Origin of the sequence: Qipengyuania benthica, from assembly GCF_030717865.1 — a bacterium.
Lineage (GTDB): Bacteria > Pseudomonadota > Alphaproteobacteria > Sphingomonadales > Sphingomonadaceae > Qipengyuania > Qipengyuania benthica.
Genome location: NZ_JAVAIL010000002.1, coordinates 55498 through 281763, shown reverse-complemented (window position 1 = coordinate 281763; position 226266 = coordinate 55498). Strand labels below are relative to the sequence as shown.

214 protein-coding genes, 6 tRNA genes and 1 pseudogene (2 of these 221 cut by a window edge) are annotated in these 226266 nt (G+C 64.8%); 93 read left to right on the top strand and 128 right to left on the bottom strand.

All coding sequences use genetic code 11. The features are described from left to right. Window positions 1-246: the beginning of an N-formylglutamate amidohydrolase gene (locus Q9K01_RS06660; protein ID WP_305929436.1), read on the bottom strand. It extends 591 nt beyond the left edge of the window; only the first 246 of its 837 coding nucleotides appear in the window; its start codon is at window positions 244-246; its stop codon lies off the left edge, out of view. 229 nt (window positions 247-475) lie between these two features. Between Q9K01_RS06660 and Q9K01_RS06655 the strand changes: the two genes are divergently transcribed. Then, complete coding sequence (locus Q9K01_RS06655; protein WP_305929435.1) at window positions 476-790, top strand: hypothetical protein; 315 nt, start codon at window positions 476-478, stop codon at window positions 788-790. A 145-nt stretch (window positions 791-935) separates the two neighbouring features. Here Q9K01_RS06655 and Q9K01_RS06650 read toward each other — a convergent pair whose 3' ends face one another. The 7 genes from Q9K01_RS06650 to Q9K01_RS06620 all read right to left on the bottom strand — a co-directional run bounded on the left by Q9K01_RS06650 (window position 936) and on the right by Q9K01_RS06620 (window position 7488). After that, window positions 936-1196, bottom strand: a complete 261-nt coding sequence (locus Q9K01_RS06650) for a hypothetical protein (RefSeq protein WP_305929434.1) — start codon at window positions 1194-1196, stop codon at window positions 936-938. Between the two features lie 248 nt (window positions 1197-1444). Further along, a tRNA-Lys gene (locus Q9K01_RS06645) sits at window positions 1445-1520 on the bottom strand. A gap of 202 nt (window positions 1521-1722) precedes the next feature. Beyond that, window positions 1723-2838 (bottom strand): rod shape-determining protein RodA, encoded by a 1116-nt coding sequence (gene rodA / locus Q9K01_RS06640; RefSeq protein ID WP_305929433.1) that lies wholly within the window; start codon window positions 2836-2838, stop codon window positions 1723-1725. After that, the gene (gene mrdA / locus Q9K01_RS06635) at window positions 2835-4979 is read right to left on the bottom strand and encodes a penicillin-binding protein 2 (protein ID WP_305929432.1); all 2145 of its coding nucleotides are present in this window, start codon (window positions 4977-4979) and stop codon (window positions 2835-2837) included. The genes rodA and mrdA overlap by 4 nt, the downstream gene beginning before the upstream one ends. After that, window positions 4976-5530: a rod shape-determining protein MreD gene (gene mreD / locus Q9K01_RS06630; RefSeq protein ID WP_305929431.1), complete on the bottom strand. Its 555-nt coding sequence runs from the start codon at window positions 5528-5530 to the stop codon at window positions 4976-4978. The genes mrdA and mreD overlap by 4 nt, the downstream gene beginning before the upstream one ends. Before the next feature lie 2 nt (window positions 5531-5532). Beyond that, complete coding sequence (locus Q9K01_RS06625; protein WP_305929430.1) at window positions 5533-6423, bottom strand: rod shape-determining protein MreC; 891 nt, start codon at window positions 6421-6423, stop codon at window positions 5533-5535. A gap of 21 nt (window positions 6424-6444) precedes the next feature. Continuing rightward, on the bottom strand, window positions 6445-7488 hold the full coding sequence (locus Q9K01_RS06620) for a rod shape-determining protein (RefSeq protein WP_305929429.1): 1044 nt from the start codon (window positions 7486-7488) through the stop codon (window positions 6445-6447). Window positions 7489-7684: 196 nt separating this feature from the next. On the opposite strand from Q9K01_RS06620, the gene mutL reads away from it, so the two are divergent. The 4 genes from mutL to Q9K01_RS06600 all read left to right on the top strand — a co-directional run bounded on the left by mutL (window position 7685) and on the right by Q9K01_RS06600 (window position 12111). Further along, complete coding sequence (gene mutL, locus Q9K01_RS06615; RefSeq protein WP_305929428.1) at window positions 7685-9499, top strand: DNA mismatch repair endonuclease MutL; 1815 nt, start codon at window positions 7685-7687, stop codon at window positions 9497-9499. A 160-nt stretch (window positions 9500-9659) separates the two neighbouring features. Next, window positions 9660-10394: a hypothetical protein gene (locus Q9K01_RS06610; protein ID WP_305929427.1), complete on the top strand. Its 735-nt coding sequence runs from the start codon at window positions 9660-9662 to the stop codon at window positions 10392-10394. Window positions 10395-10558: 164 nt separating this feature from the next. Continuing rightward, window positions 10559-11380, top strand: a complete 822-nt coding sequence (locus tag Q9K01_RS06605) for a retropepsin-like aspartic protease (protein WP_305929426.1) — start codon at window positions 10559-10561, stop codon at window positions 11378-11380. Between the two features lie 212 nt (window positions 11381-11592). Further along, the gene (locus Q9K01_RS06600) at window positions 11593-12111 is read left to right on the top strand and encodes a hypothetical protein (protein ID WP_305929425.1); all 519 of its coding nucleotides are present in this window, start codon (window positions 11593-11595) and stop codon (window positions 12109-12111) included. 9 nt (window positions 12112-12120) lie between these two features. Here the strand turns inward: Q9K01_RS06600 and Q9K01_RS06595 are convergent, their stop codons facing one another. The 8 genes from Q9K01_RS06595 to Q9K01_RS06560 all read right to left on the bottom strand — a co-directional run bounded on the left by Q9K01_RS06595 (window position 12121) and on the right by Q9K01_RS06560 (window position 19139). Further along, window positions 12121-12585, bottom strand: coding sequence for a MaoC family dehydratase (locus tag Q9K01_RS06595; RefSeq protein ID WP_305929424.1), 465 nt, complete (start codon window positions 12583-12585; stop codon window positions 12121-12123). Window positions 12586-12667: 82 nt separating this feature from the next. Next, entirely contained in the window at window positions 12668-13465 is a 798-nt protein-coding gene (locus tag Q9K01_RS06590; protein ID WP_305929423.1) for a DUF1206 domain-containing protein, read from the bottom strand. A gap of 56 nt (window positions 13466-13521) precedes the next feature. Beyond that, window positions 13522-14622 (bottom strand): redox-regulated ATPase YchF, encoded by a 1101-nt coding sequence (gene ychF, locus Q9K01_RS06585; protein ID WP_305929422.1) that lies wholly within the window; start codon window positions 14620-14622, stop codon window positions 13522-13524. A gap of 63 nt (window positions 14623-14685) precedes the next feature. Then, on the bottom strand, window positions 14686-15681 hold the full coding sequence (locus Q9K01_RS06580; RefSeq protein WP_305929421.1) for an SDR family oxidoreductase: 996 nt from the start codon (window positions 15679-15681) through the stop codon (window positions 14686-14688). Window positions 15682-15716: 35 nt separating this feature from the next. Next, complete coding sequence (gene pth, locus Q9K01_RS06575; RefSeq protein ID WP_305929420.1) at window positions 15717-16286, bottom strand: aminoacyl-tRNA hydrolase; 570 nt, start codon at window positions 16284-16286, stop codon at window positions 15717-15719. A gap of 134 nt (window positions 16287-16420) precedes the next feature. Continuing rightward, window positions 16421-17116: a 50S ribosomal protein L25/general stress protein Ctc gene (locus tag Q9K01_RS06570; RefSeq protein WP_305929419.1), complete on the bottom strand. Its 696-nt coding sequence runs from the start codon at window positions 17114-17116 to the stop codon at window positions 16421-16423. A 143-nt stretch (window positions 17117-17259) separates the two neighbouring features. Then, on the bottom strand, window positions 17260-18165 hold the full coding sequence (locus Q9K01_RS06565) for a TraB/GumN family protein (RefSeq protein ID WP_305929418.1): 906 nt from the start codon (window positions 18163-18165) through the stop codon (window positions 17260-17262). After that, a complete protein-coding gene (locus Q9K01_RS06560; RefSeq protein WP_305929417.1) occupies window positions 18162-19139 on the bottom strand; it encodes a TraB/GumN family protein in 978 nt (325 codons plus the stop codon). The genes Q9K01_RS06565 and Q9K01_RS06560 overlap by 4 nt, the downstream gene beginning before the upstream one ends. Window positions 19140-19320: 181 nt before the next feature. Here Q9K01_RS06560 and Q9K01_RS06555 point away from each other — a divergent pair, with 181 nt between their 5' ends. From Q9K01_RS06555 to ppdK, 3 genes are all read left to right on the top strand, one after another. Then, complete coding sequence (locus Q9K01_RS06555) at window positions 19321-20220, top strand: glycine--tRNA ligase subunit alpha (RefSeq protein WP_305929416.1); 900 nt, start codon at window positions 19321-19323, stop codon at window positions 20218-20220. Between the two features lie 252 nt (window positions 20221-20472). Further along, window positions 20473-23037: a glycine--tRNA ligase subunit beta gene (gene glyS, locus Q9K01_RS06550; RefSeq protein WP_305929415.1), complete on the top strand. Its 2565-nt coding sequence runs from the start codon at window positions 20473-20475 to the stop codon at window positions 23035-23037. Window positions 23038-23184: 147 nt separating this feature from the next. Continuing rightward, entirely contained in the window at window positions 23185-25848 is a 2664-nt protein-coding gene (ppdK, locus tag Q9K01_RS06545; RefSeq protein WP_305929414.1) for a pyruvate, phosphate dikinase, read from the top strand. Here the strand turns inward: ppdK and Q9K01_RS06540 are convergent. Beyond that, on the bottom strand, window positions 25845-26588 hold the full coding sequence (locus tag Q9K01_RS06540; protein WP_305929413.1) for a methyltransferase domain-containing protein: 744 nt from the start codon (window positions 26586-26588) through the stop codon (window positions 25845-25847). The genes ppdK and Q9K01_RS06540 overlap by 4 nt on opposite strands. Before the next feature lie 54 nt (window positions 26589-26642). Here Q9K01_RS06540 and Q9K01_RS06535 point away from each other — a divergent pair, with 54 nt between their 5' ends. The 4 genes from Q9K01_RS06535 (at window position 26643) to Q9K01_RS06520 (ending at window position 30541) form a co-directional block, all read left to right on the top strand. Next, a complete protein-coding gene (locus Q9K01_RS06535) occupies window positions 26643-27473 on the top strand; it encodes a ComF family protein (protein ID WP_305929412.1) in 831 nt (276 codons plus the stop codon). Between the two features lie 308 nt (window positions 27474-27781). After that, window positions 27782-28156 carry a phosphoribosyl-AMP cyclohydrolase gene (hisI, locus tag Q9K01_RS06530; RefSeq protein ID WP_305929411.1) on the top strand — a complete coding sequence of 125 codons (375 nt, stop codon included), beginning with the start codon at window positions 27782-27784 and terminating at the stop codon, window positions 28154-28156. 32 nt (window positions 28157-28188) lie between these two features. Beyond that, window positions 28189-28668: a MerR family transcriptional regulator gene (locus tag Q9K01_RS06525; protein WP_305929410.1), complete on the top strand. Its 480-nt coding sequence runs from the start codon at window positions 28189-28191 to the stop codon at window positions 28666-28668. A 67-nt stretch (window positions 28669-28735) separates the two neighbouring features. Continuing rightward, window positions 28736-30541 (top strand): acyl-CoA dehydrogenase C-terminal domain-containing protein, encoded by a 1806-nt coding sequence (locus tag Q9K01_RS06520; RefSeq protein ID WP_305929409.1) that lies wholly within the window; start codon window positions 28736-28738, stop codon window positions 30539-30541. 96 nt (window positions 30542-30637) lie between these two features. On the opposite strand, the gene cysK is transcribed toward Q9K01_RS06520, so the two are convergent. From cysK to tyrS, 4 genes are all read right to left on the bottom strand, one after another. Next, on the bottom strand, window positions 30638-31558 hold the full coding sequence (gene cysK, locus Q9K01_RS06515; protein WP_305929408.1) for a cysteine synthase A: 921 nt from the start codon (window positions 31556-31558) through the stop codon (window positions 30638-30640). Beyond that, window positions 31555-32847, bottom strand: a complete 1293-nt coding sequence (locus Q9K01_RS06510; protein WP_305929407.1) for an MFS transporter — start codon at window positions 32845-32847, stop codon at window positions 31555-31557. Before Q9K01_RS06510 ends, cysK begins: the two co-directional genes overlap by 4 nt. Before the next feature lie 79 nt (window positions 32848-32926). Continuing rightward, complete coding sequence (locus Q9K01_RS06505; RefSeq protein WP_305929406.1) at window positions 32927-33265, bottom strand: PilZ domain-containing protein; 339 nt, start codon at window positions 33263-33265, stop codon at window positions 32927-32929. 110 nt (window positions 33266-33375) lie between these two features. Next, the gene (gene tyrS, locus Q9K01_RS06500; protein WP_305929405.1) at window positions 33376-34605 is read right to left on the bottom strand and encodes a tyrosine--tRNA ligase; all 1230 of its coding nucleotides are present in this window, start codon (window positions 34603-34605) and stop codon (window positions 33376-33378) included. A 41-nt stretch (window positions 34606-34646) separates the two neighbouring features. Between tyrS and Q9K01_RS06495 the strand changes: the two genes are divergently transcribed. The 3 genes from Q9K01_RS06495 (at window position 34647) to Q9K01_RS06485 (ending at window position 37750) form a co-directional block, all read left to right on the top strand. Continuing rightward, a complete protein-coding gene (locus Q9K01_RS06495) occupies window positions 34647-35177 on the top strand; it encodes a DOMON-like domain-containing protein (RefSeq protein ID WP_340324261.1) in 531 nt (176 codons plus the stop codon). Then, window positions 35174-36376 (top strand): exo-beta-N-acetylmuramidase NamZ family protein, encoded by a 1203-nt coding sequence (locus Q9K01_RS06490; RefSeq protein WP_305929403.1) that lies wholly within the window; start codon window positions 35174-35176, stop codon window positions 36374-36376. The genes Q9K01_RS06495 and Q9K01_RS06490 overlap by 4 nt, the downstream gene beginning before the upstream one ends. 81 nt (window positions 36377-36457) lie before the next feature. Beyond that, window positions 36458-37750, top strand: a complete 1293-nt coding sequence (locus Q9K01_RS06485; RefSeq protein WP_305929402.1) for a spinster family MFS transporter — start codon at window positions 36458-36460, stop codon at window positions 37748-37750. A gap of 22 nt (window positions 37751-37772) precedes the next feature. Here Q9K01_RS06485 and Q9K01_RS06480 read toward each other — a convergent pair whose 3' ends face one another. Together Q9K01_RS06480 and Q9K01_RS06475 are read right to left on the bottom strand one after the other, a co-directional pair. Further along, window positions 37773-38195 (bottom strand): hypothetical protein, encoded by a 423-nt coding sequence (locus tag Q9K01_RS06480; RefSeq protein ID WP_305929401.1) that lies wholly within the window; start codon window positions 38193-38195, stop codon window positions 37773-37775. Between the two features lie 67 nt (window positions 38196-38262). Beyond that, a complete protein-coding gene (locus Q9K01_RS06475; protein ID WP_305929400.1) occupies window positions 38263-39444 on the bottom strand; it encodes a vWA domain-containing protein in 1182 nt (393 codons plus the stop codon). Window positions 39445-39575: 131 nt separating this feature from the next. On the opposite strand from Q9K01_RS06475, the gene Q9K01_RS06470 reads away from it, so the two are divergent. Beyond that, complete coding sequence (locus tag Q9K01_RS06470; protein ID WP_305929399.1) at window positions 39576-40976, top strand: methyl-accepting chemotaxis protein; 1401 nt, start codon at window positions 39576-39578, stop codon at window positions 40974-40976. An 11-nt stretch (window positions 40977-40987) separates the two neighbouring features. On the opposite strand, the gene Q9K01_RS06465 is transcribed toward Q9K01_RS06470, so the two are convergent. From Q9K01_RS06465 to Q9K01_RS06445, 5 genes are all read right to left on the bottom strand, one after another. Continuing rightward, a complete protein-coding gene (locus tag Q9K01_RS06465) occupies window positions 40988-42013 on the bottom strand; it encodes a hypothetical protein (RefSeq protein ID WP_305929398.1) in 1026 nt (341 codons plus the stop codon). Between the two features lie 145 nt (window positions 42014-42158). Beyond that, on the bottom strand, window positions 42159-43010 hold the full coding sequence (locus Q9K01_RS06460) for an AAA family ATPase (RefSeq protein WP_305929397.1): 852 nt from the start codon (window positions 43008-43010) through the stop codon (window positions 42159-42161). A 166-nt stretch (window positions 43011-43176) separates the two neighbouring features. Next, window positions 43177-44472, bottom strand: a complete 1296-nt coding sequence (locus tag Q9K01_RS06455) for a serine hydrolase (protein ID WP_305929396.1) — start codon at window positions 44470-44472, stop codon at window positions 43177-43179. A gap of 59 nt (window positions 44473-44531) precedes the next feature. After that, window positions 44532-45116: a hypothetical protein gene (locus tag Q9K01_RS06450; protein ID WP_305929395.1), complete on the bottom strand. Its 585-nt coding sequence runs from the start codon at window positions 45114-45116 to the stop codon at window positions 44532-44534. Next, a complete protein-coding gene (locus Q9K01_RS06445; RefSeq protein ID WP_305929394.1) occupies window positions 45113-45652 on the bottom strand; it encodes an RNA polymerase sigma factor in 540 nt (179 codons plus the stop codon). The genes Q9K01_RS06450 and Q9K01_RS06445 overlap by 4 nt, the downstream gene beginning before the upstream one ends. A 150-nt stretch (window positions 45653-45802) precedes the next feature. On the opposite strand from Q9K01_RS06445, the gene Q9K01_RS06440 reads away from it, so the two are divergent. Continuing rightward, entirely contained in the window at window positions 45803-47008 is a 1206-nt protein-coding gene (locus Q9K01_RS06440) for a bifunctional alpha/beta hydrolase/OsmC family protein (protein WP_305929393.1), read from the top strand. 23 nt (window positions 47009-47031) lie between these two features. Here the strand turns inward: Q9K01_RS06440 and Q9K01_RS06435 are convergent, their stop codons facing one another. From Q9K01_RS06435 to Q9K01_RS06425, 3 genes are all read right to left on the bottom strand, one after another. Beyond that, the gene (locus Q9K01_RS06435) at window positions 47032-47430 is read right to left on the bottom strand and encodes a hypothetical protein (RefSeq protein WP_305929392.1); all 399 of its coding nucleotides are present in this window, start codon (window positions 47428-47430) and stop codon (window positions 47032-47034) included. A gap of 35 nt (window positions 47431-47465) precedes the next feature. Beyond that, on the bottom strand, window positions 47466-49457 hold the full coding sequence (parE, locus tag Q9K01_RS06430; protein ID WP_305929391.1) for a DNA topoisomerase IV subunit B: 1992 nt from the start codon (window positions 49455-49457) through the stop codon (window positions 47466-47468). Between the two features lie 98 nt (window positions 49458-49555). Next, window positions 49556-50713 carry a penicillin-binding protein activator gene (locus Q9K01_RS06425; RefSeq protein WP_305929390.1) on the bottom strand — a complete coding sequence of 386 codons (1158 nt, stop codon included), beginning with the start codon at window positions 50711-50713 and terminating at the stop codon, window positions 49556-49558. 38 nt (window positions 50714-50751) lie between these two features. On the opposite strand from Q9K01_RS06425, the gene rsmI reads away from it, so the two are divergent. The 4 genes from rsmI to Q9K01_RS06405 are packed head-to-tail and all read left to right on the top strand — an operon-like array spanning window position 50752 to window position 53609. After that, the gene (gene rsmI, locus Q9K01_RS06420) at window positions 50752-51609 is read left to right on the top strand and encodes a 16S rRNA (cytidine(1402)-2'-O)-methyltransferase (RefSeq protein ID WP_305929389.1); all 858 of its coding nucleotides are present in this window, start codon (window positions 50752-50754) and stop codon (window positions 51607-51609) included. Next, window positions 51606-51956 (top strand): YraN family protein, encoded by a 351-nt coding sequence (locus Q9K01_RS06415; RefSeq protein ID WP_305929388.1) that lies wholly within the window; start codon window positions 51606-51608, stop codon window positions 51954-51956. The genes rsmI and Q9K01_RS06415 overlap by 4 nt, the downstream gene beginning before the upstream one ends. A 54-nt stretch (window positions 51957-52010) precedes the next feature. Next, entirely contained in the window at window positions 52011-52976 is a 966-nt protein-coding gene (gene gshB / locus Q9K01_RS06410; RefSeq protein ID WP_305929387.1) for a glutathione synthase, read from the top strand. A gap of 30 nt (window positions 52977-53006) precedes the next feature. Next, window positions 53007-53609, top strand: coding sequence for a DedA family protein (locus tag Q9K01_RS06405; protein ID WP_305929386.1), 603 nt, complete (start codon window positions 53007-53009; stop codon window positions 53607-53609). 3 nt (window positions 53610-53612) lie between these two features. Here Q9K01_RS06405 and Q9K01_RS06400 read toward each other — a convergent pair whose 3' ends face one another. Then, window positions 53613-54512 carry a tyrosine recombinase XerC gene (locus tag Q9K01_RS06400; protein WP_305929385.1) on the bottom strand — a complete coding sequence of 300 codons (900 nt, stop codon included), beginning with the start codon at window positions 54510-54512 and terminating at the stop codon, window positions 53613-53615. Next, complete coding sequence (gene hemW / locus Q9K01_RS06395) at window positions 54509-55660, bottom strand: radical SAM family heme chaperone HemW (protein WP_305929384.1); 1152 nt, start codon at window positions 55658-55660, stop codon at window positions 54509-54511. The genes Q9K01_RS06400 and hemW overlap by 4 nt, the downstream gene beginning before the upstream one ends. A gap of 46 nt (window positions 55661-55706) precedes the next feature. Here hemW and Q9K01_RS06390 point away from each other — a divergent pair, with 46 nt between their 5' ends. Next, window positions 55707-56306 carry a CAP domain-containing protein gene (locus Q9K01_RS06390; RefSeq protein WP_305929383.1) on the top strand — a complete coding sequence of 200 codons (600 nt, stop codon included), beginning with the start codon at window positions 55707-55709 and terminating at the stop codon, window positions 56304-56306. A gap of 22 nt (window positions 56307-56328) precedes the next feature. Here the strand turns inward: Q9K01_RS06390 and rdgB are convergent, their stop codons facing one another. Both rdgB and rph read right to left on the bottom strand, forming a co-directional pair. Then, complete coding sequence (rdgB, locus tag Q9K01_RS06385) at window positions 56329-56955, bottom strand: RdgB/HAM1 family non-canonical purine NTP pyrophosphatase (protein WP_305929382.1); 627 nt, start codon at window positions 56953-56955, stop codon at window positions 56329-56331. Beyond that, a complete protein-coding gene (gene rph / locus Q9K01_RS06380) occupies window positions 56952-57668 on the bottom strand; it encodes a ribonuclease PH (protein ID WP_305929381.1) in 717 nt (238 codons plus the stop codon). The genes rdgB and rph overlap by 4 nt, the downstream gene beginning before the upstream one ends. A gap of 105 nt (window positions 57669-57773) precedes the next feature. Here rph and hrcA point away from each other — a divergent pair, with 105 nt between their 5' ends. The 4 genes from hrcA (at window position 57774) to Q9K01_RS06360 (ending at window position 61025) form a co-directional block, all read left to right on the top strand. After that, window positions 57774-58817 (top strand): heat-inducible transcriptional repressor HrcA, encoded by a 1044-nt coding sequence (gene hrcA, locus Q9K01_RS06375; protein WP_305929380.1) that lies wholly within the window; start codon window positions 57774-57776, stop codon window positions 58815-58817. Window positions 58818-58830: 13 nt separating this feature from the next. Next, on the top strand, window positions 58831-59418 hold the full coding sequence (gene grpE / locus Q9K01_RS06370; protein WP_305929379.1) for a nucleotide exchange factor GrpE: 588 nt from the start codon (window positions 58831-58833) through the stop codon (window positions 59416-59418). A 7-nt stretch (window positions 59419-59425) separates the two neighbouring features. Beyond that, window positions 59426-60655 (top strand): threonine synthase, encoded by a 1230-nt coding sequence (locus tag Q9K01_RS06365; protein ID WP_305929378.1) that lies wholly within the window; start codon window positions 59426-59428, stop codon window positions 60653-60655. Window positions 60656-60734: 79 nt separating this feature from the next. Then, window positions 60735-61025, top strand: coding sequence for a glycine zipper domain-containing protein (locus tag Q9K01_RS06360; protein ID WP_305929377.1), 291 nt, complete (start codon window positions 60735-60737; stop codon window positions 61023-61025). Window positions 61026-61106: 81 nt separating this feature from the next. On the opposite strand, the gene Q9K01_RS06355 is transcribed toward Q9K01_RS06360, so the two are convergent. Together Q9K01_RS06355 and Q9K01_RS06350 are read right to left on the bottom strand one after the other, a co-directional pair. Then, the gene (locus tag Q9K01_RS06355) at window positions 61107-61592 is read right to left on the bottom strand and encodes a vgr related protein (RefSeq protein WP_305929376.1); all 486 of its coding nucleotides are present in this window, start codon (window positions 61590-61592) and stop codon (window positions 61107-61109) included. Between the two features lie 14 nt (window positions 61593-61606). After that, window positions 61607-62089, bottom strand: a complete 483-nt coding sequence (locus Q9K01_RS06350) for a copper chaperone PCu(A)C (protein ID WP_305929375.1) — start codon at window positions 62087-62089, stop codon at window positions 61607-61609. Window positions 62090-62253: 164 nt separating this feature from the next. Here Q9K01_RS06350 and dnaK point away from each other — a divergent pair, with 164 nt between their 5' ends. Both dnaK and dnaJ read left to right on the top strand, forming a co-directional pair. Next, complete coding sequence (dnaK, locus tag Q9K01_RS06345) at window positions 62254-64194, top strand: molecular chaperone DnaK (RefSeq protein ID WP_305929374.1); 1941 nt, start codon at window positions 62254-62256, stop codon at window positions 64192-64194. A 74-nt stretch (window positions 64195-64268) separates the two neighbouring features. Then, window positions 64269-65384 (top strand): molecular chaperone DnaJ, encoded by a 1116-nt coding sequence (dnaJ, locus tag Q9K01_RS06340; RefSeq protein ID WP_305929373.1) that lies wholly within the window; start codon window positions 64269-64271, stop codon window positions 65382-65384. A gap of 51 nt (window positions 65385-65435) precedes the next feature. Here dnaJ and Q9K01_RS06335 read toward each other — a convergent pair whose 3' ends face one another. Then, window positions 65436-67754, bottom strand: coding sequence for a patatin-like protein (locus tag Q9K01_RS06335; RefSeq protein ID WP_305929372.1), 2319 nt, complete (start codon window positions 67752-67754; stop codon window positions 65436-65438). Window positions 67755-67825: 71 nt separating this feature from the next. Here Q9K01_RS06335 and radA point away from each other — a divergent pair, with 71 nt between their 5' ends. From radA to Q9K01_RS06285, 10 genes are all read left to right on the top strand, one after another. Further along, window positions 67826-69193 (top strand): DNA repair protein RadA, encoded by a 1368-nt coding sequence (gene radA / locus Q9K01_RS06330; protein WP_305929371.1) that lies wholly within the window; start codon window positions 67826-67828, stop codon window positions 69191-69193. Between the two features lie 22 nt (window positions 69194-69215). Continuing rightward, window positions 69216-69755: a CvpA family protein gene (locus tag Q9K01_RS06325; RefSeq protein WP_305929370.1), complete on the top strand. Its 540-nt coding sequence runs from the start codon at window positions 69216-69218 to the stop codon at window positions 69753-69755. Continuing rightward, window positions 69752-70192: an iron-sulfur cluster assembly scaffold protein gene (locus Q9K01_RS06320; RefSeq protein ID WP_305929369.1), complete on the top strand. Its 441-nt coding sequence runs from the start codon at window positions 69752-69754 to the stop codon at window positions 70190-70192. Before Q9K01_RS06325 ends, Q9K01_RS06320 begins: the two co-directional genes overlap by 4 nt. Before the next feature lie 53 nt (window positions 70193-70245). Further along, window positions 70246-71910 carry an MFS transporter gene (locus tag Q9K01_RS06315; RefSeq protein WP_305929368.1) on the top strand — a complete coding sequence of 555 codons (1665 nt, stop codon included), beginning with the start codon at window positions 70246-70248 and terminating at the stop codon, window positions 71908-71910. After that, complete coding sequence (locus tag Q9K01_RS06310) at window positions 71903-72937, top strand: alanine racemase (RefSeq protein WP_305929367.1); 1035 nt, start codon at window positions 71903-71905, stop codon at window positions 72935-72937. Before Q9K01_RS06315 ends, Q9K01_RS06310 begins: the two co-directional genes overlap by 8 nt. A gap of 95 nt (window positions 72938-73032) precedes the next feature. Beyond that, a complete protein-coding gene (gene phaR, locus Q9K01_RS06305) occupies window positions 73033-73605 on the top strand; it encodes a polyhydroxyalkanoate synthesis repressor PhaR (RefSeq protein WP_305929366.1) in 573 nt (190 codons plus the stop codon). Between the two features lie 101 nt (window positions 73606-73706). Continuing rightward, entirely contained in the window at window positions 73707-75251 is a 1545-nt protein-coding gene (proS, locus tag Q9K01_RS06300) for a proline--tRNA ligase (RefSeq protein ID WP_305929365.1), read from the top strand. Between the two features lie 115 nt (window positions 75252-75366). Continuing rightward, the gene (locus Q9K01_RS06295; protein ID WP_305929364.1) at window positions 75367-76722 is read left to right on the top strand and encodes a M28 family peptidase; all 1356 of its coding nucleotides are present in this window, start codon (window positions 75367-75369) and stop codon (window positions 76720-76722) included. Between the two features lie 22 nt (window positions 76723-76744). Further along, the gene (rnr, locus tag Q9K01_RS06290) at window positions 76745-79147 is read left to right on the top strand and encodes a ribonuclease R (protein WP_305929363.1); all 2403 of its coding nucleotides are present in this window, start codon (window positions 76745-76747) and stop codon (window positions 79145-79147) included. Between the two features lie 69 nt (window positions 79148-79216). Further along, complete coding sequence (locus Q9K01_RS06285) at window positions 79217-79732, top strand: peroxiredoxin-like family protein (RefSeq protein WP_305929362.1); 516 nt, start codon at window positions 79217-79219, stop codon at window positions 79730-79732. A 27-nt stretch (window positions 79733-79759) separates the two neighbouring features. On the opposite strand, the gene Q9K01_RS06280 is transcribed toward Q9K01_RS06285, so the two are convergent. Next, complete coding sequence (locus Q9K01_RS06280; protein ID WP_305929361.1) at window positions 79760-80212, bottom strand: universal stress protein; 453 nt, start codon at window positions 80210-80212, stop codon at window positions 79760-79762. Window positions 80213-80354: 142 nt separating this feature from the next. Between Q9K01_RS06280 and Q9K01_RS06275 the strand changes: the two genes are divergently transcribed. The 5 genes from Q9K01_RS06275 to Q9K01_RS06255 all read left to right on the top strand — a co-directional run bounded on the left by Q9K01_RS06275 (window position 80355) and on the right by Q9K01_RS06255 (window position 84595). Next, window positions 80355-81704 (top strand): pyruvate dehydrogenase complex dihydrolipoamide acetyltransferase, encoded by a 1350-nt coding sequence (locus Q9K01_RS06275; protein ID WP_305929360.1) that lies wholly within the window; start codon window positions 80355-80357, stop codon window positions 81702-81704. After that, a complete protein-coding gene (locus Q9K01_RS06270) occupies window positions 81701-82207 on the top strand; it encodes a hypothetical protein (RefSeq protein WP_305929359.1) in 507 nt (168 codons plus the stop codon). Before Q9K01_RS06275 ends, Q9K01_RS06270 begins: the two co-directional genes overlap by 4 nt. Then, window positions 82204-82626: an acyl-CoA thioesterase gene (locus Q9K01_RS06265; protein ID WP_305929358.1), complete on the top strand. Its 423-nt coding sequence runs from the start codon at window positions 82204-82206 to the stop codon at window positions 82624-82626. Before Q9K01_RS06270 ends, Q9K01_RS06265 begins: the two co-directional genes overlap by 4 nt. A 287-nt stretch (window positions 82627-82913) precedes the next feature. Continuing rightward, on the top strand, window positions 82914-84323 hold the full coding sequence (gene lpdA, locus Q9K01_RS06260; protein WP_305929357.1) for a dihydrolipoyl dehydrogenase: 1410 nt from the start codon (window positions 82914-82916) through the stop codon (window positions 84321-84323). Between the two features lie 98 nt (window positions 84324-84421). Continuing rightward, window positions 84422-84595 carry a hypothetical protein gene (locus Q9K01_RS06255; RefSeq protein ID WP_305929356.1) on the top strand — a complete coding sequence of 58 codons (174 nt, stop codon included), beginning with the start codon at window positions 84422-84424 and terminating at the stop codon, window positions 84593-84595. A 27-nt stretch (window positions 84596-84622) separates the two neighbouring features. On the opposite strand, the gene Q9K01_RS06250 is transcribed toward Q9K01_RS06255, so the two are convergent. After that, window positions 84623-84712 (bottom strand) — tRNA-Ser (locus Q9K01_RS06250). 142 nt (window positions 84713-84854) lie between these two features. On the opposite strand from Q9K01_RS06250, the gene Q9K01_RS06245 reads away from it, so the two are divergent. The 10 genes from Q9K01_RS06245 to mazG all read left to right on the top strand — a co-directional run bounded on the left by Q9K01_RS06245 (window position 84855) and on the right by mazG (window position 93754). Further along, on the top strand, window positions 84855-85874 hold the full coding sequence (locus Q9K01_RS06245) for a lytic murein transglycosylase (RefSeq protein ID WP_422785298.1): 1020 nt from the start codon (window positions 84855-84857) through the stop codon (window positions 85872-85874). Beyond that, window positions 85858-86886, top strand: coding sequence for an SPOR domain-containing protein (locus Q9K01_RS06240; protein WP_305929355.1), 1029 nt, complete (start codon window positions 85858-85860; stop codon window positions 86884-86886). Before Q9K01_RS06245 ends, Q9K01_RS06240 begins: the two co-directional genes overlap by 17 nt. Before the next feature lie 68 nt (window positions 86887-86954). Continuing rightward, entirely contained in the window at window positions 86955-88073 is a 1119-nt protein-coding gene (locus Q9K01_RS06235) for a D-alanyl-D-alanine carboxypeptidase family protein (RefSeq protein WP_305929354.1), read from the top strand. Then, window positions 88070-88714: a dTMP kinase gene (tmk, locus tag Q9K01_RS06230; RefSeq protein ID WP_305929353.1), complete on the top strand. Its 645-nt coding sequence runs from the start codon at window positions 88070-88072 to the stop codon at window positions 88712-88714. Before Q9K01_RS06235 ends, tmk begins: the two co-directional genes overlap by 4 nt. Then, complete coding sequence (locus tag Q9K01_RS06225; RefSeq protein ID WP_305929352.1) at window positions 88711-89658, top strand: DNA polymerase III subunit delta'; 948 nt, start codon at window positions 88711-88713, stop codon at window positions 89656-89658. Before tmk ends, Q9K01_RS06225 begins: the two co-directional genes overlap by 4 nt. Continuing rightward, on the top strand, window positions 89651-91207 hold the full coding sequence (gene metG / locus Q9K01_RS06220; protein ID WP_305929351.1) for a methionine--tRNA ligase: 1557 nt from the start codon (window positions 89651-89653) through the stop codon (window positions 91205-91207). The genes Q9K01_RS06225 and metG overlap by 8 nt, the downstream gene beginning before the upstream one ends. Continuing rightward, window positions 91207-91998 carry a TatD family hydrolase gene (locus tag Q9K01_RS06215; RefSeq protein ID WP_305929887.1) on the top strand — a complete coding sequence of 264 codons (792 nt, stop codon included), beginning with the start codon at window positions 91207-91209 and terminating at the stop codon, window positions 91996-91998. Before metG ends, Q9K01_RS06215 begins: the two co-directional genes overlap by 1 nt. Next, window positions 91995-92762, top strand: coding sequence for an MBL fold metallo-hydrolase (locus tag Q9K01_RS06210; protein ID WP_305929350.1), 768 nt, complete (start codon window positions 91995-91997; stop codon window positions 92760-92762). Before Q9K01_RS06215 ends, Q9K01_RS06210 begins: the two co-directional genes overlap by 4 nt. Continuing rightward, window positions 92759-92929: a hypothetical protein gene (locus tag Q9K01_RS06205; RefSeq protein ID WP_305929349.1), complete on the top strand. Its 171-nt coding sequence runs from the start codon at window positions 92759-92761 to the stop codon at window positions 92927-92929. Before Q9K01_RS06210 ends, Q9K01_RS06205 begins: the two co-directional genes overlap by 4 nt. Before the next feature lie 54 nt (window positions 92930-92983). Next, complete coding sequence (gene mazG / locus Q9K01_RS06200; RefSeq protein WP_305929348.1) at window positions 92984-93754, top strand: nucleoside triphosphate pyrophosphohydrolase; 771 nt, start codon at window positions 92984-92986, stop codon at window positions 93752-93754. Here mazG and hflX read toward each other — a convergent pair. From hflX to dusB, 7 genes are all read right to left on the bottom strand, one after another. Next, the gene (gene hflX, locus Q9K01_RS06195) at window positions 93751-95049 is read right to left on the bottom strand and encodes a GTPase HflX (protein WP_305929886.1); all 1299 of its coding nucleotides are present in this window, start codon (window positions 95047-95049) and stop codon (window positions 93751-93753) included. The two genes, mazG and hflX, sit on opposite strands and share 4 nt — an antisense overlap. Window positions 95050-95066: 17 nt before the next feature. Then, window positions 95067-95624, bottom strand: a complete 558-nt coding sequence (hfq, locus tag Q9K01_RS06190) for an RNA chaperone Hfq (protein WP_305929347.1) — start codon at window positions 95622-95624, stop codon at window positions 95067-95069. A gap of 170 nt (window positions 95625-95794) precedes the next feature. Continuing rightward, window positions 95795-97180: a nitrogen assimilation response regulator NtrX gene (gene ntrX / locus Q9K01_RS06185; protein ID WP_305929346.1), complete on the bottom strand. Its 1386-nt coding sequence runs from the start codon at window positions 97178-97180 to the stop codon at window positions 95795-95797. Window positions 97181-97191: 11 nt separating this feature from the next. Continuing rightward, window positions 97192-99435 carry a sensor histidine kinase gene (locus Q9K01_RS06180; protein WP_305929345.1) on the bottom strand — a complete coding sequence of 748 codons (2244 nt, stop codon included), beginning with the start codon at window positions 99433-99435 and terminating at the stop codon, window positions 97192-97194. A gap of 61 nt (window positions 99436-99496) precedes the next feature. Next, window positions 99497-100906 carry a sigma 54-interacting transcriptional regulator gene (locus tag Q9K01_RS06175; RefSeq protein WP_305929344.1) on the bottom strand — a complete coding sequence of 470 codons (1410 nt, stop codon included), beginning with the start codon at window positions 100904-100906 and terminating at the stop codon, window positions 99497-99499. Then, entirely contained in the window at window positions 100903-101976 is a 1074-nt protein-coding gene (locus Q9K01_RS06170; protein WP_305929343.1) for a two-component system sensor histidine kinase NtrB, read from the bottom strand. Before Q9K01_RS06170 ends, Q9K01_RS06175 begins: the two co-directional genes overlap by 4 nt. Beyond that, a complete protein-coding gene (gene dusB, locus Q9K01_RS06165; protein WP_305929342.1) occupies window positions 101973-102992 on the bottom strand; it encodes a tRNA dihydrouridine synthase DusB in 1020 nt (339 codons plus the stop codon). The genes Q9K01_RS06170 and dusB overlap by 4 nt, the downstream gene beginning before the upstream one ends. 78 nt (window positions 102993-103070) lie before the next feature. Here dusB and Q9K01_RS06160 point away from each other — a divergent pair, with 78 nt between their 5' ends. Next, window positions 103071-104219 (top strand): bifunctional 2-C-methyl-D-erythritol 4-phosphate cytidylyltransferase/2-C-methyl-D-erythritol 2,4-cyclodiphosphate synthase, encoded by a 1149-nt coding sequence (locus Q9K01_RS06160; RefSeq protein ID WP_305929341.1) that lies wholly within the window; start codon window positions 103071-103073, stop codon window positions 104217-104219. Window positions 104220-104256: 37 nt separating this feature from the next. Continuing rightward, on the top strand, window positions 104257-104757 hold the full coding sequence (locus Q9K01_RS06155) for a CinA family protein (RefSeq protein ID WP_305929340.1): 501 nt from the start codon (window positions 104257-104259) through the stop codon (window positions 104755-104757). Here Q9K01_RS06155 and Q9K01_RS06150 read toward each other — a convergent pair. Next, window positions 104754-105209 (bottom strand): type II toxin-antitoxin system RatA family toxin, encoded by a 456-nt coding sequence (locus tag Q9K01_RS06150; protein WP_305929339.1) that lies wholly within the window; start codon window positions 105207-105209, stop codon window positions 104754-104756. The genes Q9K01_RS06155 and Q9K01_RS06150 overlap by 4 nt on opposite strands. Further along, complete coding sequence (gene lipA / locus Q9K01_RS06145) at window positions 105209-106162, bottom strand: lipoyl synthase (protein WP_305929338.1); 954 nt, start codon at window positions 106160-106162, stop codon at window positions 105209-105211. Before lipA ends, Q9K01_RS06150 begins: the two co-directional genes overlap by 1 nt. Before the next feature lie 62 nt (window positions 106163-106224). Between lipA and Q9K01_RS06140 the strand changes: the two genes are divergently transcribed. Next, window positions 106225-106863 carry a carbonic anhydrase gene (locus Q9K01_RS06140; protein ID WP_305929337.1) on the top strand — a complete coding sequence of 213 codons (639 nt, stop codon included), beginning with the start codon at window positions 106225-106227 and terminating at the stop codon, window positions 106861-106863. Between the two features lie 36 nt (window positions 106864-106899). Beyond that, the gene (locus Q9K01_RS06135) at window positions 106900-107610 is read left to right on the top strand and encodes an NYN domain-containing protein (protein ID WP_305929336.1); all 711 of its coding nucleotides are present in this window, start codon (window positions 106900-106902) and stop codon (window positions 107608-107610) included. A 121-nt stretch (window positions 107611-107731) separates the two neighbouring features. Here the strand turns inward: Q9K01_RS06135 and Q9K01_RS06130 are convergent, their stop codons facing one another. Continuing rightward, window positions 107732-109051, bottom strand: coding sequence for a hypothetical protein (locus Q9K01_RS06130; protein ID WP_305929335.1), 1320 nt, complete (start codon window positions 109049-109051; stop codon window positions 107732-107734). A gap of 303 nt (window positions 109052-109354) precedes the next feature. Between Q9K01_RS06130 and gyrA the strand changes: the two genes are divergently transcribed. Next, the gene (gyrA, locus tag Q9K01_RS06125; protein ID WP_305929334.1) at window positions 109355-112201 is read left to right on the top strand and encodes a DNA gyrase subunit A; all 2847 of its coding nucleotides are present in this window, start codon (window positions 109355-109357) and stop codon (window positions 112199-112201) included. Window positions 112202-112284: 83 nt separating this feature from the next. On the opposite strand, the gene Q9K01_RS06120 is transcribed toward gyrA, so the two are convergent. After that, entirely contained in the window at window positions 112285-112947 is a 663-nt protein-coding gene (locus tag Q9K01_RS06120) for a lysoplasmalogenase family protein (RefSeq protein WP_305929333.1), read from the bottom strand. A 65-nt stretch (window positions 112948-113012) separates the two neighbouring features. Here Q9K01_RS06120 and trmFO point away from each other — a divergent pair, with 65 nt between their 5' ends. Further along, window positions 113013-114380 (top strand): methylenetetrahydrofolate--tRNA-(uracil(54)-C(5))-methyltransferase (FADH(2)-oxidizing) TrmFO, encoded by a 1368-nt coding sequence (gene trmFO / locus Q9K01_RS06115; protein WP_305929332.1) that lies wholly within the window; start codon window positions 113013-113015, stop codon window positions 114378-114380. Here trmFO and Q9K01_RS06110 read toward each other — a convergent pair. Both Q9K01_RS06110 and Q9K01_RS06105 read right to left on the bottom strand, forming a co-directional pair. Further along, entirely contained in the window at window positions 114377-114841 is a 465-nt protein-coding gene (locus Q9K01_RS06110; RefSeq protein ID WP_305929331.1) for a hypothetical protein, read from the bottom strand. The genes trmFO and Q9K01_RS06110 overlap by 4 nt on opposite strands. A 29-nt stretch (window positions 114842-114870) precedes the next feature. Then, complete coding sequence (locus Q9K01_RS06105) at window positions 114871-115530, bottom strand: hypothetical protein (protein ID WP_305929330.1); 660 nt, start codon at window positions 115528-115530, stop codon at window positions 114871-114873. A 143-nt stretch (window positions 115531-115673) separates the two neighbouring features. Between Q9K01_RS06105 and Q9K01_RS06100 the strand changes: the two genes are divergently transcribed. The 3 genes from Q9K01_RS06100 to Q9K01_RS06090 are packed head-to-tail and all read left to right on the top strand — an operon-like array spanning window position 115674 to window position 118719. Then, complete coding sequence (locus Q9K01_RS06100; protein ID WP_305929329.1) at window positions 115674-117434, top strand: Tad domain-containing protein; 1761 nt, start codon at window positions 115674-115676, stop codon at window positions 117432-117434. After that, window positions 117434-118060, top strand: coding sequence for a TadE/TadG family type IV pilus assembly protein (locus Q9K01_RS06095; RefSeq protein ID WP_305929885.1), 627 nt, complete (start codon window positions 117434-117436; stop codon window positions 118058-118060). Before Q9K01_RS06100 ends, Q9K01_RS06095 begins: the two co-directional genes overlap by 1 nt. Further along, a complete protein-coding gene (locus Q9K01_RS06090; protein ID WP_305929328.1) occupies window positions 118057-118719 on the top strand; it encodes a TadE/TadG family type IV pilus assembly protein in 663 nt (220 codons plus the stop codon). The genes Q9K01_RS06095 and Q9K01_RS06090 overlap by 4 nt, the downstream gene beginning before the upstream one ends. 7 nt (window positions 118720-118726) lie before the next feature. Here the strand turns inward: Q9K01_RS06090 and Q9K01_RS06085 are convergent, their stop codons facing one another. From Q9K01_RS06085 to Q9K01_RS06075, 3 genes are all read right to left on the bottom strand, one after another. Then, window positions 118727-120112 (bottom strand): pyruvate dehydrogenase complex E1 component subunit beta, encoded by a 1386-nt coding sequence (locus Q9K01_RS06085; protein WP_305929327.1) that lies wholly within the window; start codon window positions 120110-120112, stop codon window positions 118727-118729. Between the two features lie 3 nt (window positions 120113-120115). After that, entirely contained in the window at window positions 120116-121207 is a 1092-nt protein-coding gene (gene pdhA, locus Q9K01_RS06080; protein WP_422785297.1) for a pyruvate dehydrogenase (acetyl-transferring) E1 component subunit alpha, read from the bottom strand. A 149-nt stretch (window positions 121208-121356) separates the two neighbouring features. Then, on the bottom strand, window positions 121357-121683 hold the full coding sequence (locus Q9K01_RS06075; protein WP_305929326.1) for an FtsB family cell division protein: 327 nt from the start codon (window positions 121681-121683) through the stop codon (window positions 121357-121359). Between the two features lie 195 nt (window positions 121684-121878). On the opposite strand from Q9K01_RS06075, the gene hppD reads away from it, so the two are divergent. From hppD to Q9K01_RS06055, 4 genes are all read left to right on the top strand, one after another. Beyond that, window positions 121879-123006: a 4-hydroxyphenylpyruvate dioxygenase gene (hppD, locus tag Q9K01_RS06070; protein ID WP_305929325.1), complete on the top strand. Its 1128-nt coding sequence runs from the start codon at window positions 121879-121881 to the stop codon at window positions 123004-123006. A gap of 29 nt (window positions 123007-123035) precedes the next feature. Beyond that, a complete protein-coding gene (locus Q9K01_RS06065) occupies window positions 123036-123608 on the top strand; it encodes a VOC family protein (RefSeq protein ID WP_305929324.1) in 573 nt (190 codons plus the stop codon). A 90-nt stretch (window positions 123609-123698) separates the two neighbouring features. Next, complete coding sequence (locus Q9K01_RS06060; protein ID WP_305929323.1) at window positions 123699-124568, top strand: mechanosensitive ion channel family protein; 870 nt, start codon at window positions 123699-123701, stop codon at window positions 124566-124568. Between the two features lie 71 nt (window positions 124569-124639). After that, entirely contained in the window at window positions 124640-125833 is a 1194-nt protein-coding gene (locus tag Q9K01_RS06055; RefSeq protein ID WP_305929322.1) for an MFS transporter, read from the top strand. Between the two features lie 220 nt (window positions 125834-126053). On the opposite strand, the gene Q9K01_RS06050 is transcribed toward Q9K01_RS06055, so the two are convergent. After that, window positions 126054-126130: transfer RNA gene (locus tag Q9K01_RS06050), tRNA-Arg, on the bottom strand. Window positions 126131-126225: 95 nt separating this feature from the next. Continuing rightward, complete coding sequence (locus tag Q9K01_RS06045) at window positions 126226-126669, bottom strand: (deoxy)nucleoside triphosphate pyrophosphohydrolase (RefSeq protein WP_305929321.1); 444 nt, start codon at window positions 126667-126669, stop codon at window positions 126226-126228. Window positions 126670-126752: 83 nt separating this feature from the next. Here Q9K01_RS06045 and Q9K01_RS06040 point away from each other — a divergent pair, with 83 nt between their 5' ends. Then, window positions 126753-126932, top strand: coding sequence for a Flp family type IVb pilin (locus Q9K01_RS06040; RefSeq protein ID WP_305929320.1), 180 nt, complete (start codon window positions 126753-126755; stop codon window positions 126930-126932). A 124-nt stretch (window positions 126933-127056) separates the two neighbouring features. Further along, window positions 127057-127251, top strand: a complete 195-nt coding sequence (locus tag Q9K01_RS06035; RefSeq protein WP_305929319.1) for a Flp family type IVb pilin — start codon at window positions 127057-127059, stop codon at window positions 127249-127251. Window positions 127252-127338: 87 nt separating this feature from the next. On the opposite strand, the gene Q9K01_RS06030 is transcribed toward Q9K01_RS06035, so the two are convergent. The 5 genes from Q9K01_RS06030 to Q9K01_RS06010 form a co-directional block, all read right to left on the bottom strand. Beyond that, window positions 127339-128808 (bottom strand): M48 family metalloprotease, encoded by a 1470-nt coding sequence (locus Q9K01_RS06030; RefSeq protein ID WP_305929318.1) that lies wholly within the window; start codon window positions 128806-128808, stop codon window positions 127339-127341. A 129-nt stretch (window positions 128809-128937) separates the two neighbouring features. Continuing rightward, on the bottom strand, window positions 128938-129882 hold the full coding sequence (locus tag Q9K01_RS06025; RefSeq protein WP_305929317.1) for an acetyl-CoA carboxylase carboxyltransferase subunit alpha: 945 nt from the start codon (window positions 129880-129882) through the stop codon (window positions 128938-128940). A gap of 10 nt (window positions 129883-129892) precedes the next feature. Beyond that, window positions 129893-130789 carry a tyrosine recombinase gene (locus Q9K01_RS06020; protein WP_305929316.1) on the bottom strand — a complete coding sequence of 299 codons (897 nt, stop codon included), beginning with the start codon at window positions 130787-130789 and terminating at the stop codon, window positions 129893-129895. Between the two features lie 19 nt (window positions 130790-130808). Next, window positions 130809-132668, bottom strand: coding sequence for a hypothetical protein (locus tag Q9K01_RS06015; RefSeq protein ID WP_305929315.1), 1860 nt, complete (start codon window positions 132666-132668; stop codon window positions 130809-130811). Next, the gene (locus Q9K01_RS06010; protein ID WP_305929314.1) at window positions 132665-132799 is read right to left on the bottom strand and encodes a hypothetical protein; all 135 of its coding nucleotides are present in this window, start codon (window positions 132797-132799) and stop codon (window positions 132665-132667) included. Before Q9K01_RS06010 ends, Q9K01_RS06015 begins: the two co-directional genes overlap by 4 nt. Before the next feature lie 72 nt (window positions 132800-132871). On the opposite strand from Q9K01_RS06010, the gene Q9K01_RS06005 reads away from it, so the two are divergent. Beyond that, a complete protein-coding gene (locus Q9K01_RS06005; RefSeq protein ID WP_305929313.1) occupies window positions 132872-133441 on the top strand; it encodes a shikimate kinase in 570 nt (189 codons plus the stop codon). Further along, window positions 133432-134541, top strand: coding sequence for a 3-dehydroquinate synthase (gene aroB, locus Q9K01_RS06000; protein WP_305929312.1), 1110 nt, complete (start codon window positions 133432-133434; stop codon window positions 134539-134541). Before Q9K01_RS06005 ends, aroB begins: the two co-directional genes overlap by 10 nt. 3 nt (window positions 134542-134544) lie before the next feature. Here the strand turns inward: aroB and Q9K01_RS05995 are convergent, their stop codons facing one another. The 12 genes from Q9K01_RS05995 to Q9K01_RS05940 form a co-directional block, all read right to left on the bottom strand. Continuing rightward, window positions 134545-134916, bottom strand: coding sequence for a tRNA-binding protein (locus Q9K01_RS05995; RefSeq protein ID WP_305929311.1), 372 nt, complete (start codon window positions 134914-134916; stop codon window positions 134545-134547). Further along, window positions 134916-135596: an O-methyltransferase gene (locus tag Q9K01_RS05990; RefSeq protein ID WP_305929310.1), complete on the bottom strand. Its 681-nt coding sequence runs from the start codon at window positions 135594-135596 to the stop codon at window positions 134916-134918. Before Q9K01_RS05990 ends, Q9K01_RS05995 begins: the two co-directional genes overlap by 1 nt. Before the next feature lie 5 nt (window positions 135597-135601). Beyond that, the gene (locus Q9K01_RS05985) at window positions 135602-137623 is read right to left on the bottom strand and encodes an acetyl-CoA carboxylase biotin carboxylase subunit (RefSeq protein WP_305929309.1); all 2022 of its coding nucleotides are present in this window, start codon (window positions 137621-137623) and stop codon (window positions 135602-135604) included. Window positions 137624-137625: 2 nt separating this feature from the next. Continuing rightward, window positions 137626-138093 carry a lysozyme inhibitor LprI family protein gene (locus Q9K01_RS05980; protein WP_305929308.1) on the bottom strand — a complete coding sequence of 156 codons (468 nt, stop codon included), beginning with the start codon at window positions 138091-138093 and terminating at the stop codon, window positions 137626-137628. A 16-nt stretch (window positions 138094-138109) separates the two neighbouring features. Then, entirely contained in the window at window positions 138110-138847 is a 738-nt protein-coding gene (locus Q9K01_RS05975) for a heme-dependent oxidative N-demethylase family protein (protein ID WP_340324260.1), read from the bottom strand. Window positions 138848-139019: 172 nt separating this feature from the next. Continuing rightward, window positions 139020-140042 carry a biotin synthase BioB gene (bioB, locus tag Q9K01_RS05970; protein WP_305929306.1) on the bottom strand — a complete coding sequence of 341 codons (1023 nt, stop codon included), beginning with the start codon at window positions 140040-140042 and terminating at the stop codon, window positions 139020-139022. A 257-nt stretch (window positions 140043-140299) separates the two neighbouring features. Continuing rightward, a complete protein-coding gene (gene scpA / locus Q9K01_RS05965) occupies window positions 140300-142468 on the bottom strand; it encodes a methylmalonyl-CoA mutase (protein WP_305929305.1) in 2169 nt (722 codons plus the stop codon). Window positions 142469-142503: 35 nt separating this feature from the next. Next, a complete protein-coding gene (locus tag Q9K01_RS05960; RefSeq protein ID WP_305929304.1) occupies window positions 142504-143115 on the bottom strand; it encodes a glutathione S-transferase family protein in 612 nt (203 codons plus the stop codon). A 23-nt stretch (window positions 143116-143138) separates the two neighbouring features. Continuing rightward, window positions 143139-143588, bottom strand: a complete 450-nt coding sequence (gene mce, locus Q9K01_RS05955) for a methylmalonyl-CoA epimerase (protein ID WP_305929883.1) — start codon at window positions 143586-143588, stop codon at window positions 143139-143141. Between the two features lie 2 nt (window positions 143589-143590). Then, complete coding sequence (locus tag Q9K01_RS05950; protein WP_305929303.1) at window positions 143591-144388, bottom strand: hypothetical protein; 798 nt, start codon at window positions 144386-144388, stop codon at window positions 143591-143593. A 10-nt stretch (window positions 144389-144398) separates the two neighbouring features. Then, window positions 144399-145931: an acyl-CoA carboxylase subunit beta gene (locus tag Q9K01_RS05945; protein ID WP_305929302.1), complete on the bottom strand. Its 1533-nt coding sequence runs from the start codon at window positions 145929-145931 to the stop codon at window positions 144399-144401. Window positions 145932-146016: 85 nt separating this feature from the next. Continuing rightward, on the bottom strand, window positions 146017-146757 hold the full coding sequence (locus Q9K01_RS05940; RefSeq protein WP_305929301.1) for a TlyA family RNA methyltransferase: 741 nt from the start codon (window positions 146755-146757) through the stop codon (window positions 146017-146019). Between the two features lie 51 nt (window positions 146758-146808). Between Q9K01_RS05940 and Q9K01_RS05935 the strand changes: the two genes are divergently transcribed. Together Q9K01_RS05935 and Q9K01_RS05930 are read left to right on the top strand one after the other, a co-directional pair. After that, complete coding sequence (locus tag Q9K01_RS05935) at window positions 146809-147363, top strand: hypothetical protein (protein WP_305929300.1); 555 nt, start codon at window positions 146809-146811, stop codon at window positions 147361-147363. Between the two features lie 483 nt (window positions 147364-147846). Then, window positions 147847-148926, top strand: a complete 1080-nt coding sequence (locus tag Q9K01_RS05930) for a branched-chain amino acid aminotransferase (protein ID WP_305929299.1) — start codon at window positions 147847-147849, stop codon at window positions 148924-148926. Window positions 148927-148935: 9 nt separating this feature from the next. Here the strand turns inward: Q9K01_RS05930 and Q9K01_RS05925 are convergent, their stop codons facing one another. The 5 genes from Q9K01_RS05925 to Q9K01_RS05905 all read right to left on the bottom strand — a co-directional run bounded on the left by Q9K01_RS05925 (window position 148936) and on the right by Q9K01_RS05905 (window position 154929). Next, window positions 148936-150027 carry an NAD(P)/FAD-dependent oxidoreductase gene (locus Q9K01_RS05925; RefSeq protein WP_305929298.1) on the bottom strand — a complete coding sequence of 364 codons (1092 nt, stop codon included), beginning with the start codon at window positions 150025-150027 and terminating at the stop codon, window positions 148936-148938. Continuing rightward, complete coding sequence (locus Q9K01_RS05920) at window positions 150024-150710, bottom strand: methyltransferase domain-containing protein (RefSeq protein ID WP_305929297.1); 687 nt, start codon at window positions 150708-150710, stop codon at window positions 150024-150026. Before Q9K01_RS05920 ends, Q9K01_RS05925 begins: the two co-directional genes overlap by 4 nt. A gap of 6 nt (window positions 150711-150716) precedes the next feature. Continuing rightward, window positions 150717-151766, bottom strand: coding sequence for a type III polyketide synthase (locus tag Q9K01_RS05915; RefSeq protein WP_305929296.1), 1050 nt, complete (start codon window positions 151764-151766; stop codon window positions 150717-150719). A gap of 42 nt (window positions 151767-151808) precedes the next feature. Next, window positions 151809-153863, bottom strand: coding sequence for an NAD(+) synthase (locus tag Q9K01_RS05910; protein ID WP_305929295.1), 2055 nt, complete (start codon window positions 153861-153863; stop codon window positions 151809-151811). 64 nt (window positions 153864-153927) lie between these two features. Continuing rightward, window positions 153928-154929, bottom strand: a complete 1002-nt coding sequence (locus tag Q9K01_RS05905) for a DNA topoisomerase IB (RefSeq protein WP_305929294.1) — start codon at window positions 154927-154929, stop codon at window positions 153928-153930. Between the two features lie 95 nt (window positions 154930-155024). Between Q9K01_RS05905 and yghU the strand changes: the two are divergent. After that, window positions 155025-155875, top strand: a pseudogene (gene yghU / locus Q9K01_RS05900) (glutathione-dependent disulfide-bond oxidoreductase). Window positions 155876-155994: 119 nt separating this feature from the next. Beyond that, window positions 155995-156069, top strand: a tRNA-Gln gene (locus tag Q9K01_RS05895). A 204-nt stretch (window positions 156070-156273) separates the two neighbouring features. Here Q9K01_RS05895 and Q9K01_RS05890 read toward each other — a convergent pair. Both Q9K01_RS05890 and Q9K01_RS05885 read right to left on the bottom strand, forming a co-directional pair. After that, window positions 156274-158559, bottom strand: coding sequence for a plasmid recombination protein (locus Q9K01_RS05890; protein ID WP_305929293.1), 2286 nt, complete (start codon window positions 158557-158559; stop codon window positions 156274-156276). A gap of 185 nt (window positions 158560-158744) precedes the next feature. Further along, a complete protein-coding gene (locus Q9K01_RS05885) occupies window positions 158745-159641 on the bottom strand; it encodes a hypothetical protein (protein ID WP_305929292.1) in 897 nt (298 codons plus the stop codon). 369 nt (window positions 159642-160010) lie between these two features. On the opposite strand from Q9K01_RS05885, the gene Q9K01_RS05880 reads away from it, so the two are divergent. The 4 genes from Q9K01_RS05880 (at window position 160011) to Q9K01_RS05865 (ending at window position 162942) form a co-directional block, all read left to right on the top strand. Further along, window positions 160011-160856, top strand: a complete 846-nt coding sequence (locus tag Q9K01_RS05880; RefSeq protein WP_305929291.1) for a 3'-5' exonuclease — start codon at window positions 160011-160013, stop codon at window positions 160854-160856. A 129-nt stretch (window positions 160857-160985) separates the two neighbouring features. Continuing rightward, window positions 160986-161456, top strand: coding sequence for a hypothetical protein (locus tag Q9K01_RS05875; RefSeq protein WP_305929290.1), 471 nt, complete (start codon window positions 160986-160988; stop codon window positions 161454-161456). Between the two features lie 81 nt (window positions 161457-161537). After that, window positions 161538-162119, top strand: a complete 582-nt coding sequence (locus Q9K01_RS05870; protein WP_305929289.1) for a hypothetical protein — start codon at window positions 161538-161540, stop codon at window positions 162117-162119. A 67-nt stretch (window positions 162120-162186) separates the two neighbouring features. Then, window positions 162187-162942, top strand: coding sequence for a 3'-5' exonuclease family protein (locus Q9K01_RS05865; protein WP_305929288.1), 756 nt, complete (start codon window positions 162187-162189; stop codon window positions 162940-162942). A 1155-nt stretch (window positions 162943-164097) separates the two neighbouring features. Here Q9K01_RS05865 and Q9K01_RS05860 read toward each other — a convergent pair. The 13 genes from Q9K01_RS05860 to Q9K01_RS05800 all read right to left on the bottom strand — a co-directional run bounded on the left by Q9K01_RS05860 (window position 164098) and on the right by Q9K01_RS05800 (window position 178429). Continuing rightward, on the bottom strand, window positions 164098-164880 hold the full coding sequence (locus tag Q9K01_RS05860) for a hypothetical protein (protein ID WP_305929287.1): 783 nt from the start codon (window positions 164878-164880) through the stop codon (window positions 164098-164100). Further along, on the bottom strand, window positions 164880-165323 hold the full coding sequence (locus Q9K01_RS05855; RefSeq protein WP_305929286.1) for a hypothetical protein: 444 nt from the start codon (window positions 165321-165323) through the stop codon (window positions 164880-164882). The genes Q9K01_RS05860 and Q9K01_RS05855 overlap by 1 nt, the downstream gene beginning before the upstream one ends. Window positions 165324-165395: 72 nt before the next feature. Next, on the bottom strand, window positions 165396-167735 hold the full coding sequence (locus tag Q9K01_RS05850; protein ID WP_305929285.1) for a beta strand repeat-containing protein: 2340 nt from the start codon (window positions 167733-167735) through the stop codon (window positions 165396-165398). Between the two features lie 57 nt (window positions 167736-167792). Next, window positions 167793-169334 carry a beta strand repeat-containing protein gene (locus Q9K01_RS05845; protein ID WP_305929284.1) on the bottom strand — a complete coding sequence of 514 codons (1542 nt, stop codon included), beginning with the start codon at window positions 169332-169334 and terminating at the stop codon, window positions 167793-167795. Between the two features lie 60 nt (window positions 169335-169394). Further along, the gene (locus Q9K01_RS05840; protein WP_305929283.1) at window positions 169395-171317 is read right to left on the bottom strand and encodes a beta strand repeat-containing protein; all 1923 of its coding nucleotides are present in this window, start codon (window positions 171315-171317) and stop codon (window positions 169395-169397) included. A 484-nt stretch (window positions 171318-171801) separates the two neighbouring features. Further along, window positions 171802-172815 (bottom strand): CsgG/HfaB family protein, encoded by a 1014-nt coding sequence (locus Q9K01_RS05835; protein WP_305929282.1) that lies wholly within the window; start codon window positions 172813-172815, stop codon window positions 171802-171804. Between the two features lies 1 nt (window position 172816). Beyond that, the gene (locus tag Q9K01_RS05830) at window positions 172817-173245 is read right to left on the bottom strand and encodes a curli assembly protein CsgF (protein WP_305929281.1); all 429 of its coding nucleotides are present in this window, start codon (window positions 173243-173245) and stop codon (window positions 172817-172819) included. A gap of 188 nt (window positions 173246-173433) precedes the next feature. Further along, window positions 173434-174117, bottom strand: coding sequence for a helix-turn-helix transcriptional regulator (locus tag Q9K01_RS05825; RefSeq protein ID WP_305929280.1), 684 nt, complete (start codon window positions 174115-174117; stop codon window positions 173434-173436). A 199-nt stretch (window positions 174118-174316) separates the two neighbouring features. Further along, entirely contained in the window at window positions 174317-176314 is a 1998-nt protein-coding gene (locus tag Q9K01_RS05820; protein ID WP_305929279.1) for a site-specific integrase, read from the bottom strand. Window positions 176315-176566: 252 nt separating this feature from the next. Further along, window positions 176567-177022: a CHRD domain-containing protein gene (locus Q9K01_RS05815; RefSeq protein WP_305929278.1), complete on the bottom strand. Its 456-nt coding sequence runs from the start codon at window positions 177020-177022 to the stop codon at window positions 176567-176569. 101 nt (window positions 177023-177123) lie between these two features. Then, entirely contained in the window at window positions 177124-177282 is a 159-nt protein-coding gene (locus tag Q9K01_RS05810) for a hypothetical protein (protein ID WP_305929277.1), read from the bottom strand. 170 nt (window positions 177283-177452) lie between these two features. Continuing rightward, the gene (locus Q9K01_RS05805) at window positions 177453-178172 is read right to left on the bottom strand and encodes a Crp/Fnr family transcriptional regulator (protein WP_305929276.1); all 720 of its coding nucleotides are present in this window, start codon (window positions 178170-178172) and stop codon (window positions 177453-177455) included. Then, window positions 178169-178429 (bottom strand): DUF6894 family protein, encoded by a 261-nt coding sequence (locus Q9K01_RS05800; protein WP_305929275.1) that lies wholly within the window; start codon window positions 178427-178429, stop codon window positions 178169-178171. Before Q9K01_RS05800 ends, Q9K01_RS05805 begins: the two co-directional genes overlap by 4 nt. A gap of 206 nt (window positions 178430-178635) precedes the next feature. Here Q9K01_RS05800 and Q9K01_RS05795 point away from each other — a divergent pair, with 206 nt between their 5' ends. From Q9K01_RS05795 to Q9K01_RS05775, 5 genes are all read left to right on the top strand, one after another. Continuing rightward, window positions 178636-179316: a PepSY-associated TM helix domain-containing protein gene (locus tag Q9K01_RS05795; RefSeq protein WP_305929274.1), complete on the top strand. Its 681-nt coding sequence runs from the start codon at window positions 178636-178638 to the stop codon at window positions 179314-179316. Window positions 179317-179335: 19 nt separating this feature from the next. Continuing rightward, window positions 179336-179854, top strand: a complete 519-nt coding sequence (locus tag Q9K01_RS05790) for a DUF2271 domain-containing protein (RefSeq protein ID WP_305929273.1) — start codon at window positions 179336-179338, stop codon at window positions 179852-179854. Window positions 179855-179907: 53 nt separating this feature from the next. After that, entirely contained in the window at window positions 179908-180711 is an 804-nt protein-coding gene (locus Q9K01_RS05785; RefSeq protein ID WP_305929272.1) for a DUF4198 domain-containing protein, read from the top strand. A gap of 119 nt (window positions 180712-180830) precedes the next feature. After that, window positions 180831-181724 (top strand): FAD:protein FMN transferase, encoded by an 894-nt coding sequence (locus Q9K01_RS05780; protein WP_305929271.1) that lies wholly within the window; start codon window positions 180831-180833, stop codon window positions 181722-181724. Window positions 181725-181796: 72 nt separating this feature from the next. After that, window positions 181797-182351: a histidine phosphatase family protein gene (locus Q9K01_RS05775; RefSeq protein WP_305929270.1), complete on the top strand. Its 555-nt coding sequence runs from the start codon at window positions 181797-181799 to the stop codon at window positions 182349-182351. Between the two features lie 63 nt (window positions 182352-182414). Here the strand turns inward: Q9K01_RS05775 and Q9K01_RS05770 are convergent, their stop codons facing one another. From Q9K01_RS05770 to aspS, 16 genes are all read right to left on the bottom strand, one after another. Then, on the bottom strand, window positions 182415-183806 hold the full coding sequence (locus Q9K01_RS05770) for an alpha,alpha-trehalose-phosphate synthase (UDP-forming) (protein WP_305929882.1): 1392 nt from the start codon (window positions 183804-183806) through the stop codon (window positions 182415-182417). Further along, window positions 183803-185599 carry a glycoside hydrolase family 15 protein gene (locus tag Q9K01_RS05765; RefSeq protein WP_422785296.1) on the bottom strand — a complete coding sequence of 599 codons (1797 nt, stop codon included), beginning with the start codon at window positions 185597-185599 and terminating at the stop codon, window positions 183803-183805. The genes Q9K01_RS05770 and Q9K01_RS05765 overlap by 4 nt, the downstream gene beginning before the upstream one ends. Window positions 185600-185604: 5 nt before the next feature. Next, window positions 185605-186348, bottom strand: coding sequence for a trehalose-phosphatase (gene otsB, locus Q9K01_RS05760; protein WP_305929269.1), 744 nt, complete (start codon window positions 186346-186348; stop codon window positions 185605-185607). A 149-nt stretch (window positions 186349-186497) separates the two neighbouring features. After that, on the bottom strand, window positions 186498-188069 hold the full coding sequence (locus Q9K01_RS05755) for a methyl-accepting chemotaxis protein (protein WP_305929268.1): 1572 nt from the start codon (window positions 188067-188069) through the stop codon (window positions 186498-186500). A 1-nt stretch (window position 188070) separates the two neighbouring features. Continuing rightward, entirely contained in the window at window positions 188071-188334 is a 264-nt protein-coding gene (locus Q9K01_RS05750; RefSeq protein WP_305929267.1) for a hypothetical protein, read from the bottom strand. Window positions 188335-188796: 462 nt separating this feature from the next. After that, the gene (locus Q9K01_RS05745) at window positions 188797-189261 is read right to left on the bottom strand and encodes a GbsR/MarR family transcriptional regulator (RefSeq protein ID WP_305929266.1); all 465 of its coding nucleotides are present in this window, start codon (window positions 189259-189261) and stop codon (window positions 188797-188799) included. Next, complete coding sequence (locus Q9K01_RS05740) at window positions 189258-190103, bottom strand: MipA/OmpV family protein (RefSeq protein ID WP_305929265.1); 846 nt, start codon at window positions 190101-190103, stop codon at window positions 189258-189260. Before Q9K01_RS05740 ends, Q9K01_RS05745 begins: the two co-directional genes overlap by 4 nt. Next, complete coding sequence (locus tag Q9K01_RS05735; RefSeq protein ID WP_305929264.1) at window positions 190103-193372, bottom strand: efflux RND transporter permease subunit; 3270 nt, start codon at window positions 193370-193372, stop codon at window positions 190103-190105. Before Q9K01_RS05735 ends, Q9K01_RS05740 begins: the two co-directional genes overlap by 1 nt. Next, window positions 193369-194700 carry an efflux RND transporter periplasmic adaptor subunit gene (locus Q9K01_RS05730; protein WP_305929263.1) on the bottom strand — a complete coding sequence of 444 codons (1332 nt, stop codon included), beginning with the start codon at window positions 194698-194700 and terminating at the stop codon, window positions 193369-193371. The genes Q9K01_RS05735 and Q9K01_RS05730 overlap by 4 nt, the downstream gene beginning before the upstream one ends. Further along, window positions 194697-196061, bottom strand: coding sequence for an efflux transporter outer membrane subunit (locus Q9K01_RS05725; protein ID WP_305929262.1), 1365 nt, complete (start codon window positions 196059-196061; stop codon window positions 194697-194699). The genes Q9K01_RS05730 and Q9K01_RS05725 overlap by 4 nt, the downstream gene beginning before the upstream one ends. Window positions 196062-197082: 1021 nt before the next feature. Continuing rightward, window positions 197083-197159, bottom strand: a tRNA-Met gene (locus Q9K01_RS05720). A gap of 90 nt (window positions 197160-197249) precedes the next feature. Further along, the gene (locus Q9K01_RS05715; protein WP_305929261.1) at window positions 197250-197759 is read right to left on the bottom strand and encodes a 2'-5' RNA ligase family protein; all 510 of its coding nucleotides are present in this window, start codon (window positions 197757-197759) and stop codon (window positions 197250-197252) included. A gap of 9 nt (window positions 197760-197768) precedes the next feature. Next, entirely contained in the window at window positions 197769-198740 is a 972-nt protein-coding gene (gene mltG / locus Q9K01_RS05710) for an endolytic transglycosylase MltG (RefSeq protein WP_305929260.1), read from the bottom strand. Window position 198741: 1 nt separating this feature from the next. Further along, window positions 198742-200001 (bottom strand): beta-ketoacyl-ACP synthase II, encoded by a 1260-nt coding sequence (gene fabF, locus Q9K01_RS05705; protein WP_305929259.1) that lies wholly within the window; start codon window positions 199999-200001, stop codon window positions 198742-198744. A 98-nt stretch (window positions 200002-200099) separates the two neighbouring features. Beyond that, window positions 200100-200336, bottom strand: coding sequence for an acyl carrier protein (locus Q9K01_RS05700; RefSeq protein ID WP_057883643.1), 237 nt, complete (start codon window positions 200334-200336; stop codon window positions 200100-200102). A 145-nt stretch (window positions 200337-200481) separates the two neighbouring features. Continuing rightward, window positions 200482-202299 carry an aspartate--tRNA ligase gene (gene aspS, locus Q9K01_RS05695; protein WP_305929880.1) on the bottom strand — a complete coding sequence of 606 codons (1818 nt, stop codon included), beginning with the start codon at window positions 202297-202299 and terminating at the stop codon, window positions 200482-200484. A gap of 166 nt (window positions 202300-202465) precedes the next feature. Between aspS and rnd the strand changes: the two genes are divergently transcribed. Together rnd and Q9K01_RS05685 are read left to right on the top strand one after the other, a co-directional pair. Further along, on the top strand, window positions 202466-203758 hold the full coding sequence (gene rnd / locus Q9K01_RS05690; protein WP_305929258.1) for a ribonuclease D: 1293 nt from the start codon (window positions 202466-202468) through the stop codon (window positions 203756-203758). After that, a complete protein-coding gene (locus Q9K01_RS05685) occupies window positions 203755-204651 on the top strand; it encodes a LysR substrate-binding domain-containing protein (RefSeq protein ID WP_305929257.1) in 897 nt (298 codons plus the stop codon). Before rnd ends, Q9K01_RS05685 begins: the two co-directional genes overlap by 4 nt. A gap of 205 nt (window positions 204652-204856) precedes the next feature. Here Q9K01_RS05685 and pgsA read toward each other — a convergent pair whose 3' ends face one another. After that, a complete protein-coding gene (pgsA, locus tag Q9K01_RS05680; protein ID WP_305929256.1) occupies window positions 204857-205450 on the bottom strand; it encodes a CDP-diacylglycerol--glycerol-3-phosphate 3-phosphatidyltransferase in 594 nt (197 codons plus the stop codon). A gap of 116 nt (window positions 205451-205566) precedes the next feature. Between pgsA and Q9K01_RS05675 the strand changes: the two genes are divergently transcribed. Then, the gene (locus Q9K01_RS05675; protein ID WP_305929255.1) at window positions 205567-206880 is read left to right on the top strand and encodes an MFS transporter; all 1314 of its coding nucleotides are present in this window, start codon (window positions 205567-205569) and stop codon (window positions 206878-206880) included. On the opposite strand, the gene Q9K01_RS05670 is transcribed toward Q9K01_RS05675, so the two are convergent. Further along, a complete protein-coding gene (locus tag Q9K01_RS05670) occupies window positions 206877-207083 on the bottom strand; it encodes a hypothetical protein (RefSeq protein ID WP_305929254.1) in 207 nt (68 codons plus the stop codon). The two genes, Q9K01_RS05675 and Q9K01_RS05670, sit on opposite strands and share 4 nt — an antisense overlap. Before the next feature lie 113 nt (window positions 207084-207196). Between Q9K01_RS05670 and Q9K01_RS05665 the strand changes: the two genes are divergently transcribed. Then, complete coding sequence (locus Q9K01_RS05665) at window positions 207197-208897, top strand: thiamine pyrophosphate-binding protein (RefSeq protein WP_305929253.1); 1701 nt, start codon at window positions 207197-207199, stop codon at window positions 208895-208897. On the opposite strand, the gene Q9K01_RS05660 is transcribed toward Q9K01_RS05665, so the two are convergent. Further along, window positions 208877-209287, bottom strand: a complete 411-nt coding sequence (locus Q9K01_RS05660) for an EVE domain-containing protein (RefSeq protein ID WP_305929252.1) — start codon at window positions 209285-209287, stop codon at window positions 208877-208879. The genes Q9K01_RS05665 and Q9K01_RS05660 overlap by 21 nt on opposite strands. 184 nt (window positions 209288-209471) lie before the next feature. Here Q9K01_RS05660 and Q9K01_RS05655 point away from each other — a divergent pair, with 184 nt between their 5' ends. The 5 genes from Q9K01_RS05655 (at window position 209472) to Q9K01_RS05635 (ending at window position 214795) form a co-directional block, all read left to right on the top strand. Further along, entirely contained in the window at window positions 209472-211139 is a 1668-nt protein-coding gene (locus tag Q9K01_RS05655; RefSeq protein ID WP_305929251.1) for a putative bifunctional diguanylate cyclase/phosphodiesterase, read from the top strand. An 80-nt stretch (window positions 211140-211219) separates the two neighbouring features. Next, complete coding sequence (dapF, locus tag Q9K01_RS05650; protein WP_305929879.1) at window positions 211220-212044, top strand: diaminopimelate epimerase; 825 nt, start codon at window positions 211220-211222, stop codon at window positions 212042-212044. Further along, window positions 212026-213213 carry a MiaB/RimO family radical SAM methylthiotransferase gene (locus Q9K01_RS05645; RefSeq protein WP_305929250.1) on the top strand — a complete coding sequence of 396 codons (1188 nt, stop codon included), beginning with the start codon at window positions 212026-212028 and terminating at the stop codon, window positions 213211-213213. Before dapF ends, Q9K01_RS05645 begins: the two co-directional genes overlap by 19 nt. Next, window positions 213210-214133 carry a signal recognition particle-docking protein FtsY gene (gene ftsY, locus Q9K01_RS05640; RefSeq protein WP_305929249.1) on the top strand — a complete coding sequence of 308 codons (924 nt, stop codon included), beginning with the start codon at window positions 213210-213212 and terminating at the stop codon, window positions 214131-214133. The genes Q9K01_RS05645 and ftsY overlap by 4 nt, the downstream gene beginning before the upstream one ends. Beyond that, window positions 214133-214795 carry an inner membrane-spanning protein YciB gene (locus Q9K01_RS05635; RefSeq protein ID WP_305929878.1) on the top strand — a complete coding sequence of 221 codons (663 nt, stop codon included), beginning with the start codon at window positions 214133-214135 and terminating at the stop codon, window positions 214793-214795. Before ftsY ends, Q9K01_RS05635 begins: the two co-directional genes overlap by 1 nt. A gap of 7 nt (window positions 214796-214802) precedes the next feature. On the opposite strand, the gene Q9K01_RS05630 is transcribed toward Q9K01_RS05635, so the two are convergent. The 10 genes from Q9K01_RS05630 to Q9K01_RS05585 form a co-directional block, all read right to left on the bottom strand. Continuing rightward, window positions 214803-216752 (bottom strand): potassium transporter Kup, encoded by a 1950-nt coding sequence (locus Q9K01_RS05630; RefSeq protein WP_305929248.1) that lies wholly within the window; start codon window positions 216750-216752, stop codon window positions 214803-214805. Between the two features lie 120 nt (window positions 216753-216872). Continuing rightward, on the bottom strand, window positions 216873-217517 hold the full coding sequence (locus tag Q9K01_RS05625) for a tetratricopeptide repeat protein (protein ID WP_305929247.1): 645 nt from the start codon (window positions 217515-217517) through the stop codon (window positions 216873-216875). Next, the gene (locus tag Q9K01_RS05620; RefSeq protein ID WP_305929246.1) at window positions 217514-217954 is read right to left on the bottom strand and encodes a cytochrome c-type biogenesis protein; all 441 of its coding nucleotides are present in this window, start codon (window positions 217952-217954) and stop codon (window positions 217514-217516) included. Before Q9K01_RS05620 ends, Q9K01_RS05625 begins: the two co-directional genes overlap by 4 nt. Next, complete coding sequence (locus tag Q9K01_RS05615; RefSeq protein ID WP_305929245.1) at window positions 217951-218481, bottom strand: DsbE family thiol:disulfide interchange protein; 531 nt, start codon at window positions 218479-218481, stop codon at window positions 217951-217953. The genes Q9K01_RS05620 and Q9K01_RS05615 overlap by 4 nt, the downstream gene beginning before the upstream one ends. Then, window positions 218478-220487 carry a heme lyase CcmF/NrfE family subunit gene (locus tag Q9K01_RS05610; protein ID WP_305929244.1) on the bottom strand — a complete coding sequence of 670 codons (2010 nt, stop codon included), beginning with the start codon at window positions 220485-220487 and terminating at the stop codon, window positions 218478-218480. The genes Q9K01_RS05615 and Q9K01_RS05610 overlap by 4 nt, the downstream gene beginning before the upstream one ends. After that, the gene (gene ccmE, locus Q9K01_RS05605; RefSeq protein WP_305929243.1) at window positions 220484-220954 is read right to left on the bottom strand and encodes a cytochrome c maturation protein CcmE; all 471 of its coding nucleotides are present in this window, start codon (window positions 220952-220954) and stop codon (window positions 220484-220486) included. The genes Q9K01_RS05610 and ccmE overlap by 4 nt, the downstream gene beginning before the upstream one ends. Next, on the bottom strand, window positions 220951-221106 hold the full coding sequence (locus tag Q9K01_RS05600; protein ID WP_305929910.1) for a hypothetical protein: 156 nt from the start codon (window positions 221104-221106) through the stop codon (window positions 220951-220953). Before Q9K01_RS05600 ends, ccmE begins: the two co-directional genes overlap by 4 nt. 1 nt (window position 221107) lies before the next feature. Continuing rightward, a complete protein-coding gene (gene ccmC / locus Q9K01_RS05595) occupies window positions 221108-221836 on the bottom strand; it encodes a heme ABC transporter permease CcmC (protein ID WP_305929242.1) in 729 nt (242 codons plus the stop codon). Window positions 221837-221885: 49 nt separating this feature from the next. Further along, window positions 221886-222950 (bottom strand): Leu/Phe/Val dehydrogenase, encoded by a 1065-nt coding sequence (locus tag Q9K01_RS05590; protein WP_305929241.1) that lies wholly within the window; start codon window positions 222948-222950, stop codon window positions 221886-221888. Between the two features lie 91 nt (window positions 222951-223041). Further along, window positions 223042-223118, bottom strand: a tRNA-His gene (locus tag Q9K01_RS05585). Between the two features lie 222 nt (window positions 223119-223340). Here Q9K01_RS05585 and Q9K01_RS05580 point away from each other — a divergent pair. Continuing rightward, on the top strand, window positions 223341-223973 hold the full coding sequence (locus tag Q9K01_RS05580; RefSeq protein ID WP_305929240.1) for a prolyl hydroxylase family protein: 633 nt from the start codon (window positions 223341-223343) through the stop codon (window positions 223971-223973). A gap of 147 nt (window positions 223974-224120) precedes the next feature. On the opposite strand, the gene rpmE is transcribed toward Q9K01_RS05580, so the two are convergent. From rpmE to bamA, 4 genes are all read right to left on the bottom strand, one after another. Continuing rightward, window positions 224121-224345: a 50S ribosomal protein L31 gene (gene rpmE / locus Q9K01_RS05575; RefSeq protein WP_305929239.1), complete on the bottom strand. Its 225-nt coding sequence runs from the start codon at window positions 224343-224345 to the stop codon at window positions 224121-224123. Between the two features lie 123 nt (window positions 224346-224468). Next, the gene (gene fabZ / locus Q9K01_RS05570) at window positions 224469-224963 is read right to left on the bottom strand and encodes a 3-hydroxyacyl-ACP dehydratase FabZ (protein WP_305929238.1); all 495 of its coding nucleotides are present in this window, start codon (window positions 224961-224963) and stop codon (window positions 224469-224471) included. Between the two features lie 32 nt (window positions 224964-224995). After that, window positions 224996-225673 (bottom strand): OmpH family outer membrane protein, encoded by a 678-nt coding sequence (locus Q9K01_RS05565; protein ID WP_305929237.1) that lies wholly within the window; start codon window positions 225671-225673, stop codon window positions 224996-224998. Next, window positions 225673-226266 carry the end of an outer membrane protein assembly factor BamA gene (gene bamA, locus Q9K01_RS05560; protein ID WP_305929877.1) on the bottom strand. The gene runs 2040 nt beyond the window's last position, so 594 of the gene's 2634 nt are visible here — the last part of the coding sequence; the start codon falls outside the window, past its right edge — the gene reads right to left on this strand; it ends in the stop codon at window positions 225673-225675. Before bamA ends, Q9K01_RS05565 begins: the two co-directional genes overlap by 1 nt.

The window sequence follows — 226266 nt, the reverse complement described above, 5'->3', positions numbered from 1 at the left end:
GAATTCGAAGCGCGAGCGATTGGCACGAAAGATCGTATCCCCCGCGGGGAGAAAGAAGTCGGTCAGCGGGTCCTCTTCGCGTAGCCGCCCCTGATCGTCGAGCTTCAGCCAGCGTCGCAGCGAATCGCGAATGGTGTGGCCGGCATGGATGGCGGTCGCCATCACCGGACCGGGCTGGACGAGAAGGTCCCACGGTTCGGTGCGATAGGTGGGGAGGGTCGTTGGGTTCGTAAGGCTTTGCTGCATGGCTTGCTAACGAGAGGATAGCGGTGCCGTTCCTCCGCAGGCCTCGACAGACGCAGCGAAGCTGCCGCTGCGGGCAGCAGGCTTTCGGAACAACGCCCTGATTTCCCGGTTCGTCCATCAGGAACGTTCGTAGCAAGTGCGTTCGTGAGCGGCGGAGGTTTGAGCCTTGCTCCAGGCTCCAACTCCGCCTGACGTTTAGATCAATCAGTGAACCTCGAGGTGAACACCAATGACAGATGCAGCCCCTGAAGAGAAAAAAGGCTACAAGTGGATCTGGGCAGCGCTGCTCGTGCTACTCGCATTCGCCCTGGTGGTGGTCTTCTGGGACCCGGCAGGCGATCCGGAGGATTCGGCGATCACCCAAACGACGCCCGATGTCCAGATCATGGAGCCGGCGGATATCCCGACGACCGAAGTCGAGGACATGCGCAACCCGGGCGACGATCGGATGGTCACGCGGATCGAAGACGAGACTGCCGCGGAAGCCGCCACTCCGGCAGACCAGACGCCCCCGACCGGCGATATCACCGACGTCGTGGAATAAGCGCCTGTAGGCGTGCGTTCGACCACCGATGCCGCCGGGCGCTGCTGGTGGGGACGCCAGCAATCCCCGCGCCCGGAATAGCGGCACCAAAGGAAAGGGGGCGCAAAGTCGCCCTTGCGCCCCCCTTTTCAGCGGCTCTTGGAATTCAAGGGCTGACGGCTGCGTCGTCGTCGTCGTCGAACGCCTCGATAAGGATGAGGACACCGGCGATTGCGACACCCAGAGCGATCGCTCCGACGATGAGCCCGCCATTGTCACCGCCCAATTCGCTCTCTTCAGCGATAGGAGCCGAAAAACGCTCGGCAGCGGCAACCGGCGCGGCGATCATCGCAGCGACGGCGGTAGCACTCAAGGCAAGTACACTTTTCTTCATAGTGGAACTCCACGAAATTGCATTCAACATCACGGCTCATACTCGTGGCGACTCGCACCACTCGCCCCGCGTCCAAGGTCTTCGGGGCTTGCAAGGACTGTAGCACGACAAGAGAATGGCGAAACCGTATTCCTGCGACAAGGCGGTCCCTCTGGAGCAAAAGCTACAGTTTTCGCAGCAGCTTGCGCTTCGCCTGACCGAAGCCGACTGCGCACGCACATCCCGGCAGCGGCTACGCGGATCTATCCGCCCCGGCCCAATTGCTGATTGATGGGAAAAAATGGTGGACGCACTTGGGCTCGAACCAAGGACCCGCTGATTAAGAGTCAGCTGCTCTACCAACTGAGCTATGCGTCCACATGCCGGATTTTCATCGGCACCCCGACTCGGGGAGGCGCTCATATAGCGGGCATTTTCAGGATGGGAAGGGCCAATTGCGCCTCGGCCCGGGATCCAGACGGCTGGTTGTCGGCGGGGGTCGCCAGAAGAGGTTGCCGACGGCCAGCATTCCCTTTCCCTGGGATCGAGGATTTCCTGCCGGGCAGGGCCCGATTTGGCGCTAGCGGGTCAGTCCGGAACTTCCCTGGCGGCTGTTCCAGCGGTTCACCATCATCAGCGAGCCGATGCAGATCAGATTGGTCAGCATCGAGGAACCCCCGTGGCTCATGAAGGGGAGGGGGATGCCCACCACCGGTGCGAGCCCCATCACCATCATCAGATTGACCGCGACGTAGAAGAAGATCGTGGCGGCCATGCCAGCCGCGAGCAGCTTGCCGAAGCGGTCCTTCGAGCGCCGCGCGACGAGCAAACCCCAGCGCAGGATCAGCGCGAAGCAGACGATCACCACCAGCCCGCCGATGAAGCCCCATTCCTCCGCCATGGTGGCAAAGACGAAATCGGTGTGCGGCTCGGGAAGATACTGCAGATGGCTTTGCGAGCCTTCGTTGAATCCCTTGCCGGTCAGCCCGCCCGAGCCGATCGCGATCTTGGACTGGATGATGTGATAGCCCGCACCCAGCGGATCGCTGGCGGGGTCGAGCAGGGTCGTCACCCGGCGTTGCTGATAGGGCTTCAGCCCGAAAAAGAACGCCAGCGGCGCCAGCACAGCGCCCGCAGCGCCGACGATGGCGAACCAGCGGATCGGCAGCCCGGCGAGAAACATCACAATCCCGCCGCCGAACAGGATGGCGAGCGAGGTCCCCAGATCCGGCTGCACCAGCACCAGCGCAACGGGAAGCCCGACCAGCACCGAAGCCGGAATGAGTGCACGCCAGGTGGCGACCATTCCGACCGGGAGATCGCTGTAGAACCGCGCCAGCGCCAGCACGATCGCCGGCTTCATCAGCTCCGACGGTTGCAATTGCATGAAACCCAGGTTGAGCCACCGTTGGCTGCCCCCGTTGATCTGGCCCATCGCCTCGACCAGCACCAGCAGCAGCAGGATGATCACATAAACCGGATAGGCGGCGAATTTGGCCAGCGCTGGCGAGAACAGCGTCATGACGATCGCCATCACCAGGAACACTCCGAAGCGGACCAGATGCGGCGCGGCATAGGGCTGCCACCCACCGCCCGCCGCCGAATAAAGGACCAGCGCGCCGAAGCCGATCAGAATGAAGAGCGGGAACAGCATCGCCCAGGGCTGGCGCGCGACCGGAGTCGGGACAATGCTCATGGCTGCGGCGCGGGGGAGGGCGGCGTGACCGGGGCGGGCTCTGGCAGGACCGCGTCGACAGTCGGCACCGCTGTTTCGACTCCCGTACCGGGCTGCGGCATCCGCGGGGCGGCGCGCGGGTCGGCTTCGGGTCGCGGCACGATCACGCGATCCGCGATCTGTTCCGACTGGCGACTGGCCACCCGCGCCTCGGCCTCGACCTGATCGAAAATCTCCTCGCTGCGCGAGGGGGCTGGCGGAACGGTTTCTCCCGCCGCCGCAGCATAGGCAGCGTATTTCTTGATCAGCCGCTCCTGTGCGGTGCCGCCCCATTGCTCTTCCAGCGCGGACAGAGCTTCCATGCCCTTCGCCGGATCGAACATATAGGTCATGATGTCGCGTGCGATCGGATAGGCCGCGCCCGAACCGCCACCATGCTCGATCACCACCGCCCCGGCATAGCGCGGGTTGTCGAACGGGGCGAAGAAGATGAACAAGCCGTGGTCGCGATATTTCCACGGCCCGGTACGGCCGTCGGAATTGCTGAGGCTGACGACCTGCGCGGTGCCGGTCTTGCCCGCCATCTTGACGGTTTCGATCGGCAGGCGGGCGCGCCCGGCGGTCCCGGGGCCATTGACGACATCGCTCATCGCCTGGCGGACGTAGCGGACATGCTCGTCCGAAAAATTCACTTCGTCGAAGCCCTTGATCGGAGTCTTGCGATTGAGCCTTGGTTCGACGTGATTGCCGGTGGCGATCCGTGCCGACATCACCGCCAGCTGGAGCGGGTTCGCCAGCATGTAGCCTTGGCCGATCGTGGCGTTGACCGTATCGTAGGCCTGCCATTCGCGCTCGTATTTCTTCAGCTTCCAGGCCGGATCGGGGACTGTGCCATAGAACTGGCTGGTAACGGGGAGCTCGAATTCCTGCCCCATCCCGCAGCGCCGCGCCATCACCGCGATCGGGTCCATCCCGGTGCGCTGGGCCATTGCGTAGAAATAGACGTCGCACGACTGGTAGATCCCTGCCGCCATATCGACCATGCCGTGGCCGCCGCGTTTCCAGCAGCGGAACACCCGGTTGCCGACGCGCAGACCGCCGGTGCAAAGGACCCGCTCCGAGGGATCGATGCCCTGCTCGAGCAGCGCCATCGAGACCATCGGCTTGACCGTCGAACCCGGCGGATAAAGCCCCTTGAGCACCTTGTTGCGCAGTGGGACGCGCTCGTCCTCGCGCAGCATCGAATATTCCACGCTGCCGATGCCGGCGGAAAAGCTGTTGGGATCGTAGCTGGGCATGGAGGACATGCACAGGATGTCGCCGGTGCGACAATCCATGACCACCGCAGAGCCCGATTCCAGCCCGATCCGACGGGCGGCATAATCCTGAAGCGGGCCGTCGATGGTCAGATGGATCGGAGCGCCCTGGACATCCTCGCGCGTCTCCAGCTCCTTGATGATCCGCCCCGACGCGGTCACCTCCACGCGGCGCGCTCCGGGCACGCCGCGCAGATTCTGCTCGAACTGCTGCTCGAGCGCATCCTTGCCGATCTTGAAGCCCGGCGTGATCAGCAGCGGATCGCCCTCTTCCTTGTATTCTTCGGCATTGGCCGGGCCGACATAGCCGAGCAGATGCCCCACGCTGGGCCCGGTGGGGTAGAAGCGCGAGTAGCCGCGCTGGGGAACCACGCCGGGCAGATCGGGAAGCCGCACGCTGACCGCCGCGAAATCCTCGTAATCCAGACCCGTCGCCACCTCGACCGGCTGGAAGGAGGCGGCTTCGTCGACCTTTTTGCTGATATCGGCCAGAGTAGCGGCATCGAGGTCGAGTATCTTGCCCAGCGCCGCCAGAGTTGCCTTCGGATTCACAAGCTGATCGGGGATAACGTCGACGCGGAAATCGGCCTTGTTGGAGGCCAGCGGTGCGCCGTTGCGATCGAGGATCCACCCCCGCCGGGGCGGAATCAGCGACAGATTGACCCGGTTGCTCTCCGATTCGAGCTCGTATTTCTCGTTTTCGGCGATGGCGATATAGGCCATCCGTCCGGCGAGCAGGATCCCGATACCGCCCATGCCCGCGCCGATGACGAAGCTGCGGCGGGAGAAGGCCTGATCCAGCGTGGTGCTGCTGACGTGGTCGCGTTTGCCTTTACCCAGCTTCATCCTACCACCCGCCAGCGGGTCAGCCGCATCTGATCGAGCCGGGCGACGAGGCGCGCGAAGAGAGGGAATACGAGAATGGACAACACGAGTTGGGGCCCCAGTGCGATGAGCGCGGCAAGCGTCGGCTCGCCGCCCGAAATGAGCATGGCGAGGGGGACATAGACCAGCAGGATTAAACCCGCCGTGAACCAGTCCTGCGCGAAGCTGCGCCAGGGGAACCGAGTCTCGATCAGCTCGATCGCGATCATCGCGAGCGACCACAGCAGCATCGCGCTGCCGAGCGGCTGGCCGCTGAACAGATCGTCGAACAGGCCGAGCGGGGCACCCGCCCAGACGGGCAGCAGCCCAGGACGGACCAAGCGCCAGGCGAGCAGCATCAGAAAGCCGAGCGGCGGCACGATCGGCAGCGCCGAGGCGATGAAGAACAGCGGCGCAAGCGAGGCGATCAGGATCGACAGATAGGGGACCACCGTCGCGACCACGGTCGAGTGCGAGCGGTTGATGCGTCGCCCGTAGGCGTCGCTGCGGGACTTCGGGGCGAAGCGGTCCACGCCTACTCTTCCAGTTCGCGCTCGATCGGCGTTCCGGCGCCTACGACCGCATCGGGTTCGAAGATCGGCAGCACCGCGACATAGCCGGCCGCCGCGGGATCGCTGACGATCCGGGCGAGCGCGCCATCGTCGGTTATCTCAGTCGCGATCGCGACCGCGACGCCGGGCTGGTAATAGCCGCCGGCACCGCTCGTCACGAACAGATCGCCGGGTTTGAGCGGATTGAGCCCGAGATTGATCAGCCGGATTCGGATCAGCCCGTCCCCGCGGCCTTCGGCGAAGGCGACCACCTCGTCCTCGGCACGGCGCACCGGCAGCACGCTCTCGGGATCGGTCAGCAGAAGCACGCGGGAACTGTGATTGCCGACCTCGAGTATCCGGCCGATCACCCCGCGCGGGCTGCGCACCGGCATGCCGACCGCGACGCCATCGGCGCGTCCGGCGCCGAGATAGGCGAAGCGGCGCGAACTCGCCGCGCTCGCGCCGACCAGCCTGGCGACCGCGACCGGCTTGACCTCCTCGTCCTGGAGCCCGAGCAGAGCCTTGAGCCTGAGATTTTCCTGTTTGACCGCGGCGCCTTCGGCGAGCCGGATCCGCGCCAGTTCCATCTCGCGTTTGAGCGCCGCGTTCTGCGATCCCGCGCGATAGTACCCGCGCACCGCGTCGATGAAGCCCTTGCTCTCGGTCCGCGCCGCGGCGACCGGCTGCGTCACCGGCGTGGCCGCATCGTTGGCGGTGCCGCGCAGGGTCGAGAGGAAACCGGGCTGCCACAGCGACAGGCCGAGCAGCACCGCACCGACGAGCGCACCCAGGCCAGCGGCGATATAGCCGGTGAATAGGCTGTATTGCGCTTTACGCGAATAGCTCGAGCGCCGGTGTCCTGTCGGCGCCATGCGGCCGTCTTCCCCCTGGTTTTACGCGGTCATCAAGACGCCGCGATAGCGCTCGTCTTCCATCGCCCGGCCGGTGCCGACCGCGACGCAGGTGAGCGGATCCTCGGCGATGGTGACCGGAAGCCCGGTTTCCTCGCGCAGATATTGGTCGAGACCATGGATCAGCGCGCCGCCACCGGTGAGCACGATGCCCTGATCGACGATATCGGCGGCGAGTTCGGGCGCGGTGTTCTCCAGCGCGATCCGGACGCCTTCGACGATCGCCCCGATCGGTTCGCTCAGCGCCTCGGCGATATGGCCCTGGTTGATGGTGATTTCCTTGGGCACGCCATTGACCAGATCGCGGCCCTTGATGGTGATCGCCTCGCCGATGCCGTCTTCGGGAGCGACGGCGATGCCATAATCCTTCTTGATCCGCTCGGCGGTGGATTCGCCGATCAGCAGATTGTGGTGGCGGCGGACGTAGGAGACGATCGCCTCGTCCATCTTGTCGCCGCCGGTGCGCACCGAGGTGGTGTAGGCCAGACCGCGCAGGCTGAGCACCGCGACCTCGGTGGTCCCGCCGCCGATATCGACCACCATCGAGCCGACCGGCTCGGTCACCGGCATGTCGGCGCCGATCGCGGCGGCCATGGGTTCGAGGATCAGATAGACCTGGCTGGCACCGGCGTTGCTGGCGGCGTCGCGGATCGCGCGGCGCTCGACGCTGGTCGAACCCGAGGGAACGCAGATGGTGATCTCGGGGTAGCGCATCAGGCTCTTGCGGCCGTGCACCTTGCGGATGAAATGCTTGATCATCTCTTCGGCGATTTCGATGTCGGCGATCACCCCGTCGCGCAGCGGCCGGATCGCCTCGATGGAATCGGGGGTCTTGCCCATCATCAGCTTGGCGTCGTCGCCGACCGCCTTGACCCGCTTGGTGCCGTTGATCGTCTCGATGGCGACCACCGACGGCTCGTTGAGGACGATGCCCTGACCTTCGAGATAGACCAGCGTATTGGCCGTACCGAGATCGATCGCCATGTTCTGCGAGCCGAATTTGAAGAGGTTGTTCCAGAAACCCATTACTAGCCGATTCCGATTTTCGATAAGGGCCTTACGTGCCGTGCTTGCGACCGTTCCGACCCGATTGTGACAGCGGAGTCGCTCCCTTAGCGAAGGGTCCGGGCAATTGCCAAAACATTCGGGAAGGATTCGCGGGGAAATGTGCGCGTTCCGGCTCGAATTCCGGGCGGTTCGCAGCTAGGCCCCTGCATCAGCCATGCCGACCATCCGCCGCCTCCCCGAACACCTCGTCAACCGCATCGCCGCGGGCGAGGTCGTCGAGCGCCCCGCCGCCGCGCTCAAGGAGCTGGTGGAGAACGCCGTGGACGCCGGCGCGACGCGGATCGCGATCCGGCTGGTCGAGGGCGGTCTCGGGTCGTTCGAGGTGACCGACGACGGTTGCGCGATGACGCCTGAGGAGATGACGCTGGCGCTGGAGCGCCACGCCACCTCGAAGCTGCCCGATGAGGCGATCGAGCAGGTCGCCACGCTCGGGTTTCGTGGCGAGGCGCTGCCCTCGATCGCCAGCGTCGCGCGGTTTACATTGGAAAGCCGCCCGCACGGCGCGGCGCAGGGCTGGAAGCGGGTGGTGGATCACGGCGCGCTGGTGTCCGAAGGCCCCGCAGCGCTCCCGCCGGGGACGCGGGTGCGGGTCGAACAGGTGTTCGCGCGGATCCCGGCGCGGCGCAAATTCCTGCGCACGCCGCGCAGCGAATACGCCGCCAGTCTCGATGTCGTCCGCCGGCTGGCGATGGCGCGCCCCGATATCGGCTTCACGCTCGACCATGGCGAGCGCCGCGTGCTCGGGTTGCAGCCGGGCGAGGCGCTCGCCGATCGGGTCGCGCAGATCGTCGGGCGCGAATTGAAGGACAATGGCGTTGCGATCGAACTCGAACGCGACGCGATCCGACTGACCGGGATCGCCGGCCTGCCGACCTACAACCGCGGGATCGCCGATCACCAATATCTGTTCGTCAACGGTCGCCCGGTGAAGGATCGCCTGCTCGCGGGTGCGGTGCGCGGGGCCTATTCCGACATGCTCGCGCGCGACCGCCATGCGGTGCTGGCGCTGTTTCTCACCCTCCCGCCCGGGGATGTCGACGTCAACGTCCACCCGGCGAAGACCGAGGTCCGGTTCCGCGATGCGCAGGCCGTGCGCGGCTTCATCGTCTCAGGGCTTCGGCGGGCGCTGGCGACCGGCGACCGCCGCAGCGCGCAATCGCCCGATGCCGCGGCGATGGAGCGCTGGCAGCGTGAACGCGACGAGCCCTCGCCGGCGCTGCGCTCGATCTTCGAGGGGCGGGACTGGTCGCGCCCTTCCGCAAGCGTCGCGGAGGGCGCGGCAAGCCCGTGGCGCAGCGCCGATCCGCAATCCATGGCCGAACCTCAGGGCAGGGCGGAGCCGGCCGCGCCGCTGGCGCCGGAAGAACGCGCCTATCCGCTCGGCATCGCGCGCGGGCAGGTCGCGAACACCTATATCGTCGCCGAGGCCGAGGACGGGCTGGTGCTGGTCGACCAGCACGCCGCCCACGAACGGCTGGTGCTCGAACGGCTGCGCGCCGCCGGAGCGGGCGAGGCCGCCGCGCGCAGCCAGGCGCTGCTGATGCCCGACGTGGTCGAACTGGAAGAACCCGCCTGCGACCGGCTCGAGGAGGCGGCAGAGCGGCTCGTGCAGCTGGGCCTCGCGATCGAACGCTTCGGCCCCACCGCGATGCTGGTCCGCGCGCTGCCGCATTCGCTGCGCAACGGCGACCCCGAAAAGCTGCTGCGCGACATCGACGACGATCTGGTCAAGCACGGCCAGGACGAGGACAAGGGCGCGCTGCTGCTGAGCGAGAAGCTCGAACTGGTGCTCGCCACCATGGCCTGCCACGGCTCGGTCCGCGCCGGCCGCGTGCTCAGCGTCGCCGAGATGAACGCGCTCCTGCGCGAAATGGAAGCGACCCCGCGCTCGGGCCAGTGCAACCACGGACGTCCGACCTGGGTGAAGCTGTCGATGGAAGACGTCGAGAAGCTGTTCGGGCGGCATTAGATCGGGTTAGGCCCGCGATTGTCGGCTAAGGATGGCGCTCCTAAAAGCCGGACGGCCGGCGGACGACCAATTGCAGACATTCGCTCAACGAACGACTTCCCTGCGGTCTCCCAGAAGTAGTATGCACGGGAAGCTCCACAATCAGGTATGAAGGATGACAATGGGTAAGCTGCTCATCAACGCGGTGCTGGCTCTCGTTGCCGGTTGCAGCACTGTTCCAGCACCGCCAGAACCCACGCCCGTGATGGTGATCGCGGCCATCCATTCGGCGCACAAAGAGCATCCTCGCTATTCCTATGACGATCTGTTTGACGCCGTCAGCAGCTTCTCGCCGGACGTCGTCGCAGTCGAGATCCGGCAGGAAGACCTGGGCGAAGACGCAGACTACCTGGAGCGCAACTATCCGTTCGAGATGGTGGAACTTGCTCGTCGCTATAGCCCCCGGGTTCGCGGCATCGATTGGCTGGGCGAGGAGCTCGAAGGCCGGCGCGTGCCTGAGAGGTGGTGGCAGGACAGGAGCTGGGTCAAGCGCCTTGAGCGAGAGCGGAGCGAGGATCTTTCTGCTGGAACGCCAAGAGCCGACGCGCTTCAGAAACAGCAGAGAAGTATCCGGGAGGTCGCATCGGCAGCTTCGCTCAACGATGGCCGCTACGACTCGATATCCCGGGCCTACTACCGAGTGCTCGCCGAAGAGTTGGCGGGAACAAGCTACGCGCGGCTCGTGGCGTTCTATGCAGAGCGAGATCGGAGAATTGCAAGGAGCGTGCGTCAAGTCGTGGAGAACAATCCGGGGCGGCGCATTGCATTCGTGGTAGGTGCCGATCATCGAGCATCGGTCGTCGATGAACTGGCGCGCCTGCCATCGCAAAGCCTGCTTGTTGTCCCGGTTCGGTAAGAAGTCTGCCAAGGATGCGTGAGCTGACACCCAGAAGCGCCGGACCGAACCCCATCGATCCACCCCTCAAGCAGCACAGCAGCAGACGAGCAACTGGTCGTGACGACTGCGCATTTCGTCGAAGAAGTGGCCAGCGATTTTCGAACTTCAGCCAAGGGCCGAAAATGCTTCGCATCATCCTCATCGCTCTTGCTGCCTTGGCCTCATTCCCTCTCGCCGCTGAAGAGCTGATTGTCCGTGGCGACCGCCTCTTCGTCCCCGTCGAGGTCCAGGGAGAGCCTGCAGAGGCGTTGCTCGACAGCGGAGCTGAACTGACTTTGCTGGACCGCCGGTTCGCAGATCAGCTCGGAGTTCAAGAAGGCAAACAGGTTGAGGCTCGTGGAACGGGAGCAGGGACAACCAGTGCGGAACTCGTCGAGAACGTCGACATCAGCGCCTTGGGACGCGATTTCACCCTGCCTGTCGTAGCCGTGATCGATCTTTCGGACGTGGCTGCCAGACTGATCGGCCAGCCGCTACCTGTGATCCTGGGCCGCGAGATCTTCGATGCGGGCAAACTCGCCATCGACATCGATGCAGGCACGATTGCCTTTGTTGCAGAGCAGGAACTCCCAGGAGGCCTTCGCCTGCCTCTGACGGCCGCTCACGGGATTGAGACTGTCCCCGTTCTCTTCGGTGACATGGAAGTCAGTGCAGACTTCGACCTCGGCAATGGCTCAGGCCTCTTGCTATCCTCCGAGCTCGCCAGCCAGCTCAAGCTGGAGCCGGTCGGCATCGAGCCAGCAGGTGGAATCGGCGGTGCGGCAGCGCGCCCTGTGGTTTATGTTCGGGAGCTGACCCTCGCTGGTCGCCTCTTCAGAAACATTCGTGCGCACGTTCTCGAGAACCTCCAGGTTCCGGCAAACGTCGGGGTGGGGATATTAAGACGATTTCGTATCGTCACTGATTTCCCGAACAGGGAAATCTTCCTGGATCCGACCAGCTAGTTCAGCCCAGCACGAACTGCGCGGATTGGTCGACGGTGGTCGAACGTCAGCTGTCCACTCCAATATCCGATTTGTCCGGTGCAGTTCCCACATCCCGCGAGCTGACCTTGACGGCCATCGCGAAACGGTCAACCGGACGGGGAGCTCAACATGCCAAAGTTGGGTGAATCGGTCGATGGACGACCTTGAAGAGCTGTGTGGGAGACATTGGAATGCGGTTTTTGCTGGTCCTCTCGCTGCTGGCTCTGGCCGGATGCGGAGAGGAGGTCTCGCCCGAGGAACGGGCGCGGCGCGATGCGGAGGCTGTCGCGGCGGTTCGGGCGACACAGGTCACGCCGGCTGTGCCGGTGAGCCTCCAGCCGATCGGTTTCTCCGATATCGAAGGCCAAGGGGCGATCGGGCTCGGTTGCAGCTTCGTGGCCGATGACGACCGCGTCGGCGGGGAAACGGGCGAGGGTGAGGCGCTGGCGATCGCCATGGGCGATGCCGCTTTCGTCAAGCGCAGCGGCGAGGTCTTGCGGCTGGCGCCCGATCCCGGCAGCCCGGAAAACCCGCTCGGGACGCGAGCGAAATACGACGGGCGCGAATTCAGCCTGGAGCTCGACCTGCAGGACGGCGAGGGCGAGCAGATCGGGATGGAGACGATGGGCTACGACGCGCACCTGACGCTGACCGACGGGCGCGACCGGGTGGTCTATCGCGCCGAGGGCATCGCCGAGTGCGGAGCCTGAATTAGCGCCTCAGTCCTCGATAGGGACTTCGGGATCGCGGACCTGCATCAGCCCGTTCGAGACCATCTCCAGCACCAGCTCGTCGTTCTGGTTGAAGGTGCGCGAGCGGGTCTTGAAGAGCCCCATCTCGGGGCGTGAGCGGCTGCGGCGCTTCTCCAGCACTTCGGTCTCGCAGCGCAAAGTGTCGCCGGGATAGACCGGCTTGCGCCACATCAGCTGGTCGACCCCGGGCGAACCCAGCCCGGCGCGCTGGATCACCGACATGTTCTCGACCAGCATCCGCATGGTCATTGCGCAGGTGTGCCAGCCGCTCGCCGAAATGCGCCCGAAATGGGTCTGCGCCGCGGCCTCGTCGCTGAGGTGGAAGGGCTGGGGGTCGTATTTCCGCGCGAACTCCAGCACTTCCTCGCGGGTGACTTCATAATGGCCGAAGGAATCCTTCGTGCCGATCTCGATATCTTCGAAGTAGAGCATGGCCCCGGCATCGCGCAAAGCGGCGGGCGAAGCAATATCCAACCGCTTCGCCCGCCGTTCGCCTTTGCCTATCCCCGCCGGATCAGGTGCGGAACTTGGGAACCCCGGCGCTGCTGTCGAGCTCGGGAATGATCCGGTAGCGCGCCAGCACGAGGCTGAAGAGCCCGAACAGCAGCAGCCCGATCGCGGTGAGGGTGAAGACGAAGCCTTCACCCGCCAGGCTCGCCAGCGCATCGCCGAGCGATTTGACCTGATTGGCTCCTGCGGACAGGAAGCCCGCCCGGAACAACGACCAGCCGATGACTGCATAGACTACGCCGCGCGCGACGAAGCCGATACCGCCGAGCCAGCGGGTCGCATCGGGCGCCTGCGGGCTGACCCGGTGCATGAATTCGCCCGAGACGCCCTTCTTGACCTGAAAAGCGGCGACCACGAAAAAGATCAGCCCGAGTATGCCGAGCACCGTGCCGCCGAAATCCACCGAGAGCACGCCGGACGCCGCTTGCTGTGCGCCGTCTCCGCCGCCGCCGGTGCTGTTGGCGAATTCATAAGCCGAATAGGCCAGCGCGAGGTGACCGATCCCGCTGCCGCCGTGGCCGATCCGCTTGGCCCAGCCTTTCTTGTCGGAACCGTTGTTCTCGATGTCGAAGAACAGCGAGCAGAAGCGGAACAGCGCATAGGCGGTCAGGCCCACCACCATGATCCACAGGATCACCGTCCCGGCGGGATAATCCTCGACCGCGCGGAACACGCCATTGGTGCCTTCGGCGATCCGGCCGGCGCTGGTCAGCGCGATCAGGCCCAGCACGGCATAGAGGATGGCGCGGCTGAAATAGCCCACCCGTACCAACCAATTGAACTTCTCGGATTTGTCGACCACGATATGGCTCTCCCCTTGATCTATGTGAGCCCAACTATCGCGATCGCAAATGGTGCCTAGACGTTGAACTTGAACATCAGCACGTCGCCATCCTGGACGAGATATTCCTTGCCCTCCTGGCGCAGCTTGCCCGCCTCGCGCGCGCCGCTCTCGCCTTTCAGCGCGATATAGTCATCGAAACCGATGGTCTCGGCGCGGATGAAGCCCTTCTCGAAATCGGTGTGGATCTCGCCCGCCGCCTGAGGAGCCTTGGCGCCGCGCGGGAAAGTCCAGGCACGGGTTTCCTTGGGGCCGGCGGTGAAGAAGGTGTTGAGCGCGAGCAGGTCGTAGCCCGCGCGGATGACCTTGCTCAGCCCGCTTTCGTCCAGCCCGAGTTCGGCGAGATATTCGCGGCGTTCGTCCTGCTCCATGCCCACCAGCTCGGATTCGATCGCGGCGGAGACCACCACCGACTGCGCGCCCTCTCGCGCGGCCTTGGCGGCGACCGCCTCGGACAGCGCATTGCCGGTCGCGGCGTCTTCCTCGGCGACGTTGCAGACGTAGAGCACCGGCTTGGCGCTGAGCAATTGCGCCTGCGCGAACACCCGCGCCTCTTCCTCGTCCCTGGGCTGGGTCAACCGCGCGGGCTTGCCCTCGCGCAGCAGTTCGAGCGCCTGGCCGAGGACGCTCGCCATGATCTTGGCTTCCTTGTCCCCGCCGGTGGCGCGCTTCTGCGCATTGGGAACGCGCTTCTCGAGGCTTTCGAGGTCCGACAGCAACAGCTCGGTCTCGACCACTTCGGCATCCGAGATCGGATCGACCTTGTTGGCGACGTGCTGGATGTCGTCATCCTCGAAGCAGCGCAGCACATGGACCACCGCATCGACCTCGCGGATATTGCCGAGGAACTGGTTGCCCAGACCTTCGCCCTTGCTCGCGCCCTTCACCAGACCGGCGATATCGACGAAGCCGAGCTGCGTCGGGATCACCTTGGCCGAGCCGGCGATCGCGGCGATCCGGTCGAGACGCGCATCGGGGACGGCGACCTGACCGACATTGGGCTCGATCGTGCAGAAGGGATAGTTCGCGGCCTGCGCGGCCTGCGTCTCGGTCAATGCATTGAAAAGGGTGGACTTGCCGACATTGGGCAAGCCGACGATCCCGCAACGGAAACCCATCGAAAACTCCAGATAGAAAGCAGGCCGCGGCCCTAGCCGCAGTCTGGGGCGAATGCCAGCGCGCTAGTTGTGGACCGCGCGCATCACCGGGCCGAGCTGAGGCGAGCGGCCCAGCCATTCGAGCTGGGTGCGCGCGGTCACCTCGTTGATCGCGGTCTGCGGGATCGCTCCGCCGCTGACCGGAACGCGCAGCGGACGGGTGCCCTGGGGCAGGGCGATGGTGCGGGCGATGGCGCGCGGCACGTCCATCGGATCGGCGGAGCGACCCGAGCCGTCCTCGGTCCCCATCCGCGCCACGACCTCGGGATAGCCTTGCGCGTGCTCGGGGGCGATCCGTTCCTTCAGCGAGCCGGTATAGATGTTGCGGTTGACCCAGACCTCGGTCGGGTAGCCGCCGGGCTCGATGATGGTCACCTCGATATTGTGCGGCACCAGCTCGTAGGCGAGCTGCTCGCCCATCGCCTCCAATGCGAACTTGGTCGCCGAATAATGCCCGCCATAGGGCACGATCACGCGCCCCAGCTGGCTCGAGATCTGGAAGATCTGCCCGCCGCCCTTCGCGCGCATCCCCGGCAGCACCGCGCGCGCCATCCGGTGGGCGCCGAAGACATTGGTGTCGAAGGCCAGCTTCGTCGCTTCCATGTCCTGCACCTCGACCGGGCCGGAAATCCCGATCCCGGCATTGTTGACAAGCACGTCGATCGGACCGCCGTTGATCCGTGTCGCCTCGGCGACGCCGCGTTCGACCTGTTCGTCCGAAAGGACGTCGATCTCGATCACATGGATGTCGAGATCGTCGCTGGTCGCGAGGCGGCGCAGTTCCTCGGCTTCGGGGCGGGGAATGTTGCGCATGGTGGCGAACACCCGCGCGCCGGCGCGGGCGTAATGCTCGGCGCCGAGCCGTCCGAAGCCCGAGGAGGTTCCGGTGATGAGGATCGCCTTGCCCGCGAGATCGGGCGCGGCGGCGACCCTATCGGTCTGCGCGCGGGAGGCGGTGGCGGCGAGAACGGTGGTGGCGGCGGCGCCGGCGAGCAGCGAACGGCGGGTCAGATCGGGCATGCGAATCTCCTCTGTCTCGGGAAGAACCTAGCACATCATTCCTGCATCCTCAGCGCGACATCGTTCATGAAGCGGACGTCGTCGCCTTTCGCGAGCCATTCCGCCTCCGCGCCGATCGCGCCGAGCATGGCGATCAGATCGTCGCGCTCGGCCTTGGCGTAATCGCCGAGTACATGGCCGTGGACGCGATCCTTGTGCCCGGGATGGCCGATGCCGATCCGCACCCGGCGAAACTCGGGTCCGCAATGCTGGTCGATGCTGCGCAGGCCATTGTGCCCGGCATGACCGCCGCCCTGCTTCACCTTGATCTTGAAGGGTGCCAGATCGAGCTCGTCGTGGAACACGGTCAGCGCGTCGGTGCCCAGCTTGTAGAAGCGCAGCGCCTCGCCTACCGCGCGGCCGCTCTCGTTCATGAAGGTGGCGGGTTTGAGCAGCAGCACCTTCTCGGTGCCGATCCGCCCTTCCTGGACCCAGCCGCTGAACTTCTTCTGCACCGGTCCGAAATCGTGCATGTCGGCGATCACGTCGCAGGCCATGAAGCCGACATTGTGCCGCTGCATGGTGTATTTGGGTCCGGGATTGCCGAGGCCTGTCCAGATTTGCATGGCGAGCGCTTAGTGGAGGCTCACCGCCCCGTCACCCCCGTATGCGGTCCTGCGCGTAGGCCAGGCGCACACAGCAAAACACCGGACTTCTCGCGAAGCCCGGTGCCTTGATATCGGGTAAGGAGAAAGAGCGCTTATTCGCTCTTGTCTTCCTGCTCCTGAGCGGCGTCGTCGTCGGGACCCTGTTCGGTCGCGGCGGTTTCGCCCGGCTCCATGCCTTCGCCGGTCTGGTCTTCGCCGGCTTCACCCTCGGCGCGCTTGAGCGCGGACGGAGCGACCAGCGTGGCGATGGTGAAGTCGCGATCGGTGATGGCGCTTGCGCTGCCCTCGGGAAGCGTGACTTCGCTGATGTGAATCGAATCGCCGACTTCCTTGCCGGTGACGTCGATCACGATCTCGCTGGGGATGCGGTCGTTGTCGCAGACCAGCTCGAGCTCGTGACGGACCACATTCAAGACGCCGCCCTTCTTGAGACCGGGCGAGGCTTCCTCGTTGGCGAAGACCACGGGGACCTGAACGTCGATCTTGCCGCCCTTGACCATGCGCAGGAAATCGGCGTGGATCGGCCGGTCCTTGACCGGGTCGAGCGCGACATCCTTGGGCAGGGTGCGCAGCTTCGTGCCGCCCAGTTCGATCTCGACGATCGAGTTCATGAAGTGACCGGTCATCAATTGCTTGACCAGTTCCTTCTCCTCGATGTGGATCATCACGGGTTCTTCCTTGCCGCCATAGATCACGGCGGGGACACGGCCATCGCGACGCAGTGCACGGGAGGCTCCCTTGCCAGCCCGTTCGCGCGTCTCGGCCGGCAGGGTCAGAGCATCGCTCATGAGTACTTACCTTTCGAATGCTTGTGGTTGTCGTCCGGTCCGCCACGCCTCCAGGGATGACCATGACGCCGGACCGCGGGCCATTAGCAGGTAGTCCCGAAAAGACAAGGGCGGCGGGGGCGGCGCAGCTCGGCTTGGGAGCGTTACTGGATCCGTCGCACCGTATAGCCGCGCGCTTCCATCAGCGCGGGCAGGCCGTCGGCGCCGAACATATGCGCCGCGCCCACCGCCACGAAGGGCTTCGCGCGCGCCGAGAGCAGGTTTTCGAGTTGCGCCGCCCAGGCGCGGTTGCGCCCCGCGAGCAGCGCTTCGTAGAGCTCCGGGTCGGCGAGGATGCCTTCGCCGGTCAGCTCGCTCAATTGCTCGGCATCGCCCGCCTGCCAGACCCGCGCGAGCTTGCCGATGTCGCGCTCGTAATCCTCGGTCTCGCCGATCACCGCGTTGAGCAGGTCGCGCTGCTCGGTCTCGGGCAGGTCGTCGAAGATCCGCAATTGCGTCTCGGCGCCCTCGAACTCGACGATCTCGCGACCGGCGAAATCGCGGATCAGCGCGCGATCGACCCCATTCTCTGCTTTCGCCTGCTGCGCCACCTGCGCCAGCGTCAGCGCCGCCGCCCAGGTTTCCATCGCGTCGAAATGGCTGCGCCGGACCTTGGCGGTGGTCAGCAGCTCCTGATATTGCTCAGCCAGCGCCGGATCGACCCGCGCGGCGAGCGGGCCGGGCGGCCCGGAGGCCCCCGACGAACCGTCGAAGGCGAGCCGGGTAAACAATTCGCCAAGCTTCACGCCGTCGTCGAGCGCGGCGACCTCGACGGCCAGCACATCGGCCGCCGCGACCGCCTCGTCGAGCACCGCCGAGCGCCATTGCACTCCGTCGGGGAGCGCGTGGATGGTGCCGAACAGCCAGCCCTCGATCTCGCCCTCGGCGTTGGTGAGTTCCCATAGGACGGGGTAGCTCGCGGGCTCGGACGCCGGTTCGCCGGGCCGATCGGAGCAGCCCGCCAGCAGCAGCGCGCCCAGCAGGCCCGTGAGCGATAGCCGCAGGTTCACTGGACCCGCGTCGCGGTCAGCCCGCGTTCGGCGAGATAATCCTGCACGCTGTTGGTGCCCGCGAGGTGTCCCGCGCCGACCGCCATGAACACCGTCCCGGGCGTGTCGAGCCGCTGCTCGATCCAGTCGGTCCAATTGCGGTTGCGGCTGTAGAGCAGCGCCTCGGCGAGCACCGGATCGGCCAGGTTCGCGTTCATCAGCTCGCCCAGCTGATCGGTGTCGCCTTCGACCCATTCGGTCAGCAGCTGGTTCATCATGGGCACCACCTCGTCGATCATGTCGGTCGTGGCGATGAGAAAATCCACCTGCGACTGGCGCGGCAGGGAGTCGAGCACGCCGAGCTGGAAATCGGCGGTCTCGAGCGCATCTCGCGTGACCGTGGCGGGGGCGCGTCCCTCGACGACTTTTTCCACCCCGCTTCCGGGCGTATAGCCCGCCTTGAGCAGCGGCAGCATCGCGAGATTGACTCCGGCGAACCACGGCTCGAAGCGGTCGAACGCGCCCACCGGCAGGTCGAGCGAGGTCATCGCCGCCTCGTAGCTGGCGCGCTGCTCGGGATCGAGCTGGTCGCGCAGGCTCTCGTCGGCGGGAAGCATCGCCAGCCCCATGATGGTCTGTTGCAGCGCCGGATCCTGCTCGAACCCGCTGGGCACTTCGGTCACCAGCGTGCCTGAGGATTCGAGCGCACTGGCGATCGGTCCACGAAACCAGTCGATATTCTCGGGCAGCGCGTGGACGGTGCCAAACAGATAGATCGTGGTGTCCTCGTCGGCGACCTTCCACAGCGCCGGGCCCGCAGGCTCGAACGCCGGCTCGACCGCCAACTCGACCGCCGATTCGACGACGGGTGCTGCTACGGGCTCGGCCGCCGCGATGGGCGCGGCATCCTCGGCAACGGTGGTGCAGGCCTGGAGGGTGACGAGCAGGGTGCCGGCGGTGAGCGCGGCGGCGAAACGGGTTCTGGTCTGGGACATGGTTTGGTTCTCTACAGCATAAGTCTGCAAATTCGCCCCCGAAATGACGCCCCGAAATGAGGCCCCGAAATAGGGAGGGCCGTGCCAGTCCCGGCTTGCGGCGCGCGATATGCGAGTTCGCGCGCTCTTGCGCCCCACACGGCATTGACGCTCCGGAGGCCATAAGCCAAAGCCCGCCGCCATGGACCGCAATCCGAGCCGATCTTTCCAGGACATGATCCTCAGCCTGCATGATTTCTGGGCCGCGCAGGGGTGCCTGATCCTGCAACCCTACGACATGCGGATGGGGGCGGGCACCTTCCACACCGCAACCACCTTGCGCGCGCTGGGGCCGGAACCCTGGAACGCCGCCTTCGTCCAGCCCTGCCGCCGCCCCACGGATGGCCGCTATGGCGAGAACCCCAACCGGCTGCAGCATTACTACCAGTATCAGGTGATCCTCAAACCCAGCCCGCCCGACATCCAGGACCTCTATCTGGAATCGCTGCGGGTGATCGGCATCGATCCGCTCAAGCACGACATCCGCTTCGTCGAGGACGATTGGGAATCGCCCACGCTGGGCGCCTGGGGGCTGGGCTGGGAGGTCTGGTGCGACGGAATGGAGGTGACCCAGTTCACCTATTTCCAGCAGATGGGCGGGTTCGACTGCAAGCCGGTCGCGGGGGAGCTGACCTACGGGCTAGAACGCCTGGCGATGTATATTCAGGGCGTCGACAACGTCTACGATCTCGATTTCAACGGCCGCGGCGTGACTTACGGACAGGTGTTCCTCGAAAACGAGAAGCAGATGTCGAAATGGAATTTCGAGGTGGCGGACACCGCCGCGCTGTTCGATCTGTTCGCCAAGGCCGAGGCAGAATGCCGCAATGCGCTGGAAAATCAGGTGCCTATTGCCGCTTATGAACAGGCGGTCGAGGCCAGCCACATCTTCAACCTGCTGCAGGCGCGCGGCGTGATCAGCGTCCAGGAACGCGCCAGCTACATGGGCAGGGTCCGCGATCTGGCGCGCGGCGCCTGCGAGAATTACGCCGAGGCGATGGCGCCGCAATGGGCGGATAAATATCCGGAGTGGTCGCTGTGAGTCCCCTCATTCGTCATTGCGAGCGGAGCGAAGCAATCCATGGACCTGCGCCTCGGATTGCCGGATGGCCCTCCGGGCCGTCTTCGACTCCGCCTTCGGCTCCTCGCAATGACGAGGTGGTGGACGCAGCCCCGGCAGCCCCCGTCATCCCAGCGAAAGCTGGGATAGCCTTCGGCTTCGCGCCCGATCTGCGACAGATCCCAGCTTTCGCTGGGATGACGGGGAACTTCGCTGGGATGACGGAGAAAGCCCGTGCCTGACTTCCTTCTCGAACTGCGCTCCGAGGAAATCCCCGCGCGGATGCAGGCTGGCGCGCGCAGCGAACTCGAGAAGCTGTTCCGCCGCGAGATGGACGCCGCCGGGATCACGCCCGGCGCCATCACCGTCTGGTCCACCCCGCGCCGCCTCGCGCTGATCGCGCGCGACCTGCCGCAAGCGACGCAGGCGGTCAGCGAGGAAGCCAAGGGCCCGCCCGAGGGCGCGCCCGATGCCGCGCTCGACGGGTTCTGCCGCAAGAACGACGTCACCCGCGACCAGCTGACCTTGCGCGACGTCAAGGGCCGCAACACCTGGTTCGCGGTGATCGAGAAACCCGGCCGCGCGACCGCCGACCTGCTCGCGCAGGCGATCCCCGCGATCGTCCGCGATTTTTCCTGGCCCAAATCGATGCGCTGGGGCGCCGCCTCGATCGGCACCGAATCCCTGCGCTGGGTGCGCCCGCTGTCGGGAATCGTGGCGCTGCTGGGCGAGGAACTGATCGAATGCGAGGTGCATGGCGTCACCTCGGGCTGGGTCACGCTCGGCCACCGCTTCCACCATGCGGGCGACATCACCATCGGCAGTGCGGACGATTACGCCGAGAAGCTGCGCGCCTGCCATGTGATCGTCGATCACGAGGAACGCGCCGCACTGATCCGCAAGGGTGCGCAGGAGGTCGCCGAAAAGGCCGGTCTCGAGCTCGTCGAGGACGAGGGGCTGGTGGTGGAGAACGCCGGTCTCACCGAATGGCCCGTCCCGCTGCTCGGCCGCTTCGAGGAGGCGTTTCTCGAAGTCCCGCCCGAAGTGATCCAGCTCACCGCGCGGGTGAACCAGAAGTATTTCGTCTGCAATTCACCCCTCCCGCTTGCGGGAGGGGTAGGGGGTGGGCCCGATGCAACGCCCGACTTGCCCACCCCCCAACCCCCTCCCGCAGGCGGGAGGGGGAGTCTCGCCAACGCCTTCGTCTGCACCGCCAATATCGCGGCGGAAGACGGCGGCGCGCGGGTGGTCGACGGCAATCGCAAGGTCCTCGCCGCGCGGCTGTCCGATGCGCGGTTCTTCTGGGATGTCGATCGCAAGAGGACGCTGGCGCAGCACGCCGAGGGGCTCGAGCGGATCACCTTCCACGAGAAGCTGGGCACCGTCGCCGACAAGGTCGAGCGCGTGGCGAAGCTGGCGCGCTGGCTGGTGGAAGAGGGGGTCGTTAAACCGCACTCCGTCACCCCACACCCCGTCATCCCGCACCCCGTCACCCCGGCGAAGGCCGGGGTCCATGCTTCCGACAGCGCTGATGGCACGATGGATTCCGGCCTTCGCCGGAATGACGAGGATGTGGCGGAGCTCGCCGATCTCGCCGAACAGGCCGCGCTTCTGTGCAAGGCCGATCTGGTCACCGAGATGGTCGGCGAATTCCCCGAATTGCAGGGGCTTATGGGCGGCTATTACGCCCGCGCCGAGGGCCTGCCGGACGCAGTCGCCGACGCGATCCGCGACCATTACAAGCCGGTCGGGCAGGGCGACGAAGTCCCCACCGCGCCGGTGACGGTGGCGGTGAGTTTGGCAGACAAGCTGGATACGTTGGTCGGGTTTTTCGCGATCAGTGAAAAACCCACGGGTTCAAAGGATCCCTTCGCTTTACGCCGTGCCGCCCTCGGGATTATCCGTCTCTTACAAGCTGGTCAGATTTCGGCAGGCGTCCTCAGACTCGTTCGCGAGAGTTACGCGCAGTTCGCCTATGATGGAGATCGTAAATGGTATCTCTACAAAGTAATCGCTGACGGTGGTTTTGGGGGTATCGCTGCACTTCGTGAACGCCTCCCGTCGATGGTCGATGATGACCTCTGGCTTTTTGATCTACCCGCTGATCACGAGGGTTTTCAACCTCCATACGACGAAGAGCAGTTGGTGGCGTACTCCGAAGCTCGGTTCGCTGCCTCGTCAGCTTGCGCAGCAGACCTCCTCGACTTCTTCGCCGACCGCCTGAAGGTCCAGGAGCGTGAGGCCGGTGTCCGGCACGATCTCGTCGATGCGGTGTTCTCCCTTGGAGGCGAAGACGATCTTGTCCGCCTGCTGGCAAGGGTGAAGGCATTGCAGAACTACGTCGAAACCGCCGAGGGCGCCAATCTGCTGGCCGCCTACAAGCGCGCCGCCAATATCCTCAAGAAGGAGGACTGGCACGGCTGCGAGGGCGAGATCGCCCGCACCGGCGAGGAGGACCCGCTGGCGCTGGTCGACGATCCCGATCTCAAAGCGGTGATCGACGCCAAGATGGCCGAGCGGCACCAGAAAGAACTTTCCTACACCCCCGAACCGGCGGAAAAGACGCTGATCGAGGCGCTGGACCAAGCCGAGCCCAAAGCCGCCGCGGCGATCGAGGGCGAAGACTTCGAAACCGCCATGGCCGCGCTCGCCAGTCTGCGCGCCCCGATCGATCGGTTTTTCGAGGAGGTGACGGTCAATGATGCAGACGAGGACAAGCGCGCCGCCCGGCTCGATCTGCTGGCCCGTTTCCGCGCCGCGGTACACAAGGCCGCAGATTTCGCGCGGATCGAGGGGTGATCGCCACCCCCCTTACCCCCGATCTGTCACCCTGGAGGCGTAAATTCGCGATAACGCCTTGAATTTAATGGGTTCGCCAAACCGGATCAGGGTGACACCGCTGTAACCCGGTGTCACCCTTCGAACGTCACCCGAACAGGAGTTCACATGCCGCAATCGGTCTTTCACTTCGGCGGCGACGCCAGCCATTCCGACCCGCGCCAGAAGGACAAGAAGGTCACCGGCGGCAAGGGCGCCAATCTGGCGGTGATGGCCGAGATCGGGCTGCCGGTGCCCCCGGGCTTCACCATCGCGACCGAGGAATGCCTAACCTATCTCGCGGGCGGCGCCGATTTTCCGCAAGCCCTGCGCGATCAGGTCGCCGAGGCGCTGCGCCATGTCGAGCGCACCGTGGGCAAGGTGCTGGGCGACCCTGAGGATCCGCTGCTGGTCTCGGTCCGCTCGGGCGCGGCGATCTCGATGCCGGGGATGATGGACACCGTGCTCAACCTCGGGCTCAACGACGCAACGGTCGAAGGCCTCGCGCGCACCAGCGGCGATCCGCGCTTCGCCTGGGACAGCTACCGCCGCTTCGTCCAGATGTATTCCGACGTCGTGCTCGGCGTCGATCACGGATTGTTCGAGGAAGCGCTCGAGATCGTGAAGGAAGACACCGGCTTCTATTCCGACACCGAGCTCGAGGCCGAGCACTGGCAGAAGCTGGTCGCCGAATACAAGGCCATCGTCGAGCGCGAGCTTGGGCAGCCGTTCCCGCAGGATGCCCAGGCGCAGCTGTGGGGCGCGATCGCGGCGGTGTTCGACAGCTGGGACACCGAGCGCGCCAAGATCTACCGCCGCCTCAACGATATCCCCCACGACATGGGCACTGCGGTCAACGTCCAGGCGATGGTGTTCGGCAATATGGGCGACACCAGCGCCACCGGCGTCGCCTTCACCCGCGATCCCTCGACCGGCGAGAAAGCCCATTACGGCGAATGGCTGGTCAATGCGCAGGGCGAGGACGTGGTCGCGGGCATCCGAACCCCGCAATATCTCACGCGAGCCCGCCGCGAGGCGGCAGGCGCCGACAAGCCCAGCATGGAAGAGGCGATGCCCGAGGCCTATGCCGAGCTCGCCCGCGTGTTCGACCTGCTCGAGGCGCATTATTCCGACATGCAGGATATCGAGTTCACCGTGCAGCAGGGCAAGCTGTGGCTGCTGCAGACCCGCAATGGCAAGCGCACGGCCAAGGCCGCGCTCAAGATGGCGGTGGACATGGTCGGGGAAGGCCTGATCGACCGCAAGCAGGCGATCCTGCGGATCGATCCCATGGCGCTCGACCAGCTGCTCCACCCCACGCTCGATCCGCAAGCGAAGCGCGACGTGATGACCACCGGCCTGCCGGCCTCGCCGGGCGCCGCCTCGGGCAAGATCGTGCTCGACGCCGAGACCGCCGAAAGCTGGGCGCAGCGCGGCGAGAAGGTGATCCTGGTCCGGGTCGAGACCAGCCCCGAGGACATCCACGGCATGCACGCCGCCACCGGCATCCTCACCGCGCGCGGCGGGATGACCAGCCACGCCGCGGTGGTCGCGCGCGGGATGGGACGCCCCTGTGTTTCGGGGGCGTCGCAGGTCTCGATTTCGCGGGACGCGCGCACCCTGCGGATCGGCGATCGCGAGCTGAAGGAGGGCGATGTCATCACGCTCGACGGCAGCAACGGCCAGGTCATGGCGGGCGAGGTCGCGACCATCGAGCCCGAGCTCGCCGGCGATTTCGGCACGCTGATGGAATGGGCCGACGAGCACCGAAGGATGCGGATCCGCACCAATGCCGAGACCGAGCAGGATTGCCGGATGGCGCGCCAGTTCGGCGCCGAGGGCATCGGGTTGTGCCGCACCGAACACATGTTCTTCGACGCAGGCCGGATCAGCGCGGTGCGCCAGATGATCCTCGCCGAGGACGAGAAGGGCCGCCGCGCCGCGCTCGACAAGCTGCTCCCCGAGCAGCGCGCCGATTTCCACGCGATCTTCACGGTCATGGTCGGGCTGCCCTGCACGATCCGCCTGCTCGACCCGCCGCTGCACGAATTCCTCCCCAACGAGGAGGCCGAGTTCGCCGAGCTCGCCGATGCCACCGGGCTGGGGGTCGATCATCTGCGCCGCCGCGCCGCCGAGCTGCACGAGTTCAACCCCATGCTCGGCCATCGCGGCTGCCGTTTGGGAATCACCTATCCCGAGATCTACGAGATGCAGGCGCGCGCCATCTTCGAAGCGGTCTGCGACGTGGCGAAGGAAAGCGGCGAGGCACCGCTGCCCGAGATCATGATTCCGCTGGTCGCCACCAGGCGCGAGCTGGAAATCCTCCGCGCGCTGGTCGATCGCGTGGCGGAAGAAGTGTTCGAAAGAGCCGGACGCCGGGTGGACTATCTGGTCGGCACGATGATCGAGCTGCCGCGCGCCGCGCTGATGGCGGGGCAGATCGCGCAGCACGCCGATTTCTTCAGCTTCGGGACCAACGACCTCACCCAGACGACGCTTGGGGTCAGCCGCGACGACAGCGCGCGGTTCCTCGGCCCCTATGTCGATCGCGGCATCTTCCCGCGCGATCCCTTCGTCAGCCTCGATATCGAAGGCGTGGGCGAGCTGGTGTCGATGGCGGTGGAACGCGGCCGGGAAACCCGCGGCGACATCAAGCTGGGGATCTGCGGCGAACACGGCGGCGACCCCGCCTCGATCGGCTTTTGCGAGGAGGTCGGGCTGGATTATGTCTCGGCCTCGCCCTACCGCGTGCCGATCGCCCGTCTGGCGGCGGCGCAGGCGAGCTTACGCTAGGCTTTCCAACCGGTTAGGGTGAGAATCTCGAATTTCTCGACCACTCGACCCTGTTCGTCGGCGTGGTCGAGAAATGCCGCGCGGACTCGCTCCAGCGCCGCGCGGCCCAGCGGCGGGGCGACCCGCGCGAGCTGGTTGCCCAGCGCCTGATCGCGCAGGTCCGCGACGAGCCGGTCGAGCGAGCGATAGGCGACCGAAAGCTCGCGCGAATCGACCACGAAGCGCCGGAACCCCGCGCGTTCGAGCAGCGCGGTCGCGGCGCGGTTGTCCACCAGCGGATGCATCCGCGGCGCGGGCCGCTCGGGCTCGGCGGCGATCATCGCGCGACGCAGGTTCGCGAGGCTCCCGGCCCCGACGAGGCTCGCCATCGCGACGCCGCCCTCGGCCAGCGCGCAGCGCATGTGGAGCAGCGCGGCCGGCAGGTCGTTGACCGTTGCCAGCGTCTCGAAACTGGCGATGAAATCATAGGGACGGCCGGGGAAGGGAAGCTCCTCGTCGAAATCCCCGGGCGCGGCACGGGTGACCTCTTTCAGCCCCGGCAAGCCTCCACCCAGCGAACCCATCAGCAGGGCACGCTCGGGCGCCAACTGCATGAAACCGATTCGCTCGGCGAAGTCCTCCGCCATATCCTCGATCACGAAACGCGCTGCCCCCTCGCGCCTTTGCCGGCGCTCCGCGCGATGCCACGAAGCCTCCCGGCGAGCGGGGGAGAAGATGCGGGGCGGGGCGGGTGAGGACATGGCGGGTCCCTGCCGAGCTTGTCACCGCCGCGCAAGCGGTGCAGCTTGCGCGCCATGCCCGCGCTGCGATCCGCCCGCCGCTTTCTCGCCCAGACGCTCGGCCCCGCGGTGGATCTGGTCTACCCGCCGCGCTGCCCGGTCTGCGGCGAGGGAATCGCGCAGCAGGTGGGCTTATGCGCCGCCTGCTGGGAGCAGCTCGAAATCCCCTCCGAACCGGGCTGTGCATTGTGCCAGCGTCCTTTCGCCGGCTCGGTTCTGGAGGCTGGCGCCGTCTGCGCGCCTTGCATGTTCTCACCGCCCAACCACGCCGGTATCGCTGCGGCGACGCTCTACAACGACGTCTCGCGCCGACTCGTCCTCGCCTTCAAGCACGGCCGCCGGATCGCGCTCGCGCCGATGCTGGCGCGGTTGATGGCGGCGCGGCTTCCCACCCCGTCGGACCGGATCATCGTCCCGGTCCCGCTGCACCGCCGGCGGTTGTGGTATCGCGGTTTCAACCAGGCGGCGCTGCTTGCTCGCGGGCTTGCGGCGCTGGGTCATGGGACATTGGCGGTCGACGCGCTGGTCCGCAGCAAGCCTACCCCGACCCTGGGCGGGCTGGGGGCGAAGGCCCGCCGCCGCGCGCTCTCGGGCGCCATCCGCGTCAGCGAGCGCGGGGCGCAAGCGGTGCGCGGACGGGAGGTGATCCTGGTCGACGACGTCCTCACCAGCGGCGCGACCTCGCAGGCCTGCGTCGCCGCCCTCAAACGGGCGGGCGCGACCAGCGTTACGATCTGCTGCTTCGCAAGAGTTCTCGATGGCGAGCACAGCGCCACGATCGCGCAACCCGCATCGCTGCCACAAAGCGAAACGCCCGAGACCACGAAGGTCTCGGGCGCCACGTGACGAATGTTAGCGGACCCTCCCTCGAAGGGCTGGCGCACCCCCCATGAATACGCCGGGTCCTATCCCTCATCGCTTGATGCGCGCCATGCCCCGAAAACAAGCCCCGAAGGCCGGCAGCGCTCCTTGTACCCCCCGAACCCGGTGCTCTATTCGGTACCCTCGCCAAGCGGATAGCTCTTTCGAGCCACAGTGCGAATATTCCACCAAACCGCCGTTCCTCAAACCGGCAATTTTGCTATCGGCAGTTTTAAGAAGCCGCTGTTGCGGCTGTGCAACAAATATCAGTATATTCAACGCAAGGATCGCCGATGACCACGGATAGCGCCGAACGCGAACAGGGTACGCGTTTTCTTCCCAAGTTCGACGATCGGGGACTGCTGACCGCGGTGGTGGTCGAAGCCTCGAGCCTGCAGGTCCTGATGGTCGCCTTCATGGACGAGGAAGCGCTCGACGCCACTCTCGCGAGCGGAGAGGCGCACTTCCATTCCAGATCGCGGGGCCGATTGTGGAAGAAGGGCGAGTCTTCGGGCCACACGCTCGCGGTCGAGGAAATCCTGGTCGATTGCGATCAGGATGCGCTCGTCCTGCGCTGCCGCCCGGCGGGGCCGACCTGCCATACAGGCGCGGTGAGCTGCCTCTACCGCCGGCTGGAGAATGGCTCGCTTGCCCGCGTCACGAGTTGACGTTTACGTAAGCGGACTGTACCCGGAGCCGCATGACGACAGCCAGTACCCAATCCCCCGATCGGGCACCCGATAAATCTGGTCGCGGCCAAATTCGTGGCGGATCGGGCGCCTTGCTCGATCGCCCCGACAAGCTCGCCCGCGAGCAGTTCACCATTTCCGACCTCACTTCGGAATTCGGCTGCACCGCGCGGGCGTTGCGCTTCTACGAGGACGAGGGCCTGATCGCCCCCTCGCGGGTCGGCCTGTCGCGGATCTATTCGCAACGCGACCGCGCCCGGCTAGCCTGGATCATGCGCGCCAAGAACGTCGGCTTCTCGCTGACCGAGATCCGCGAGATGATCGATCTCTACGATCTCGACGACGGCCGGGTGGAACAGCGCCGCGTCACGGTCGAGAAATGCCGCAAGCATGTCGCCAAACTGAAAAAGCAGCGTGCCGATATCGACAGTTCGATCAAGGAACTGACCGACTTCATCGGCCACGTCGAATCGCTCGATCCTGCAAGATAATCTTCCGCTTCAGATCCTACCCACCCCCAGCCTACCCACCCCCAGCCTACCTACCAAGGACACTCCCATGCCCAGCTATACCGCTCCGACCCGCGACGCCCGCTTCATCCTCAACGAGATGCTCGATCTCGCCGGCTATGCGCACCTGCCCGGCTTCGAGATGGCGACCGCCGATGTCAGCGATGCCGTGCTCGGCGAAGGCGGCAAGTTCTGCGCCGAGGTGCTCGCGCCGCTCAACCGCGTCGGCGACGAGGAAGGCTGCACCCGCCACGAGGATGGCTCGGTCACCACGCCGCCCGGGTTCAAGGAGGCCTATACACAGTTCGTCGAAGCCGGCTGGGGCACGATCGCCGCACCCGAGGAATTCGGCGGGCAGGGCATGCCGCATGCGCTCGGCTTCGCGCTGGAGGAGTTCATCTCCTCGGCCAACCAGGCTTTCGGCATGTATCCCGGGCTGACCAATGGCGCGGTCTCGGCGCTGATCGCCAAGGGATCGCAGGAGCAGAAGGACATGTATCTGCCCAAGATGATCTCGGGCGAATGGTCGGGAACGATGAACCTCACCGAGCCGCAATGCGGCACCGATCTGGGCATGATCCGCACCAAGGCCGAGCCGCAGGCCGATGGCAGCTACGCGCTGACCGGCACCAAGATCTTCATCTCGGCCGGCGAGCACGACATGACCTCGAACATCATCCATCTGGTGCTCGCGAAGACCCCCGGCGCGCCGGACAGCACCAAGGGCATCTCGCTGTTCGTGGTGCCCAAGTTCCTCGTCAACGAGGACGGTTCGGTGGGCGAGCGCAACACCGTCGTCTGCGGCTCGATCGAGGAGAAGATGGGCATCCACGGCAATTCGACCTGCCTGCTCAATTACGACGCCGCCAAGGGCTGGCTGGTCGGCGAGGAGAACAAGGGTCTTGCCGCCATGTTCATCATGATGAACGCCGCGCGCCTCGGGGTCGGCGTCCAGGGTCTGAGCCAGGCCGAGGCCGCCTATCAGAACGCGGTCGCCTATGCGCTCGACCGGCGGCAGGGCAGGGCGCTGACCGGCCCTGCCGAGCCCGAGGCGCAGGCCGATCCGATCTTCGTCCACCCCGATGTCCGCCGGATGCTGATGGATGCCAAGGCCTTCACCGAGGGCATGCGCGCGCTGTGTCTGTGGGGCGCATTGCAGGTCGATCTGAGCCACAAGGCCGAGACCGAGGAAGAGCGCGAAAAGGCCGATCTGATCATCGGGCTGCTGACCCCGGTGATCAAGGGCTATGGCACCGACAAGGGCTATGAGGTCGCGACCAATATGCAGCAGGTGTTCGGCGGCCACGGCTACATCCGCGAATGGGGCATGGAACAGTTCGTCCGCGACGCCCGCATCGCGCAGATTTACGAAGGCACAAATGGAATCCAGGCGATGGATCTGTGCGGACGCAAGCTGGCGCAGAAGGGCGGCGCAGGCATTCAGGCGTTCTTCACGATGGTCGGCGAGGAGGTCGAGCAGGCCAAGGGCGACGAGGCGCTTGGTCCGATCGCCGAGGCGCTCGGCAAGGCTCTGGCCGAGCAGCAGGCGGCGACCATGTGGTTCATGAGCAATGCGATGCAGAACCCCAACCATCTGGGAGCCGGCGCGCATCATTACATGCACATGATGGGCATCGTGACGCTGGGCTTCATGTGGTTGCGGATGGCCAAGGTTGCGCAAGCCAAGCTGGCCGAGGGCGGGGACGATGCGGCGTTCTACGAAACCAAGCTGGCGACCGCGCGATATTTCATGGACCGCTACCTGCCCGATGTCGGCGCCTTCCGCCGCAAGATCGAGACGGGCAGCGACAGCATGATGGCGCTGGGCGAGGAGGCTTTCGCCACCGCGGCGTAGGTTCGCAACGCGAAAACTGGTCGACAGAAAGCCATCCGCGCCGCGGCTCCCCGAAGGAGTTGCGGCGCGGACTGGTTTTGCGAGCCCCTGCGGCGACTATTCCTCGGGCAGGAAGTCCGCCACCGAGAGATAACGCTCGCCGGTGTCGTAGTTGAAGCCCAGCACCCTGGTACCATCGCCCAACTCGGGAAGCTTGCTGGCGATCGCCGCCAACGTCGCGCCGCTCGAGATGCCGACCAGCAGCCCTTCGACGCTGGCCGATTTGCGCGCCCATTCCTTGGCATCCTCGGGATCGACCTGGATCGCGCCGTCGATGCTCTTGGTGTGCAGATTGCCGGGGATGAAGCCCGCGCCGATACCCTGGATCGGGTGCGGGCCGGGCTGCCCGCCCGAGATCACCGGCGAGCCGGTAGGCTCCACCGCATAGGCCTTCATCGTCGGCCATACGCCCTTGAGAACTTCGGCGCAGCCGGTGATATGGCCGCCGGTGCCGACCCCGGTGATCATCGCATCGATCGGCGTGTCGCCGAAATCGGCCATGATTTCCTTGGCGGTGATATCGGCATGGACCTTCCAGTTCGCGTCGTTGTCGAACTGGCTCGCCATCCAGGCGCCTTCGGTCTGCGCTACCAGTTCGCCGGCGCGCTCGATCGCGCCCTTCATCCCCTTGGCCTTGTCGGTGAGATCGAAGCTGGCGCCATAGGCCAGCATCAGCCGGCGGCGCTCGATGCTCATGCTCTCGGGCATGACCAGCACGAGCTTGTAACCCTTGACCGCGGCGACCATCGCCAGACCGATCCCGGTGTTGCCGCTGGTCGGCTCGATGATCGTCCCGCCGGGGCGCAACTTGCCCGACTTCTCCGCATCTTCCACCATCGCCAGCGCGATCCGGTCCTTGATCGAGCCGCCGGGATTGCCGCGCTCGCTCTTCACCCAGACCTCGTGATCGGGAAACAGCCGGGAAAGGCGGATATGCGGGGTGTTGCCGATGGTGGCGAGGACGGATGGGGCTTTCATGGAATGCGCTCCTGCAATTGTTCTTCGGGTGTCTCTTCTACCAATTCCTCAGGCGGGTCGAAGGTCCGCGTGGTACGCAAAACAGGAAAGACGCGGGTCCACAAGCCGACCGTGACGATCGCGCCGATTCCGCCGCTGACCACCGCGGCGACCGGCCCGATCAGGAATGCCAGCGAGCCGGAGAAGAAATCGCCGAATTCGTTGGATGCGCTGATCGTCAGCAGGCTGACCGAGGACACCCGGCCGCGCTTGTCGTCGGGCGTGTGCAGCTGGATCAGCGACTGGCGGATATAGACGCTGAACATGTCGGCGGCGCCGATCACGAACAGCATCGCCAGGCTGAGCGGCATCCAGGTCGAGAGGCCGAAAGCGACGGTCGCGGCGCCGAACACTGCCACGGACCACAGCATCTTGGGGCCGACCTGGGTCTTGAGCGGGAAGATCGAGAACCATAAAGCGGTCACCACCGCGCCGCAGGCGGGGGCCATCGCCAATTGCGCCAGCCCGGTCTCGCCGACTTCCAGGATGTCGCGCGCATAGACCGGGAACAGCGCGGTCGCCCCGGCGAGGAACACCGCGAACAGATCGAGCGTGATCGCGCCCAGCACCATCTTGTTGCGCCCGACATAGCGCAGGCCATCGACGATCTGCGCGATCGGGCGAGCGGTTCCGACGCTGTTGGCGCGCGGGACATGCCCGATCGTGCTGAGCGCGGTGAGCGAGACCAGAAACAGCCCCGCGGCGATGGCATAGGGCAGCGCAGGGAGGATGGCATAGGTGTAGCCGCCGATCGCCGGGCCGGCGATCATCCCGACCTGCCAGGCGATGCTCGACAGCGCGATCGCATTGGGGAGGATCGAGCGCGGCACCAGATTGGGAGCGAGCGCGGAGAGCGCGGGGCCGTTGAAGGCGCGCACCACCCCCAGCACGACCGCTATCGCGTAGAGCCATTCGAGCGCGATGGTATCCTGCCAGGTCAGCCAGCCCAGTGCGGCGGCGCAGCCGAACTGCACCAGCACCGTGAGCCGCGCGACATTGCGGCGGTCGAAGCGGTCGGCGGCCAACCCCGAGAACGGCGTCAGCAGGAATAGCGGGACGAACTGGAACAGGCCGATCAGCGCCAGCTGGCCCGAGGCTTCGGCCACCGACGAACCGCCGTCGCGGGCGATGTTGTAGACCTGCCAGGCGATGATCAGCATCATCGCATATTGCGCCAGCGTCATCGCCAGACGACTGACCCAATAGGCGCGGAAATTATGGACGCGGAAGGGGTGGGTGGGCTCGCTCACGCGCGGCCCATGGCAGCGGGCGCGCGGCAAGGGAAGAAACTTCCCCTGCCAGCGGTTAAACCCGGCGGGCGTTCAGGCGTCAGCGATTGCGGCGCAGCCGCGGATTGGGCTGGAGCTGGTCGATCATGGCGATGAAATCATCCGGGCGAATGATCCGCTCGTACTGGAAACCGGCGCGATTGTCGCGGATCCAGATGCAATAGGCTTCGATCCGTCCGACGATCGGCAGGCGGATGATGACCCGGTCGCCGCGCGCCAGATTCTTGGCATCGTCGATCATGAAACCATTGGCGGAGATGTTCGCGATATGCATCCGCAGGTCGCCGACGCGGAAATGCTCCGCGATGACGGGGTGATCGACCGGGTGGCGCGCCATGCGCCGCTTGTCGGTGACGCTGAGCTGAGCTCCGGCACCCATGATAGCCAATCCTCCGTGTTCACTGTGGACCGCCATATTGGGCTGGAAAGGCTGACAATTGGTAAAGCCGGATTGGCCAAACGGCGGGCAATTACGCGCTCTGGCGCAAGTCAGCCCCGGATGATCGCATGTTTCTTTTTGCCGAGGCTGAGACGCGCCTCGGCGCCCGGTGGCAGCGTCAGCAGATGGCCGACATCGTCCATGGTCACGCCGTCGAGCTTGACCGCGCCTTCGGCCAGCTTGCGCTTGGCTTCGCCGTTGGAAGCGGTGAAGCCAAGCTCGGTCAGCGCGGCGCCGATCCGCATGCCGTCGGCGCCCAGCCGAAGCACGGGGAGGTCCTCGCCCAGTCCGCCCCCGGCGAAGGTTGCCGAGGCAGTCGCTTCGGCGACAGCGGCAGCCTCCGGACCGCGCACCAGCGCGGTCACCGCATTGGCGAGCACGATCTTCGCGGCGTTGATTTCGCTGCCCTCGAGGGCTTCGAGGCGCGCGATCTCGTCGAGCGCAAGATCGGTGAACAGCCTGAGGAAGCGCCCGACATCGCGGTCGTCGACATTGCGCCAGTACTGCCAGAAGTCATACGCCGGCAGCTGCGCCTCGTTGAGCCAGACGGCGCCCGAGGCGGTCTTGCCCATCTTGGACCCGTCGGCAGTGGTGAGCAGCGGCGTCGTCAGCCCGAACAGCTCGCGCCCCTCCATCCGCCGCCCGAGCTCGAGCCCGTTGACGATATTGCCCCATTGATCGCTGCCGCCCATTTGCAGTCTGCAGTCGTAGCGCCGCGCCAGCTCGACGAAATCATAGGCCTGGAGGATCATGTAGTTGAATTCCAGGAAGGTCAGCGCCTGCTCGCGCTCGAGCCGCTGCTTGACCGAATCGAAGGTGAGCATCCGGTTGACGGTGAAATGCGGCCCGACATCGCGCAGCATCTCGAGATAGCCGAGCTCGCCCAGCCACTCGTCGTTGTTGACCATTACCGCGTCGGTGGGACCGGTGCCGAAGGTCAGCAGGCGATCGAAGACCGTGAAGATACCGGCGACGTTCTCGGCGATGGTCGCATCGTTCATCAGCTTGCGGCTTTCGTCGCGGAACGAGGGATCGCCGATCTTGCCGGTGCCGCCGCCCATCACCACGATGGGCTTGTGTCCCGCCTGCTGCAGCCGGCGCAGCATCATGATCTGGACCAGGCTGCCGATATGCAGCGATGGCGCGGTGGGATCGAAGCCGATATATCCTGGCACGATCTGCTTTGCGGCGAGCGCATCGAGGCCCTTGGCATCGGTCGCCTGGTGGATATAGCCGCGCTCGTCGAGCAGGCGCATCAGATCGGAAGTGTAGCTGGTCATGATGGTCAGGGCGCTAGCATGGGGGAGCCCGGGTGCAACAGATGGATTTGACGCCGCACCCCGCGAACCCGCCCGCGGGCGACTGGCAAGTGCGCTTTTCGTGGCAGCCGACCGAGCACTGGCTGACCCTGCGCTGGCGGGTGTCGGGCGTGGGCGCGCTCGCCATCCCGCCGCTGGCGGGGCGGGGCAGGGCGGATGGATTGTGGGAGGCGACCTGCTTCGAACTTTTCGTGCAGCATGGCGAGGGGCCGGCCTATGCCGAGTTCAACCTCTCGCCGTCCGAGCGCTGGGCGGGTTATGATTTCACCGGATATCGCGCCGGGATGCGGCAGCGCAAACTGCCGCGCGCGCCGGTGTGCAGTTGGCGCGCAGGGTCCGCCTTCTCGCTGTTCGACGCCGCGATCCCTCTTGGCGGGCTTCCCGAACTGCCCGCCGCTTTCGGCGCGAGCGCGGTGATCGAGGAGACCGACGGGACGAAGAGCTACTGGGCGCTGACCCATGCCTCGGACAAGCCCGATTTCCACGATCCGGCTTGCTTCACCGCGAGGCTTGCGGCACCGCTGCCGCCATGAAATTCGGTATCGACCGGCTGCTTGCCGACCCCGCCCTGCGCCGGCCTCTCGACGGCAAACGCGTCGCGCTCGTCGCGCATCCGGCTTCGGTGACGCGGGATCTCACCCATTCGCTCGACGCACTGATCGCCGCCGGGGTGAACGTCACCAGCGCCTTCGGCCCACAGCATGGTCTGAAGGGCGACAAGCAGGACAATATGATCGAGACCGGCGACGAGACCGATCCCGTCTATGGCATCCCCGTGTTCAGCCTCTATGGCGAGGTGCGCCGCCCCACCGGCCAGATGATGTCCAGCGCCGATGTGTTCCTGTTCGATCTCCAGGACCTGGGTTGCCGGATCTACACCTTCGTCACCACGCTGCTCTACCTGCTCGAGGAAGCGGCGCGCCACGGCAAGGAGGTCTGGGTGCTCGACCGCCCAAATCCGGCGGGGCGCCCGGTCGAGGGCACGCTGCTGGTCCCGGGGCAGGAAAGCTTCGTCGGCGCGGCGGAAATGCCGATGCGGCACGGGCTGACGATGGGAGAGATGGGCGACTGGTTCATCGGGCGGTTCGATCTCGATGTGGACTACCGCGTGGTGGAGATGGTGGGCTGGCGGCCCGGCGAGGCGCCCGGCTTCGGCTGGCCGCAGGATCGCATCTGGATCAACCCGTCGCCCAACGCCGCCAGCGTCAACATGGCGCGCGCCTATGCCGGCACGGTCATGCTCGAGGGCACCAATCTGAGCGAGGGGCGCGGCACCACAAGGCCGCTCGAAGTGCCGTTCGGCGCGCCCGATCTGGATGCCGGGGCGGTGCTGGCCAAGATGCAGGCGCTCGCGCCCGAATGGCTGGCGGGCTGCACCTTGCGCCCCTGCTGGTTCACCCCGACCTTCCATAAGCATTCGGGCGAACTGTGCAGCGCCTTGATGGTCCATGCCGAGGGGCCGGACTACGATCATGACGCCTTCCGCCCCTGGCGGTTGCAGGCGCTGGCGTTCAAGGCGATTCGCACGCTGCACCCCGATTACGATCTGTGGCGCGACTTCCCCTATGAGTACGAGCTCGAGCGGCTGGCGATCGACGTCATCAACGGCGGCCCGGCTTTGCGCGAATGGGTTGACGATCCGCAGGCCGCGCCGGGCGATCTCGATCGGCTGGCGGCGACCGACGAAGCGCGCTGGCTGGAAGAAACGACCCCGCTCCTGCGCTACGAGTGATCGCCTGTTGACGGGCGGCCCCGACTAGGGAAGGTTCGCTCCGGGCGACGGGCATACCCGCGTTTCAGGAGAGGGTCGAATATGGCGTCAGCCGCACAAACCGCCGCCACACCCAATTCGGTGAGAGCCACCTTGTGGATCCTGCTGATGGTCTACATCTTCAACTTCATCGATCGCCAGATCGTCAACATCCTCGCAGAACCGATCGCGCTCGATCTGGGGCTGAGCGACACGCAGATCGGGCTGATGACGGGGCTCGCCTTCGCGCTGTTCTACACCCTGCTCGGATTGCCGATCGCGCGCTATTCCGACCGCGCCACCACCAATCGTCCGCGGCTGATCGCGATCGCGCTCGCAACCTGGTCGGCAATGACCGCGCTGTGCGGGCTGGCGCAGAACTTCTACCAGCTGCTGCTGGCGCGGATCGGGGTCGGTGTCGGCGAGGCGGGATGCACCCCGCCGGCGCATTCGCTGATCAGCGACCTTGTCCCGCCCGAGCGGCGCAGTTCGGCGCTGGCCTTCTACTCGCTCGGTATCCCGGTGGGCACGCTGCTGGGGATGATGATCGGCGGCCTGCTCGCCGACTGGGTGGGCTGGCGGATGGCGTTCCTGTTCGTCGGCCTGCCCGGAGTGGCGATGGCATTGGTGGTCCATTTCATGCTGCGCGAGCCGCGGCGCGGGATGAGCGCAACGCTCGCGGAACACAGCACGCCGCCGCCCGAGATGTCGCTGTGGACTTCGGTGCGCACGGTGATGCGCTCGCGTGCCTTCGTGCTGCTGCTGCTCGCCGGCTCGACCGCCTCATTCCTCGCCTATGGCAAGACCACCTGGACGACGATCTTCTTCCAGCGCACGCACGATCTCACCCCGGGAGAGGTCGGGTTCTGGTTCGGGGTCATCAACGGCGCGGCTGGCATTCTGGGCACCTGGCTTGGCGGCTATCTGGCGGATCGCTTCGGGGCGAAGAACCGCCGCCACGTGCTGACCGCACCCGCGGTGGCGATGGCGGTCGCTGCGCCGATCGCCTTCCTCGCCTATCAGGCTGCGACCTGGCAGGTGGCGCTGGCACTGCTGATCGTGCCGACCTTGTGCAATTCGCTCTATTACGGACCGACCTATTCCGCCGCACAGGGCCTCGTGCCGCTGCGCGCGCGGGCGATCGCGGCGGCGGTGCTGCTGTTCTTCCAGAACCTGATCGGACTGGGGCTCGGCCCGCTGTTCTTCGGCATGCTGTCGGACCTGCTGCAGCCCGGCTTTGGCGAGGAAAGCGTGCGCTACGTGCTTTACGGTGCGGCCTTCCTGGGACTGATCCCGGCGTTCTTCTTCTGGCGCTGCAGCCTGCGGCTGAACGAGGAACTCGACCGGAAGGGGTAAGGGGGCGGAAGGGCTGACCCGCCTAACGCGCGGGGCGCAGCCCGTAATGCTTCTCGACCTGCGGGATCGGTCGGATATCGTCGGGATCGCCTTTCGCGACCAGCACCGCGCAGCCATCCTCGCGGCGGTCGACGGCCCAGATCAGCACCGGTTCTTCACCGGTCACCGGTTCTCGCCGAAGGGGAGGTTGCCCCATCTGCTCGCGCGCAAGATGGAGGCGGTCCCGGCAGACCGCCGCGTCCGATACCGCTTCTTCCACCGTCTTCCAGGCAATTGAGGGCTCGCGATAGGACGGCATGGCGGGAAGGGTTGCATCCGAAACGTTCGCAGTATCGGTCTGCACGGAATTGGGTGGTGCGGCATCAGAACTCCGGCCCCGTTCCAGTTCGGGAGCCGCAGCAACGAGTAGGAACAGCGCGCTGGTCAGGGTGATCGGTGTCCCCACGATCACTCTCCTCAAAATCGGGAGAATACATCAATACCCGTAGCGCTTCAAATCGGGCGGATCGCGCTCACCCCTGCTTGCGGCTCAATTCGCGCATCGCATCTTCCAGCCCGTCGAGGGTGAGCGGATACATGCGATCGTTGACCAGCTGCTTCATCAGCTTGGTGGACTGCGAATAGCTCCACTGCTTTTCGGGCACCGGGTTGAGCCAGACGGTCGCCGGATAGGTGTTGGTCACCCGCTTCATCCAGGTCGCGCCGGCTTCCTCGTTCATATGCTCCACGCTGCCGCCGGGATGCGTGATCTCGTAGGGGCTCATGGCCGCATCACCGACGAAGACGATCTTGTAATCGTGGCCGTATTTGTGGAGCACGTCCCAGGTCTTGGTGCGTTCGGCCCAGCGGCGGCGGTTGTCCTTCCATACGCCTTCGTAGAGGCAGTTGTGGAAGTAGAAGAATTCCAGATTCTTGAACTCGGTGGTGGCGGCGCTGAACAGCTCCTCGGTGGCCTTGATGAAGGGATCCATCGACCCGCCGACATCGAGAAACAGCAGCAGCTTGACCGCATTGTGCCGCTCGGGCCGCATCTTGATGTCGAGCCACCCCTGCTTGGCGGTACCGGAAATGGTCGCATCGATATCGAGCTCGTCCGCCGCGCCTTCGCGCGCGAAGCGGCGCAGCCGACGCAAGGCCATCTTGATGTTGCGGGTGCCCAGTTCCTTGGTGTTGTCGAGATTCTTGAACTCGCGCTTGTCCCACACCTTGACCGCGCGCTTGTGCTTGCTTTCGCCGCCGATCCGCACGCCTTCGGGATTGTAGCCCGAATTGCCGAACGGCGAGGTGCCGCCGGTGCCGATCCACTTGTTGCCGCCCTCGTGGCGTTCCTGCTGCTCGGCGAGCCGCTGCTTGAGGGTGTCCATGATGGCGTCCCAATCGCCCAGCTTCTCGATCTCGGCCATTTCCTCGGGCGAGAGGAACTTTTCGGCGACCGCTTTCAGCCAGTCTTCGGGGACATCGACCGGGTTCTGGCCGTAATCGGACAGGATTCCCTTGAACACGCGCTGGAACACCTGATCGAAGCGATCGAGCATTCCTTCGTCCTTCACGAAGGTGGCGCGGCTGAGATAGTAGAACGCCTCGGGACTTTCCTCGATCACTTCGCGGTCGAGCGCCTCCAGCAGGGTAAGGTGTTCCTTGAAGCTGGCCTTGATCCCGGCCGCCCTGAGCTCGTCCATGAAGTCGAAAAACATGCGCTATGTATAACGGCGCCCGCTGACGAGCGCCACCCTCCTGCGGCACAAATCGGCCCGCGGATGCTTAAGAAGCCGCTAACACATTGCGCCTATGACGATGCCCGGATCGCGAGGGATAACGGCACGATATGGACTTGACGGCTCTTGATGCGCGCGGAGCATCCGCGCTCGACACGATACCAGAGGCTTGCGGCAGGGTCACCGTGGGATGCTCCGATGTCGCGGGCATCGTGCAGGCGGTGATCGATACCTCGGGCGTATTGCGCGCCGAGCATCTCGAGCTTCAGGGCACCGTGCACGAACTCGAGAAGGATCAGCGCCGCGTCGCCGAAGCCAGCGACGAGGCGCGGCTGCTGTCGGCCAGTGCGATCGAGCGGCTGGGGCAGGGCACCAGCCAGATCCAGTCCTCGCTGTCGCAGATCACCCGGCTGCTCGACATGGTCGAGACGCTCGCGACCCATGTCACCGGCTTTGCGGCGGCGATGGATCAGGTAAAGCGCTGCTCCAAGGATATTGCGCAGATCGCCGAGACCACCAACATCCTCGCGCTCAACGCCACCATCGAGGCGATGCGCGCGGGCGAAGCCGGGCGCACTTTCGCGGTGGTCGCCAACGAGGTGAAATCGCTCGCCGGCGAGACCCGCAAGGCGACCGACGAGATCGAGGAGGTGATCGAGACGCTGGGTGCCGAAGCCACCACCGTGATCGACCGGATCGAGGAAGGCGCCAAGGCCAGCAGCCATGCCAAGAACTCGGTCGCCAGCATCGAGCAGACGCTGACCGGGGTGGGCGAGCTGGTCGAAGAGGTCGATTCGCAGAACGAGCAGATCGCCAAGGCGACCGCGATGATGACCGGCAACGTCATCCGCGTGCAGGACGTTCTCGAAAGCTTCGACAAGGCCGCCAACGGCAATGAAGAGAAGCTCGCCACGGTTCACAGCCGGATGGAAGACCTCGAGATGGTCGCCAGCGACATGTTCGACCGGCTGGTACAGTCCGGGCTCGCGCCGCAGGACAGCACCATGGTCGAGAAGGCGCAGCGGCAGGCGCGGCTGGTCGAGAAGCTGACCGAACAGGCCATCGCCTCAGGGGAAGTGACGCTCGAACAGGTGTTCGACCAGGATTACCGCCCGATCGAAGGTTCCAACCCGCAGCGCTTCCGCACCGCGCTGATGGACTGGGCGCATCGCAACTGGCGCCCCGCGCTCGATGCGCTACCCGCCGAGGACGAACGGATCATGGCCGCCGCCTGCACCGACATGAAAGGCTATCTGCCCACCCACATCACCAAGCATTCGCAGGCTCCGACCGGCGATCTGACCCACGATACCCAGTTCTGCCGCGATGGCCGCATCATCCTCGAACCGATCGACCAGAAGGCCAAGCGCAGCTTCGCCCCCTACATGATGGCCGTCTATCGCCAGGAAGGCGACGGCACCACCTATCGCGTGGTCCGCAACGTCTATGTCCCGCTCACCATCCAGGGCCGCCGCTGGGGCGATTTCGAAGTGGCCTATTCGATCGACTGACGGGCTTCTAGTCAATCGTCCGTATAGATGGTCGTTTCGCTGCCTTCGTCGCCCGGCAGAGGCCGCGTGGTGGCGACGATCGGCGCCTCGTTCAAGGCGACATTCGCCGCCTGGTCGGGGGTCGGCATCGCCGTAAAGGGCAGGAAGGTCTTTACCTCCAGCCCATCTGCGGTCGTGACGCGATAGAGTCCGGCGCTTTCGCCATTCGCCTTGCGAACAGCGTCGAGAATTTGGGCGGGCTCGATGCCGATACTGAATCCCGCGTCTCCAAGCGCAATCAGGTAGCGACCGTCGCCGTCGGAAAGCATATATATCCCCTGGCGATCGGTTTTCTCACCGATCGAGCAATAGGTCGAGGCACCCAAAGCGGTCTCGCCGTCTTCGCGCGGGTCCTGCCTAAGCTCGGCGATCGTCCTGCCTCCGAGGAGCCCTTCGGATAGCGCTGCCCGCATGCGGCTGTCTTCATCATTAGCGATCCTGCCGGCCTCGACGAAGGTTGGCTCGCTTGCGCATTGCGGAACGCGATAGGCTGGGGTTCGGGAAATCCCCTCGACCGGAGGAAGCCCCTCCAGAATGCGCACCAGTTCCTCATCCAGGGCTTCGGCGGACAGCATTCTTGACGAAAGCCTCAGCTTGATCAGCCATTCGCCGGCCCGGTACAAAGCGACGCCGGTGCTGCGATAGTCGCCCTTCCCATCGAGCACCGACCGGATGCCGCTTGGAGCGCCGCCCCCGGATGGCACAAAAGCGCTGACGCTCAGCGACTCCGGGTCGAACGGCCCCATTCTGGAGTTGAGCAGCAGCGCCGTGATCGCGCGGTCGTGCCAAATCGAGGGATCGGGATGACCGGGCCGATAGACGTAGATTGACAGGATCGTCCCAGTGTCCGCAGCAAAGTAGCGCGCTCCCATATTGGTATCGCGTTCCTCGAACTTCGTCACCGCCCGGCGCTCATAGGGCCCGACCTGCGCGGGGAAGGTCATAGCGGTCCAGGCGTGCTGCCAATCCTCGTCCGCTGCGATGAGGATGTCTTCCACTTGGGCGCCCGCAGGCGCCGAAGCGCCAGCGAACGCAAGAACCGCGCCTAACAGCAAACCGCATCGACGAAGCGGACCCATCTTTATTCCCCCCTGACGATGGGGTTTATGGCACGGAAGGCCGCTCAGCCAAGCTCTTTTGGCCCTAGCCCGGATTGCGGCGGGCCATGAAGGCGAGGCGTTCGAACATCATCACATCCTGCTCGTTCTTGAGCAGCGCGCCGTGGAGCGGGGGGATCGCCGAATTGGGATTGCTGTCCTGCAGCACCTCGAGCGGCATGTCCTCGTTGAGCAGCAGTTTCAGCCAGTCGAGCAGTTCGCTGGTGCTGGGCTTCTTCTTGAGCCCGGGGACCTCGCGCAGCTCGTAGAACATATCCATCGCCTTGGTGACGAGGTTCTTCTGGATATCGGGGAAGTGGACCTCGATGATCTCGCGCATCGTGTCGCGGTCGGGGAATTTGATGTAGTGGAAGAAGCAGCGGCGCAGGAAGGCGTCGGGCAGTTCCTTCTCGTTGTTCGAGGTGATGATCACGATCGGGCGCTCGGCGGCGGTGATCGTCTCGTGAGTCTCGTAGACGTCGAAGCTCATGCGATCGAGTTCCTGCAACAGATCGTTGGGGAACTCGATATCGGCCTTATCGATCTCGTCGATAAGCAGCACCGGCAGCTCGGGCGCGGTGAAGGCTTCCCACAGCTTGCCCTTCTTGATGTAATTGGCGATGTCGTGGACTCGCTCGTCGCCGAGCTGGCCGTCGCGCAGCCGGGCGACCGCATCGTATTCGTAGAGGCCCTGCTGCGCCTTGGTAGTCGATTTGACGTTCCACTCGATCAGCGGCGCACCCAGCGATCGGGCGACTTCCTGCGCCAGCACCGTTTTGCCCGTCCCGGGCTCGCCCTTCACCAGCAACGGCCGGCGCAGCGTGACCGCCGCGTTGACCGCAACCTTGAGATCCTCGGTCGCGATGTAGGATTGGGTGCCTTCGAAACGCTGCGTCATTCTCTTCCCCGGATTGTCGGATTGCGATTTGCAACCCGATTAGGGACGCGGGCGCAGCGGGGCAAGGGGGCCGTTGAGGGGATGAACGTCAGCGGTCGAGCGCAAGAATGCGCGTTGCCGGTCGAGCGCAAGAATGCGCGTTGCCGGTCGAGCGCAAGAATGCGCGTTACCGGTCGAGCGCAAGAATGCGCTGGGCGATCGCCAGCAGCGTGGTGGTGTCGGTGGCGGACTGCGGGTCGTTCCAGCCCAGCGCCAGCATGTGCCATTGGCCCGCTTCGTCGCGCAGCAGCCAGCTCAGGTTGCGCACGCCGGGTTCCGAACCGCCCTTGTAGCCGACATATTCCCAGCCTTCGCGGGCGCTCTCGCCCAGCGCGGTGTTGACCGCCATGATCTTGCGGGCGGTGTCGTCTTCCAGCGCAACGAGGCGGCGCATCAGCAGCCGCTCGTCCGCCATGCTGGCGAACCATTCCACGCTGTCGATCAGCCTGGGCGCGCCCCCCGAGAACAGATCGAGGATCGGGGCGGGATCGACCCCTTGCGTCGCAAGTTGCTCGAGCATGACCCGGCGTGCGGCCTCGTCCGCTCGCGCATAGGCCTCGCCCTGGTCGCCGCCCTTGAGCACGAAGAATTCCACAGTCTTGAGGAAGGGCGTCGACAGCTCGGGAGCCGAGTGGCCTGTCGCGCGCATTTCCGCTTCCACCGCCTCGCGCCCGATCGCGTCGATCAGCAGATCGGTCGCGGTGTTGTCGCTGATAGAGATCATCAGCGTGGCGGCGGTGTGGAGCGTCAGGGGGGCGCCCTCGGGCCAGTCCTGCAGCATACCGCTGGGAAAGCTCTTGTCGCCCAGCGTCACGACGTCGTCCCAGCCCAGCCGGCCTTCCTCAACCGCCCGCGCCAGCGCCGAGAGGACGTAGAGCTTGAACGTCGAACCCAGCGCATAGGGTTGCTGCGGATCGCCGAACACGAACTCGGGCTCGCCCTCGATCGGGCCGAACCAGGCGGCGGCGCTGCCGGGCAGGGCGGCGAGATCGGCGGCGATCTTGGCGGCACTGTCGTCGATCGGTTCGAAGTTCTGCAGCAGGAGTTCGGTGATCTTGCCCGGCGGCTCGGTCTGAACCGCGATCCCGCCGCTCGCCAGTGCGCGCTCCATGCGGATGGTGATCGCCGCGCGCGCGGGGCTGACCGGCTCGATCTTCTCGACCGCCAGTGCGGGGCCGAACTGACTGGTCAATTGCGCGCCGATCGCCTTGATCTGCTCGGCCGAAACGCTTTGCAGAAAGCTGGCGGCCATTGCCTCCTCGGGGGCCAGCGTGCCGTTGAGCAGCTCGACCACCTGCGCTGTGCGCTGTTGTAGCGGGGTGGCCTGGCTCGGCTCGGCAATCGAGGCCTCCTGCGCCGCGAGCGGCGCCAAGGGAGCGAGTGCGAGGCCCAGCGACAGGAGGGCAGGGGCAAGACGTCTCATAAGAACACTCCTTCACTGCGATAGCGTAGCGGCGATTTGCTCCGGCTCAAGCGCGCGCTTTACTGCTGGTGGATCCGGCGGTCGAGATCGGCGATTTCGCGGTCGAGACTGCGGGCCGCCCAGAGGTTGAGCGCAATCACCGCGGCAAAAATGCCGAGCACCACCGCAGCCGGCCCGGCGATTCCCGAAAGCGCAATCGGCCAGCCCGTCCGCTGCGCCACCTTGAAGGTCACCACTCCGAACAACACCAGCACTCCGGGTACCAGCGGCCCGATATACCAGATCGGCACCGAACGCAGCGCGGCGCTCTGGTGTGCGAGCTGGCGACGCAGATGCGCGGCGCAGCTGTCTTCGGGTCGACGCTCGAGATTAGAGCCGCGGCGAGCGAGGTTCGCCATCACCGCCAGCGCGCCCATGGCCACCAGTAGCGGCCCCAATGCAAGGAGCCATTCGCCTCTTGCAAGGGAGGCGATGGTGCCCGCGCCGAACAGCGCAATCACCAGCAACCCGGCAGCATATTCCATACCGTTGCGGCGCCTGATCGTGCGCTCGAACCTGGTGGCACGCTGCGAGCAGGTATCGGGTTCGGCGAACTTCGCGTCGGCGGCCTGCGCGGCCCAGCCGTCGAGACGGGGTTTGCTCATCGCTGGTCTCCTTCATCCTGGCCGCTCGCGGTGGCCGGCAGTTCGAAATGGCGCGCGAGCTGGGCCCGGATGCGGTGGAGCCGGGTGGTCACCGCGCCCGGCGAAAGCCCGGTGACCTCGGCGATGTCCTGCCCGGTCTCGCCCTCGAGCCACAGCAGGATGAGCTGCGCGTCGAGCGCGGGGAGGCGGCGGATCAGCTCGGCGACCCGGTCGAGCGCATGCGAATCGGCGACCTGCGCTTCGGCTCCATGCTGGACGAGGAATTCGTCGATCTGGTCGATCGCGATCCTGGCGGGCTGGCGGAGCGCGCGCGCGACATGTTCGGCGGCGACATTGTGCGCTACCCGGAAGACCCAGGTCTTGAGGCTGCAGCGCCCGTCGAAGCGCTTGAGGCTGCGCCAGATCTCGCAATGGATATCCTGTTCCAAGTCGCGCGCCCGTTCCGCATCGCGCTCGAAAGCGCGCGCGAGCCGCGCGACCGTCGGCGCGAATTGCCGGCCCGCCTCGGCATAGAGATCGTGTCTGCCCGTCTGCATGCTCCCTTAGTCCGCCGCGGCGGCGGTTTCTTACACGGGCCATCCCATAGGGGCGGGGAAATTTTGCCTTGCCGCGCGGGAGTTCCTAAGCCGTCGCGGCAAAGGGGGGCGACAGGCCTGCCCCCCGCTGACGCCAGACCGGAGACCCGCATGCCGACCGAGACGATCACGATCCAGACCGAGGCCGGCCACGCGCTGGAGGGCTCGCTCGAGCTGCCGACCGGGCTCACCCGCGGCATCGCTCTGTTCGCGCATTGCTTCACCTGCACGCGCCAGAGCAAGGCGGCGGTGGCGGTGGCGCGCGCGCTGTCGAAGGAAGGGATCGCCTGCCTGCGGTTCGATTTCACTGGGCTGGGCGGCAGCGGCGGCGAGTTCGGCCGCGCGGGCTTTGCGACCGATGTCGCCGATCTGGTGCTGGCGGCGAATTATCTTGTCGAACGCTTCGAACAGCCGGTGCTGCTGGTCGGGCACAGTCTGGGTGGAGCGGCGGTGTTGGCGACAGCCGAGGATATCGGGGCCGACAACATCGCCGCAATCGCCACGATCGGCGCGCCTTCGGACGTCCCGCATGTGCTCGAGCGGATAAAAGGCGATCTGGTCGCGATCCGCGCAACCGGCGAGGGCGAGGTGTCGATCGGCGGGCGCGCATTCACGCTGGGACGCGAATTCATCGAGCGGGTCGAGAGCGTCGACCTGATCGCCGAGGTCAACAGATTGCGCAAGCCGGTGCTGCTGCTGCATTCGCCCACCGACGCCGTGGTCGGGATCGACAATGCCTCGGCGCTGTTCGGCGCGGCGACGCACCCCAAGAGCTTCGTCAGTCTCGAGGGCGCCGATCACCTGCTGCTCGACAGCCGCGACGCCGAATTCGCCGCCAGCATGATCGCCAGCTGGGCGCACCGCTATCTGCCGCTGCGAGACGACTGGCCGATGCCCGAGGAAGGCGTGGTGGTGAAGACAGGCCATGGCAAGTTCGGCACCGAGGTCCACACCGATAGCCACCGCTTCCTAGCCGACGAACCGCGCAGCGTGGGCGGAGACGATACCGGCCCGACGCCTTACGATCTGCTGCTCGCCGCTTTGGGCACCTGCACCGCGATGACGATGAAGATGTATGCCGACAGAAAGGGCTGGCCGTTCGAAGGCGCGTCCATCCATCTCACCCACGAACGCGATCACGCGAAGGATTGCGTCCAATGCGATCAGGAACGTGCCAAAATTGAAACACTCGATCGGCGGATCGAGATCTTCGGCGACGCGCTATCAAAGGAACAGCGCGAGCGAATTATCGCGATTGCCGACCAGTGCCCGGTTCACAAGACGCTTGAGAACTTGTGTGTGCGCAACTGCGAATAACGGGTCGTAGCCTTACAGCCGCGTCACCCACCAAAGCAATTCACGTAGACCTCGCCCTCTCGGCAGATAGCGATATATTTATCGTTCAGTGTATCGTAAATCATCGCTATTTCCCCTTTCTCGATCCAGAATTCGAAGCGATATCTTTTCGCTATTTGATCGATATTTGATATCGGTTCGGGCAGGGTGCCGACAAAAAATTGTTCTTTGGATAGGGCTCCAGGCGCTTCACGCGGGGCAAGCACCCTTTCGGGCGGGCAAGTCTCGATAGAAGTGCAAGCAGTCAATATCAGAGATACGAAAAGTCCTGCCAAGACATTCTTCGGTTCCATAAATAGCCCCTCCTTTTCGATGATACCCCGCGTTAGAAGCCAACCGGCCCTGAATGGCAAGCTCAATCCAAGGCAAAGCTCTCCGTTCATTGGTTCCGATCGTGCGCTAGTATAAGTCTATCCAATCACGCGTCGATCAGTTCCTTGTCGAGCTCACCGGCGCGGTTCTGGATGAAGTTGAAGCGGTGCTCGGGATTGCGGCCCATCAGGTGATCGACCAGTTCCTTGACCACGGCGCGGTCCTCGAACTCGGTGGGCAGGGTGATGCGGATCAGATTGCGGCTGGCGGGGTCCATGGTGGTTTCGCGCAATTGCTGCGGGTTCATCTCGCCCAGGCCCTTAAACCGCCCCACATCGACCTTCTTGCCCTTGAACACCGTCGCCTCGAGCTCGGCGCGGTGTTCGTCGTCGCGGGCGTAGCGGCTCTCCTTGCCCGCGGTCAGCCGGTAGAGCGGCGGCTGCGCCAGGAACAGATGCCCGCCACGCACGATCTCGGTCATTTCCTGAAAGAAGAAGGTCATCAGCAGCGTGGCGATATGCGCGCCGTCGACATCGGCGTCGGTCATGATGATGATCCGGTCGTAGCGCAGCGAGCCGGGGTCGCAATCCTTGCGCACCCCGCAGCCCATCGCCAGCGTCAGATCGGCGATCTCGGCATTGGCGCGGATCTTGTCGGCGCTGGCGCTGGCGACGTTGAGGATCTTGCCGCGGATCGGCAGGATCGCCTGCGTCTTGCGGTTGCGCGCCTGTTTGGCGCTGCCCCCGGCGCTGTCGCCCTCGACGATGAACAGCTCGGTTTCGGCCTCGGTTTCGCCCGAGCAATCGGTGAGCTTGCCGGGCAGCCGCAGCTTCTTGGCGTTGGTCGCGGTCTTGCGCTTGATTTCGCGTTCCTGCTTGCGGCGCAGGCGCTCGTCCATCCGCTCCATCACCTCGCCCAGCAGCGCCTTGCCGCGCTCCATATTGTCCGAGAGGAAGTGGTCGAAATGGTCGCGCATCGCGTTCTCGACCAGCCGCGCGGCCTCGGGCGAGGTCAGACGGTCCTTGGTCTGGCTCTGGAACTGCGGATCGCGGATGAAGACGCTGAGCATGACCTCGGCGCCGGTCATCACGTCGTCGGCGCTGATGTCCTTGGCCTTCTTGGTCCCGGTCAACTCGCCGAAGGCGCGCAGCCCCTTGGCCAGCGCGGCGCGCAGCCCCTGCTCGTGCGTGCCGCCATCGGGGGTGGGGACGGTGTTGCAATACCAGCTGGTCGAGCCGTCGGAATAGAGCGGCCAGGCGATCGCCCATTCGGCGCGGCCCTGCGAGATGCCGTCCTCGCTGGCGGCGAATTCATGGCGACCGACGAAGGGCTGCGCGGTGACGCAGGGACGCTCGCCGATCTGCTCGGCGAGATGGTCGGACAGCCCGCCGGGAAACTTGAACACCGCTTCCTCGGGCACTTCGTCGGTGGCGAGGCCGGGAGCGCACTTCCAGCGGATCTCGACCCCGGCGAAGAGATAGGCCTTGGAACGCGTCAGCTTGAACAATCTCTTGGCGCTGAAGGACCGGTCGCCGAAGATCTCGGTGTCGGGGGTGAAGGCCACGGTGGTGCCGCGGCGGTTGGGGGTGGGACCGAGTTCTTCAACCGGCCCGAGCGATTCTCCGCGCGCGAATTCCTGCGCATAGAGCTGCCGGTCGCGCGCGACCTCGACGCGGGTGTGGCTCGACAGCGCGTTGACTACGCTGATCCCGACTCCGTGGAGGCCGCCGCTGGTGGCGTAAGCCTTGCCCGAGAACTTGCCGCCGGAATGCAGCGTCGAGAGGATCACCTCGAGCGTCGATTTGCCAGGATATTTGGGATGCTCGGCGACCGGAATGCCGCGCCCATTGTCGGCGATCGTGACGCGGTTGCCCTCGTCGAGCCGCAATTCGATCCGCGTGGCGTGACCCGCGACCGCCTCGTCCATCGCATTGTCGAGCACTTCGGCGACGAGGTGATGCAACGCGCGGTCGTCGACCCCGCCGATATACATGCCCGGGCGGCGGCGAACCGGCTCGAGGCCTTCGAGCACCTCGATCGAGGAAGCGTCGTAATCACCGCTCGAGGCGGGGGTGTTTTCGAACAGATCGTCTGACATGGACCCGCTATATCGCGCGCGATTCCCCGGCGGCAAGCGAATGCGGGCTCTTATCGTCAGGGTTAGCCGCCGTCCATGAGAACGATGGCGAGGTCTGGTCAGTCGTCGAAGCGGGCCGGAGCGGGATCGACGATCACCACCTCGCCATCGCGAATCTCGCGCACCTCGAAGCTGCGCTCGACCACGCCGTCCCGTCCGAAGCGGAAGGCCCCGTCGAGACCCAGGAAGCCGCCGTCATCGCGCAGCTCGTCGGTCGGGAAGTCGCGGCCCAGGCGCCAGTCCTGCGCCACCCGCAGCGCCAGCAGCACCGCGTCGTACCCCAGCGTCGAGATGCGATAGGGTTGGCCACCGAAGCGGGCCTCGTAGCTGTCGACGAAGCGGCGGTAGCGATTATCGGAAACCGCTGAGAACAGCGCGCCGCGTAGCGCTGGCGTACGGGTAACCGCAACCTCGCCGCTCCACAATTCGGTACCCAGAATGCGCGTGCCCTGACCGCCGACGCGGCCCGCCGCCTGTTGCGCGAGCCTCGGAGAATCGGCGATCAGCACGGTGTCGTAGCCGCCGCGGCGGCTCAGCCTGTCCGCCGCCGACATGATCGAGGTGTTGCCGCGCGCATAGCGTTCCGCGCCGATCACACGACCGCCATAGGATTGCACCGCCGCCTGCAGCGCCGCTTCTGCGCGGCGGCCGTATTCGCCGTCGGGCGCGAGCACGGCGAAATCGCGCGCGCCCTGGCCACGGGCATATTGCACCGAACGGCGGACCGATTGTTCGGGAATGTGCCCCATCACGAAGACATCGGGCGAAGCGATCGCGGCATCGTTGGAGAAGGAAATCAGCGGCACGTCGCCGGGGCGCGCCTCGGCCAGCACCGCACCGACATTCTCGCCCATCAGCGGACCGAGGATCAGCTTGTTGCCATCTGCGATCGCGCGCCGTGCGGCATCGCGGGGATCGGCCGAGGTGTCGTAGGTGGTGATCCGCAGATTGGCGGCGTCCGTGTCCAGCAGCGCCATGGTCGCGGCATTGGCGATCGACTGGCCGACTGCGCCGTTCTCGCCCGACAGCGGCACCAGCAACGCAATACGGTGATGCGTTGCATCTTCCGGCAGCGCGGTGGCGCTGGGCATCGGGGTCGGGGTCTCGACCGGTCGGCTGACCGGTTCGGGACCGCGCGGAATGATCGAGCAGGCTCCCAGCAGCGTCGCCAGGCCGGCGACCGCGATCTGCCGACGGGTGATTGTAAAGCGCTTCATCCTTGCCGCGTCCCTCATTGCTGGTTCATGGGTCCGCCGTGAGCGAAACCGCATCCCGTGTGCCCGAACCTCTCGAACCCGGGCTCTATATCGTCGCGACCCCGATTGGCAATCTCGGGGACATCACCCTGCGCGCCGCCGATGTGCTGCGGCGCTGCGACGTCGTGGCCTGCGAGGACACCCGGGTGACGGGAAAGTTGATGAAGCATCTGGGCGTCTCGAAGCCGCTGTGGCGCTACGACGACCACAGCGAGCATCGCGACCGGGAGCGGTTGGTGGAAACCCTGCGAAGCCGCGCGGTGGCGCTGGTGAGCGATGCGGGGACGCCGCTGGTATCCGATCCCGGCTACCGGCTGGTCAATGATTGCCGCGCCGAGGGGATCGCAGTCACCGTGCTGCCCGGCCCCTGCGCCGCGATCGCCGGGCTGAGCGTCTCGGGCCTGCCCAACGATCGCTTCCTGTTCGCCGGTTTCCTGCCGAGCAAGGAGAAGGCGCGGCGCGACGTGCTGACCGAGCTGGCCGGCGTAGATGCCACGCTGATCTTCTACGAGACCGCGCCGCGGCTGACCAAATCGCTCGCCGCGATCGGCGAGGCTCTCCCCGATCGCGAGATCGCGGTGGCGCGCGAGCTGACCAAGATCCACGAGGAATTGCGCCGCGGGCTCGCCGACGGGCTCATTGCCTGGTTCGAGGCGCATCCGCCCAAGGGCGAAATCGTTCTGCTGATCGCCCCGCCACTGGAAATGCAGCAGGCCAGCGCGGCTGATGCCGACGCGCTGCTGCTCGAGGCGCTGCAAACCAGCAAGGCTTCGCAGGCGGTGGCGCAGGTCGCCAAGGCCACCGGGCTCGACCGCAAGCTGCTCTATGCCCGGGCGATGGAACTCAAGCGCGGATGAAGCGCCAGCGCGCCGAGCGAAGCGGGCGCGAGGGTGAACGTCGCGCGGCTTTGTGGCTGCGGGCCAAGGGCTGGCGGATCCTCGCCGACCGCGTAAAGACGCCGCGCGGCGAGATCGATCTGATCGCCCGGCGCGGCTCGTTGGTCGCCTTCGTCGAGGTCAAATACCGGCGCAACAAGGTGGATCTCGATCACGCGATCGACGAATACCGGCTCGCCAGAGTGGCGGCGGCGGTCGAATGCATCGCGCATGACTACGCGGGCGAAGGGGACGACATCAGGATCGACGTCATCCTCCTTGCGCCGGGCAGCCTGCCGCGCCACATCGCCAACGCCTGGCAGCCGTGAGGCCCCGCCAGCACAAACACGCCTGCACAAGCCGCGCCAGTCGAGGAAACCGCAATGAGCCTACGCGTCGCCGTCCAGATGGACCCGATGGAATCGATCAAGATCGCCGGCGATTCCTCCTTCGCGCTGATGGAGGCGGCGCAGGCGCGCGGGCATTCGCTGTTCCATTACGATGTTCACACACTGGCATGGGAAAGCGACGGCAGCGCGCGCGGCAAGATCACCGCGCATGGCGCGCCGGTCACGGTGCAGCGGGTCGAGGGCGATCATTTCACCATCGGCGAGCGGCGCCCGATCGATCTGGCGCGCGACATCGACGTGGTGCTGATGCGGCAGGATCCCCCCTTCGACCTGGGCTATATCAGCGCCGCCTTCATCCTCGACCGGCTGCACGGCGAGACGCTGGTGGTCAACGATCCGCGCGAGGTGGTCAACGCGCCGGAAAAGATGTTCGTGCTCGACTACGCACAATTCATGCCGCCCACGCTGATCGCGCGCACCATCGACGAGGTCCGCGACTTTCAGGCTCGCCACGGCGCGGTGGTGGTCAAGCCGCTCCACGGCAATGGCGGCAAGGCGATCTTCCGGATCGGCGAGGACGGCACCAATCTGTCGGCGCTGTTCGAGGTCTTCAACCAGACCTGGCCCGAGCCGCATATGGTCCAGCCTTTCCTCCCCGAGGTGGCGCAGGGCGACAAGCGGATCGTGCTGGTCGATGGCGAATTCGCGGGCGCGATCAACCGCAAGCCGGGCGAGGGCGAATTCCGCTCCAATCTGGCGCAGGGCGGCTATGCCGAGGCCGCCGGGCTGACCCCGCGCGAAGAGGAAATCTGCGCCGCCATGGCGCCCGAACTCAAGCGCCGCGGGCTGGTCTTCGTCGGGATCGACGTGATCGGCGGCAAATGGCTGACCGAGATCAACGTCACCAGCCCGACCGGCATCGTCGCCGTCGACCGCTTCAACGGGACCGACACCGCGGGCCTGATCTGGGACGCGATCGAAAGGCGCCACGAGGTTTGAACGCTTGGCCGCCCAGGACGTTGGGCAGACATGGATGATATCGTAGTCGCGGTCGTCGAACGCCTCGGCCTGGCCGGAATTGCCTTGCTCATGGCTCTGGAAAACGTCTTTCCGCCAATGCCGTCGGAGGCCATCATGGGCTCCGCGGCGCTGGCGATCGAGCGCGGCTCGATGCAGTTCTGGCCGGTGATGACCGTCGCGACGCTGGGAACGCTGGCGGGCAATTATGCGTGGTTCTGGCTGGGCGATCGCTGGGGATACGAGCGGCTCGGCCCCTTCATCGATCGCTGGGGCCGGTGGCTAACCCTCGAATGGGAAGACGTCGAGCGCGCGATGATCTTTTTCGAGCGGCACGGGCACTGGGTGGTGCTGTTCCTGCGCGCGGCGCCCTTCATGCGCACCATGATCAGCCTGCCCGCAGGGCTCGCGCACATGAACAAGCTCAAATTCTGCATCTTCACCGCGATCGGTGCGGCAGCGTGGAACGCGATCCTGATCGGCGGGATGCAATGGCTGTCGAACACCTTCGAAAATTCCAACATCGTCAGCTGGGTGATCATCGCCACGCTGGTGCTGGCCGCGGTCGCCTATTTCTGGCGACTGGCGACCTGGACGCCGCGCAGCGAGCGCTGAGGATCAATCGCCGCTCTCGCGCGGATGGGCGGTGCGATAGGTCTCCAGCAGGCTCGCCGAATCGACCTTCGTGTAGATCTGTGTCGATCCCAGGCTGGCATGGCCGAGCAGTTCCTGCAGGCTGCGCAGATCGGCACCGGCGCCCAGCAGGTGAGTGGCGAAACTGTGGCGCAGGGCATGCGGCGTGGCGGTCGCAGGCAGCCCGAGCACCGTCCTCGCGCGTGCGGTCGCTTTCTGGACCATGCCCTGCGACAACGGCCCTCCGCGCGCGCCGCGAAACAGCAGGTCGTCGTTAGCGAGCATGAAGGGCAGCTTGGCGGTGTAATCCGTCACCGCCTCGGCCACGATCGGCAGGATCGGGACCACACGCTGCTTGCCGCCCTTGCCGGTGACCGACAGGCGCTCGCCCAGCGGAAGGTCGCTGGACCGGAGCGACAGCGCCTCCGCGATCCGCAGCCCCGCGCCATAGAGCAGCAGCAGCACCGCGCGGTCGCGCGCGCCGATCCAGTCGTCGGCCGCGAGCGCGTGAACCGTATTCGCAAGGTTGACCGCTTCGTCGGGGGTCACCGGTCGCGGCAGGCCCTTCTTGATCCTGGGCCCGCGCAGCCGCGGCGCTCCCGCTGCGGGCAGTCCGGCCTGATTCCTCGCAAAGCCGACGAAGCCCTTGAGCGCCGAGAGCTCGCGCGCCGCCGAGGCATTGGCGAGTCCCTCGGCGCGGCGCGCGGCGAGCTGGCCGCGCAGTGCCGCGGTATCGAGGCGAGCGACCGCATCCCAGCTTGCGAGCTCGAGCCGCTGCACCAGGCGCCTTGCGGCGGCGCCATAGGCGCGCACTGTGTGCGGCGAACGGCGGCGGGACTGTGCGAGATGGTCGTGCCAGGCCGCCAGCAGCACCTCCTGCGTCACGCCGCCACCAGTTCGCCGGCGACCAGATCGGCGAGCAGCGCATCGAGCAGCGGCATGCCCGCTTCGCTCACCACGATGCGCTCGCCTTCGGTTCTGACCAGCCCGAGTTCGCGATGCAGCGCGAGCTTGCCCGCGTCGATCAGCTCGGCTCGCGCGAAGCCGAAGCGCGCCGAGAGTTCCGCGCAATCCACCCCTTCGCCCAGCCGCAGCCCCATCAGCAGCGCCTCGGTCGCCTGTTCGGCGCAGCCCAATTGCCGCTCCTCGACGATCCCGTGGCCCGAGGCGCCCACTGCGGCGAGATAGTTTTCGGGTTTGCGATGACGCTGCGTCGCCACGCCGCAGCGGCGCCCGTGCGCGCCGGGGCCAATCCCGACGTAGTCGCGGTAGCGCCAATAGGTGAGATTGTGCCGGCTCTCCTCGCCGGGGCGCGCGTGGTTGCTGATCTCGTAGGCGGGCAGACCGGCGGCGGCGGTCATCTCGCGGGTGAGGGCGAACAGATCCGCCGCGCGCTCGTCGTCGAGCGGGGCGAAAATACCGCGGCGCACATCGGTGGCGAAGCGCGTCGCCGCCTCGATGGTGAGCTGGTAGAGCGACAGGTGATCGGTGCCGAACGCCAGCCCGCGCTCCAGTTCGCCGCGCCACGCCGCCTCGTCCTGCCCGGGCCGCGCATAGATGAGATCGAAGGACACCCGCGCGAAATGGCGCTGCGCCACTGCGATCGCCGAAACCGCCTCCTGCGCATCGTGCAACCGACCCAGGAATCGCAGAGCCTCATTCTCGAAGGATTGCACCCCCAGCGACACCCGGTTCACCCCGGCGGCGGCCAGCGCGGCGAAATTCGCCGCCTCGACCGAGGAGGGGTTGGCCTCCAGCGTGATCTCGATCCCCGGCGCGAACCCCCACAACCGCTCCGCCTCGTTCAGCAGTTTAGCAACCAGCGGGGGTGGCATCAGGCTGGGGGTGCCGCCGCCGAAGAAAACGCTCTCGAGCTTTTCGCCGCCCCCAGCGTGCGCTTCGTGGCGCAGATCGGCCAACAGCGCCGCTTGCCACTGCGACTGCTCCACCGTCTCGCGAACATGGCTGTTGAAATCGCAATAGGGGCACTTCGCCAGACAGAAGGGCCAGTGGATGTATAGGGCTTTCGCCATGCTGTCCTTCAGCGAATCTTAATCCCGATTGGGCGAAATCCCGTCCATGGGTCGGATTGGACAATCGGCGCTGCTGGGCAGCGCCATCGCTATTCTATGTGCCACGGCTGCGCCCCTGTTCGCAAGCGAAGGCTCGTCACGCGGCGGTTCCGCCGCCGGCGAGCGCAACGCGCGCATGCAGAACGCAGCCTATGGGTTTGCGCCCGGCGACCGCATCGCCGCGCGCATTCTCGACACCCACAACGCCGAACGCGACCGCCTGCGATTGCCGCGCCTGAAATGGAACCCCCACCTCGAGCGCGAAGCCGCCGAATGGGCGACTACGCTGGGGCGCCGCGGCGTCCTCGAACACGCCAGCGGCCAGACCCGCAACGGCACCGGCGAGAATTTGTGGATGGGGACCGCGGGTGCGTGGAACGTCGAGAGCATGGTCGGAATGTTCGTCGAGGAGCGCAAGCACTACCGCCACGCCGCCTTCCCCGATGTCTCCCACACCGGCAATTGGGCCGATGTCGGGCATTACACGCAGATCGTCTGGCGCGACACGAAAGAAGTGGGCTGCGCCATGGCGACCGAGCGCGGCAACGACGTGCTGGTGTGCCGTTACTGGCCCGCAGGTAATGTGTGGGGGGCGAAGGCCTTCTGAACCGCTGGTGCGGTGGAGGGGCTCAGGCGAACTGCTCGGCGACCAGCTTTGCAAAAGCATCGGCGCGGTGGCTGATGCGGTGCTTTTCTGCCGGGTCGAGCTCGGCGAAGGTCTGCTCCATGCCCGCAGGCACGAAGACGGGATCGTAGCCGAACCCCAGCGTCCCGCGCGGGGGCCAGGCAAGGCTCCCGGCCACGCGGCCCTCGTAGACCGCGCTTTCGCCTTCGGGCCAGGCTAGCGCCAGCACGCAATGGAAGGCGGCGGCGCGCGAGACCTCGGGTCCGCGCTCCTGCAGCATCCCCTCGACCTTGCCCATCGCCATGAACCAGTCGCGCCCGGCGGATCCCTCGAACCACTGCCGTTCGGCCCAGTCGGCGGTATAGACCCCCGGCCGCCCGTCGAGCGCCTCGACCGCGAGCCCGCTGTCGTCGGCCAGCGCGACGATGCCCGAGGCTTGCGCCGCGGCATGCGCCTTAAGCAGCGCGTTCTGGACGAAAGTCGTCCCCGTCTCGGCCGGCTCGGGCAGGCCCAGCGAGCCCGCCGACAGGCATTTGAGCCCATGCGGCTCGAGCAGCGCCGAAATCTCCTTCAGCTTGCCCGCATTATGCGTGGCGATCACCAGCGAGCCGGGGCCGAGACGGCGGGTCACCGGCGGACCGCCTCCTCCTGCGCCGCAAAGATGCGGTCGCAGCCGATCCGGGCGAGCCGCAGCAGCCGCAGCAGGCCTTCCTCGTCATAGGCGGCGCCTTCGGCAGTGGCCTGCGCCTCGGCGATCTTGCCGCCCTCGAGCAGGACGAAATTGGCATCCGCCTCGGCGTTGGAATCCTCGGGATAGTCGAGATCGAGCACCGGCGTGCCCTTGTAGATACCGCAGGAGATCGCCGCGACCTTGGCGGTGATCGGATCGTGTGGGATCGCACCCTCCTTCATGAGGCCGTCGATCGCGATCCGCAGTGCCACCCAGGCGCCCGAGATCGCGGCGGTGCGAGTCCCGCCATCGGCCTGGATCACGTCGCAATCCAGCGTGATCTGGCGCTCTCCCAGTTTCTTGAGATCGACCACAGCGCGCAGGCTGCGACCGATCAGCCGCTGGATTTCCTGCGTCCGGCCCGATTGCTTGCCGCGCGCCGCCTCGCGCTGGCCGCGGGTGTGCGTGGCGCGCGGGAGCATGGAATATTCGCCGGTGACCCAGCCTTCGCCCTTGCCGCGCAGCCACGGCGGGGTGCGATCCTCGATGCTGGCGGCGCACAATACGCGGGTGTCGCCGAAGCTGATCAGGCACGAGCCTTCGGCGTGCTTGGCATAGCCGGGCTCGATGGTGATGGCGCGCATCTCGTCGGGTGCACGTCCTGAAGGTCGCATGGGAATCTCCGCATTGGGTCTGTCGCGCACGACGCGCTGGTGATCGTGCCGCGCCGATAGGCGCTTGGGGCTTGAGGGCGCAAGCGATGTGTCTAGATATCGAATATGGCCTCACCCCCGCTCACCGAACTGACCGATCGCGCTCGCGACATCTTCCGGCTGGTGGTCGAGGGCTATCTCGACAGCGGCCAGCCGGTCGGCTCGAAGACACTGGCAGGCGACAGCGGGCTCAATCTCTCGCCCGCCTCGATCCGCTCCGTCCTCGCCGAGCTCGAACACCGCGGACTGCTGTCCGCGCCGCATACCAGCGCCGGGCGGATGCCGACCGACAGCGGGCTGCGGCTGTTCGTCGATGCGATGATGCAGGTGGGCGAACCCACCGAGCGAGAGCGCGCGGCGATCGAGCAACGGATCGCGGAACCCGGCCCGATCGAGCGAGCGCTCGAAGAGACCAGTGCGCTGTTGTCCGAGCTATCGGGAGCGGCGGGCATGGTCATGGTGCCGCCGCGCGAATCGCGTCTCGCCCAGGTGTCGCTCACCGCGCTCGATGCCAATCGCGTGCTGGCGGTGCTGGTCGCCGAAGACGGACATGTCGAAAACCGCATTCTCGCGCTCTCGGCCGCGGCCTTGGGCACTTCGCTCGAACAGGCGAGCAATTATCTCACCGCCAAGAGCGCGGGACGCACGCTCGCGGAGGCGTCGCGGCGTATCGAGCACGAGATCGCCACCGGGCGCACCGCACTCGACGATGCCAGCCGCGATCTGGTCTCGCGCGGACTCGCCACCTGGTCGCACGACGCCGCCGAACGCCCGGTGCTGATCGTGCGCGGCCAGGCCAAGCTTCTGGACGATGCGGCGCTGGCGGATATCGAACGGGTGCGCTCGCTGCTCGACGATCTGGAAAGCAAGCAATCGGTCGCCGAACTGCTCGAGAACGCCCGCCGAACCGAGGCGACGCGGATCTTCATCGGCAGCGAGAACCGGCTGTTCTCGCTCTCGGGCTCCTCGGTGATCGCCGCGCCCTATCGCGCCCGCGACGGAAAGGTGGTCGGGGTACTCGGCGTGATCGGCCCGACTCGGTTGAATTACGCCCGGGTCGTGCCCATGGTAGATTTCACGGCCCGACAGCTGGGCAAACGTATCGGATAGAACGGGAATTTTCGTGAGCGACGAGAACAAGAGCAAACCGCGCGACGCTGCGGTCGAAAAGGAAATGGCAGGCGTGCCGGAGGAAATGCGCGACGATAGCCGGGAAGAAGAGGGCAGCGAAGAAGCGCTCGAGGATGCGCTGGCGGCTCTGCGCGGCGATCTGGAGGCGGCCAAGCAGGACGTGCTCTACGCCAAGGCGGAAGCGCAGAACGTGCGTCGCCGCGCCGAAAAGGATGTGCAGGACGCGCGCAATTACGCGGCCACCGGCTTCGCCCGCGACATCTTGAGCGTGGCCGACAATCTCGGCCGCGCGGTCGATTCGGTCCCCGCCGATATGCGCGAGGACGAAAAGATGAAGGGCTTCATCGCGGGGATCGAAGCGACCCAGCGCGAGCTCGAGAAGGTGTTCGGCCAGAACGGCATCACCCGCATCGCCGCCAAGGGCCTGCCGCTCGATCCCAACCAGCACCAGGCGATGATGGAAGTGCCCACCGACGAGCACGAACCCGGCACCATCGTGCAGGAAATGCAGCCCGGATACATGATAAAGGATCGCCTGCTGCGCCCCGCGATGGTGGCCGTGGCCAAGAAGCCGGTCTGACCGCCGAGTGGCGCTCACGGCAAATCTGATCGGCGACCGGCAGACCTTCGTCACCCACCTCGAATGCTCGCTGACCGGCGAGCGCTACGAGGCGGACCGGCTTCACGGGCTTTCGCAGGCGGGTCGTCCGCTGCTCGTGCGCTACGATATCGAAGCGCTGGGCAAGGCGCTGCCCCGCGATGTGCTCGAAGGCCGGCCGACCGATCTGTGGAGCTGGCGCGAATTGCTCCCGGTGCGCCATACCGGCAGCATAGTCAGTCTGGGCGAGATCGAAACACCGCTGGTGCCGATCCCCGCGTCCGGCGGCGCGAATGTGCTGGTCAAGGACGAGGGGCGGCTGCCCACCGGCAGCTTCAAGGCGCGCGGGCTGGTGATGGCCGTGGCTATGGCGAAGGAGCTGGGCGTCACCAGGATAGCCATGCCGACCAATGGCAATGCCGGCGCCGCGCTGGCCGCCTACGCGACGCGCGCCGGGATCGAGACGGTGGTGTTGTGTCCCGACGATACGCCCGAGATCAACGTCCGCGAAATCGCCGCACAAGGGGCGCGGGTCCACCGCGTCAACGGCTTGATCGACGAATGCGGCGCGATTGTGGGGAAGGGCGCGGCCGAAGGGCTGTGGTTCGATTTTTCCACGCTCAAGGAGCCCTATCGGATCGAAGGCAAGAAAACGATGGGCCTGGAACTCGCCGCGCAGCTCGGCTGGCGGCTGCCCAAGGCGATCTTCTACCCCACCGGTGGCGGCACCGGGCTGATCGGCATGTGGAAGGCGTTCGACGAGCTGGAACAACTCGGCTGGATCGGCTCCGAGCGACCCAAGATGTTCGCGGTGCAGGCAAGCGGCTGCGCCCCGATCGTGCGCGCCTTTGAGGCAGGTGAGGAACACGCCGAACGCTGGGAGAATGCCCACACGGTCGCCGCCGGGATCCGCGTCCCCAAGGCCGTCGGCGATTTCCTGATCCTGCGCGCGGTTCGCGAAAGCGGAGGTCGGGCGATTGCGGTAGAGGAAGAGGCGCTGCAGCGTGCCACCGCCGAGAGCGCGTTGCAGGATGGGGTGCTGCTGTGTCCCGAAGGCGGCGCGACGCTGGCAGCCTGGCGCGAAGCCGTGGCGCAGGGCTGGGTCGAAGCCGGAGAAAAGGCGGTGCTGTTCAATTGCGCGACTGGGCTGAAGTATCCCTTGCCCGACCGCTCCGCCACGTTGGACAAGGATAATCTACCCGATTTGGCGCGATTATAGGGCTCTTCGCAGCTCCTACGGAACCCACCAGCGCTCCGTCCGTAACCTAACCATCAGGGTTCCAACGGAGAGAACAACCATGAAGACCAAACTGCTGCTCGTCCCCGCGCTCGCCATGTCGACGATGAGCCTTGGCGCCTGCGCCGAGAACTACGCCGCCGAAGGTGCCGGGATCGGCGCCGCTGCCGGTGCCGGACTGGCTGCGCTCACCGGCGGCGATATCGTCCGCTACGCCCTCGCTGGCGGAGCAGCCGGTGGCCTGGGCGGCTATTTCGTCGACAAGAACGATGGCTGCGACGGCTACGGCGAAGACGGCTATCTCGACGACGATTGCTTCGGCACCCGCGGTTATCCGGTCGATCCGCGCTAGGCCTGCCGTTCGCAAGATGTGAGGGCCTCGTCCGGCATCTGCCGGCCGGGGCCTTCTTGCGTCTGGAAGCCGCAGCCGCAGCTAGCCGGCACCATCGAACCGCACCAGCAGATCATAGGCCGCCGCGTCGGCAACTCCGGCGAGTTTGACGCCGTTGCGCAGCCAGAAGGCGTGCTTGACGATCTCGGCCTGCTGCTCGATCCCGTAGCGCTCGAGGCTCCAGCCCGGCTTGAGGCTGTAGTCGTAGCGCGCCCAGGGCATTCGACGGGTGACCAGGTACCAGTCGCCGCGGGTCTGGGTCTGCCAGACATGGGTCAGCTCATGGACCAGCAGGCCCTGACGGATCACGCTTTCGCGCGCAAAATCGTCGCAATAGCTGCTGCCCTGCGGGTGGAAATGCAAATGCCCGCGCGGCGCCATCGTGACCGCACGGGGTTGAAACGGAAACCATTTGCGCCGCCGCAGCTTCACCGTGCTGCAATCCAGCGCATTGCCGAAGACGGATCGGGCGATGCGAATTTCGCCCGCGGTCAGCCCCCGCTTGCCCCCGGTCGGGCAGGGCGACACGTCGTAACCTGCCGTCAGCGTTCTTCACCAGCCGCCTGGATCGGCACCGCGAAGCTGTGCTTGTCGCCGCCGGCGGCGATCAGCGTGACCTCGGTGGTGCCGCCCGCCGCGAGTTCGGGCAAAAGGTCGAAAGCCATGACATGCTTGCCGCCCGGTTCGAAGCTCACCCGGTCGCCCGGCTGCAGCATCAGCGGCGGCATCTCGCCCATCGTCATCTCGAAATCATATTCCATCATGTCGTGCATGACGGCGCGCTCCGCCCCGGCGACGTCGGCGCTGCGCAGCGCCAGATTGCGTTCGCCGTCATAGGCGATATCGAAATAGACCGCCGCCGGATTGCCGGCCACCGGGGGCAGCATCATCCGCGCATTGGTGATCTCCAGGCCGGCGATCCCTTCTGGCGCGATCTCGCTCGGTGTCTCCGCACTGTCGGAACAGGCGGCGAGCCCGAGCCCGGTTCCGGCGAGCAGCAAGGCGGCGTAAACAGGCTTCAGCATTGGAATTTCCCTCCAGACAATCGTGCATTTTCTAGCCCAGCGCGTCCCTTGTGCCAAGAAAATGCGCACCTATATCCTCGGGGCAACAGAGCTGCCGAAAGGTTCCGCCTGTCATGGGGAACCGACCGAGCGGCGTCCAATCACTAGAAGCAGATGGGGAATCCATGAGCAAAGTTATCGGTATCGACCTCGGCACCACCAATAGCTGCGTGGCGGTTATGGACGGGGGCAAACCCAAGGTCATCGAGAATTCCGAAGGCGCGCGCACCACGCCGTCGATCGTCGCCTTCACCAAGGACGGAGAGCGCCTGATCGGCCAGCCGGCCAAGCGCCAGGCGGTCACCAATCCCGACAACACGTTGTTCGCGATCAAGCGCCTCATAGGGCGTCGCTTCGACGATCCCATGACCAAGAAGGACATGGATCTGGTTCCCTACGACATCGTCAAGGGCAAGAACGGCGATGCCTGGGTCGAAGCCGGCGGCGAGGATTACTCGCCCAGCCAGGTCTCGGCCTTCATTCTTCAGAAGATGAAGGAAACCGCCGAGAGCTATCTCGGCGAAACCGTCGCCCAGGCGGTCATCACCGTCCCCGCCTATTTCAATGACGCCCAGCGCCAGGCCACCAAGGACGCCGGTCAGATCGCCGGTCTCGAAGTGCTGCGCATCATCAACGAGCCGACCGCAGCGGCGCTCGCCTACGGGATGGACAAGGAAGAGGGCAAGACCATCGCGGTCTACGACCTTGGCGGCGGCACCTTCGACGTCTCCGTGCTGGAGATCGGCGACGGCGTCTTCGAAGTGAAGTCGACCAATGGCGACACCTTCCTCGGCGGCGAGGATTTCGACCAGGCGATCGTCGAGTATCTCGCTGACCAGTTCAAGAAGAAGGAGAACATGGATCTCCGGACTGACAAGCTTGCGTTGCAGCGTCTCAAGGAAGCGGCCGAGAAGGCCAAGATCGAGCTCTCGAGCTCGCAGACCACCGAAGTGAACCTGCCCTTCATCACCGCGCGTATGGAAGGCGGTTCGTCCACCCCGCTGCACTTGGTCGAGACGATTAGCCGCGCGGACCTCGAGAAGATGGTCGGCGATCTGATCAAGCGCACGCTCGAGCCTTGCAAGAAGGCGCTCGCCGACGCCGGCGTCGGCAAGGACGAGATCGACGAAGTGATCCTGGTCGGCGGCATGACCCGCATGCCCAAGGTCCGCGAAGTGGTGGAAGATTTCTTCGGCTCCAAGCCGCACACCGGCGTGAACCCCGATGAAGTCGTGGCCATGGGCGCGGCGATCCAGGCGGGCGTGCTGCAGGGCGACGTCAAGGACGTGTTGCTGCTCGACGTGACCCCGCTTTCGCTCGGCATCGAGACGCTGGGCGGCGTGTTCACCCGGATGATCGACCGCAACACCACCATCCCGACCAAGAAGAGCCAGACCTATTCGACCGCCGAGGACAATCAGCAGGCGGTGACGATCAAGGTCTTCCAGGGCGAGCGCGAGATGGCGGCCGACAACAAGCTGCTCGGCAATTTCGACCTAGTCGGCATTCCTTCGGCGCCGCGCGGCGTACCGCAGATCGAGGTCACTTTCGACATCGACGCCAACGGCATCGTCAACGTCAGCGCCAAGGACAAGGGAACCGGCAAGGAGCAGACGATCAAGATCCAGGCATCGGGCGGTCTGTCCGAGAGCGATATCGATCAGATGGTCCAGGATGCGGAGAAATTCGCCGAGGAAGACAAGAAGCGCAAGGAAGCGGCCGAAGCCCGCAACCAGGCCGACAGTCTCGTCCACACCACCGAAAAGCAGCTCGAAGAGCATGGCGACAAGCTCGAGGCCGATCTCAAGAGCGAGGTCGAGGCGAAGATCGCCGAGGTGAAGACCGCGCTCGAAACCGACGATCCCGAGAAGATCAACGCCGCCGCGCAGGAGCTGACGCAGGTTGCCATGAAGATGGGTCAGACTATCTACGAGCAGGAGCAGGCCAGTGCCGCACCCGCCGAGGGTGAAGCCGCCGCCGAAGACTCCGGTTCGGGCGACGAAGACGTCGTCGACGCGGAATTCTCCGAGGTCGACGAAGACAACAACAACAACAACAAGGGCTGATCGCCCGATGAAAAACCCGCCGCCACCGGTGCTCGCCAGCGCCGGTGGCGGCTAGGTATCGGGCGGGAGAATTTATGTCAGCCACCGAAATCGATTTCTACGAATTGCTGGGCGTCTCTCGCGATGCCGACGGCGGGACTATCAAATCCGCCTATCGCAAGCTCGCGATGAAGCACCACCCGGATCGCAATCCGGGCTGCTCCGAAAGCGAAGCCAAGTTCAAGGCGATCAGCGTCGCCTATGATTGCCTGAAAGATCCGCAAAAACGCGCGGCCTATGATCGCTACGGCATGGAAGCCTTCCAGCAGGGCATGGGCGGCGGCGCCGGACAGCAGGGCTTCGGCGATATCGGCGATATCTTCGAGACCATCTTCGGCCAAGCCTTCGGCGGCGGGGCCCAGCGCGGGCCGCGGCGCGGCGCCGATTTGCGCTACGACATGCAGGTCACGCTCGAAGAAGCCTTTCACGGCAAGGAGACGCAAGTCGAGATCGAGGTTTCGAAACATTGCGAGGATTGCCACGGGACCGGCGCCCGGCCCGGAACCCGGGCGCGCGCCTGCAATCTTTGCCAGGGCCATGGCAAGGTCCGCGCCAAACAGGGCTTCTTCGTGGTCGAGCGGCCATGCCCCAATTGCCACGGTCGCGGCGAAGTGATCACCGATCCGTGCCGCAGCTGTCGCGGCGAAGGGCGGATCGATACGCCGCAGACGCTCGATGTCGAAATTCCGCCCGGCGTCGATACCGGCACGCGTATCCGGCTCTCGGGCAAGGGCGAAGCGGGGCCGCAGGGCGCGCCTCCGGGCGATCTCTACATCTTCGTCCATATCGCCCCGCATGCGATCTTCCAGCGCGAGGGCACCACGCTCGCAACGCGCGTGCCGATCAGTTTCACCCAGGCTGCGCTCGGCGGCGAAATCGACATTCCCGACCTCGCCGGCGAAACGGTCACCCTGTCCATTCCGGCGGGAATTCAGTCGGGCAAGCAATTGCGCCAGCGCGGCGCCGGCATGCCGGTGCTGCAGGGGCGCGGTCGCGGCGATCTGGTGGTGGAAATCGCGGTCGAGACGCCGACCAAGCTCACCAAGGAGCAACGCTCGTTGCTCGAGCAGTTCCGCGAGACCGAAACCGGCGACGAATGCCCCGAAAGCCGCGGCTTCTTCGAAAAGCTCAAGACCGTCTTGGGCGCCTAGCCGCGGCTATTCTGGCCGCCGCTATTCTGGCCGCCGCTATTCTGACCGCCGCTATTCTGGCAGGCGCTCCTCGACCTCGGCGCGGAGCGAGCGGATCAGTCCGGACGAACAGCGGTCCGCCGCCTCTTCCTCGTCGAGGATGGCGAGGAAGGCGGCGCGCTTGAAGCTGCGGTTGTCCTCCTCGGCGAGACTGTCTTCGAGCGTCGAGCCGAGCAGGTCTACCATCCGCTCGGCCCCATGGAGCCGACCCCAAAGATAATCGTTCTCGCGATAGGCGCGGCTGAAGAAGGCGCCGAAATTGTAGAATTCGGTGCCGCGCAGGGTCGCCCTGGTACCGCCTTCGCGGATGCTGCGGGCATCCTCGGGCGAAATCCTGTCGACCTTGGCGGGATCGAATTCGGTCAGCCCCTCGTCGCGCAGCAGCGCCAGGGTGGCGACATCGTAATAGGGGAAACCCAGATAGGTCAGCAGCATCCGCCGCTTCAGGTCCTTGGGCATCAGCGTCAGCGCCTCGGCGAGCAGCAGTTCTGCCTGATCGTCGACCTGCGGGAGCAGGCGGCGATTCTCCAGATGGTCGAGTACCGCGCCCGGATCCAGCAGCACGTTCTCCGCCAGCTTCTCGAAGTCCGGCCCCAGCGCCGTCAGCCCTTCGCGATCGAAATAGAGCGCGAGAATCGCGTATAGCGAGTCGCGGGCGGTCTCCAGCGCCGCATCAGGAATATCGGGATCGGCTTCCCAGTCGCGCGCCAGCCGCCGCGCCAGCAGCCGTAGCCGGCGGATGCGGAAGCCCAGATCATGCGAACGAAAGAACGCGATCGCCCCCTCGTGCGCGCCGCCCCCCGGCGCCGAGAGGCTCTCGAGCCCGCGGCGCGCCAGTTCCTCGCGAAACACCGCTTCGATGGCTTGTGCATCGGGCAGGCCCAATTGCGGCGCGGCCTGCAGCGTCAGCTTGGCGAGCCGCGCGACGATCCCCGAAACCTTGGCTTGGGCGTAAGACTGGAAGGCGTAGCCCGCCTGCTCGGCCGCCGCAGTCTGCGCGCGCTGGCGCCAATTGCTCAACCGGCGCGCGGTCGGCTTGTCGAGAAATAGCGTCCGCCCGAACAATTGCTCGACCGCGCCTTCGACATCGGGGCGCAAGCGCGCCACGATCCGCCGCAGCCGCAGCGCCTCGCGGCTCTGCTCCTCGAGCGCTTCGAGATTGTCGCGGATCGGCTGTTCGCGCGGGATCGTGGAGAGCGAGCCGAAAATGGCCGAGAAGAAGCCGACCGGTTTCTTCTCCAGCTCGCGCAGCGCGCTCGAGCGGTCGGGGCGGGGATCGACATAGACGAAGCGGCGGTCGACCTCGCGCTGTGCCGGGCGCCCCCTCAGCGCCGCGATCGCGCCTTCGAAGGGCTTGTTGACCAGCACCGAGCCGTCGATGAGCGCGACCTCATCGAGCGTGTTCTCGCGCAGGTGGACCGGCATGATTCGTTCGAAAAAATGGCGCCGGCCGGGCCAGTTGCGCCCGGTCCTTTCCGCCAGCGCATCGATCTCAGCCACCTGCAGCGGGGGGAAAGCGCCAGGGAAGCTCGCGGTCGCCCGCGCGGCGAACACGAGCTCGACTGGATCGGCGAAGTCCCGCCCGCCCGCAGCGGGCGTCCGGCTGCGAAAATCGATCGGCATCCGATGCTCGCTTTCCTCCACCACCGGCGGACTGTTGAGCCGCAGCAGCGACAGATGGCCGTGGAAATCGGTTGCCGTGACGAACAGGTCGAGCGGGTGCCGCGGCGGCAGCAGCGGCGCTTCGGGGGCGGTCCGTTCCATCGCCGCGAAAGCGCGTTCGAGCAAAGCGGAAAAGCCCGCACCGCTGAACGGCGGTTCGAACCAGCGCCCGCGGATGAAGCGCGAAACCTTGCGCCGCACCTCGTCCCGGGTTTCGGGCGCCACGCTCTCGCTGACCAGATTGCCGGGCCGGGTGAGCACCCAACGCACCAGCGGCTCAGACCAGAATTTGGCGAAGCGCCACATCGGGCGGGCGTCGGGATCGACCAATTCGTCGACATCGGCCATGTCGAGCCAGAGATCGGTCAGGGGGTCGAGCGAATAACCCGAATGGACGGCTTGCGCGAGGAACACCGCGTTGATCCCGCCCGCGCTCGCCCCGGTGAGGATGTCGGGCAGCACGCGCAGCCGCAACTGCCGCTCGCGTTCGATGTGGTCGATCAAATCGCGATAGACCCCCGCCACTCCGCCGGGCTTCTCGTCGCCGTCGTGATAGGCCCGACTGGCGCGCGCAAGATGCCACACTTCCTTGGTGACCCCGTGCATGTAGACCGCCAGGCTGACCCCGCCATAGCAGACCAGCGCAATCCTGAGTTCTTTTTGCCGCATCGCGGCGACAGTGGCGCAGCCGCGCCGCGAAGGCAATTGCGTTCCTGAAACGTTCCGGTTATCGCGCCGTCATGGCCAAACCCAAACGCCGCTATGTCTGCCAGGCCTGTGGCAGCCTCTCACACCGCTGGCAGGGGCAATGCCCCGATTGCGCGGAATGGAACACGCTGGTGGAGGACGCACCCGCGACCGTGTTCGCGCAGAAACACGATCTGTCGAGCGGCGGGCGGGGAATCGAATTCGTCTCGCTCGACAAGCCCGGCGCGCTGCCGGTGCGCCAGACCACCGGGCTCGCCGAATTCGATCGCGCGCTGGGCGGCGGGCTGGTGCCCGGCTCGGCGATATTGATGGGCGGCGATCCGGGGATCGGCAAATCGACGCTGCTGCTCCAGGCGGCGGCGGCGATCGCGCGCACGGGCAAGGCATGCGTCTATGTCAGCGGCGAGGAAGCCACCGGGCAGGTACGGATGCGCGCCGGAAGGCTTGGGCTGGCCGATGCCCCCGTGCGCCTCGCCGCCGCCACCAGCGTGCGCGATATCCTGACCACTCTTGGGCAGGGCGATCCGCCCGCAATGCTGGTGATCGATTCGATCCAGACGATGCACTCCGACACCATCGAGGGCGCTCCGGGAACGGTCAGCCAGGTGCGCGGCTGCGCGTTCGAGCTCATCCGCTACGCCAAGGAAAACGGGGTCGCGCTGGTGCTGGTCGGTCATGTCACCAAGGATGGTTCGATCGCCGGGCCGCGGGTGCTCGAACACATGGTCGATGTGGTGATGAGTTTCGAGGGCGAGCGCAGCCATCAGTACCGCATCCTGCGCGCGCTCAAGAACCGCTTCGGCGCGGTCGACGAGATCGGGGTGTTCTCGATGGCGGGCGAGGGGCTGGAAGAGGTCGCCAATCCTTCGTTGCTGTTTCTTTCCGGGCGTCAGGAACAGCTTGCCGGGAGCGCGGTGTTCCCGGCGATGGAGGGCACCCGCCCGGTATTGGTCGAGATCCAGGCGCTGATCGTCCGGCTGCAATCGGGTGCCACCCCGCGCCGCGCGGTGGTGGGTTGGGACAATGGCCGGATGGCGATGCTGCTCGCGGTACTCGAGGCGCGCTGCGGGCTCAATTTCAGCTCGGCGGAAGTTTATCTCAACGTCGCCGGAGGATATCGCCTGTCCGATCCCGCCGCCGATCTGGCGGTCGCCGCGGCGCTGGTCAGCGCGCTCGCCGACAAGCCGCTGCCCGCACGCAGCGTCTGGCTGGGCGAGGTTTCGCTCGCGGGCGAGATCCGCCCGGTCGCGCATGCGCCGCTGCGGCTGCGCGAGGCGGCGAAGCTGGGTTTCGAGCGCGGATTCGGGCCGCGCGACGTCGATCATGCTGCCGCCAAGCTGGAATATCGCGAGGTCGGCCAGTTGCCCATTCTCGTCGATCGCGTCATGGGAGGTAGCTAGTTCTGGCGGGTTGGAAGTGTGAATGACGGGTTTCGATTGGATAGTTCTGGGAATCGTCGGCCTGGCCGCCGCCGGCGGGTTTATGCGCGGTTTCGTGCAGGAGGTGTTCTCGCTCGTCGCCTGGACACTCGCGGTTCTGGCCATCCGCTTCCTGCACAAGCCGTTGACCGCGGCGCTTGCCGATTACGCCGGGCCCGACATCAGCACGGCGGTGCTCGCCTTCGCCCTGCTGTTGCTCATTCCCTATGCCGCGATGAAAGTGATCGCCAGCAATGTCAGCGGGGTCTCGCGCGGCGCGGTGCTGGGGCCGATCGATCGCGTGCTCGGCTTCGGCTTCGGCGCGCTCAAGGGGGCGGTGATCGTGGTGATCGCCTTTTCGCTGCTGGTGCTCGGCTACGACAGCGTCTGGGGCTTCAAGGGTCGGCCCGACTGGATTTCCGGCGCCCGCTCGTATGATTTCGTCGATGCCAGCTCGCGCAGCATGGTTGAAATGGTCGCCGAGCGCCGGGCGCAATTGCGCGACGAACGCGAGGCGGCAGAAGCGGCCGGCGGCGCGGAATGAGGACCAGCAGCACCGCCGTGCTCTATTCGCCCGCGCTGCTCGGCCTCGCGGTAGATCTGGCCGATTACCCGCTGACCGACCGCTTGACGCTGCACGGCGAAGCGCGTTCGCGCAGCTGCGGCAGCACGCTTGCGCTGGGCTGCACCGCCGATGAGGACGGCGCCATCGCCGAGATCGGAATGCGGGTCAGCGCCTGCGCGGTGGGGCAGGCGGCGGCGGCGATCTTCGTGCGCCAGGCGCATGGCCGCGATGCCGCGTCGCTGAAGCGCAGCCTCGCCGGAGTGGACGGCTGGCTGGCCGGCTGTGGCGATCGCCCGGCCTGGCCCGGGCTCGAGGCGCTCGATCCTGCGCTGCCGCACGCCGGGCGCCACGAGGCGATCCGGTTGCCGTGGAGAGCCGCGCTGGCCGCGCTTTCCAACCTTCCGGCTGCGCGCTAGACCCCGCGCCAAGCACGCGGCAACAGCGCGGCAGAAGGGGAGGGGACGCCACCATGACCACCAGCACGAGCGCGAACGAGACCGCTGTGGCACAAGCGTCGCGCGAGCCCAGCGAGAAGGAAATTCGCCTGGTGATCGCCGCCAGCTCGGCAGGGACGATCTTCGAATGGTACGACTTCTTCATCTACGGCACGCTGGCCGGACTGATCGGCGCGGCCTTCTTCCCCAGCGACAATGAGACGCTGCAGATCCTGCTAGTCTGGGCCGGCTTTGCGGTTGGGTTCGGATTTCGCCCGCTCGGCGCGATCCTGTTCGGCTTCCTGGGCGACCGGCTGGGGCGCAAATACACCTTTCTGGTGACCGTCACGCTGATGGGCGTGGCGACCGCGGGGGTCGGGATGATCCCCACCGCCGCGAGCATCGGGATCGCCGCTCCGATCATCGTCATCGGCCTGCGTATTCTTCAGGGGCTGGCGCTGGGCGGCGAATATGGCGGCGCGGCGATCTATGTCGCCGAGCATGCGCCGCCCGAAAAGCGGGGTTTCTACACCGGCTTCATCCAGGCCAGCGTGGTCGGCGGCTTCGTGCTCTCGATCGCGGTGGTGATCGCTTGCCGTGCGGTATTCAACGAGGCGGAATTCGCCGCCTGGGGCTGGCGGGTGCCCTTCCTGCTGTCGCTGATCCTGCTCGCAATCTCGCTGTGGATGCGGCTCAAGCTGTCCGAAAGCCCGGTGTTCCAGGCGATGAAGGCGGCGGGCGAGACCGCGGGCAATCCCTTCGTCGAGAGCTTCACCTATCCGCGCAACAAGCGCCGGCTGGTGATCGCCTTCGCGGTGACGGGGATTCTCACTACCATCTGGTACACCGCCTTTTTCTCGGGGCTGTCCTTCCTGCGCGGACCGATGCGGCTCGAAGAGAGCGCGGTCGAATGGATGCTGCTGGTCGCCGGCCTGATATCGATGAGCTTCTATGTGATCATCGGGCGCTGGTCGGACCGGATCGGTCGCCGCCGCCCGATTGTCATCGGCGCCTTGCTGAGCCTCGTACTGCTGTTCCCGATCTTCTGGGGGATGGGCAGCCTCGCCAATCCGGGGCTCGCCGAGGCCGCCCGCGACAACCCGGTGGTGGTCGCGGGGAGCGAGTGCTCTACCGATCCCTTCACCGAACTGTTCGACCGCGAACAGACCCGCTGCGGCAAGCTGCTCGAGACGCTGACCGCCAGCGGCGTTCCCTACAGCGTCGAACCCGCGCGGATCTTGTCGCTGACGGTCGGCGACGAGACAATCTCGCTGCAGGAGGTGTGGTTCGCCGACGGCATGGCGCGGCGCGACGGGCTCCTGGCCGCGCTGACCGCCCAGGGCTTCGACTTCGAGCGCAAGGCACCGCCGCCGGCAAACATCCTCGGCATCGTCGCGCTGCTGCTGGTGCTGGGGCTGCTCTCGGCGCTGACCTACGGCTCGGTCGCGGCGCTGCTCGCCGAACTGTTCCCGCCGCGGATCCGCTACAGCTCGATGTCGATCCCCTATCACATCGCCGCCGGCTATCTCGGGGGTTTCCTGCCGCTGATCTCGGGGATCATTGTCGCGCGCTCGGGCGATGTCTATGCGGGGCTGTGGTACACTTGGGTGGTGGTCGCGCTGGGGCTCGCGGTAGTGTGGTGGGGACTGCCCGGCGGCCCGCCGCGCGATTTCTCCGACGAGATCGCCAGCGATGGCTGAAGCGCCTCCGGCCACCCTGCGGCTCGTACTCGACGAGGCCGCGCTGGCCACCAATTGGCGCACGCTCGACGCGATGTCGGGAACGGCGCTCACCGGAGCGGCAGTAAAGGCCGATTGCTACGGGCTGGGGGTCGCGCGCTGTCTGCCGGTGCTGCTCGATGCGGGATGCCGGAACTTCTTCGTCGCGCACTGGTCCGAGGTCGAGGCGGTGCTGGCGCATGTCCCGGCCGCGCAGCTCTCGGTGCTGCACGGTGTGCTGAACCCTGCCCAGGCGGCCTATGCCCGCGCCACCGGGGTGCGGCCGGTGATCGACAGTCTCCAGCAGGCCCAAGTGTGGACCGAAACGGGGGGAGGGCGCTGCGACCTGATGATCGACAGCGGGATCAACCGGCTTGGGATCGGCCCTGCCGAGGTCGCCGATCCACTGATCCAGCGGCTCGAGGTCGAAGTTCTGATGTCGCATCTCGCCTGCGCCGACGAGGACAGCGCGATGAACACGCGACAGCTCGAGACTTTCCGCGCCGTCGTTCCGCAGGTAGCCCATCGCCAGACGAGCCTCGCCAACAGCGCCGGGATCGCGCTTGGCCCGGACTACCATTGCGACCTCACCCGCCCCGGTCTAGCGCTATACGGCGGCGTCCCGCGTCCCGAATTCAACGACCGCATCCGGCAGGTCGGATGGCCCGAAGCCGCCTTGCTGCAGGTCCGCAATGTTCCTGCAGGGGCTACGGTGGGATATAACGCGACCTTCACCGCGCCTGGACCGATGCGTGTGGGGGTGGTCTCGCTCGGCTATGCGGACGGCATCCTGCGCAGCTGGGCGGGGGCGCACTTCGCAAGCGGTGAACGACGGCTCTCGATCCTGGGCAGGGTGTCTATGGACATGATCGTGATCGATCTCGCTCAAGCTCCCGACTTGCGCGAAGGCGACTGGGTTTCGCTGCCCTATCATCTCCCCGATGCTGCGCGGCAAACCGCTCTTTCGCAATATGAATTGCTGACGGTGCTGGGCAGACGCTTCCGCTGACCGGGCGCTGGTTTCGCCCCTTGTTGCGCTGCACATTGTGCAGGTGCTAATGCAGCATGGACCCGGAAAATGGGGCAGAGAGAGGATCGATCCAAATGGCCAAGCGCGCGCGCGAGGGCGAGCCCATCGTCATCAAGAAATACGCCAACAGGCGGCTCTACAACACCGACACCTCGAGTTACATCACGCTCGACGATCTGGCGAAGATGACTCGCGAGAATGTCGATTTCTCGGTGATCGATGCCAAGAGCGGCGACGACATCACCCACACCATCCTGACCCAGATCATCGTCGAGCAGGAAAGCACCGGCGAACAGATGCTCCCGGTCAGCTTCCTGCGCGATCTGATCTCGATGTATGGCAATTCCATGCAAGGCATGATGCCCAGCTATCTCGAAGCCAGCATGGCCAGCTTCCGCAAGAATCGCGAGCAATTGCAGGAGGCGTTTCAGAAAGGCGTCGAGGCCAACCCGATGGCCCGCATGGTGGAGACCAATCTGAAGCTGATGCAGAACGCGGCCGAGGTTTTCATGCCTGGCAACAAGCCGTCCTCACGCCAGCCCCCCGCCGCCAAGCCTGCCGCCGAGCCTGTCTCCAGAGACGAGCTGGCGCAGATGCGCGAGCAGATGGCGGCAATGCAGAAGAAGCTCGACGAGCTCGACGGCTGACCGCGCCTTTCTCCGCATCCTGCGCAAAACCCGGCTCGACTAGCCTCGACGGCTGCGGCTAGGGGCTGCGGCGACAACCCTTCAATGAACGAGATTGCTTGATGGCCGAGATTCGCCACGCCCTGACCGCCCGCCGCGCCGAGGATTTCGCCGCCTGGTATCAGGAAGTCATCGCCGCCGCCGACATGGCCGAGGAATCGGGGGTGCGCGGCTGCATGGTGATCAAGCCCTGGGGGTTCGGCATCTGGGAGCGGATGCAGCGCCTGCTCGACGACCGGATCAAGGCGACCGGTCACGAAAACGTCTATTTCCCGCTGTTCATCCCGCTCGCCAATTTCGAGCGCGAGGCCGAGCATGTCGAAGGCTTCGCGAAAGAAATGGCGGTGGTCACGCATCACCGGCTGATCGCCGGCAAGGACGGCGGGCTGGTCCCCGATCCCGAGGCCAAGCTGGAAGAGCCGCTGGTGGTCCGCCCGACCTCGGAAACGATCTTCGGCGATGCCATGGCGCGCTGGATCCGCAGCTGGCGCGACCTGCCCTTGAAGCTCAACCAATGGGCCAATGTCGTGCGCTGGGAAATGCGCACCCGGATGTTCCTGCGCACCAGCGAGTTCCTCTGGCAGGAAGGCCACACCGCGCATGCCGACGCCGCCGAGGCGAAGGAGCACACGCTGCGGATGCTCGAGGTCTATCGCGCCTTCGCCGAGGAGGATCTTTCGCTACCGGTGATCGCGGGTGAGAAGCCCGAGAACGAGCGCTTCCCGGGCGCGGTCGAGACCTGGTCGATCGAGGCGATGATGCAGGACGGCAAGGCGCTCCAGGCCGGGACCAGCCATTATCTCGGCGAGAATTTCTCGCGCTCCAGCGGCATCCAGTTCCAGGACAAGGAGGGCGGCCAGACCTATTGCCACACCACCAGCTGGGGCGTGTCCACCCGCATGGTCGGCGCGGTGATCATGACCCATGGCGACGACGACGGGCTGCGGGTCCCGCCGCAGATCGCGCCGTGGCAGGTGGTGATCCTGCCGATGCTGCGCGACAAGCCCGAGGACGAGGCGCTGCTCGCCTATTGCGAGGAATTGCGCGGCATGCTTGTCGGCCGGAGCGCGTTCGGCGAGAAGCTGCGCGTGCTGCTCGACACCAAGCCGGGCAAGGCCGCGGCCAAGCGCTGGGACTGGGTGCGCAAGGGCGCGCCGGTGATCGTCGAAGTCGGCGGGCGCGACATGGAGCAGGGCGTGGTCTCGCTGCTGCGCCGCGACGGTTTGTGGGATGCGAGCACCGGCAAGCCCGCTTTCCAAAACCCGTCGCGTGAAGGCCTCGGCGAGGCGCTCCCCGCGATGCTGGACGAAATCCACAGCGGGCTGCTCGCCCAAGCACAAAAGCGGCGCGAGGCCAACATCATTCGCGACGTCACCGAGATGGCGGCGGTCGAGGCGCATTTCGCCGAGGACCAGCGTTATCCCGGCTGGCTCGAGGTGCAATGGAGCAAGCCCACCGGGGCGGCGCTCGATGCGGTGGTCGAGCGCTTGAAGGCGCTCAAGCTGACCGTCCGCAACGTGCCCGTCGATGCGGCGCCCGCCGATGGCGCCTGCATCTTTACCGGCGAGCCCGCAGTCGAGCGGGTGCTGCTGGCGCGCGCCTATTGAGCCTATCCGTCGCCCCGGATCAGGTCCGGGGCGACGATCGGGCGTCCGAGACGCACGACGCCGAGAAGCGGACGAAACACTTGTATCTGCGAGCGAAACCGGCGAGCGTGTGCGGATGAAAAAGATCCTCCTGCCTCTGGCCGCCGTCGCCCTCGCCACACCGCTTGCCGCCCAATCCGAGCCGGCGGAGCAAGTCTCCGCCGATCGCCTGCGGGCCGATGTGGAGAAGCTCGTCTCTTTCGGCACCCGCCATACCCTGTCCAGCCAGACCGATCCGCAGCGCGGCATCGGTGCTGCGGTGGATTGGGGCGCCGCTGAATTCGGGCGCGTATCGGCCGATTGCGGCAATTGCCTCGAAGTGGTGCTGCCCGAGCGGATGATCGAGGGCAGCCGTGTGCCGACGCCCACGCGGCTGCGCAATGCCGTCGCCATCCAGCGCGGCAGCGAGCGCCCCGACGAGGTCGTGGTCGTCCAGGCGCATATCGACAGCCGCGTGTCGGATGTCTCCGATTTCACCAGCGACGCGCCCGGCGCCAATGACGACGCCTCGGGCACCGCGCTGGTGATCGAGGCTGCGCGGGTGCTGTCGAAAGAGAGCCATCCGACCACGATCGTCTATGCGCTGCTCTCGGGCGAGGAGCAGGGGCTCTACGGCGGCAGGCTGCTGGCCGACTGGCTCGGCAAGCAGGGTTATACGGTCAAGGCGGTGCTCAACAACGACGTCGTCGGCAACAGCTGCGGCAGCGACGGCTATTGCGATCCCGACAACGTGCGGGTCTTCTCTGAAGGACCGCGCGCCGATCTCACCGATGCCTTGCGCGCCTCGCAACGCCGCGAAGGCGGCGAGAACGATTCTCCCAGCCGCAATCTCTCGCGCTGGATCGACGATCTCGCGGCGCAGAACGAGTCGGGGCTCGATGTCCGCCAGATCTGGCGGGTCGATCGCATGGGCCGGGGCGGGGACCAGATCCCCTTCCTCGAAGCCGGATATCCCGCGGTGCGTTTCAGCGTCGCGGTGGAGGATTACGACCACCAGCACCAGGACCTGCGCACCGAAGGCGGTACCGTCTACGGCGATACGGTGGACGAGATGGATTTCGGTTATCTCGCCAAGGTGACGCAGCTCAACGTCCGCGCGCTCGAAACGCTGGCCTCCGTGCCGATGCCGCCGGCCCCCACCGCGCAGGCTGCGGTTCGCACCTCGACGCTGATCGAATGGCAGCCGGTTCCCGGCGCGGCCAGCTACGAAGTCTATCGCCGCCGCACCGACCAGCCCACTTGGGAAGCCGAGCCGCTGGTGGTCGTGCCCGGTGCCGAAGACCTCCGCGTCGATCTGACTGCAGTGCGCGGCGACGACTGGTTCTTCGGGGTCAATGCCTGTTCCGCGCAAGGCGCCTGCAGCCCGGTGGCAAGCGCAGTCCCGGCGGGGCATTTCGCGCCGTTAGCTGCCGAAGAGGATGACAGCGACTAGGCACGACCCCATATGGCGGGGCATGAATAAGAAAAACGATACCAATCGCCGCACCGCCGGCATGCCCTCACAGACCGAGATCATCGAGTTCATCCAGAGCTACGATGGCGCCGCGGGCAAGCGCGAGATCGCCAAGGCATTCGGACTGAAGGGCCAAGAGAAGATCGCGCTCAAGAAGCGCCTCAAGCAGATGGCCGAAGACAGGCTAATCAACGGCAAGCGCACCGCCTATCATCGCGCGGGCGATCTCCCCAAGGTCACCGTGCTCAAGATCGTCTCGATCGAGGATGGCGAACTCTACGCCGAGCCCGAGAGCAAGGACGGCGATGCCGATAACGATGCCGAATCCAAGCCGCAGCGGCTGCTGGTCAAGGAAAGCAAGAAGCACGCGGCGCTGAAACGCGGCGATCGCATCCTGGCGCGCACCGAGCAGACCGAGCACGGCTGGCGCGCGCACCCGATGAAGAAGCTGCCCGCGCGCAGCGAAGGCTTGATGGGAGTCGTCGAGATCGATCAGGCCGGCAAGGCCTGGCTCGCCCCGGTCGACAAGAAGATCCGCAATTCCTCGCCCATTTCCGATCTCGGCGGGGCCGAGGACGGCGAGCTGGTGATCGTCGAGCGCACCGGCAATTCGCCGCGCGCCGGGGTCAAGGTGGTCGAGGTGGTCGGCGATCCGCTGGCGCCCAAGAGCTTCAGCATGATCGCCATCGCCAAGCACGGCATCCCGCATGTCTTTCCCGGCGAGGTGGTCGAAGAGGCGAAGCAGGCCGCCAAGCTGCCGCTCTCCGAGGACAAGCGCGAGGATCTGCGCGGGGTCCCGATCGTCGCGATCGATCCCGCGGATGCGCGCGATCACGACGACGCGATCTGGGCCGAGCCGGACGGCGAGGGCGGTTATCGCGCGATCGTCGCAATTGCCGACGTGTCCTTCTACGTCCGCCCCGGCGGCGCGCTCGATAAGGAAGCGCGCAAGCGCGGCAATTCGGTCTATTTCCCCGATCAGGTCGTGCCGATGCTGCCCGAAGTGCTCAGCGCCGATGTCTGCTCGCTCAAGCAGGATGTCGATCGCGCGGCCATGGCCTGCCATCTGCGGATTTCTTCCAAGGGACAGATTACCGAATGGCGCTTTACCCGTGCGATCGTCCGGCTGGCGCGCAACATCGCCTATGAAGACGCGCAGGCCGCGATCGACAGCGGGGACGCGCCCGAATTCCTGACGCATCTGTGGGGGGCGTGGAAGCTGCTCCACGAGGCGCGCACCGCGCGCGATCCGCTCGAGCTCGACCTGCCCGAGCGGCAGGTGCGGTTGAACGACAAGGGCCAGATCGAGGAGATCGCGGTGCGCGAGCGGCTCGAGGCGCACCGAGTGGTCGAGGATTTCATGATCGCCGCCAATGTCGCCGCGGCCAAGGCGCTCGAGGCCAAGACCGCGCCGGTGGTCTATCGCATCCACGAACCGCCGAGCCGCGAAAAGCTGATCTCGCTGCGCGAATATATGGCGACGCAGGGCCGCAAGATTGCGCTCGGACAGGTGATCACGCCCGGCCTCTTCAACCGCCTGCTCAAGGATGTCACCGACGAGGCCGAGAAGGCGCTGGTGATGGAAGCGGTGCTGCGCAGCCAGACGCAGGCCTATTACGGCCCCGCCAACGCCGGGCACTTCGGGCTTTCGCTGGGCTCCTATGCGCATTTCACCTCGCCGATCCGCCGCTATGCCGATCTGCTGGTCCATCGTGCGCTGGTCGACGCCTACAAGCTCGAACAGCCCAGGCCGGATGGCGGGCTGCCCGCCGGGACCGGCCTCGCCGACCGCGACCGCGATTCGCTGCAGGCGATCAGCGACGCGATCAGCCAGACCGAACGCCGCGCGATGGAGGCCGAGCGCGACACGATCGACCGCTATGTCGCCGCCTGGCTCTCGGGCCGGGTGGGCGAGACCTTCGACACCCGCATCACCGGGGTGCAGGGCTTCGGCTTCTTCGCCACCATCGAAAAGCTCGGCGGCGACGGGCTGGTCCCGGTCTCCACGCTGGGGCGCGAATATTTCCGCTATGACGAGGCCTCGCAGACCTTGGTCGGCGAAGGCAGCGGCACCAGCTATTCGGTGGGCGACAGGCTCAAGCTCAAGCTTGCCGAAGCCAATGCGCTGACCGGCGCGCTGAAGTTCGAAGTGCCCGACAGCGAAGGACAAGGCATCGAGCCGCGCGGCAGGCGCGGCGATGGTCGCGACGGCGGTCGCAGCAAGTCGGGCACCGGGAAGTCGGGCGGACGCGGCGGCAAGGGCGCTTCGACCAAGGGCAAGAGTGGTCATGGCAAGTCCGGGCAGCGCGAAGCCGGGCAGGGCAAATCCACGCCCGCCAAGCACCCGCAGGGGCAGCGCGGCAGGCCCGCCAACATCCGGCACCAAGGGCGCAAGAAGAAGTAGCCGCGCTGGCAGCGGGCATCCGGAACAGCCGCGCTCCGCGCTCATTGGATGGCGAGAGGAGACTGCTTGATGCTCACCCCCGCCACCACCGCGCCCGATCTCGATCTGCCGCTGACCATTGATGCGCGTTTCGTGCTGTCCGACCAGCGCCCCGACGCCTTCACAATGCTGGTGTTCTATCGCGGCAGTCATTGCCCGATCTGCAAGCGCTATCTGACGCAGCTCGGCGGACGGCTGGAGGAGTTCACCCGCCGCGGGATCAACGTATTTGCCGTGTCGATGGATTCGCCCGAGCGCGCCGCGAGTGCGCATAAGGAGTGGGACACGCGCGACCTCCCGCTGGCGCATTCGCTGAGCGAGGATCAGGCGCGGCAATGGGGACTGTTCCTGTCGCAGGCGCGCCCCGACAGCGAGGAACCGGAGGTCTTCTCCGAACCGGCGCTGTTCCTGCTCAAGCCCGATCGCTCGGTGTATTTCGAAGTCGTCCAGAGCGCGCCGTTCACCCGGCCCGATCTCGACCAGCTGCTCGAGAGCGTGGATTTCATTGCCAAGCAGGACTACCCGACCCGCGGCACACTCACCTGAGCCGCCGCGCTCGGGCACAGGGCGCGATCAGGCCAGCCGGTCCAGCGCCTCGCGGTCGAGCGCTCCGGGGATGATGTAGAGAGGGCAGGGCAGCGATCCGGCATGCGCGGAGAAATGGCTCACCAGCGGGCCCGGTCCGCCCTCGGCGCTGGCGCCCAGCACCAGCGCGGCGATATCCTCGCGCTCGGTCAGATAGGCGCGCACGATCGCCTCCGGATCGCCCAGCCGCACCGCGATCTGCGGCATCTTGCCGCTCTCGGCGAAGATATTGCCCGCCGCGGAATTCGCCATGACCTCGGCGCGCTCGCGCGCTTCCTGCTCGATCGTCGCCTGAACCCCGCCGAAGGCGTTGAAATTCTGCCGCGGCACCAGCGCCAGGATATGCACCGATCCGCCGGTCTGCGCGGCGCGGTGGCTGGCGAAGCGCAGCGCGCTCTTGGCCTCTTCGGTCTCGTCCATGACGACCAGATATTTGCGCATCCGCTCTCTCCGCTTGTCCAATCCGCTTTGACGCGGGGGTATCCAGCCTATCGACGGTCTGCGCAAGAACCTTGCGGGAAGCGGGCAAATTGGCCAGAGGTGCGGCACGCAATTCCGACGCAGCGAGGACGCGCTCCACCCCATGCCGATCGCCATCAAGATGCCCGCCCTGTCCCCGACCATGGAGGAAGGCACACTCGCCAAATGGCTGGTGAAGCCCGGTGATACGATCAGTTCGGGCGACATCATGGCCGAAATCGAGACCGACAAGGCGACGATGGAATTCGAGGCAGTGGACGAAGGTACGCTGGCCTCGATCGCGGTCGAGGAAGGCACCGAAGGGGTCAAGGTCGGCACCGTGATCGCAATGCTCGGCGAAGAGGGTGAGGATGTGGATGCGGTGGCGAAGGCCGGTGCGGACTCTTCCGATGAGAGCGACGAAGCCGCACCCGCTGCGACAAGCTCGGCCGGTACGGATGATGGTGCCAAAGATGCGGGTAAGGAGCCTGATGCCAAGCAGGAGCCCAAGCCCGCATCCCAATCCGCTCCCAAACCCGCCCCCGCACCCGCACCCGAGGGCGATCGCATCATCGCCAGCCCGCTCGCCAAACGCATCGCCGAGCAGCAGGGTATCGATCTCGCAAGTCTGACCGGCAGCGGCCCCAACGGCCGGATCGTCAAAGCCGATGTCGAAGCCGCCGAAGCGGGCAGCGCGGCACCGGCGAAATCGCGAAACGATTCCACCGCCGAGATGGCCGCGCCGCGCAAGCCGTCGAAGACCCCCGCCGAGAGCGAATACGGCGCGCCCTACGAGGAAGAGAAGCTCTCCAGCGTGCGCAAGATCATCGCGCGCCGCCTGACCGAGAGCAAGCAGCAGGTCCCGCATTACTATCTCGCGGTCGATGTCCGGCTCGATGCGCTGCTCGATTTGCGCAAGCAGCTCAACGCCACGCTTGAGGCGGACGGAATCAAGCTGTCGGTCAACGATCTGCTGATCAAGGCGCTGGCGCGCGCGCTGATGCGGGTGCCGCAATGCAACGTCAGCTTCCAGGGCGAGACGATCCACAAATATTCCCGCGCCGATGTCTCGGTGGCGGTCGCGGCGCCCAGCGGGCTGATCACCCCGATCGTCACCGAGGCCGATACCCGCGGGCTCGCCTCGATCAGCACCACGATGAAAGCGCTGGCCGAGAAGGCGCGCGAGGGCAAATTGCAGCCGCATGAATATCAGGGCGGCACCGCCAGCCTGTCCAATCTGGGGATGTTCGGGATCAAGCAGTTCGACGCGGTGATCAACCCGCCACAGGGCATGATCATGGCGGTGGGTGCGGGCGAACCGCGCCCCTACGTGATCGACGGCGCTCTCCAGGTCGCCACAGTGATGACCGCCAGCGGCAGCTTCGACCACCGCGCCATCGACGGCGCCGACGGCGCGCAATTGATGGAAGCCTTCAAGAACCTGTGCGAAAACCCGATGGGGCTGGTGGTTTGATCGAAAGACGTTCCTCGCGCACGGTGGCATTCCTCTGCGGCTTCGCGCTTCTGCTCGCCGCCTGCGACTACCAGAACGACCCGGGCGAGCCGCGCACTTACGATATGCAATCCGCCGAAGAAGCCGCCGTGGTCGACGAGCGCCCGGTGCAGATCGGGTTCGACGGGCGGCGCTTCGCGGCCTGCGCCAGCTACGGCGAGGTTACCAGCTTCAATCCCCGCGGCGAGGACACGCTGACCGTGCGCGCCGCTCCCGCAGGAAGCGCGGCGGAAGTCGACCAACTGGCCGCGGGAACCGGCGTTGCCATGTGCCAGAAGGTCGGCGGCTGGATCGGCATAGTCTATCCGCCCCCGCCTGCCGCGGCAGAAGAAGGCGAAGAGATCGAGGAACTGCTCGATTGCGGCACCGGCTCCCCGGTACCCAGCGCCACGGTTTACGAAGGCCCCTGCCGCTCGGGCTGGGTCCGCGAGGAATACATCCGCCTGATGGGAAGCCAGTCATGACCGAGCGCATCCCGTTGATCCGCGTCACCGCGATGCCCGCCGATACCAATCCTTATGGCGGGGTGTTCGGCGGCTGGCTGATGAGCCAGATGGCGCTGGGTGCGGGCGCGCTCGCCAGCCGGGCGGGGCAGGGCAAGGCGGTTGTGGTCTCGGCCAGCGATTTCGCCTTTCCCGGCGCGATGGCGGTGGGCGACGAGCTCTCGGTCTATTGCGAGATCGCCGCGGTCGGCAAGACCTCGATGACCGTCGAGGCCGAGGCGATCGCTCGCGAGCGCAATGGCGAGGCGACCACCCGCGTCGCCGAGGGAACCTTCAAATTCGTCCTGCTCGACGACGAGGATCGCCCGCGCCCGGTGCGGCTCTCCGCCGAGGCGGCGCTACCGCTGCGCGAAAAAGCCGGCGCCCAGAACGATGCCTGAACGCTTTCCTACAGGGGGTTTGCCGGGGCATAGTCGGAGCATGATTCGCAACGCTTCTTCCGCATCGCTCCAGCGCCCGTTTAGCGGTTCAGGGTCACCGGCTCGCGGCGCGGGAAAGGCCACGCATCGCTGTGACTTTCGCAAATCCGAAAGCCACACCGCCTTTTGCGCAAAGCGGCAGAATTCCGCGGCGCAGCGGCACAAACCGCACGTCTTGAAACCCGCCGCCGTGTCAGGTCCCGCTGTGGACTTGGCGCGCGCCGGGCACCGCAACACACAAGGTTCGCATGGCTGAGAAATACGACGTAATCGTTCTGGGGAGCGGACCGGGCGGCTATGTCGCCGCGATCCGCTGCGCGCAGCTCGGGCTGAAGACCGCGATCGTCGAGCGCGAGCTGCTCGGCGGGATTTGCCTCAACTGGGGCTGCATCCCGACCAAGGCGCTGCTGCGCTCCGCCGAGATTTTCCATTACATGCAGAACGCGGGCGATTACGGGCTCAAGGCGAAGGAGATCGAGGCAGATCTGGACGCGGTGGTCAAGCGCAGCCGCGGCGTCGCCAAGCAGCTCAATCAGGGCATCACGCATCTGATGAAGAAGAACAAGATCGCGGTCCACATGGGCGAGGGCCGGTTGACCGGACCGACATCGCTGACGGTGAAGAGCGAAAAGGGCGAAGAGAAGCTCGAAGCCAGGCACGTCATCGTCGCCACCGGTGCGCGGGCGCGCGAGCTGCCGTTCGCGAAATCGGATGGCGAGCGGGTCTGGACCTATCGCCATGCGATGACACCCAAGGAGATGCCGAGCAAGCTGCTGGTGATCGGCTCGGGTGCGATCGGGATCGAGTTCGCCAGCTTCTACAACGACATGGGTGCCGATGTGACGGTGGTCGAAATGCTCGACCGCGTGGTTCCGGTCGAGGACGAGGAGATCTCCGCCTTCCTCGCAAAATCGCTGACCAAACAAGGGATTACGATACAGACCGGTGCCGGGGTCGAGGGTCTCGAGGTCGGCACCAAGGGTATCGCCGCCCGGATCAAGGGCAGCGACGGCAAGATCGCTGAGACCGAGTTCAGCCATGTGATCGTCGCCATCGGCATCGTCGCGAACACCGAGGAGGTGGGGCTCGAGAAGCTGGCCGAAATGGACCGCGGCTTCATCCAGATCGATCCCTATGGCCGCACCAAGTCCAAGGGCCTGTGGGCGATCGGCGACTGTACGCCCGGGCCCTGGCTGGCGCACAAGGCGAGCCACGAGGGGGTCACCGCCGCCGAGGCGATCGCGCAGGAGCTCGGAAACAAGGAAGTGCACCCGCACCCGCTCGACCGGGCCAACATTCCGGGCTGCACCTATTGCCATCCGCAGATCGCCAGCGTCGGTCTGACCGAAGCCAAGGCGAAAGCGGACGGGCACCAGGTCCGGGTCGGCAGCTTCCCGTTCATCGGCAACGGCAAGGCGATCGCGCTGGGAGAGGCGGAGGGCTTCGTCAAAACGGTGTTCGACGCTAAGACCGGCGAATTGCTCGGTGCGCATATGATCGGCGCCGAAGTTACCGAGCTTATTCAGGGCTATACGGTAGGCAAGCAGCTCGAGACCACCGAGGCCGAACTGATGCAGACGGTCTTCCCGCATCCTACGCTTTCCGAGATGATGCACGAAAGCGTGCTCGCCGCCTACGACCGCGCACTGCATATCTGAGCCAACTGGCTGCGGCCTGGCGCATCAATCCGTCGGCTCGTCGCCCGCGCCCGGGCCGGTTTGCCTCCTCATGGGTTGAACCTGCGAGGAGAAGCCAGATGGAATATGAAATCGACGACGATCCGCAAGGCGAGAAGGACGAGGATCTGGGCGACCGCGATGGCGGCATCGTCGAGGATCACAGTGCCCTCAAGCACCAGTCCAGCGTCAAGGCGCAGGACTACCCGCTCCAGCAGCGCCGCGACCAATCGCTGGTCAACAAGAAGAGGTAACCATCGGAACGGATAGGCGAGCAGCAGTGGCGGACAGGGTGGGATTCGAACCCACGAAGGGCTTGCACCCTTGCCGGTTTTCAAGACCGGTGCATTCGACCACTCTGCCACCTGTCCGCTGGCTGCCGCCGTTACTGGGCGCGGGCGCGATTGTCACGCCCCCACGCACTCGGGCCGTCCGGTCGGGAACCGCGCCGCGCCCCAGGGATAGGTGACGCAAGACATATCGCGTTCATTGGCGATATGCGAGGGAGCGCCCATGAAATTCAAACGCCTGTACCAGACCCTTGCCATGGCCGCTGCAGTGTTCGCCGTGCAGCCTGCCTATGCGCAGAACATGTCCTTCGACTCCTATGTGCAATTGCTGATGGCGAAAGCACGGGCGCAGGGCGTTAGCGAGCCCACAATCGCGCGGATGACCGCCGGGCTCGAACCCAGCAGCCGTGTGATCGAGCTCGATCAGGCACAGCCGGGCTCGCCGACGAGCTCGGGGTACCCGCCCTTGTCCAATTACATCGAGCGGCATGTCGATCAGGCGCGGATCGCCCCCGGGCGCCGAGAATATGCCGACGCCCGCGGCACGCTCGCCGCTATCGAACGCGAGTTTGGCGTGCCTGGCGAGATCCTCGTCGCGATCTGGGGCCACGAAACGGCTTATGGCAGGGTCCGCGGCGGGTTCGACCTGTCGCAGGCGCTGGCCACGCTGGCCTGGGAAGGACGCCGCCGCGATCTTTTCGAGAACGAGTTTCTCGCTCTGCTCCAGGTCGCCGACAAGGGATATTCGCGTTCCGAACTGCAGGGCAGCTGGGCTGGCGCATTCGGCAATCCGCAATTCCTCCCCAGCGTCTACCTGCGCCTCGCCACCGATGGCGATGGCGACGGGAGAGCCAATATCTTCACCAACCGCGCCGACACGCTGGCGTCGATCGCCAATTACTTCCGCGACGCCGGCTGGCGGACCGGCCAGCCCTGGGGCGTCGGCGCTGCGGTGCCGCGCGGCTTCGACACCGCCGCAGTCGATACCGAACTCGTCGCCCCAGTCTGCCCGCGGGTGCACGAGCGCCACAGTCAGTTCAAGACTGTCGCCGAATGGCGCGAACTGGGCATACGGCCGCTCCGACCGCTGGCGGACACCACGCTGGTCTCGCTGTTCCAGCCCGATGGCCCCGGGAGCCCGGCTTGGCTGTTAACGTCAAATTATCGGGTCATCCTCGAATATAACTGCTCGAATTACTACGCCATGAGTGTGGGTTTGCTAGCAGATGAGATCGCCCGTTAAAAATCTGACCCGCTTCGCACCGGTCGCGCTCGGCTTCGCGCTCGCCTCCTGCATATCGGGAGCGAACGCCGGCGAAAGCTTGACAGCGGTCTCCGATGGAGCAATCGAGAGCGGGGCTCAGACGGGTCCGCAGGCCGATTATCCGGTGGTAATCGGCGAGCCGTTCACGATCGATGGCATCACCCACACCCCCGTCGACGTGCTGAATTATGATGAAGTGGGTTACGCGACACTGGACGAGCCGGGCGCGGTCGGGACCAGCGCCGCCCATCGCACGTTGCCATTGCCGAGCTATGTCGAAGTTACCTCGCTCGACAGCGGGCGGACAATTCTGGTGCGGGTCGAACGCCGGGGGCCGATGACCAATGCGCGGTTGATCGCGCTGTCGCCCGATGCCCGGACACAGCTCGGCGTTGCCGAGGGCGCTCCAGTCCGCGTGCGCCGCGTCAACCCGCCCGAGGAAGACCGTGCCGAACTGCGTGCCGACCTTGCGGCGAGCCTGCGCATGGAAACGCCGCCGGGCCTGCTCGAGGTTCTCAAGCGCAAGCTTCCCGCAGTCGGCTCGGTGTCGCTGACCCGGCGCGATGACGATGGCGAGGCTGGCGGGGCCGGTACCGCTCCCGGACAAGTCACGGCGGTCCGATCCGTCGATCCCGATACCGGTGCACCATCCGCCCATATCCCGATCGAGGACGAGGTAACCGTCGGCACCATCGCGGCACCCGATGCTGCGCCGGGCGTTGTGCAGAACGCAGGCTCCGTAGCTGCGACAATCGCCGATCAAGCTCCCAGACCGGCGGACAGCGGCAATTTCGCGGTCCAGGCCGGAGCCTATTCGTCCAAGGCGGCGGCCGAGCGGGTGGCCCGGAATATCGATGGCTATCTTGAGCCGTTCGGGAGACTCTGGCGCGTGAGAGCCGGTCCGTTTGCCACCCGTGGACAGGCCTCGGCCGCGCTCGCCAAGGTGCGCGGGGCCGGTTATAGCGGCGCTCAGATTGTAACGCTGAGATAGGCCACCGGGTGTTCCCGGAGGCGGGAGCACACTTGATCCGAACCGTCGCACTTTGCCTGGCAGCCGCAATGCTGGGCGCTGCAAGCCCGATGTCGCAGGGGGATATCCCGCGCCCCCCGAGCCCTGAAGACGCGCCGATCGCGCTGCTCGTCGATCTTTCGAGCGGTCAGACGCTGTTCGAGCGCGAGAGCGACCGGCGTTTCGTACCGGCCTCCATCACCAAGGTGATGACCGCGATGGTGGCCTTCGAAATGATCGAGAGCCGCAGCCTTTTTCCCGAGCAGGTGATGACCGTCCGGCCCGAGACCTTCAGACGCTGGAGCGGGGTCGGCTCGACCATGTATCTGCCTCACGATGCGCGGGTGAGGGTCGACGAATTGCTCCACGGCATCACGACGGTATCGGGTAACGACGCCTCGGTGGTTCTCGCGGAAGGCGCTGCGGGCTCGGTCGCGCAATGGCTCGCAGGCATGAACGCGACCGCTGCCAAATACGGCATGCTCGACAGTCACTTCAACACGCCGAACGGCTGGATGGACGAGGGCCAGACCTTCACCACCGCCCGCGACCTGGTGACGCTGGGGAGTGCGATGGTTCGTCGGCATCCGAGCAAATACCGCCACTTCTTCGGCGCGGAAGGGCTGGAATACAACGGTATCACCCAGCGCAACCACGATCCTATCACCGGCAGCGTCGAGGGCGCGGACGGCATCAAGACCGGTTTCACCAATCAGGCCGGCTACGGCTTCCTCGGCAGCGCCGAGCGCAACGGTCGGCGGCTGATGATGGTGGTTGCCGCAAGCCCAAGCGGCCGCGCGCGCAATTCCGCGTCGCGCGACCTAATCGAATGGGGCTTCGCCAATTTCGACAGCATCCCGCTGTTCGAGAAGGGCGAGCCGATCGCCCAGGCGCGCGTTCAGGATGGCAGCGCGGGGAGGGTGCCGTTGGCGGCACAGGCTCCCGTGCGGCTGTCGATCCCGCGCGATCGGCAGGCGAGAATCGATCTCGCCGTGCGCTACGAGGGCCCCTTGCGCGCCCCCATTGAGCAAGGCGAGCAGGTCGCGCGGCTGCTGATCAGCGTCGATGGCGAGCAGGTGAATTCCGTCCCGCTGGTCGCGCAGCAGACGATCGGCGAAGCGAATGTGCTGCGTCGGGTGTTCAACGGTTTGCTGGGATGGCTCGCTTGACCCGAGGGAGGTTCATCGCCCTGGAGGGCGGGGAGGGGACGGGCAAGTCCACCCAGTCCCGCCTGCTGGCGGCCGAGTTCGAGCGGCGCGGTCTGAAAGTCGTGCTCACCCGCGAGCCGGGTGGAACCGCAGGAGCCGAAGCGATCCGGAAGCTGCTGCTGGAGCCCCCGGGTGAGGGCTGGGGGATGCGCGCCGAGGCGCTGCTGTTCGCCGCCGCGCGGAGCGATCATGTCGAGCGCCTGATCGATCCGGCGCTGGCCAGTGGCCGCTGGGTGATCTGCGACCGCTTCCTCGATTCCAGCCGCGCCTATCAGGGCAGCGCCGGTCTGCTGGGCGACGAACTGGTCCGTTCGCTCCATAAGAGTGGTAGCCGCGGCCTGCTGCCCGATCTCACGCTGGTCATCGCGGTGGACGACGCGACCGCCGCCGCGCGGCTGGCGGCGCGCGATGGCACGGCTTCCGATGCGATCGGCGGGCGCGACGGCGCCTATCACGCCAGCGTCAACGCCGCTTTCCTTCAATTCACACAGAGCGAACCCGAGCGCTTTGCCGTCATCGATGGCGAAGGAACGGTCGAGCAGGTCCACAGCCGCATTCTCGCCGCGTTGGAACCCCTGTTCGAAGCGGACCCACGCTCATGATCGGCCACGATGCGGCATGGTCGGCGTGGCACGATGCGCTTGCCGGCGAGCGGATGCACCACGCCTGGCTGCTGGCGGGTAAGTCGGGGCTGGGGAAGATGCACTTCGCCCTCGCCGCAGCCCGCACACTCGTGGGAGCGGGGCCCGATGTCGAGAACCATCCCGACATCCATGTCCTCACGCATCTTCCCAAGGACGACAAGGAGGAGCGCAAGCGCGACGAAGGCAAGCCCTTCGAGGTCAAGCGCAACATCACCATCGGGCAGGTTCGCGCCATGCAGCAGCGGCTCAGCACAAGACCGACGATGGGCGAGCGCCGCGCGATCATCGTCGATCCCGCCGACGACATGGAGCGCAACGCCTCCAACGCGTTGCTCAAGAGCCTTGAGGAGCCGCCGGTGGGAACCTTCTTCCTGCTGGTCAGCCATCGTCCGGCCAAGCTGCTCCCGACGATCCGTTCGCGCTGCCGGACGCTGCGCTTCCATGCGCTGCAGGATGGCGAAATCGCGGAGCTTCTCGTGCAGCATGCACCCGATGCGAACGAAGCGACCCGCGCCGCGGCCGTCACTGCCGCCGCCGGATCGCCCGGACGCGCGCTCGCCTTCGTCGATCTCGGACTGGGTCCGGTGGCGCAGATCCTCCACCTGATCGCAGAGCAGGGCGATCCGGAATTCACCCTGCGCGGCGAACTGGTGTCGGCGATCGGCACCAGGCCCGATCGCGCGCGGCTCGACGCGGTGCTCGAACTGGCGCGCTCGATCCTTGACGAGGGCCTTGCCGATCTCGACCACCGCCTGTTGCCCGCGCGGATTGCCGCACATGCCGAGCTCGTCCGGCTCTCGGGCGAAATGCCGACTTACAATTACGATACCGGGTTGCTGGTGATGGAAATCGGCACCTTGCTCGCGGGCGCGGCGCAGTCTAGCGGAGGCGCCCATGGCTGAGCCTTTCTATATCACTACGGCGATCAACTATCCGAACGGTCGCCCCCACATCGGCCACGCCTATGAGGCGATCGCCGCCGATATCATCGCGCGCTTCCAGCGGCTGCGCGGCCGCGAGGTCCGGTTCCAGACCGGGACCGACGAGCATGGTCTCAAGATGGCGCGCAAGGCCGCCGAGCAGGATCGCAGCCCGCGCGAGTTGGCGGATGAAATGTCGGGATATTTCAGAGCGATGGATGACGCTCTTGATATTTCCTACGATCGCTTCATCCGCACCGTGGAGGACGATCACCACCGCGCCAGCCAAGCGATCTGGCGGGCGATGGAGGCCAAGGGCGATCTCTATCTCGACCGCTACGAGGGCTGGTACTCGATCCGCGACGAGGCCTATTACGACGCCAGCGAACTGAGCGAGACCGAGGACGGCGAGAAGCTTTCGCCGCAGGGCACCCCGGTCGAATGGACCGTCGAGGAAAGCTGGTTCTTCCGGTTGTCGAACTATCAGGAGCCGTTGCTCGAATTGCTCCGGACGCCGGGCTTTCTCGAGCCCGAGAGCCGCCGCAACGAGATGATCGCCTTCGTCGAGGGCGGACTGCGCGATCTCTCGGTCAGCCGCACCAGCTTCGACTGGGGGGTCAAGGTGCCGGGCAGCGACGAACATGTGATGTATGTCTGGGTCGATGCGCTGACCAATTATCTCACCGGTCTGGGCTATCCCGAGGACACCGAGGACTGGCGCCGCTTCTGGCCCGCCAGCCTCCACCTGATCGGCAAGGACATCGTCCGCTTTCACACGGTATACTGGCCGGCCTTCCTGATGAGCGCCGATCTGCCGCCACCGCGCAAGGTGTTCGGCCACGGCTTCATCCTCAATCGCGGGCAGAAGGAATCCAAGTCGCTCGGCAACGTCACCGATCCGCTCGCGCTGGCAGAGAATTTCGGGGTCGACAACCTGCGCTATTTTCTGATGCGCGAAGTCGCCTTCGGACAGGACGGCAGCTATTCGGCCGAGGCGATCGTGGCGCGCTGCAACGCCGAGCTCGCCAACAGCTTCGGCAATCTGGTCCAGCGCGCCTTGTCGATGGTTCACAAGAATTTGGACGGCGCGCTGCGCGCCTTTTCCCAAGCCGATGCCGACCGAGCGCTGCTCGCGACGGTACGCAAATCCTGCCGCGAAAGCCTGCCCGAGCGCTTCGAAGCGTTGGATTTCAGCCAAGGGATCGAAGCCTGGATGCAGGCGGTCTGGGCCTGCAACCAATATGTCGACGAACAGGCGCCCTGGGCGCTCAGGAAGACCGATCCGGAGCGGATGGAAGCGGTGCTGCTGACGCTGGTGATCGCCATTCGCGATCTCGCGCTGGCGATCCAGCCGGTGATCCCGACGCGCGCCGGTGCCGTGCTCGACATGCTTGGTATCCCCCAGGATGCGCGCAACTATGCGGATCTCGGCGATACGGGCTGGTACGATGCACTGGTTGCGGCGAATCACAGGATCGCCAAGCCCGAGCCGATGTTCCCGCGGCTCGAACTCGCCACCGAGGCCGCATGATGCTGGTCGATAGCCACTGCCATCTGGAGTATAAGGGCCTCGTCGAGGACCAGGCGGCGGTGCTCGATCGCGCGCGCGCGATCGGCGTGCAGACCTTCCTCAACATCTCGACCAAACAGTCCGAATGGGCGCAAGTCGTGGCCACCGCGGAACGCGAGCCCGATGTCTTCGCCAGCGTCGGCATCCACCCGCATCACGCCGACGATCATCAGAATTTGACCGAGGACGAGCTGCGCCAAGCTACCAAGAACCCGCGGGTGATCGGGATCGGCGAGACCGGGCTCGACTATTATTACGAACATTCCGATCGCGCAGCGCAGCAGCGCCTGTTCCGCCTGCACATCGCGGTGGCGCGCGATGTGCAGCTGCCGGTGATCATCCATACCCGCGACGCCGAGGACGACACGCTTGCCATCCTCGAGGACGAATTGGGGAAGGGGGCCTTCCCCGCGCTGATCCATTGTTTCACGGCTTCCGCAGAGTTCGGGGAGGCGGTGTTGGCGCTGGGGCTGTCGATCTCGATCTCGGGCATCGTCACCTTCAAGAACGCCAAGGATTTGCAGGCGGTGGCCAGAGACGTTCCTGCGGACCGATTGCTGGTCGAAACCGACAGCCCCTTTCTCGCGCCAGTGCCGCATCGCGGTCGGCCGTGCGAGCCGGGCTTCGTCCGCGATACCGCAGCTTTCCTTGCCGAACTTCGCGGTGAAAGCCTTGAACAGCTCGCCGTGACGACCACTCGCAATTTCCATTCGCTGTTTACCAAGGCGCCACGCGCAGAGGCAGCGGCATGAAGCTGCTGATGCTCGGCTCGGGGACCTCGACCGGGGTGCCGCGGATCGGCAACGACTGGGGCGAATGCGACCCCGCGGAACCGCGTAACCGCCGCACCCGCGTCTCGATCATGGTCGAGAACGATGCCGGGCAGCGGATCCTGATCGACACCTCGACCGATCTGCGCCAGCAATTGCTCGCGAACGAGATCGAGAAGGTCGATGCAGTGCTGTGGACGCACGACCACGCCGATCACTGCCACGGCATCGATGATCTGCGCGTGATGCGCTACGGTCGCAGCAATGCGCTACCAGGCTATGCCGAGCCGAAGACGGCGAAGAGCCTGCGCAAGCGGTTCGACTATGTGTTCGAAGGTCAGCATGGCTATCCCACGCTGATCGAATTGTCCGATCTGCGCGATCAGCGACTGGTCGCAGGCTTCTCGCTCGACTGGGTCGAGATGCCGCACGGGCCGACCCACAGCACCGGCTTTCGGCTCGAGGCCGATGGCGTCTCGCTGGTCTATGCCACGGATTACAGCGAGATCACGCCGCAGATGCAGTCCTGTTTCGCCGGCGCCGATCTGCTGGTTAGCGATTGCCTGCGCCGCCAACCGCATCCCACGCATGCCAGCCTAGGGCTGGCGCTCGAACTGGCCTCGCGCACCAAGGCGAAACGCACTGTACTCACGCATCTCGACAAGAGCATGGATTACCGCGCGCTGGCGGACGAAGTGCCCAAGCGCGTAATCGTCGGATACGATGGCCTGGAGCTTGCCGTATGAGCGAATTCGAGGTCGTCTCGATCATCTCGCTGGTGGGTTTTCTGGTGCTGGCGGTGAGCGCGCTGTCCGCGCATCGCTTTTCGCTGAAAAAGGGCATCGTGATGGCCTTGGCGTGGGCGGCGATCTTCGCGATCGTCGTACTGTTCATCAGCCTGGTCGAAGGGTGAAAGCCCGCCACAACCTCACCCGACATTTAACATAATATATATTATCATTCCAATATGGCCGACCCGACCGTTCAACTCACCCGCCTCCTCGCCATCATGACCCGCTTGCGCGACCCCGAACACGGTTGCGAATGGGATCTGGCGCAGGATTTCGCCTCGATCGCCCCTTATACGATCGAAGAAGCCTATGAGGTCGCGGATGCGATCGAACGTGCGGACATGGCCGATTTGCGCGGCGAACTCGGCGACCTCTTGCTCCAGGTCGTGTTCCATGCGCGGATCGCGGAAGAAGCAGGACATTTCGCCTTCGCCGATGTGGCGCGCTCGATCGCCGACAAGATGGAATCGCGCCATCCGCACATCTTCGGCGACCAGACCGGCAGCATGGGCGAGATGCGGTGGGAGAACCTCAAGCAAGCCGAACGCGAGGCTGCGGGCGCCACCAGCGCTATGGATGGCGTCGCCGGGGCCCTGCCGGGACTGATGCGCGCGCAGAAGCTTCAGAAACGCGCCGCGCGCGTCGGGTTCGACTGGCCCGATAGAGAAGGACCGAAAGCCAAAATAATCGAGGAAATAGAAGAACTTGAAGAGGCTTCCTCGGACTCCAGGGAGGAAGAAGCCGGGGATCTGCTGTTTGCCGCAGTCAATCTGGTGCGCGCCTACGGTATCGACGCCGAAGCGGCGTTGCGAGCGGCCAACGTGAAATTCGAACGACGATTTCGGGCGATGGAAACCCTTTCGCAGGGCACCTTCCCGGACCTGACGCTGGACCAGCAGGAAGAGCTCTGGCAAGCAGTCAAGCGCGACGAGAACAGCCGCCCTTAAAGCGCTGAAAAGCGACCGAACTCCTTCGGGGTGAGGCGGACCGAGAGCTGCCGTACCGGCCCCTCGTCGCGATCGATGCTCTGCTCTTCTATGACTTGGCCATGCTGGTGTAGCCAAGCGCTGCGCATGCCGTCTCCTGCGGCCAGTTCGATCGCATAGGTGCGAGAATCCTGCGTCAGCAATGCGTCGATCCGCTGGAGCAGATGCTCGACCCCTTCCCCGGTCATGGCCGAGATCGGCACGGTCTTGTCGTCATGCGACGCGATCTCGACGAGTTCCGCACGTCGCTCCTCGGCGAGCGCATCGATCTTGTTCCAGGCTTCGAGAATGGGGATTTCGCTCACCCCGCTTTCGGCATCGATGACTTCGAGATCGGTGAGAATCTGCAGAACCTGCTGCTTCTGCGCGGCGGCGTCGGGATTGGCCATGTCGCGGACATGGACGATCACATCGGCGCCGGTGACTTCTTCCAGCGTCGCCCGGAACGCCGCGACCAGCTGCGTCGGCAGATCGGAGATGAAGCCGACTGTGTCGGACAGGATAGCCTTCTCGACCCCCGGCAATTCGATCGCCCGCATCGTCGGGTCGAGGGTGGCGAAAAGGAGGTCCTCCGCCATGACGTCGGAACCGGTCAAGCCGTTGAACAACGTCGATTTTCCCGCATTGGTGTAGCCCACCAGCGCGATCACCGGCCATGGTGCCCTGCCCCGCCTCGCCCGGTGTAACGCCCTCGTCTTGCGGACCTGCTCGAGTTCCTTGCGCAGCTGCGACATCCGCTGGCGGATCATCCGGCGGTCGGCCTCGATCTGCGTTTCGCCCGGACCGCCGAGAAAGCCGAAGCCGCCGCGTTGCCGTTCGAGGTGGGTCCAGCTGCGCACCAGCCGGCTCTGCTGGTAATCCAGATGCGCGAGTTCCACCTGCAGCCGTCCTTCGGCGGTCGCGGCGCGCTCGCCGAAAATCTCGAGGATCAACCCGGTCCGATCGATGACCTTGCGCGCCAGCTTGTCCTCGAGGTTGCGCTGCTGGATCGGGGTCAGACTGCCATCGACCACCACCAGCTCGGCCTCTTCCTGCTCGCACTGGATGCGGATGTTATCGACCTGCCCCGAGCCGAACAGCAGATTGGGCTTCACCTGGCGCACGGGCAGCACGAAAGCCTCAGCGATCACGATCCCGATCGCGAGCGCGAGCCCCTTGGCCTCCTCGAGCCGCGACTGCGCGTCGAGTTCGTAGGATTGCCCGCGAATATCCGGACAGATGACGAGGGCTCGCGCGCCGCGCGAGACTTCGCCCAGCAGGTCGTCGTCGAAGCTCAGTTTTCTTCACCTTCCCAGTCGTCGGACAGATCGACCGCCGTAGCAGGCTGGATCGTCGAGACGGCGTGCTTGTAGGCGAGCTGCACGTACCCCTCGCGCTCGAGCAGCATGCAGAACAGATCATAGGCGGCGATCCGGCCCTGGAGCATGACCCCGTTGACGAGGAACATCGTCACCTGCGCTTCGGCCTCGCTCACCCGGCTGAGGAACACGTCCTGCAGCAGGCGCTGCTTGGCGCCCGAATCCTGACTGGCGAACTGATCCGCATCGAGCGCGGAGCCCGGCATGATCGTCGAAATGGCGTGCTTGTAGACCAGCTGCGCCTGACCATCGCGGCGCAACAGGATCGAGAAATTGTCGAACCAGGTGATGATGCCCTGCAGTTTGACCCCTTTGACCAGAAACATGGTCACGGGCATCTTGTTCTTGCGCAGCAGGTTGAGGAAAGCATCCTGAAGGTTCTGAGGCTTGCCCGCAGACGGCCTGCGGGCCGGCGTTTCCGCCGCAGCGGGTTTTTCCACGCGCGGGCGTGGGGATAGGGTCTTCTCGGACATGAAACTGCCTCCTGTTGTTGGCGGCCGCTCCTCGCAGTCCGCAATCTGGTCGTCCGCCCGGTCGTTAGCCGAACCTTGCCGCCCGTGAATTCTGCGCGAATGTGGGCCTTGCCGCCCGAAAGACAAATGCTTTTGTCGAAGCTGCGTTCCGCAGCGATCGACCGGCCCGATCAGGACGAGCCCTCGCCCCCCTTGCGATCGGTCATCCCCAGCATCTTGAGCTTGCGATGCAGCGCCGATCGCTCCATCCCGATGAAGGTGGCAGTCTTCGAAATATTGCCCGAAAAACGACGAATCTGCACCGCAAGATATTCGCGTTCGAAATTCTCGCGTGCCTCGCGCAGCGGCACACCCATCATTGCCGCCATCGCCTGGCCGCCTCCGACCTTGCCTTCGGTCACCTCGCCCGAAAGCATCGCCGGCTCGACCTTCTCGAGCTCGTCGCGCGGCGTCAGGATGATCGTGCGCTCGACGACGTTGCGCAGCTGGCGGACGTTGCCCGGCCAGTCGTAGGCCTGCAGCGCCGCCATCGCCTCTTCGGTCACCTGCGGCGGCGAGAGCCCCTGTTCGGCGGCGTAGCGGGCGAAGAAATGCTCGGCCAGAACGGGAATGTCGTCGCGCCTCTCGGACAGCGAGGGCACCTCCACCGGCACCACGTTGAGACGGTAGAACAGATCCTCGCGGAAGCGCCGCTCCTCCATCTCGCGCTGCAGGTCGCGGGCGGTCGAGGAAACGACGCGGACATCCACCCCGATCTGTCGCGATCCGCCCACCCTGACGAAGCTCTGCTCGGTCAGCACCCGCAGGATACGCGCCTGGGTGGAGAGCGGCATGTCGGCCACTTCGTCGAGATAGAGCGTCCCGCCATCGGCCATTTCCAGCAGACCGGCACGCACCAGCTTCCCGTCCTGCTCCTCGCCGAACAATTCGTGCTCGAAGCGCTCCGGGGTAATCCGCGCCGAATTGACGGTGACGAAAGCGTGATCGGCGCGCGAGCTCCAGCTGTGGAGCAGCCGTGCGGCGACCTCCTTGCCCGCTCCCGCCGGTCCGTAGATCAGCACCCGGCTGCCGGTGCCCGCGACCCGTTTGAGTGTCGCCCGAACCTGCGTGATCGCGACCGAATTGCCGGTGAACTCGTCGTCCGTTCCTAGATAGCTCTTCAACCGCGTATTTTCGCGTCGCAGCCGCTCCGTCTCGGTGGCTCGCTCCACCAGCAGCAGCAGGCGCTCCGCCTCGAACGGCTTCTCGATGAAGTCGAGCGCGCCCCGGCTCACCGCGGCGACCGCGGTGTCGATATTGCCGTGGCCTGAGAAGATGATCACCGGCAGCTGCGGCTCGCGGATCTTGATTTCGTCCAGCACTTCGAGCCCGTCCATCGGGCTGCCGTGCAGCCAGACATCGAGCAGCACCACGCTGGGCCGCTTCTCGTCGATCGCCGCAAGAGCGGACGTGCTGTCGCCGGCTGTGCGGCATTCATAGCCTTCGTCGCTCAACACACCAGCGACGAGCTCGCGGATGTCGCGCTCGTCGTCCACGATCAGGATGTCCAGAGCCATGCTAAGCTACCTCATTCGTTCGATTGTGCGGTGTTGGGACGCGATGTGTTTGCCGTCGGCCTCTCGGTTGGATCGCGCGCGAAGCGCATCCTTACGCAGGTGCCCCCGCCCTCGCGGGCCGAGAAACCCATTTCGCCGCCGTGCTCCTCGACGATCTTGTTGACGATCGCCAGCCCCAGCCCGGTGCCCTTGTCGCGCGTGGTGACATAGGGTTCGAGTATCCGTTCGCGGTCTTGCGGCAGGCCGACGCCATTGTCCTCGACTGTAACGGTGAGCGCGGATTCGTCGCTCTCGAGGACCACCGCTATCTTGCCGCGGAAATCGACGGGCGCTTGCGCAGCCTGCGCCTCGACAGCCTCGCCGGCATTCTTGAGCACGTTGATCAGGGCCTGACCGAATTGATGGCGATCGCACTGGATGGTGATCGGTCCGTCGGTATCGCCGGTCAGATTGTAATCGATATCGGGATGCCCGACTTCCTGCAGAAACAGCGACTGCCGCACGAGGTCGAGCGCATCCTCGGAGCGGAACACGGGCTTGGGCAGCCGGGCGAAGGACGAGAACTCGTCGACCATCTTGCGCAGGTCGCCCACCTGGCGGACGATGGTATTGGTCAGATCGTCGAACAATTCGCCATCCTGCAGGATCTGCTTGCGATAGCGCCGCTTGAGCCGTTCGGTCGCCAGCTGGATCGGCGTAAGCGGATTCTTGATCTCATGCGCGATGCGGCGGGCGACGTCGGACCAGGCGGCTTGCCGCTGATCGAGCAGCTGACGGGTGATATCCTCGAAGGTGATCACGTGACCGTCGCGCTCACGCCCGATCTTCACCGCCAGCGTCAGCAGGTCGGCGCCTTTGGAATAGCTGACGATCCCTTTTTCCAGCCCCGCCTCTACCATCGCGGCGATCTGCGGTGCCACCTTTCGAAGATTTCGCTCCTGGCCATCCGCATTGCGATCGGCGTCCCCCAGCAACGCCTGGGCCGGCCCGTTCATCAGCAGGATGCGGCAATTGCTGTCGATCGACACGACGCCGGCGCTGACGGATTCGAGCACCGCCTCGATAAAGCCGCGACGTTCCTCGATCTGGCGATTGGCGGTCATCAGCGCATCGGTCTGGCGCTCGATCTGCGCCGTCATCCGGTTGAAGGCGCGATTGAGCAGACCGATCTCGTCGCCCCTGGTGCGGCCCTCGACGCGCAGCGCGAAATTGCCGGCTCCCACTTCGCGTGCGGCGGCCACGAGGTCGGTGAGCGGTTCGACCTGCCGGTCCGCGAGCCGAAGCGCGAACCAGACCGCCAGACCGACCAGACCGAGGCTGACGAAAAACAGCGCCAGATTGAAGCGCAATTGCAAGGCGCGGGCGCGCTGGGTGAGATCGTCATAGGCCTCGGTGATCGAGCGCGCACTCTCCCAGCTCCTGAAGCTGTCGCCTTCCGAATTGCGAGCGTTGTAGAGATAGATCCCCGCTTCGCGATCGATCGGCGCGAGAGCTTCGATCCGCTCTTCCGACCCTTGCACGACCACCGGCTCTCCGGCCTTGAGCGGCTCGGCGCCGCTTTCCGCAAAGGTCACCGGATCGCTTCCCTCGCTCAGCCCATAGACGACGGCCGTGCGCATGCTGCCATCGGGCATGGCCTGGAGAATGGCGCTCTCGTTCACGTCGCGCGGATCCGCCTGATATTCGTAGAGCAGCGCGAAGTTCGGATCCGTGACGGCGACGCGGCCCAGGATGCTGCGCATGTCCATCGCCATCGACACGGTTTCTTGCGACAGATCGAGCTGGTTCTCTTCGTAATAGTTCTGCGCCAGCCTGTTGGTGTTCTCCATCAGCCCGCGCGAGCTGTCCGAAAACCAGAAATCCACTCCCGACTGGAACAGGAAGGCCGCAAAGCCCGCAACCAGAAGCGTCGGCACCGCGGCGATCAGCGAGAAGAAGAAAACCAGCCGGACATGCAGCCGCGCCGTGCTGCCGGCCGCGCGCCGCAACGCCAACCGGCGACCGAGCAAGACGAGCAGCGCCATCGCCGGTACCAGCGTCCCGATCAGCAGGCCTGCAATCTGTTGCGATGGCAGCAATTGGCCATCCGGCGGTGCATTGGCGAACACCAGATAGCCGCTCACGACCATCGCCACCACCGCCAGCGCCGAGGCCATCTCGAGCCAGGCAAACAGGTTGGCACGGCGCGATGTCACCACGAAGCGGCGCAACCAGCGTGGAGTCTGTCGCAGAGGTGGGTGCGCCTGGCTGGCCATCGTTGCCGCGTTACAACGACACTGTGGCCAATGTGCAAGCTATTTATCGGCAGCCCGCGCCTCAGCGGCGACGGGCGTAGCGATCGGGCTCGATCGCGAGATCGGAGATCTTCTTTCGCAAGGTGTTGCGATTGATCCCCAAAAGCTGCGCGGCACGAACCTGGTTCCCTTCGGTTTCGCGCAGCGCATGTTCGAGCAGCGGCTTCTCGAACTCCGCCAGCGCGGCGTGATAGAGAGTTCCGGAAGGGACCTCCCGCCCCTCCAGCCAGGCTGCCAGCGCGCTCGCCAGGCCGCTCTCCGTACCGGGATCGCTTGCCGCTTCGAGCGGCGGCAGGTTCTCGTCGACGGTCGCGCGATCGATCGTCTCGTTGCGGGCGATCAGCGCCAGCCGGAACACGACGTTGCGCAATTCGCGAACATTGCCCGGCCAGTCGCGCTCGGTCAGAGCTGCCACGGCGTCCTCGGCTATCGCACGGCGGGGCAGGCCTTCGCGTTCGGCCAGAGCCAGGAAGTGGCGCGCCAGAGCTGCAATGTCCTCGCGACGTTCGCGCAGCGGCGGCATGGGGATCGGGACCACGTTGAGGCGGTAATAGAGATCTTCGCGGAAACTGCCCTCGGCGATCATTGGCGCGAGCGCGCGGTTGGTGGCGGCGATGATCCGGACGTCGACCGCAATGTCGTGCCGCCCACCGACCCGCCGGATGCGTCCCGATTGCAGGGCCCGCAGCAAGCGAGTCTGCGCCTGGGCCGGCATGTCGCCGATCTCGTCGAGGAACAGCGTTCCGCCATTGGCCTGTTCGAACTTGCCGATCGCCTGGTTCACCGCGCCGGTGAAGGCGCCCTTTTCGTGCCCGAACAGCTCGCTTTCAATCAGATCGTGGGGAATGGCCGCGGCGTTGACCGCCACGAAGGGACCGGTCTTGCGTGCGCCGAGTTCGTGAATGGCTTCGGCGACCAGTTCCTTGCCGGTGCCCGAGTCGCCGGTGACCAGCACTGTGAGATCGTTGCGCAGCACCCGCGTGATCATCCGATAGACCCCCTGCATGGCCGGGCTGCGGCCGATGAAGGGCATATCGTCGGTAGCATCCGACTGCGGGCTCGCCGATGGCTGCCGCGCCGCCGCTTGCCCGACCGCCTTGGTCAGCTCGTCCAGGTCGAAGGGTTTGGGAAAATATTCGAAGGACTGGCTGTCGCTCGCGCGCACCGCGGTATCGAGCGTGTTTTGGGCGCTCAGCACAATGACGGGCATCTCCGGCGCCGCGGCATGGACCGCTGCGATGCTTGCGAGTCCATCGCCATCTTCGAGTATGACGTCGGTAAGCATGACGTCGAAGCTGCGCTGCGCCAGCAACTCGTCGCGTCTGTCGATCCGGCTGCACAGCGCGACGTCATAGCCCTCTTCGCCGAGCGCCTCCGCAATGACGGCAGCGATGGCGGCGTCGTCCTCGACGAGCAACACGCTTCGGGTCACTCGCCCTCCCCTTTCTGGACCATCGGCAGATTGATGCGAAAATGCGTCTGACCGGTGCGCTCGTCGCGCTCATGCGCGATCCGGCCGCCCATGTCGCGGACCAGCTTGCGGACCAGCGCGAGACCGAGGCCCTGCCCCTGCGGCTTGCTCGAGACAAAGGGTTCGAAGACATGGTCGCGAAGCGCAGGATCGATCCCGGGACCGTTGTCGATCACGCTGACCTCGATCGGCAGGCGAGTAGCCTTTCCCAACCGGATCGCGTTGAACACCAAGCCCCCGGTGAACCGCGTCCGTACCACGACCCGCGGATCCGCGACGGAACCGCAGGCATCGCATGCATTGGCGATGAGATTGATCAGGATCTGCTCCAGCGCGCCGCGATCGGCGAGCACCAGCGGCAGCGAGGGATCGAACTCCTCCACGGTCTCCGCCCCGCCGCCGCGCGAGGTCCGGACCGTGCCCGCCGCATTGCGGATCGCCTCGTGCAGGTTGCAGGGCGCGGCGACGAGGGTGGCGGCGCTGCCGAGCTGCTGCATCCGGTCGATCAGCTGCGCGATCCGATCCACCTCGGTCGCGATCAACTGTGTCAGCGCCTTGTCCTTTTGCGAGGCACGGCGGGTGAGCAATTGGCTTGCGCCGCGGATCGCCGCGAGCGGGTTCTTGATCTCATGCGCAAGCACCGCCGGAGCGCGCAATTCGATCCTTTCGGCTGCGCGCTCCTCGTCCTCCTGGCCTGCATCCGAGAGCGTCACGATGCGCCAGCCCGGATCCCCGGCGATAGGCGAGCAGGTGAGATTGACCCTCCGCTCGCGCCGACCGACTACGATCGCGAGGCTGCGCGCGATCATCCTGCTGTCCGAATGGCGCAAGGCGTCGGCCACCCGCCGGTCGTCGATGGCGACGATGTCGAAGAAGGCTCGGCCGACCAGCCGGACAGCGCTGCTTCCCAGCAGTTCCTCCGCGGCGGGATTGGCCTGTCGGACGGTGACCGCCGGATCGAGCAGGACGGCGGCAAAGACGAGCGAGGCGAGCTGCGTGCGCGCATCGGGCGCCTCGACCGTTTGGCTCACGCGGCGCGCCGCTGCAGGAAGGGCTCGTAGAATCGCTCGATTTCCGCTAGCACTTCAACGGGATCATCGATGAAGTTTGCGCGGTTGCGGAACTCGGCCGAGCCGTGCATCCCCTTGGTGTACCAGCCCAGATGCTTGCGCGCGAACTTCACCCCGACGTCCTCGCCGTAATGCTCGAGCATCGCGCGGTAATGTTCGACCAGCACAGAATACTGTTCGTCGAAGCCGGGCGTCGCCAGAACCTCGCCTGTTTTCCACCAGTGCATCACCTGCGCCAGCAGCCAGGGGCGGCCATAGGCGCCGCGCCCGATCATCAGCCCGTCCGCGCCCGACTGCTCGAGCGCCGCGGCGGAATCGGCGATCGAGCAGATGTCGCCATTGACGATGACCGGAATGGAAACCGCTTCCTTGACCTTGCGGATGAAGGACCAGTCGGCGCTGCCCTTGTACATCTGGTTGCGCGTGCGGCCGTGGACAGTGATCATCTTGACCCCGACGTCCTCGGCGATCCGCGCGAGCTCGGGGGCATTGAGGCTGTCGTGGTCCCAGCCCATCCGCATCTTGACGGTGACCGGGACATCGACCGCCTTGACGGTCGCTTCCATCAGCCGCGTCGCCAGCGGGACCTCGCGCATCAGTGCGGAACCAGCGAGACCGTTGACCACCTTGCGCACCGGACAGCCGAAATTGATGTCGATGATATCCGCGCCGCGATCGGCATTGAGCCGCGCCGCCTCGCCCATCGATTCCGGATCGCAGCCGACCAGTTGCATCGAGACCGGCTCCTCGATCGGATCCCAGGCGGCTTTCTGGATGCTCTGCCTTGTTTCGCGGATCGCGGCCTGGCTGGCGATCATCTCGGTGACGTTGAGCCCCGAGCCGTAGCGGCGGACGAGCTTGCGGAACGGCAGGTCGGTGACGCCGGTCATCGGCGCCAGCACGACCGGCGTGTCGATGGTCACGGAGCCGATCTGGATCGGCTTCGGCGGGACCGGAGGGAGGGGATGCGCGCTCATGAAGGGGATATCTGCCTAATTCTTGGGCAGACATAGTGCATTGCGGCAATTTCGGCAAGCGGCTAGCCGATGCTCTCCATGTCAGAGCCAGCCTCCCTCCCCCCCTTTGCAGCCATCGTGGTGGCAGCCGGCCAAGGTCTTCGCGCAGGGCAGCCGGTACCCAAGCAATTCGCACTTTGGCGCGGGAAGCCCGTCGTTCGGCATTCTGTCGAGGCATTGCTTGCTGCGGGCGCGACGCGGGTGGTGGTGGCCATTCCGTCGGGTGCCGAATCCCTTGCGCAGGATGCTCTGGCCGGGTTGACCGGATTCGACCTGGTCACCGGCGGGCGAACCCGGCAAAATTCGGTTGCCAATGCGCTCGAGCATCTCTCCGCAACTCCTTGCGAACATGTCCTTATCCACGATGCTGCGCGTCCCGATCTGGCATCGGCGGTCGTCGCCAGACTGCTGTCCGCGCTTGGCGATCATGCGGGCGCGATACCGGTTCTGCCGGTTGTCGACAGTCTCGCGCTCGATGAGCGCGGCGTGATGGCGGGAACCGCAGATCGTGATAGCTTGCGGCGAGTACAGACGCCGCAAGCCTTCCGCTTCGCCGACATACTCGCCGCTCACCGCCTGGCGGGCGCCGGCAGTTCCGCAGGAGACGATGCCCAGGTTCTGCGCGCCGCCGGCGGCGAGATCGCGCTGGTGGCGGGCGACGAGAGGTTGGCCAAGCTCACCTATGCGGAGGATTTCATGACTGCCCTGCCCTCGATCCGAACCGGTATGGGCTACGACGTTCACCGCCTCGCCGCAGGAGAGGAGCTCTGGCTCGGCGGCATCCGGATCGAGCACGACAAGGGGCTCGCCGGGCACAGCGATGCCGATGTCGGCCTGCACGCGCTCGTCGATGCCATCCTCGGGGCGATCGGGGAAGGCGATATCGGCAGCCATTTCCCGCCTTCCGACCCGCAATGGAAGGGCGCCAGCAGCGACCGCTTTTTGAGCCACGCAGTCGGTCTGGCCCGGGAGGCGGGCTATGGCATCGGCAATGTCGATCTCACGCTGATCTGCGAAGCGCCCAAGATCGGACCGCACCGCAGTGCCATGCGGGCGCGGATCGCCGAACTGCTCGGCGTTGACATCGCTCGTGTATCGGTGAAGGCCACCACCACCGAGAGGCTGGGATTTGCCGGACGCGGAGAAGGTATCGCCGCGCAAGCCATCGCCAGCCTGATCCGCGAATGACGAGGCTCGCCCGCATGCAACGAACACCGGTTTCGAAGTGACTGAAGGACTGCTCCCCGAGCCGATCGTCCGTCTCGCCCAGCGCGTGGTCGACGAAAACGCCTCCGCGGGGCGCAAGCTCGTACTCGCGGAAAGCTGCACCGGCGGGCTGGTGGCGGCGGCGCTGACCGAGATCCCCGGCTCCTCCGCGGTGCTCGAGCGCGGTTTCGTGACCTATTCGAACGAAGCCAAGATGGAGATGCTCGGGGTCCCGAGCGATCTCATAGAGACCTTCGGCGCGGTCTCGGTCGCCTGCGTCTGGGCGATGGCCAAGGGCGCGCTCGAACGCAGCACCGCCGATGTCGCAGTGGCGATCAGCGGCGTCGCCGGCCCCGGGGGCGGATCGCCGCACAAGCCGGTGGGCACCGTCGTGTTCGCCCGCGTTACGCGCGATTTGCAGCAGGATCCCGAAGGCGAACTCAGGCAGTTCGAAGGTCCCGGTCGAGCGGCGATCCGCCACGAGGCCACGATTTGCGCTCTGGAGTTGCTTCTGCCCTAGGCGTTGCCGGGTGCCGCCTCTCGACCATAGAGATCGTCGGCGCGCCGCTCGAAGGCTTCGACCATCTTGCGAAACGCGCGGTCGAAATACTGGCCCGCGATCGCTTCGAAGACGGCGTTGCGAAAGGTGAAATCGACGCTGAAATCGATTTCGCAGCCACCCTCCTGGGTCGGGCGGAAGGTCCAGCTGTTGTCGAGATCTCGCAAGGGCCCATCGAGGTAGTGGACCTCGAGCCGCTCGGGGCGGGCCTTGTCGACCCGCGAGGTGAACTTCTCGCGGATGGCCTTGAAGCCGACCAGCATGTCGGCAACCATCTGGGTGTCGCTGTCGGACCTGACTCTCGTCGCCACGACCCAAGGCAGAAACTCGTCATAGCGCGCTACGTCCGCGACCAGATCGAACATCTGCTCGCAGCTGTAGGGAAGCCGGCGCGTTTCGCGAATCCCGGGCATCAGGCGCCTGCCCTCGCGCGCTCCTTGGCCAATTTGGCTTCGCGCGAGGCCCTCATCTCGGCGAAATCGTCGCCGGCGTGATAGCTGGAACGGGTGAGCGGGCTCGAGGCGACCTGCAGGAAGCCCTTGGCGCGGGCGATCGAACCGAAGGCGGTGAAGGCCTTGGGGGTGACGAATTCCTCGACATTGGCGTGCTTGGGGGTCGGCTGGAGATATTGCCCCATGGTCATGAAGTCGACATCGGCGCTGCGCATGTCGTCCATCACCTGATGGACCTCCAGCCGCTGCTCGCCCAGTCCCAGCATGATCCCCGATTTGGTGAAGATCAGCGGATCGTGGCTCTTCACCTCTTCCAGCAGCCGCAGCGAGGCATAATAGCGCGCGCCGGGGCGAATGGTCGGATAGAGCCGCGGGACGGTCTCGAGATTGTGGTTGTAGACGTCGGGCCCGGCCTCGCAGATCGCTTCCACCGCAGCGCGCATCTTGCCGCGAAAATCGGGGGTCAGGATCTCGATCGTGGTGTCGGGCGTGGCCCGCCGGATCGCCTGGATCACCTTGACGAAGTGCCCCGCCCCGCCGTCGGGGAGATCGTCGCGATCGACGCTGGTGATGACGATATGCTCCAGCCCCATCGTTGCCGCGGCGGTCGCGACATTCTCGGGCTCGAGTGGATCGACGATCCGCGGCATCCCGGTCTTGACGTTGCAGAAAGCGCAGGCGCGGGTGCAGACATCGCCCAGGATCATCATCGTGGCGTGTTTCTTTTCCCAGCATTCGCCGATATTGGGACAGGCGGCTTCCTCGCAGACCGTGGTAAGATCGAGACCGCGCATCAGCTGGCGGGTCTCGTGATAGCCCTTTCCGGTCGGGGCTTTGACGCGGATCCAGTCGGGCTTGCGTTGCCGGGCCGGGCGATCGCCTTCGGGCTTGGGGGCGGTGGAAAGATCGTTCATGTCGCGGTCCATCTAGGGATCGCGCTTGCCATAGGCAATGCCGCACGGCAGGAGCTTCGCCCATGAAGAGCTACGACCAAATGATCGAAGGCTACCAGCGCTTCCGGAGCGGGGCCTGGCAGACGCAACACGCTCGCTGGGAGCAATTGCGCGAAGGCCAGTCGCCCAAGGTGATGGTCATCGCCTGTTCCGACAGCCGCGTCGATCCGGCGCAGATCTTCGATGTCGATCCGGGTGAGATTTTCGTCGTCCGCAACGTCGCGGCGATGGTTCCGCCCTACGAAACAAGCCCGGGTCAGCACGGCGTTTCGGCCGCGCTCGAGTTCGCGGTCCAGTTTCTCGAGGTTCAGCACGTCGTGGTGTTGGGCCATGGACTGTGCGGCGGGTGCCAGGCGGCGCTGACGCAGAGCATGCACGGCAACCCCCTTGGCCAGGGCGGCTTCGTGGCGCAATGGATAGCCATGCTGGACGAAGTCCGCGAACCGATCGCCCGCGAATTCGGGACCACCGGACGCGCAGCCGAGCGCGCGATGGAACTGGCCGCAGTGAAGAAGAGTCTCGAGAACCTGCGCACCTTTCCCTGCGTTCGGGAAAAGGAAGCCGGCGGCTCGCTGGCGCTGCACGGCGCCTTCTTCGCCATCTCCGACGGCGTGCTCCACCTGCTCGACGAAGAGAGTGGCGAGTTTTCTCCCGCCGGCTGACTTGCACGACCCGCTGCTGCGCGGCATGGGCGCTCTATGTCTGTCATCGATCAACTCAACATCGCCCTCCTCATCGATGCCGATAACGCCAGCCCCTCCGGCATCGACCCGGTGCTCACCGTCCTTGCTGAGCTCGGGCAGGTGAACATCCGCCGCGCCTACGGCAATTGGCGCAAGACCAGTCTCAAGGGCTGGATCGACCGCATGCACCGCTATGGCATCGAGCCGCAGCAGCAGTTCGATATCACCAAGGGCAAGAACGCCACCGACATGAAAATGACGATCGACGCGATGGATCTGCTCTATCGCGGGCGCGTCCAGGGCTTCGGCATCATGTCGAGCGACAGCGACTTCATGCCGCTGGCGATGCGGATCCGCCAGGACGGCTATCCCGTCTACGGCTTTGGCGGGGCGAAGACCCCCGAAGCCTTCCGCGAGGCCTGCAGCCGCTTCATCGACGTCAACGCGCTGGTCAAGGCGGAAAAGCAGGAAGAGCGCAGGCCGGCTCCTTCGCAGCATATCGACGAGGAGATGCTGCATTTGCTGGTCGATGCCTACAACGCCAGCCGGCGCGACGACAAGGGCTATGCCAAGCTGTCCGAAGTCGGCCAGCGGGCGGGCAATCGCTCCAGCTTCGACACCCGCAACTACGGCTTTGCGCGGCTCATCGACCTGATCGAATCGATCCCGAATTTCTCTGTGGAGCGACGCGATTCCGGCCAAGCCTACGTCAAGCGCTTGCGCTGAGCGCGAGCCGGAATGCCGTAAACCCGGGAAACAGCAGCCACAAACGCACGAGCAGGCGCATAAAAAAGGGCGCGGAACCCTCGGTCCCGCGCCCCTTTCATCGTAGCTGCTCGCAGGCGGACTAGCCGCCAGCGTTCTGCTGGGTGGAGTAGACTGCCCACAGATCGGCGATCGGCTCGCGCGGTCCCTGCACCTTCTCGAAGGTCGCCTCGGCCTCTGCCCGTTTGCCCTGATCGAGCTGGGCGATGCCCAGCCGCGTGAGAACCAGCGGCGTGTTCACGCCGGGCATCGCGAGCGCCTTGGTGTAGAATTCTTCGGCCTCGGCAGCCCGGTCGTAGCTCAGGAAGGTATCGCCCGCCGCCATGACCGTCACCAGGCTGGCGTTTCCAGCACGGGCATCGGCGGCCAGTTCGGGCAGATCGTTCTTGTCGGTCTCGATCCGACGTTCCGCCTCGGCGCGGGATTCGATCACATACGGATCGGTCCGATCCAGCATGCCCGAAGCGTAGCCTTCATCGATCACCGCCAGGACTTCACCCGGGAATTTGCGCGGATCGGCAGCCTCGATGTATTCCGTATACATACTGCCGTCGCGGAAAGTGTCGGTCCGGCGCGACAGCCGCAGGATGTCGAGGATTTCGGGATATTCATACCGATTGCCGTTGAGCGCGACCGCGATCGCGTCGCCCCAAGTGGTCTTGTTGGGGTATTCTTCGACATAGCGGATAGAATATTCGCGCGCCTGCTCGGGCAGGTCGTTGTTGTAGGCGGTCACGAAGGCGTGCTTTACCCAGGCTTCCGGAACCGGCTGGCCGGCTGCTTTGCGCGCATTCATCTGCTCGTCGAGATAGGCGAAACCGGTCGGGTAGTCGCCCGCCTCGAAATAGAGGTCGGCGATCATGCGGTGCATGTCGTCGGCGCCGAGCGTCCGCGTCGAGCCGTCGGTAAGCTGCGCATCGAGCGTGTAATTCGCCGCGATGGCACCTTCCAGTCCGCGACGCGCCGCAGCCATGTCGCCGAGCCGCTGATTGAGTTGGTAGGACGACCAGTGGAACTGGCCGACCTGCTCGGGTCCGACCTTGCCGCTTGCGAGCATCAGATCGAGCCCCTGCACCATCAACCGGTCGTTTTCCGATTTCGCACCGATACTGTAGAGGATGCTTCCCGCAGCATGGCGGTCATCGGCGGTCTCGACCGCGGCGACCAGAGCGGGAGCGGCCGCTGCGGCAGCGGCGTAATCGGGCGTTTCGCTGGTGACGTTCTCGTTGACCGGCTTGTAGGCGGCGATGAAGCCCTTGGAATAATCGGCCTTGGCCGCCTTTTCCTGCTTTTGCGCATGGGCCGGGGACTCGAGCGCGACGCCGGTGAACACGGTGCCGGCGGCCAGGGCGAACGCCAGCGCCAGGCTGGAGCTTCGCTTGCTAGAGGAATGGAATTTCATAAGGTTAACTCCCAAAAAAAACACAGGGTGCCAACTGCACCCTGGTGCGGATTGCATCGGCGGCGGCTTGCCCCGGCTGCAATCCAATTGCAAACCGTGATACCCTTGTCGGGCTGAATAGCGATTGAATACCGGTTCCTTTCGCCGTTCAGAACCGGGGCGAACCGGCGTTTCCAGCCACATGTGGAAAAAGCGCCCGAGCCAGGCAGCCGGTTCCCGCAATCGGTGGCTTTTGCATGGCAACCCGCCTAGGGTTCCGCGCAGCTATACGCCCTTTCAACTACCGAAAAGCAGTACCTCCTTTTGAGCGACGACACCGACATTCTCGAACCCGCTCCCGCAAGCGGCGGCTACGCCCGCATCGACATCGTCGATGAGATGAAGACCAGCTATCTCGATTACGCGATGAGCGTGATCGTGGCCCGCGCACTCCCCGATGTGCGCGACGGGTTGAAGCCGGTCCACCGCCGCATCCTGTTCGCGAGTCAGGAAGGCGGCTTCGTCGCCGGGCGCCCCTATCGCAAGAGCGCCAAGATCGTCGGCGACGTGATGGGCAACTATCACCCGCACGGCGATTCCGCGATCTACGAAGCGCTCGCGCGGATGACGCAGGACTGGTCGCTGCGCGTGCCGCTGATCGACGGTCAGGGCAATTTCGGCTCGATGGATCCCGATCCGCCCGCCTCGATGCGCTACACCGAAGCGCGGCTGGCGCGTGTCGCCAACATGCTGCTCGACGATCTCGACAAGGATACGGTCGATTTCGCGGACAATTACGACGGTTCGCGGCGCGAACCCACCGTCCTTCCGGCGCGCTTCCCCAATCTGCTGGTCAACGGCGCGGGCGGGATCGCGGTCGGCATGGCGACCAATATCCCGCCGCACAATCTGGGCGAGGTCATCGATGGCTGCTTCGCCTATATCGAAAACCCGGCGATCACCTCGGAAGAGCTGTTCGAGATCATCCCCGGACCCGATTTCCCCACCGCGCCGCTGATCCTGGGCCATGCCGGCGCCAAGGCGGCCTACACCACCGGGCGCGGCTCGATCCTGATGCGCGCACGCCACGAGATCGAGGCGACCCGCGGTGCCAAGAGCGAAGGCCGCCAGTCGATCGTCCTCACCTCGATCCCCTTCCAGGTCGGCAAGTCCGGCCTGGTCGAGAAGATCGCCGATGCCGCCAAGGAAAAGCGGATCGAGGGCATCTCCGACATCCGCGACGAAAGCTCGCGCGAAGGCATGCGCGTGGTCGTCGATCTCAAGCGCGACGCCTCGCCCGAGGTCGTGCTCAACCAGATCTGGCGCTACACCCCGGCGCAGTCGAGCTTCCCGGCCAACATGCTCGCCATCCGCGGCGGCCGGCCCGAGACGCTGGCGCTGCGCGACATCATCCAGGCCTTCATCACCTTCCGCGAAGAGGTCATCACCCGGCGGACCAAGTTCGAGCTCAACAAGGCGCGCGACCGCGCGCATATGTTGCTGGGCCTGGTGGTCGCGGTGTCCAACCTCGACGAGGTGGTCGCGATCATCCGCGGCGCTTCCACTCCGGCGGAAGCGCGCGCCAAGCTGCTGGCGCGCGAATGGCCGATCGGCAATATCGCCCAGTATATCCGCCTGATCGAGGCGATCGAGCCCGATGCCGAGCAAGCGGGCGGGACCTATCGCCTCTCCGAGCGGCAGGTGAAGGCCATCCTCGACCTCAGGCTCCACCGCCTCACCGCGCTGGGGCGCGACGAGATCGGCGGCGAGTTGAAGGTGCTGGCGGATGCGATCGAGGAATATCTCTCGATCCTCGCCGACCGGGTCAAGCTCTACGGCGTGCTGCGCGAGGAACTGCAGGAGGTCCGCGATCTCTACGCGACTCCGCGCATCACCGAGATCGCTCCGGCCTGGGACGGGCTCGAGGACGAGGACCTGATCGAGCGCGACGAGATGGTCGTGACCGTCACCCACGACGGCTATATCAAGCGCACCCCGCTGTCGACCTTCCGGGCGCAGGCGCGCGGCGGCAAGGGTCGCGCCGGAATGGCCACCAAGGACGAAGACGCGGTCGTCGAACTGTTCGTCACTTCGACCCACAACCCCGTGCTTTTCTTCACGAATACCGGACGCGTCTATCGCCTCAAGGTGTGGAAGCTGCCAGAGGGCGGGCCGCAGACGAAGGGGCGCCCGATGGTCAACCTGCTGCCTTTGGGCGACGAGGAACGCGTCACCAACGTCCTCCCGCTGCCCGAGGACGAGAGCGAATGGAGCGCGCTCAACATCGTCTTCGCCACCGAGCAGGGCATGGTGCGGCGCAATTCGATGGATGCTTTCACCAACATCCCGTCGAACGGCAAATACGCCATGGGCTTCGTCGAGGACAGCGGCGACCGGCTGATCGGCGTGCAACTGCTGTCCGCAGGCCAGGAAGTATTCCTCGCGTCCGACGCAGGCAAGGCGATCCGCTTCGCCGCCTCCGATGCGCGCGAGACCAAGAGCCGCACCGGCATCGGCGTGCGCGGCATGACCTTGCGCGAGGATGCCAAGGTGGTGTCGATGGCGGTGCTCGAGGGCCATGCTTACAGCCCCGAGCAGCGCGAAGCCTATCTGCGCGCCGCCGCCTGGAAAAACAACGATGCCGAGGCGACCCTGTCCGCGGAGGAAGCGGCCGAGATGGCGGAGAAGGAGGAGTTCATCCTCACCCTCACCGCCAACGGCTACGGCAAGATCTCCTCGGCCTATGAATACCGCACGATCGGTCGCGGCGGTCAGGGGCTGACCAATATCGGGGAGCCCTCGAGCAATCCCGATCGCAACGGCCCGGTGGTCGCGAGCTTCCCGGTCAGCCACGGCTCGCAACTGATGCTGGTGACCGATCAGGCCAAGCTGATCCGCCTGCCGATCGAATTCCGCCATCTGGTCGAAGGAGGCTTCGAGACGCACAAGGGGATCGCGGTCTATGGCCGCACATCCTCCGGCATCCGGATCTTCGATGTCGCCAAGGGCGAACATATCGTCGGCGCGGCGCTGATCGACGAAACCGAGGAGCCCGAAAACCCCGCCGAGGAAGCGATCGCGGAAGAGATCGCCGATCGCGAGGCGCAGGTCACCGAGCCGCACACCACCGCGCATTCGGACAAGAACATCGAAGGCGAACCCGGCGGCTGAGGGTGTCGATTGTCGAATTCGACAATCGCGCCCGGTAAGATGTCGGTCGAATTCGAGCAAAAGGCGCTCGGATTCGCCCCGGCTCAGTCGGCCGTTTGCTTCAGCCGCAGCGTCTGCACGACCCCGGTCACGATCAGGAACTGCGCCGCATAATACAGCGGCCAGACCAGCCAGCCGGCGATTGCGGGATCGAGCCCGCCGCCCTCGCGCCCCAGCAGGACCAGGTCCGATACGATGAACAGCACCGCTCCCAGCCCCACCCGATAACGGGGAAACCGGCTCGACCAGGCGCTCGCCGCCATCAGTCCCAGAACGGCCGCATAACCCGTGGCGATCGTCCAGTCGGGCGATTGGCGGGTAATCAGCCAGGCGATGAGCGGCGCGAACACCGCCAGCGCCAGCGCCGCGGCGTTCTGACTGCCCGTTCGTACTCTGCGCATATTCCGGCGATAAAGGGTGATCGCCATCAGATGTCCCAGCGCGAAAGCCGCGCCGCCCGCGATCAGATCAATCTCGATCGCGACATCGCCGATCGCGCCGAGCGCCATGGCCGCCGCGATCAGCGCACCGTCCGGCCCCGCGCTGCGCCTGGCAGCATAGACCGCAAGGAAGGCGACCGCCGCGCCCTTCCACAGCATCAGCCAGACCCCGCCGATGGCGCTGTCCGCAACGAAGAAATAGCTGATCCCGGCGAGCAGGCTGAGCAGCAAATAGGGTCGATGTTCGCTCAGGGCGCGTCTGGGCATTGGCAATGTCCTCCCACCGACAGGCCTTGAACGATAGTGCCCCGCGGTTCTAGGGCGATGCGGCAATGACCCACGACATCCACATCATCGGCGGCGGGCTCGCCGGAAGCGAAGCCGCCTGGCAACTCGCCCAGCGCGGCTACCGCGTCCGCCTATCCGAAATGCGCGGCAGCGGCGACACCACGCCTGCGCACCACACCGACGGGCTCGCCGAGCTGGTGTGCTCCAATTCCTTCCGCTCCGACGACGACGAGAAGAACGCGGTCGGACTGCTCCACCATGAGATGCGCCGGCTCGACAGCCTGATCATGCGCGCCGGCGAAACCGCGCGCGTGCCGGCGGGCTCGGCGATGGCGGTCGACCGCGACGCCTTCAGCGCCGAGGTCGAGCGCATGCTGGCCGCGCACCCGAACGTCACCATCGTCCGCGAGCGGATCGACCAGCTCCCTTCCGAAGGCCCGACCATCGTGGCCACCGGCCCGCTCACCGCGCAGTCGCTCGCGCAGAGCATCGTCGCGGCCACCGGGCAGGACCGGCTGGCCTTCTTCGATGCCATCGCCCCGATCGTCCATCGAGAGAGCATCGACATGGACATCTGCTGGATCCAGTCGCGCTGGAACAAGCGCAATTCCGCTTCCAACGAGGAAGGCGACTACATCAACTGTCCGATGACCAAGGACGAGTACCTCGCGTTCCACCAGGGGTTGATGGATGGCGAGAAGACCGAATTCCGCGAGTGGGAAAAGGACACGCCCTACTTCGAAGGCTGCATGCCGATCGAGGTGATGGCTTCGCGCGGGGTCGATACGCTGCGCTACGGCCCGATGAAGCCGGTCGGTCTCGACGACCCGCGTACCGCCTGCCCCGAATTTCCGCAGGGCCGCTGGCCCTATGCCGTCGTCCAGCTGCGACAGGACAACAAGCTCGGCACCTTGTGGAACATGGTCGGCTTCCAGACCAAGCTGAAATACGGGGCGCAGATCGAACTGTTTCGCACAATTCCCGGGATGCAGAACGCCGAATTCGCGCGGCTGGGCGGGCTCCACCGCAACACCTTCCTCAATTCGCCGCTGGTGCTCGACCGGCAATTGCGCCTGAGGAATGCCCCGCATATCCGCTTCGCCGGCCAGGTGACCGGCTGCGAGGGGTACGTCGAGAGCGCCGCGATCGGCCTGATGTCGGGTCTGATGGCGGCGAGCGAACTATCGGGGCGTGAGTGGCAGGGGCCGCCGCGCACGTCGGCGTTCGGTGCGCTTTTGTCGCACATCACCGCCGATGCCGAGGCGGAGACCTATCAGCCGATGAACGTCAATTTCGGGCTGTTCCCGCCGCTGCACGACGTCAAGAAGAAGCAACGCAAGGAAGCCTATACTTCGCGGGCGAAGTCCGATTTCGGCGCGTGGATGGAGGAAACGGCACTCGTCCCGGCCTAGCAGCGGCAGGCCGGTGGCTTGCTCGGGCGGGACTTCGTGGTCGCAAATTCTATAGGCGTCAGCCAATCATTGCCATCGGCATCCGCGCCTTCGAACCGGTCCACGGTGGCCACCGCCCATTCCTCGAAGGTCAGCAGATTGTTGCCGTCGATATCGAGCTTGCGAAAGGCGTCGGTGCGGCTGGACAGCATTTCGTTGCGAGTGATCCTGAGGTCGCGATCGCGGTCGTAGCGGAAGAAGCGGCGCTGCTCGCGGGTCAGTTCGGTGGCTTGCGGCGGTTCGGGACCCAGCAGATCGCCCACCACCGCTTGCGGCAATTCGAGTTCATCGGCGAATTCGGCGGTTTCGAGCGGCAGCGGCGGCGGGGCGCCGCGTTCGACCTCCGCCCTGCCCTGCCACCAGAACAGTCCCACCCCGGTCAGGACGAGTGCCAGGATCGCTCCCAATGCGATGCGGTTCATCAACGCCACCTCCGAGGCGGCAAAATACGCTAACGCCCCAGAATGCCAAGCCGCGTTGCGAGCAGCGCGCTGGCGCGGTCGCCGAACAGCGGTCCTGCGCCGCGCCGCAGCACGCGCTCGCCCAGGCCCCCGAGGACAGCGAGCGGACGTAGAGCGCGCGGCAAGCGGCTCCGACCGCTGCTGATCCGGTTTGCAACCGTCCGGAGCCGCTTGCGCTCGAGCGGGTTCGAGAGACGCGAAAGACAGTCCCCAAGCGCGTAGCGACAGCCCGCCAAGCGCGCCGCTTCTGCATAGCCCCCCTGTCCTGCGAGCCGTGCGGCTGCGGCGAAGGCAGCGCCCTTCCCTTCGGCAAATCGCTCGAAGGCATTCTCGTTCAGCGGCGCCTCGCCGAGCAGTTCCTCCCAGCCATCGACAAGAGCCACCAGCGCCGGTTCCTCGCCGCGCCAGTGCTCACCGATCGCATCGAGCACGGGATCGCCCCTGGGCCTCGTTTCCCGCGCTTCTCCCAACCGGTCGCGCCACCACGCGAGCCGCATTTGCGCGAGCATCGGCTCGCGGGCTGCCGCGACGATCCGGCCGAGCCGCTCGTCGAGGGTGAGCAGCGGAACCAGCAGCGACCGGGTCGGCCCTCTCGCCCACGCCAGCGCGACCTCCCCTGCGAGCGACAGATCTCCGGTTCCCGGACTCACCAAGCGTCGTCCAATGGCAAGTTTCTGTTAACCATGCCTTTCCACCCTTTCTTCGCTCTGTCCGCCCTATGCCAACCCCAAATCAGGGGACAATCGTCATGCGCGGATTCCGCGACAGATCAGGGGAACCGGCTATAACCGCGATGCGCAGGGGCTTCCTCTCGCGCCTCCGCGCCGATGAAGCGGGCAATACCCTCGCCATCGCGGCGGCTGCGCTCCTGCCACTGATCGGCTTGGTCGGCGGCGGTGTCGACATGAGCCGCATGTACATCGTCAAGACGCGCTTGCAACATGCCTGCGACGCCGGAGCATTGGCGGGGCGCAAGGCGATGGGCGCCGGCGTGTGGAGCTACGACAATTACGCCGCGCGCAGGGCTGCCGGCGGGTTCTTCGACGCGAACATCCAGGCCGATCCCTACGGCGCGACCGATCTGACCCGCAATTTCACCGAAGATGCGGGCAAGGTGGTCGGAACGGCATCGGCAACCGTACCGATGACGCTGATGCGCATTTTCGGCAATGAGAGCCAGACGCTCACCGTCAGTTGCGATGCCGAAATGCGGCTTCCGAATACCGATGTGATGTTCGTGCTCGACGTTACCGGATCGATGGGCGAAACGCCGTCGGGCGACTCCCAGACGAAAATACAGTCGCTGCGCGTTGCGGTGAAATGCTTTTACGAAATCGTTGCGCGGCTCGACAGCGATGCCAGCTGCACGACCGGCGCCCCCAGCGGCGGCACGGGCGACCAGGTCCAGATACGTTTCGGCTTCGTGCCCTACGCAACCAACGTCAACGTCGGGCGCCTGTTGCCCACTGCTTACCTCGCCGACAGCTGGAATTATCAGACCCGCAGGCGAGTGGGATGGGAGTGGGGAGACTGGACCGCGTATAGCTATTCCGGTTCAAGCTATTACGGATCCTGCTCCAGTCCGGCCGCGGATACTGCGGAGACTCAGTACAAGTCCGAGAAAACATCTTACTATGGGAGCTATTACTGCGTCAATTATTCCCGCGGTCGGGTTCCGGCTTGGGAATACGACCGGCTTCCGGTCAACGTCGCAGAGCTCAAGAACGGTACGGCCTGGAGGGACAGCTTCGAATGGCCGATCGCCAACGACGGTGGCAACAAAACCATCGGCTGGGATGGCTGTATCGAGGAGCGTCAAACCGTCCGCACGACCAGCTTCGCGCCTATCCCCGCTGGCGCAAATGATCTCGACATCGATCTCGTTCCCACCAGTGACATTACGACGCAGTGGGGTCCGGCGCTTCCCGATCTTATCCATACGCGAAGAGGGAATTTCGGCGACTGGGATCGCAGCCGCGTAAGCAGCACTACAAGCAATTACAGTAATGCTTCCAGCTACTTCTGTCCCGCACCGGCCCGCAAGCTGCAGAGCTTTCCGGCGGCAAGCGAGTTCGATACCTATGTCAACAGCCTCACTCCGTCCGGCAATACCTATCACGATATCGGTCTCCTCTGGGGTGCGCGCTTGCTGTCGCCCACGGGCATCTTCAGGTCCGAAAACGAGTTTGCCTCCGAAGGTGGCGAGATCGAGCGTCATCTGATTTTCATGACCGACGGCGACACCGTAACATCGTCAAGAAACTACACCGCTTACGGGATTCCCTGGTTCGATCGCCGCCAGACCACTTCGACCTCGAGCACCGCGCTCGACGAGCAAGTCGATCTTCGCTTTGCAGCAATCTGCACCGCGGTGAAGAACAAGAACATCACCCTGTGGGTCATCTCGTTCGGCTCGGTCTCGAGTGGCACGGTGACGCGGCTGAGGAACTGCGCAACCTCGGGCCGGTATTTCCACGCTACCAATGCAGCGACCATTCAGCAGACCTTCCGTTCGATCGCGGACGAGATCTCTCAGCTCAGGCTCACCCGGTGATGCTGCGCGCTCTCTCCCGGCGGAATGTTCCGCACGAGCTGGTCGGCAGCCAGACGGGCATCACGCTGGTCGAATTCGGCATCGTGGCGCCGGTCCTGTGCGTCATGCTCCTGGGCGCGTTCGACATGGCTCACACGCTCTATGCCCGCTCGGTACTAGAGGGTACGCTGCAAAAGGCGGCCCGCGACGCTTCGCTCGAAGCGGGGACCGATGCCGCCGTTCGCGCGGTGATCGATCAGAAGGTCCGCGATCAGGTAGCGCCGCTCGTCGGCGATGCGGACATCCGTTTTACGCGCCGCTTCTACCGCACCTTCAGCGATGCCGCAGCTGCGCGGGCGGAGACCTGGACCGACAGCGACTCCAACGGCAGCTGCGACAACGGCGAACCCTACGACGATGAAAACAACAATGGAGTCTGGGACTCGGACGGCGGCAACGATGGCCAGGGCGGGGCCAAGGATGCCACCCTCTACACCGTAAGGGTGAGCTATCCTCGCTTCTTTCCCATCTACAATCTTATCGGCGGCTCGAACACCGCGCGGTTGAGCGCATCGACCGTCCTGCGCAACCAGCCCTACGGCGATCAGGGCAGCTACGAAGCGCCGCAGGTGCGCAATTGCACATGAACCGCAAGCTCCGCCCCGCATTGCTGCGTAGGCTGCGCGCCGACCGAAGTGGTCTCGCGCTGATCGAATTCGCGTTCGCCGCGCCGGTCCTGCTCATGCTGAGCCTGACAGGTGCCGAGCTCACCCACTACATCACCACAAAGATGCGGATGAGCCAGCTGGCGCTGCACCTAGCGGATAACGCCGCGCGGATCGGCTCCGGCAGTCAGCTCTCCGCCAAGCGCATCAGCGAAGCCGACATCAACGACCTTTTCATCGGCGCGGGACTGCAGAGCGGCGAGCTCGACCTCTATGACAATGGCCGGGTGATCATCTCGAGCCTCGAACCGATGGCGAACCCCAACACCGCTGGGACCTATCGCATTCGCTGGCAGCGGTGCCGCGGCGTGAAGACCGCGCACCGATCCACCTTCGGTCGCGCCGGCGATACCGACCTGACCGGGATGGGTTTCGCCGGTCGGCAAGCGATTGCGCCCGAGAACGGCGTCACGATGTTCGTGGAGGTCTATTACGAATACCAGCCGCTGCTCGGCGATCACCTCGCCCCGAGCACGGCGATGATCGAGATCGGCTCGATGATGGTTCGCGACCGGCGCGACACGGTCGGCGGCGACAATGGAGTCTACCCCGTTGCCGGCGTCACGCCGTCCGGATGCTGACCGCGGCTCACTCCACGTAACAGACCTGCTTGACCGCCGCGACGATGCGGGGGGCGTCGATCAGCGCGAGTTTTTCAAGATTGGCTGCATAGGGCAGCGGCACATCCTCGTTGCACACCCGCAGAACCGGGGCGTCGAGATGGTCGAAGCCCTTTTCCATGCACAGTGCGATGACTTCCGACGCGATCGAACAGGTGGGCCAGCCTTCTTCGGCAACGATCAGGCGGTTGGTCTTCGCAAGGCTCTCGAGAATGGTGTCGCGGTCGAGCGGACGCAGTGTCCGCAGGTCGATCACCTCGGCCTCGATCCCGTCTTGCGCCAGGGTTTCCGCCGCTTCGAGCGCGAAGCCGACCCCGATTGAATAGCTGACTATGGTGACATCCGACCCCTCGCGCACGATCCGCGCCTTGCCGATCGGCAGGACATGGTCGTCGAGCTCGGGCAGTTCGAAGGTCTTGCCGTAGATCAGTTCGTTTTCGAGGAAGACCACCGGGTCCTCGCAACGGATCGCCGCCTTGAGCAGGCCCTTGGCGTCGGCGCTGTCGTAGGGCGCGATCACGATCAGGCCGGGGACGCTGGCGTACCAAGGGCCATAGTTCTGACTGTGCTGCGCGCCGACGCGGCTGGCGGCGCCGTTGGGGCCGCGGAACACCACCGGGCAGCGCATCTGGCCTCCCGACATGTAATTGGTCTTGGCCGCCGAATTCACGATGTGATCGATCGCCTGCATCGCGAAGTTGAAGGTCATGAATTCGACGATGGGCCTGAGGCCGCCCATCGCCGCCCCGGTGCCGATCCCGGCAAAGCCGTATTCGGTGATCGGCGTGTCGATCACGCGCTTGGGACCGAATTCGTCGAGCAGCCCCTGGGTGACCTTATAGGCGCCCTGATATTGCGCGACTTCCTCGCCCATCACGAACACGCGCTCGTCGCGGCGCATCTCCTCGGCCATGGCATCGCGCAGGGCCTCGCGGACCGAGACCGTGGCCATGTTGGTGCCATGCGGGATGTCGGGATCGGACTTTGGCTTGGATTTCGGCTTTTCAGGAGTGATCGAGCCGCCCTCGTCGTCGCGGCCGACGTCCTTGCCCTCGCCTTCGACATCGGCTTTCGTATCATCCGAAGGGGCCTCGATCTCGGAGGCGTCCTCGCCCTCGCCCGCCAGCATGGCGATCACCGTGCCGACAGGGACATTCTCGGTCCCTTCCTCGACGAGGATCTTGCCCAAGGTTCCCTCGTCGATAGCTTCGAACTCCATCGTCGCCTTGTCGGTCTCGATCTCGGCGATGATGTCGCCGGGTTCGATGGCGTCACCTTCCCGCTTGAGCCATTTGGCGAGCGTGCCCTCTTCCATCGTTGGAGACAACGCGGGCATCTTGAGTTCGATAGCCATGGCTCAATACTCCCCTACCAGCACATCGGTGTAGAGCTCGGCCGCCTGGGGCTCGGGGGAGTTCTCGGCGAAATCCGCGGCTTCGGAAACGGTGCTGCGGATAGCCTTGTCGATCGCCTTCAATTCGTCCTCGGTCTTGCCATTCTCGAGCAGGGTCTTCTTCAGCCCCTCGATCGGGTCCTTGGTGTCGCGGAAATCCTGCACTTCCTCGCGGGTCCGGTATTTGGCCGGATCGGACATCGAATGGCCGCGATAGCGATAGGTGTTGCACTCGATCAGCACCGGACCCTTGCCCTCGCGGACGTGCCTGAACGCTACCTCGGCTGCGCCGCGCACCTCGAGCACATCCATCCCGTTGACGAACATGCCCGGGATCCGGAAGGCGGTACCGCGGCGATAGAATTCGGTTTCCGCGCTGGAGCGCCCGACCGCGGTGCCCATGGCATACTGGTTGTTCTCGACCACGAAGACGATCGGCAGCTTCCACAGCGACGCCATGTTCATCGTCTCGTAGACCTGGCCCTGGTTCGCTGCACCATCGCCGAAATAGGCGAGGCACAGTCCGCCGTCGTCATTGTACTGATGCGCGAGCGCCAACCCCCCGCCCAGCGCCACCTGCGCGCCGACGATGCCGTGACCGCCGTAGAATTTATGCTCGGTGCTGAACATGTGCATCGAGCCGCCCTTGCCTTTGGAGATTCCCGCCTGGCGTCCGGTGAGTTCGGCCATGATGACCTTGGGATCGATCCCGTATGCGAGCATGTGACCATGATCGCGGTAGCCGGTGATGACGCTGTCCTTGTCGTTGTCGAGCGCGGACTGGAGTCCGATCGCAACCGCCTCCTGGCCGATATAAAGGTGACAGAACCCGCCGATCAGGCCGAGGCCGTAAAGCTGGCCGGCGCGCTCTTCGAAGCGGCGGATCAGCAGCATCTGCTCGTAGAAGGCGAGCATCTGTTCGGGGCTGGCATCAAAGCGCTTCTGCTTCTCGTGCTCGTCCTGCAGGCTGTGCAGCGCGAAGTCGTCGGGCGACTCGCTCCGCTTCTTCGGGTCGCTTTTCGGGGATTTCGTCGCGCTGGCGGGAGTCTTGGCCAAGTCCGGTGTCCTTCGATCATCCTGGTCCCGTCGATCGCCCGGAGTTCTGTCGAAACCTCGGGCCGGGTCGCGTGGCCTATAGGCGCATGGTCGTGGCGCGCGCAACGGGGCGCGGCTTGGTCCGTGCGAAACCGTAACGTCAGGGGTGGTTAGCGTAGGCCTTCTTCGTCGAGGCGGACGACCACCTCGTCGGGATGGACCACATTGAGCTGGCTGCGGAGCAGTTCGCCGACCATGTCGGGATCGGCGCTATCGGGGTCGAGCAGCACGACCCTGTTGCGGAGCGCGTCGCGTTCCTTGGTCAGCGCAGCAAGGTGCTCCTGCCGCTGATCGAGCAGGCGCAAGTTTTCGCTCCAGGAGAGCAGACCGGAAGGCCCGGCGATGGCGAGCCCGCCCATCACCAGCAGCACGCCAAGAGCCAGCGACTGTACGCCGCGCTCCCTGCGAATGCCGAATTTTCCACCTGTGCGCTTCATAAGCCACCAGAATCACACTTGGCCGGAGCGCGCAAGCGCAAAAGGCGACCGTCGCCTAGATGCAGTCGCCGTCGAGCTGGCGATGAGGCGGCGATGAGCGGAACCAAGCTTCCTGCCCAGCCGTAGCAAACTTGACACGAGCCGCGCGCTTATGTAGTTACCGTTGCAACTAGTAGCGCGATAAGAGGACCGCCCATGCCCGATCTTTTCGAAAATCCCATCGGCCTCGACGGCTTCGAATTCGTCGAGTTCTGCGCTCCCGAAAAGGGTCAGCTGGAGCCAGTGTTCGAAGCGATGGGTTTCAGCCGTGTGGCTTCGCACCGCTCCAAGGATGTCGATTTGTGGCGGCAGGGCTCGATCAATCTGATCGCCAACTACGAACCGCGATCGGCTGCTTGGTATTTTGCGCGTGAACACGGCGCTTCGGCTTGCGGGATGGGTTTTCGGGTCAAGAACGCGGCCAAGGCCTATGCCGAATTGCTCGAACGCGGTGCCGAACCGGTGAGGGTCGAGACGGGCCCGATGGAACTGCGGATTCCGGCGATACGCGGCATTGGCGGCGCGATCGTGTATCTGATCGATCGCTACGAGGATGAAGACGGCCAGGGCCTTTCGATCTACGACATCGACTTCGAGTATGTCGAGGGCGTCGATCGCCATCCCGAAGGCGCGGGTTTCAACGTCATCGATCACCTTACGCACAATGTCTACAATGGTCGCATGGCCTATTGGGCCGATTACTACGAGACGCTGTTCAACTTCCGCGAAATCCGGTTTTTCGACATCAAGGGCGAATACACCGGCCTCACCTCCAAGGCGCTCACTGCGCCGGACGGGAAGATTCGCATCCCTCTCAACGAAGAAGGCGAAGGTGGCAAAGGTCAGATCGAGGAGTTCCTCAAGGAATTCAACGGCGAAGGCATCCAGCACATCGCTCTGATCTGCGACGATCTCGTCACCGCATGGGACAAGCTCAAGGAGTTCGGCGTCCCCTTCATGACCGCGCCGCCCGAAACCTATTACGAGATGCTCGACGAGCGCCTGCCCGATCACGGCGAGGATGCCGACGCGCTCAAGATGCGCGGCATCCTGCTCGACGGCACCACCCAGAATGAAGATGGCTCAGGCGGCAGCCCGCGACTGCTGCTCCAGATCTTCGCCGAGGCGCAGGTCGGGCCGGTGTTTTTCGAATTCATCCAGCGCAAGGGCGACGAAGGCTTCGGCGAGGGCAATTTCAAGGCGCTGTTCGAGAGCATGGAACGCGACCAGATCAAGCGCGGCTCGCTCAAGCTCGAGGACCGCGAAACGGAACCCGCGCAATAGATCGCCTCTAGAACAGAACGGAACCGGCCATGACCGAACAGACTCCCCATCCCATCCGCCTCGGCGGCGTTCACCACGCCGCCTATCGCTGCAAGGACGCCAGGGAGACGGTGGAATGGTATGAGAAGGTGCTCGGTATGGATTATGTCAGCGCCTTTTCGGAGGACCATGTCCCCTCGACCGGGGAATACGATCCCTACATGCATGTCTTCCTCGATGCGGGTAACGACAACATCCTCGCCTTCTTCGAGCTGCCCAAGCAGAAGGACATGGGCCGCGACGAGAATACCCCCGCCTGGGTACAGCATCTTGCCTTCCGGGTGCACAGCGAAGACGAATTGCTCGCGGCCAAGGCGCATGTCGAGAGCCTCGGCATCGAAGTACTCGGCCCCACGCATCACGGCATCTTCAAATCGATATATTTCTTCGATCCCAACGGCCATCGCGTCGAACTGGCGACCGACATCGGCACCGACGAGCAATATGCCGAGCTGAAGCGCGTCGCCATGCCGATGCTCGAGGAGTGGAGCGAGACCAAGACCGCGCCGCAGCACGCAGCGTGGCTGCACGAGATCGCGCGCAAGGAACACGGGAAGCGGTGATCGCCCAAACCGGGCGAACCGCTCCCTAACTTTTGCTATACCGGAACCTCCGGGCGAACCTCACGTTGGCGCCCACAGGGAGGTTTCATCGTGAGCTACATCGCAACGCTGCGCGAGCAGGTACAGGCAATGGCCACGGGCTTCGTCGCCGCGTTGCCCAGCATCGCGATCGCGCTGCTCGTCCTGCTCGTCACCTGGATTCTGGCGCGCTTCGCAGCAAAAATTGCCGATATGCTGGTTGGCCGGACCGAAATCCGTCCCAGCCTCAAGTCGTTGATCGACACGCTGGTCAAGCTGGCTATCTGGCTGATCGGAATCATGATTGCCGCGATCGTGGTGATGCCCACCCTCACCCCGGCGAGCCTGATTGCCGGGCTCGGAATCGGTGCGGTCGCGATCGGCTTTGCATTTCAGGATATCTTCGAGAACTTCCTCGCCGGCGTGCTGATCATGCTGCGCGAGAAGATGCGGATCGGGGACGTGATCGAATGCGAGGGCATTGTCGGCAAGGTCGAGCGGATCACCTTGCGCGAAACCCACGTCCGCCGCCTGTCGGGCGAACTGACCATCGTTCCCAATTCCATGATCTTCAAGAACCCGGTCGAGATTCTCACCGATGAACTCAAGCGTCGCCACGAGATCGTGGTCGGCGTGTCCTACGACACCAATCTGGATCATGCCGCCGACGTCATCCGCCGCTCGGTGGAGGCGGTCGGGGGTGTGGATATAGACATGGGGCTCGATATCTTCGCGCAGGAATTCAATTCGAGCTCGGTCGATTTCCTGGTCCGCTGGTGGGCCGGCTCGACGCCCCGCGCCGGTTGGGAAAGCAAGGACAAGGTCGTGCGCGCGATCAAGGCGGGGTTGGACGCGGCGGAGATCGAAATCCCCTTCCCCTATGTCACGCATACCTTCAAGGAGCGGGTCCCGCTGGGCCGAAATCCTGGCGCCGAAGCCTGACCGCCCGAAGATCGGGTTTCCGCAGAAGGGATATTCATGGCGTTACTGCGTAACCTCGGCGGGCGGTCCTCTTGAGCAATCCCGAATATCTGACCCGGCGACAGGAGCTGCTGCTCGCGCTCGCGGCGGCGGTGGTTACCGCGAATGCCTATTACATCCACCCGATCATCGGCGAAGTGGCCGACGGCTTCGGCGTGAGCGCTTCGACCATCGGACTGGTGCCGGCCTTGAACCAGCTGGCGCTGGCAGTCGGCATTTTCCTATTGCTGCCCTTGGGCGACCGCTTCTCCAACCGGCGGTTGACGGTGGTTTTCACCATCGGGCAGTGCATCGGGCTGGGAATGATGACGCTGGCGCGCGATTTCGCGCTGTTCACGGCGGGATCGACGCTGCTCGGCTTCTTCACCATCGCGCCCTATCTGCTGCCCGCCTACGCCTCCAAGCGCGTGGCCCCCGAGAGGCTCGGCCATGTCACCGCGACGCTCACCGCCGGAGTGATCTTCGGCATCCTGATCGCCCGCGTCGGGGCCGGCGTCGTCGCGGAATATCTCAGCTGGCGCGCGGTCTATTGGATCGCCAGCGCCGCGATGATCGCTATCGCGCTCGCGCTGCCGCGGATCATGCCGCAACTCGAAGCCAAGCGCGACAAGCCGCCGGGCAATTATTTCGCGCTGGTGATGTCGGTCTTCCCGCTGCTGCGCGCGCATCGCGAGATCCTGCTGTCCGGAATGATCCAGGGGATCGGGTTTGCGCAGTTCATCGCGCTGTGGCTGGGGCTGGCGCTGCACCTCACCTCGCCCGAGATGGGCTATGGCACCGACGTCGTCGGCTATCTGGCCGGGTTCGCCGCGATCAGCATCCTCTCGACCCCGCGACTGGGGACGCTTGCCGACAGGCTGGGCCCACGCCGCGCCCGGTTCTACTTCTCGCTGGTCCAGACCGCGGGGATCGCACTCCTGATCCCCTTCGGCGACAATCTCTATCTGCTGATGATCCCGATCTTCTTCGGCAATCTGGTCGGCCCTGCCATCGACGTGACCAGCCGGATGACCTTCCTCTCGCTCGCCCCTGGCCTGCGCACGCGGCTGACCACGATTTATATCGTGATGATGTTCATCGGCGGCGCGATCGGCAGCATCGCCGGAACCGCGATCTACGATGTCTACGGCTGGACCGGCACCGCGCTCTATGTCTTCTGTTCCTGTCTGGGAATCGTAGCGATTTCGTTGGTGTCGTGGCGGATTTACGGGCGGAATGAGCGATAAAAACGCAGCCGGCGAATGGGCGCCGCACGGTCGGGAGAATGCCGCGCTCCGATGCGACCATATTCCCTTGCCCGAAAAGCGCTCCGCAGCGACTTCCTAGCCATGACCGAGCGCGAGTATCGCCCATAGGCGGTTTGTGCGAAGAGGGAGACGAGCGGCGTGTTGCGCCCGTAATTGAGCCAGAAGGCGCCCCGGGTTCGATCCTCAGTTGAAGGGAAAATGGTGCGCCCGGAAGGATTCGAACCTCCGGCCACCTGATTCGTAGTCAGGTACTCTATCCAGCTGAGCTACGGGCGCACTCGAGGTGGGCCACATAGGCAGGTGCTTTGTGCTTGGCAATCCCCATCGGGCTCGATCCGCGATTTATTCCGCCCCGCGCCTGCAACAGCCGGTCAGAGGTGGTCCCCCATAAGCCCTTCAAGCGCCGTCAACTGCGCCAGCAGCGCGTGGTCCAGTGGGGGCTTGTCCAGCAAAGCGGCTTGCTTTGGTGCAAACCAGGCGATCTCGCCCCCTTCCAAGGCCTGCGGCTCCCTCGCCCAGGACCGGCAGGTGTAAAGCAGGATGACAATTGGCGGTCGGCTTTCATCGTCGGCGGTCTGCGCAAACCCTGCGGGTCGCAACGCCTCGGGCGACAACTCCACGCCCAACTCCTCCGCAATCTCGCGAACCAGCGCATATGCCGGAGTTTCGCCCTGCTCGACCTTGCCGCCGGGAAACTCCCACAGACCGCCATGATGCTTCTCTGCAGGGCGTTTGTGCATCAGCCAGCGGCCCCGCTCGTCCACCAGCGCAACCGCCACCACCGCCAGCCATGTCGGAATTTCTTCCACTGTCATCGCCTGCCTCAATCCTTTCTTAACCCGCGATGCCTAGACCCGGCATCGTCAGATCCCGTGGTTGCGATTGGGGAAACACCGGAATGCGTCAATTCCTGCGAAAACTCGGTCGCCGGACCGATGGTGCAACCGCCGTCGAATACGGACTGATACTTGCCCTGATCTTCCTGGCAATGGTCGGAGCCGTCCAGACTTTCGGGATCACCGCGATCTCGTTTTGGACCATGGTTTCGGAAAACATAACCGGCTCAGGCGGTGGGTAACGATCCGACTTGCGGGTTGCGTTAGCGATTTCTCAACCTTCGAAGTCGAAACTGCAAGATGCCCACTCCCGGTCCGAACACCGGGAGAGGGTCGGGAACCGAAGACCAAACCAGGAGACGACCAATGAAGTTCATCAAGAAAATCCGTCAGAACGAAGAAGGCGCGACCGCCATCGAATATGGCCTGATCGCCGCGCTGATCGCCGTTGCGGCCATCACCGCGATGCAGAGCCTCGGCGGCAATCTGTCGACCACGTTCAACAAGGTTTCGACCGAAATGGCCGGCACCACCACCACGAGCACCACGACCGGCGGCTAATCGGCCCCGTTATAGACAAACGAAGGGCGGCGGGAGCGATCCCGCCGCCTTTTCTTTGCGCGCAGTTTAGATGCGATCGCGCGTCGATCAGCGCCCGCGAACCACCAGCTTGACCTTCTGCCCGATCCGTAGCGTGTCGTTTGCATCGAGCGAGTTGAGCACGAGGAAGCGTTCGAGCTGGCCATCGGTGTAGGCCATTCGGTTTGCGAGTGTGCGAATCGTATCCCCGCTGCGGACGGTCGCAATTTCGAGATGGCGGGGGACGACATTGGCGGCTTCCGCCGCGCTGATGCGGCGCATCGAGTTGAACATAGGGGTGAAGGCGCTTGCGCCGCCCGGCTGCGTGATCACCTGGAAGTGATAGGCGCGATCATTGCTGAATTCATAGGCGAAGACCACGACATCGACTTCGCCCTGACCGCTGTTGACCCGCGCGGTCCCATAGGCGGCGGGTAGACCGTTGACCGTCGTGCGCTGGATCGTTTGCGGGCGCAATTGCTGCTGCGCGCCGCCCAGATCCGCGAACACCTTGGCAACGTAGTTCTCGAGATTGCCGCCGTAGGGCGCCAACGTCAGTTGCGCCTTGCCGCTCTGGCCGTTGATGCTGACCGCGCGGGTGCCGTTGATCATGTAAAAGCCCTGCGGCGCGGTGAATGCAAGACGCATGTCGGGATGGATGAACTGCCGTCCCTCGATCACCCCCTGCTCCGGATCGTCGCCGTAGAGCAGCCCGTCGATGCGGGTCAGGAAGGTGTCGCGATTGGTTACACCGGAGGCCCCTTGCGCCATGCTCAGCGCCTCCTGGACCCGGCTGGCGGGATCGGGGTGGGTCGATGCCCATTCGGGCAGTCTGGCGTCGTCGCGGCCCTGCAGCCGCGCATCGAGCGCGTTCTGCGCCGCGAGGCTGGCCAGCACCGTGCCCATCGCGGTGGGATCGTAGCCAGCCTGGTTGAGATAGCGGATCCCGAGCGCATCGGCTTCGAGCTCCTGGCTGCGCGAGAACCTCAAGGTCAGCAATTGCGAACCCTGGAGCGCAGCCTGGCCGATCTGCTGGCCGATTCCGCTGTTGCCCAGAAGGATACCCGAAAGGATCGCCGCGCCTGCGCCGAGCAGGGTGTTCTGCTGCGATCGCGCCTGGCGGCGCTGCGAATGGCGGGCGGCGACATGGCCGACCTCGTGGCCCAGGACCGCGGCGAGCTCCGCCTCATTGTCCATCAGCGTGACCAGCTGACGGGTCGTGTAGACGAAACCGCCCGGAATCGCGAAAGCGTTGTTGACCGGACTGTTGAGCACCGAAACGGTAAAGGATTCGCGCGCGTTGGCCAGCCCCGACTGGACCGCGATGTTCTGCCCCACCTGCTGGACGTATTGCGCCTGCGGCCCCGTCATCGCGCCACCGAATTCGGCGAGCAGCTGCGGATGCGCTTCGGCGCCGGTCTGCGCCTCGCTCTGGGTGATCGGTGCCGAGGCGCCCGGAATGTTGGCCGTTGCGCAACCGCTCAGAGCAAGCGCGAGCGCTGCGGTGGAACTGGCGGCAAGCGCCTTGATGGTCGACATGGATCTCTCCCTGAAACGCGCACACGGGCACAGCTGCCCGCGCATCGGATTACAGGTAGGGAAATCCTGCGATACAGCGGTTGGTTCCCGAAGCCGCCTCGTGCGATCTAGGGCGGCGGGGCTTAGTCCCTAGCCCGCCATCGACAAAAAGCGTTCTTCGCGCATCCGCCTCAGTTCCGCCTCGGGCTTGGCGCCCAGCGTATCGAGTTCGTCCGCCAAAGCCGCGCCGAGCGCTTCGGCTGCAACGCGCGGATCGCGATGCGCGCCGCCGACCGGCTCGGGCACGATCCGGTCGATCACGCCGAGAGCTTCGAGATGCTGCGCGGTGACTTTCATCGCTTCGGCCGCGTCGGGCGCCTTCTCCGCCGTGCGCCACAGGATCGAGGCGCAGCCTTCGGGGGAGATCACCGAATAGACCGCGTGCTGGAACATCAGCACCCGCTCGGCACTGGCCAGCGCAACCGCGCCGCCCGAGCCGCCCTCGCCGACGATCGCGGCAACCATCGGCACTGGCAGCGCGAGGCAGGCCTCGGTCGCGCGGGCGATCGCCTCCGCCTGACCGCGCTCCTCGGCCTCGATCCCCGGGAAGGCGCCCGACGTATCGACCAAGGTCACCACTGGCAGGCCGAAGCGCCCCGCCAGTTCCATCAGCCGGATCGCCTTGCGATAGCCCTCGGGCTTGCCCATGCCGAAATTATGCCTGATGCGGCTGGCGGTATCGTTGCCCTTCTCGTGGCCGATCAGCATGATCTTGCGCCCGTCGAGCTTGGCGAAGCCGCCCAGAATTGCGGAGTCGTCGGCGAAGCTGCGATCGCCGCTTAGAGGGACGAATTCTTCGAAGGCATGCTCGACATAGTCGCGAAAATGGGGGCGCGAAGGGTGGCGCGCGACCTGGGTCTTCTGCCACGGAGTCAGCGCCTGATAGATCCCGCGCAGCAGCTCGGCGCTCTTGCGTTCGAGGCGCGCGAGCTCGGGGCCGATATCGACATCGTCGCCATCGGCGGCGGCGCGCAACTCCGCGATCTGGGTCTCCAGTTCGGCGACCGGCTTTTCGAATTCGAGGTAGGAAATCATCGCTCGCGGGCTAGTCGCTGTTGCGCGGCCGCGCAAGCGGGTGCCGTTCGTTGACCAGTCTCACCAACCGTGCGGCATCGACGTGGGTGTAGATCTGCGTCGTCGCGATATCCGCATGCCCCAGCAACATCTGCAGCGTGCGCAGATCGGCACCGCCTTCGAGCAGATGGGTAGCGAAGGCGTGGCGCAGCACATGCGGGCTGAGTTTCGCCGGATCTAGCCCGGCGCGCACCGCCAGCTGCTTGAGGATCTGGAACAGGCGAACCCTGCTGATATGTCCGGTCCGCGAGGGGAAGAGGAATTTCGCACCCACCTTCGATCCCTCGGCCCCTTCCGGGCGCACAGCGAGCCAACGGCTGAGCGCTGTCCTGGCCCGCCCGCTCACCGGAACCATACGCGCCGCGCCGCCTTTGCCCGTCACGGTCAGGAAAGGTGCATCGCGCGGCACCGCGGAAAGCGGCAGCGAAACCAGTTCGGTAGCGCGCAGACCAGAGCCGTAGAGCATCTCGAGCAACGCCAGCTGCCGCAGAGGCAGCGGCGCATCGGTTGCTGCCTCCAGCTCGGCCCGCGCGAACAGCGCCTCGACCTCGGCATGGGAGAGGATTTTGGGCAGCGGCCGCCGGGCGACCGGACGCGGGAGCGCATGGCTAGGATCGTCGCTGCGGCGCCCTTCTTCGGCGAGGAAGCCGTAGAACTGGCGCAGCGCCGAGGCCTTGCGCGCCAGCGATGAGGGCGCGAGCTGCGCCCATGTGCGACCGAGCTTCTCCAGATCGGAGGCTTGCGCGCCTTCCAGATCGCCCACCAGCTCTTCGGCCTGTTCGAGATCGCGGCGATAGGCCTCGAGCGTGTTGCGCGCCGCGCCGCGCTCGGCGGCGAGCATGGCGAGAAACTCGGCGATTGCGCTCATCGCCGCTCCGTCGGCCCGATCACGCCCGGGCGACCGCCTCGGCCGCGATCATCCGCGCTTCGGCATTCATCCCGACGGCATCGAGCGCGCGGACGATATGATAGAGATGCAGCGCGGTCATCCGCTGCCAGCTCTCACCCTGCATCCCCAGCCCCGCCAGCAAGGCAACCAGCGCCGGATTGTCGGCCTGCGCGGCCTGTGAAATGCGCTCGGTCCAGACGCTCCGGCGAGAGAGATCCACGCCCAGATCCTCGCTGTATCCGGCTATGTCCGAGGGATCGATCCGCCCCAACCCGGCAAGCCCCGCCAGCAGCAGTCGCGATCCGAGCTGGCGGGTACTGCCGTCGTTATCGATGAAACTTCCAAGATCGCCGCCGCTCACTTGGGCCGATGCGCCCGGTGTGGCGACCGCGAGTATGCCCCAGGCCATGCTGCCGTCCTCGACGACCCCGCTCCAGCGCTGCGCATCCCGGTCGAGACCGGCGGCGAGCATGGAGGAAATCAGCGCCGCCGCATCGTCCGCCAACGCTTCGTTGGGGGGCAACCGCGCCGCGGCATAGGCCGTGAGTACATAGGGTCCGAAATCCTCGCCCCGCTCGCCGCTCCAGATATCGCGCATGGCCGCCAGCCTCGCCGCCGGATCGTCATCGACATAGGCGTTGCGCAGTTGCACGGCCGTGGCGCGCGCCTCGATCTCCATGTCGTCCAGAGCGTAAATCTGCGAATAGAGATCAATCAGCGCCTCGGAGGAGAGAATCCCCCTCTCGGCGGCCATTTTCGCCCCCGCCACGCGCTGAGGCAAAGGCAGCATCGGCGCGGTCGCAGTCTGCAGTTCCAGCGCCGGCGAGAGCGTTCCGGCAAGCTCCACGGGAATGTCCACTCCCAGCGCATTGGCCAGCGCGAACCGCCAGGGGGTCACTTCCTCGACATCGTTCCACTCGATATTCACCGCGCGCCGTCCGGCGCCGGCGGCCCCGGCGAAACGCTGCGCCAGCAGCGAATCGATCCGCGGCACCGTGCCCGAATTCATCAGCCGTCGCAGATCGTTGCCGGCGCGGGTTTCCTCGCCGGCATAGGCGTTGCAGATTGCCTGCAGCATCCGCCACTCGCCGCCCTCGCGGGCTTCGCGCGACAGCCGCACCGCGGGGCAGGCGCCAACGATATCGGCAGTGCCGATATAGGCGTCCAGAGCGGCACCGGTGAGATTCTCGTCGTAATCGGCGGTATCGATGTCCTGCACCAGCGCGCGCGCGGCGGTGTGCTCGCCCATGCGGTTGAGCAGACCGGCGCGCAGCGCGGCGAATTCGACCGCGCCCATCCCGGCTGGCGCGGCGAGGCGGCTGGCAAGCGCCCGGCGCAGCAGGATATGGCCCCAGCGCGAAACTAGCTGACCGTCGGTCCCGGTCAGCACCGCGCGCACCAGCGTGGCGGGCTGGTTGGCGAGCGAGGCTACGGGCATTCCGCCTTCCTGCGGGCCGATGATCCCGACCCGCTCGGTCGAGCGGCGGGCGGCGGGCGGGATGTCGAACCGGGGCTTGAGCCCGAGCAGCTCGTCGAGCTCGTCGGTCGACATGTTCTCCAGCTCGCGAAGCGTCGGCAGGTCGGCGAGGTCGGCGGCGGAAGAGCTGGTCGAGGGGGCAGTGGGGAGCGGCTGCACCACTTCGCCCGGACGCCTGACCGGTGTGGGAGCGGCACCCGGCAATGGTGCTGGTGTGGCGGCGGGTCGCGGGCTGGGAGTCGGCGCCGGAGCTGGTGTCGGCGTCGGCGTCGGCGCCTCGAACCCTGGCGGAAGCAGGTCTACGGGCTGCCCCTGCGCCAGCGCCAGGCTCGAGCCCAGCGCCATCGCCGCGACGCCGGCGGCGAGCCAGCCGCGCGTCATCGGACCGCCTGGGGAAGAGGGACGGCCTGCTCGATGGGGCGCATCGCCTCTTCGCCGCCATCGTACCAGGCGAGGATCAGGATCGACAGGAGGATGAACGCGGCGATCATGCCGATACGCTGTCCCTTCATTATCTGTGCTTTAGTCCGTGCAATATGTGCCATGCTTGCCTGCCCGATAGCCCATCTCTAGGCCATGCAGCAATGACCCAGACGGCCCCCAGCCTTACCCAGCAGGATATTGCCCGGATCGCGCGCCGGATCGACCGACCGATCGTGCTCGTCGGCTTGATGGGGGTGGGCAAATCCACCGTCGGGCGGCGGCTCGCCAACCTCATCGGGGTCGATTTCGTCGATGTCGACGATGAGATCGAGCGCGCGGCCGACCGCTCGGTCGCCGAGATTTTCGAGGAGTTCGGCGAACCCTATTTTCGGAATGGCGAGCGGCGGGTGATGGGGCGGCTGATAGGCGAGAAGCAGGGCGTGATCGCCACCGGCGGCGGCGCCTTCGTCGATCCGGAAACCCGCGGGCTGATCCGCGAGAAGGCGATCTCGGTCTGGCTCGACTGCGATATCGAGACGCTGGTCGAACGCACCGCGCGGCGCGATTCTCGCCCGCTGCTGCGCCAGGGCGATCCGCATGCCATACTGCTCGACCTCAAGGAGCGGCGCAGCGGTTCCTACTCGCAGGCCGATTGCCATGTGGTGACAGACGATGGCCCGCACAATGCAACGGCGCTACGCATTCTCGAGGCAATTGATTCATGGCTGTGATCCCGGTGGAACTCGGCGGGCGCTCCTACGAGGTGCATATCGGACCGGGCCTGCTGGCGCGGCTCCCAGCGCTTGCCGGCCCCTTGCTGCGCAAATCCGCGGTGCCGATCGTCGCCGATGCCAATGCGCGGCGGCACTGGGGCGCAACGCTCCAGGAGACGCTCCATTCGAGCGGCAGGACCGCGCAATGGTACGAGGTCGCACCCGGCGAAGGCTCGAAATCCTGGTCCGAACTCGAGCGCCTGACCGACTGGCTGCTGGCGCAGGGCGTCGAACGCGGCGATCATGTGGTCGCGCTCGGCGGCGGCGTCGTCGGCGATCTCGCCGGTTTCGCCTGCGCCATCCTCAAGCGCGGCTGCGGCTTCATCCAGCTACCCACCACCTTGCTGGCGCAGGTCGACAGCTCGGTCGGCGGCAAGACCGCGATCAACACCGCGGCGGGCAAGAACCTCGTCGGTGCTTTCCACCAACCCGCACTGGTGCTCGCCGATCTTGCCACGCTCGCCACGCTGCCCCCGCGCGAATTGCGCGCGGGCTATGCCGAGGTGCTCAAATACGGCGTGCTGGGCGATCGCGGCTTCTTCGACTGGCTGGCCGAAAACGGCAGCAAGGTGCTCGCGATCGAAGAAAAATCGCTCGAACACGCAGTCGCCACCAGCGTCGCCGCCAAGGCGCGGATCGTCGCCGAGGACGAGCGCGAGACCTCCGGTGCGCGGGCGCTGCTCAATCTGGGTCACACGTTCGGTCATGCGCTCGAAGCCGAGGGGGGATTCTCCGACCGGCTGCTGCACGGCGAGGCGGTGGCGCTCGGCATGGTACTCGCGGCGCGCTATTCGGCGCGGCTTGGCCATCTGTCGCTCGCCGATGCCGAACGGGTCACCGCGGCGGTCGATGCCGCAGGCCTGCCCGCAGAGATCGCGGCGCTGGCGCTCGACTGCGACGGCGCGGCGCTGGTCGAACACATGAAGCACGACAAGAAGATGGACGCGGGCACCCTGCCCTTCGTGCTGCTGCGCGGGATCGGAGATGCCTATCTCGACCGCACGGTGGCGCTGGCGGATGTCGCGCTGTTCCTCGACGAACATCTGCACAGGCACTGAGGCCTAGAACAAGCGCGACCCGTTCGGGACCGGCGCATCGGGGGCGAACAGCACTACCTCGCCCGCAGCATCGGCAAAGCCCAGCACCAGCACTTCAGACATCGCCGGCCCAATCTGGCGCGGCGGGAAATTGACCATCGCCGCCACCTGCCGCCCGGGGAGCTCGGCGAGCGTGTAATTGGCCGCGATCTGCGCGCAGCTCTTCCTCGTCCCGATCCCCGTACCGAAATCCACCACAAGCCGATAGGACGGCTTGCGCGCCTCGGGAAAAGCTTCGGCGGAAAGGATCGTGCCCACGCGGACATCGGTTTCGAGAAACCGCTCGAAGGCGATTCGCTCTTGGACCGGGGCACCAGGAGAGTGGGCCAGATGCATTAGGATTTCACCCTCAGGAACATCATCCCGTCCCAACCCTTGCCGCCCACTGTCTGCAGCGCGGTGGCCTCGAGCCGAGCGTGTTGAAATACATGGGCGTACAAGGCTCGCGTTCCGATCGCCGATTCGTCGTTGTCCGCCGGCTCGAGGACGGTCCCCTCACGGACCACATTGTCGACCACGATCAAGGCGCCGGGTCGCGAGAGATGCAGGGCATGGTCGACATAGGCACAATTGTTCGGCTTGTCGGCGTCGATGAAGGTGAGGTCGAACGGTCCGGTCAGACCGGGCAAGTTCGTCAAGGCTTCGCCGATATGCAGCTCGATCCGGTCGGCCAGTCCCGCCGCACGGAAATTCGCCAGAGCGACTTGCGCGAAGGAGGCCTGCGCCTCGAGCGTTACCAACTGCCCGCCTGGCGCCAGACCGCGCGCGAGGTGGATCGTCGAATAACCCCCGAGGGTCCCGATCTCGAGCACGCGCCGAGCGCCGCTCAGCGCGACCAGCATCTGCAGGAAGCGACCCTGCGCCGCGGAGACGGCGATATCGGGCAGGCCGGCGGCCGAACAGCGCTCCAGGCACTCGGCCAGAACCGAATCCTCGGGGAGCAATCGGTCGGCGATAAAACCGTCGACCGCCTGCCAGCCGTCGTCCACCGCCTTCCATCCTGCGACGCCCGACATGGCGGCTACTCCAGTTCGAGGATCACTTCGTCCACCGCCAGGCTGTCACCCTCCCCGGCGTTGATCTTGGCGACGGTCGCTTCCTTCTCGGCGCGCAGGATGTTCTCCATCTTCATCGCCTCGACCGTCGCGAGCGGCTGGCCCGGCTGCACCTTGTCGCCCTGCGCCACATGGAGCTTCACCAGCAGGCCGGGCATCGGGCAGATCAGCAGCTTGGACAAATCCGGCGGGATCTTCTCGATCATGTGATCGGCGAGATGCGCGACGCGGGTCTGGAGAATCCGCATGGTGTGCTTCGCGCCGCGGGTCGTCACCGCATAGCCGCCGCGGGTGGGTGCGAGCTGCAGCGTCAGCCGCTCGTCGTCGATCTCGATCTCGACCACACGCGCGCCCGGCGTGTATTCCATCTCCAGCGCCACCGGTTCGCCATCGACGGTGATCGCGTCTTCCTCGAGCTCGACCGCGTAGTCCTTGCCCGCGATCCGGACCGTCCATTCGCCGGGCGCGTAGGGGGAGCCGTTGAGCTGCTGGTCGATCCTTCCCGCGCGATCGGCATCGGCGGTGGCGATGATCCCGCCCACCGCAGCAAGACCGCGCTTGAGTTCGTCCGAGGTCGCGGCGCCTTCGAAGCCATCGGGATATTCCTCGGCGATGAAGCCGGTGGTCAGTTCGCCGGAGCGGAAGCGCGGATGCTGCATGATCGCGCTGAGGAAATCGACATTGTGCCCCAGCCCCTCGATGCGGAAGGCGTCGAGCGCGCGCACCTGCAGGTCGGCGGCTTCGTCGCGGGTTTCGCCCCAGGTCACCAGCTTGGCGATCATGGGATCGTAGAACATCGAGACCTCGCCGCCTTCGAAAACCCCGTCGTCGACACGGACGCCGGCGACACCGCGGCGGCCGTTGGCGGCGCCGTCGTCGCTCCAGGGTTCGACCGGGGGCTGGTAGTGCACCAGTCTGCCGATCGAGGGAAGGAAGCCGCGATAGGGATCCTCGGCATAGACGCGGTTCTCGATCGCCCAGCCCTCGATGCCGACATCGTCCTGCGCCATCGCCAGCTTTTCGCCCGCGGCGACGCGGATCATCTGCTCGACCAGATCGATCCCGGTGATCGCCTCGGTCACCGGGTGCTCGACCTGCAGCCTTGTGTTCATCTCGAGAAAATAGAAGCTCTCGCCCGTCGGGTCGGCGCCGCTGACGATGAGCTCGACCGTGCCCGCCGAATGGTAGTCCACCGCCCGCGCCAGCGCGACGCTCTGCTCGCCCATCGCCTGGCGCATCTTCGGGGTCACGAAGGGCGACGGCGCTTCCTCGACCACCTTCTGGTGGCGGCGCTGGATCGAGCATTCGCGTTCGTTGAGATAGAGAATGGTGCCGTGCTTGTCGCCGAGGATCTGGATCTCGATATGGCGCGGATCCTCGATGAATTTCTCGATGAAGACCCGCTCGTCGCCGAAGCTGTTGAGTCCCTCGCGCTGCGTCGCCTCGAAGCCTTCCTCGACATCCTTGTCGTTCCAGGCGAGCCGCATCCCCTTGCCGCCGCCGCCCGCGCTGGCCTTCATCATCACCGGATAGCCGATCCGGTTGGCCCATTCGAGCGCCTCGGCGGTGTCGGCGATCGCGCCTTCGGAGCCGGGCACGGTGTTGACCCCGGCGGCGCGCGCCAGCTTCTTGCTCTCGATCTTGTCGCCCATCGCCGCGATCGCGCCAGCGGGGGGGCCGATGAACGCGATCCCGGCGGCATCTAGCGCCTCGACGAAACTCGCGCGCTCGGAGAGAAACCCATACCCCGGATGCACCGCATCGGCGCCGGTAGCCTTGCAGACCTCGATGATCTTCTCGGCGAGCAGATAGCTCTCGGAGGCCGGCGCGGGCCCGATCCGCACCGCCTCGTCCGCCATACGGACGAAGGGCGCGCGTGCGTCGGCATCGGAATAGACCGCCACCGTGGCGATGCCCATCCGCCGTGCGGTTTTGATCACGCGGCAAGCGATCTCGCCACGATTGGCGATGAGGATTTTCTTGAACACAGCTATTTCTCCGCTCCGGCCTTGGCTTCGCCGGACACCTGATTGGTAAGCAATTCCCGCATGCGCTGGGTGCGGGCGCGGGTCAATTCGGTCTTGCAGCCGGATACGAGCATCGGCTCCAGCGAACCGCCGCGAGCATCATAGCCGACGAGACGGCAATGCGCATCGCGATAGCCGAGCCAGGCGCGCTGCGCCTCGAGCAGACTCGCCCAATGGCCCGGTCGGCCGTCGGCGCGGGAATGCTCATCGGCGCGCTTGGCAACGATACGCAACTCGCGCCAGACCCGGTTGAGTTCGGCATCGGCGCGGGCATAGTCCTGCACGGCGCAGATATTCATCGCAGCCTGAGTGAGGGGTTCGGCGCAATCCGCGGCTTCCCGCGCCGGGATCGCGACCTGCGGCGCCAGCGCCGTGGCAAGCGCCGTCGCGAGCGACAGCGCGATCATGCCGCCCGCTCGCAATTGCCGCATCGATTTCTCGCTCGCATCACGTCCCCGTCCCCAGACCTCGGCGGGTCGCATAGCCGATTAGCGCCGCCGCGTAAGCCCCTGCGCCGCGCCGATCGCCTTCGCCCGCCACCAGGGAGCGCACTGCGCGCTCCAGCATCGCCACATTTGCATCCGACAAGGCACCGAGCGGTTCCACATAGACGCCGATGGTGAAAAGGATCGCGCCGGTTTCGGGCAAACGCCGCAGCGTCTGGCGTTCGGAGCGGACGAACAGCGTCTCGCCCGCGTTCTCGGCATCGACACGCGCGAAGGCGCGCTCGGGCGCTTCTGCCACCCAGCGCCGCGCTCGGGTGGGCGCAATGAACCAGTTGCAGCGGCCGAAGATCTTGCCCGCTTCGAGCCGTTCCATGAAGTGGTCCACTCCGCTGGCAAGCTGCTCGGCATAGCCGTGGATCGGCGCATGCAGCGCGGTCAGCGAGAGGCCCAGCTTTTGCGCAGGCCGCCAGTCCGAGGGCCAAGCCACCGCCGCACCGACGAGGCGATAGACGTCTTCGCCCTCGCGCCTTGTGAGCAGGCACATGTCTTCGTGATGCGCGGCTGCGGCCTCGGACAAGCTGCCGGCGAGCCCGAGCATTGCCGCCAGTTCTAGCCCGGGTGCTTCTGCCTCGGGCGCAAGCTGGATGCCTTCGGGGTAGTCCGCGAACCCCTCGGCCCGCGCAACGCGATCGGGGTCGGGCTGCAGCCACTCGCGCTCGTCGACCCTCGCCAGGCCCATTTGGAGCTGCCCGCCGCCGCGCGCTTTGGGGAGCAGTTGATCGACGGAGAAGCCTAGAGACAAATCCCACCGTCACCCCGGACTTGATCCGGGGTCCAGCTTGCTTCGAGCGCCGCGCCCGAAGGCAGCTGGACCCCGGCTCGGGGGCCAGGGTGACGGGGCTGACAGGTGGTCACTCGGCCGGCTCGCTGACCTTACACGCCCGCATCGGCTCTTCGCCCTGCAGCGGCGTGAGCCCCAGCTTGGCGAACAGAGCGCCATCGCTCTCGTCGCCGGCATTGGCGGCGGTGAGCAGCTTGTCGCCGGTGAAGATCGAATTCGCTCCGGCGAGGAAGCACAGCGCCTGCGTCGCCTCGCTCATGCTTTCACGCCCGGCGGACAGCCGCACCATGCTCAGCGGCATGCAGATCCGCGCCACCGCGACGGTGCGGACGAATTCGATATCGTCGATCTTGGCCAGCGGCGTGTCGGCGAGCATGTCGCCCAGCACCGTGCCCTTGACCGGGACCAGCGCGTTGACCGGCACGCTCTCGGGGTGGCGCTCGAGCGTTGCGAGCGTGTGGACGAAGCCGACCCGGTCGGCGCGCGTCTCGCCCATCCCGACGATCCCGCCCGAACAGACGTTGATCCCCGCCTCACGAACGTTCTGAAGCGTGTCGAGCCGGTCCTCGTATTTGCGGCTGGTGATCACGCGCTCGTAATATTCGGGCCCGGTGTCGATATTATGGTTGTAGTAATCGAGCCCCGCCTCCTTGAGCATGTCGGCCTGGCGCGGCGTCAGCATCCCCAGCGTCATGCAGGTCTCGAGCCCCATCGCGCGCACGCCCTTCACGATCTCCACGATCGCGGGCATGTCGCGGTCCTTGGGGTTGCGCCAGGCGGCGCCCATGCAGAAGCGCTGGCTGCCATGGTCCTTGGCCTGCGCCGCGGATTGCAGCACGGCTTGCACATCCATCAGCTTGGTCGCCGCAACGCCGCTGTCGGCCTTCACCGATTGCGAGCAATAGCCGCAATCCTCCGGGCACCCGCCGGTCTTGATGCTCAGCAGCGTGCAGAGCTGGACCTGCTCGGGCGGATGGTTCGCGCGGTGGACGCTCGCCGCCTGGAACAGCAATTCGGTGAAGGGCAGCTCGAACAGCGCGGCGATCTCGTCGCGGGTCCAGTCGGTGCGGATTTGGGAGGGGTTGGGGGTCACTTAATTGTCCTGAGTTTGCGTTGGATTATTTTGATCTAATGACGAGTGGCTCAGGTGTCGGTCTGGCCGCGCATCAACTTCTCCATTCCCGTCATGCTGAACTTGTTTCAGCATCCATTCTTCCTCATTAGCAGCTGTGCGTGGGGTGAAATGGACCCTGAAACAAGTTCAGGGTGACGGGGTACAAGACAAGCCCCCTCCTTCGTCATTGCGAGGAGCCCCGCTACGCTCGCAAAGACGAGTTTCGGAAGCCGCCCTCACTCCGCCGCCTCGTCCAGATCCTCCCCAGCCGGCGGCATATTGTGCCCCAGCAGCCGCAGCACGTCCGCAGCGCACTCCACAACATTCGAGCCCGGCCCGTAGATGCCCTGCACCCCCGCATCGCGCAGGTACTCATAATCCTTCTGCGGGATCACCCCGCCGGCGATCACCTTGATGTCGGGGCGGCCCGCTTCCTTCAGCAGGCCGATCAGCTCGGGGATCAGCGTCTTGTGCCCCGCCGCGAGGCTGCTGGCGCCGATCGCGTCGACCTCTTTCTCCAGCGCCATCGCCAGCGTTTCCTTGGGCGTCTGGAACAGCGGTCCCGAGACCACCTCGAAGCCCATGTCGGCAAAGGCGGATGCGATGACATTGGCGCCGCGGTCGTGGCCGTCCTGGCCCATCTTGGCGACCATCAGCCGCGGCGCATGGCCAAGCCGCCGCTCGACCGCCTTCACGCCCTCGACCACCTGCGTGTAGCGATCGTCGCCGGCATAGGCTTCGGTGTAGACCCCGCGCACCGGCACCGGAAGCGTGTCATAGCGGCCATAGGCGTCTTCCATCGCCTGGCTGATCTCCCCCAGCGTCGCATCGTGGCGCGCCGCCTCGACCGCGAGCTCGAGCAGATTGCCCTCGCGCTGCGCCGCGCCGCGCGCCAGCGCGTCCAGCGCCGCCTTGCAACTCATGTCGTCGCGGGTGGCGCGGACCTTTTCCAGCCTTGCGATCTGGCTCGTGCGCACCGCGTGGTTGTCGATATCGAGCGTGTCGATCTCGTCCTCGGTCTCGCGGCGGTACTTGTTGACCCCGACCACCACCGTCTCGCCGCGATCGACGCTCGCCTGCTTGACCGCGGCGGCACGCTCGATCGCCGCCTTGGGCTTGCCGCTGGCGACGTAGCGGGTCATCCCGCCGGCCTCTTCGACCTCGGCCAGCAGAGTGCGCGCCTGTTCGATCAGCGCGGCGGTCAGGCTTTCGATGTAATAGCTGCCCCCCAGCGGATCGGCGACATTGGTGATGCCGCTTTCCTCCTGGATCACCAGTTGGGTGTTGCGCGCGATCCGGGCCGAAAAATCGGTCGGCAGCGCGATCGCCTCGTCGAGCGCATTGGTATGGAGCGACTGCGTCCCCCCCAGCACCGCCGCCATCGCCTCCATCGTGGTGCGAATGACGTTGTTGTAGGGGTCCTGCTCCTGCAGGCTGACCCCGCTGGTCTGGCAATGGGTGCGCAGCATCTTGGACTTTTCGGACTGCGCGCCGAGCCCTTCCATCACCTCGTGCCACAAAGCGCGCGCGGCGCGCATCTTGGCGATCTCCATGAAGAAGTTCATGCCGATGCCCCAGAAGAAGGACAGGCGCGGCGCGAAGGCATCGATGTCGAGCCCCGCTTCCATCGCGCGCTTTGCATATTCCTTGCCGTCGGCGATGGTGAAGGCCAACTCCTGCACCGCGGTCGCCCCGGCCTCGTGCATGTGATAGCCCGAAATCGAAATGCTGTTGAATTTCGGCATGTTGGCCGAGGTATATGCGATGATGTCGGAGACGATCCGCATGCTCGGCTCGGGCGGATAGATATAGGTGTTGCGGACCATGAACTCCTTGAGAATGTCGTTCTGGATGGTCCCCGAAAGCTTGGCCTGCGGCACGCCCTGACGCTCGCCCGCGACGATGTAGAACGCCATGATCGGGATCACGGCGCCGTTCATCGTCATCGAGACGCTCATTTCGTCGAGCGGGATGGAATCGAACAGGATCTCCATGTCGCGCACGGTGTCGATCGCGACCCCGGCCTTGCCGACGTCGCCGACCACGCGCGGGTGATCGGAATCATAGCCGCGGTGGGTGGCGAGATCGAAAGCGACCGACAGCCCCTTCTGGCCCGCGGCGAGATTGCGGCGGTAGAAGGCGTTGGATTCCTCGGCGGTGGAGAAGCCGGCATATTGCCGGATGGTCCAGGGGCGCCCGGTGTACATGCTCGCATAAGGCCCGCGGGTGTAGGGCGCGATGCCGGGGACGCCGGGATCGAGCGCGCTGCCCTCGGCGCCGACATCGGCCGAGGTGTAGAGCGGCTTGATCGCGATGCCCTCGGGCGTGTGCCATGTGAGGTCGCGGCCCTTCACTTCCTTGTCGGCGAGGGTCTTCCAGTCGTCGTAGTTGGGTCTATCGGTCATGGGAGACGCCTAGCGCCCCGATCCGCGCTTGCCAATCAGGCGGAAGCGGTCGGCCGTGCGGAAACGCGTGCGTGCCACTCACGGAGGCTGGCACAGTCTTCGGGAATTTCCAGCCCGACGAACAGTGCGAAATCCAACGTCGTCAGCAGCAGAATATCGGCCGCCGAGAATGCGCTGCCTGCAAGAAATTCGCGCTCGTCGAGCGAGCTATCGAAGAACCGCATCGCCTCTTCCACGCGTGGCCGATTGGCTTCACCCCATTCGGCGTTGCGACCCGGCAGCGCGGCGGTGAAGCGATGGGTGTGCACCCAGACCGCGCCGACCGGAAGCATCAGGATCATCTCGACCCGCCGGTTCCACATCTCGATTTCGGCGATCTCGGGCGGGGTGCTGCCGAACAGCGGTGGCTCGGGGTTGAGCGCCTCGAGATAGCGCATGATGGCGACGCTTTCGGCGATGACGGTGCCGTCGTCCAGCTCGAGGATCGGCGTCTGCCCCCGCGGGTTCTTCGCAACGAACTCGGGCGCCTTCTGCTCGCGCTGCGGGATCGAGACTTCCTGCGATGGCAGCTCGATCCCCTTCTCGGCGGCGAAGATTCGCACCCGGCGCGGGTTGGGTGCGGGGTTCGGGCTGTCGTAGAATAGCATGGTCGTCCTCTCTCCCGTCCCGGTCAGTTCGACCAGTGCGAATCGCCCTTGGGCGTCTCCATGATCTCGGTCAGCTGTCCCATCATGTCCTTGGGGTGGAGGAAGAAGATCGGCGTCCCATGCGCTCCGATGCGTGTGGGGCCGAGGATACGCTTGCCCAGTTCCTCGAACCATTTGCGCGCGTCTTCGATATCCTCGACCTCGTAGCAGACATGATGCTGGGCGCCGGCGGGGTTCTGCTGGATGAACTTGGCGATGGGGCTGTCCGGACCGAGCGGCTCGATCAGCTCGATCTGGGTGCCGTGGGTACCGTTTTCGCCTGGCGTATCGACGAAGCAGACCTTCACCCCCTGCTCTTCGAGATCGAAGGGTTCGTGAGACGAGGTCGCGCCCATGACATCCCGGTAATAGCGGATCGATTCCTCAATCGAAGGCGTCGCGACGCCGATATGGTTGAGACGGCCAAGTTTCATCATCATCCTCCAAGCAATCCAGAAATAGTCTCACTTCCATCGTGGAGTGCACTCGCTGCACCATAAGCCTGAAGCACCCAACCAGTGTCTTCAGAAGCTCCTTTAGCGAAATTGAAGGCCTTCACCGCTTTTCCCATGAATGCCTTTGTTTTCATCAGCATAGCAGTGATTAGCTCATCGCCGTTGGAGACTTCTGGAATTGCACCCTGCAAAGCAAGATATGCATGCAGCACGTCTTTGAGGCCATCAATGACGTAGCCCGCACCAAACCAACTCAAACGATCCAATCGAAATTCGAAGGACTGCAGGCCCTCGATGAGAGCTTGCCGAATAAAATCCGTGTCCTGATCCTGCTGCTGGTGTAGCCAGCCAATCAGTGCACGCACATCTGCGAGCAATTCATCCCGCTGCTCTGGAATCAAGTGTTCATACGAAATGTTCTCTCGAACCTGAGACGAGAGCATCTTAAGAATGGTGATATTTTGCCCACCCAATGAGCTCTTCGCTTGGGCGATCTTTTGATTAACAATTTGCTTTTGATTTAAGTACGTCTTCATCCGGTGAATGCTGCGAACTGAATCTGTTTTCACGTCCTCGTCAAGCGGGAGACGCCTGATCTCCACTTCGACAATTTCGCAGCGCCTAATCAACTCAAAAAGAACGAGGAAAAACTCGGATGACCACCCATCGACACGAGCCAACCCTGCTATAGCAGTATCTACGGAAGCATTCGGATCTGGATGGTTGGTCAGTTGCTCAAGCGTGGAGGCAAGTTCGCGCGCGGGGTCAGTTCTAGCCAATTATCTTTCCTCACAGCGGGATGTTGTCGTGCTTCTTCCACGGGTTCTCGAGCACCTTACCACGCAGCTTTCTAAGCCCCAGCGCGATCCGCCTGCGCGTGGCGCGCGGGTGTATCACCTCGTCGATATAGCCGCGGCTCGCCGCCACGAAGGGGTTGGCGAACCGGTCCTCGTATTCCTTGGTCTTGTCGGCGATCTTCTCGGGATTGTCGCGGTCCTGGCGGAAGATGATCTCGACCGCGCCCTTGGCGCCCATCACCGCGATCTCGGCGGTGGGCCAGGCGTAGTTGAAATCGCCGCGCAGATGCTTGGACGCCATGACGTCATAGGCGCCGCCATAGGCCTTGCGGGTGATCACGGTGATCTTGGGTACGGTTGCCTCGGCGTAGGCGAACAACAGCTTGGCGCCGTGCTTGATGATGCCATTGTGCTCCTGCGCGGTGCCGGGAAGGAAGCCAGGGACATCGACGAAGGTGACGATCGGGATGTCGAAGGCGTCGCAGAAACGCACAAAGCGCGCGGCCTTCTTGCTGGAGTTGATGTCGAGCACGCCTGCCAGCACCATCGGCTGGTTGGCGACCACGCCCACCGTGCGCCCCTCGACCCGCCCGAAGCCGCACAATATATTGCCCGCATGCGCCGGCTGGATCTCGAAGAAATCGCCTTCGTCCAGCACCTTGGCGATGATTTCGTGCATGTCGTAGGGCTGGTTGGCGTTGTCGGGGATCAGCGTGTCGAGGCTGGGCTCCTCGCGGTCCCAGGCGTCGGCGGTGGGGCGCTCGGGCACTTCGAGCCTATTGGAGAGCGGCAGGAAATCGAAGAAGTCGCGCGTTGCGAGCAGCGTCTCGATATCGTTCTCGAAGGCAAGATCGGCGACGCTGGTCTTGGTGGTGTGCGTCACCGCCCCGCCCAGTTCCTCCTGCGTCACCACCTCGTTGGTCACCGTCTTGACCACCTCGGGCCCGGTGACGAACATGTAGGAGCTGTCCTTCACCATGAAGATGAAGTCGGTCATCGCCGGCGAATAAACCGCCCCGCCCGCGCACGGCCCCATGATCAGGCTGATCTGCGGCACGACGCCGCTGGCGAGCACGTTGCGCTGGAACACCTCGGCATAGCCCCCGAGCGACGCCACACCTTCCTGGATGCGCGCGCCGCCGCTGTCGTTGATGCCGATCACAGGCGCGCCGACTTTCAGCGCCATATCCATCACCTTGCAGATCTTTTCCGCATGGCGTTTGCTAAGAGAGCCTCCGAAGACGGTGAAATCCTGAGAGAAAACGAACACCAGACGGCCGTTGATCGTCCCCGATCCGGTGACCACGCCATCGCCGGGGATTTTCTGGTCCTGCATCCCGAAATCGGTGCAGTCGTGTTCGACATAGGTGTCGACTTCTTCGAAACTGTCCTCATCGAGCAGCACCTCGAGCCGTTCGCGCGCGGTCAGCTTGCCCTTTGCGTGCTGCGCGTCGATGCGCTTCTGGCCCCCGCCCAGGTGGGCAGCGTCGCGGCGACGTTCCATTTCGGCGATATTGGCGGACATTGAATTCCCCTGAAAACTCGTACCCCGAGCGGTTAGCCAGCGCAGCCGCTTCGCACAATACCGCGGCCCGATTCCGCCGGCCGCTTCACGCGCCGCGCAGCGCCGAGATCAGGAACTCGACATTCCCCTCGGGTCCGGTGATCGGGCTTTCGACGATCCCCTGTACCGCAAAGCCCAGTCCTTCGACCCAGTCCTGCACCTCGGCGCAGACCCGCTCATGGAGCGCCGCATCGCGGACCACCCCGCCCTTGCCCACTTCCTCGCGGCCGACCTCGAACTGCGGCTTGATCAGCGCCACCAGTCGGCAATGCGGTGCCGCAAGTTCCAACGGGCGCTCCAGCACCTTGGCCAATCCGATGAAGCTCGCATCGCAGACCACCCAGCCGCAGGGTCGGTCTATCATCGCCGGTGTGAGGATGCGCGCGCTGGTCTGTTCGAGCACGGTGACGCGCGAATCCTGGCGCAGCTTCCATGCGAGCTGGTTGGTCCCGCTGTCGACCGCGAAGACATGGGCAGCGCCATTTTCCAGCAGCACGTCGGTGAAGCCCCCGGTCGAACTGCCGATATCCATCGCGACCGCACCTGCCGGGTCGAGCTCGAAATGCGCCAGCGCATGCGCCAGCTTGATCCCGCCGCGGCTGACCCAGGGATGATCGCGTCCGCGCACCTCGAGCGGCGCGTCCTCGGGCAATTGCTGGCCCGGCTTGGCGAGCTTGGTCTCGCCCGAAAACACCAGCCCCGCCATCACCAGCGCCTGCGCGCGGGTGCGGCTTTCCACCAGCCCGCGTTCGACGAGCAGCTGATCGAGGCGGCGCATCTTGATCATGGTTTGAGATGATCCATTGGAAACAAGCGGCCTAGCGCGCATTGAGCGGATATGAAACCGATCTACACCCATATGGCCGCCGCACTGGGTCTCACCTTCGCGATCGCCGCCTGCGTTCCCGCGCCCCGTCCCGCTCCGTTGCCGGCACCCGAGCAGGTGGTCGTAAGGCCGAGCCCGCAACCCACCCCGCTGACGGTGCCTCAGCCCACCTACGCCGACTGGATGGACGCGCCGCGCTCGGCGGGCGACTGGACCTATCGTGCTCACAGCGGCGGCTCGACCGCGTTGTTCGGCGAACTCGGGGGCGTAGCGCGCTTTACCATGCGCTGCGACCTCGGCAGCAATGCCATCGTTCTCTCGCGCGCGGCAGAAGCGACCCAACCGGTCCCGCTGCGGATCCGGACCGAAACCGCCGACCGCATCGTCACGGCGCAGCCTGCGGTCGAGGCCGGTCCAGCCGTGGCGATCGCCCTGACAGCGCGCGACCCGATTCTCGATGCTATGGCATTGACCAAGGGGCGCTTCGCGATCGAGGCGCAGGGTTCGCCGACCCTCTATCTCCCCGCCTGGGCCGAAGTCACGCGGGTGATCGAGGACTGTCGCTGAACTGCAATGTAACGGCTGGCCGGATCGCTCGAACCGGAGCGACCGATACTGACGTGGGAAAACTTTATTACAAGGCTTGTTTTAAGGCCGCGCGCGAACCAGATTGCGAATCAAGATCAGCGGCGAAACGCGGTCTTGTCCCCGGAGACGGGGTACTTTGGCTCTAACAGCGCGAAAGGAGGTGATCCGATGTCTCATGGTTCAGCAGAGAGGTCGGCAAGTTTCCGCGCGGAGCACTATCGGTAAAACCTACCCTTAGAGGCTCCGTGAAGCGGCGCTTCCCGCCGCTGACCATGCGAAGGGCAGTTCCATCCCGAGCGCTTGCGCCGGGCCGGGGCTGCCCTTCACATATTGGCGCGCTATGTTGTTCGCTGCGGCAATTTAATTGCGTTTTCGCGCTGTTTTTGCCTATTCGGCGACCGGCATGCTGATACTATCTTCACACGGCTTGCTCTGCGCACTTGCGCGGATTAACCGCTCGGCATGAACTTCGAACAGATCGCCCACCCCGCTCCCGTACCCGGTGCAACCCGCCAGCAGGCGATTGCAGATCCGGGCTTCGGCAAGCTCTTCACCGATCACATGGTCGAGATCGACTATGATGCCGACAAGGGCGGCTGGTTCGCCGCGCGGATCGGCCCGCGCCAGCCGATCACGCTCGATCCGGCGGCGGCGGTACTGCACTATGCGCAGGAAATCTTCGAGGGCATGAAGGCCTATCGCCACGAGGACGGCGGTTTTGCTCTGTTCCGCCCCGAGGCCAATGCCCGCCGCTTCAACGATTCGGCTCGGCGGATGGCGATGCCCGAACTGCCCGAGGAACTGTTCGTCGAATCGGTCCGCCAGCTCGTGCTCAAGGATCGCGGCTGGTATCCCGAGATCGAGGGCGGTGCGCTCTATCTGCGGCCCTTCATGTTCGCCAGCGAGGCCTTTCTCGGCGTGCGCCCGGCGCGGCAGTACAAATATATGGTGATCGCCAGCCCGGTGGGCGGCTATTTCAAATCGGGCGCACCGGCGGTCAAGATCTGGGTCAGCCGCAACTACACCCGCGCCGCGCCCGGCGGCACCGGCGCCGCCAAGACGGGCGGCAATTACGCCGCCAGCCTCGTCCCCCAGGACGAAGCCACTGCGCAGGGCTGCGATCAGGTCGTTTTTCTGGACGCGGTGGAAAAGAAGTGGATCGAGGAGCTGGGGGGAATGAACCTGTTCTTCGTCTTCGACGATGGCAGCGTCATCACCCCGCCGCTCACTGGGACGATCCTCCCCGGGATCACCCGCGACAGCCTGATCGCGCTGCTGCGCGACGAGGGGCTGACCGTACGCGAGGAGCCCTACAGCATCGACCAATGGCGGATCGATGCGGGAACGGGGCGCCTGCTCGAGACCATGGCCTGCGGCACAGCGGCTGTGGTCACCCCGGTGGGGACGGTCGCCGGGCCGGACGGCGAATTCACCATCGGTTCGGGTGGCCCGGGCCAGTTGACCAGCAAGATTCGCGAGCGCTTGGTCGGAATCCAGCGCGGCACCGTAGCCGACGGCCGCGGCTGGGTGACCAAGCTCTGATCGCAATCGTCAGGCCGCGATCCGACTGAGCCGCATCGCCAGCCGCGCCGCCGGAGCGACATGCTGCGCCATTTGCGTCAGCGCAGGCCCTCCGAGCGCGTTCTCGCCCATGTGCCAGATTGCTTCCGCTACTCGTATGGGCCGCCTAACGCGGCGAGCGAACGCCTGCTGATAGGCTGGCGCAGCCGCGCCGCCGCCCTGCTGCCAGGCCTGCGCCGCGGCGATACCGCTGGCGATGGCGATGCTCATCCCCTCGCCCGCCAGGCTCGGTATCACCGCAGCCTGATCGCCCAGCCGGAACAGTCCGGGGGCAGTGTTCTGCGCGATCCAGCCATAGGGGACCGCGGCGATCGTATCGATGTGCGGGTTCGCCGGTGCGAATTCGAGCCGTTCGGCGAAGGCTGGGGATTCCCCAGCCAACATTTCGAACAGATGCGCCGGCTCGTTGCCCGCCCGAGCGAGCAGCGACTTGCGCAGCGCCAGGCAAACGTTCGCGCTGCCATCCTCCTGCAGCACGATCCCGGCATAGCCACCCTCGAACAGGTGCAGCTCGATGCTCTCGCCGACCAGCGCGTTCAGGCCAGGATCGGTCGCGATCCGCAACCGCAGCCCGAGCGCAGGATCGCGTGCAATGCGCGGGCGGGCCGCTCCACGCAGATCGTGCTTGCCGCTGGCCAGGAACAGTGAACCGGACCGGTATTCGCGCGCCTCGCCGCGCGCGCAGCCCGGCTCGAGCGCGCGGATCGTGTCGATCTCGAGCTTTGCGCCTGCCGTAATCGCGGTACGGCGCAAGGCGCTGTCGAAGCTGCGGCGCGAGAGGCCGTAGGCAGGCTCAGGCAAATCGCTCTGCGCCGAATGGTGCCCGGCGAACAATCGCAAGGAGGTTACCCGCTGCGCGCCAAGCTGCGCGAGATCGATACCGAGCTCTGCCACGGTCGCCGCGGTGCGCCAGCTCATGAAGCCGCCGCACAGCGCATCGCCGACCTCCGCGTCGCGATCGATGAGAACGGGCTCGCCCCCGTTCCGCGCCAAAGCTATCGCGGCAGCACACCCCGCAGGCCCCGCCCCCAGAATGACCGGTGTGTCTGTCGATCGGTTCACAGCCGCTTTTCGACGCAAAGCCGAAACGGGAATACGCGCCGCACGCGCGCATCCGTGACGCCTGCTTCCTTGAGCATCGGCTTCCATTCGGCGGGTCGATAGGAACGCGCGATCGACAGATGGCCGTCGTGCCGGACGATCGGGTGCCACCCCGCCAGCTGGGCAAGCAGAGAGTACGCGTTGTAGGCCAGAACGTGACGATGCAGATCGTTGATGAACCAGCCGCGCTTGGCGTGCCTGTCCATTGCGACCAGAAAGGCGACCAGCTCGTCATGCGACATGTGATGCGCGACCAGGCTCGAGATGACGAGATCGAAATCCCGCGCGATCACCTCGGCATAATCGCCGGTCCAATATTCGATCGGCAGATCGCTTGGCGTGCTCTCGCGCGCCACCTGCTTGCTCTTGGGATTGAGATCCACCCCCACCAGATAGGCGGTCTTGCCCTTGCGCTCGGCCCACGCAGCGATCTCGCGCAGCATGTCGCCATCGCCGAAACCGACATCGAGCAGGCGAAAGGACTGGTGGTCGGCCAGCGCGCGCTCGAGGTAGGAGAGCGTGGGGGCGTAGGCCTTGGTGGTGCGGTTGACCTTGGCGAGATCCTGGAGGACGGCGCGATAGGTCGCCAGATCCATCCCCGGCTCGTCCATCATCTCCTGGGCGATCAGTCTGTTCTCAAGCATTCGAACTCACGCGCTCCAGCCGAAGCGGAACCCTTCCATCGCCAGTCCCGGCCCGAAAGCCAGCGCAACCCCGTCGCGAGGGGTATCGCGCAACGTGCGTTCGAGCACGAACATCAGTGTCGAGGAGGACATATTGCCGAAATCGCGCAGAACCGCGCGTGAATGGTCGAGCGCGCTGGGGCCGAGCGCGAGCCCGGCCTCGACCGCGTCGAGGATCGAGCGACCGCCGGCATGGACTGCGAAGGCTTGCGGCAGCGCGTCTCCCGCGATCCGGTCGCGGACCTCGGGGGTCAGCAGCGCGTCGCGGATGCGACCGGGCACCTCGCCCGAGAGATGCATGTGGAAGCCGGTATCGCCAATATGCCAGGTGATCAGCCCGGCGCTGTCTTCGAGCGTGGCGGAAAGGCCTTCACCCAATTCCAGCCCGGGGCCCTCGCCGGTCACGACGGCCGCCGCGGCGCCATCGCCGAATTGCGCCCCGGCCAGCAACGGTTCGATCTGGTCGTGGTCTTGGTGGTGCAGGCTCGAGAGTTCGACCGTCACGACCAGCACCCGCGCACCCGGCTCGCTGCGGACGATATGGCGTGCGGTGCGCAGCGCGGTGACTGCAGCATAGCAGCCCATGAATCCCACCAGCACCCGCTCGACCGAGCCGGCCAAACCCAGCCGCCGCGCGATGATCTGGTCGACCCCCGGCGCTACGAAGCCGGTACAACTCGCTACGACGATATGGCTGATGGTACCCACCTCCCCGAGCTTGGCGATGGCGGATAGCGCCAGTTCGGGCGCTTCCTGTGCGTAGATCGCCATGCGCTCCGCGGTGGAGGGTGGTTCGGCGGCATAGAAACCCCTGCCCTCCTCGAGCTTGGCGTCTTCCTCGTCGAGCACCGACCAGCGATGCTCGATCCCCGAACGGTCCGCCATCCGGGCAAAGACCTTCGCTTCGCGACGACCTTCGAGCCGACGCAGAGCCCAGTGGCGATAATCCTGTTCGAAATCGCAATCCGGCACGGCTGTTGCGATAGCATTGATACGCGCGCTCATCTGGGCAGACATCCTCGATTCCAACCTTCAACGGTCGCGCGCTGCGCTAGTTTCCTATCGCGGCAGATTGTCGCGCAACTCCGCCAGCCACAGGTCGGCCACCGCGTCACTCGGCGCACGCCAATCCCCGCGCGGGCTAAGCGCCCCGCCGGGGCTGACCTTGGGGCCGTTGGGCAGCGCGCTGCGCTTGAACTGGCTGAACTGAAAGAAGCGCCGTAGGAATTTCTCCAGCCAGCCGGCGATGGTCTCGAGGTCGTATTCGTTCTTGCGATCCGCAGCGAAGCCCTCGGGCCACAGCCCAGCGCTCGCATCCTTCCAGGCATGCCAGGCGAGGAAGGCGACATGACTGGGCTTATGACCCCAGCGCACGATGTGATGCAGAAAGAAATCGTTCAACTCGTAGGGACCGATGGTGTCCTCGGTACTCTGGATCGCCCCGTCTTCGCCCGCCGGGACGAGTTCAGGCGAGATTTCGGTCCCGAGGATCGCCAGCAGAACCTCGTCGCACGCCGCGTCGAACTGGGATGTCGTCGTGGTCCAGCGGATGAGATATTGGATCAGCGTCTTGGGCACGCCGGCGTTGACGTTGTAATGGCTCATCTGGTCGCCCACGCCATAGGTGCACCAGCCCAGGGCAAGCTCGCTCAGATCGCCGGTGCCGATCACCCAGCCACCATGCTGCCCCGCCAGCCGGAACAGATAATCGGTCCGCAACCCCGCCTGCACGTTCTCGAAGGTCACGTCGTAGACCGGCTCGCCCCCGGCAAAGGCATGGCCGATGTTTTCCAGCATCAACCGCGCAGTCGGCTTGATATCGATCTCCTCGGCGGTGACGCCGAGAGCCTCCATCAGCTTCCAGGCGTTCGATTTCGTCGTGTCGGAAGTACCGAAGCCCGGAAGCGTATAGCCGCGGATGGTGGAGCGCGGCAGTCCTAGGCTGTCGCAGGCCTTGGCGGCCACGATCAGCGCGTGCGTGCTGTCGAGCCCACCCGAAACCCCGATTACGAGCGATTTCGGATCGGTCGCCTCGATCCGCCGCACGATGCCCTCGACCTGGATGTTGAAGGCTTCGTAGCAATCCTCGTCGAGCTTGAACTGGCGATTGGGAACGAAGGGGAAGCGGCGCACCGGACGGATCAGGTCGATATCGCCGCCTGCTGGTTCATGATCGAAAACCACGGTGCGGAAGCGATCCTCGGGCCGTCCGGCCGCCTCGGCGGCATCGTTGAAAGTCTGCATCCGCATCCGGTCGCTGAGGATGCGCTGGCAATCGATGTCGGCGATGCTCAATTCGGGTTCGCGGTCGAAGCGGACGCTTTCGACCAGCAGATCGCCGAGTTCGTAGATCATCCCCTGCCCGTCCCAGGCGAGGTCGGTGGTGCTTTCGCCATGGCCGCTGGCCGAATAGGCATAGGCGCAGACGGAGCGCGCGGAGCTGGCGCGGCTGAGCAAGTGGCGCTCGTCAGACTTGCCGATGGTGATGTTGGAGGCGGACAGGTTGAGGAGGATGGTCGCGCCCGCGAGTGCAGCCTGCGTACCCGGCTGAACCGGGCTCCAGAAGTCCTCGCAAATCTCTATCCCAAAGATGAAGCCCGGGATGCTCTCATGCGCAAAAATCAGATCGATCCCGAACGGCACTTCCGCGCCGTTGATCGTGATGGCTAGGTCGACGCAATCGCGGCCATGCGCGAACCAGCGCTTTTCGTAAAACTCGCGATAGTTGGGGAGATAGCTTTTGGGCACCGCGCCCAGAATGGTCCCGCGCGCGATGGCGATGGCGCAATTGTAGATTCGACCATTGCGACGCAGCGGCGCGCCGATCACCAGCACGGTCGGAAACTCGCGGCTCGTTTCGACGATCCGGGCCAGATGCAATTCCACCGCCTCGCTCAAGGCGAGTTGCAGATGCAGATCGTCGATCGCGTATGACGACAGACTCAGCTCGGGATAAAGCAGCAGATCGACTTGCTGCTCGGCGGCCTTGCGGGCCTCGCTGATGATCCCGTCGGCGTTGTAGGCGACATCGGCGGTGCGCACCTTGGGGGTGCTGGTAGCCACACGCACGAAGCCATGGGTGTGCAGGTCGAAGAAAGGGTGGATCTGGGTCATGGCACCATCCGTATCGGGAGACATCCCCGCGCGCAATCGAGCAGGGTCGCGGTCAGGCTTAGGGTCACGCCGCGAGCAATTCGGCGGCACATGGCCCGTCCTGCAACAATGCAAGCAGCCCGCGCTCCTCGCGGCTGAGCCACTGGGTGCTGCGCGGAAGGCGCAGGTTCTCGCGCCATTCGGCCTGCTTGCCGATGAGATCGATCACCGCGGGGTGGACATAGCTTCTGCGGGTCACTGCCGGAGTGTTGCCGAGATAGGCAGCGACTTCCTCCAGGACGGCTTTGATGGGCAGAACCTCCCCGCTCGCGGCCAGCACACTGAAAGCCAGGGCGCTGGCATGCCAGGTACGGAAATTCTTGGCGGTGAAGTCTTCGCCCATGGTTTCGCGCAGATAGGCGTTCACATCGGAAGAACCGACCGCGTGATGCTCACCCTCGTCGTCGATGTATTGAAAAACGTGCTGCCCGGGCAGATCCTGCATCTTGCGCACGACGCGTGCCAGACTGCTGTCGGTCAGCGTCATCTCGCGCAGTTTTCCGCCCTTGCCCTTGAAGCGCAGGCGCAATCTATTGCCGGTTACCTCGGCATGACGCTGGCGTAAGGTGGTGGCGCCGTAGCTCTTGTTGCGCACCGCGTATCCCTCGTTGCCGATCCGCACCGCACCCAGATCGAGCAGCCGCACCACGCTCGCCACCGCGCGCTCGCGGGTCAACTTGCGAGCCCGCAAATCCTCTTCCACCCGGCGGCGTACCAGCGGCAGCAGATTGCCGAAGGTGATGCAGCCATCATATTTGTCACTCTCCTGCTTAGCGCGGAAATCCGGGTGATAGCGATATTGCTTGCGGCCCTTGTCGTCGTAGCCGGTCGCGAGGATATGGCCGTTGGGTGCCGGGCAGAACCAAGCATCGCGATAGGCCGGCGGCAAGGCGATCGCATTCAGCCGGCGCTTTTCCTCGCGGTCGGAGATCAGCGTGCCGTCAGGATCGTAATAGGCCCAGCCCCGCCCCGCGCGCTTGCGGGTGATTCCGGGCAGATCGTCGTCGACATAGATGAGCTTGGTCATGGTCAAGGCCAAACCGCCCGCCCGACATCCGGTTCCGCTTGCCTGTCGTGGATCGCAGCCCCACCTAGCGGATCACACTCGCGAGGAGAGAAGCATTGGCCGACGCCACCTATTCGCCGCCCGAAATCTGGTCCCACGATGCCGAGAACGGGGGAAAATTCGCGAACATCAACCGTCCCACTGCCGGCCCGCGCGCAGACAAGGAACTGCCGATCGGCAAGCACGATCTCCAGCTCTATTCGCTCGCCACCCCCAATGGGGTGAAGGCCTCGATCCTGCTAGAGGAATTGCTTGAGGCGGGTCACTCCGGAGCCGAATACGACGCCTGGACGATCGACATCGGTAGTGGCGAACAGTTCGGTTCCGGCTTCGTCGATCTCAACCCCAATTCGAAGATCCCCACGCTGCTCGACCGGAGTGGTGCGAAGCCTGTCGGGTGTTCGAAAGCGGCGCCATCCTGATCCATCTGGCCGAGAAATTCGGTGCCTTCATGCCCGCCGGTGAGACCCGCGCCGAGGTCCTGAGCTGGCTGTTCTGGCAAGTCGGAAGCGCGCCCTTCATCGGCGGCGGCTTCGGCCATTTCTACGCCTATGCGCCGGAGAAATACGAATACCCGATCAACCGCTATGCGATGGAGACCAAGCGCCTGTTCGATGTCGCCGACAAACGTCTGGCGGAGTCGCAATATCTCGGCGGCGACGATTATACCGTGGCCGACATCGCGACCTTCCCATGGCTCGCACCCTTCGTCTTCGGCGGAATCTACGGCGAAGCGCGCAAATTCCTCTCGATCCACGAATATCGGCACGTCGATCGCTGGGTGAAGGCAATCGCCGAGCGCCCCGCGGTCAAGCGCGGGCGGATCGTCAACAAGACCTGGGGCGAGGACGACGAGCAATTGCGCGAACGCCATTCGGCTGCGGATTTCGAGGGCAAGGCACTGTAGGGCAGGCGACCTCGAGCGCGACGGGGGGGTGCACCCGAGGCTCCCCTCCTGTTGCGGCAGCCAACGAGCCGTTGACCCTTTTCATCGCCGCGCAAGCCGTTATATGGGCGCCTTCGTGCTGGGGTGTAGCCAAGTGGTAAGGCACCGGTTTTTGGTATCGGCATTCGCAGGTTCGATCCCTGCCACCCCAGCCAGCTATTTCCCTTAACCTAAGCGACTGAAAAACCTCTGGTTTCCCTGCGAGTCGAAACCCCGTGGCACCCTGCCGTGGCACCCTGCCGTGGTCTCGATTTGAACACCATGAATCGGCGCAATTTGAGATGCAAGTCGGTGATGGCGAAACCCACCGGGTGCGCCGAATCATCCACAAGGTTACGCACAGGGGACAGCTGTTCGCGTTAAAGTCCGAGACTGGGATCGATAGTGGCCCCCTGATTGTGGCGATTACGAGTCGGCGGGGGCGAAGGAATCTTTGCCGCGAGCTCCTTTTCCTGAGCCGGATAGTGCTTCAGAACCTCTACCTTTGCTTTGAGAAAGGCCGTTTCGGCATCCTCTGCGCGGACGATCGTGTGTTGAAGCCGAGTGATGGTCTGCACAAGCGGCATGAACCACGTCGGCACTTCGGACTCATCGATCAGCTGGCTAAGCTGAGAAGGATCACGCGCTTTAAGCTCGAAGCAATCCCGACCCGCTTCCAGCGAATGCCGGTTGTCGAACACCCCCACGACAAGCTCTCGGGCACGCATGCTTTTGGCTTCCTCAGTTTCGAACAATTTCCTGTCGGCAGCCAATTGCTCTTGGTCGGCAAGCAAATTTGCCTGCGACAGCGCGAGTGCCTGTCGTTCCGCCTGCAAAGAGAGGAGTTCCTCTGACAGCACAGCCTTGTCCTGGCTGAGCTGCGTCACGCTACCGGTCAGGTTGGAGAGCTTTTTGACGAGATCCTCCTTCTCGGTCCTCAGCCCCTCAATTTCGGCCCGCGCGTCATCTTTCTCTTGGATCACGCCAGCCAGCTCGCCTCGTGCGGACGCTGTCTGGGCCTTAGCGTTTTGCTCATCGCGCACTGCTTGGGCGCGAGCGGCTCGAGCGGAGGAAGTCTCGTCTCTCAGAGTCCGGATAGCGTCCTCGGCAGTTTTGCGATGCGCAGCCAAATTGACGCGCTCCGTTACCGCTTCTGCTTTCGAGCGCTCGCCGGCAGTCAGCAATGCGTTGGCAGTTTCTGTTTTTTTCTCAGCCTCCGCATCGCGCCCATCTGCCACACGCTCTCGTTTTTGCAGGTCAGCCTCATTGCGCTGCACGGCCTCTTCGCGCAATTTCACCTGATCCATCTTCATGCGCGCTAGGCGAAGCGCTCTGCGGACCCAGCCGATAGTTTTCGCGATACGAGATCGCCTCGCGACCATGGTCGCTATTGCTATTCCCGCGAGTCTCAACTTTTCCGGCCACGCTGCTGCGACGGCAGCTCTCGTCTGCTCGTCGGTCTCTGCGGCCATCGTCGGTCGTTCTTCCCCCCGCTTCCAGTGCGCCCCGCCCTTTCCGGAGGCCATGTCGGCGATGATCGAAATCTGTGTCTCGCGAATATCGACAGCATCTTCTCGGCCCACCATTGCGGTTTCCGCGTTACCCAGCTGTGCTGCTCGCTCCGTCAACGACAGTTCAGATTTCAGGAGTGCGGTTTCTCGAACTGCGATGTTTCGCAAGCCGGCTTCGACGGCCTCAGTGCGTAAAGCGACCGCGCTTTCCTTCGCTTCAGCTTCCGCGAACTGCCTTTGCGCGTTCGTCTCGCGATTGGCCGTTCCTAGCGCGAGTTGCTTCAGAGATCCTTCGCGCTCGTCAAGCTCTTGAGCTCTTTCATTCAGTTGCCTCTCCCGTGCATCAAGCCGAGCCTTGTCGGCTCGAAATATCTGCAGGTCATCGATGAGGCGCTGGCTTGCAGCCTCGAAGAACAACTTGTCCTCTTCAAACTCTTCGCGCTCGTCCACGAGTTGCTTTTTCAAGGCAGCCAACCGGTCCTTTTCTGCCTCAAGGCGCTTAGCGTAATCCTTCAGGGTCGTGTGCTTGATACCTTTGCCGACGGTATCTTCCCCCCGTGCCAACCCGAGATGCTTCACGTAGGAGTGGTATTCGGTCTGGTATGCCGCGAGCACTTCCGGACTGCCGCCGAGAACCTTGTGATACGAAATCCGCCAGACCCGCGGCGCAGCAGCTTCTTCTCTGGCACGCTTCGCAATGCCTTCCTGCGTGGTCGGCTTCCGCCCCCTCTTCTTTACGATGTCCCGATAGACCGGCACCACCACCGCCTGGATATGCGGTGTGCTTTCATCGGTGTGCACGCTGATGGAGACAACGCCCTTGCCAAACTTGTCGTGCAGGCTTTTCGCACTCTGCTCGATAAACTCTTTCTTCTGCCAGTCGTCAGCAGCGGCCCACCACTCAGGAGAAGCTGTCATCAGCACCTCAATCGCGATGACCTTCTCCTTCTTATGCGCCACGCCCAGCTCCTTGTGCCTGGCACGAACGCGTTCGGTGAGGTCGTCCGGTCCCGGTACAAGTTCCGTTGGCGGCATGGCCCCCGGCACCGTGTTGGCAGGGATAAGGCGGTTGTTGTGCTTTCCGACTGCTGCCAGATGCTTCCACGTCTTGATCTTCTCGGTGCGCAGAATAGCGTAGTGTTTTCCCTCAGCCATTGATATTACCTGTTCGCCGAACGCGTTCGGATCCTCTGATTGAATTGACCATAAACACTCACTCCGGGCTAATTCGTTGAATTAGCCCCGCTCGCCGATGCACGGAGGCATCGGTCATTGCCTTGACCGGAATGCGGTCAAGGCAGTTGCCGCTGGGCACAGCGGCAACAAGGAAGCGGCAAACGTCAAACATTTGCCGACCAGCCATCTTGCGATAGATCACCTTCCTGCGGCTCGCCCGCATTCGATCGCGGCGTTGCGCTTGCTTCGGCAGAAGCAGCGCCTTGCGATCGAGAAGGTGATGGATCGATATCTGAACCTAGGAGATCAGCAGAAGCTGTTCCGTGCGGCTGTGCCGCTTTCAGAACGGGAGCAACACTCGCCGCGGGCGCGGGAGTGGCTTCGTCCTGAGGACCAGAAAGAGCGCCCCCTGCTACAGTCGCATCGGCCTCAGCTAGCTCTTGCCCCTGCACAACGGACGCCTCAGCATCGGACGCAGCAGCCAGGTCGCGACCAAACCCGGCTTCCATCGCCGCGGTAAAACTTTCTGCAGGCTCTTGGGCCTCGTCCATGAACCGTGCGACGCTGCCTCGGGCGATCGCAGCCATCTCAGCATCATATGCACGGGGATCGGTATCGTCGTCGTGCCACCATTCATGCTTTATCGGGTAGAACGGCCTTGGCGGAGCGGGCTCGTGTGGGCCGACTTCATTGGCATTGACCACAGGCCCCCATCCATACACTTCTTCATAGTGAGCATAATCATGCTCGACGGGCGGTGCTGCTGGATCCGGCTCTGGCGCGCGGTCGAAATGCATTTCGAGCTGTAAAAGCAGCGATCCGACGATCTTGTTGTGAGCGTCGAGCTGATGCTTGATCGACGCTATCAGGCTGGTTGTTCCACTCCCATGAAGAACCTCGAGTTCGTATCGAGTTTTGTAATCATAATATGTCCCAAGACTTCCTTCGCCCATGGCTGCCTTAAACTCACGAATGGAGAGGCTGGCGAAGGCTTTCGGAGATAGGCTCCGCAGGAAATCTTTCGTTTCTTCGTAAGAAGGTGCTTTCTTAGACGACGACATTGAGTGAGTCCTATTCGATCATATCTGATCAGAATTATAGGACTACGAACAAGATCGACGATGTGCTGAATTTAGCAAAACAGGTTATCTCCTTGAAAACTGTATAGTAGATAACTTCGTCTCACTCAGAATCTGCCTGTAAGCATCTGAAGTTACGCAACTTTGCGAAAACACTTTCTAATCGGAAATAACGCGCATTTCTCAAAGGTTTGTGGTTCGCAGCCCCTGAAACCCGGTGAGAAGCGCGAATGGGCCTTGATGGTGAAGATGGTGAAGGAGGGGAAAAGCCTCTCTGCCACTTCGTGACCATCGAGGTGAAAAATGAATACGCACAACGCTGCCAGCGGAGACTCCGCTGTTGAAAGACTGATGGCCGATCCAGATGACCAACGCATCTGCCTATCGCGCGTCAGGCCATTGGACGGGTGGCCTGTCCTTGCCGATCCTGTCCTGCCAATCAGGACCATCGCCGTCGTCGATACGGAAACCGAAGGCCTGGATCCCAGGCTGCATAATGTGATCGAGATCGCCGTCGCCTTCGTCGAGATCGACGCACACGGACGTATCGTGCGGGTCGCCGGCAAAGGCGAGGCCCTCAATGATCCGGGGCGACCACTTACACCGCAAATCCAAGACCTCACCGGACTGACAGACGCGATGCTGGCAGGGCAGCGCATCAACGTCGATCATGTCACCAAACGGCTGAACGCGGTTGATGTCATCGTCGCACACAATTGCGCACATGATCGTCCGTTCGTCGAAGCGCTACTACCGGACCTGCAGGACAAGCCGTGGGTCTGCTCGGTGGCAAATGCCGACTGGAGCGCGTGGGGCTTCGACGGGAAGAAGCAGGATCACCTGCTGATGCAAGCCGGGCTGTTCAATCCGATCAAGCACCGTGCCCTGGCCGATGTCGCAAGCCTGCTGTCGCTGCTGAATGTCGAAACCCCAACCGGCAACAGTTTGCTGAGCGAATGCATCGCCCATGCAAAGAGGCCGACCTGGCTTTTCCGGGCTGTTGGGCTGCCGTTCGAATACCGGCAAGGGATCAAGGACCGCGGATGGCGCTGGAATTCCAATGGTCGGGTTTGGTGGACCGAAGTTCCGCACTCGGCCCGTGCAGCCGAAGAGCAGTGGTATGACCAGGCGTTCCGGCCATTCCGCGACAAGCCGGCCATCGAGCAGGTGACCTGGACCACGCGCTACAAGCGCTGACCAAGGCAAATGACCGGGCGGCCTCCATGGCCGCCCGGTTCCATTGATCAAAGGGTGAAGTGAGCATTCCGGGAGATCGGAAAAAAGGCTCTGGCGATCACGCCATCACTCAAGAAACAGGATAATGAAATGAATGATGCCCATGACGGTGCGAACGCCAGTTCGCGCCGCTTTCACCTTTCGATGCTCATGGTTGCCATGAGTCTCGGCGGCTGCACTGCCGTCAAAGCCAACCAGTTTGATAGCCTGGTCAATCCGACAGACTTCCGCATGATCAAGCTTGCCCAGAAGGTAGTGCTTGCGCGGGACACCACCGTGGTCGCGCTATGGCCAGATCCTGTAAGCACACGTTGCAAGAATTTGGCCGTTATCCGGCGGCATCCACTCGGAGTTCAGTTCGTGCCCGTCGACATCGCACGACTGTCCGACGATGCACCCTTCGTCCTCATCTCGGGAGATCGTCGCACCATGTTCGAGCTGACATCAGCTGGCGAAGTTACAGCATCAGCGTGCGCGCCGTCGCGTCGTATCGAGCGCGCGATCGAGCAGGGAACCGCGCAATTCGAGGACGGCTATACGGGCTATCACGAAGCGGCCTGACCGCGCAGCAATTCAACAATCCCACCACAAAGCGGGCGGCATCTACGGATGTCGCCCGCTTTGCATTTCAGGACATATTCCATGCACAATTTCTTACAGCACCCCCAGCGGTTGGTGGCGTTCTCGCTCGTTTACCGCAGGAACAGCGGCGAGGAAGCGCAACCGATCCGGGCGGTCGGCGCCTTCAGTGTCCAGCTCAAGCCGGACAGCGACGTGACGTTCGCGCGCCATCACTTCGCCTATCAACCAGGAGATTACATCTCGCCCGGTATTGATATGCTGCACCTGGTCGATAAACGCACCGATACGCTGGCCGCGGTTCGAGGACCAAGTGTCCGTCGAATGATCGCGTTCGGAGACCCGGACATAGATGCGCGCGAGCAGCGGGCCCTTCCCATCCTTCGCGACCGGCGACACCGGCGCGCGCACTTCATGCGTATCAACCCACTCGCCATCCGTGCCGTCGCAGCGGAATACGATATCGATATCGCAAGGCCGGAGTCCGACGAAGCGACCCGTGCCAGCCACGCGGCCGAAATGGCTCAGGCGATCTGGCTGTCTTGGCTCACGCTCGTCCTCAGAGACGAGCCGGACAGTCCAGCCCTAGTCGCTGCATACCAGGCCTTTGCCCAACTCGACCGGGTGCGGCCGATTCCCTTTTGACCGCCGCTTCACGCGGCAATTCTGATCACCAACACATACGGCCCAGCGCGGCCGGAAGGACACCACAATGACAAAGACCTACACCATCCTCGACTGCGAAATGCTCTTCGACCGATATCTCGCGGAGGCTTACGAAGAGATCGACAAGGATTGTAAGCGAGTTCGGATCGCGGCGCGGACGATAGCCATCGCTTCACTCCTCGATCTGACCATCGATGACCTCGGCCGGATCTCCGTCGGGAGGTTGCGCACCTATACCACCGAGCATCAGAACGAAGGAGCGATGCTGACTGCCGTATTCGACGATTTGCGCGCTTGCGGCGATCGCGATCTGGTAACTTACGGCGGCAGCGCGGTCGACGCGAAGGTGCTGGAACTTTCCGCCATGGCTCACGATCTGGCGCTGCCTCCGCAGTTGAAGCAGATCTTCGGTCCTCGGAAAGAACATCCCGGACATCTCGATCTGTCGGCCGCGATGAAGGGGTTCGGGAAGACCTGGCACCACCTCAGCGAGATCATGATCCGTATGGGAATGCCCGTGGCAGTTCTGCGCAATAAGAGCGAACCTCAGTTCGCGCATGACAATCTCGACTGGAAAGCCGGCATCGACCATTGCGAGCTCGACACATTGATGACGGCTATGGCGCTGATCGCATGGCGGCGCGTGCAAGGTCACCAAGGCTTGCGAATTCCTCCAGCATGTTTTGCGCTTCTCGCAGCATTTCTGCGTCAGCGACCGGATGCAGTCGCCGCATCTATCTTGCGGCGGGAGCAAGCCATCTTACTCTCGGTCATTGAGGCTCGGCTACCTCGGGCAGCGTGACATCCAAGTGGATGTTGAGAAGTAGGCGACGCAGTTTTTGCAGCACTCCAGCTCGCAGACAAATTCCTGCGTCGCACCGGCAAACGATACGCGCATGGTGGCCCCGCTAACCGAACTGCGTCAAACCATGGCGGAGCGACTGGCCTAGAGATCCGACCTCGCCGCTTAGGAGCGAAATTAGCCGGGCCCGACGGGTTCACACAACCTGACCGGCGGGCGTCCTGCGGCGAAGACGTTAAAAATAAAAAGGATTTACTGGCGAGAGGCGTTTCGCCGCGCCACTGCGAGAATTCACGATAAGGGGTGGATTTTTTCCCGATACTCAACCGGATGAACCTTCGCGGAGATATCGTTGCTGCGGAAGGTGCCGATCAACGATAAATAACGATGCTACTCTGGCCCCTCCTGGAACTAAGGATCAATTAGGCGAAGGAGGAGGCGCCCCTTGCGTGATAGCGACAATTATGTCCGCCAACGTCGCAGCTTCTTCGGGAAGCTCGTCCGGCTGGCGAATCGGAGGTGCGGCGGGAAGGGCGAGATAGATTGATGCGAGTTCTTGATTGCTATCCAGGTCTGCATTTGGCTCTTGAACCGTCGCAAATCTGATACGATTCCTGCCCATGCTAACCGCTGCTAGCTCGTCGTCCGATCGGCTCGCCAAAAGTGACTGCTCGGCACTCAGCTGAGGTGGAGCCGGCGCGCTGAATTCCTGCGCGCGCAGTTCAAGTATGCGGAGGCATTGCGCCAAGTCCCGCTCGGGCAATTGCGGATCGCAGCGGTCCGAACCTACAAGGCGCGTTACTCCCTGTGGCCGACTGTCTGCAGGGGTAGATCCCGCGGCAGGTATCGGAGTGGTCGAATTCGAGCCGTCGCTCAGTTGCGATTGGAATGAGCCTTGATCATTATCCGAAAGCTGATCGGGGCTTAATGACCTACGCCGAGGCATGGGCGAGCCGGAGATTGACCGATCCCTTATCTGCGGCTCGGGCTGAACCGGCTCAGGTCTAGGAGAAACCTGTTCGACACCGAGTGATCCGTCGCCCGGTGCCACCGAAAATTCGTCGAGCCGAGTGCGGCTCCCGGTTTCCTGCGCTGCGGCCAAGGTGGCACCGGCTACAACAAACAGCCCTCCGAGGGCCGAGGCTGCCCAGCGGTTCATCGCGACTGTGTAACCAGTAGAACTTGTCCAGCTGGTTGCGTGATTTGAAGGTCGGATAAACCGCTGCCTGTCTGCGTCCAGGTCAGCTGGTTGTTTCCATTCTGGACCGCGGTCATGTCATTATCAGAGCCGGCTTGGGTCAACCGTGCCATATTGTTCTCGCCGTTTTGGGTGAGTGACATCGTGTTGCTGTCGCCCATCTGGACCGCTTCGACGCCAGAGGGAAGTAGCCCTTCGTTCTGCGTGACCGTCATCAGATTACTCGCCCCGTTCTGAAGAAGGTAAGCGATTTGCGTACTTTCGCCCGACTGGGTTAGTGTCGCCTGATTGTCGTCGCCCGTCTGCTCCACGAGGGCGTAGTGTGCGCCAGTGCCGGTCTGTGTAGCGGCCGCAAGGTTGCGTGCGCCATCCTGATCGATCCAAGTATACTGGCTGTTGCGAGACTGCCTGATAGTCGCCCAGTTATCCTCACCGATCTGAGTGATAAAGGCACCACTTCCGCCGCCGCGCACGACGGTGAACGGCGCGGGATCGTCGTCTCTTCCATTGATGTCCCGATTACCAGCATTGCCCTGCAGGCCGGTGTTACCCGGCTGACCCCCACATGGGTTGCCCTTGCCGACACCGGGGCCGTCGCCGCAAGGATTACCTGGCGGAACGTGTTCCTTAGCGCCTTTATCGGTTCCGTCACGGTTGCCGTCGCCAGCGATAGCCGCCGAGGGGGCAAGGAGAAGGATTAGAGTGGCTATACCCCCTAGCAGCGGAAAAACAGAGCGCATTAATCGTCTCTCTCTATTGCGGGAGCCTGACGAACGACAACGCGGTTGCCATTGCCCGACTGGTTGACGGCGGCTCGATTACTAGCGCCAGTTTGACTCAGCTCGGCAGCGTTGCACTCACCGCCCTGCGAGATGTCGGCCTGCGCCGAAGCGCCGGACTGGGCAACGCGGAGCGAACCTCCGCTGCCCGACTGCACGGCCACCGAAGCATGGTCGCGGCCATGCTGCTCGATGTGGACGGTGCCATCGGGGTCAGTGCGAGTTACAGTAGCAGTATGGCCCTCGCCCGTGCGAATTATAGTGGTGCGGCCCTGCGCGTCGTCGGCCATGGCGCTCTCTCCGGTTTTTAGATGGGGGCAGACATCGGACGCGGCCTGCGCAGCCGCCGGAGCGCCAAGCGCCACGGCGAAGAACGGGAGATAACGGAAGATCCGGGTGCTCATGTTCCTGTCCTTACTCTATTCAGCGTCGAACAGCCAATGGCGGGGCGCCGACCGGCGCCCCGCCGCCTTGGCTCAGCTTCCGCTCTGAATGACGGTCGCCGCATTGTTGCTGCCACTCTGGGTAATGGTCGAGAGAGCATCGGTCCCGCTCTGCGTCACTGTGGCCGAGTGATCGGCACCCGACTGGGTGATGAACGAGTCGTTTTCGATGCCAGACTGGGTGAGCGTCGCGGTCTGGTTGCTCCCGCTCTGCAGAATGCTGGAAGTGCCATCCTCACCGCTCTGAATCACCAAGGCCGAGTGCGAATCACCGAAGTTTCCACCCTGGCTGATGATCGAGTCGTTGTTGCGGCCCGACTGGTTCACCGATGCGGTCTGGTCAATTCCGCGCTGGGTGATCGACGACGACTGATCGGCCCCGGCTTGGAGAACACTAGCATCTTGCGAGATCCCCGCACCAAAGCCGAGGAAGCCGCCATTCGTACCCTGATCGATCGTCGAGGTGCTGCTGTCCCCGATCTGCTCGACATAAGCAGTCTGGAAGCCGCCGCGCTGCGTCACCGTCGAGGTGTTGTCGTCACCCGCCTGTATCACGCCGTTCTGAGTCTCATCAACGAAGCTGCCGGTCTCGTTCAACAGGCCGCCCTGATCGACGGTCGACGAGTTATCCGCGCCGGTCTGCAGGACGTTGGCCTGATGACCGCCCCACGGACGCTGCGTGATAGTCGAGCTGTTGCCGCTGTTGCTCTGATTAACCACGGCACCGCTGAGCACAGTCGACGACTGCGTGACGGTCGAAGTATTGTCCGACCCGCTCTGCGTCACGTCGGCGGCGCTAAGGGCACCCGTCTGGGTAATTGTCGAACCGTTGTTGGACCCGGTCTGGTTGACCGTCGCCAGAACGAGGTCGCCTGACTGGTTGACGTCCGAGGTCAGATTGGTGCCGTCCTGCGTCACATCGGCCAAGTTGGCATCGCCTGACTGGTTGACGTCCGACAGGTTCTCGTCGCCGGTCTGCGAAATGATCGCACTCGATGCGCCTGACTGATCAATCAGCGAAACGTTGGTGGGAGCATTCGCCGGCAGGGCAAGGTCGGATCCGCGCTGAGTCACATCAGCAGATGCGCCGCCGGCGGATTGAGTGATGCGCGAAGCGTTGCGGGCGAAATCGCCTGGGGCGACACTGCCCTGATCAACGACCGCCGAGGCAGCCCCTGTCTGGTCCACAACCGAGGTGTTGTAGACCCCGCTCTGCGTCACGTCGACCGAAGCCGCCGCGCTCTGGTCGATGCTCGAACGATTGAGAATTCCGTTCTGGCCAACCGTGGCGGATGCGCCGTCGGCCGACTGGTCGATCAGCGACACGTTGTTGGCGAACGCCTCACCAACGCCATTCGGCGGCGGCAGGTCAGAACCGTCCCAAGTTCGAGAACCAAGGCCGTTGGTTCCTCCATCCTGGCTTACGGTAGCTGACGCACCCGCGCTCTGGGTGATGCGCGAGGTGTTGTCATCGCTCAACTGCGAGGTGATGGCCGACGCCCCTTGGGCGGTGCCGGTCTGGTCAATCATCGACTCGTTGCCACTGCCGATCTGGGTGACGGAAGCGTATGCCGGAACAGCATCCTGCGTGATCGTCGCTTCGTTGTCGTCGCCGGTCTGAATCACGAAGGCATCCGCGTTCACGTCAGGCACGACCGGCGAGCTAGCCGGCGAGCCGTCACCGGTGCCGTGGGCGCTTTGGCGAACGACCGTGGCATTGTTGCTATTGCCGGTCTGCGCAATGTCGGCATTGGCGAAGTTGCCCGCCTGGTTGACCGACGCGACGTTGAACGTCCCGCTCTGGTTGACCAAGGCGTTGGTGTTATCACCGCTCTGGAAAACCGTGCTCTCATTGTCCGATCCGTTCTGAACGACACCGGCCAGCGACAACGGGTCGGCGCTGCCATAGATGTTGTCGGGATCGCCGGCCGCGCCGTTGACGCCGCTCTGGATCACCGACGAGGTGTTGCCGTCGCCCACCTGATTGACGCTCGCCTCGTTGTAGCGGTTGCTCTGCGCGATCGACGAGGTGCTCGAGCCGTTCTGGTAGACCGAGGCGTTCTGCGCCCCGTTCGACTGGGCAATCGTGGAGGAAGCGGCGCCGCCTTCCTGGATCACGCTGGCGCGCTCGTTGCCGCCGGTCTGGTCGATGTCGCTGCTGGCATTGTTGGTGCTCGCGCCCTGATCGACCACGGCAAGGTTGCCGTTGCCCGATTGGTCGACGTCCGACGAGCTATTGGCGCCGGTCTGGGTGACGTCGACCGACTGGCCGCTGCCGGTTTGGGTCACGTCGCTGGTGTTGGACTGTGCATAGGCCTGGCCGGAGACCGCGAGGGCGGCTGCCGAGACGCTTGAAAGAATGATCTTTTTCATGACTGTAGCCTCGAATGAGGAAGGGGCGGCGACACGAGGCCGCCGCCCTTCGCTGGATTAGAGAACGCCCGGCGCACCCTGGGTCACGGTCGCAGCGTTGCCGCTACCGCCCTGCGTGATGGTCGAGGTATTGCTGTCGGTGTACTGATAGACAGTCGCGCTGTTGCTCGATCCGCCCTGTGTGATCAGCGAGGTGTTGTCGAAACCCTCCTGCGTCACTTCAGCCAGATTGAGATCGCCGCCCTGCAGGACGTCGGAGTCGTTCGACTCGCCGCTCTGATTGACGGTCACCACGCCGTTGGTGCCGGTCTGCTGGATGTTCGAATCCTCGGACAGACTGTCGAACAGCTGGTTGACCGTGGCCGTATTGCCCGCGCCGAGCTGGTCGACGTCGGAAATGCCGCTGGTGCCCGACTGGTTCACGTCTGCCGTCGATCCTGTCGAAGCGGCGCTCTGATTGACGTTCGACTGATTGAGGTCGCCGATTTGATCGACGAACGCCAGGCTGTCGCCGCTCTGGGTGATGATCAACTGGTTCGAATTGCCCAGCTGGTTCACGTCCGCCTGGAAGCCAGCCTCCGACCGGTCGCCGCTCATCGCGATGCTCGACGAGTTGCCTTCGCCTTCCTGGTCGACGTCCGCGCGAGCCCGCACGCCGGCCTGCGTGATGGAGGAGGTGTTCAGCGCTCCGCCGGTCATGTTGGTCTGGCTGACATTGGCGACCGAGGAGCGGCCGGCGGTGCCCTGGTTGACAGTCGATTGGTTGCCAACGCCGGTCTGCTCGACCGTTACGTTACCGAACCGCGCGTTCTGGGTGACGAGCGAGTCGTTGGCGGGGAAGCCGCCCGAGGGGACGCCGGCAGTGTCCTGGGTCACTGATGCGGTCACGTCGTCATTGCCCTGATTAAGCACCGACCTGTTATCCTCGCCGGTTTGCGAAACGCTGGCGATTGCGTTGTCGCCGTTCTCGTCAAACTGGTTATTGGTGCCGGCGCCCTGGAAAACGGTCGAATCGTTGCCCGTGCCGTCCTGAGTGACCGTTGCGAGCGCGTTGTCGGCCCGCTGGCGCAGGTTGGACACGTTGCTGGAGCCGGTCTGGGTGACGAAACCGGTGGTGTTGGAATCGCCTTCCTTGTTCGCTTCGGGTGGCGGCGGACCGCCCTGGTCGAAGTAAGAATCATTGCCATCGCCAGTCTGGGTAACGGTGGCGTTGAGATTCTCGCCCAGCTGGCGCAGGTCGGACGTGCTGGCGCCCGCCTGGTCGACCGTAGCGGTGTTGCCCACCAACGGTGCGTCGTTTTCGGCATTATACTGCGCAACGGAGGAGGTTGCGCCGCCGGTCTGGGCGACATCGGCGTCGTTGCCTTCGCCCGTCTGTGCAATGGTCGAATCGTCGCCGGCGCCATTCTGTTCGACTGAAGCCGTATTGTCGGTCCCGTCTTGGTCGACGTCGGAGTCGCCGGCAGAGCCGAGCTGATCGACGGTCGCGCCATTGCCGCTGCCGCTCTGGTCGACATCGGAAGTATTGCTCTGCGCGAAGGCGGGAGCGGCGGCGAGGAGGGCGATGGCCGAGACCGAGCCCATGATGATCTTGTTCATTTCGATTTCCTTTGAGTTAAAACGAATTGGCCGGCGTCCGCGGGGACGCCGGCCGTTAAGTCAATTGGCGCCAGGCGTGCCGCCCTGGGTCACGGTTGCGGTGTTGTAAGTGCCGCTCTGCGTCACGTTCGACACGTTGCCGTCCGAATACTGGTTAACGGTCGCCGAGTTATGCTGGCCCCGCTGGAAGACATCGGACACGTTGTCGCTGCCAATCTGAGTGACGACCGCATCGAGGAACTTCCCGTTCTGGTCGATGTCAGATTTGTTGTCGTCGCCGGACTGATCGACAGAGGCAGACCCGTAGGTCAGGCCGCTCTGGTTGATCTTGGAGACATTCCGTTCGCCCGACTGATCGACGCCGACCAGCAGGTCGTCTCCGACATCATTGAGCAGCCCCCGCTGGTAAATCGTCGACTGGTTGTTCGAACCGGACTGATCGACATTTGCGGTGTGGGAGCCCGCCGTCGTTTGCGTAATCAGCGAACTGTTGGCATCGCCAGCCTGCGCGACGTAAGCCGCATTGTTGGTGCTGCCGACCAACTGGTTAACAGTCGAGTCGTTGTCCGTACCGATCTGCTCGATGTCGACAAGCGAGGACGAGCCCGCCTGGCTGACAATCGAGTTGTTGAGCGATGCGCCCTGAACGACGAACGCCTCGTTGCCGGTGTTGCCCGATTGCTCGATGTCCGACGTGTTCGCCAGCCCCGTTTGCGTGACGTCGGCAAAGTCGCCGCTGCCCAGCTGCCGGATATCGGAAACGTGATTGTTGCCAGTCTGGTCGACAATCGCGTCGTTGTTGTCACCGTCCTGCAGGATGTCCGAGCTGTTGGATGGGAAGCCGTCGGTAGTGACATTCGCAAGCTGCGTCACATTCGCGGATGAGGCACCGTTCTGTGTAATGTTCGACAGGTTGTCACCCTGCGCGGTGCCGATGCCGCCGAACGCCGGATCGCCAGACTGGCTGACCATGGCAGTGGCTCCGCCAGCGTTCTGGGTGATGTTCGATTCGTTGTAGAGGCCGACCTGGCTTACGTCCGCCTCGGCGGCAGCGTTCTGGATGACGCTGGAGCGGTTGAGCTCACCATCCTGATCAACCAGCGCGTCGGCGCCGGGTGCCAGAGCGGTCTGCCTCACGCTCGACGTGTTGCGATCGCCATCCTGCGTCACCAGCGCTTCGTTCTGCGCTCCCGACTGGTCGAGCGTCGAGTCATTGCCATCACCATTCTGGATGACAGTGGCGTACAGCAGGCTCGGATTGACGCCGCTCAACTGGTTGATTGTCGATGCGTTGTCGGTGCCGGTCTGCGAAACGCTCGCGACCGAAGCGTCGCTGCTCGAAGCGCCGGCCGCTATTTCCTGGCGGATAGCCGAAGTGTTGGCGTCTCCACTCTGAAAAGCGCTCGCCACCGCGCGTTGCGCCGGGTCCTGGTCGATCGTCGAGATGTTGCTGTTGCCGAACTGAGTCACGCCGGCCGAGGCGGTTTCGTCTACAGCGTCGCCCACGGAGTTCAGCGAACCGCCCTGGTTGATGGTGGACTGGTTGTCTGCACCGCCTCCCTGATGCACCTCGGCGCCATTGGCGGTGCCGGTCTGCGTGACGTTGGAGGTGTTGTCGCCATCCTGCTCGACCAGGACACGGTTGCGGTTGTCGATGCCAACGCCAGGATTTTGCACAACCGTCGAATCGGCGCTATCGCCGGACTGAATTACAGTGACGCGGTTGTTGCGGTCAGCGGTCTGCGAGTTTGTAGTCGACTGTTCGACCGACGATGTGGCGTTGGTGCCGCTTTGCGTGACATCGGCTTCATTGCCGCTGCCGCTCTGCATGACGGTGCTGCCATTGAACGAACCGGTCTGCGTGACCTCTGCGTCCTGATTTGATCCGCTTTGCGTGACCCCAGAGGTATTGCTCTGAGCAAGCGCGGGTCCGGCGATCAGCAGCGCAGCCGCTGAAACCGAACTAAGGAAAATATTCTTCATTTCAAAAACTCCCAAAGAGATTGTTCAGTCCGTGTCGTGCGGCCCGGCGCCCGGCGAGGAATCTCGCTTGGCGACGTGAGGCGGACCCTTGCCGGGCCTCGATTTGTGGTTCGTTCCGTCGCGGGCGAATGCCCGTGACAGTGCGCTTCTCGATCAGGAGCTTGGTTTGGGGAGCTCTCGATGCTGCTGATGCAGCAACCGGAGCCAATCCGGGGCTTTGGCCCTTCACCATGGTTGTCAAACTCCTTCCGGAGATACATAACCATGTCTGTTCTGCGCAAATGACGCAGACACCGACCTGGTTGTCTCACACGCAACTCAGTCATTCCTGGCGCGTCGGAGCTGCAACTCCGGCGCGCCTTCCTTTTGCACCGACCCTGAAACGCGGCTGCAACCGCAAATTCAAAGCCCCCGGAACCCTTGGCAATCGTCAGGCAGGTCCGGTTCCATGCCTGATCAGTTGATCACCGCCAATCGGCTGCAATCAATTCCTCAGTCGTCCGCCTTGCGAGCGATCGAGAACTCTGTCCCCATCGGCCTCGTCTCCACGAACGCTGCGCTTGATCCGTTGCGGCGCCATCGGCGGCGCATTGCGCAGCGCCTCGGCCATCTCAGCCTCGTCGATCTTGCCGTCGCGCTCTTGGCGGTATTCCCACAGCAGCGGCCAGCCGGCATCCGTATCGGCGAAATTCCACAGTTTCAGGTCGACGCCTTCGAGTACCAGGCCATAGACGGCCTTTTCGATGGCCTGCTGAAGAGCGACCTGGTCGGGCTCGTTGGTCGTGTACCCGATTTCGGCCTGAAGCAGCTCCTTGAAGGCGATATAGCGAAATGCATTGGCGCCGACAGATTGGCTCGCGATGGTCTTGGACGCGGTCACCGTGGTAAGCACTTCGCCGGTTCGAACCGAAACGGCTCGCAGGTAGACGGTCACCGTGTCTTGACGATATTCGGAGCGACCACCAATCCCGAGGAATGCAGCACCTGCTCCCCCGGTCACCGTGTTGGAGTCATAGCCGACGATTCCGCCTTCCAGAAGCACGCCAGCAAATAACAGTGCCGGAAGCGCTTGAGGATTAACCCCTTGCTCACCAAGATAGCGTTCACGCATTTCGCGAATGATCTGGCGTTCGTTTAACAGGTTCCTGAGCGACTCACGCTCTACGATGGTAAACCATTGCCGGTTGCCGGCATCTTGGAGTGCCTTGACGAGGATCGAGCCTCCACCTTGGCTTACCGCACGTGAAAGTGTCTGCCCCGCCTCAACTGGCTTGAACTGACCAGTCTGGTCTGAAAAGCCATAGACAGCGACGGCAACGGGCCGGTCCGGAGCAGGTAGAGCAGACAGCAAGGTTTGTGTCTGTGTTCTGTCGGGGATGAAAGCCTGAGGCCGAGTCTCAGGAAATGCAGTGCGACCTGAGTTGGTCACCGTATCACATGCGCCCAGCGTAAGAGCCGCCAAGGTTATCCATGCAGTTTTAGAAAGCACGGACCGCATTTCAATCGACCTCAATGAAGGTGGGGATGACAATTGTCGTTACTTCACCAGTGTCGTTATCTGTTATGGTCAGCGTAACCTCGGTCAGACTACGAACGAAATTGATGGTCTGACCGCCAAAGCTGATTGTTCCGCTCTCTTGAGGGTTCTCACCGAATATTGCGTTCACGATCTGTGATGAGAGCGCCGAGAGGAGCCGCGACTGCAACTGGCGAGCAAAAATATCAGCCTGCGAGCTATTTTGCGTGGAGGTCGGATCCTTATAGTCATTCTGCGCGTTCGCAATTCCAAGCAAGTGTGCCGAGTTGAACGGATTGCCACCAAATGAAGGATCAATTGGTTGATAGGTGATATCTTGCGCAGCTGCGGGAACCGTAACTGCATACGCAGCGACTGCTATTGGAAATGACAAACGCGCTCTTGAAAACATTAAAACCCCCTCCACAAGAGCGATGCAATGCGCTCAGGCAGCTCAACGCTCCGCTATCGGATATCAATGAGTTAACGTGGAATTAATATAAGGCCTACCGATTCGCATCCCCAAAGTGGGGGAGGAATCATTGAGCCCGCGAGAAAGTCACTTTGGTGTCGCAACCTGGGACAGAAGCGCGCGAATGACTAGCATGAGCAATATCCCCTCACGAGTTGTGTGAGTTGAACCGCCGACCCAACACCAGCTTTCGAGTGGATCTGCTTCATATGGCTTCGCACAGTACTAAGCGAAACCCCCAGATTACCGGCAATTTCGCGCGTCGAATTGAGTCGAGAGAATTGATCGAGAACTCTCGCTTCGCAGACAGTCAGACCAAGTGCTTTAGCTAGCCCACTTTGTTCGACGCTACGGTGCGGAACGGATAAATTCAACATCAGGCAGACCAGGCTGGGATCTTCCTGGGGCGAGAGTGCCATCACCATAGCCCAATGTTTTCTCTCGTTACCTTGAACAAGAAGGGTTGAGCATTCTTCCCCTACGCCCTCGATAAATTCAGCAAGCTCGTTTAAGGCCGCGTCAGTATCTGCCCCGAGATAACCCTCATTTAGACGAAGGGGAACGGGCTGCCGCATTAATTCAGCAGCTTTATTGCTTTGCCAAACTATCTTGAGTTCGCGATTGATCACGAGACGGGGGCGCGCATCAAGCGAACCGAGCCATCGGTCGAATGTGCTCTCTAGATCGAAAGTTGCGGCCCTCTCCGATCGAACGCTGTTTGCAAACGCCAATGAACGCCCCTTCGCCATGCTTCTATTCGGACACTCGATGTGACCGACGTATGGTGCGACCCGAAGGGTGAGTTCGGTCATCAAGAACTGATGCCATGCCTCTTGTGCTATGCGGTTAACCGTAATTTTTTAGATTGCAACCCTGGGCAGGCATCGGCCCGGTGTTCTCATGCCGACAAATACGCAGTTGCCATATTGTAGTGGCCAGCAGCACCTTGCGATCGGATTAGGCCCTTCTCTAGAGAGGCGCGGCGAAACGGCAAGCGAGCGCACGTGTGCCTTATCTTCGGCGAGCCCTACTTGGGCCGCGAAGCCGATCGGGAAGGAGGCTAACAGGAAACGGCCTTATATCTTTCGTAACTTCAGGAATGGCGTCGGCTGCTTCCTTCAATAAAGGGATGTGCGCCTTTGAATATCGGCCACCTGTCTCGCCTTGGGTTTTGTGGCCTGCAAAATCAGCGGCCACCGCTTCCGAAATCTTCGCCGCCTTGAGGGAATCGATGGCGGTATGCCTGAATGCATGGACGCCCTGCCCTCCGCCGACGAACGGAAGCGCGGCGGCGATCTTGACCCAGACCCTTTTGTAATAGGCGTCGCCCATCGTGCCCTTGCCGCTCTCGGCGGCCAGTTCGGGGAACAGCAGCGTCTCGCCAGCTTCTCGCAGAGCCTTCACATATTCGGGAAGGCCCAACCGGATGAGTTCGTCTGCGAATGGCAACTTGCGCTCCGAGCCGATCGTTTTGATCCTGCGCGTCGCGTTGTCTCGGATGAAGAAGAGCCAGAATCCATCCGATTCCTCGATGTCGACGAGTTCCATTCCACAGATTTCATCGCGGCGCATGCCGGAATACCAGGCAATCAGCGGCACGAAATACCAAGCGTCGTGCACGAGGACATTGCCGGACTGCATGCGCCGGGAGTGCGATTTGGATCCTGTCCAGGGCGGCAGGCTGAATAGCTCCCGGCCCTGCTCTTCGGTATAAACTGCGCGGAGATTGCGCTGGTTGCGTTCGTCGTAGACCGTAAATGCTCTATAATCGAGTTTGGCCAGGGATTGATGACCGCTGAACCAATTAGTCAGTTGGCGGAGGAAACCCCAATGGCGATTGGTGGTAATGGGGTTGAGACCGAGGTCGTCATCGGTGAGGTATTGCTTCTCGCCGATTCCGGAGCCGTTGGAGTTAGCCTTCTCAGGACGCGCAGTTGCTTTTTTCCCCGCGGCAACCTCGGCCTCATATTCAGCAACGATCTCGAGGATCGTCATCTCGCGCTGCCTCTTGGCCTTGCGGAACGTGGCCCCGTGTAATTTCCCGAAGCAACGGTTGAGCTTCACTAGATCGTCGTGCGTCACCTGGGCGAGGGGACGGCCCCCCATAACCTCCTCCAGAAACTGGGCAGGCAGTCGAAATTGTTCGCGCGTCTTTTCCGTCCACGGCTTCATGCCTGACTTGCGCGCCGTGCCATCCGCCCCGCCGGTCCGCGGATTATGCTCGAAGAATTTTTCGACGGCTTGGGTCGGAGTCATCGTTGCCCAAGGACCTGGGGCCACCGGCTGCGATTGGTCAGCCGAAGCGAGAGCTATCGGCGCGGCGTGATCCTGGGAAGCTGATTCATATCCCCCGATCGGCACCGCCGGGTAAGCCGATCCCGGATTGGCTAGCACCTCGCGGAACTCGCGTATTGCCACGATCCGCGCTTCGTTGATCACCTTGCGTGCCATTGCTTCACGCAGCGCTGACTGGTCCACGCCGATCTCGGCAAGCCGTGCAATAGCGGCCTGCTCGGCGCCTTCATGCTCGATGGATGCCGCGATGTCGGACCAGGCGAGGATTAGGACAGGCGCCTCATCATCGTCGGGGTCGAGGTGCGCGATTAGAAAGTCCTCGACCTTTCCATTCTTGGCACCATCCTGCGCGGCCATCTCGCTAGCCCCAAGCCGCAGCGACAGCGCCTTGCCGATATCGTCGTGGTCTTCGGGCGGCACGATATGCAAGCTGGCATACATCGTCTCGAGCCGGTCGCGTTCTTCCAGCATCTGCCGGCGGTAGATTTCTGCTCTCTGCGCGCCTGTCAGGCCATCGCGCGCCATATTGCTCATCATGTTCATCGCTACCCTCTCCCCGATCAAGGTCAGCGCCGGCGCGAGCAGTCCTGCCCGTTTTCGGCACGTAGTCTTGAGGGACATCCGTAACCGGAAAGGCTTATCAGGCCCTAAACGTATGAGTTTGCGGTAATAATACGTGCCCTGCTTGCGGGTAACGTTCTGAATGCCGGACATAGCCGTGGTATCCTTCCGTGGCACCCTGCCGTGGCACCCTACAGGGGCCATCCACGGCGGGATAAATGGAAGAAACCAGAGGTTTCAGAAGCTTAAGTTATTTCCGGCTGGGGTCCCTGCCACCCCAGCCACTTCCCTCGGTATTGCCCGCAGATATACCGCGTCGTTTCAAGCAGCGGATTATCATGGAGTCATCGTGGCTCAGCGGCCCTCACCGAGCGCACTGGGAGTTTCCGTGAGACTCCCTCTCGATCAGTCGTAGCGCAATTGCCCGCGGAGCGCTCCGCCCGGGTATTCGACTGTCTGGATCTGGATGTAGAACCCCGGCGGATCGGGGCGAAGCAAGTCCTTCGCCAGTTCGGTGCTGTTGATGCAGCCGTTCCACCCGCTTTCGCCTCCGCGCGGCAGTTGCGCGACGACAGGGCCCTCCTGTCCCTCGTAGCCACGATAGATGCGAGCCCCTGTCGCTTCGCCGATGCCGCGGATGCTGCGAATGTTGTAACACACTGCATCCGCATTTCTCGTGACCGTTATCTGAGCGACAGCGGATCCGTCCGGATCGCCCGCTCCGACGACCGCCGCTCCGTTGAGTTCCGCATCGTAGGAGGCTTCCACGAAGCCGACCGGACCTTCAGGCGATGTGGCACAGGCGGAAAGGGCAAGCGCCAGCGCACTTGCCGGAGCGGCTCTAATCATTTCTTGGAACATCTGGCTCTCCAGTCAAATTGCTCGGGCGAAAACCCCGGATCAGCTTCGATTGGCTTGGGGAAGGCCGATGGTTGCAGGGCAAGGCAGAAGCTTATCGCGCGTCAGATATCGTCGACTTCTTCTTCGACTTGTTCGACGCAATCGGTATCGTCAGGAGCGCAGGTTGCTGCAGCGGCACCCGCCCCGGCACCGAGAAGCGCCGTGCAGCCCGACAGGCTAAGCCCGGCGAGTAGAATTGCCGTGGTGGTAAGCTTTTTCATGATAGATCGCTCCTCGATCGGTTTGCATTATCGGTAAAATGGGCCGGCAATTTCGAAGGTTCCGAAAGCAGGAAAAAAGCTTTGGATACCAGTCCTTAGCACGTTCTCGGGCGAGCATCTCTCAATGCCCTTGTACTCGGCCCCAGTGGCGCAGGGTGCGCTAGACCCCGCTACTGATGTCTGGGCTCCAGGTAGAGATAGGCGGGATCGAAATCCGCCCGCCCCTCGAGAGCCTTGAGGTCGGGGATCTCGACCTCCTTGCTGCGAAATGTCGCGAGTCCCTCGTCGCGCAACTCGCGAAGCATTCGATTCACATGGATCGTCGTGAATCCGAGGGCCTGCGCAAGATCCGCCTGCGTGATCGGGAAGCGATAGCTCTTACCTTGGGTAAGACCCACGACCTGGAGGCGATAAAACATCTCGCAGAACAGATGCGCGACACGCATCGCACCCGCCCTCGCCCCGAAGCATACAAGCCACTCGCGATGCATCGATGCATCGACCATCGTGGCAAACCACAGGATCCGCCCCAGCCGCGGGTTGCTATCGATGATCTGGGTGATGTCCCGGTGTTGGAGCTTCACGATCCGGCAATCGGTCAGGGCGGTGATGCTGTGATCGAGAACCTCCAAAGGATAGGAGTGCAGATCGACGAAGTCGCCGGGGATGTTGAATTGCATGATCTGCCGCGAGCCCTCGGTCGTGTATTTCGATCGGCATGAAAATCCCTCGACCAGCAGCGAGGAGTAGCTGATCTCCTCGCCCTCGGGGACGATGATATCGCCCGGCTTGAACTCCAGCGTCTCGGTCATCCGGGCGCGCAGCATATTAGCGTCTTCCTCCGAAAAGGCATAGCGCTCCTGGATAGTGGCGATGAGTTTCTCGATCATGTCTGCCCGACGGGCTCTCCTTCCAGGTCGCTTATCGCAACAACCTCGCCGAAGGTCACCTTGAACAGCACAGCGCCGCTCTCGTCGGTCACGGCGACATGGTGGCTCAGATCCAGAGTACCATGTCTGACGCTTTCTGCCGCCATGGCGCGGGCTTCGTCTCTGGCTTCGGCGAAAGCGGCGCCGGCATCGGGCAGCTCTCGACCCTCTTCGTCAACGGTGTGAACGTCGTTGTGCAAATGGAAGTAAAACCGCATTCTGCTTAGAAAGCCTAACGATTACAACGGTTCCCCGAGCCCTGCGACGCCGCATGTCACTTGCGCGCCATTTCGACACCTGAGACCGGCCTGAGATCGACAAGTTTCGGTCGACGAGCCGAAAGGGTTGACGCGGCATGACCATCGGGCGATAGGCGACGAAGCAAATGCAAGTCATTCGCAATAGCAGGGCACGATAATTTCCGATGGATATGCAAGCGACGCAGCAGCCGGTGTGCGGCACTCGGAGCGTTCCGCGCAAGCCGGGCAAGCGCCGAATCCCGGCCTTTTGGGTGCGTCAGTTCCACACCTGGCACTGGATGAGCAGCGCGATCTGCCTCGTGGGAATGATCCTCTTCGCGGTGACCGGCATCACGCTCAACCATGCAGGATCGATCGAAGCCGAGCCGCAGATCGCGACGCAGGAATACACGCTTCCCGCAGCATTGCTCGAAACGCTCGCCGCCGTGCCCGAGGGCGCCGGAGCGGGCACTGCAATCCCCCCGCCCGTGACCGAGTGGCTCGACAAGACAGCCGGTGTGGATGTCTCCGGCCGGGCGCCCGAGTGGAGCGAGATCGAGCTATATATCCCGCTGGCGCAGCCGGGCGGCGATGGCTGGGTGTTGATCGACCGGACCACCGGAGCGGTGGTGCACGAAGCCACCGATCGCGGCTGGATCGCCTATTTGAACGATCTCCACAAAGGGCGGGATACCGGTATCGCATGGTCGTGGTTCATCGATATCTTCGCCGCGGCCTGCGTGATCTTCTCGCTGACCGGACTGTTGCTGCTCCAGCTTCACGCCAAGAAGCGGCGTTCGACCTGGCCCATCGTCGGCGCGGGGGTGGCGATCCCGCTCTTCCTGCTCGCCTTCCTCACCCACTGACCCGAACCGGGAGCTTCCCATGCGCGTTTCGATCGCCTTCGCCTTTGCCGCCAGCGGCCTCGCCGCCGCCCCCGTCGCAGCCCAGGAACTCGCCGTCAGCGTCGAGATTCCACGGCTGCGCGTCGCCGAATACCACCGCCCCTATGTGGCAATCTGGATCGAGGACGAGGCCGGCAAGGCTGTGCGCACGCTCAACGTCTGGTACGATGGCAATCTGTCGCCCGAGGACGGCGCCAAATGGCTCCCCGACATGCGGACCTGGTGGCGGCGCGCCGGCCGCGCGATGACGATGCCCGCCAATGGCGTCAGCGCGCCCACCAAGGCACCCGGCACCCATGCCCGTACATATCGCCAGGGCAGCCGCCCGCTCGCCAATCTTCCCGCTGGAAACTACAAATTGCGCGTCGAAGCCGCTCGCGAGGTGGGAGGGCGCGAACTCGTGACGCTGCCGTTCCAATGGCCGCCGCGCGCCGCGACCTCGGCGAGCGCGGAAGGCAAGTCGGAACTGGGAACAGTCCGCCTGACCACCAGGCGCTGAGCCGCGCCCCGATACCCCTATCCCTCCACGATTCGCCCTAAAAGGATTCTGTCATGTTTGCCAAACCCAGCCTGCTCGCCCTCGGCGCCGCCCTTGGGCTCACCGCCCTCCTCCCCAGCGCAGCCGACGCCCACCGGCGCTGGCTGCTCCCCTCCGCCACCGTGCTGGCGGGCGAGAGCGACCTCGTGACGGTCGATGCCGCTGCCTCGAACGGGTTGTTCGTGTTCGAGCATCGCCCGATGCCGCTCGATTCGCTGGTGGTCACCGGCCCCGATGGCGAGCCAGTGAATCCGGCTATCTTGGGCTCGGGCGCCTATCGCAGCGTGTTCGACGTGCCGCTGGCAGAGCAAGGCACCTACCGGATCGCGCTGGTCAGCGACGGAGTGATGGGATCCTACTCGCTCAACGGCGAACGCCACCGCTTCCGCGGTGCCACCGCAGAGCTGCCCGCGGACGCGAGCGACATCCGCACCAGCCACAACCATTCGCGCACCGAAACCTTCGTCACGCTCGGCGCTCCCAGCACCGGCGCGCTCGCGCCCACCAACAGCGGGCTCGAGATGGTCCCGGTCACGCATCCCAACGATATCGTTGCGGGCGAACCGGCAGTGATGCGGTTCCTGCTCGACGGCCAGCCGGCAGCGGACTTGGAGGTCGAGTTCGTCGCAGGCGGAACGCGCTATCGCGACGATCCGGGCATCGCCATGCTGCGGACCGATGCCGAAGGCCGGGTGACGCTGGAAGCGGGCGAACCCGGGATGTATTATCTCGAGGCATCCAGCGCTCAGGAAGCCTTGGAAGGCAAGCCCGAGAGGCGCGCTTCCTATACTGCTGTGCTCGAATTCCTGCCGCTTTGAGGGCATCGGGCAGCTTGGCGCCGGAAGGAGCGGGGCAACTGCTTCTCCCCTTGGGACGGGCGGCGGAAATCGCGCCTCCGCCCGTCGATAGCCGGGCGACCTTGCTGTCCGGCGAAACAATGGGCACGGACTGGTCGCTGGAAGCGGTCGCTCCGGTTTCGGTCGGCGACAAGCAGCTGCGCGCCGCGCTCGAAGAGGTTTTCGCACGCGTCACCAGCCAGATGAGCCAATGGGATGAAGCTTCCGATCTCAGCCGCTTCAACAGCGCAGCACCGGGAAGCCGGCATCGGCTTGCGGAGGAATTCGCCTATGTCCTGGATTGCGCTCTGAACATCGCCAGGGCGAGCTCGGGCGCATTCGATCCGACGATCGGCGCCGCGTCGGACCTGTGGGGCTTCGGGTATTGGCCGCTCCTCGACCGGCTCCCCTCCAAAGACGACGCCGCTCGCACCCGCCGGTATGATTGGCAGGATGTGACGCTCGAAGAAAGCGGTCGGCTCCTGTTTCAACCGGGCGGGCTCGTGCTCGATTTTTCCGGCATCGCCAAGGGTTTCGCTGTCGATGCAGGCATGGCAGCGATCGCCCGGCTCGGCGTCGATCACGCGCTGCTGAATATTGGCGGCGAATTGCGTGGAGCGGGCCTGCGCGCCGACGGCTTCCCGTGGTGGGTCGATCTCGAGGTTCCACTCGCGAGCGCAGTTCCAGCCACGCGCGTAGGGTTGACCGGCTGGTCCATTGCCACTTCGGGAAACTGCTCCCGCCGACGCTGGATCGGCGAATACTCCTGGAGCCATACGATCGAACCGGGAAGCGGATCGCCTTTGGGGGACGACATACTCTCCGTAACCGTGCTTCACCCGGGCTGTATGCAGGCGGACGCGCTGGCTACGGCCATCACCGTGCTCGGCCGCGAAAAGGGCAAGCAGTTCGCCGATGCGCACGCGATCCCCGCGAGGATAGTGATGAAATCAGAAGTCATCGAGAGCGGAGCCTGGGCGAAATGGGCTAGCTAGAATGGGTGCGGAATGGCCGGAATGGTCGCGAACTGATCCTTTCCGGCTGCCAGGGCTTCATTGCAGACGGCAGTGGGCGAGGGTACCGAATTCGCCGCAACGGGCAAGGATGACAAGATGAAGAGCTGGCTGTGGATGGTGTTGCTCGCGGCACTGGCGGTGGGTGCATGCGCCGAGCCGCCGGGGCCCCTCGCCATCCGGTCGGCAACGGTTGCGGACCGGGGGACGATCTTTGTCGTCCGGCATCTGCACAAGGCACAAGGCGACGACCCGTCGCTCAATTCCCAGGGTGCTGAAGCCGCAGGGCGGCTGGCGGAAATGCTGGCCGAAAAAGGCATCGCCGCGATCTTCGCAACGCCGACGCGCCGGGCGATGGAAACTGCCGGCCCACTCGCGGAACGGCTGGGCGTTTCGGTCACCCCATACGATCCCCGCCAGCCGCAGGCGCTGGTTGCGGCGGCCGATAAGGTCGGCGGATCGCTTCTGATCGTCGGCCACAGCAACACCGTTCACGACCTGATCGGACGCTTCGGCGCAACGCCGCCCCCTCCGCTGGAGGAACAGGATTACGGAACGGTTTTTGCGATCGGTCCGGAGGGCCGGCTCGAAACCTTCGAAATCCGGTGACCGCTCGCAAAGGTTTTCGCAACTAGGGCTCGCTTGCGGTCGCCCATTTTCGCCGAACCGCGACTAGCCGGAGGTGCCGATACTCGTCAGATCGGCCATGAAATCCTTGGTCCAATGCTGGACGTTGTCGTCGCGCACGGTGTCGATCGTCGCTTCGTAGCGGCGCTGGCGCTCGGCCAGCGGCATGTCGAGCGCGGTACGGATGGCATAGGCCATGTCGTCGGGGCTGTGTGGATTGACGATCAGCGATTCGGGCATCTGCAACGCCGCCCCCGCGAATTGCGAGAGGATCAACACCCCGGGATCGAGAGGATCCTGCGCGGCCACATATTCCTTCGCCACCAGATTCATTCCGTCGCGCAGCGGCGTGACCAGCCCGATCTTCGCCGCCCGGAAAAAGCCGAACAGCTCGGCGTGACTGTAGCCGCGATTGACGTAGCGGATCGGGACCATGTCCACTTCCGAGCGCGCGCCGTTGATCTGCCCCGCCTTCTGCTCGAGTTCGGCGCGGATTTGCTTGTAGCTTTCGACATCCTCGCGGCTGGGCGGCGCGATCTGGATGAAGACGAGATCGCGCACCCGCTCGGGGAACTGGTCGAAGAACCGCCCGATCCCGTCCAGCCGCTCGGGCAGACCCTTCGAATAGTCGAGCCGATCGACACCGATCATCGCAGTGCGGCGGCGGGTCGAGGAGAGCAGCCGCTGGCCCGCCTGGCGCGCCTCGCCGGTCTCGCCTTCGGCCTGGAAATGATCCCAGTCGATCCCGATCGGATAGGCCTTGGCGATGGTCGTCCGACCATCCAGCGTAACCGAACCGGTTTCCTCGTTCACCTCGGCGCCCAGTTCCTCGGAGCAATAATGCAGGAAGCTCTCGCGCCATTCCACGGTCTGGAAACCGACCAGATCGTAGTGCAACATCGTGCGCACGAGCCGCTCATGATAGGGCAAGGACACGAACAGCCGCGTCGGCGGCCAGGGAATATGCAGGAAGAAGCCGATCCGGTTCTTCAGCCCTCGCGAGCGCAGTCGTTCGCCCAACGGGATCAGATGATAATCGTGGACCCAGACGAGATCGTCTTCCTCGATCAGCGGGGTGACGCTGTCGGCGAAGCGCTCGTTGACCCGCTCGTAGCCCTTGCCGGTCTCGCGCTCATATTCGGTGAGGTCGAGCCGAAAGTGAAACAGCGGCCACAGCGTGGCATTGGCATAGCCGTTGTAATATTCGTCGATATCTCGGTGCGAGAGATCGATGGTCGCCGTGGTGACGCCCTCGTGGCTCTGCGTAGAAATCTCATCGTTCTCGTCGTCGCTTTCGGCGCCCGACCAGCCGAACCAGATGCCCTTGTAGTCGCGCAGCGCGGAATTGAGCGCGCCGGCCAGACCGCCCTGAGCGCCTGCGGCACCTCGGGCCTTCGGAACGGCGACCCGGTTCGAAACGACGATGAGCTTGCCTATCGGACTTCACTCCATGGTTTGGACAACAGTCCGGCGCAATTGATTACCCCTACGAGCGAGTAAGTCTGGGGGAAGTTCCCCCAAAGCTCGCCGGTTTCGTAATCGAGATCCTCGCTCAGCAACCCCGAGCGGGTGGTGTGGCTGAGCATCGTCTCGAACAGCACCCGCGCTTCGGAATCCCGCCCCACCAGATGGAGCGCCTCGATCAGCCAGAAGGTGCAGACGTTGAACGCGGTTTCGGGCGCGCCGAAATCGTCCTCGGCCGCATAGCGCAGCATATGGTCGCCGCGTCGCAACTCGCGCTCGACCGCGGCGAAGGTCGAGAGGAACCGTTCGTTGTCGGGCGACAGGAAGCGCAGTTCGACCATCTGCAGCAGGCTGGCGTCGAGATAATCGCTTTCGAAGCTGGCGCCGTAATGGCCACCCAACTCGCCGTTCTCCACCCAGGCTTCGCTCTCGATTTTGGCGCGGATGGCATCGGCGCGTTGATGCCACACTTCACAGCGATCCCCACGTCCCAGCCGGTCGGCGACATTGGCTAGCCGGTCGCAGGCAGCCCAGCACATGACCGCGGAATAGGTGTGGACTTCCTGCCGGGTCCGAAATTCCCACAGCCCGGCGTCGGGCTGATCGTGCATCGCCCAGGCCATCTCGCCAACCTGCTCGAGGCTTTCGAAATCTCTCTCGTCGGCCATCCGCAGCAGCCGCCGGTCGAAGAAGCCCTGCACCGTAGGCAGCACGATCTGGCCATAGCAATCGTGCTGTATCTGCATGAAGGCCGCGTTGCCGCGCCGCACCGGACCCATCCCGCGATAGCCGGCCAGTGCGGTTTCGTGGCCTTCGTCGAGCTCACTCTGGCCCATCACCGAATAAAGCGGCTGGATGCGCCCACCCTTGGCGCTGTCGATGATGTTGCGCAGATAGGTGAGGTATTTCTCCAGCACGTCGAGCGCGCCGAGCCGGTTGAGCGCCTGCACCGTGTAATAGGAATCGCGAATCCAGCAGTAGCGGTAGTCCCAATTGCGCTCGCTATGCGGCGCTTCTGGCACCGAAGTGGTCAGCGCGGCGACGATCGCGCCGGTTTCCTCGTGCTGGCACAGCTTGAGCGCAATGGCGCAGCGGATAACCTCGTTCTGCCATTCGAGCGGGATGTGCAGCCCGCGCGTCCAATGCGTCCAGTATCTCTCGGTCAAGGCTTCCATCTGGCGCACTTCGGCCCGCAGATTGCCGACGAAAGGCTCGTCCGGGCCCAGGAAGAAGTGCAGATCGTGCTCCAGCCGGAACGTCCGGTTTTCGAGCACATAGCCGACCGGCGCATCGGTGCTCAACCGCAGTGCCTGCGGTTCGACCAGATAGCGGATATGGTTGGTACCGCTCGTGTTCTCCGCGCGCGCGCCGCCGTAATCCTTCATCGGCGCCAGAACCATCCGCAGCCGCGGCGTGCCCGCCACCGGCCGCACGATGCGGATGAATGCGACCGGGCGATACATCCGCCCCGAACGCTCGAAGCGGGGGCAGAAATCGTGAATTTCCAGCGCGCTGCCGTCTTCCGCCTCGAGCCGGGTCACCAGGATCGGAGTGTTGCGGCGATAATGTTGCGTTGCGGAGACCTGCCCTTCGATCTCGAACCGCCACACGCCCTCGTCGCGTCGGGCGCCATTGAGCAGCGTGCAGAACACCGGATCGCCATCGACCCGGGGCACGCAACCCCAGGCGAATGCGCCTTCGGTATCGACCAGCGCGCTGACCTGGCAATTGCCGATCGGCCAGAGTTCGAGATTGGGCTTGTCCAACAGGTCTAAAACTCCAGCCAATCGTACACTGCGTCAACGTCCGCCAGCCGGAATTCGGCTGCCGTTTCGCGTTCGTCCCCGACCAGAACTCCGAAGCCGCCGGCTTGCGTGCAGCCGGCAAAGCCGTCCTCGTCGGTCACGTCGTCGCCGATGAACACCGGGCGCGCGCCCGCAAACGGCGGCTGCTCCATGAAGGCGCGCACCGCGCCGCCCTTATCCGCACCCTCATGCACCAGCTCGACCACGCATTTGCCGGTCTTGACGGCCAGACCCTCGCGCGCCGCGATCGTGCGCATGAACGCCTCGGCACTCTCCCCCGCCTCGGGCCGCCCGCGGTAGTGCAGCGCGCAACCGTGCGACTTCGTCTCGAAGATCAGTTCCTGCGCTCTGGCGTAGTCCTCGACCTCGGCAATCGTTTCCGCAGCGAGGCTTAGCGGTGCGCCGCCCAGGTGCGAGCCGTCGGGCCAGCGCCGGTCGGCCCCATGCGAACCCGCGCTGGCGACGGCGAGAGATCCCAGATGCGTTTCCAAATCTTCCAGCGAGCGCCCGCTGACCAACGCCAGGCGCCCTCCCAGCCGGTCGGACAGGCGCGCGAGCTTGGAGACCAGCTTTGCGGGAACCGCGATCGCGTCGGGGCGTGCGGCAATCTCAACCAGCGTGCCATCGAAATCGAGGAACAGCGCCACCGGTCCGGCGGCCAGCAGCGAAGCAAGAGACGGTGGCGCAAGAAGCGGAGCAGATTGGCTCATGCCGCGCGGCCATAATGCGTCGCGCCCGCAGGTCAAACCTCGATCCTGCAAACCGGCGTTCTGTGGAAAAGTCGTCGCGAAGGGAGGCTCCGAAGCCCGCCGCCCCAAGGGACGAGGCCTGAGGGACGACGGCGGGTCCGAGCAGATCGTCACGCGGCAGCGAGGCGAAATCCCTCAGACTGCGCCAGCCCCTTTTCGGTCACCGTCCGCTCATCGGCTTCGTCGATGACGAAGCGGCGGGCATGTTCGGTCAACTCGTTCACCTCGCTGCTGAGATTGCGCGTCGCGGCCGACGTCTCTTCGACCATCGCGGCGTTTTGCTGGGTCGCCTGGTCCATTGCCCCGATCGCGGTGCTGATTTCGCCGATCGTGCCCGCCTGCGCCTCGTTGTCCTGCGCCAGCTCGCGCAGCATCGCGTTCACTTCGCTGACATCGCTGACGATTTCGGCCAGCGCGCCATCGACCTTGCGGACCATGCCGACCGCCACCGCGATATCGCCCTGGGTGGAGGTCAGTTGTTCCCGAGCGCGGCCCGCCTCTTCCTCCGCCCGCATGGCGAGCGCGGAAACGAGATCGGCGACCACCGCGAAGCCACGCCCCGCCTCGCCGGCCCGACCCGCCTCGACCGCGGCGTTCATGGCGAGCACCCGCGTCTGGAAGGCGATCTTGTCGAGACCCTCGATGACATCGTCGATGCCCTTGGCGCCTTCGGCCACGCTGGTCATCGCCTGCATGGCATCGTCGGCGGTGCTGCGGCCGGTGGCCACGGTGTCCAGAGTGCGGTCGGCTCGCTGCACGGTGCGCTGGGCTGCTGCGGCGCCGCCGCGCAGCCGCTCATCCATCTGCTGGACGGCGGCGGAACTCTGCTCGAGACTGGCGGCACTCGCCTCGGTCCGCCGCGCGAGATCCTCGGAGGCCTGCGCGATTTCATGCGAGCCGCCGCTGATTCGCTCCGCGCGTTCGCTGATGGCGCCGACCAACTCGCGCAGCGCTGCGATCGCGGCGTTGAAATTGGTCCGCAGCGTCGCATAGCTTTCGGGGAAGCGCGCATCGATGTCGCGGGTAAGATCGCCCGAGGCGAGGCGTGCCAGCCCAGCCTCCAGATTGGCCACGACGCCGGTAAGCTCTTCGGTCTGACGGGTGCGCTCGGCGTCGATCTGGTCCTGAGTTGCCCGGCGCTGCTGTTCCGCATCTTCGATCGCGGCGATGAGCGAGACCACATTGCGCGAAATCCACGCCAGAGTCGCGGCTTCCGTCAGCAGGATCACCGCGTGCAGCACGATCCGGCCGAAGGACCCGCCATTGGGGAAGACCCATGCCGGCATCGCCATGCCGACCACCAGATGATGCACCGCGACGACGCCCGTCGCCAATGCGATCGCCCGCCAGTCGCACAGGATCACCACCATCGCCAGCGCGGCGAAGAACACCATGTGCAGATCGGTCTGCCACGCTGCACCCTGGAACACGAACAGCAGCAGCGCCGGCACCGTGACCACGCCGGCTGCGGCGGCGAGCCGCGCAGCGGGATCGATGCGGCTGTTGATCGCGGCAAGGGCGGGATAGATCGTTACTCCCACGGCGAGGAGCGCAGCGATAATCGCCCCGTCCGGTCCGACGGCGACCGCGCCTGCCACCGTAGCCAGCGCCAGCAGCGCGGTCATGGCGGCGAGCACGCGCACGCCGGTAAGTCGCAGGGAATCGAGTGTCAGGACGGTCATTTCAAAACTCCACCGATGTACCGCAAGTCGTAGCATTCGATCGCAAGAGCACGGCGCCGTTGCTCAATGCCGGCAGCCAGAGCTGGCCGGCGGAAGCATCGACCAGCACCGACCCGGGCAGCGGGCCAGGCCCCATCAACAGCGCCCCGGCGCGACTGGCCCAAACCAAAGATGCGCCCGGTGCGCTCGAGGCGAGCGGAACGATGAGCATCTTGCCCTGCGTCGGAACCACCATGAGCAACGGCACCAGCGCGAGCAGTCCCATATGGACGAGCAAACCCCAGCGCCGCGGACCGTCCGCAGCCCGGGCTTCGCGCCGCTTCTGTTCGTTTATCCTCATGCACCGACGGTCCCGCGAAACACATTGCGACATCGAAGACGGCACCAGCACCGCTCCAAAAGGCATTATAGAGCGGGAACGGGGAAGGCGTTTGCGCGCAGCCGAAATTCGCTCCCGGGATCGCCGCAACCGATGGCGGGCTTTGGGGCCTATTCCGTGGCCTAAGACAGATTGAACCGGCCCAGCAATCGCGGGATGCTTGTTTCATAACAGTCGACGGCTCCGTCGGTCTGTGCTGCGATCTCCTCGACGGTCGATGGCAACAAGCGTGAAATCGCGACCTCGTTTGAGAAGGCGATACTAATATGGTTCGACCAAGACTCGGATCGTCACCTCGTTTACCTTCAGTTGCGCAGAGCCTTCGAGGCCAATAGAGCGCACAGCGCTTCATTGCTCGTCGTCCAGATCGTCCAAAAGACTGCGGTGCTGCTTTTCCATGAGACCATAGAAACGCGCCAGGTTGGCGAGGTTTTGCCTTCCTTCCTGACGATCCATATGCGCCGCTGCCTCCTCGACCATTCGACGATGCTTCGCGAATCGCTGGGCGAACTGTCGGATGAGCGAATTGTACGGATTGGGACGCATGGCAAAGTAGATCTCACGCTCGCCGGGTTTCGAGCGACGCTCGATGATTTCGAGACTTTCCAGCAGGCGGAGATTGGTGCTGACGCTGCCGCGGCTGACCTGAAGCGTGCCGGCGATTTCGGCGGATGTCAGCATCCGGGCGACGACCATCAGCAGTCCCCAGATGCGACCCGTTATCCGGGCCTGTCCATCGGCCTCAGCATTGATCCCCATCCGCTCGATGAATTCGATTTCTGCGGGCGTGAGCGGGATGGAATTGCTGCTCATTTGCGCCCTCTCCCGAAGGTGTAAGTCAGGGCGATGCCGCCGGCAAACTGGTCACGCGAGCCGAACGCAACGACGACAGGGGAGTCGCCGGGATCGCCAACGAGCCGGTCGTATTTCGCGTAGCTGTAGATGCCCCAACGCGAGCTGATCTGCTGGATGTACCCGACTGTCGCGCCCACCGACTGGATCCCGCCATCGGCATCGTACGCCAGGAGACCCGGGGAAGCGGCGGCGGGAGAGATTCCGAAGTAGGCATCCTGATATTTGCTGTCGGTCATCGTTACACGGGGGCCGAAGGACAGGAGCTGCCGATCGCCGTCACGGATAACGTAGTCGGCGCTCACGACGGAGATGAAACCGTCGTGGCCGGTCACGCCCTGCCTTGCCTCGGCGCGCAAGCGAAGGTTTTCGCCCACTTCAAGCTGTGCGAAACCTCCGAACTCGACCGAAAAGCCGACCTTTGGAAGCCCCCCTACGTCGTCGGACGCTCGCTTTCCTTCGAGGCCTAGAGACGGCCCGAAGGTGAACGTATTTCCGCGGATCACCGAGAAGCCAAAGCTCTCGTCCGGCGCTTCGAATGCAAATTCCTCGCCCGCCTCGGCGCGCGAAATGTCGAAGAGGGGTCGAAGGACCAGAGTTTCGGATCCGGGGTAGCTCGGCACCATCTGCGGCCCCAGCGCCACCCGCGTCCGGCGTGGTTCGTCCGCTCCATCCTGAGCGGTGGCGGAGCTCGCAACCGTCGCTCCCAGGGCGGCGAGGCAGAGCGTGAAGCATGTGCGCTTGTACATAGTAATTCTCCGGAAAATCCGCGCGGGCCCGCGCCCGATGCCGTAAAAGCTCATCAGTCGAGCGCCTCTGCCTGAGCGCGGCTCTTGCGCGTCAGCAGCGTGTAAAGAGCGGGAATGATGAACAGCGACAGGACGGTGGAGGTCACCAGCCCGAACATGATCGCAAAGCATAGCGGGCGATACATCGGACTGCCGATCGCCAGCGGAATGAGGCCGACGATCGTCGTGACCGAAGTGGTCAGGATCGGTCGCAACCGGTCCGCTGCCCCCTTGGCCGCAGCATCGACGATCGAGAAACCTTCGGTGAGGCGTGAGTTCATCGTGTCCACCATGACGATCCCGTTGTTCACAACGATCCCGATCAGCGCGATCACGCCGACGACGGCAAAGAAAGAGAGGCTCAGTCCGAAGGCGAAGAAGCCCAGGAAGGTGCCGATCAGCGCCATCGGCATGGTCGTGATCAGAATGAAGGCCTGCGGAAAGCTGTCGAACACGATCACCAGCACGCCGAACACCATGATGATCGCTACCGCCAGCGCGATGCCGGCGGAACCGAAAGTCTCGGCGGTCTCTTCGGCTTCTCCGCCGATGGCATAGGCATAACCTTGCGGCCAATCCTCCATCGCCGCTTCCAGTTTCGGAGTCACCGAGTCGATGATCTCCGTGACCGGCCGACCTTGGTCCTTCGCAAGCACCGTCAGCGCGCGCTCGCCATTCTTGTGGCTCACGGCCACAGCGGCTTCCGACTGCACCGGCTCGAGCAGCGACAGCAGCGATACGCTTTCGCCTCCGGGCGTAAAGGCACGAACGAGAGCCAGTTCTTCATATCGCGACGGGCCGCCGGCTTCGCCGCCCCCGCGGCTGGGCCACTCGGTGCCAACGCGGATTTCCAAATCGTCCTCCGGGCCCGGGGTGACGAATTCGCCGATCTGATCGTTGGACAGGGCAAAGCGGATCTGCGCGGCAAGATCGGCCTGCGTCAGGCCGAAGAAGTCCAGCGCCTCGCGATTGGGGCGAAGGGCGATCTCTCCCGTGACGCTGCCGAGGTTATCGCGCACGTCCACCACGCCGGGCTCTTCCTCAAGCAAGGACTGAACCTCTTCCGAGATATCTTGCAGCTCGGCCATGTCCGGCCCGGTCAGGATTATCTCGATGGGATCGCCCGAAGTCGGTTGCCCGGTCTCCGCAACCACCAGAAGATCGGCGCCAGCGACATTCGCGTCGAGGTAGGCCTGCAGTTCTTCGCGCAGATCGTCCGCCAGTTCATAACCGGGGGCATTGCGATCGTCGCGATCCACGAAGGTCGCGGAAAAGCCGATGAAGTTCTCCGCCGTCGATGGTTGCAACGACGCTGCTACCGAACCACCGGCGAACGGGCTCTTGCTGCCGACAAGTTTAAGGATATCGGCAAAGTAGGGCTTTTCCAGCAGCAGCTCGCCGACTTGGTCCGCGATCCTCTGCGAGGTTTCCAGCTGTGTCGAGGCGGGCAGTTCGATGTTGATGCCCAGGTTTTCGCCATCGGTCTTTGGATAGAGCACCAGCGATGTCTGCGCGATGGCGAGGCAGGAGAGCAGGAATACGCCGACCGCGCCGCCGACCCACGTCCAGGCGCGCTTGCGGCTCGAGATGATGTTCGCATGCGTCCACCGCTCCAGCCAATTGGATGCATCGGCCGACAATTCGTCCGCCTTGCTGGTTTCCTCCTTCGTATCTCCCCTCGACACGCGCGCGAGCAGATAGCGCGACAGCGGCACGGCTGCGAACAGCGCCACAACATACGCCAGGACCAGACACGCGATCGCCGTGATCGGCAGCACTCTGATGAATTTGCCCGAAACTCCGCCGATCGCCATCAGCGGCGCAAGGGCGAGAATGGTCGTCAGTTGTCCGGCAAAGGCCGGCATCGCGTAGCGATCGATAGTGTTGAGCGCCGCTTCGCCGAAGGTCTTGTTGTTGGTGTAGATGTCCTCGTGGAGGCCTTCCATCATCAGGATGAACACGTCGACCAGCAGGCCGAGGGCCAGCACCATGCCGATAATGACCAGCTCGTTGAGCGAATATCCCATCAGCAGGATGACGACCAACACGCCGCAGAAGGTCACCGGGATCGACAGGCCCGCAATCAGTCCTTCGCGCCAGGTCAGCACGAGAAACAGGATGATGAAGACCGCTAGCATGGCCTGCCAGCCATTGTTGAAAACGCTGGTCAACGAATCCCAGATCGTCTCGGCTTCGTTCTGGATGACGGTATGCTCGACGCCCTGCGGCCATGCGGCGGTCTGCGAATAGTCTTCGATGCTGGCCAGAACCTCATCGATCAGTTGGATCGTATCCGCCCCGGGCACCTTCTTGACCGACAGGCTGACCGACGGCCTGAAGCGTTCGCCACCTTCGCTGTAGAAGGTACGCGAATCCTCGGTTTCGAGCTGGCGGCGAACCGTGGCGATCTCCCCCAGCAGCACCGGTCGCCCAGACGCTCCGTCGCCGAACCTTGCAACCGGCAGAGCCCGCAGATCGTCCACCGTCTGGAATTGCCCTTCCAGCCGGACCACGGCGCCGATTTCCTGGCTGTCTATTTCGCCGAACGGCTGTTCCAGATTGGCACGATTGATCGCATCCCTGACCTGCACCGGCGACAAACCGAGCGCCAGCAGGCGTTGCGGCTGCAGCAGAACCTGCACGACTTCTTCGCGCACACCGGCGAGATCGACTTCGTTGACGCCGCCGATCCTCTCGAGCCGATCCTGCAGATCCTCGCCCAGTGTGCTGAAGGCTGCTGGGCCGGCATCGCCGTACAAGGCCACCGTCAACACCGGACGATCGTCGACGGACACCTGCTCGATCGTCGGCTTCTCCGCTTCGGACGGCAGCTCCGCCTCGGCATCGGCCACCGTCTCGCGCAGGCGAGCGATCGCCTCGCCGGAATCGGCACTGGCGTCGAACTCGACCGAAATAAGGGAGAAGCTGTCGAAGGAAGCGCTGTTGATTGCCTTCACATCGGCAAGCGTGGTCAGCTCGTCCTCGATCTCCTGCGTGACCTGTTCTTCCATCGTGGTCGGGTCGGCGCCCGGCCAGGTGGTGGTGATGGTAGCCTGCGGAATGTCGAGATCGGGCAGCGATTCCTTGACGAGGCTGAAATAAGCCATGATCCCGCCGGCGACGAACAGCGTCGTGAGCAGAATGCCGAAGGTCGTCTTGAGGAAGAAGAACTTCTTGAAGCCGCTCGCATTTGCGACGGCTTCGCTCTCCTGCCGCGACAAGTCTTCGCCTGCTTCACCGGCAGCCGGCAGGTCGTGCTCATTCTTGTGCTGATCGTCGTTCACCGGGCCTTGCTCGCTCCGCTAGCTGACTGCCTGGCGCTCGCACCGATCCGACGAACCCGGTCGCCATCCGAAAGCCGCTCTACCCCGCTCGTCACGATGGGAGTCCCCGCGTCCACCCCGGCCGCGATCGCCACGCCCTCGATTCCTTGCAGGCCGAGCTCCACCGCAGTGCGGCGAGCCGTTCGGGTCTGGGGATCATAGACGAACACGAACGCCTGATTGTCTTCGAAGCGGATCGCATCATAGGGAACGATCGCCGTATTCTCGGCCTCGCGACCCTCGATCCAGGTCGTCACGAATTCCCCGTCCTGGAGGCGTACGGAGCCGCTGTTCGACCGGATCGTGACCTGGAAGGAGCGCCTCTCCGGATCGAGCGAGGGCGAGATCGCCACCACCTGCCCGCGCACGGCATAGTCGCTGACGTTCAGGCCCGGTGCCCGGCCCGCGCCGATCCCTGGTCGTGAGTCCGTTGCGCGTGCCGTCGCTGCCATCTGGTCCCCCGCCTCGATCAGCACTTCGGATCCGATTTCGACCGCATTGCGCTCGAAGGCGGGCAATTGCACCGTAATCTCGAAGCGGGACGGATTGATGATGACGACCGGGACGGTCGACAAGGCGCCGGACTCGCTCCCCGTCTGGATGGCCTGCGGCGAGAAATACTGGCCCTGTTCGATATTCAGCCGAGCGATGACGCCATTGATGGGAGAGACGATGCGGCTCTCGCTCACGGCGACCTGGGCTTCGTCCACACCCGCTTGTGCGGCATCGACATTGGCCCGCACTGCAGCGAGCTGGGCGTCGGCCTTTTGCTTGGCGGCTCGCGCCTCCGCAAGTCGCGCTTCGGCCTCGTCGAATTCCTGCTCCGATGCGGAGTTGAGGGCCAGCAACTGGCGGTAGCGTTCGAATGTTTCGCGTGCGAGTTCGAGACTGGCCGCCGCCTGGCGTTGGTTGGCCTGCGCGACCGTCACTTCGCTCCGGGCGTTGGCGAGCGTGGCCCGGGCATTCGCCACTGAAGCTTCGGCACGCGCCTGTTGCTGATAGGCGATCACCTGACCGCGACGAACCCGATCGCCTTCATCGAGCCGGGGATCCACATAGGCCACCCGCCCTGCACTCTCGAAGCTGAGGAACTCGCGTTCGCCGGCGCGCGCGGTGCCCTGAGCATAGACCCACGCCTGGATCGTGCCTTGCTCGACCCGGGCGACGCGAACGCTGATCGCCTGCGCCTGTTCGGCCGCGGCGGCTTCTTCTTCGCTCGGCTCCTCCGCGCCACCACCGCAAGCGGTTAGCAGGAGGAGCAGGCTGGCGGTCAAAGGAGCGCATCTCATCGGTCGGTTTCCTGTGGGGCGGGCGCGGTCGAACCTCCGCCAATGAACAGCGGGGTGTTCGCCGGCGTGCCGAAGCCGCCGCCAAGCGCGAGGTGAAGAGCGATCCGGTTTTCGAGCCGCGCGCGGCGGGTCGCGATCACCGAGCTGCGGGCATCGAGCGCGCCCTGCTGGCTTTGCAGCACGGTGATGAAGGGATCGATGCCCGCCCTGTAACGATTGAAGGAGATTTCGACCGAGCGTTGCGACGCCTCTGCAGCCCTGGACAAGGCGGCTTCGCGGGTGGCCAGCTCCTCGTCGATCGCAAGCGCCGTCTCCACTTCGGACAGCGCGGTGAGGAGCGTATCCACATAGGTTTCCGCAGCCTCGTCGCGCTGCCCCTCTGCCAGCCGGACCTGGGCCCGCAGACGGCCGCCCTGGAAGATGGGCTGAAGCAGCCGACCCGCAATCGACCAGACGAAGAAGTCGCCATCGAGAAGATCGCCGAGCGCATCGCTGGCCGTACCCGCCGATCCGGTGAGGGACAGCGAAGGCAAAAGCGATCTTTGCGCGGCCGCCGTACGATATCCGGCGGCGCGCAGATTGAACTGCGCGGCAGCGACGTCTGGCCGGCGCGTCAGGAGGTCCACCGGCAAGCCGACTGGTGGCGGTGCCGGCACCGGCGGCAGGGCAGCCGCCGTAGGCAGCGTTCCCGAAGGATAATCGCGCATTAGGACCTCGAGTCGCCGCGTCAGCCGTTCGACGTTTTCCTCACGCTGCTGCAAACCGGCAATCGACGATTCGAGGTTCGCGATCGCCAGCAATTTATCGTTAGGCGGGGCGATGCCGACATCGGCGCGGTTCCCGACTTGGCGGGCGATCTCGCCGAATGTTTCGACGACTTCCTGCGAAAGATCAACCTGTGCCCGCGCTTCGACAAGGCTGAAATAGGTTCGTGCGGTCTGTGCCGCGACAGCCTGCCGCGCGGCGCGCAGATTGGCTTCGCTGGCGAGAAAATCGGCTCTTGCGGCTGAACTGCGCGCACGGATGGCACCGAACAAGTCCGTTTCCCAGCTCACATCGAGAGAAAGCCCGTAGTTCTCGGTAATGAAGGCGGTGGGTGCGTCCCCTGCGTCGGGAACGCCCGGAAGATCGCCGATCGGACCGAGGCCGCCCAGGGTCTGTCGCGATCGCGACGCGCTGGCAGAGGCGGAAACCTGCGGCAATTGCGCTGCCCGCTGGATACGCGCCTGCGCCCGCGCCTGTTCCACTCTCGCCAACGCCTGGCCGACCTGCGGGCTCTCGCTCACGGCTTCATCGATCAGACGGGTGAGCTTCTCATCCCCGAACCGCACCCACCAATCGTCGTCGGGCTGGGTCGGCACCCCGCCCGCGGCAAAAGCTACCGGCAGTCCGCCGGGAAGTTCAGGCCTGTCCGATTGCGGGGAAACACACGCCGATAGAGCTCCGGCAAGCGCGAGCACCACTAATCGGCTTTGCGCTTGCAAAAGGGATGATCGAGAAAGCAGTGCGAATCTCCTTTGGCAGGAGTTCCGCATAACAGAGAGTTATTTCAGTAGCACCTGAAAGATCTGAACGCACGTTCTCCCAAACAGTGAGTCGTGCTCGCTGTGAATGAGGTGGAGCTCGTTATCGAGACGTGCGGCAAAGGCCTTCAGAAGCGCCTCGCTTGATCATCGTCGCTAGATGGCAACAAACCCCTCCGGAGAGCCGCAACCGGACTGGCAGCAACGGGCCCAGCTTCTGGATGCCAAGACCGGCAAACCACGCATGAAGTGCGACGGTAATGCATCGCAGGGCCTTTGTGACGTCCGCACCTATGTAGGACATCGACGGCGTGGTGTTCGCAGCCCTGCGAGCCAATCTCTCCGACACGTGGCTCATAAACGCCTACCTTGAGGCCTATCGGGCGGAGCGAAAAGCGCCTTGAGCCCTTTCGGTCGACGAGCCAGACATGATCGGCGAACGCCTTGCCGAGGTCGAGCGGAAAATGGATCGGCTGAAGAAGGCATGCATGGCGGGCGTCATCGAACTCGAACAGTTCGGCGTGGACAATACCCCGCTAGAAGATGAAAAACTTGTTCTGGTAACGAAGCTAGCCGCGGTCGACGGGCACGTGCCGACGGTCGATTTCCATCCCGGAGCCGTCGTCAGCTTCAAAACCGCGCTGAGCGATCTGCCCGCATTACTATGCGAGGATGGAGAACGTGCGTCTGCCCAACTCATCCGCTCCTTCATTACCCGTATTCCTGTGACGCCTGCCGAGGAAAGGCCAAGATCGCCATTCCAGCAGCGGAGGATGAAGGTCGAGATTAGCGGCGGATTGGACGCTCTCTTGAAAGATGTGCTGGTTCGATCATCTAAGACCCCCCAGCCGAGGGGGCATGGTAGCGGAGGAGGGACTCGAACCCCCGACACGCGGATTATGATTCCGCTGCTCTAACCAGCTGAGCTACTCCGCCCCGGAGGGCGCTGCGCGGGGGTCTTGCTCCTCGGCAGCATCCCGCTTGCGCGGGAACAGGCGGCGCGTTTAGGGCCGGGTTGCGATCCGGTCAACCGCGAAAGGCGAAGCGTCGCACGAAGTCCCACGGCCCGCCCTTGTAGCGGTGGAGCGCCAGCCCCGGAAATGCGAATTGCCGCGGCTCGACCGTGCCAGCGAGTTGCGCCTGCAGCGCCTTGGCTTCCTTGGGAGCGACCTTGTTCTGGATCGTTACATGCAGCCGCGGGCGGTGCTGGTCCTGCGCGGTCAACATCCCGTGCAGATGCTCGGCGATGGCATCGCGCAAGTCCAGCAGGTCGGGGCTTGCCAGCCGCAAGGCGGTGCCGCTGCCCAACGGCATGACGCCCTCCAGCCGCGCGCGGATCGGCGCGATACCTCCCGCCTCGCGCGCCAGCAGGCGGCGCAATTCGTCCTCGCATTGCGGCGGGATCGCGTGGAACAGCGTGACATGCGCCTCGAGATGATTGCGCTCGGGCGGGAAATGCGCGGTGCGCAGATCGGTCGCCCAGCGGTGCAGCTCGGGCGGCAGTTCCGCCGTCAGGATGAGCGCCCCGTCCGACACCGATTGGCGCTACATTTCCCCGCGCTCGCGCCGCAGCGCGAACCATTTCTCGACATTGCGATTGTGCTCGGCGAGCGTCTCGGCAAAGGCGTGGCCGCCCGTGCCGTCGGCGACCATGTAGCGGGCGTCGGTGGTGGCAGGGTCGAGCACTGCGGCGATCGCCTCGCGCCCCGGATTGGTGATCGGCCCCTTGGGCAACCCGGTCATCGAATAGGTGTTGTAGTCGTTGATGTCGGCGATCTCCGACTGGCGGATCCGCCGCCCCAGCGGCTTGCCACGGGTGATCGGATAGATGATCGTCGGATCGGCCTGGAGCATCATTCCGTCCCTGATCCGGTTGGAATAGAGCCCGGCGACCATCCGCCGCTCGCGCGCCACCCCGGTTTCCTTCTCGACGATCGAGGCGAGCGTCACCGCATCCGCGATATTGTCCACCGCGATGTCGGGTTTGCGGCGCGGCCACGCTTCGGCGAGATAGTTCTGCATCGCCGCCTGCATCCGCGCCAGCACCGCGGCGCGTTCCTCGCCGCGCTGGAAATCATAGCTGTCGGGCAGGACCGAGCCCTCGACCGGAACGGGAATCTCGCCGGTGAGCAGCGGCTCTGCCATCAGCCTTTCGTGGACGATGATCGAAGGTGTGCCTTCGGGAATCGTGATCATCCGGCGAATCGGCTGCGCATGCTGGAGGATATCGAGCAGCCTGGCCTGACTGGCGGCGGCAGGCAGCAGGAACTCGCCAGCCTGCACCGGGTCCGACGAGCCGAGGATTTTCGCGCGCAGCAGAAAGGGATCCGCCGCGGCGATCACGCCCTCCTCCTCCATCTGGCGCGCCACCGAAGTCAGCGTCGCGCCCGAGGGGACGATGAACTCGGTGTCTTCCTCCAGCTCGGCGCTGGAGTACCAGCCACTCGCGAACCAGATCGCGGCGAGCGCGACCAGGAGAGCGAGCCCGGCCGCGACAAGGCAGCCGATGCGCGTCATGTCAGTCGACCTTCTGCATGATCAGGCTGGCATTGGTGCCGCCGAACCCGAAGCTGTTGTTGAGCACCGCGCGCACCTCGCGCTTCCTCGCCACCAGCGGGACCAGATCCACGCCCTCGGTGCCTTCGTCGGGATTGTGGAGGTTGAGCGTGGGCGGGACGATCTGGTCGCGGATCGCCAACAGGCAGAAGATCGCCTCGACCGCGCCGGCGCCGCCGAGCAGATGGCCGATCGCCGATTTGGTGCTCGACATCGAGGCTCCGCCCAAATCCTTGCCGAAGACCCGCATCGCGGCGGCCAGTTCGATCGTGTCGGCCATGGTCGAGGTGCCATGGGCATTGATGTAGTCGATGTCGCCGGTGTCGAGCCCGGCTTTCTTCAGAGCCATGCGCATCGCCAGTTCGGCACCCTTGCCCTCGGGGTGCGGGGCCGTGACGTGATAGGCATCGCCCGAGAGACCGTAGCCGGTCACCTCACCGTAAATCTTGGCGCCGCGAGCCTTTGCGCGCTCGTATTCCTCGAGTACGACGACGCCTGCGCCCTCGCCCATGACGAAACCGTCGCGGTCGCGATCATAGGGGCGGCTGGCCTCGGTCGGGCGGTCGTTCATGCTCATGTTGAGCGCGCGCGCCTGTGCAAAACCGGCGATGCCGAGCGGGTTGATCGTGCCTTCCGCCCCGCCCGCCAGCATCACGTCGGCATCGTCGGCGGCGATCATCCGCGCCGCATCGCCGATCGAATGGGCACCGGTCGAACAGGCGGTGACCACCGAATGGTTGGGACCCATGAAGCCGTGTTTGATCTGCACCTGTCCGGTGATCAGATTGATCAGGCGGCCATGGACGAAATGCGGGCTGACCCGGCCCGGCCCGCGCTCGTGCAGATTGATCGATTCCTTCTCGATTCCCGGCAATCCGCCGATTCCCGAGCCTATCGAGCAACCGGTGCGCATCTTCTCTTCTTCCGACATGTCGGTCAGACCGGCATCTTCCAGCGCCTGCCCGGCAGCGTCGATGCCAAAGATGATGAAGGGATCGACCTGGCGCTGGATCTTGGGATCGACGCGGCGATCGGGATCGAAGCCCCAGGCATGATCCTTGGGCTTCACCTCGCAGGCGATCTGGCACTTGTAGTCCGACGCATCGAAATGGGTGATCGGACCGGCGCCGCTTTCGCCCGCGATGAGGTTCTTCCAGACCGTCTCGACATCGCTCCCCAGCGGGGTGACCAGTCCAAGTCCCGTAACGACCACTCGACGCATGTGTCTCTCCGAAAAATGCAACAGGCCCGGCCCGCTACCGGGTCGGGCCTGTCCGGTCCCGCTCGCTCAGGGGCGGCGGGTTGAGCAGTTGGCCCCGATCAGCCCTTGTGCTCTTCGATGTACTTGGTGGCGTCGCCGACGGTAGCGATCTTCTCGGCCGCATCGTCGGGGATTTCCACGCCGAATTCTTCCTCGAACGCCATCACCAGCTCGACGATGTCGAGACTGTCGGCGCCCAGATCGTCGATGAAGCTGGCTTCCTGGGTGACCTTGTCGGCCTCGACGCCGAGATGCTCGACGACAATCTTCTGCACGCGGTCGGCAGTATCGCTCATAATATTCCCTCTTGGGTTGGGTTTATCGAATTGTCTGTGGCCCTAATCAACGCGGCGGGGGAGCGCAAGAGGCTGGCTTGGCCGATCCGGACGCCGCTGCCGTAGCGGCTGGCACGGCAGTTGGCGTAGCGGCTCCCCCGAACGTTCAATCTCCGATAACGTCGGTGCGGACCTTCTTCGCCTCGTCGACCTGCGGCGGTTCGACGGTGCGGATGCTGAGCTCGCGCAGCTGCTTGGCGCTGACCACCGAGGGCGCGCCCATCATCAGATCCTGCGCGCGCTGGTTCATAGGGAAGGCGATCACCTCGCGGATATTGGGCTCGTCGGCCAGCAGCATGACGATCCGGTCGATCCCCGGCGCCGATCCGCCATGCGGCGGCGCGCCCAGCTTGAACGCCTCGATCATGCCCGAGAAATTCGCATCGACCTCGTCCTTCGAGTAACCCGCGATCTCGAACGCCTTGTACATGATGTCCGGCCGGTGGTTCCGAATCGCGCCCGAGCTCAGCTCGTAGCCGTTGCAGACGATGTCGTATTGCCAGGCGAGGATATCGAGCGGGTCCTGGCTTTCCAGCGCCTCCATCTCGCCCTGCGGCATCGAGAAGGGGTTGTGGCTGAAATCGACGCGCTTCAGATCCTCGTCGTATTCGAACATCGGGAAATCGACGATCCAGCAGAATTTGAAGCAATCCTGCTCGATCAGACCCAGCTCCTCGGCGACGCGGGTGCGCGCGGCGCCAGCCAGCTTGGCGGCGTCCTTCTCCTTGCCGGCGGCGAAGAACAGCCCGTCGTTCTCGCCCAGCCCGAGCTCGGCATAGAGCTTGGCCATGCCCTCCGTCCCGTGGTTCTTGGCGATCGGTCCGCCGAATTCGCCGCCCTTGCGAGTGACGTAGCCGAGCCCCGCAAAGCCTTCGCGCCGCGCCCACTCGTTCATGTCGTCGAAGAACTTGCGGCTCTTGTCCTGCGTCGCGGGCGCCGGGATAACCCGGACCCGCCCGCCGCCGCCGACGATCTTCTCGAACAGGCCGAAGCCGGACTTCTGGAAATGATCGGTGACATCGGAGATGATCAGCGGGTTGCGCAGGTCAGGCTTGTCCGACCCGTATTTGAGCAGCGCCTCGGCATAGGGAATGCGCGGAAATTCGCCCGCGGGGGTCACGCTCTTGCCGCCCGAAAACTCCTCGAACACGCCCGCCAGCACCGGCTCGATGGTCTGGAACACGTCTTCCTGCGTGACGAAGCTCATCTCGAAGTCGAGCTGGTAGAACTCGGGCGCGCGATCGGCGCGCAGGTCCTCGTCGCGGAAACACGGCGCGATCTGGAAATAACGGTCGAAACCCGAGACCATCAGCAGCTGTTTGAACATCTGCGGCGCCTGCGGCAGCGCATAGAACCGCCCGGGATGCAGCCGGCTGGGGACCAGATAGTCGCGCGCGCCCTCGGGGCTCGAGGCGCCCAGGATCGGGGTCTGGAACTCGGAGAAGCCCTGGTCGATCATCCGCCCGCGCAGGCTGGTGATGACCCGGTTGCGCAGCATGATATTGGCGTGAACCCGCTCGCGGCGCAGATCGATGAAGCGGTATTTGAGGCGGATGTCCTCCGGATACTCCTGCTCGCCCGCGACCGGAAGCGGCAGTTCACCGGCGCGGCTCTGGACCGTCGCGGAACGCGCATAGACCTCGATCGCGCCGGTCGGCAGGTTGGCGTTGACCGTGCCCTCGCTGCGCGCCTTGACCGTGCCGTCGATGGTGACCACCGATTCCAGCTTGAGCCCGTCGAGCAGCGCCAGCGCCTCGCTGTCCTCGTCGGCGACGATCTGCGTCATCCCGTAGTGATCGCGCAGATCGACGAACAGCACCCCGCCATGGTCGCGCTTCTTGTGGACCCAGCCCGACAGGCGCACGGTGTCGCCGACCTGCTCCTTGGTGAGCGCGGCGCAGGTGTGGGTACGATAGGCGTGCATCTGGAAGTCTTTCACATTTGGGATGTATGGCGCTAGGGGCGTCCATCGATTGGGCGTGGCGCGCTCCTTAGCAGGAAACGCGCGCGCTAACAGGGCATGACCCCAGCTTTGTCAAGGCGAGCGGTCGGCCGGGGGCGGTACTCCGCCCACAGAGAAGAAAAGAACGATGAAAATCCACGAACTGATTACCACCACCGAGGCGCTCGCCGAACTGTGCGAGCGTCTGGCGAAGAGCGATTTCGTCACCGTCGACACCGAATTCATGCGTGAGAACACCTATTGGCCCGAGCTGTGCCTGGTGCAGATCGCCAATCAGGAAGAAGCCGCGGCGATCGATCCGCTCGCCGAGGGGATCGATCTCAAGCCCCTGTGGGATCTGATGTGCGACAATGACGAGGTGCTCAAGGTCTTCCACGCCGGCGGCCAGGACGTCGAGATCGTCCACAATTTCACCGGCAAGACCCCGCACCCCATCTTCGACACCCAGATCGCGAGCATGGCGATCAGCCAGTCCGAACAGATCGGCTATGCCAATCTGGTCGAAAGCTGGCTTGGCATCACGGTCGACAAGGGCGCACGCTTCACCGACTGGAGCCGCCGCCCGTTGACCGACCGCCAGATCGAATACGCCATCGGCGATGTGACGCATCTCGCGACCATTTTTCCGCGGATGCTCAAGAAGCTGATCAAGACCGGGCGCGGCGGCTGGCTCGATGCCGAGATGGACAAGCTCTCCGATCCGGCGAACTACGTCAACGAACCGGGCGAAGCCTGGAAACGCATCCGCCAGCAGGGCCGCAATCCCGCAGTCCTCGGAAGGCTCAAGGCACTCGCCGCCTGGCGCGAGAGCGAGGCGCAGCACAAGAACATCCCGCGCGGAAGGATCGTGCGCGACGAGACGCTTTCGGACATCGCCGGGCACCCGCCCAAGAGCCAAGCCGATCTCGCCAAGGTGCGCGGCCTCTCCAACGCCTGGCGCGACAACGATATCGGCAAGCGGATGATGAAGGCGCTCGAAAAGGCCGAACCTCTCTCCAAGGACGAGCTCCCGGCCAAGATGAAGCGCGGCGCGCCGCTGGGCAAGGAAGGCGCGCTGGTCGCCGATCTGCTCAAGCTGCTGCTCAAGATCCGCGCCCGCGAGATCGATGTCGCCTCGCGGCTCCTCACCCGCACCGAGGAAATGGAAGCGCTGGCCGCAGGCGTGCGCGACCTGCCGATCCTCCAGGGCTGGCGCTACGAAGTGTTCGGCAAGGATGCGCTCGAGCTGGTCGAGGGGCGCACCGCCTTCGCGGTCAAGCGCGGCAAGCTGCATATGACTCATATGGAGAAATCCGCGCAGGACGAATCGGACGGTTTCGATGCAGAGGATTTCTCCGACGAAGATCCCGCTGACGTCGACGGCGACGGCGAAAATATCGACGGCGGGGATGATCGCGGCGCCAAGCAGCCCGCCGGATGAGCACCTATCTGCCCACGATCAAACAGCTGCAATATCTCGTCGCGCTGTACGAACATGGGCATTTCGGCCGCGCCGCGGAGGCGAGTTTCGTTTCCCAATCGACGCTCAGCGCCGGCATTCGCGAGCTGGAATCGCTGCTCGGCGTGACGCTGGTCGAACGCAGTCGCCGGGTGGTGCGCTTCACCGCCCTTGGCCAGGAAGTGACCCAGAAAGCGCATCGCATCCTGCGCGAGGCGGAGGAACTCTCCGATCTCGTGAAGGCGGCGGGCAAGCCGCTCGCGGGCCAGCTGCGGATGAGCGTGATCCCGACGATCGCGCCTTTCATGCTGCCGCACATTCTGCCGCGGCTGCGGCGCGAGCGCCCCGATCTGAAACTGATGCTGCGCGAGGAAACCAGCGCCGATGCGGTCGAATCGCTCCAGCACGGCCGCGCCGATTGCGTGCTGCTGGCGCTGCCCTTCGCCACCGGAGAAGTCGAGAAAGCGCATATCGCCGACGATATCCTCCACGTCGCGCTGCCGCATGACGATCCGCGCGATCCGCCAGCGGAGATTCCGGCGAGCATGCTGGGCGAAGGCCGGCTGCTGTTGCTGGAAGACGGGCATTGCCTGCGCGATCACGCGCTCGCGGCCTGCGATCGCCCCGGCCTGCAAGCATCGGCGAGCATGATCGCCACCAGCCTCCACACGCTGGTGCAGATGGTCGATAACGGGCTGGGCGTCACGCTCCTGCCTCAGATGGCGATCGACGCGGGCATATTGGCGGGGACCAGAGTGGTCGCGCGTCCGCTCAAGGCGGTGGACGCGAAGCGGGAAATTGCGCTGGTCTGGCGCAAGAATTCACCGCGACGCAGCGATTTCGAACTGCTCGCCCAGGAATTGCGCGCCGGCTGAGCGAGAACGGTCGGGAAGCCGGGTCGTGGATTGCCGCGTCGTGTTGAACGCGGGGTCAGGCTTTGGATTGCCACGCCTCTTGCGGCGGCTCGCAATGACGAGAGTTGATCCCGGTGCTACGCTGATCCCACCTCGTCTTTGCGAGGAGCGTATCGACGCTGCGAACCATGACGCGGGCAGATCGGCCCCATGCCGGCCGGCCCGGTCAATCCATGTGTTTGAGACCGACCCGCAGATAGTCCCAGCCGGTGATCAGCGTCAGGATCGCGGCCGCCCAGAGCGTCCAGATTCCTACCGTGTGCGGCACGTTGAACACCGTGTCGCCGGCAACGACGTTCCAATCCGGCAGCGCCCCGGCGAGTATCAGCGCGCCCAGCGAGACCATCTGGAAGGTGGTCTTCCACTTCGCCAGCCGACTGACCGGCATCGAGACCTGCAACCCGCCGAGAAATTCGCGCAGACCCGATACCGCAATTTCGCGCACCAGGATGATCAGCCCGGCAATGACGTGGAAATCGCCGACCAGCGGCCCGCGCAGCCAGCCTTGCGCGGTCAGCACGAGAATCACCGCTGCGATCATGATCTTGTCCGCGATCGGATCGAGGAACATCCCGAGCCGGCTCACCGCGCCGCTCGATCGGGCGAGATAACCGTCGAAATAGTCGGTGATCCCCATCAGGCAGTAGAGCGCGAAGGCGAGCGCATAGCCGAGTTGCCAGCCGGGCCACCACAGCAGGAAGGCAAGCACCGGGACCGCGACGATACGCGAAAGCGTCAGGAGATTGGGCAGCGTCAGCATCGGACCCTTCTCTAGCGCGGGATCGTAGCCGGCAAAAGCGCTGCTTTCTCCTTTGTCGCTTAGCCGGGGTGCTCTAGGGCCGACCGACCTGTCTCGCCAAGGACCTGTTCGCAGATATGACCACGACGACAAGATTGCTCTCGAGGAAGCGCTTCCTGCCGCTGTTCTGCACCCAGCTGCTCAACGCCTTCAACGACAATCTCTACAAGACCGCGATGGTGCTGTTCGTCGTCTACAGCGTCTACAATTCCGAAGATCGCGAGGCGATGTTCTCCGCCGTCGCCTCGGCGCTGTTCATCATCCCCTTCGTCCTCCTTTCGGCCATCGCGGGCCAATTGGCCGATATGCGCGACAAGGCGCGGATCATCCGCATCGTGAAGCTGTGCGAGATCGGGATCATGGTGCTCGGCGCCTTCGGGCTGTTCCTCGCCTGGCGCGGGATCGCGGTGGACGCCTTCGCGATCCCGCTGCTCCTGTTCGCGCTGCTGCTGGCGGGGATCCAGTCGACCTTTCTCGGCCCGATCAAATATGCGATCCTGCCGCAACATTTGCGCAAGAGAGAGGTTCTGGCGGGAACCGGGTTGGTCGAGGCGGGCACCTATATCGCCATCCTCGCCGGCACCATCCTGGCCGGGGTGATCCCCGTCGAATATGTCGCCGGAGGCATCATGGTCACCGCAGTGGTCGGCTATCTGGCCAGCCGTCAGATTCCGCCCGCGCTGCCGATGGGCGAGATCGAACCGATCGACTGGAACGTGCTGCGCAGTTCGATCCGCCTTATCGCGGGAACGATGCACGACCGCCAGGTGTGGTACGCGATACTCGCGATCAGCTTCTTCTGGACCATCGGCGCGGTGCTGTTCATCCAGTTCCCGCCGCTCGCAAAGAACGTGCTGATGGCCAGCAAGGAAGTCGCGAGCCTGTTCCTGGTGGTGTTCTCGATCGGTGTCGCGATCGGCTCGGTGGGAATCAACACGCTGCTGCGCAACGTCGTTTCGGCCAGGCATGCGCCGGTCTCGGTGATCGCCATGGGGATCTTCGTGATCGGCTTCTACCTGATCGCGCGCGGCTGGTCGGGCGAGACCACCAGCGGCCTGCTCTCGATCGGCGAATTCGTGGTCCAGCCGATGGCACCGCTGCTGCTGATCAGCCTGCTGGGGATCGCGATTTCTGGGGGCATGTTCGTGGTGCCGCTCTACGCCTTTCTCACCACGAGGGTGGCACCGGAATATGCCTCGCGCACCATCGCCGCCAACAATATCGTCAATTCGCTGGCAATGGTCGGCGGGGCGCTGCTGGTCATAGCGCTGACCGCGCTGGGCATGGCGGTGATCGAGCAGGTGCTGCTCAGCGCAGCCATGTGCCTGATCTCGGCCTGGCTCGGACGAAGGCTCTATCGCATCGAATGCGCGGCGGACGCAGTCGCCTAGACCAGAAAGGCGAGGGTGGCGGCGAAGGTCGCGAAATAGGTGGTCGCCGCGCCGCGGACGTCGCTCGCGGTCAGCCGCCAGGATCGCGGCGACGACTCGCCTTGGGATTCGCTCTGCTCGACCCTGCAGACATGCGGCGGCAGGCTGGCGCGGAAGGGATGGCGAGCGGTTTCATCGGTGAGGACAAGCGATCTTCTCATCATGCGCTGTTAACCACTTGGTAACCATAAGGCTCCCGCCGAAATGCGAATTGCTCCGTTGTGGCACAACTGCCGTGCCGATTGCCTGCGCAAGCCGGTCCGGTTAACCCCGCCCGATGACCCAGACCTCTCCCGCCGGCGCGACGCCGGGTGCCGCCCGCCTGCTGCTCGACTGCCTCATCGAACAGGGCTGCGACCGCATCTTCACCGTGCCGGGCGAGAGCTTCCTGCCCGTGCTCGATGCGCTCCATGGCGAGGCCCGCGTCGATGTGGTGACCTGCCGACAGGAAGGCGGCGCCGCCTTCATGGCCTGCGCCGACGGGACCATGACCGGGCGGCCGGGCGTGTGCTTCGTCACCCGCGGACCGGGCGCCACCAACGCCAGCATCGGGGTCCATGTCGCGATGCAGGATTCGCAGCCGATGATCCTGTTCGTCGGCGATGTCGCCTCCTCGATGCGCGACCGCGAGGGGTTCCAGGAAATGGATTTCGCCGCCTTCTTCGGTCCGATCAGCAAATGGGCGGCGCGGATCGACGACGAAACGCGGATCCCCGAATATGTCGCGCGCGCCTACGCCACCGCAATCGCAGGGCGCCCGGGTCCGGTGGTGCTGGCGCTGCCCGAGGACATGCTCGGTCGCGCGGTCGAGGCCGTGCCCCGCCCCTTCGTCGCGCGCCCCGCGCAGGCCCCCTGCCCCGATGCGATGCAGGCGCTGATGGCGCTGATCGCCGATGCCGCCTCGCCCATCGCCATCATCGGCGGGGCCGGCTGGAACGCCAAGGCCCGCCAATATTTCCAGCTCTTCGCCGAACGGCTCGGCCTGCCGGTCGCGACCGCCTTCCGCCGCCAGGACGCGATCAGCCCCTCGAGCCCGGTCTATGCCGGCAACCTCGGCTATGGGCCCAATCCGCAGCTGGTCGAGCGCGTCCGGCAGGCCGACCTCCTCATTGCGGTCGGCGCGCGGCTCGGCGAAGCGACCACCGATGGTTACACCCTCCCGGCGCTGGAAGGCGCCGACCGGACACTGGTCCACATCCATCCCGACCCGGAGGAATTGTCACGCGTCTACCAAACCGATCTCGCGATTTGCGCCGACATGGCCGAATTCGCCGAATCCGCCGCCTTATGGGATGATGAGGCCCCGATCGATTTCGACGCCGGGGCGCAGGCGCATGCCGAATGGGAGGAATGGGCCACTGCGCACCCCACCGACCATGCGCTCGACATGGGGGCCTGCGTCCAGTTCATGCGCGATACCCTCCCCGCGGACACGATCATCTGCAACGGCGCAGGCAATTTTTCTGGCTGGTGGCACCGCTACTGGCGGTACGAGGGCTTGCCCACCCAGATCGCCCCCACCGCAGGAGCGATGGGCTACGGCGTACCCGCCGCAGTCGCCGCCTCGCGTCGCTTCCCCGATCGCACCGTGGTCGCGGTGGCGGGAGACGGCGATTTCCTCATGAACGGTCAGGAACTCGCGACCGCGGTCCAGCACGGCTGCGACCTGATCGTTATCGTCATCGACAACGGCGCCTATGGCACCATCCGCATGCATCAGGAGCGCGAGTTTCCCGCGCGCGTCTCCGCCACCGAGCTGGTCAATCCCGATTTCGCTGCGCTGGCGCAGGCCTTCGGCGGCTGGTCCGCACGCGCCGAAACCACGCAGCAGTTCAAGGATGCGCTGGTCGCGGCGAAGGGTCGCAGCGGCTTGCGCCTGATCCACGCCCGCATCGACATCGAGCAGCTGGCCGCCAGCGGCGCGAGCGTCAGCGGCTTGCGCGCGCACGCAACCGCCTCAAATCCCGGCCATGCTTAGGATCACCGACCATTCGTCCGGCTGGATCTCCGCGACCGACAGTCGCGAATAGCGCACCAGCTCGCAATCGGCGAGCTTGGGCTCCGCCTTGATCTGCTTGAGCGTCACCGGATGCGGCAGCTCGGTCTTGGGCTTGACCTTGACCGCCGCCCATTTGCCTTCGGGATCGGTCGGGTCGGTGATCCCCGCCACGCTGATCTCGCAGATGCCGACGATCTCGAGCCCCTCGCGCGAATGGTAGAAGAAGGCCTGATCGCCCACCTCCATCGCCGCGAGATTGTTCTTCGCCTGGTGGTTGCGGACCCCGTCCCAGGTGCCCTCGCCCTCGGCGACCAGATCGCTCCAGCCATATTTGAACGGTTCGGATTTCATCAGCCAGTAGCGGGGCATGCAGGCGGTGTCCTTGTCTCGGCGAGCTTGTGTTCCGCCCGCGATAGGCAATCCGGCCCTGCTTCGCCACCGTCGATCCCGATCTTATTCGCGCACCAGCCCCCGAATTCCGCCGCGCTTAACCTGTTCTTCAGCCTCTTTGGGCAATAGCTTGCGCGGTCGCTCAGCACGAAGGGGGCGAGACTTGACTGCAGAACCAACCTCATTCCGCCAGGCGGTCGCCGAGAAATTTTCTCGGGCGAACCACCGGGAGAGGGATCTCGTAGCCTTCGGCATCGCTGCCGCTGCGATCATTCTCTTCATCGGCACCGGCGGTACGGTGATGCCCCAGCTGGTCAGCGCCTGGCGCGGTCTGTCCGAACAGCCCGATCTGCTGCTGAGCAACGCCCTGCTGCTCAATATCGCGCTGATCCTGCTCGGCTGGAACCGCTACAAATCGATGCACGCCGAGTTGGGCGATCGGCGCCGCTCGGAAGAGGAGGCGCGGCGGCTGGCGCAGATCGACCCGCTCACCGGCTGCTACAATCGCCGCAGCATCGCCCCTGCCATGGCCGAGCTGCTCGCCGAGGCCCAGAGCGAAGGCCGGGCGATGGCGGTCATCCTGGTCGATCTCGACAATTTCAAACAGGTCAACGACCTCAACGGTCACCATATCGGCGATGCGGTCCTTACCGAATCCTCGGACCGGATGGGCGACGTTCTGCCCGCCGATGCCCTGCTGGCACGGCTGGGCGGCGACGAATTCGCCGCTGCGGTCGTCTATGATCCCGTCCTGCCCGGCAAGATCGAACATCTCGCCTCGCTGCTGATCGAGCGGGTCTCGCAGCCGATCGCGGTGAAGGATACGGTCATCGATATCACCATGTCGGTGGGGATCGCCAGCAGCGTCAATCTGGTCAATCCGGTGGATACGGACGTCTCGACCAGGCTGATCCACAAGGCCGATATCGCGATGTATCAGGCCAAGAAGCAGGGGAAGAATCGCTTCTTCTGGTTCGAAGCGGCGATGGAACAGGAATTGCGCTTTCGCAACGAGCTCGAGGGCGGGATCCGCAAGGGGATCGCCAAGGGCGAATTCGTCCCCTTCTACGAGCAGCAGATCGATCTCGAGACGGGCGAACTGGTCGGCTTCGAAATGCTCGCCCGCTGGCTCTCGCCCGAGATGGGGATCGTCGGACCGGACATCTTCATCCCCATTGCCGAAGAGATCGGCGTGGTCGCGGAAATGTCCGAGAACCTGATGAAGCAGGCTTTCGAAGACGCCAAGCGCTGGGATCCCAAGCTGACGCTGTCGGTCAATATCTCTCCGGTCCAGATGCGCGATCCATGGTTCGCCCAAAAGCTGATCAAGCTGCTGCTGCAGCACAATTTCCCGCCCTCGCGGCTCGATATCGAAATCACCGAAAGCGCGCTCCACGACAATGTCGGGCTGGTGCGCAGCATGATCACCAGCCTGCGCAATCAGGGCGTACGGGTCAGCCTCGACGATTTCGGGACCGGCTATGCCAGCCTGTCGCAATTGCGCTCGCTGCCCTTCGACCGGCTCAAGATCGATCGCAGCTTCATCAGCGAACTCAACACCGGCGAGCCGGGCTCGAGGCTGGTCGATGCCATCATCTCGATGGGCCACGGGCTCAAGATGCCCATCACCGCCGAGGGGATCGAGAACGAGGTGGTGCTCGGTATGCTGCGCAAGATGGGCGGGCTCAAGGGACAGGGCTATCATTACGGTCGCCCGGAACCCGCCGATCAGGTGCTGACGCGGCTCCAGGATCGCGGGCTGCTCTCGAATCCCGAAACCGAAGGCACCAAACCCAAGCTCCGACCGATCAGCGGCAATCGCGCAGTCTGATACGCCCGGAATCTGACGTGCCGGGAATCTGAACCGTAAGGGTGGAAATTCGCCGCCCGGCGGCATAGATGCGCGCTCAGATGCGCGTTCCCTTCATCAAGATGCACGGCCTCGGCAATGATTTCGTCGTGCTCGATGCGCGCGCCGAGACCCTGCCGCCGATAAATGCGCGAGTTGCCGCGGCGCTGGCGGATCGCCGCGAAGGCATCGGCTGCGATCAGCTGGTGCTGCTCGAGCCGAGCGCCGATGCCGACTTCCGGATGCGGATCTTCAACAGCGACGGCAGCGAAGTGGGTGCCTGCGGCAACGCCGCGCGCGCGGTGGCGCTGCTCCACGGCAGCGCGGCGCGGGTCGAAACCGCCGGCGGCATCATCGCGGTCGAACCCGATGGCGGCGGTGCGCGGGTCGACATGGGCCGCCCGCGCTTCGACTGGGATGCGATTCCCCTGGCCTATCCGATGGACACGCTGTCGATGCCGGTCGGCTGGGAGGGGATGGACAATCCCGCCGCGGTCAATGTCGGCAACCCGCATGTGGTGTGTTTCGTCGAGGATTGCGACACGGTCCCGCTCGATGAGCTGGGTCCCGAGATCGAAAACGATCCGCTGTTCCCCGAGCGGATCAATGTCAATTGCGCCACCATCGAGAGCCGAACCCGTATCCGCCTGCGGGTATGGGAACGCGGCGCCGGCCTCACCCGCGCCTGCGGTACCGGCGCCTGCGCCACTGCAGTGGTCGCGATGCGGCGCGGGCTGGTCGAAAACCGCGTCACGGTCGTGCTTCCCGGCGGTCCGCTGACGATCGAATGGGCTGACAGCAATCCGGCGGCGGGCGCCAGCATCGTCATGACCGGTCCCGCGACCGAGGCCTTCCGCGGCTCCTTCGAATGGGACGACTACGCGTGAGCGCCGAGGTGATCTCGCTCGGCTGTCGGCTCAACCTGTCCGAAAGCGAGGACATCCGCGCCATGCTGGGCGGGTCGAGCGATCTGGTTGTGGTCAACAGCTGCGCCGTCACGCTCGAGGCAGTTCGCCAGACCCGGCAGGCGATCCGCAAGGCGCGCCGGGCGCATCCGGCGGCGCGGCTGCTGGTGACGGGCTGCGCCGCCGAGATCGAGCGCGATCAGCTCGCCGCGATGCCCGAGGTGGACGGATTGATCGCCAATTCCGCCAAGCTCGATCCGCGCGCCTGGAACGTGCCCGAACGCGCCACCGCGGTCGCGAGCCAGCACACCCGTGCCTTCATCGCGGTCCAGAACGGCTGCGATCACGCCTGCACCTTCTGCGTCATCCCGCAGGGTCGCGGAGCCAGCCGTTCGCTCACCGTCGATCAGGTCTGCGCCGAGGTCGAGCAGCATTGCGATCGGGGCGCCGCCGAGGTGGTGCTGACCGGGGTCGATGTCACCAGCTGGGGGCAGGATCTGCCCGATCGCCCGCCGCTGGGCGCTCTGGTGCAGGCGATCCTCGACCGGTTCCCGCACTTGCGACGGCTGCGGATGTCCTCGCTCGACGGGGTCGAGATCGATCCGCTGCTGTTCGAGCTCTTCGCCAGCGAGCAGCGCTTGATGCCGCATCTCCATCTCTCGCTCCAGCACGGCCACGATCTGATCCTCAAGCGGATGAAGCGCCGCCATCTGCGCGGCGATGCCATCGAGCTGGTTGGGCGATTGCGCGCGCGCCGCGCCGATCTCGCGGTGGGTGCGGATCTGATTGCCGGCTTCCCGACCGAGACTGCCGAGCACCACGCCGCCAATCTGTCGATCGTGCGCGAACTCGGGATCGTCCACGGCCACATCTTCCCCTATTCCCCCCGCCCCGGCACGCCGGCCGCGCGGATGCCGCAGCTCGACCGTCCGACCATCAAGCAACGCGCCGCCGAACTGCGCGAAGCGGTGGCCATGCAGCGGTCCGAATGGCTGGCGACGCTGGTCGATAAACCCGCCGTGGTCCTCGGGGAAAGAGACGGGACCGGCTACACTCCCGGCTTCGCCCGCGTGGCGCTGGCCGGGGGAACCGCCGCGGGAACGCTTGTCGAAATCACCCCCACAACCATCAAGGACGGCCTGCTGACATGAGCGAGACGAGCTGGACCGAACGGCTGTTCGGCGGGTTCCGCAAGACGCAGCAGCGGCTGGCGGAAAACCTAACCGAGGCGGTCGGCACTGCGCGGCTCGACGACGCGACGCTCGACCAGGTCGAGGACGCGCTGATCATGTCCGATCTCGGCCCCTCCGCCGCTGCGCGGATTCGCGAAAAGCTGAGGGAGAAGCGCTTCGGGCTGGAGATTTCGCAGGAGCAGCTCAAGGAGGCGGTCGCCGAGGAGATCGCGGCGATCCTGCGCCCGGTGGCGATCCCGCTCGAAATCACCGCGTTCCCGCGCCCGCAGGTTGTGCTGGTGATCGGCGTCAACGGCAGCGGCAAGACCACCACCATCGCCAAGCTGGCGCATCTGTTCCAGGAAGACGATTATTCGGTGATGCTGGCCGCGGGCGACACCTTCCGCGCCGCCGCCATCGGTCAGCTCGCCACCTGGGCCGAGCGGATCGGCGTCCCGTTGGTGCGCGGGCCCGAAGGCGGCGATCCCGCCAGCATCGTTTTCGACGCGGTGAAGGCGGCGACCGATCGCGGCACCGACGTGCTGATCGTCGACACCGCCGGGCGGCTGCAGAACAAGCGCGAGCTGATGGATGAATTGTCGAAGATCCGGAAGGTGCTGGGCCGCCTCAACCCCGAAGCGCCGCACGATGTGCTGTTGGTGCTCGATGCCACGAATGGACAGAACGCCTTGAACCAGATCGATGTCTTCCGCGAGATGGCCGGGGTGACCGGGCTGGTGATGACCAAGCTCGACGGGACCGCGCGCGGCGGCGTGCTGGTCGCGGCGGCGGAGCAATACGGCCTGCCGATCCACGCCATCGGGGTGGGCGAGAAGATCGACGATCTGCGCCCCTTCGATCCCGATCTGGTCGCGCGCGTCATCGCAGGAGTGGCATGATGAACGAGACGACACCAACCACGATCGAGGCCAAACCCAAGACCGGCTGGCTCAACATCCTCGTCGACTACGGTCCGCTGCTGGTGTTCCTCGGGGTCTACAAATTCTACGCTCCCGACGATCCCGGCCCGCTGGGCGAGATCGCGGCGGTGATCTACGGCACGATCGCCTTCATGGTGGCGGCGGTGGTCGCGCTGGCGTTCTCGAAATGGAAGTTCGGCAAGATCTCGCCGATGCTGATGCTCTCGACCGCGCTGATCGTGGGCTTCGGGGCGCTGACCATCTGGCTGCGCGATCCCGATTTCATCCAGGTCAAGCCGACCGCGATCTACACCTTCTTCGGGGTGGTGCTGCTGGTCGGCTACGCCCGCGGGCGGGCGCTGCTGCAGATCCTGCTCGAGGCCGCCTTCGAGGGTCTGGACAGGCAGGGCTGGCTCAAGCTGTCGCGCAACTGGGGCGTGTTCTTCCTTGCGCTGGCGGTGCTCAACGAGGTCCTGCGCGCCCAGCTCAGCTTCGAAAGCTGGCTGTGGGCGAAGATCTGGGTCTTCATGCCGCTCAGCTTCCTGTTCACCTTCAGCCAGATCCCGATGCTGCTGAGGCACGGGCTGGCGCTGGACGACCGCGACGAGGTCCTCAAGGACCAGCCTCCCACCGGGGAATAACGCTCCCCTAGATCTCGACCTGGCTCCCCAGCTCGACCACGCGGTTGGTGGGCAGGCGGAAGAACTCCATTGCGGTCGCCGAATTGCGCAGCATCCAGGCGAAGACCTTCTCGCGCCACAGCGACATCCCGGGCTTTTCGCTGGCGATCAGCGTCTGGCGGCTGAGGAAGAAGCTGGTGTTCATCATGTCGAACTCGCCGCCGCAACGCGACATGCTCTTGAGCCCCTTGGGCACGTCGGTCTCTTCCATGAAGCCGTAGTGCAGCACCGCGCGATAGAAGCCCTCGCCCAGATCGTGCATCTCGCAACGCGCGTTTTCGTCGACATAGGGTTCGTCGGCGATCTCGATGGTGAGGATCACCACTCGCTCGTGGAGCACCTTGTTGTGCTTGATGTTGTGGAGCAGCGCCGAAGGTACGCCAGCGGTCTGGCTGGCCATGAAGATCGCGGTGCCGGGGACGCGGGTGGCGCTGTTCTTGGCCGATTTCGCGAAGATCTCGATCGGCAGTGCGACTTCCGTCATGCGGTCGCGCATCAACTTGCGCCCCCGTGCCCAGGTGGTGAGCAAGGTGAAGGCGAACAGCCCCACCACCAGCGGGAACCAGCCGCCATCGGCCACCTTGGTGAGGTTGGCGGCGAAATAGGCGCCGTCGACGATCAGGAACAGCGCCACCACCGGCGCGGCGTACCACCATTTCCACTTCCACACGCCGACGAACAGCACGCCCATCAGCAGCGTGTCGATCGTCACCGCACCGGTCACCGCGATGCCATAGGCGGCGGCCAGGTTGGACGAGCTCTGGAAGGTCAGCACCAGAATGATCACCGCGACCATCAGCGCCCAATTGACCACCGGGATGTAGATCTGGCCCGCCTCGGTCTCGCTGGTGTGGCGGATCGAGAGACGCGGGATGAAGCCCAGCTGCATCGCCTGGTGGGTGATCGAGAAGGCGCCCGAGATCACCGCCTGGCTGGCGATGAAGGTCGCGACCGTAGCCAGCAGCACCAGCGGCAGACGAAAGTCCTCGCTGGCGAGGAAGAAGAACGGATTCTGGATCGCCTCGCTCGCCAGCACGGGCGGGAGCGCCAGGACCATGGCTCCCTGACCGAAATAGTTGAGCAGCAGGCAGGGCATCACGAAACCGAACCAAGACAGCCGCATCGGTCCGCGCCCGAAGTGGCCCATGTCGGAATAGAGCGCCTCGGAGCCCGTCACCGCCAGCACTACCGATCCCAGCGCCAGGAATGCGAGCCAGCCGTCGATGACGAAGAAATTGACCGCGTAATAGGGGTTGAGCGCCCACAGCACTTCGGGGTGCTGGACGATCTGGTTGATCCCCAGCCCTGCCAGAACGATGAAATAGACGATCATTACCGGCGCGAACAGCGCTCCCACCTTGGCGGTTCCGCGCTTCTGGATGACGAACAGCGCGATCAGCAGCACCAGCGCGATCGGGATCACCAGTTGCTCCATGTCGGGATTGACCACGGTCAGCCCCTCGACCGCCGAAAGCACCGAGATCGCGGGCGTGATCATGCTGTCGCCATAGAACAGCGAGGTCGCGAAGACCCCCAACAGCACGGCCAGCCAGCCGTAGCGCGAGCCGCTGATATGGCGCGAAATCAGCGCCACCAGCGCGAGGCTCCCGCCCTGCCCCTTGTTGTCGGCGCGCATCAGGATCGTGACGTATTGGATCGAGACCACCAGCGTCATCGACCAGAAGATCAGGCTGACCACGCCCAGAATATGCATGTCGTCGAGCGCCAGCGGGTGCGCCCCCGCGAAGGTTTCGCGGAAGGCATAGAGCGGGCTGGTGCCGATATCGCCGAACACGATGCCGATCGCGCCCACGGCGAGAGCGCCCTTGGTCGCCTTCTTGCCGACACCGCTTGTCCCCGGAGTTCCGCCGTTTGCTTCGGCGGACGGGTGTTTCTGGGGCACCTGGCTTTCGCTCATCGGTGCGGCGTCCCTGGCTTCATGTGGCTGATCCTTCGCGCGCGGCAGCTGTGCCGTTCCGCAAGATCGCGGCGCTTAGCAGGAAGGTTTCGCACCCGCAACATCGCCCCCGGCAGCGCACTAGCGTGGTTGCGCAGTCATCCCGCCGCCCGAGAGCAGCAGATCGAGCCGCTCGAGTCGCGCAGCGATGGCCGGCCGCCAGTCGGCATCCGCAGGGGCCTCGGCGAGAATCTCCGCCCACATCCGGCGCCCTTGCGCGAACTCGCCCTGGCGCAGCATTGCCAATCCGACGAAATAGCGCGGGGCCGGGTTGTCCGGCGCCAGTTCTTCGGCCCGCGTATAGGCGAACAGCGCCGCGGCTCCGAGCCGGCCCTCCGCGTGTTCGACCAGCACATTGCCCAGCGCAACCCAGGCTTCGGCATCCCGCGGGTTCTCTGTCACCGCGTTGCGCAGGAAGTTCGCCGCATCTTCGTACTGGCCCTGGCGGGCGAAGGCATCCGCAGACACGACATAGCGCGAGGGCATCGTCTCGGGATCGTAGAACTCGCGCCGCGCCCGGACCATCAGTTCGCCGGTGTCGGCTATCGGTTGAGGACCGGCGCCGGGCGCCGCCGGCTGACCAGGCGAGCCCTGCAGGGCGTACCCCGCCAACCCGAACAGCAACGCCGCGCCGAACAGTGTCCACCCGCTGCGCGCGAGGCCGAACAACCGGGTTGCAGCGAGAAAGCCCAGTCCGGCCAGCGCGAGGATCGCCAGCCAGATCATGTGCGCTTCCCGAAGCGGCGCCAGAAGATCGCGCCGGCCACCAGCAGGATCAGCAATGGGACCGCGAACAGCGGCCAGGTGGTGCTGCTCATCTGCGGTTCGTAGCTGACGTAGTCGCCATAGCGTTCCATCAGCCAGGCACGGATCGACTCCGGGTTTTCGCCTGCGGCCACCCTGATGCGGACCTGATGCCGCATGTCGCCGGCCATTGGCGAATCGCTGTCGTGTATCGATTGCGACTGGCATTCGAGACAGCGCAGGGTCGCCATAAGCTCCAGCGCAACCGCTTCCTGCGCCGGGTCGTCGAGCTGGCGATTGGCAAAGGGCGCGGGCGGGAGCGATTGCTGCGCCAGCAGGGGTGCGCCGAGACACAGCACCAGCAGCGTCAACAAAGAACGGCGCAGCGAGGCAGGTAAGACGGGGCGAATAGCGGTCATGCGCCCGCTTCCCGCAGCTTCTCGATCAGCACCGGCACATCGCTTTCGCGGATGTCGCCGATATGCTGGTAGGTAATTCGCCCCTGGCCATCGATGACGAAGGTTTCGGGCACACCCGAAGAGCCGATGGCGAACTGCACTTCGGACAGATCGTCCGCCCCGATCGCGACATAGGGGTTGCCGTGACGTTCGAGGAAACGCGCGACGTCCTCGGGCCGGTCGCGAATGGCGACCCCGACGATCGGCGCGCCCTGCTCCTTCAGCCGCTCGAGATAGGGCGCTTCGGCGATGCAGGGCACGCACCAGCTCGCCCAGATGTTGAGCAGCCGCGGCTTGCCGTCGCTGAACGCGACGCTGGCGATACCTGGCCGGTCGCTCGTCGCGGGTCGCAGGTCGAAATAGGGCAGCTCGCGTCCCACCATGCGGCTTTCGATGAACTCGTTCTTGGGCTGCGAAAGCTGATAGCCCGCAACTCCGAGAAAACCCGCGAATAGCATCAGGGGAACCCACAGGCGCCAGCGGTTCATGTCGCGCTATCCTTTAGGTGAGCGTTCTTGGGCCGAGCGTCCTCTGGCCGAGCATCTTGTGGCGGCACGTCCTCGCGCCGAGCGGCGGCGCGGCGGCGCACATGGCGACGCTTCAGATCCTCCATCACCCGACCGACCAGCGCCAGCACTCCGCCCAGCGCGATCAGCAGGCCGCCATACCAGATGAAGGTGACGAAGGGTTTCCACCACAGCCGCACCTGCCAGCGTCCGTCGCCTGCGGCATCGCCCATCACCGCATAGAGTTGGCCGTTCCAGCGGGTCGCGAGCACGCTCTCCGCCGTCTGCTGCGGCGGCGCCCAGAAGGTGCGCGATTGCGGCCGCAGCGCGATCGGCTCGCCATCGCCGAGCCGCGCGCTGAGCTGCCCTTCTATGGCAGTCCAGTTAGGCCCCGCGACCGGAACGATGGCATCGAGCGTGACCGACCAATCGCCCACCCGAGTGGTGGTGCCGGGCTGAAGCGCGGCGAGGCGTTCCTCGGTGAAGGCGCTTTCGCTGGCCATGCCGAACAGCGCCACCGCGATCCCGAAATGCGCCACCACCATGCCCCAGGTGGCGATCGGGACGCGGATGAGCTTGCGCCCGCGCAGCGGCAGGAAGCTCGCCACCGCCAGCATCGCCGCCAATGCCAGTCCGAGCAGCGGTAGCAGCGCAACCTCGCCCAGCAGCGCGACCAACACCAGCCCTGCGAGCAGTATCGCTCCGAGCACCGCGACCTCGCGCGAGATGCGTGCGAAGCGGTCCCGCCGCCAGCGCAGCAGCGGTCCGACCGCCATCACCAGCAGCATCGGGATCACGAAGATCGCCCCGACCGGGTTGAAATAGGGCGGCCCCACCGAGACGCGGACATCGAAGGCCTCGGTCAGCAGCGGATAGAGCGTGCCGAGCAGGACGATGGCGAGAATCGCGCTGAGCATGACGTTGTTGACCACCAGCGCGCCCTCGCGGCTGGCGATGGCGAAGCGCTCGCCTTCGGAAATGGTGCTGGCGCGCAAGCCGAACAGCAGCAGCGCGCCGCCGATATAGATCGCCAGCAACAGCAGGATGAAGGTGCCGCGTTCGGGATCGACCGCGAAGGAATGAACGCTGGTGAGGATGCCCGAGCGCACCAGAAACGTCCCCAGCATGCTCATCGAGAAGGCGACCACCCCGAGCATGATGGTCCACACGCGCAGCGCGTCGCGCGCGGCGAGCACGCTGGCGGAGTGAAGCAGCGCGGTCGCGGCGAGCCAGGGCATCAGCGAGGCGTTCTCGACCGGGTCCCAGAACCACCAGCCGCCCCAGCCCAGCTCGTAATAGGCCCAGTATGATCCCGCAGTGATGCCCACGGTGAGGAACACCCAGGCGCCCAGCACCCAGGGACGCATCGCGCGGGCGAAATCGGGAGTGACCTGCCGGGTGAGCAGCGCGCCGACCGCGAAGCTGAAGGCGATCGACAGCCCGACATAGCCGAAATAGAGCGTCGGCGGGTGGAAGGCGAGACCGATGTCCTGCAGCAGCGGGTTGAGCCCCATCCCCACTTCGGCGGGGACGGGCAGCCGCTCGAACGGATTCGAGCTGAGCAGCAGGAAAGCGTAGAACCCCAGCGCCACGAAGCCCTGCGCGGCGAGCACCGCCTGCATCGTGCGGTCGGGCAGCCGCCGTTCGATCATCGCGATCAGCCCGCCCGCGAGCGCCATCACCGTGACCCACAGCAGCATCGAGCCCTCGTGATTGCCCCAGGCGCCCGAGAGCTTGAACACCATGGGTTTGAGCGCATGCGAATTGCTCGCGACCAGCTTCACCGACAGATCGGTGATCGCGAAGACATAGAGCAGCGCGCAGAACGAAAGGGCCGCAAACAGGCCTTGCACCACCGCGGCGGGGCGGATCAGCGCGCCGAGCGCAGTCGGCTCGTTCGCGCGCACCGCCAGGAACCCCGCGATCGTCTGCAGCGCCGCCAGCGCGGCGGCGAGCCACAGCGCGGCCAGACCCAGCTCCGCGATCATTCGAGCCCGACCGTGGTCTCTTCGGCCATTCGCGCGGCCTGCATCTCGCTCATGCCCTCGAGCTCGCGGGGCACGTAGTTCTCGTCGTGCTTGGCGAGCAGATTGTCGGCGACGAAGGTCCCGTCGGGCGCGAGCCGCCCCTCGGCGACCACTCCCGAGCCTTCGACGAACAGATCGGGCGCGATCCCTGCGAAGCGCACCGGCACCCGCGCGCCGTCGCTGCCGGTGACGGCGAAGCGCAGCGTGAAGCCGTCGGGATCGGTCGCCAGCGAGCCCTCTTCGACCATCCCGCCCAGCCGCACCGCCTGGCCGATCTCGGGCGGATCGTCGCGCATCTGCTCGGGAAGATAGAAATAGCTCGCCTGGCTGCGCAGCGCATAGGCCGCGAGCAGCCCCGCCGCCACCAGCGCGATCAGCGCGACGACCAGCAGCACCAGCCGCTGGTGCTTGGGTTTGAGCGCGCTCACCGGCCGCGAGTCCGCTCGCGCGCATGGTCGCGGCGGCGCTCGGCGCGGCGCATCGCGAGCCATGCCCAGGCCACCGTCGCGAGCACGCCGATCACCCCCACCGCATAGGCGGCGACGACGAAATCCCACTGGTCGAGCGCTTCGCGGATCATCTCAGGCCTCCCTGGCCTCCATCGCCTTGCGCCGCAGCCGCGCATCGGCCTGCGCATCGGCAAGCAGCGCGCGCATCCGCATCAGCACCAGCGCGCCGAACAGCAGCGAGAAGCCGAGCACCGCAACCAGCAGCGGGACCAGGAACGCGGCATCGATGCTGCTGCCCCCGGCGGTGATGCTGGGCGGCTGGTGGAGCGAATTCCACCACACCACCGAGCGGTTGATGATCGGAATGTTGACCGCGCCCAACAATCCGAAGATCGCGGGGATGCGCGGGCTCACGCCTTCGCGCTCGGCGGCCTGCGCCAGCGCGATATAAGCGAGGTAGAGGAACAACAGCACCAGCATGCTGGTCAACCGCCCGTCCCAGACCCACCAGGTGCCCCAGGTCGGGCGCCCCCAGATCGATCCGGTGATCAGGCACAGCGCGGTGAACACCAGCCCCGGCAGCGCCGCCCCGCGCGCCGCGAGATTGGCCAGCGGATGCCGCCACACGAGATAGGCCAGGCTCGCCAGCGCGATCGCCGACCAGCCGCCCATCCCCAGCCAGGCGGTGGGGACGTGGAGAAACAGGATGCGCACCGTTTCGCCCATCAGCCGATCGGGCGGCACGACGAAGAAACCCCACAGCAGCGCCCCGCCCGCGAGCGCCAGACCGCTCACCAGCAACGAGGGTGTCAGCCAGCGGGCCAGCGACAGAAAACGCTTGGGATTGGCGAAGCCATGCATCGGATTTCCACGGTTCTGACAGGCTCCCTTGCGCCATGCAAGGGTCGGATCAGCGCCCGATCAGCTTTTGCGCCATGCGGTCGGCGACCTGGTCGGGCGAGACGCCGCTGGCGTCGCTTTCGGTCCAGATCTCCTCGAGCCGGCCGGGGATCTGCGCAAGCCGCTTGCGGACCTCGTTGATGTCGCAATCCCTGCCTTCGCGGCGACTGAGATATTCCAGCGTGACGCTGATGATGCCACCGGCGTTGATCACGTAATCGGGGGCGTAGAGGATGCCGCGCTCGGCCAGCATTTGGCCGTGTCCGGCGCGGGCGAGCTGGTTGTTGGCGCCGCCCGCCACCACCGCGCAATCGAGCCGCGCGATCCCGGCATCGTCGAGCACCGCGCCAAGCGCATTCGGGCTGAACACGTCGCAGGTCACACCCATGATCGCATCGCTGGCGCAGGTCTCGGCGTCGAGCTCGCGCGCCAGTTCCTCGACCCGGTCGTGATGGATGTCCGCGAGCGTGAGCCGCGCGCCGTCCTTGGCGAGCAGCCGGGCGACCCCGCCGCCCACGCTGCCGGTGCCCTGGATCGCGATATGGACGCCTTCGACGCTATCCTTGCCCAGTCTGTGGCGCACCGCCGCCTTGATGCCGTGATAGATACCCATTGCTGTGAACGGGCCCGGATCGCCGCCGGCGGCATCCGCATCCTCGTTGGGAAGGCCGGAGACATATTGCGTGCGCTTGGCGACCAGCGCCATATCGGCTTCGGAGATGCCGACATCCTCGGCGGTGACGTAGCGCCCGTGAAGCGCTTCGACCGCATCGGCAAAGGCCGCGAGCATCTCGGGGGTCTTGGTTTTCGCCGCGTCGGCCAGAATAACGGCCTTGCCGCCGCCCATCGGCAGCCCGGCCATGGCGTTCTTGTAGCTCATCCCGCGGCTCAGCCGCAGCACGTCGCGGATCGCGTCCTTGGGCTCAGGATAATGCCAGAACCTGGTTCCGCCGGCGCCGGGCCCGAGATGGGTGGAATGCAGCGCGATGATCGCAGTCAGACCGGATTTGGGATCGCGGACCAGCTGGACCAGCTCGTGGTCGTCGTAATCCGCTTCGGTCCAGAATGCCGTCATTGGTTTCGATCCCGTCCAGAAATGCGCGCGACCCGCAGGCCGCTTCCTTGCAGTCGCGGTCCGGCGGGACTCGCGGAGAATAGGGGGAAAATGGGGCGACCGAGGGGGCTCGAACCCCCGACCTCCGGTACCACAAACCGGCGCTCTAACCAACTGAGCTACGATCGCCACATGCCCCCGGGCCGGCCTTGTGCCGGGCCCGTGATGGGGGGCCTGTTACTGCGCACAACCCGGGCGTCAAGCCGCTTGGGGTCGCGGCTGGTGCCTGTTGCACAAGGCAGGCTGGATGGGAAGGAAAAAAGGCCTTCAGGCCTCGCCTGGCGCAATTATCTTTCCCGGCCGGTTTTACCCGGCTTGTACCTGCCGGCAGGAGCGATAGGGTCCGCGACGATGAAGCGGCAAGGCGAATCCTCGGCGGCGCACCTGCTCGCGCAGACGCGCGTCCAGCGCGTACCCACCGACAAGCTCGAACTGTTCCAGCTGCGCGGCTTTATCGCTCCCGAGCTGTGCGCCGCGCTGATCGCGCTGATCGAGACCGACCGGCGCCCCTCGACCATCGCAGACGACATCGGCGATCGCTATTTCCGCACCAGCGAAACCTGCGATCTGGCGCCCGACCAGCCCGCGGTGCGGGCGCTCGAGCAGCGGTTGCTGGCGCTGTCGGGGATCGATCCGGCGTATGGCGAACCGGTCCAGGGGCAGCGCTACGATGTCGGGCAGGAGTTCAAGCCGCATTGCGACTGGTTCAACCCCGATGGCCAGGATTACGACAAATACTGTGCGGTCGCGGGGCAGCGGACCTGGACCTTCATGGTCTATCTCAACGATGTCGATGCAGGCGGCGCGACCCGCTTCAAGACCATCGGCAAGAGCTTCGCGCCCGAGACCGGCAAACTCGTGTGCTGGAACAACCGCCGTCCCGATCTCAGCCCCAACCCCAACACGCTCCATCACGGCATGAAGGTGCGCAAGGGCCGCAAATACGTGATCACCAAATGGTATCGCGAGCGGCCCCATATCTAGGTTTCGGACATCCAGGCGCCGGACAGGGTCCCGAATGCGGAAAAGGCGCCGAATGCGGAAAGGGCGGCCCCGTCGGACCGCCCTCCCTCACGACCTTCCGGCCGCAATCGGTGAATCCGAGCCCTCCGCCGCTGCGGAGGAGCCGGATTATTTCTTGAGGCTGAGCCCGCCGAAGCGCTTGTTGAAAGCGGCAACGCGGCCACCTTCCTGCAGCTGCTGACGACCGCCGGTCCAGGCCGGGTGGCTGGTCGGGTCGATGTCGAGCGCGAGCGTGTCACCCTCCTTGCCCCAGGTGGAGCGGGTCTGAAATTCGGTACCATCGGTCATCTTGACCGTGATGGTGTGATATTCGGGATGGGTTTCGGCCTTCATGGCTCGTGTCTCCAAGCGTGAGGACCGGTTCCGACCGGTCCCGCTGTGTGTCGGGAAGGCGCGCGTTTAGTAGGGGTCGCTTCGGAAAGCAACCGGAGTTTTGGTGTTCCGCACGGCAAAAACCTACTCGGGAGGCTCCGCGATCATCGCGGTGAACTCGACTTCGCAGGTCGTCTTGCCCTCGACGCTGGCCTTGCCCTTGAACTTGTAGACGCGACTACGTTTCTGGGTGAATTCCACTTCCATCTCGAGCAGGCAACCCGGCGTCACCGGCGCCCGAAATTTGGCGTTCTCGATCCCCATGAAATAGACCAGCTTGCCGGTCCCCGCGAGACCCAGCGTCTCGATCCCGAGGATCGCCGCAGCCTGCGCCATTGCCTCGATCTGGAGCACGCCGGGCATGATCGGCGCGCCGGGGAAGTGGCCCTGGAAGAACTCCTCGTTGAAGGAGACCGCCTTGACCGCATGGATCCGCTCGCCGTGTTCGATCGCGCGGACGCGGTCGACCAGCAGCAACGGATAGCGATGCGGCAGCGCTTTGAGGACCTGCCGGATGTCGAGGCTCTTGACCTCGGCATTCTCGTCCGTGTTGCCGGGGGCGCTGCCGCTGTCGCTCATTTCCGTCCCTCTTTTACGCGTCAGGTTCGCTGTTAGCGACCGTTCGGCTGCTGGGTCGGCTGCTGCGCCTGCTGCTGCTGGGCCTGCTGCTGCGCGATCGCGAAGATCTGCTGGACCTGCTGATAGACCGAAACCGTCTGGCGCGACGGCTGCCAACCGGCCGGCGGCGTCGTCTGCACGCTGGGAACCGCAGTGTTGAGCGCGGCGACGACCTTGCCCGTCATATCCGCGGCGGGCTGCGCGTAGATCACCGAGTCGGGCGCGACGACCATTTGCACCTGGTTCTGCGTCACGACCTGCTGCAGCGTCGGGCTGTACTGGCGCAGGATCTGCTCGAGCGCATAGGCGCGCGCCATGTCGATCTGATTGGTGAGCTGGCCGACTTCGCGCTCGATCTGCTGGATCTGCTGCCACTGCGGGGTGGTCTGCGCGGCCGCCTGCTCGGCTTCGTCGAGCCCACCGTCATTATTGGTGTCGAGCTGCGTCAGCAGTGTCTCGATCTGCTGCTGACGCTGCTGGATCGTGGTGATCTGCGTCTGATAGGTGGTGCCGACCTGCTGGAAGGCGGTGCGCAGCGCATTGGTCTGGGCGATGGCGAGCGGCGTGTTCACCACGGCGATATTGCCCTGCACCTGCGCGCTGGCGGGAGCAGCAGCGAAGACGGCGGCGGCAAGGCTTGCCGAAGCGAGCGTTTTGGCAAGAAATTTCATTAGAATTGCGTTCCTACGTTGAAGGAAAAGAGTTTGGTGTCGTCGCCCGGCTGCTTCTTGAGCACATGGGCTAAATCGATCCTGAACGGACCGAAGGGCGAGTTCCAATTGACCCCGATGCCCACCGAAATGCGCGGGCTGGGGCTGTCGCCGAGGAAGACTTCCTCGAACGCCGGGATGATGTTGCCCTGCGCGACGAAGCCGGTCGGGATCGGCTCGCCCGCCGGAATCGCGACCACGACGTCGTCGGTGGCCACATCGGGATCGCCTGGGTTGAGATAGATCGGATTGCCGCTCGCGTCGCGCAAGGGGTTGAAGAACTCATTGCCGAACGGGTTCTGCAGAAGGATCGGGTCGGTGATGTTGAACAGCCCGCCCACGTCGAGGAACACCGAGGGGCGCAGGCCGAGCTCGCGGGCGCCGGTCCCCAGCGGAATCTCTATCTCCGCGCGGCCGAGATAATAGGCCGTTCCGCCGATCGCATCGTCTTGAATCTGGTCCTGGTCGGTGATCACTTCGCCCACGCCGTCGCCATCGGTATCGCGGATCGGGCGGCGGATCACCCGCGGGCCGACGCCGCGGATGTCGAAGCC

Coding starts and splice junctions, on each gene's coding strand:
- ccmC (WP_305929242.1), bottom strand. CDS start 221,836: ATGCATGGCTTCGCCAATCCCAAGCGTTTTCTGTCGCTGGCCCGCTGG.
- Q9K01_RS05915 (WP_305929296.1), bottom strand. CDS start 151,766: ATGTCTGCCCAGATGAGCGCGCGTATCAATGCTATCGCAACAGCCGTG.
- Q9K01_RS05930 (WP_305929299.1), top strand. CDS start 147,847: ATGAACTTCGAACAGATCGCCCACCCCGCTCCCGTACCCGGTGCAACC.
- Q9K01_RS06320 (WP_305929369.1), top strand. CDS start 69,752: ATGAGGACCAGCAGCACCGCCGTGCTCTATTCGCCCGCGCTGCTCGGC.
- Q9K01_RS05700 (WP_057883643.1), bottom strand. CDS start 200,336: ATGAGCGATACTGCCGACCGCGTGCAGAAGATTGTCGTCGAGCATCTC.
- Q9K01_RS05600 (WP_305929910.1), bottom strand. CDS start 221,106: ATGATCCGCGAAGCGCTCGACCAGTGGGATTTCGTCGTCGCCGCCTAT.
- Q9K01_RS06655 (WP_305929435.1), top strand. CDS start 476: ATGACAGATGCAGCCCCTGAAGAGAAAAAAGGCTACAAGTGGATCTGG.
- Q9K01_RS06450 (WP_305929395.1), bottom strand. CDS start 45,116: ATGAGCAAACCCCGTCTCGACGGCTGGGCCGCGCAGGCCGCCGACGCG.
- Q9K01_RS06265 (WP_305929358.1), top strand. CDS start 82,204: ATGACCGAGCGCATCCCGTTGATCCGCGTCACCGCGATGCCCGCCGAT.
- Q9K01_RS06095 (WP_305929885.1), top strand. CDS start 117,434: ATGCTGCGCGCTCTCTCCCGGCGGAATGTTCCGCACGAGCTGGTCGGC.
- Q9K01_RS05865 (WP_305929288.1), top strand. CDS start 162,187: ATGACAAAGACCTACACCATCCTCGACTGCGAAATGCTCTTCGACCGA.
- Q9K01_RS05800 (WP_305929275.1), bottom strand. CDS start 178,429: ATGCGGTTTTACTTCCATTTGCACAACGACGTTCACACCGTTGACGAA.
- Q9K01_RS06525 (WP_305929410.1), top strand. CDS start 28,189: ATGACGACAGCCAGTACCCAATCCCCCGATCGGGCACCCGATAAATCT.
- Q9K01_RS05815 (WP_305929278.1), bottom strand. CDS start 177,022: ATGTTCCAAGAAATGATTAGAGCCGCTCCGGCAAGTGCGCTGGCGCTT.
- Q9K01_RS05645 (WP_305929250.1), top strand. CDS start 212,026: ATGGGACGACTACGCGTGAGCGCCGAGGTGATCTCGCTCGGCTGTCGG.
- Q9K01_RS06150 (WP_305929339.1), bottom strand. CDS start 105,209: ATGCCCGGGATTCGCGAAACGCGCCGGCTTCCCTACAGCTGCGAGCAG.
- Q9K01_RS05885 (WP_305929292.1), bottom strand. CDS start 159,641: ATGTCGTCGTCTAAGAAAGCACCTTCTTACGAAGAAACGAAAGATTTC.
- Q9K01_RS05630 (WP_305929248.1), bottom strand. CDS start 216,752: ATGAGCGAAAGCCAGGTGCCCCAGAAACACCCGTCCGCCGAAGCAAAC.
- lipA (WP_305929338.1), bottom strand. CDS start 106,162: ATGAACGATCTTTCCACCGCCCCCAAGCCCGAAGGCGATCGCCCGGCC.
- Q9K01_RS05835 (WP_305929282.1), bottom strand. CDS start 172,815: ATGCGGTCCGTGCTTTCTAAAACTGCATGGATAACCTTGGCGGCTCTT.
- Q9K01_RS06520 (WP_305929409.1), top strand. CDS start 28,736: ATGCCCAGCTATACCGCTCCGACCCGCGACGCCCGCTTCATCCTCAAC.
- dapF (WP_305929879.1), top strand. CDS start 211,220: ATGCGCGTTCCCTTCATCAAGATGCACGGCCTCGGCAATGATTTCGTC.
- Q9K01_RS06470 (WP_305929399.1), top strand. CDS start 39,576: ATGGACTTGACGGCTCTTGATGCGCGCGGAGCATCCGCGCTCGACACG.
- Q9K01_RS06425 (WP_305929390.1), bottom strand. CDS start 50,713: ATGAAGCGCTTTACAATCACCCGTCGGCAGATCGCGGTCGCCGGCCTG.
- hemW (WP_305929384.1), bottom strand. CDS start 55,660: ATGGCGAAAGCCCTATACATCCACTGGCCCTTCTGTCTGGCGAAGTGC.
- Q9K01_RS05860 (WP_305929287.1), bottom strand. CDS start 164,880: ATGCGCTCTGTTTTTCCGCTGCTAGGGGGTATAGCCACTCTAATCCTT.
- Q9K01_RS06315 (WP_305929368.1), top strand. CDS start 70,246: ATGACCACCAGCACGAGCGCGAACGAGACCGCTGTGGCACAAGCGTCG.
- Q9K01_RS06350 (WP_305929375.1), bottom strand. CDS start 62,089: ATGCTGAAGCCTGTTTACGCCGCCTTGCTGCTCGCCGGAACCGGGCTC.
- Q9K01_RS06415 (WP_305929388.1), top strand. CDS start 51,606: ATGAAGCGCCAGCGCGCCGAGCGAAGCGGGCGCGAGGGTGAACGTCGC.
- Q9K01_RS05990 (WP_305929310.1), bottom strand. CDS start 135,596: ATGTCGGGCGTCGCAGGATGGAAGGCGGTGGACGACGGCTGGCAGGCG.
- mutL (WP_305929428.1), top strand. CDS start 7,685: ATGCCGACCATCCGCCGCCTCCCCGAACACCTCGTCAACCGCATCGCC.
- Q9K01_RS05855 (WP_305929286.1), bottom strand. CDS start 165,323: ATGAGCACCCGGATCTTCCGTTATCTCCCGTTCTTCGCCGTGGCGCTT.
- Q9K01_RS05790 (WP_305929273.1), top strand. CDS start 179,336: ATGCGCGTTTCGATCGCCTTCGCCTTTGCCGCCAGCGGCCTCGCCGCC.
- Q9K01_RS06120 (WP_305929333.1), bottom strand. CDS start 112,947: ATGCCCAGACGCGCCCTGAGCGAACATCGACCCTATTTGCTGCTCAGC.
- Q9K01_RS06240 (WP_305929355.1), top strand. CDS start 85,858: ATGAGATCGCCCGTTAAAAATCTGACCCGCTTCGCACCGGTCGCGCTC.
- Q9K01_RS05905 (WP_305929294.1), bottom strand. CDS start 154,929: ATGACCAAGCTCATCTATGTCGACGACGATCTGCCCGGAATCACCCGC.
- ppdK (WP_305929414.1), top strand. CDS start 23,185: ATGCCGCAATCGGTCTTTCACTTCGGCGGCGACGCCAGCCATTCCGAC.
- aspS (WP_305929880.1), bottom strand. CDS start 202,299: ATGCACGCCTATCGTACCCACACCTGCGCCGCGCTCACCAAGGAGCAG.
- Q9K01_RS05590 (WP_305929241.1), bottom strand. CDS start 222,950: ATGACGGCATTCTGGACCGAAGCGGATTACGACGACCACGAGCTGGTC.
- Q9K01_RS06135 (WP_305929336.1), top strand. CDS start 106,900: ATGTCTGTCATCGATCAACTCAACATCGCCCTCCTCATCGATGCCGAT.
- Q9K01_RS06540 (WP_305929413.1), bottom strand. CDS start 26,588: ATGTCCTCACCCGCCCCGCCCCGCATCTTCTCCCCCGCTCGCCGGGAG.
- Q9K01_RS05745 (WP_305929266.1), bottom strand. CDS start 189,261: ATGAGCAGCAATTCCATCCCGCTCACGCCCGCAGAAATCGAATTCATC.
- Q9K01_RS06490 (WP_305929403.1), top strand. CDS start 35,174: ATGAAATTCGGTATCGACCGGCTGCTTGCCGACCCCGCCCTGCGCCGG.
- mazG (WP_305929348.1), top strand. CDS start 92,984: ATGGCCGACCCGACCGTTCAACTCACCCGCCTCCTCGCCATCATGACC.
- Q9K01_RS06475 (WP_305929400.1), bottom strand. CDS start 39,444: ATGTTTTTCGACTTCATGGACGAGCTCAGGGCGGCCGGGATCAAGGCC.
- Q9K01_RS06280 (WP_305929361.1), bottom strand. CDS start 80,212: ATGCGCAAATATCTGGTCGTCATGGACGAGACCGAAGAGGCCAAGAGC.
- gshB (WP_305929387.1), top strand. CDS start 52,011: ATGAGCCTACGCGTCGCCGTCCAGATGGACCCGATGGAATCGATCAAG.
- rnd (WP_305929258.1), top strand. CDS start 202,466: ATGAAAATCCACGAACTGATTACCACCACCGAGGCGCTCGCCGAACTG.
- Q9K01_RS06210 (WP_305929350.1), top strand. CDS start 91,995: ATGAAGCTGCTGATGCTCGGCTCGGGGACCTCGACCGGGGTGCCGCGG.
- Q9K01_RS06215 (WP_305929887.1), top strand. CDS start 91,207: ATGCTGGTCGATAGCCACTGCCATCTGGAGTATAAGGGCCTCGTCGAG.
- proS (WP_305929365.1), top strand. CDS start 73,707: ATGGCCGAGATTCGCCACGCCCTGACCGCCCGCCGCGCCGAGGATTTC.
- Q9K01_RS06205 (WP_305929349.1), top strand. CDS start 92,759: ATGAGCGAATTCGAGGTCGTCTCGATCATCTCGCTGGTGGGTTTTCTG.
- pth (WP_305929420.1), bottom strand. CDS start 16,286: ATGCAAATCTGGACAGGCCTCGGCAATCCCGGACCCAAATACACCATG.
- Q9K01_RS06555 (WP_305929416.1), top strand. CDS start 19,321: ATGGACCGCAATCCGAGCCGATCTTTCCAGGACATGATCCTCAGCCTG.
- Q9K01_RS05730 (WP_305929263.1), bottom strand. CDS start 194,700: ATGAGATGCGCTCCTTTGACCGCCAGCCTGCTCCTCCTGCTAACCGCT.
- Q9K01_RS05820 (WP_305929279.1), bottom strand. CDS start 176,314: ATGTCCGGCATTCAGAACGTTACCCGCAAGCAGGGCACGTATTATTAC.
- scpA (WP_305929305.1), bottom strand. CDS start 142,468: ATGACCGATAGACCCAACTACGACGACTGGAAGACCCTCGCCGACAAG.
- Q9K01_RS05810 (WP_305929277.1), bottom strand. CDS start 177,282: ATGAAAAAGCTTACCACCACGGCAATTCTACTCGCCGGGCTTAGCCTG.
- phaR (WP_305929366.1), top strand. CDS start 73,033: ATGGCCAAGCGCGCGCGCGAGGGCGAGCCCATCGTCATCAAGAAATAC.
- metG (WP_305929351.1), top strand. CDS start 89,651: ATGGCTGAGCCTTTCTATATCACTACGGCGATCAACTATCCGAACGGT.
- Q9K01_RS06025 (WP_305929317.1), bottom strand. CDS start 129,882: ATGATTTCCTACCTCGAATTCGAAAAGCCGGTCGCCGAACTGGAGACC.
- Q9K01_RS06310 (WP_305929367.1), top strand. CDS start 71,903: ATGGCTGAAGCGCCTCCGGCCACCCTGCGGCTCGTACTCGACGAGGCC.
- Q9K01_RS06560 (WP_305929417.1), bottom strand. CDS start 19,139: ATGTCCCAGACCAGAACCCGTTTCGCCGCCGCGCTCACCGCCGGCACC.
- Q9K01_RS06620 (WP_305929429.1), bottom strand. CDS start 7,488: ATGGGTTTCTGGAACAACCTCTTCAAATTCGGCTCGCAGAACATGGCG.
- Q9K01_RS06360 (WP_305929377.1), top strand. CDS start 60,735: ATGAAGACCAAACTGCTGCTCGTCCCCGCGCTCGCCATGTCGACGATG.
- Q9K01_RS06235 (WP_305929354.1), top strand. CDS start 86,955: ATGCTGGGCGCTGCAAGCCCGATGTCGCAGGGGGATATCCCGCGCCCC.
- Q9K01_RS06335 (WP_305929372.1), bottom strand. CDS start 67,754: ATGCGGCAAAAAGAACTCAGGATTGCGCTGGTCTGCTATGGCGGGGTC.
- hisI (WP_305929411.1), top strand. CDS start 27,782: ATGACCACGGATAGCGCCGAACGCGAACAGGGTACGCGTTTTCTTCCC.
- ntrX (WP_305929346.1), bottom strand. CDS start 97,180: ATGGCTCTGGACATCCTGATCGTGGACGACGAGCGCGACATCCGCGAG.
- Q9K01_RS05665 (WP_305929253.1), top strand. CDS start 207,197: ATGACCCAGACCTCTCCCGCCGGCGCGACGCCGGGTGCCGCCCGCCTG.
- Q9K01_RS06405 (WP_305929386.1), top strand. CDS start 53,007: ATGGATGATATCGTAGTCGCGGTCGTCGAACGCCTCGGCCTGGCCGGA.
- Q9K01_RS06600 (WP_305929425.1), top strand. CDS start 11,593: ATGCGGTTTTTGCTGGTCCTCTCGCTGCTGGCTCTGGCCGGATGCGGA.
- dusB (WP_305929342.1), bottom strand. CDS start 102,992: ATGAGCGCGCATCCCCTCCCTCCGGTCCCGCCGAAGCCGATCCAGATC.
- Q9K01_RS05615 (WP_305929245.1), bottom strand. CDS start 218,481: ATGAACCGCTGGCGCCTGTGGGTTCCCCTGATGCTATTCGCGGGTTTT.
- hfq (WP_305929347.1), bottom strand. CDS start 95,624: ATGTCCGAGAAGACCCTATCCCCACGCCCGCGCGTGGAAAAACCCGCT.
- Q9K01_RS06015 (WP_305929315.1), bottom strand. CDS start 132,668: ATGACGCGCGGCTGGCTCGCCGCCGGCGTCGCGGCGATGGCGCTGGGC.
- Q9K01_RS06605 (WP_305929426.1), top strand. CDS start 10,559: ATGCTTCGCATCATCCTCATCGCTCTTGCTGCCTTGGCCTCATTCCCT.
- Q9K01_RS06435 (WP_305929392.1), bottom strand. CDS start 47,430: ATGAACGGAGAGCTTTGCCTTGGATTGAGCTTGCCATTCAGGGCCGGT.
- pgsA (WP_305929256.1), bottom strand. CDS start 205,450: ATGCTGACGCTGCCCAATCTCCTGACGCTTTCGCGTATCGTCGCGGTC.
- ftsY (WP_305929249.1), top strand. CDS start 213,210: ATGAGCGAGACGAGCTGGACCGAACGGCTGTTCGGCGGGTTCCGCAAG.
- Q9K01_RS05845 (WP_305929284.1), bottom strand. CDS start 169,334: ATGAACAAGATCATCATGGGCTCGGTCTCGGCCATCGCCCTCCTCGCC.
- Q9K01_RS06140 (WP_305929337.1), top strand. CDS start 106,225: ATGAAGAGCTACGACCAAATGATCGAAGGCTACCAGCGCTTCCGGAGC.
- Q9K01_RS05610 (WP_305929244.1), bottom strand. CDS start 220,487: ATGATCGCGGAGCTGGGTCTGGCCGCGCTGTGGCTCGCCGCCGCGCTG.
- Q9K01_RS05940 (WP_305929301.1), bottom strand. CDS start 146,757: ATGATCAAGATGCGCCGCCTCGATCAGCTGCTCGTCGAACGCGGGCTG.
- Q9K01_RS06325 (WP_305929370.1), top strand. CDS start 69,216: ATGACGGGTTTCGATTGGATAGTTCTGGGAATCGTCGGCCTGGCCGCC.
- Q9K01_RS06030 (WP_305929318.1), bottom strand. CDS start 128,808: ATGTCGACCATCAAGGCGCTTGCCGCCAGTTCCACCGCAGCGCTCGCG.
- Q9K01_RS06225 (WP_305929352.1), top strand. CDS start 88,711: ATGATCGGCCACGATGCGGCATGGTCGGCGTGGCACGATGCGCTTGCC.
- Q9K01_RS06005 (WP_305929313.1), top strand. CDS start 132,872: ATGACCCAGACGGCCCCCAGCCTTACCCAGCAGGATATTGCCCGGATC.
- Q9K01_RS06110 (WP_305929331.1), bottom strand. CDS start 114,841: ATGAACCGCATCGCATTGGGAGCGATCCTGGCACTCGTCCTGACCGGG.
- Q9K01_RS05870 (WP_305929289.1), top strand. CDS start 161,538: ATGCACAATTTCTTACAGCACCCCCAGCGGTTGGTGGCGTTCTCGCTC.
- Q9K01_RS06010 (WP_305929314.1), bottom strand. CDS start 132,799: ATGAAGGGACAGCGTATCGGCATGATCGCCGCGTTCATCCTCCTGTCG.
- Q9K01_RS06455 (WP_305929396.1), bottom strand. CDS start 44,472: ATGAGACGTCTTGCCCCTGCCCTCCTGTCGCTGGGCCTCGCACTCGCT.
- Q9K01_RS05850 (WP_305929285.1), bottom strand. CDS start 167,735: ATGAAAAAGATCATTCTTTCAAGCGTCTCGGCAGCCGCCCTCGCGGTC.
- Q9K01_RS05675 (WP_305929255.1), top strand. CDS start 205,567: ATGACCACGACGACAAGATTGCTCTCGAGGAAGCGCTTCCTGCCGCTG.
- Q9K01_RS06505 (WP_305929406.1), bottom strand. CDS start 33,265: ATGGGTGCCGGAGCTCAGCTCAGCGTCACCGACAAGCGGCGCATGGCG.
- rodA (WP_305929433.1), bottom strand. CDS start 2,838: ATGAGCATTGTCCCGACTCCGGTCGCGCGCCAGCCCTGGGCGATGCTG.
- dnaJ (WP_305929373.1), top strand. CDS start 64,269: ATGTCAGCCACCGAAATCGATTTCTACGAATTGCTGGGCGTCTCTCGC.
- Q9K01_RS05910 (WP_305929295.1), bottom strand. CDS start 153,863: ATGACCCAGATCCACCCTTTCTTCGACCTGCACACCCATGGCTTCGTG.
- Q9K01_RS05960 (WP_305929304.1), bottom strand. CDS start 143,115: ATGCTATTCTACGACAGCCCGAACCCCGCACCCAACCCGCGCCGGGTG.
- Q9K01_RS06570 (WP_305929419.1), bottom strand. CDS start 17,116: ATGAGCGATGCTCTGACCCTGCCGGCCGAGACGCGCGAACGGGCTGGC.
- Q9K01_RS05635 (WP_305929878.1), top strand. CDS start 214,133: ATGAACGAGACGACACCAACCACGATCGAGGCCAAACCCAAGACCGGC.
- Q9K01_RS06180 (WP_305929345.1), bottom strand. CDS start 99,435: ATGGCCAGCCAGGCGCACCCACCTCTGCGACAGACTCCACGCTGGTTG.
- hppD (WP_305929325.1), top strand. CDS start 121,879: ATGCCCGATCTTTTCGAAAATCCCATCGGCCTCGACGGCTTCGAATTC.
- Q9K01_RS05795 (WP_305929274.1), top strand. CDS start 178,636: ATGGATATGCAAGCGACGCAGCAGCCGGTGTGCGGCACTCGGAGCGTT.
- Q9K01_RS06245 (WP_422785298.1), top strand. CDS start 84,855: ATGAAATTCAAACGCCTGTACCAGACCCTTGCCATGGCCGCTGCAGTG.
- Q9K01_RS05740 (WP_305929265.1), bottom strand. CDS start 190,103: ATGAGCTTTTACGGCATCGGGCGCGGGCCCGCGCGGATTTTCCGGAGA.
- Q9K01_RS06065 (WP_305929324.1), top strand. CDS start 123,036: ATGACCGAACAGACTCCCCATCCCATCCGCCTCGGCGGCGTTCACCAC.
- Q9K01_RS05920 (WP_305929297.1), bottom strand. CDS start 150,710: ATGCTTGAGAACAGACTGATCGCCCAGGAGATGATGGACGAGCCGGGG.
- Q9K01_RS05620 (WP_305929246.1), bottom strand. CDS start 217,954: ATGACCGCTATTCGCCCCGTCTTACCTGCCTCGCTGCGCCGTTCTTTG.
- Q9K01_RS05890 (WP_305929293.1), bottom strand. CDS start 158,559: ATGGCTGAGGGAAAACACTACGCTATTCTGCGCACCGAGAAGATCAAG.
- tyrS (WP_305929405.1), bottom strand. CDS start 34,605: ATGACCAGCTACACTTCCGATCTGATGCGCCTGCTCGACGAGCGCGGC.
- Q9K01_RS05935 (WP_305929300.1), top strand. CDS start 146,809: ATGAAACCGATCTACACCCATATGGCCGCCGCACTGGGTCTCACCTTC.
- Q9K01_RS05840 (WP_305929283.1), bottom strand. CDS start 171,317: ATGAAGAATATTTTCCTTAGTTCGGTTTCAGCGGCTGCGCTGCTGATC.
- Q9K01_RS05625 (WP_305929247.1), bottom strand. CDS start 217,517: ATGATCTGGCTGGCGATCCTCGCGCTGGCCGGACTGGGCTTTCTCGCT.
- mce (WP_305929883.1), bottom strand. CDS start 143,588: ATGAAACTTGGCCGTCTCAACCATATCGGCGTCGCGACGCCTTCGATT.
- Q9K01_RS06255 (WP_305929356.1), top strand. CDS start 84,422: ATGGAATATGAAATCGACGACGATCCGCAAGGCGAGAAGGACGAGGAT.
- Q9K01_RS06085 (WP_305929327.1), bottom strand. CDS start 120,112: ATGGCTATCGAACTCAAGATGCCCGCGTTGTCTCCAACGATGGAAGAG.
- Q9K01_RS06285 (WP_305929362.1), top strand. CDS start 79,217: ATGCTCACCCCCGCCACCACCGCGCCCGATCTCGATCTGCCGCTGACC.
- fabF (WP_305929259.1), bottom strand. CDS start 200,001: ATGCGTCGAGTGGTCGTTACGGGACTTGGACTGGTCACCCCGCTGGGG.
- lpdA (WP_305929357.1), top strand. CDS start 82,914: ATGGCTGAGAAATACGACGTAATCGTTCTGGGGAGCGGACCGGGCGGC.
- Q9K01_RS05785 (WP_305929272.1), top strand. CDS start 179,908: ATGTTTGCCAAACCCAGCCTGCTCGCCCTCGGCGCCGCCCTTGGGCTC.
- otsB (WP_305929269.1), bottom strand. CDS start 186,348: ATGAGCCAATCTGCTCCGCTTCTTGCGCCACCGTCTCTTGCTTCGCTG.
- rpmE (WP_305929239.1), bottom strand. CDS start 224,345: ATGAAGGCCGAAACCCATCCCGAATATCACACCATCACGGTCAAGATG.
- fabZ (WP_305929238.1), bottom strand. CDS start 224,963: ATGAGCGACAGCGGCAGCGCCCCCGGCAACACGGACGAGAATGCCGAG.
- ychF (WP_305929422.1), bottom strand. CDS start 14,622: ATGGGTTTCCGTTGCGGGATCGTCGGCTTGCCCAATGTCGGCAAGTCC.
- Q9K01_RS06625 (WP_305929430.1), bottom strand. CDS start 6,423: ATGGCGCCGACAGGACACCGGCGCTCGAGCTATTCGCGTAAAGCGCAA.
- Q9K01_RS05995 (WP_305929311.1), bottom strand. CDS start 134,916: ATGCATCTGGCCCACTCTCCTGGTGCCCCGGTCCAAGAGCGAATCGCC.
- cysK (WP_305929408.1), bottom strand. CDS start 31,558: ATGAAAGCCCCATCCGTCCTCGCCACCATCGGCAACACCCCGCATATC.
- mltG (WP_305929260.1), bottom strand. CDS start 198,740: ATGACGCGCATCGGCTGCCTTGTCGCGGCCGGGCTCGCTCTCCTGGTC.
- Q9K01_RS05750 (WP_305929267.1), bottom strand. CDS start 188,334: ATGGGACTGCTCGCGCTGGTGCCGTTGCTCATGGTGGTTCCGACGCAG.
- Q9K01_RS06610 (WP_305929427.1), top strand. CDS start 9,660: ATGGGTAAGCTGCTCATCAACGCGGTGCTGGCTCTCGTTGCCGGTTGC.
- Q9K01_RS06035 (WP_305929319.1), top strand. CDS start 127,057: ATGAAGTTCATCAAGAAAATCCGTCAGAACGAAGAAGGCGCGACCGCC.
- Q9K01_RS05660 (WP_305929252.1), bottom strand. CDS start 209,287: ATGCCCCGCTACTGGCTGATGAAATCCGAACCGTTCAAATATGGCTGG.
- Q9K01_RS06090 (WP_305929328.1), top strand. CDS start 118,057: ATGAACCGCAAGCTCCGCCCCGCATTGCTGCGTAGGCTGCGCGCCGAC.
- Q9K01_RS06040 (WP_305929320.1), top strand. CDS start 126,753: ATGCGTCAATTCCTGCGAAAACTCGGTCGCCGGACCGATGGTGCAACC.
- Q9K01_RS05825 (WP_305929280.1), bottom strand. CDS start 174,117: ATGACCGAACTCACCCTTCGGGTCGCACCATACGTCGGTCACATCGAG.
- Q9K01_RS05780 (WP_305929271.1), top strand. CDS start 180,831: ATGGGCACGGACTGGTCGCTGGAAGCGGTCGCTCCGGTTTCGGTCGGC.
- Q9K01_RS06535 (WP_305929412.1), top strand. CDS start 26,643: ATGCCCGCGCTGCGATCCGCCCGCCGCTTTCTCGCCCAGACGCTCGGC.
- Q9K01_RS05830 (WP_305929281.1), bottom strand. CDS start 173,245: ATGTTTTCAAGAGCGCGTTTGTCATTTCCAATAGCAGTCGCTGCGTAT.
- Q9K01_RS06295 (WP_305929364.1), top strand. CDS start 75,367: ATGAAAAAGATCCTCCTGCCTCTGGCCGCCGTCGCCCTCGCCACACCG.
- Q9K01_RS05880 (WP_305929291.1), top strand. CDS start 160,011: ATGGCCGATCCAGATGACCAACGCATCTGCCTATCGCGCGTCAGGCCA.
- parE (WP_305929391.1), bottom strand. CDS start 49,457: ATGTCAGACGATCTGTTCGAAAACACCCCCGCCTCGAGCGGTGATTAC.
- Q9K01_RS06075 (WP_305929326.1), bottom strand. CDS start 121,683: ATGAAGCGCACAGGTGGAAAATTCGGCATTCGCAGGGAGCGCGGCGTA.
- Q9K01_RS05565 (WP_305929237.1), bottom strand. CDS start 225,673: ATGAAATTTCTTGCCAAAACGCTCGCTTCGGCAAGCCTTGCCGCCGCC.
- Q9K01_RS05980 (WP_305929308.1), bottom strand. CDS start 138,093: ATGCGGCAATTGCGAGCGGGCGGCATGATCGCGCTGTCGCTCGCGACG.
- Q9K01_RS05580 (WP_305929240.1), top strand. CDS start 223,341: ATGAAGCGGCAAGGCGAATCCTCGGCGGCGCACCTGCTCGCGCAGACG.
- Q9K01_RS05685 (WP_305929257.1), top strand. CDS start 203,755: ATGAGCACCTATCTGCCCACGATCAAACAGCTGCAATATCTCGTCGCG.
- Q9K01_RS06160 (WP_305929341.1), top strand. CDS start 103,071: ATGTCAGAGCCAGCCTCCCTCCCCCCCTTTGCAGCCATCGTGGTGGCA.
- Q9K01_RS05755 (WP_305929268.1), bottom strand. CDS start 188,069: ATGACCGTCCTGACACTCGATTCCCTGCGACTTACCGGCGTGCGCGTG.
- Q9K01_RS05975 (WP_340324260.1), bottom strand. CDS start 138,847: ATGGGCCTGGCGAGGGTCGACGAGCGCGAGTGGCTGCAGCCCGACCCC.
- Q9K01_RS06595 (WP_305929424.1), bottom strand. CDS start 12,585: ATGCTCTACTTCGAAGATATCGAGATCGGCACGAAGGATTCCTTCGGC.
- Q9K01_RS05945 (WP_305929302.1), bottom strand. CDS start 145,931: ATGTCCGCCAATATCGCCGAAATGGAACGTCGCCGCGACGCTGCCCAC.
- Q9K01_RS06445 (WP_305929394.1), bottom strand. CDS start 45,652: ATGCAGACGGGCAGACACGATCTCTATGCCGAGGCGGGCCGGCAATTC.
- Q9K01_RS06460 (WP_305929397.1), bottom strand. CDS start 43,010: ATGACGCAGCGTTTCGAAGGCACCCAATCCTACATCGCGACCGAGGAT.
- radA (WP_305929371.1), top strand. CDS start 67,826: ATGGCCAAACCCAAACGCCGCTATGTCTGCCAGGCCTGTGGCAGCCTC.
- Q9K01_RS06020 (WP_305929316.1), bottom strand. CDS start 130,789: ATGAGCGCAATCGCCGAGTTTCTCGCCATGCTCGCCGCCGAGCGCGGC.
- Q9K01_RS06485 (WP_305929402.1), top strand. CDS start 36,458: ATGGCGTCAGCCGCACAAACCGCCGCCACACCCAATTCGGTGAGAGCC.
- Q9K01_RS06275 (WP_305929360.1), top strand. CDS start 80,355: ATGCCGATCGCCATCAAGATGCCCGCCCTGTCCCCGACCATGGAGGAA.
- rph (WP_305929381.1), bottom strand. CDS start 57,668: ATGCGACCTTCAGGACGTGCACCCGACGAGATGCGCGCCATCACCATC.
- Q9K01_RS06390 (WP_305929383.1), top strand. CDS start 55,707: ATGGGTCGGATTGGACAATCGGCGCTGCTGGGCAGCGCCATCGCTATT.
- mrdA (WP_305929432.1), bottom strand. CDS start 4,979: ATGAAGCTGGGTAAAGGCAAACGCGACCACGTCAGCAGCACCACGCTG.
- Q9K01_RS06130 (WP_305929335.1), bottom strand. CDS start 109,051: ATGAAATTCCATTCCTCTAGCAAGCGAAGCTCCAGCCTGGCGCTGGCG.
- Q9K01_RS06440 (WP_305929393.1), top strand. CDS start 45,803: ATGCCGACCGAGACGATCACGATCCAGACCGAGGCCGGCCACGCGCTG.
- aroB (WP_305929312.1), top strand. CDS start 133,432: ATGGCTGTGATCCCGGTGGAACTCGGCGGGCGCTCCTACGAGGTGCAT.
- trmFO (WP_305929332.1), top strand. CDS start 113,013: ATGACCCACGACATCCACATCATCGGCGGCGGGCTCGCCGGAAGCGAA.
- Q9K01_RS06045 (WP_305929321.1), bottom strand. CDS start 126,669: ATGACAGTGGAAGAAATTCCGACATGGCTGGCGGTGGTGGCGGTTGCG.
- Q9K01_RS05670 (WP_305929254.1), bottom strand. CDS start 207,083: ATGATGAGAAGATCGCTTGTCCTCACCGATGAAACCGCTCGCCATCCC.
- dnaK (WP_305929374.1), top strand. CDS start 62,254: ATGAGCAAAGTTATCGGTATCGACCTCGGCACCACCAATAGCTGCGTG.
- Q9K01_RS06495 (WP_340324261.1), top strand. CDS start 34,647: ATGGATTTGACGCCGCACCCCGCGAACCCGCCCGCGGGCGACTGGCAA.
- hrcA (WP_305929380.1), top strand. CDS start 57,774: ATGGCCTCACCCCCGCTCACCGAACTGACCGATCGCGCTCGCGACATC.
- Q9K01_RS05805 (WP_305929276.1), bottom strand. CDS start 178,172: ATGATCGAGAAACTCATCGCCACTATCCAGGAGCGCTATGCCTTTTCG.
- Q9K01_RS06100 (WP_305929329.1), top strand. CDS start 115,674: ATGCGCAGGGGCTTCCTCTCGCGCCTCCGCGCCGATGAAGCGGGCAAT.
- Q9K01_RS05875 (WP_305929290.1), top strand. CDS start 160,986: ATGAATGATGCCCATGACGGTGCGAACGCCAGTTCGCGCCGCTTTCAC.
- rnr (WP_305929363.1), top strand. CDS start 76,745: ATGAATAAGAAAAACGATACCAATCGCCGCACCGCCGGCATGCCCTCA.
- Q9K01_RS06580 (WP_305929421.1), bottom strand. CDS start 15,681: ATGCCCGATCTGACCCGCCGTTCGCTGCTCGCCGGCGCCGCCGCCACC.